Source organism: Veillonella sp. VA141 (assembly GCF_003992175.1).
Taxonomy (GTDB): domain Bacteria; phylum Bacillota; class Negativicutes; order Veillonellales; family Veillonellaceae; genus F0422.
In genome coordinates, this window is the sequence record NZ_RQVM01000001.1 from 230,686 (window position 1) to 461,371 (window position 230,686).

A 230,686-nucleotide genomic window follows, 5' to 3' on the forward strand; every position below is an offset into this window, starting at 1 on the left:
GTGCGCATAATACCATCCCAAACAGATTGGCCAGTACCATAGCGATTGTCGAATAAGTATTTACAGTTAGAGTCGTTAACAGCGATCATTGGGAATGTCAACTGTTCCGCTTCAGCCAAGGCTTTTAAACGGTGTACACCTGTTGTGGTTTCTTCACTACCGCCCAACAAACGTTCTTTTGCATCAGTTCGTGTTGTATGTAACAAGCTTACTAAATCTCCACCGTCATCGATGATGATATGAGGTTTATGATCCAGTGCTTTGTTCAGGAACATCGTATACTCTTCGTCTGTACAATTGTACCAAGCATATACAGTTAAGCCCATATCTACCAGTCCTGCTGCCACATCATCTTGCGTAGACAATGGGTTGGAACCTGTAACGATCACATCTGCACCACCACGTTGCAACACCGTAGATAAGTACGCAGTTTTCGCCTCTAAATGGACGGACACAACGATAGTTTGACCTTTGAAAGTTTGCTCTTTTTCAAAACGGTCCCCTAATGTGTTCAAAGTAGGCATGAAATTAGCTACCCAGTCGATTTTTTTACGACCTTCAGCGGCTAATGAAATATCTCGAATTAAAGATTGCATTGGAGTTCTCCTTTTAGATTCTTCACCATAGATTATAATTGAAAGCCACCATATTCAGCCATACGATGATGCGCTGGATAGTCTGCATTCACATCGATGCCTTTAATAACTTCTTTAACAAGGGATTGCAATTGTTCTGCCATTTGTTGCATCATGTCTACCACTTCGCCATGGGTCAAAGCAGATTCAGAAATACCTGCCGCGTAGTTTGTGACCATGGAAATTGTCATATATGCCATTTCCGCTTCATTCGCTAAGGTCACTTCCGGTACGTTTGTCATACCCACTGTTTGACCCCCTAACATAGCATACATGCGGATTTCAGCCGGAGATTCAAAGCGAGGTCCCTCTGTACATACGTAAGTGCCCCCATTGTGAACCGTTAAGCCTAAGGATTTAGCGGCGCTTTCTACAATACCTCGCAACTCAGGGCTATATGGTTCTGTCACATCCACATGTGCCACCGGACGATCGCCGCCTTCGTAGAAGGTATTCACCCGGTTTTTCGTAAAGTCTAGGAATTGGTCGGTCAACACAAAATGACCAGGTCCAAAGTTCTCATCCAAAGAACCTACTGCTGTAGTTGATACGATGAATTTCACACCTAATTTTTTAAGTCCCCAAATATTAGCACGATAGTTAATCTTATGCGGTGGAATCGAATGATCTCGACCATGACGAGCTAAGAAATACACCGTCTTATCTTCATACGTACCACACACATAGTGAATCTCACCATAGGGCGTCATAAGCGAAGATTCCGTCATAGTTTCAAACATATTTGGATCGTACACACCGGTACCACCAATAATAGCAATGGATGACATATCGTTCCTCCTTGTGAAAGATAGAAAAATATCTGTTATGAATTTATTATAGCATGGAAAGGACAGTTTTGTGGAAATAGACTATCATTATTAGCAGTTATAAATTTTTCACCATTTTCTTCCCCACTACAAATCATCCATAAAATGCTATAATATACACAACAACTATCAACACGTTAATCTATACAATAAAGGAGTTCTCCATGATTCGTATTGCTTTTGGACAAATTCAGGTACACCCTGGTGATCCTGCTACAAACTTTCAATCTATGATGCAAGCTATCAACTATGCCAAGGCTGTGAGCACGGACATCCTTATCTTTCCAGAATTGTGTCTCAGCGGATACATAGTAGGTGATTTGTGGGACCAAGTGCCTTTTATAAATGATTGCCTCTACTATGGTGAAGAATTAGTAAAAGCCACCGCTAACACAAATCTCACCATTATTTTTGGTAATGTAGGTATTGATGAACGTCTACGTAACTTGGACGGCAATCTTCGCAAATATAATGCCCTCTATGTAGCCTCTAAAGGACAACTGGTATCCAATCCATCCCAGCCTTATCCATTTACAATTAAAACCTTATTGCCATGTTATCGGTACTTTAATGAACCTCGACATTTCACTAGCGCCAATGTAGTCGCGAAAGAGCGTAATCTTCCTTTATCGGATATCAATCAGCCTCTCACGATTTTCACTCGACAAGGAGCTTTTACTATTGCTCCTGTTATCTGTGAAGATAGCTGGGATACGCACTATCCAGATTGTCCCACTAGTCTTATGGTAGAATCTGCAAAAGCGAAAGGTCAGCACATCGATCTGATCGTGAATTGTTCCTCTTCGCCTTACACAATTCATAAGCAAGAACAGCGCCGCGCCCTATTTAGTGCACAAGCCAAACAATACAATACTCCTATTGCCTATACGAACCATGTGGGAATTCAAAACAACGGCAAAAATATCTGCATCTATGACGGTTGCTCCACGCTATATGACGTGAACGGTTCTGTTGTGGAAGAAGTACCTGCTTTTGAAAATACGGTACGACCTACCTTGTTGAAAGATACCTTATGGCAGCCGATTTCATCCAGCAATAGTACTACTAATCATATTGAGCATCCCAAAGATGACATACTATCTACTCATTTAGAAATAAATAAGACCAATACTACATATGATGCACATCATACAGACGATACACATAGTACAAATGAACCATATGCCACAACACCTGCATACATCCCTACCCTATTCAAAGCCCTTCAATACGGCATTCGTCAATTTTTAGCACAAACTGGGATTAAAAAGATTGTCATTGGTGCATCTGGTGGTATCGACTCTGCCCTTAATGCTGCTTTGTACAGCACGGTATTACCGCCAGAGAATTTATACTTAGTCAATATGCCAAGCCGTTACAACTCAGATATGACGAAAGATTTGGCCTACCAATTAGCACAGAACATCGGTTGCCATTATGGTGTATTCCCTATTGAGGAAGGTGTGAACGCTACTATCGCACAACTAGAAGGTCAGACTTTCACAAAATTCCATCAAGAAACACATGGTTATGTACACGACCATACACTGGCAAATGATACCGCTATCCATAATTCTGATACAGACAGTATATCTGAACCACAGCAAAGGACTTCAAATCTTAGCGAGCAAACTCATGTGGATACCGACTTAGATACTACCACATTCTTACAGCTATCCACCCTTGCCAAAGAAAACATCCAAGCCCGTGATCGTTCGTCTCGTATCTTAGCCGGTATAGCATCCGCTGTGAATGGGGCTTTCACATGCAATGGCAATAAAACGGAGTTCAGTGTCGGTTATGCTACGATGTACGGTGATTTAGCTGGCTTCCTTGCCGTAACAGGGGATGTGTGGAAAACAGATGTGTATGCTTTGGCTCGTTATATGAATGAATACATTTTTAAACGGGAGGTCATTCCTCAAGGATCCATCGATGTGGTCCCTAGTGCTGAGTTATCTGATGCACAGGATGTAACACAAGGACTTGGTGACCCATTGCAATACGAATACCATGATTGCTTGTTCCGTGCCTTCGTAGAGGGTACACCTCATACACTGCCTCATCAGCGTTTGACTCCTGAGGATATCTTGTGCACCTACGAGAACGGTACATTGGAACACCTATTAGGATTGCCAAACCCAATTTCTCACTATTTCACATCCACAGAACAGTTTATCAACGACCTCGAACGCTGGTGGAAATCTTTCAACGGATTAGCTGTGGCAAAACGCATCCAATCTCCGCCACTGTTCCTTGTCAGTGAACGTGCCTTCGGTACTGACCTAAGTGAAAGCCAATTAAAACCATATTTCTCACGTACTTACCATATCATTAAAGAGAGAGTTCTATATCACCATATCATTAAAGAGAGAGTTCTATATCACCACACCAAAAAGTGAGTATATTTCTTGATTTTAAAAATATAAATCTATACTATAGTAACGCTATATACAACTTTGTAATATACCTTATTAGATATCTTACATCCTGTATATAGCGTTATTTAATGTTTGACTATTTACTCATACATCTCTTTCAAAAATAATATAACCCATAAAAACTTTTATATTGTAATGATAATTATTATAGATTACAATAAAGTTAACCCTATGGGTTACGTTTTAATGTGTATTTGGAGGTATATTATGCAACAAGCATGGAAAGACTTCAATACAGGTGTATGGGATAAGTCCGTGGACGTACGCGATTTTATCCAACGAAACTATGTGCCTTATGTAGGCGATGATTCTTTTCTAGTAGGTCCTACAGAACGAACTACTAGACTTTGGCAACGGGTATTAGATTTATATGAGGAAGAACGACAAAAAGGTTCTGTCATCGATGCAGACACTGATGTAGCAACTCATATTACGGCGCATGCCCCTGGATATATTATTCAAGAAGATGAACAAATTGTAGGTCTTCAAACTGATTATCCTTTGAAACGTGCCATGTTCCCTTATGGTGGTTTACGAACTGCTAAAAGTGCTATCGAAGAGTATGGTTACAAAATGGATCCAACTCTTGAAGCATTCTTTAAAACTCATCGTAAGACACATAATGATGGTGTATTTGATGTATATACACCTGAGATGCGGGCTGCTCGCTCTGCTCACATTATTACGGGCCTACCTGACGCGTATAGCCGCGGCCGAATTATCGGTGATTATCGCCGTGTAGCCTTATATGGTGTAGATTATTTGATCAAGGATAAAGAAGATCAATTCAATATCACCATGGGCGATATGATGCCAGATATCATTCGTGACCGCGAAGAAATTCGAGATCAAATCCGTTCTTTGAAAGAATTAAAAGAAATGGCTGCGTCCTACGGATTTGATATCTCCAAACCTGCTACCGATGTAAAAGAAGCTATCCAATGGCTATACTTTGGCTATTTGGGTGCTATCAAAGAACAAAACGGTGCAGCTATGTCCATCGGACGTAACTCCACTTTCTTGGACATCTATGCAGAACGTGATTTGAAATCTGGTAAATATACAGAAGAACAAATCCAAGAAATGGTGGATCACTTCATTATGAAATTGCGCATGGTTCGTTTCGCACGTATCCATGAATACAACAATTTATTTACTGGTGATCCTGTATGGACAACTGAGTCTATCGGTGGTATGGGCACTGATGGACGTACACTAGTGTCTAAAACGGCATTCCGTGTCCTACATACATTGCAAAACCTTGGTCCTGCTCCTGAACCAAACTTAACAGTACTTTGGTCTCCTTCCCTCCCTGAAGGTTTCAAAAAGTTCTGTGCGAAGCTCTCTATTGCAACATCTTCCATTCAATATGAGAACGACGAAATCATGCGCCCAAATTCTGGCGATGATTACGCCATCGCTTGCTGCGTATCCCCTATGCGTATTGGTAAAGAAATGCAATTCTTTGGCGCTCGCTGTAACTTAGCGAAAGCCTTACTATACGCAATCAATGGTGGCGTAGATGAAAAGCTGAAAAAACAAGTAGGTCCAAAATTCCGCCCTATTACTTCAGAATACCTTGACTTCGACGAAGTCATGGAACGCTTTGAAGATATGACGGAATGGTTAGCAGGTGTATATGTGAATGCTTTAAATATCATTCATTACATGCATGACAAATACGCCTATGAAAAATTGGAAATGGCATTGCATGACCGTAAGGTAACACGTTGGTTTGCTACAGGTATTGCTGGACTTTCCGTAGTAGCCGATTCTTTATCCGCTATTAAATATGCGAAAGTAAAACCTATACGTGATGAAAATGGTATTGCTATTGATTTTGAAATTGAAGGCGAATTCCCTAAATATGGTAATGATGATGATCGTGTAGATGATTTAGCTGCTACGGTGGTATCTGGGTTTATGAATAAAATTCGTAAACATCCAACCTATCGTCAATCCGTGCCTACTATGTCACTATTAACCATTACATCGAATGTGGTATACGGTAATGCCACTGGTGCTACTCCTGACGGACGTAAAGCAGGTATTCCATTTGCTCCTGGTGCCAACCCTATGCATGGTCGTGACGAACACGGTGCTATCTCTTCCCTAGCATCTGTTGCTAAAATGCCATGGCGTGATTGTTGCGATGGTATTTCTAATACATTCTCTATTATTCCAGATTCTCTTGGTAAATCCGGAGAGTCTATGGTTACATTAGGCGACTTGGACCTAGATATAGACCTAGGCAATATTGAACATGCATTAGCCGATGGTTGTGAAAATCTAGCTTGCCGTGAGCCCAATGTTACATTCCCTGAAGAAAAGGAGTAACTATGACAAACGAACAACAAGTTGATAATTTAGTACAGTTATTAGATGGGTACAGCAAAAAAGGCGGCCACCATTTAAACGTAAATGTATTCAATCGTGAAACATTATTAGATGCTCAAAAACATCCTGAATTGTATCCACAATTGACTATCCGTGTATCTGGTTACGCGGTTCATTTCAATAAGTTGACAAAAGCTCAACAAGACGAAGTGATTGCTCGTACATTCCATCAATCCATGTAATACACTATGGTAGGTCGTATTCATTCCATTGAGACTATGGGAACTGTGGATGGTCCGGGCATGCGATTTGTCCTCTTTCTTCAAGGTTGCCCATTGCGATGTGCCTATTGCCATAACCCAGATACTTGGGATCCCTCTACGTATGCCCAAGAAATGACGGTGGCAGATGTGTGGACACAATTTGAAAGGAATCGAGACTTTTATATCACTGGAGGCATTACTGTCACTGGTGGCGAAGCATTGTTGCAACTCCCTTTTATTATCGAACTCTTTACTTTCTTTCACGGAAAGGGAATTCATACTTGTCTAGATACAAGCGGGATTTGCTACACACAGGAACAGGCTAGAGAGTACAAACTGCTTCTTGACGTAACGGATTTAGTCATTCTTGATGTGAAAGAGATCGATTCCTCTATACACGAAACACTAACCGGCAAACCTAATGATGCGGTCCTAGAGTTCGCTCAATTTGTAGACGCTCATGGAACAGATTTTTGGGTGCGCCACGTGGTAGTCCCAACCATCACAGATAATCGCGATCGCTGGTATCGGCTTGGTTTCTTTCTAGGTGCCTTCAAACATTTGAAAGCCGTAGATTGCTTACCTTACCACGTCATGGGGGTTAATAAATATGAAAGTCTTGGCATTTCCTATCGCTTAGATGGAATACCGCCCCTCTCAAAAGCTGACGCACAGCGTGCACTCCGCGTTGTCCTTTCTGGAATACGCGACTACCGCCGAGGTTTATGGTGTCCTCTTAAAACACCAGAAAGTTAAACTCATAATAATACTTTCCTGATCTTTCATAAAAGCGCACTATCCTTCGTGGACGGTGCGCTTTTTTTGTTCATATATTAATATTTATTTCTTATGGATAGCTTTTACATATTAGATGTTTAGTTGTATAATAGGAGGGTATTATTTCAGACTATCTCACTATGATTTTGGTTCAAGTGAATCCTATGTGTACCATTGCACCATCATAGTCTTTTGTATCTAAAGTTAGGAGGCATTTCATGGCATCGTCGTACATGCTACAATTACATCTTGGCGCCGTAGAAACGGTCATACTCTCACTGTTTTCCTTCTTACTGGGAACCTTTATGCACAAGCACATTAACATCTTGCATCGTTGGGCTATCCCAGTGCCTGCTATTGGTGGTTTAACTGTAGCAATAATTGTATTTCTACTACAAATTTCTGGTCTTATACTCATTACTCTGGACAAGTCTGTTCTCGTTCCTGCTATGGTGGCATTCTTCGCCACTATGGGGCTAGTAGCGCCCGTGCAAATTTGTACATCTTCGTTAAAAGCAATCCCTCGCTACTGGGGCATGAGTACTTTGCTTGTGATTATGCAAATCAGCATTGGCTTAGGACTAGCTAGTCTATTTGGATTAGACAAACACTATGCTATTTTATTAGGCTCTTTATCTCTTGAAAGCAGCTACAACTTTGTGTCCGCCTTAGGTCATGACTTAGGGAATGCCTTAAATGGTGAAACTGTGGCACATGGTATCATTGCATTCACTACCATTATCGGTGTGTTCATCGGCGGTCCTATGGGACAATATTTAATCGAAAAGTTCAATCGCTATGAAACAGCACCTCCTCCACCAGATTCACCAGCACCGACACCGGTTGGGATTATCATCAACTTATTGTTGGTTCTAATCTGTGTCAGCATCGGCATCGGCGGTTCCCACTACTTATTAGATACCTTCGGTTTGCACATTCCTACGTTCATTGTATCCATGTTATTGGCCATTGCTATTCGTAATGGTGGCGATGCCATGGGCCAAACGTTCATCAATTCTAAAGCTATTGCCTTATTTAGTCAAATTAGTATTACCATCTTCTTAACTACTGTGTTCATGAGCGTACCTGTCATCGCATTACGTGCGCTTACAGGACCAATGCTTGTGATTCTTGTGGTACAAGTCATTGCGATTATTCTGTTTACACGATTCATCGTATTCCCTGTGCTGTGTAAAGATTACGACGGCGTTGTCATCGGCGCCGCCCTCCTTGGCCACGGCTTAGGAATCACACCAAACACGGTAGCAACTATCGCAACCCTCGGTGGTCGCTACAGAAAATCTGTAAAAGCTTTCCTAGTTGTTCCAATTACAGCTACTGTATTAATCAATGTATTGGGTATCCCTATCTTACATTGGATCATGCAGTTCTATTGGTAAATATATAATATAAAATCCCCAATCCATTCACTGGACTGGGGATTTTTTATTATAAGAATAAATTAATGATTTCTACACCAATTAATCCACATACGGCAATCACTGTTTCTACCATACACCAAGAGCGTAATGTTTGTTTGACAGATAATCCGAAAAACTCTTTAAATAACCAGAATCCTGGGTCATTTGGTGGGCTAAAGAATACAGAACCAGCACCTACTGCAATTACCATCAATTCAGGGCTTACACCTGTTAATGGAATTAACGGCGCCACAATGCCGCCAGCTGTCATAGCTGCCACTGTAGCAGAACCAACAGCAATACGAATCACCACAGCAATTAACCAAGCTAATACTAATGGAGATACATTCACTTGCATCACTAATTCACCGATATAGGTACCCACACCGCTATCGATCAATACTTGTTTTAGTGCTCCACCAGCTCCTACAACAAATAGAATCATAGCTACTGTTAATATCGCTTTTTCAGAAGTAGCCATAATATCTTTCATAGATTTGCCACGAGCGAAGCCAAACGTATAGAAAGCAATAATAATAGAAATTGTCAACGCTACAGAAGGATCACCAATGAAGTTAAGAATGACCATAATGGTAGATGTTTTTGGTAGATTCATCATTTTACCAATAGCTGTAGCGGCCATCAAGATAACTGGTACTAATGCTGTAAAGATAGATACTCCAAAGGATGGCATTTCCTCTTCTGTAAATACCTTATCATTATGAAGGCCTTCAGGGATATCTGTTTTGATATCTTTCACAGTATTATACAATAATGGACCTGCCAAAATAACTGTAGGAATACCGATTAAAATACCATACACCAATGTTAATCCAATGTCTGCATTAAATAATACAGAAATCGCTGTAGGACCTGGATGTGGAGGCAAGAAACCATGTGTCACAGATAAGGCTGCTACCATTGGCATACCTACCTCTAACAATGGAATATCTGCAGATTTAGCAATGGTAAAGATCAAAGGAATCAATAAAACGAAACCAATTTCATAGAATAAAGCAATACCTACAATAAATCCAGTTAAACATACAGCCCATCTTACATTATTACGACCAAACATGTTGATCAATGTAGTTGCAATACGTTGCGCTCCACCGCTATCGGCCATCAATTTACCTAAAATAGCGCCAAAGCCTACTACGATTGTTAAACCACCTAAGGTAGCTCCTAAGCCTTTTTGAATAGTTGGGAAAATTTTGTCAAGTGGCAATCCTTCTCCAAAGGCTAATAATACACAGACTAATAGCAATGATAAAAAGCTATTCATCTTTACTTTTACGATTAGGAAAAATAGTAAAATAATTCCTAATGCAAGAATAACTAATGGCATTTCTAGTCTCCTTTCTAACTATAAACGACTAAATGGATGTTCCTTTTGGAACTGAACAAGACGTGCCAAATCGTCTTTCATATGAATATACAAACTTTCATAAATAGAGAAAAGTTCTTCATATACGGCTTGATGTTGCTCCTTAGGGTGATAGATACATTCAGGCTGTACTAGCTCTGCGGTATCCTTAATATCTGACAAAGTTCCATCAGAAATAAACCCTAACACAGCGGCGCCAAAGGAGGCACCTTCACTATTATTTGGTAATGTGATATGTTCACCGAATATATCACTCATAATTTGTACCCATAATTCAGATTTAGTGAAAGAACCACTAATGCGGATATCTTTTACCTCTTCAAACTCACGTAATGCATCGAGAACAAACCGCAAGCTATAACAAATTCCTTCCATTGTGGCGCGAATCATGTAAGAGCGACTATGATTTAAGGATAAACCTACGAAAGCACCACGCAGATCAGAGTTCCAATAGGGAGCTCGTTCACCAGTAAAGTATGGCATTAATAACAAGCCACCAGATCCAGCCGGTACATGTCTTGCTTTCATAGTCATTAAATCATAAGGATCCACCGATAATTGTTCCATTTGGGAGCCATGATAATGTAGAATACGATCTCGCATCCAACGCAAAATCATACCACCATTGTTGATAGCTCCACCAGCCACCCACATGGTATCTGTTAAATTATAGCACCAAGTACGACCTTTTGGATCCATTTGCGGCTTTTCTGTAAGCATGCGTATAGCCCCAGATGTACCTATAGTAGCACTTAACTGCCCTTTAGATACAGCGCCAATACCAACATTCACCAGTACTCCATCAGTAGCACCGATGACAACCGGTGTATTCACAGGTAAACCTAAACGCTCTGCTACGCCTGCTACTAACTTACCACTATACGTAGTAGATACTACCTTAGGTAGTTGTTCTTCTTGAATTCCTACATAGTCTAAAATCTCAGAATCCCAAGTTTCTGTAAAAGCATTAAATAAACCAGAACTAGATGCCACTGATTTATCTGTTACCCATTCTCCTGTCATCAAACGGAACATGTAATCTTTAATAGATCCAATATGCGCCATACGAGCAAAGATTTCAGGTTGATTTTCTTTGACCCATATGATTTTTGCCAATGGATAGGATGCATGTAGCGGACAGCCTGTTCTATAGTAGAATTGTTTACACGTTTCGTCTTGTTCCATACGGTGTACAGTGTTGGAACTTCTGCTATCTGCCCAAGTAATCATATTCCCTAATAAATCAAAATGTTCATCTTGAGGAATAAAACTATGCATCACTGAGCTTAAAGCAATCCCGGATATAGTGACTAGTTTATATTGTAAATCTTTTACAACTCCAGCAATGACTTCTTCTGCCGCATCATATATTTGTTGAGGATTCTGCTCTGCTCGATCATATTGTGGTGTTTCTAATGGATAAAAAGCATCTCGTACAGCTACAGATTTACCTTGTGCTGTATATGCCATAGCACGCACGCCTGTAGTTCCCACATCAACGCCTATCCATACTGCTTCTCTAACTTCTGACATATATACCTCCTATCATCCAAATAAACTCATTTGCTCATCTTCTGGTAAGTCGCCTAAACAACCTAATTCCACCATGCGATTGGCAATGGTTTGAGACATTTTTGTACGTCTCCGCAAATCTTTAATCGATAAGAACTCTGCTTGCTCTCGTTCTTCTACGATGGCATCTGCTACCTTTTCGCCTAAACTAGTAACAGCTACAAATGGCGGTAATAAAGAGGTTTCATCTTTAATCATAAACCGTCTTGCTTGAGATTTGTATAACTCTACATTGGCAAATGAGTACCCTCGCTGTTTCATTTCCAAGGATATCTCTAAGGCAGACATTAAATCTTTTTCCTTTGGTGATGCTTCATACTTCGCAGCTAATACTTTCAAACGTTTAAACTCTTGCTGCTGCTCTTCCAAGGAGCCCATCATAATTTTCAAGTCAAAGGCTTTTGCTCGAATAGAAAAATACGATGCATAGAATGCTAATGGATAATTAATCTTATACCAAGCAATACGGAATGCCATCATAACATAAGCTACGGCATGGGCCCGTGGGAATAAATAGGAAATCTTTTTACAAGACCCAATAAACCACTCCGGCACTTGGGCTGCTCGCATTTGGTCTTCATAATCTGTTTGGGCAATCCCCTCTTTATTACGCTTTTCGATACCCTTCCCTTTACGCACATTTTCCATAACAGAAAAGGCTACATTATCTGCTACACCGTGATTACGCAAAAAGTTCATAATATCATCACGGGTAGAGATAGCTTCATTCAATTTACATGTCCCTGTTTTAATCAAGGTCTGCGCATTATCTACCCATACATTTGTACCATGAGAGAAACCAGAGATCCGCACTAAGTCAGAAAAGGTTTGTGGTTTTGAATCTTCCAGCATAGCCCGTACAAATCCAGTACCTGATTCAGGTACTGCCAAGGTAGCCACTTTATCCCCTTGTAATTGAGCCGGCGTCAAGCCTAATGCTTTCGTTGAGGAGAATAAACTCAATGTGGCGGGGTCATCAAAAGGAATACTCGTAGATGGTATACCCGTCATATCTTCTAACATACGAATGATAGTAGGATCATCATGGCCCAGTATATCTAGTTTGGTCATACGACCTTCAATAGAATGATAGTCAAAGTGTGTGGTAATAATGCCACTTTCTTTTTTATTAGCTGGATATTGAACTGGTGTGAAATGATGTACATCCATATCTCGTGGGCAAACCATGATGCCTCCCGGATGCTGACCTGTGGTATTCTTTACTTTTGTAAAGCCTGTAGATAACTTTTCAATAAAACCTCGTCGTTTTTGTAAATCATTCACATCTGCATATTTGTAGGCATAGCCAATCGCCGTTTTATCCGCAATGGTACCGATGGTTCCAGCTCTAAATACATTGTCTCGTCCAAACAATTCTTCCGTGTATTTATGGGCACGGCCTTGGTAATCTCCAGAGAAGTTCAAATCAATATCTGGGACCTTATCCCCATGGAATCCCATAAAGATAGCGAAAGGAATATCGTGACCATTCGCGATGAGTGGCGTACCGCACTCAGGACAATTACGACGTGGCAAGTCAAAGCCCCCCGCATATTCCCCTTTTAAATAGAACTCACTCCATTTACACTGTGGACACACATAATGTGGCTCTAATGGATTTACCTCCGTAATATCCGCCATGGTGGCTACAAAGGAGGATCCTACAGAACCACGAGAACCTACTAAGTATCCATCATCTAAAGATTTTTTTACTAGTTTATGGGCAATGTAGTACAACACACCGAAACCATTGCCGATAATACTCTTAAGTTCATAGTCCAATCGATCTTGCACTGTCTTTGGCAAGGGATCTCCATAGATAGACTTTGCTTTCGCATAGCACATATCTTCCAAGGCTTTATCAGCCCCTTCAATTTTTGGTGAATAGGTGCCATTAGGAATAGGTACAATATAATCAATACTTTGCTCTATGGCTCTCGTATTGGTCACTACCACTTTGTAGGCATTGTCTTCTCCTAAGTAAGCAAACTCCTCTAGCATTTCATCAGTGGTACGCATATGCTGATCTGCTTTGTCTTTTGCATCTTTCACACCGCTAGCGGTAAGCATGATTTCACGGTACATTTTGTCTTTAGGATCCATATAATGCACATTACCTGTAGCTACTACAGGCATTTGCAAGGTATCCCCTAAACCGACGATACGACAATTAATCTCTTTTAAATCTTCCTCATTTTTTAACAAGCCTTCTTTTATAAAACTCTTGTAATTATCATGAGGTTGAATTTCTAAATAATCATAAAATGTAGCAATTTCCTGCAATTCTTCATCGGTAGCACCGTGAACCATAGCTTGAATCAATTCTCCAGATTTACAAGCCGTTCCTATAAGAATCCCTTCACGATGGTCTTCAATGACAGCTCTTGGCAATCTTGGGTACTCATCAAAATAATTCAAATGGCTAATAGAAATCATCTTGTACAGATTCCGTAAACCTACCATATTTTTTGCAAACATAATAATATGATGTGGTGTCGATTGGTCCTCTTTTTCAATTAAATAGGCCTCTACACCATAGAGAATCTTCACGCCTTTTTCTAAGGAATAGGCCTGTGCCTCTGGGAATGCTTGTACCACCCCATGATCAGTAATGGCTACCGCTGGGTGTCCCCAATCTTTCACACGATTCACAATATCTTTCACTGCTACTAGCGCATTTTTCTCGGACATTTTTGTATGTAAGTGAAGTTCTACTCTGGCTTCCTCGTGAGTATCTGTGCGCTTCGCATTGTCCGTATCCTCCACAGGGCGCACAGAATCCATGTTTAACACATAGTCTCGTACAAATTGCTCATCATAGATGACTTCCCCTTTGATTTGCACCTTCCCAACAGATTTTAAAATTTTTAATAGCTTGGGTCCGTCTTCAGAAGGGCTAGTAAATCGTTTAATTGCCAAGCTATTGTGATTGTCCACTAGATGACCAGTAATAATATACCGTTTTTTAGGCTCCTCACCTTTTTCACGTGCTTTTTGTACAGCCTTACTATCTTCCTTAGGTCGAATTTCTCGTATATCTAAACTGTGAAAGTGTCCCGATATGACAACCTGTTCTCCAGTTCTTACAAAGAAATCATCTGTCTGATGCGTGTCTGCCTCATCAAAAACAGGGCCTAATAACATCCCATCTTCAGTGGTTAGCTTCCGTCTCCGCATAGGATATGAAGAATTACCAGTCACAGTTAAAGTCGGAGTATTAGGACGATCTATGACCACTGGTGCATCATACAAATCATCATAATCCGACGAAGTTTTTATGGTACCATCACGACTCACATAGAGTTCCATTTCATCGAACCGATTCTCTTCATCCATATCCCAATAGATATCGTAATCTGCTACTTCATTAGCCTGTTGTAAAAAAAGATACTCCGCATCTTCCAGAGGGCTATTTCCTAAATCATCTCCAACGACTTGCTCTACGTTTACATTAGGCATTCGAGTGAGAATAATTTGGTTCATGAAATCCCCAGTATCTATCACTTCGTAGGTACATCCAATAGCATGACAAATCTCTTCTATGCGTTGTTGCACCACGGGATCTAATGTTCCCTTAGCGGGAGAGCCAAATATATGCAATTTTCCATCTTTTAAGTAAAAGTAAAAATCTGTTTTAGATTCTCCTCTTCGTACTAAATGATAGTATTTCATCGTACTACTCCCTTATTGATTCAACTATCCATTCTTTTTATTAGAATCCTCTTTGCGCTTTTTTACCACATTAGGACCTGTGACAATAACCGTATCTACAGGTTCATAATAAGAATTAAAGGTATAGGTAGAAGATCGCCCATCTCCATATACTATGGTTCTCGTCGTATCTACAGAAACTCCCTCATGACCTGCTTCCTCTACAGTTTCCTCTTTCACAGCCTCATCGATTTTTTCTATCTTTTTATTAGGAATTCTTTGTTCTTTACCCTTTGTAATCGTTACAGACTGTGGTACATCTTCCTTAGCTCCTAATATAGTAATTGTCACATAGCCAGCACCTTCTTCGGCAATCACATAGATGGGATGAGAATAAGGGTTTTTAAACTGAAAGTCAATATATCCCCACGCCACAGTAGCATCTAAGCCTACTGGTATATAGGAAACAGGAGCAAAATGCGTATCACGTTCTACAATATCCATACCAGATAACAATGCAGTATTAAATAAAGTAGAACTTACTTGGCATATTCCGCCACCAATACCTGGCACCAAACGTCCTCCCATAAATACAGGTGCATCGTCATAACCCGCTTCAGCAGTCCGTTCTCCTACTACTTGATTAAAGGAGAAAATACCCCCTGCCGGAATAAAAGTTTGATGAATTTTTTGAGATGCTAAATGAATATTATGGGCTCGGCTTGTATTAGAGCCATCAAAATAAGTCGTAAAGGACCCCAATATGGAAGTGATAGACACTAAATCTTTATCTGTTATCGTAGGCTGTGCAGACTCATTGATAACAAGTTCTAGGGTCTTTACCTTACCTTCTTGCAATTGTTCTTGCAATCGCTTCATAGTAGCTGTCACATCTAACTTACGGCCTACCTTAGCGGGCTGATGTACCACTGTGTTACCTTCTAAAGTAACAGTGGCATTAGTTCCTACTTGTCCCATGGCCTTAGCGTAATTCATAAAGTAGGACTCAGCCATAGGTCCATCTACTTTATATCGAATGTTCATCGCTTTTCCATGAAGTAACGCATCTACTCGGTGCATGACATAGGTCATGACATCACTTTCATAGCCATAATCCATTACATCAGTTAAGGTTCCCACCCTATCTATGGTAACCCCTAAATCTGTTAAATTCACGGTCGTTTCTTTTCCCTTAGGATCCACTATGCGAATCCTTTGTGACTGTGTGTTCCGCTCTTGTAAATAGGTGTCTACTTCATCCATACTTTGATGAGATATACTATGACCATCTATAGTTAATCCATAAATAGTGTTTCCCGTAGGCCATACAAGCCCTGTTACAGCTCCCCCAACGACAACTATAAGAGCTGACACAGTGGCAATATACTTTCGTTTCATACTTCTCCTAATTTGCGCAATAGGCTAAACAAATATCTTGAAATTGGCTCATATCTGCTATACCTTGACGGCTTTGCAAAATTAAATGATACAGCTGGCTAATCAATGTTGCTACCGCTGGGATTTGAATTTTTCGGCGCGCTTCAAAGGCTAATTTAATTGTATAGGGATTGGCTTTCATCACTTTTTCCTTAAATAAGCTTTGAATCTCAGGTAATGTCATCCCATAATAGGCACATTCACTGACCATGAGTTGTAAATGCATTTGATTATGCACATAAGCCATCGCCATATCTACACTTCTATTCTTTAGCATAGAGGGGAATAAATCTAGTAATGTTCGTGCATCTTTCGCTAATAAAGCATCTTTAAAGCGAAAAATATTTTTCTCTCCAAAGTCTGTCATATGCTCTTTTAAAAATGGCGCTGTCATCGATTCCCCTTTTTTTAGCAGTAGGAACAATCGATCAAATTCTGTGCGCAAAAATGCTAAAGGCACATCTTTCCACAAATCTACCAAGTCACGTAGATATGCCATGCCATCGAGATCTATCTTTTGCTTATGCGCCTTGCAATGTTGTTGTATCCACTGAAAGAGAGCTTCTCCCTCTACTTTTTCAAACTTAAAGGATTCTACAGCTCCCAAAAATGCTTTATTTCCTTGCAACCGTCCATCAATGGTTTCTGGATACACTACAATAATAGGATCATCTCCAGTATAGCTTTGCAAATAGTCTCGCAATCCTTGCCACTCTGGAGCCAGCTTTTTCTTCGGTTTATCAAAGATAGGCAAATGGACAAGCAGAAATACTCGTGGTTCACCAAAGAGAGATACTTCTTGTAATTGTCCTAAAATAGAACCGGGACCTTGCTCTTCACGCAAGGTAAGCAAGGTCCGATCTGTATATTGATGTAAGAGATTCTGTTTTTTTTCTTCTAATAATTGTGGTTCATCTCCATAGAGCAATGTAACCATCTGGCACCTCTTATAATGTTACTACATTGTTTTCATCACTACCTACAATATACACGCCTTCCTCCACATCAAATTGACTGTGCAAGGTATTCCACACGATAAAATGCGTTGCCCCTCGTTCTTGATAGTGCAATAATTGATTGCTAGCGGTCAAGCCATATATTGTATTTGTTTCTCTCTTAGTATTATACACTATTTCTTGAACTTTTTCTCCTTCTTTTCTAGGGTGAAAGTGAAACTTTCTGTGTCCTGTTACGATAATTTCATAGCCTGCTTTCCTGTGAAGTTGTACAGATAACCAATCTAGTGTTAGCTCTTTAGCTGCTTGCCCTTTACTATAAAGATGTTCTAAGGTATCCACATGAGTGTACCCCTTCTGATATCCTTCTACAAACACACCATTCCAACGACTAAACCCACGATGATGCAAGGCATCTACACATTGTTTCATCGCTCGCGGTGAAATATCGCCATTCTTAGCATCTATATAAAGATACGCCTCCTTATGAAAGCCTGTCTTACAGACCATGAAAGCTGGTCCTGAGGAGATAGCAATAGGCACGACTTGCACCGTTGGTTTTACATACGATAGTACTAAAGGCAACATCCCTACTACCAAGAGTGCAATACTTGCCATCCTATTCCATGCCACACGAATAGGCTCTTTCAGTGCTAATAACCAATATATATACGCCACGCCTAGATACCACACTACCACTAACCATAAAGGCATCGGCGGTGACCACAATAGACCTAGATTACGAATAGCAAATAAAAGAGACATGCTGGCTTTCAGAATGAAACCTAAGAGGGACCAACCTAATGTAAAAGTAAATACTAAATTTAGGATAGCCAAGAAAAGACCTGCTATAATCGCCATATCTAGCAAGGGCCCTACTATAAGGTTGGACAAAATACTAAGAAAACTAAGTATATGAAAATAATATAATTCAATTGGAAATATAAGAACTTGTGCAGAGATACATAAAGCCACCCCTTTAGAGATAGGATTCGGCGGAAATAGCCGATACACATAGGGATACAATCCGATGATCCCCAAGGTAGACCCAAAAGATAACACAAAACTAATATCTACCGCGAATAATGGCTTCCATAACAGTAAACATAAGGCAGATAGTAGGAGCGCATGTAAAGCACGATACATACCACCATGCATAACAACGTATCCACTTAAGAGTCCCATCATGGCAGATCGTAATACTGGCGGACTCCAGCCCACAATTGTACAGTATAGTAAAATCAAAGCACAAGTGATGGAAAATTCTACACCTTTACGTAAATGCAACCGCTGCAATACGATAGAAATAATGAGAAATAACAAGGCAATATGAGACCCTGACACCGACAAAATGTGGATAAGCCCTGTTTCACTGAATAATTTTACCATCGTTTCTGGTAGCATAGCATATTGACCGCCTAGTACCAAGGAGGAGCCTAAGCTAGCAATGGATGGATCTAGATTCTCTTCAAATTGTTGTGCCACCCAATGATGGACTCTATCTAGATAAGCGCCCAGCGCATACCCCGTATCAGCTATCCATGTGCCTAGGGTCTTCTCTACTGTATAGGGACCTTCTATGGTACCTTGGTACAAATTTCCTTGCAATCCATCATTGATATGTCTCGTTTTCATAGACAGAGAACCACTTTGCTCGTAATAGGTAAAGCCTTTCACAGTACCACGAATGACGTAGCGGTCTCCCATATGAATAGGTGGTTCTCCTGGCACATAGATACGAATACTTCCCTTAGCTGGCACATGCTCAGTAGCGCCATTCTTATCTATATCCATACCTTCTACATCAGCATCTACCATGGTCATAATCCCATCTAGCGTCACCGTAGGCTGTGGGTTACTAGTTAATTGCACATAATAGGCACCATCGGCACCATAATAAAACGGTCTATCTTCAAAATAGTGTGTGATGACTCGATCTGTATGTACATATCCTATAGCAGTAAATACAGAAATAATACCCATTAAGCCCATCACATATCGCATTATTTTATACATATGTTCATTACGTTGTTCGTATCCACGTAATCCTATTATCCCAAGGATGCCAAATATAGTAATAATACTTAACCAATACATAAGATAGGTGTGTAATTCGTTTTCGTATAGGCTCATACAAATTCCCAATAGCATTCCTAGCACACTGGTGATACCTAGATCTATTGGCTTGGGTAACCTTTTCATAATCGTACTTTCTCCACAATTTTTTTATACAATGCAGGTCCTATGCCCTTCACCTGTCGTAATTCTTCTAAACTTTTGAAAGGACCATGTTCTTGACGATAGTCCACAATCTTTTTCGCCATCTTAGGGCCTATGCCCGATATTTTTTGTAAATCTGCTTCGGTTCCATCATTAATAGAGATATTTTGTTTTCGCAGTAACTCCTCAGGACTTCCGTGAAAGTTGAAATCTACATGAATATGTGTGCTTTCCTCTAAGGTATCTTCTAAATGTAGATGATTCACATCTGCATAGGGCAATAGTCCTTTGCTGGCCTCAATAGCTGACTTCACCGTCGCAGGGCTTTGTAGCTCATACAAGCCTGGTTCTTCTACCGCTCCTGTGACATACACCAAAATTGTATCTGCTTTCGTTTCCTTCTCCACTGGACCACCACGATTTCCTTTGTCTAACTGCCTCACAATCTTTTGGGTATCAGATGGTGATCCATCGCCTTTCATTGGTGTATCTGCTATAATAAGATAGTATCCACATACACACAGTAGGAATAGGCATACGATGATGCCAATTCGTTTTCGATTTGTTACTTTCATTCTATCACATCCTTTCAAACAAAAGGTTCGTCATAGATGAGTAGTATCCTTTAAAATTCACTACCAGTATATATTGGGAGGTATTATGAAAGAAGATTTACAACAATATGCCCGTCTTTTACTACAAGAAGGAGTCAATTTACAACAAAACCAACTGTTAGTCATCAATGGAGATGTAGAAAATAAAGATTTTGTATACATCGTTGTGGACGAGGCCTATGCACTGGGTGCCAAAGATGTGCACATTAATTGGCGTAGCACTATCACAGCTAAGTCTCGTCTATCCAATGTAAAAGATGAGGTCTTATCTAATCCCGCGCCTTGGATTAAAGATATGTATCACCATATCCTTGATTCCAACGCATGTATTTTATCCTTAATCAGTGCGAATCCATTTGCCTATGAAGGCGTTCCTTCTGAAAAAATCGCCCTCGCCTCTCGTAGCATGGGCAAGTTAACTAAATTTTACCACGAGGCCATTATGGATTCCACCCTTACTTGGTGTGTAGCCTCAGTAGCTACTCTCACATGGGCTGATTTGCTTGGTTATGAGGGCACAGACGAAGAGAAAATCAACCGCTTATGGAATACTATCTTTACCTTATGTCGTATGAAACACGTACCAGAAGAAGAATCCTTTGCCAACCATTTAGATCGCCTTGCTAAGCGCACCAAAACACTGAATGATTTACAATTGGTATCCTTACATTATACCTGTCCAAACGGTACAGACTTAACTTTACAAATGCCAAAAGGGCACTTATGGTTAGGTGGTAAAGAATCATCTAAAAAAGGAATTATCTTTGATGCCAATATTCCAACAGAAGAAGTATTTTCTGCACCGCACTATAAAGGCGCCAACGGTATCGTGTATTCTACGAAACCATTGATCTATGATGGAAACCGTATCGAAGACTTCCATATAACATTCAAAGATGGTAAGGTCGTTGACTACGATGCCAAACAAGGTCGTGAGTATTTAACAAACCTCATCGAAACCGATGAAAACTCTTGCTACCTTGGAGAAGTAGCCCTTGTAGACCATTATTCCCCTATTAGCCAATCCAATATGATTTTCTTTGAAACCTTGTACGATGAAAATGCATCTTGCCACTTAGCATTAGGTGCTGCATATCCAACTTGCTTAGCCCACAGCGATGGATTATCTCAAGAAGAACTACACGATCGTGGACTAAATACATCCTTAGCACATACAGACTTTATGATTGGTCATGAAAAAATGAATATCATGGGCACCACTAAAGACGGCAAAGAAGTTCCTATTATGATTGAAGGACGCTTGCAAGTATAAGGGCGCTCTATCTAACAAACTACTATGCATGTTCCCCATAAAATCATCAGAACTCCCCATCTTATGGGAAGGGTATGAACTAACATATAGTAATGCAAAAAAGAGGTACCTCGCATGACCGCAAGGTTCCTCTTTTTATTGTGTCTATTTGTTTTCTGCCATATACTAGTAATCTATTCTATGACGAGCCTATGATCTTCTAGATCTATAACCTAATTGTACTGTGAATAGTGCCTTATAGCAATGTATCTACAGCAATATTTACTAGTACATCGGATGGGCTTTCACAGATATAATCAGCACCAGCAGATTCTAATTCTTCCACTGAACCATAACCGTAGGATACCCCCATAGCCACACAATTTAATGCTTTGGCTGCTTCCATATCGTATTTACGATCTCCCACCATATACCAACGGGAGATTTTATATTTTTGGGCTGTAATGGTCTCCATATCTTGCAGCGCCTCTTTCAAAATATCTAGCTTATGGACTAAACCAATTTCTCGATTGGCCCCACGAATTACTTCAAAGTATGGATCTAGTTTAAAATGCTTAATAATATCCTTCGCTTGTTCTTCTGGTTTTGCCGTAGCAATCCCAACATAGGCACCTGTTTTACGAAGCGCTTTTAAGGATTCTTCAATTTGGGGATACACTGCATTTTCATATTTTCCAACGGAATCATACCGTTCTTTGAAAAAGTTGTAGGCCTGCTCCACCTCTTCATCTGTCATATGGCAATGTTCTTTAAAAGAATCCGCCAACGGTGGACCAATGAATAATTGTAATGTGTCCTCATCAGGAATAGGATGATTCATACTCGTTAAGGCATGACGTATAGATTTTAAAATTCCCTCATGAGAATCTGTTAATGTTCCATCTAAATCAAAAATAACACAAATCATAATGACTCCTATCAAAATAAATGCGGGGTAATATATAGGTTAATACAGATAATAAGTAATCGTTAGTTGTTTCCATGTGTCAGTTCTACTTTCAAAAGTATACTAGTTCTATATCTTCTTAGGTACAGGATACATTTCTTAGCTGTGAAAAATACCTTTACAAGTCATACAGTAAAGAGTATACTGTATATAGAAAAGTTTCTATATAGTAGGAGGACAGTATGGAAGATAATCAAATTCCTACGGCCATTTTAGATAAATTAACAAAAGTTTGTACTTGCCGTAGTATTACAAGAAAAGCAATCAAAGAAGCAATCTTAGATGGTTGCGATACATTTCCTAAAATTAGAGAGCGCACTAGTGCTGGTACCGGTGCATGCGGTGGCAAAGGCTGTGGCCCACGAGTGGTGAAACTTTTAAAGGAACACCAAGAAGGACAATGGTAAGCACGACCAACATAAGAACCATAAGATAGGTGATACATATCACCTATCTTTTTTATATACACAAAAAAGGCTGCTCAAGAATGTACATCATTCTGTAGCAGCCTTCTTTTTATTTCTTTAATGCTTCACGCAATGTATGCCAAGCAAGCACTGCACATTTAACACGGGCAGGCATGTTAGAAATATTTTGCAAAGCAATCGCATCTTCTAAGGCTTCTAATTCGTCTTCATCAGTCACTTCTTTTTTGATCATTCCTAAGAAAAGGTCCACTAGTTGGAAAGCTTCTTCTAAGGATTTACCAGTAATGACATCAATCATCATAGATGCCGATGCTTGGCTGATAGCACAGCCGGAACCTGTATAAGCAGCGTCTTTTACAATACCGTCTACCACATTCACTTGCAATGTTAAATCATCACCGCAACTTGGATTATGACCATGTTCACTAGCAGTAAACACCTCTAACAAACGCTTATTACGCTTGTCTTGGTTATGCTCCAAAATCAGTTCCGTATACACTTGATCCATTTCCATGGTATTGTTCTCCTTACTCTGACAAGCCCATGGTTGGTCGAACTGTTTTCAGGGCTTCCAAAAATTGATCTAAATCTTCTTTTTTAGTATAAATGTACATACTAATACGGTTAGATGCCGGTACTCCATAGTAAGCACCTAGTGGTTGCGCACAATGATGACCAGAACGTAAGCATACCCCATGGCTATCCATGATAGTTGCTACATCGTGAGGATGTACATCATCCACAGTGAAAGCAATGACTCCATGCTTTTCTTCTGGATTGGCACTACCTAATACATGAATATGTGGCATAGCCGCTAGTTTAGGTAATACATAGCGCACTAATTCTTGTTCATATTCATGAATAGCATCCATACCAAACTGTTCCAAATACTCAATGGCAGCTTTTAATGTAACAGCACCATGTGCATTGGGTGTGCCAGCCTCAAATTTATAAGGTACTTCATTGAATGTTGTGGTTTGCTCTTTCACATATTCAATCATGTCCCCACCAAATAAGAATGGATCCATGTCTTCTAATAAGTGATATTTACCATACACCACACCAATACCTTGAGAAGCACACATTTTATGGCCTGAGAATACGAAGAAATCACAATCTAAAGCTTGTACATCAATAGCTTGATGAGGAGCCGATTGCGCTCCGTCTAGGATAGCAATAGCACCAACAGCATGAGCGCGTTCCACCAGCTCTTTTACTGGAAATTCCATACCTAACACATTACTTACATGGGCAAAGGATACAATTTTTGTAGATCCATCAATTTTATCCATTTCACCATCTTTGATGTGACCATTTTCATCTAGGTACATATATTCCAAAGTGGCCCCTGTCACTCGGCATACATATTGCCAAGTCACAAGATTTGCATGATGCTCCGCTATAGTGATGACGATTTTATCTCCCTCTTTTACATGCTTCAAGCCATAGGAATGAGCAATTAAGTTCAAGCTTTCAGTAGTGTTTCGAGTGAAGATAATTTCTTCGCGTTTACGAGCATTAATGAATCGTTGCACCACATCACGAGCACCTTCATAGGCCTCGGATGCTTCCATAGCAAGCACATGGGCTCCACGATGGGGATTTCCATTATGATTCGCCATATGCGTTTCTAATGCTTTCATCACTGGCACTGGAATTTGTGTAGTAGCACCGCTATCCAAGTAAGCAATGCGTTTACCACGATGAGTTCTTGTTAAAATTGGAAAATCTTTATATGCCTCTGCTATTGGTTTCATACTATCCCTCTCAATTATATTTTTTGTCGTAGTACTGCTAAGGCAGTTTCTTCCATTTCTTCATTGCCAATACGATCAATCAATGGTCGTAACATGGATTCTACGATGATATGTTTTGCTTCCTCTTCGTTGAAACCACGGCTCATTAAATAGAATAATTTGGCTGGGTCTAATTGACCAGCACTGGATGCGTGATTACCAGATACATTATCTTCTTTACACAATAATAATGGTAAAGAAATGGATTTAACTTGTGGAGTTAATAGCAAACATGTATCTTCTTCTGCACCTTCAGATGCCAAGCTACCACGCAAGAAATCTAAGGTACCACGGAATGATTTTTTAGAAGAACCATTCAATGCACCTAAGTTATTAATATTACTAATTGTTTTTTTACCGATATGTTTCATTAACATGGCAATGTCAAATACTTGCGTACCAGTACCGCAGTAGCCTAAATCATGTTCTACTTCTGCGTAGTCTCCTACTAAATCTTCTTGATAGTTTAAGAAATTTTCAGAGCCACCCAACTCAATATTGATGAACTCTACATGACCAGACTCTTCTACTCGTGTATAACGATGTTCAAATTGTTGTACCTTACCAGTTAGCAACTGCACTTTTTTGAACACTACGGATGCCCCTGTGTGGGACACGATTTCTGAAAGTAACCCCACATGACCATCAGTAGCTTCACCTTTCAAGCAAAGCGTTAACTCTAGGGTAGAGTCTTTTTCCGCTTCGATTTGTAAGCGTGTTCTTTCACTGACAGCACCTTGTACATCAAGAACTATGGTCAATGCTTCCTTTGCACCAGCTGGCACTTGAATGTGATAGCCATGTGTAAAGTGATGAGATGCATCGCGCAACGCACCAGCATGGACACCTTCATAAGAGGGTTCTAATAGTTCTTTATTTGTAATGTCTGTTACAATGTGCTTGGACCCTTCAACTGTCACTGTAGCACGTTCTGTACCAGCCCATACATTGCCTTCTGTATGATTTACCTTTAACCAACGGAAAGTCGGTCTAGGCAATTCATTAAAATGTAATGTGTTGCTCATCCTAACCTCCTATCCGATAGAACCTTCAAGTTCTAAGGTAATCAAATTATTCATTTCTACCGCATATTCTAATGGTAATTCTTTAGAAATTGGTTCTACGAAACCACGTACAAGCATTGCTCTTGCTTCTTCTTCACTAATACCACGAGTCATTAAGTAGAAAATTGCTTCATCGGAAATACGGCCGATTTTTGCTTCGTGCCCTAAATCGACATTGTCATTTTCAATAGTAATAGATGGAATAGTATCGGATTGAGACTCTTGGTCTAACATTAAGGACTCACAAGATACTGTCGCTTTAGAATGGTCTGCATTTTTGCCGATGTTCAAGACACCACGGTAAATCGCTGTACCACCACTCTTAGAAATAGATTTAGAGTTAACATTACTTGTTGTATGTGGTGCGGCATGAATAACTTTTGCCCCTGTATCCAAATATTGTCCTTCCCCAGCAAATGTAACGCCTGTGAATTCACAATGCGCGCCTTCACCAGCCAAGATACTCATTGGATATAAGCAAGATACCGCAGATCCGAAGGATCCAGATACCCACTCGATTGTACCATTTTTACCAACTCGACTACGTTTTGTATTCAAGTTGTACATGTTTTTAGACCAGTTTTCAATAGTAGAATAACGTAATGTAGCATTATCTTTTACGAATAACTCAACACAACCAGCATGTAAGTTAGCTACATTGTATTTTGGTGCAGAACAACCTTCAATAAAGTGTGCTTTCGCGCCTTCTTCTACAATAATCAAAGTATGTTCAAACTGACCTGCGCCTGGTGCATTCAAACGGAAGTAGGACTGCAATGGAATATCTACAGTCACTCCTTTTGGTACATACACGAAGGAACCGCCAGACCATACTGCACCGTGTAAAGCTGCAAATTTATGATCTGTAGGTGGCACTAATGTCATGAAATATTGTTTTACAATATCCTCATGTTCGTGTAGTGCTGTCTGCATATCAGTATATACAACGCCTTGACGAATCAAGTCTTCTTGAATACTATGATATACAACCTCAGAGTCATATTGAGCGCCTACACCAGCCAAAGAAGTTTTTTCAGCTTCTTGGATACCCAGACGGTCAAATGTCTCTTTAATATCTTCTGGAACTTCGTTCCAGTCTTCTTTCATATCAATTTTAGGTTTTACATAGGTCACAATATCTGCCATATTTAAGGCGCTAATATCTGGCACCCAATTAGGAACCTCTAATTGATTGTAAATTTCAAGAGATTTTAAACGGAAATCTAACATCCATTGTGGCTCATTTTTGTTAGCCCATATTTCACGAATGATATCTTCTGTTAAACCAGCTTCTGATTTATAGGAGAAATCAAATTCATTACGAATGTCATAGACGCCGCGATCCATCTCCTCAATTTGAGTTTTCTTTCTCGCTTCCATGAAATCCTCCTATACTAAATTTTTATATGCGTCGTAGCCTTTTTCTTCGATTTCACGAACGAGTTCAGGGCCACCAGTTTTTACAATACGGCCATCGATTAAGATGTGTACATAGTTTGGATTTAATTTTTGAAGAATTTGATTATGGTGAGTGATGATTAGCACCGCATTCTCTTCATTATGGAAACGGTTTACACCTTCAGATACGATACGAACAGCATCTACATCAAGACCGGAATCAGTTTCATCAAGGATAGCCAATTTAGGATTCAAAATAGACATTTGAAGAATTTCATTTTTCTTTCTTTCACCACCGGAGAAACCTTCGTTCACATAACGGTTAGCGTAAGAAGTATCGAAAGATAATTCTTCCATTTTTGCTTTCAATTCTTTTTTGAAAGCTAAAGCACGTACGTTTTCACCAGTAATTGTGTTTTTAGCCGTACGGATAAAGTTTTCTACTGTAATACCAGGCACGGAAATTGGATGTTGGAAAGACATGAAAATACCTTTTTTCGCACGATCGTTTACAGCTTCTTCAGTGATATTCTCACCATCAAATACGATGGAGCCTTCTGTTACTTCATAAGCAGGGTTGCCCATGATTACATTGGCCAATGTAGATTTACCAGCACCGTTTGTGCCCATTACTACATGGATTTCACCTTTATTAATTGTTAAATTGATGCCCTTTAAGATTTCTTTCTCTTCAATAGAGGCACGCACATTTTCTACGCGAAGTAATTCTGCCACGTATGTCACTCCTTATCAAATAAGTTACTATATACAAAAGAAGACTCGTTAGGTCTTAGCATATGTTGAATACCGTAAAAAAACGGATTCCACCAAAGTGTAATCCGCTGTTATATTCATAGCATGAGAACGCCACTTTGGCTTAAATCTAATTTAGTAAATATACTATTTATATTATACTGTGTATAGACTCGAACCGCAAGGTAATTTCTACTATTTTACTATGATTTTAATGATATATTAACATATCATCTATTCATTTATAGCATATTGAAATTTAAATTCTCCACCAAGAGACTCAACAATGTTTATTATACCGAATTTTCTCAATATTGTAAATGCTATTCCCATATTTTTTTAGGGATATAAAGCATTTTACTCTCTTCATATAACTACACTCAATTTCTATAAATATAGACTTGCAATTTATCCTACACAATTATATACCAACTCTAATAGATTGCCCCTCACGATTAGATGCTAATTATATATAAATAGACATATACTCTATTTCCCTGAGATGTATAACAATGTCTCAGAAGTAACTAAAGCATATGTCTATATTAGCCTAAATAACTATCGTAAAGAACAGCCCTTTACATTTCTACTTATAAATTAGAAAAATCTAATGTAGCAAAATAATCATCTAGTGTTTCTGCTCGGCGAATTTGTGTGACACTGCCATCTTCATGTAGTAATAGCTCTGCGGAGCGTAATTTACCATTGTAATTGAAGCCCATAGCATGACCATGAGCACCAGCATCATGAATCACAATGCGGTCGCCCATGTCAATTTTTGGTAATTGACGATCGATGGCAAATTTATCATTATTTTCACATAAAGATCCAGTCACATCATAGGTCATGTTAGCTGGCTCATTTTCTTTTCCCATCACAGTAATATGATGATACGAGCCATATAAAGCTGGACGCATCAAGTTAGACATACATGCATCTAAGCCAATGTAATGTTTATAAATATCTTTTTTGTGGATCGCTGTAGCCACCAAATACCCATAAGGACCTGTCACCATACGACCACACTCGTATGCCAATTGAATCGGGCTATGACCAGTTCCTGTAATCAAACGGTCATAGGCTGCTTTTACACCTGCACTTAACACCTTATAATCTACTGGAGTCTGCTCTGGTTTATAAGCAACACCAATACCACCGCCAAGGTCAATAAAAGATACTTCTACACCAGTTTGTTCTTTCACACGCAATGCTAGGTTAAACATCAATTCAGCCGTGCCTACTAAGCCATCAACATCTAGTTCATTGGATACCACCATCGTATGTAAACCGAAGTTAGTAATACCTTTTCCTTTTAAGTAGTTGATAGCTTCCATGATTTGTGCTTCCGTCATGCCATATTTCGCTTCTTCCGGAAGGCCGATAATTGTGTTACCACCTTCTTTTAAAGAACCTGGATTATAACGGAAACAAAAACGATCTGGCAACTCACCATGTTGTTCCAAATAGGCAATGTGCGTAATATCATCTAGGTTAATAATCGCACCTAAATCCATCGCTTTTTTGTATTCTTCGTACGGCGTATCATTGGAGGAGAACATGATGTCATCTCCTGTGATCCCCACCTTTTCGCTCAAAATTAGTTCTGCCATAGAGGAACAGTCTGCACCAATACCGATTTCTTTCATCATTTTCATAATATATGGATTTGGCGTTGCTTTCACAGCAAAATATTGTTTGAACCCTGGTGCCCAACTGAAAGCATCTAAAAATGAGCGCATATTATCCATAATACCTTTCGCATCATAAATATGGAACGGCGTTGGATATTGCGCGATAATCATTTCTAATTGTTCCTTTGTAAATGGTGTTGTCTTTGCGTTCATCTTAACTCCTCAATCTATTTGTAATGTACTATGTGACAGCCTCTTTCTGTAACATAGCAATATATTAAACAATAGGCACTCTTTCTGTATTATCTCAATAAGGGGTTACACATTTCGCCTAAGCCTTAATAAGATATATAATTACCTATGAAAGATATACATAACACTATGCCATCAAGCTAAAGGTAATCCAGGAATACCGTAACGTATTGTAACATACATTCTATAGAATTGTAAAGATTCTATAGAATGTATATATTAAATGATATATATGACTTATAAAAACATAATCTCACCTATGGAATGCCGTTGCAAATAGTAGCCTTGTAACGTTTCTTACTACTTAGTTTACACAAGCACAAAAGCCGATGGCGTGCTCCTCCTTAAGAAACGCAATTGAGCGTAGTAGACTTGTGGCGTTCCTTACTGCATACATTAGATAGCCTCAAGAAGAGCACGGTGTGCTCCGAACAAACATTACGTAGTGCCGTTTGTGAGGAGTATACCGTGCTCTTCCCTTTACTTCTATTCAGTTTAGAATGCCACAGACTACATAGCACAACAAGTTACTTCCCAAATAAAGACGCATCTACACTATATCGTCCACCACCCATAAAGAATATAGCCAGTGCAGCAAATCCCATTTGTGATGGATAATCCCATGCAAAGAAACCTGCATCTATATGAAGAATCGTAGCTGTAAACAAAACTCCAGCTAATAACAACGCTCCAAAGCGTGTAAATAATCCAAAAACAACCAACATACCACCAATAAATTCACAAATTGCTGCAAAAGCTCCAAACACTTCAAAGTACCCAGGCAATCCTAATGATCCTAACATAGCACCTACTTTATATAATCCCGATGCGCCACTTAAGAACTTCACATATCCATGATAGACCATAGAGATACCAAGAGCTAATCGCAACACCAATATTCCAAAGTTAACATACGTAGGTTTACCACGCAATAAAAAATGAACCATATGTGTATCCTTCCCTCAACAAATTTTCTTACAATTAATTAACTAATATACATAAGTATACCATAACACCTTACCACTCTCCTAAATGCAATTCTATACATACCCCTATACCTTATATCCTACCAAGAATTGCTTAATACGATTGCCCCATGTTCCCCTACCACCTTGAACGCAGTTGTGCGTAGAAGTCTATGGCGTTTCCTTTGCTAAAATAACGACAACGCAAAAGGAGTGCGACATGTTCCCGAACAAACATTATGAAATACCGTTTGTGAGGGAATGTGTCGCACTCCTACTATTATGCTATTTTCAAAGGAACGCCATAGACTGAATAGCGCTGCAAGTGTTACCCGATGTCAGCAGGTGTAGAGAAATCTACTGTAATACCCAATGCTTTCGCTACGCCTTCACCATATGCAGGATCACATGCATAGCAATGTTTAGCATGACGTTCTTGGATGAACAATGGAACTCCTGCCATATTGCGAGCTGTATTACTAAACAATACTTGTTGTTGTTCTGGAGTCATGAGACGGAACAATTTACCAGGTTGTGTGTAGTAATCGGAATCATCTTCACGGAAGTCGTATTGGTATGCTTTACCAGACACGTCATATCCTGGATCTTTGTATTGTGGTTGGTTAGCCCATTGGCCAAAGCTATTTGGAGCATATCCAATAGTAGCGCCATGGTTGCCATCTACACGGCCTTGTCCATCACGATGGTAAGAATTGAATGGGCATTTAGGCGCATTCACAGGAATGGATGGATAGTTTGTGCCTAAGCGGTAACGTTGTGCATCAGCGTAGGAGAACAAACGACCTTGTAACATGCGGTCAGGACTGAATCCAATACCAGGAATGATTGTGGATGGAGCAAATGCAGCTTGTTCTACATCTTGGAAGTAGTTTTCTGGGTTGCGGTTCAATTCCATTACCCCTACTTCGATTAATGGGAAGTCTTTTTTATACCATACTTTTGTAAGGTCAAATGGATTGTATGGAAGAGCTTCTGCTTGTTCTTCTGTCATCACTTGAATGTATAATTTCCAACGAGGGAAATCACCTTTAGCGATCGCGTCAAATAAGTCACGTTGTGCACTTTCACGGTCATTCGCAATGATAGCAGCTGCTTCATCTTCTGTTAAGTTTTTAATTGGTTGTTGGCATACCCAGTGGAATTTCACCCATACGCGTTCATCGTTTGCATTGATTAAGCTATATGTGTGGGAACCAAAACCATGCATATGACGGTAGCCATCAGGAATACCACGGTCACTCATAACGATCGTGATTTGGTGCATTGCTTCTGGCAAGCTAGTCCAGAAATCCCAGTTTGCAGTAGCGTCACGCAAGTTAGTTTCAGGATTACGTTTTACCGCACGATTCAAATCAGGGAATTGCAATGGATCGCGGATGAAGAATACTGGTGTGTTGTTACCTACTAAATCCCAGTTACCTTCTTCTGTGTACATTTTCACAGCGAAACCACGGATATCACGTTCCGCATCAGCGGCACCACGTTCACCAGCTACTGTGGAGAAACGTACAAACAAATCAGTTTGTTTACCTACTTCAGAGAATACTTTTGCTTTTGTATATTTAGTGATGTCGTTTGTCACTGTGAAAGTACCGAATGCACCGGATCCTTTCGCATGCATACGGCGTTCGGGAATCACTTCACGAGCAAAGTGGCCTAATTTTTCCATCAACCACACATCTTGCATCAATACAGGACCACGTTTTCCAGCTGTAGCACTGTTGTTATTATCCGGCACTGGAGCACCAAAGGCTGTTGTCAATTTTTCTTCTTTCATAACTTTCTCCTTTGTAAACTTATACATATTATAATAAAATTAAAACCTATATCTTTTACAACGGATAATAATTATCCGTTACTTTATGATGTAATTATAAAACTTTTTCTATGTATTGTCAATAATGATTTTCCATTAATTTTCATTATTCTTCATGTTATTAACTATAACATTATCAAGTTATTAATTATATATCATCCATATATATATGAAACTATACCCCAGAAGGATACCCAAGGCATTCAAGGGCATTTCTATATATCCCATATAACAAAAAGGGACTATGAAAGAATAGTCCTCTATTCTTTCACAGTCCCCATAGTATTTACTTAGTCAATACTGCGATCCACGGATGCAATCTGAAATTACATCATACCGCCCATACCACCCATTGGAGGCATTGGAGGCATCATTGGAGCATTTTCATCTACTTTGTCAGCTACAATGGATTCAGTAGTTAATACTAATGCTGCGATGGATGCTGCATTTTGTAAAGCAGAGCGTGTTACTTTAGCAGGGTCCACGATACCAGCTTTTACCATGTCTACATATTCTTCTGTTAATGCATTGAAACCGATGCCGCTTTCAGTAGATTTTACGCGTTCTACTACCACGGAACCTTCTAAACCTGCATTGTAAGCGATTTGGCGTAGTGGTTCTTCCACAGCACGGCGAACAAGATTTACACCTGTCAATACATCGCCAGTTGCTTCGATACCGTCTAATGCTGGGATGATATCGATTAATGTAGTACCACCACCTGCAACGATACCTTCTTCTACAGCTGCACGAGTAGCGTTCAATGCGTCTTCGATGCGAAGTTTTTTATCTTTTAATTCCACTTCTGTTGCTGCACCTACTTCGATCACAGCGACACCACCAGACAATTTAGCCAAACGCTCTTGTAATTTTTCTTTATCGAATTCAGAAGTAGCTTCTTCTGCTTGTGCGCGAACTTGTGCTACACGACGAGCAATCACGTCTTTATTACCATTACCATCAACGATGATAGTTTCGTCTTTTGTAATGCGAACTTGACGAGCTGTACCCAAGTGTTCTAAATCTACATTCTCTAATTTCAAGCCCACTTCTTCACTGATGACAACACCGCCAGTTAAGATAGCGATATCTTCTAACATAGCTTTACGACGATCGCCAAAACCAGGAGCTTTCACAGCCACTGCTTTTAATGTACCACGAAGGCGGTTCACTACTAATGTAGCCAATGCTTCGCCGTCTACGTCTTCAGCAATGATCACAAGTTCTTTACCAAGTTTTACAACTTTTTCAAGAGCTGGTAATAAATCAGCGATAACGGAGATTTTGCGGTCAGTGATCAAGATCAATGGTTCGTTCACAACTGCTTCCATTTTATCTGGGTCAGTCACCATGTAAGGGGATAAGTAGCCACGGTCAAATTGCATACCTTCTACTACGTTCAATTCAGTTTGTAATGTTTTAGATTCTTCTACAGTGATAACACCATCGTTGCCTACACGGTCCATTGCTTCCGCGATCAATGCGCCGATTTCTTCGTCAGCTGCAGATACGGATGCTACTTGAGCAATGTCTTGTTTACCATTTACATCAATCGCTTTGGATTGAATTTCAGCCACTAATTTTTTAACGGCTAATTCGATACCTTTTTTAAGGATCATTGGGTTAGCACCAGCTGCTACATTGCGCATACCTTCTTGAATCATAGCTTGCGCCAAGACTGTAGCAGTAGTTGTACCATCACCAGCTACATCGTTAGTTTTAGTAGCAACTTCTTTCACTAATTGAGCACCCATGTTTTCAAATGGATCTGGAAGTTCAATATCGCGAGCGATAGTCACACCATCGTTAGTGATTGTTGGGGCACCAAATTTTTTCTCTAATACTACATTGCGACCTTTAGGTCCTAATGTTACTTTTACTGCATTTGCTAATTGATCAACGCCACGGCCTAATGCACGGCGTGCTTCTTCGTTAAATAAAATTTCTTTTGCCATTGTATAGCCTCCTATATGGGGTTGTCCCCTTCTTTGGTCAGATTATAATACTGCTAAAATATCTTTTTCGCTGATGATTAAATGGTCAATGCCATCAATTTTGAACTCAGTACCAGCATATTTGGAGAACATAACTGTATCGCCCACTTTAACTTCTGGTGCTACACGTTCGCCATTGTCACATAATTTACCAGGACCCACAGCAATAACCGTACCTTCAGATGGACGTTCTTTTGTGGAAGATGCTAAAAAGATACCACTTTCCGTTTTTGTTTCTACTTCTAATACACGAATAATGACACGATCGCCTAATGGTTTCATTGTTATACCTCTTCTCTTATACACTATAATATCGATGTTAGCACTCAAGAGTGGTGAGTGCTAATCACAAGTATTATTATAAATCATTTTTAAATTTTTGCAAGTCTTTTTTGACTTTTTGACTAAATACTTTTTCATAGTTAAAACTTTGCTTCATAGCAGCCATAATTTTTTTATGATTTTGCTTCATGAGCTGCGATAATCTTTTTGCAAGTTTCCACGAGGCTAATGCGTTTATCCATACTGAAAGCTCGTATTTTCTCGTACGCTTTTTCCTCAGAAAATCCATGTAAACTCATCAATATGCCCGTCGCTTTCGCCACATATTTTCGTTCTTCTAGGGAACTTTCCAATCCTTTGACCTGTTCTAGCAAGTTTTCTTCTTCTTGAAAACGACCCATAGCCATCTGTAGAGCTGGACCTAAGTCCGATTCTCGTAGAGGTTTTATTAAATAACCATACACTCCAGATTGAGATGCCTTTTGGATTAAATCATCTTGGCTGTACGCTGTTAATAGTACCACTGGAGCCAATCGTTGATGGCGAATTTGTCGAGCCGCTTCTATGCCATCTAATTCAGGCATCTTCACATCCATCAATACTATATCTGGTTGTACTGTTTGACATAGTTGAATAGCCTCTACACCATTACAACCTTCCCCTACAACGGTATGACCTTGGCTTTCTAATATATCTCGCAAGTCCATGCGAATGAGCGACTCATCATCTACTACTAAGACGCGCATACTCTTCTCCTTTATGTATCCAAATATCTACCACAGTCCCTGTTCCTTTAGATGTCCAAGAAATTCTTCCATCCAATTCATTTCGCACTAAATTCTCTATAATCTGTAATCCTAAATGGCTCTTTCTAGTACTTTCAAAATCGTCTGGCAAACCACAGCCTGAGTCACGGATACTAATGTGTAGCATGTCATGATGTCCAACGTCCCTTACGTCTCGTACCTCTACCTGTACTTGACCTTCTATTCTATCTTTGAAAGCATGTTTAAAAAGATTGGAAAAGAGTTCATTCATTACCAAGGACACATAGCTGGCTTTGTGAGATGACATAATAATGTCTTCTCCAATATATTCCATGTCTATGCGTTGCTCAGAAGACCCTAACCCTTGTCGCAACAAGCGCCACAGTTCTTCTATAATACTGCGCAACGCCACATAGTCTTCATCAAAATTAGACACGATTTCATGGACAAGAGCCATACTTTCAATCCGATGAATACTGTTTTGTAAGGCTTGTTTTACATCTTCGGAAGTACTTCTTCTACTTTGCATGCGCAATAAACCCGCTACAGATTGCAAATTATTTTTCACTCGATGATGGACTTCTTTAATGACAGAATTTTTTACTAGTAACTGTTGATCCCGTTTTCGAAGCTCCGTCTTATCTTGTAACACCAAAATACCACGTTTCCATCTAACTCCAAGAACAACGGGAATCATCACTTGTCGCAAGGCAATATCACCATATAATTCTTCGTCAATCGTACCTAGTCTATCTTCTAAAGCCTTTTTAATACGACCTACTTTCAATGTGCTGCTATAGATTGATGTACCCTGTATGCGTCTGTCGATACCAAATATATCCCCTAATTTTTTCGCAGCACGGTTCGCATATAAAATAGTTCCATCCTGTTCAAAGAAAATAATTCCATCTAATACGGAAATCCCATCATATAACTCAGGTTGTTGTAATTGTGGTACTAACATTCCTTGAAACGTAGTCTGTGATACCATGGACATAAATTCATCATAACGATTAGAATACACTTCAGACACAGGATTAGTAAAGGCACAAGCACCAATACATTTGCCTCCATTATCTACAATAGGATAGATATAAGCGTGATAGGTTTCTACTGTAACCCCACTATCTGTTTCTTCTTCCCACTCCAATAGGCCTGCAAAAGGTTTTCCTGTATCTAATATCTGTTGAATCGGATGCTCTAGGGGTATGTCTAATTTCTGTACTGTCCCCGTATGACGACTATCCAACGCTCCACTGAGTAAAAGGTGTCCGTCCTTAGCTTGCACTAAGAGGGACACCCCTTGCTCACTGATAGCTTTACCAAAGCTTAATCGTTCAGAGAACTGCAATAGTAAAGCCTGTTGTGTAGGATATAAATCTGTTTCTTTGTCTAGGCTGTCTTTCCAACTAATCATGTTGGTTTCCTTTCCACAAATCACTGCCCAAGGGAATGGACGGCTTTGCATTCAAAGTGTAGTTACTGAATTTACCAGCTTGTGCCATATAATAGGCTCGGCAACCAATCATAGCTGCATTATCTGTAGCCAACATAGATCCCGCTGTGAGGTAAGTCAAATCTTCTGCTTCACACATGGCTTGTAAATCTCGTTGCAATCCACTGTTAGCCGACACGCCACCAGCTAGAGCGATTTTCGTTTCTCCTAATGTATGAGCCGCTTCTTTCATTTTTTCTACCAATACGTCCGTAATGGCCTTTTGAAAGGAGGCTGCTACATCTTCATGACAGATGGATTCACCTTTTTGTTGTTTTCCATTGATATAATTAAGAACAGCCGACTTCAAGCCACTGAAACTAAAATCGAAATTTCCTTTTTCTAATAAGGGTCTTGGAAACTCTATGGCATCCGGATTTCCCACTTTCGCCAACGCATCAATATGTGGCCCTCCTGGGTAAGGATAGCCTAATACGCGAGCGATTTTATCGAAGGCTTCACCTGCCGCATCATCACGTGTTTGTCCTAATACCTGAAAGCTTTCATAATCTGTCACATGAACAATCATGGTGTGCCCACCAGATACCACTAAGCACAAGAAAGGCGGTTCTAAATCAGGGTGTAACAAGAAATTTGCAAAGATGTGACCTTCCATATGATGAACGCCTATCAAAGGAATATCTTTTGCAAAGGACAGAGCCTTCGCCGCTGACACCCCTACCAACAAAGCTCCTACTAAACCAGGCCCATAAGTGACACCGATATGATCCATATCATCTAATGTCATATTCGCATCTACCAAAGCTTGGTCAATAACTGGCATAATCTGTTCTATATGATGTCGAGACGCCACTTCCGGAACAACACCACCAAACTTTCTATGTATGGGTACTTGACTGGAAATTACATTAGAAACGACCGTTCTGCCATTTTGCAACACTGCTACCGATGTTTCATCACAACTAGTTTCAATAGCTAGTGTGTAGATACTCATGCCAGTTCCTCCATTTCTTTCCTCATAATCAGCCCATCTTCTACTGGATCTGAATAAAATTGTTTGCGTACTCCTACCGCTGTAAAGCCAAGTCTACGATACATGGCTTGAGCTGCAATATTGGAGACACGCACTTCTAAAAAAATATGCTTCATTCCTTGTTTACGGAGCATTTGCGTTAACTTACGAGTCATTTTAGATCCATAACCTGCACGACGATGTTCAGGATGTATGGCAATATTCGTAATCTGCCCTTCATCCAAAACTAACCAAGATCCTGCATAACCAATAATCTTGCCATCTTCTGCTTCTGCCACAAGGTATAGCTTATCTTCTACTTCTAAATCATCTAATAGAGCTTCCTTTGACCAAGGTGTTGAAAAACAGGCCGTCTCTATTTGGTAGATACCTTCAATATCACTTCGTAAGGCTTCTCGTAATGTGACCATTATCGTTCACCTGCTGCTTCACGGACTACTACCGTAGGTTCCACATAGTTACCAGTAGCTAAGATGTCTTTATTTTTCTCATCCCACACCACTTCCGCTTCCGATTTACGAATATAGAATGGCTCAATGGACTGCGCATCAGGAATCGTACCACTCACGAATTGTGGTAATGCCACTTGAATGACATGAGATGCCCGTGGGCGTTGTTTCGATTCATGACCGATAACAAGTCTAATAGGGTCAATACGGCCTTCTTCTACACCTAGAGCATATTCTTTTTCCAATCGCTTCAGACCATCCCCTACGATGACCACTGGAGTATCTCCAGATAGTTGTACTAATTTCTCTAGCAATTCAGTTACTTGATGTACTTCTATTGTATCTAAAGCAATCATATCCGCGCCATTCCACTCATACTGACGGCCATAGACCTGTTTCTTTTGTGCATCAATGACAGTGCATACCCGATAGTTAGAATACATAAAACTTTGGGCTAACACATCAGTGGTGAGCACGCCTACTACGGGTATATTCCAAGCATAAGCCAAGGCCTTTGCCGTGCCCAAGCCAATGCGCAAGCCTGTAAAGGAACCAGGCCCAATGGTTACAGCAATGCCGGTAATGTCAGATTTCTTTACTTTCCCCGTTGTCAGCACCGTTTCAATATGTGGCACCAATTGCTCAGAATGAGTAAGCCCTGCCTGTACAATGAGTTCGCTGCGTATTTCTTTGTTATTTCCTACCGCTACACTAGCAATGGCGCTACTCGTTTCAATTCCTAAAATCATAGGTTCTCTCCTATGCATTGTAATGTTTCCGCTGAAAGTAAGTCCGTACGAACTGTAAATTGACGAGATCCATCATCACCGACAGAAATCTCAATCCACACTGTCGTATCTGGTAATTCATCGACAAACTTACTAGCCCATTCCACAACGGACTTTGTTTCTTCTGTATATTCGTAAAAGCCGATGGTTTCCAGTTCTTCTACCGAGTCCATTCGATACAAATCGAAATGGTACAAGTTAGAACCATCTACTTCATAGGTGTTCATCAAGGCGAATGTAGGACTTGTCACTTCTTCTGTAACTCCAAAGCCCTTTGCAATCCCTTGGGAAAAATGCGTTTTCCCTGCCCCTAGCGTGCCATCTAGGGCAATACATATAGGACTTTCATAGTCTTTCATAAAATTCCCTAGGCTATAACCTAGAGCCAACGTTTCCTCTACGGAGTGTGTTGTATATTGTATGGTGTTCATAGTATTCCTTTATCCAAATGATTATATCCTTTAGGTTCCACTCTCATCCATTGTCCATCACGGTCTACTAATACCTGTGCATTGCCTGCTTTGACATACCCAATGATGGTGAAAGTCTCAGCCGGCAACGCCTCTGCTTTATCAGCTGGAATAGTTCCCACTAGCTGAAAATCTTCCCCCCCTATCCACATAGGAAGATAAGGACTCATCTGATGACTTTCACAATAGGCCTGAACCTCTGGATGGATGGGCAACGCACTTTCATCAATATAAATAATCACCTGCGATGCTTTTGCAATCTCATTGAGCTCGCTGGACAAGCCATCGCTGATGTCGTTCATAGACGTGGCACCTAAGTCTCTTGCTATTATACCACATTCTACATGAGGAATGGGCCGTTGATGGACAGATTGACTCACGGGATAGACCTTACTACCTTCCAACAAACTATGTAAACCTACATACGATAATCCCAGATAATTCGTGATGAACACTGCATCACCATCCTGCGCTCCACTGCGTAAAACAGATTGATGTTTTGGAACATCTCCAAAGACTGTGGCGGAAATCACAAAAGGTCCTTCCGTTGATACCGTATCACCACCGATGATATTCACATCGTAGTCTGCACATATCCTACGCAACCCATTGTAAACTTCTTCTACATAGGACGTATGTCGCCCCTTAGGTACTGCAATAGACACCACCATATGCCGTGGGGTGCCACCCATCGCTGCTATGTCGCTAATGTTTGCTGCCCCCAATCGATACCCTACATCAAAAGGAGTGGTGGTGCTTTCACTAAAGTGGATGCCTTCTACCATCATGTCCGTACTAACCAGTTGATCCACATCGCAAGGCGTATCATAGACAGCACAGTCATCACCAACACCGACCTTTACGTACGTAGGATTGTAGATACTATGTTGAGTTAATTTGTCGATTAGAGCAAATTCATCAAGCGACGATACCCTACCCTCAGGTACATTAGTACTATTTTCCATATGACAGCGCATGTCCTCCGCAGTTTCACTCTCCGAAGTAGCATCATAATCTGATATAGCATCCCTGCTGATAGTATACCCATTGTCATTATATTGTATGCTTTCTTCCTCTATGTTCCCGTTAGTACTATAAATATGCATACAACGATTCGATAACAAATGGCTTTCGTCTAACAACAAATTCTGCAAGAAACGTTCTAAATATTCCGTTGTTCTATACACTCCTAGTTTCAAATTTTGATAATTGGCTCGTACTAAAGAATTTCTAAAGTACCACGCATGGTTGGCGAACATATCATTCGTCACTGTAAAGCCTAGGGTGCGGAGATATTTAATAAAAAATACAGCGGTCGTTCTCGTATTTCCTTCACCAAATACATGAATCTGCCACAATCTGGCAACAAAAGTAGCCAAATGACGAATCGTCTCTGACATATCCAAATTGGCATAGGAAAAATTTTTTTCTTGCTCTATGTCATAGCGTAAGGTTGCCCCTAGTTCAGACACGCTACCATAGGTCACCGTATCACCATCGAGAATCCATTCCTTTTTTGTGATATTGTAATCTCGTATACTGCCCGCATGGGCATAGATATCTGTAAACAATTGTCTATGAATCGATAGGTACTCATTCGGCGTAAAACTGAAAGCTTTCTCTAAGAGCAACTCCGACATACGAAGTGATACTATATCCGCTTCTGCTGTTCTATCTTCTTGATTCGGATAGGATTCATAATAATTTTCCAACAATGTATGAAGAACCTGTAGGGACATCTGCCCTTCAATATTCTTCTTTGCTAAGTCTACTAAATAGGCAGACGGCGTCAACCCATCGACAGCTTGTAAACCAATAGCTGTCTTCCAGGCTTGAGCTTTTTCATATTGACTAGCTTCACCTTGACGGATATATTCCTCAAAAGGATCCTTATGCATGGTACCACCTCGTTTCATTGTGTAATAACAAACTAACGTATCTATGCCGTTACGGATAATAACGATATACTATTGCAATTGAACTATAAGATCTGTATATCACTTTTCTATACACGTTGTTCTTATTGTACCATACTAGGGACCAAAGGATAACAAAAATAAAAGGAACCCCTATAAGGATTCCCTTTTACTATGTTTCCGTATATTTGTATATCCCTACCGCGTCATCTCCACTAGCTGTTTCACATAGTCATTACTCGGATGATTCTTTACTTCCTCCGTTGTTCCATATTGTTGTATCTTACCTTCGTGCATGACAAGGATATGTGTGCCTAGCTTGAAAGCTTCGTGCATGTCATGGGTGATAAACACAATAGTACAGTCCGTTTGCTTATGAATATGTTTCAAGTCTTCTTGTAGTTGATACCTCGTAATGGAATCCACCGCTCCAAATGGTTCATCCATGAGCAATATCTTCGGCGAGTTCGCATAGGCTCTAGCGATACCAACCCGTTGTTGTTGACCTCCAGATAATTCTTTAGGATACTTTTTCTTACTATCTAGTGGTAAGCCCACTAATGAAAGCATGCGTTCTACAATAGCATCTACTTTTTCTTTCGGTGCACCCTCTAGTATAGGCACATACCCAATATTCTCTGCTACTGTCATATGGGGAAACAGTCCATCCCCTTGAATGGCATACCCAATCTTTCTACGTAAAGAAATAATATCCTGATCAATGACACGAGTTCCAAAAATAGTAATATCTCCCTCGTCGGGTACTATCAATCCATTAATCATTTTTAACAGCGTCGTTTTCCCTGACCCAGACGTACCTACAATGCAAAGAAAGTCTCCTTCGTTGATGGTCAAGTTACAATGTCTCACCACCCATCTCCCTTGATAGGACTTTCCAATATCTTTATATTCTATAATCTGATTCATCTAGTTCACCACCAATCCTTTAGATTGCAAAAATTCCTTTGCCACTTGTTTCGGGTCTTCCTTATCAATTTCTACCCTTTTATTCAGCTGTGCCATAGTACTTTCATCTAAGATACCATCCAAACGATGTAATACCTTTTCTAGCTCAGGATGTTTTTGTAGCGTTTCCTCACGAACAACCATGCCTGCCATGTAACTTGGGTAAAAGTTTCGATCGTCCTCTAATACTACAACCCGTGGATCAGACAGTTGACCATCTGTAGTAAACACAGTCATCGCATCAATTTTCTTATCAAACAAGGCTTGATATTTTAAGCCATTGTCCATATCTACTACCTTTTTGAAGTGATAGTTATAGGCTTTAGCTAACGCTTTATAACCATCTTCACGTTCAAAAAAATCATATTCTGCACCAAATGTTAGCTGTCCTGCATACTTCGCCAAATCAGTAAATGTGCGGATACCATATTCCTTTGCTAAGTCTGCACGAATACCAATGCTATAGGTATCATTAAAGCCAAACATACCTTTCCATAGGAAGTGATACTTGTCCTTGTATTCCCCAGTCAACATGGAGAACTTGTCATTTTTGTACTCTTCCTTATGTTTTAACACGACTTGCCAAGATGTCCCTGTATACTCTGGATACATATCAAAGTCGCCTCGCACCATGCCAGGATGAATATTAGATGTGCCACCACCTACACCATGGGTGTACTTAACCTTCAAGTCAGTATCAGCCTCAATGAGAGTACCCACGATTTCCGCCAAAATGTATCCTTCCGATACAGGTTTTGATGCAATGTGAATGGTATCATTTTTACTATACTGTTGCATTCCCAGGACACCAAAAATAATCACTAAGATAGCTCCCAATGCATAGCCTATTTTTTTATTCACTACGGTATGCATTTTGTGCTGTTCTACTAGTTTACCAATAAAGCCTAGTATGCCGTCTATGACCAAAGCTAAGAGAGCAATTAAAATACCGCCAATCCAAATCAATATTTCATTGTTAGTAGTTATACCACGGTAAATAGCAACTCCTAGACCCCCTGCCCCTACAAAGGAGGCAATCCCTGCTAAGGCGATGGTCATGGTCACCATATTCATAATAGCTCCGAAGATAACAGGAAATGCTAGCGGTAACTGTATTTTCCATAAAATTTGCCTATCTGTACTACCCATAGCACGGCTAGCCTCAATAATCTTTGGATCAATAGTGGTAATCCCTACATAGGTACTACGCACGATAGGTAACAACGCATAGATGGTAAGAGCAATAATAGCCGTCGTATTCCCCACACCAGTAAAAGAAATCAAAAAGCCCAACAAAGCAATTGAGGGTATGGTGTAAGCAATATTCACTACGGATATAACAGAATTAGCCAATTTTTGCTTCCGTGTAATGAACACTCCTATAGCCAAACCAAAAATCGTGGCAATGATGACTGCTGTAAAAGTAATTCCTATATGCTCTAGCAATAAATGCATATAAAATGGCCAGTTCTTCCCTAACTCTTCTAATAAATTTTGTATCATCAAATCCTCCCTTTTTACAATATGTTTGTAGATCTTTTTTCATACTAAATTACCATGAATTTAAGGTATAAAAATCTTGGAGGCTCTTTATGAAGAGTCCCCCAACATAGTACTTAATCTTTTACGATTTTATCTTTCATTTGTTTCAATGGACGCGTTAAATCAATATTACCATACGTCGGCAAGGTCACTCCTTTTACCTTTACATATACCTTATGTACACCATCAAATTCCACTGCTGTATTGACGATAGATGCAATGCGAAGTGTGGCTGTTAAACCTGTAGCATCCTGTAAAAAGTCATCATTCAATACCACGGTCACAGTATCATCATGTTTTGATGTTTCTACTACTTTTGTGCCTTTTGCAAAGACTGGATATTCTGCACGACCATCTTGCTCAATCATCAAATTTATGGCATCTTTTACCGTTTTACGCTCTTTATCAATCGTAAGCGGTTGTGGCATTACGCCTTTCCCATCTTGTCGCGGTACATAGACCACAATTTTTGTCATCTTATCCATCGCTTTTTTATCTTCTGATGTAGTCGATTGAACGGTTGTTTGTTTTCCTAGATCTAGTTTCAAATCTTGAGAATTACAACCCGCCAAAGCAATGACACAAACGCTCATCATAGCCACTAAGCCATAGCGTAATGATTGTTTCATGAATTAACCTCCAAAATAGATTTCCAACCCTTTTGCTAATTCATTAGCAAATTGTTGTCGTGTAGATGATTCTTTTAAATGACCTTCCTCCTTAGGATTTGAAATAAATCCTAACTCTACCAATATAGATGGCATAAAGGAGTGTCGTAATACATACAGATTTCCTGGTTGAATACCACGATCACCATTAAATCCACTATGATCAGCAATCTGACCTTGTACGGAAGAAGCTAGTTTTTTCGACTGCTCAGATCCGTCAAAATAGTAGGTAGCAATCCCACCTACATTAGGATTGGAAAAAGAATTAATATGGATACTGATAAATGCATCAGCTTGATTAGCATTTGCCACATTCACACGAGCTTGTAATTCATCAACACCACTCGCATGTGGACCATACACATCTACATCTGTAGTACGAGTCAAGATAACTTTAGCACCTTTCGCTTCCAGTATAGATTTTAAATATTCTGATATAGGCAAGGTCACTTGCTTCTCTTGTAATCCGGTTGGTCCAATAGCACCTGGATCACTACCACCATGTCCAGGGTCCAACACAATAATCTTACCCTTGATGCCACCAGATGTGCGATAACTTACTGATTGTGGCACTGGTTTTTCTGGGATTGTTGGTAAGACAATTGGTTTTTTAGGTCCTTCCTTGGATTCTGTTTTTGCCGGTGAGTTTGCCTTAGGTTTCTCCACCTTAGCCACTGGTTTTGGTATTTCCTTAGGTACAACAGGTTTTACCTCTGCAGATGTAGTAGCTACCACTGGTTTAGCAGCTACAGCAGATTTAGCCTCCACTACAGGCTTTTTCCCATAGTAGTTTTCTCGTGGAGCCACCCCTTTTTTCTGAATATCCACCACCATACGGTATGGCTTATTATTTACAGTGTCTTTTTTTAATGTAAATACTTTTAAATCTTCTACATCAATAGCTTTTGGTGTTTCAATTTTTACTAGCGTATCTTGTCCTTGTTGTGAAAGTGTTGCACTTTTAGCAATACCATCATCCATCATAATTGATGTAGGTGCTCCTGCTAGAGTAGCATTTTTTAGCACTAATGTAGTCGATGTACCACTAGCACTGATAGAAGCCGTAGCATGAACAGGACTTGATAAACTAAAGACCATTCTCACAAAAGGAATTGGTGCATCATTTCTTGTCACCCAATGAAGATCTGTCACATTCGCAGCCTTCGTGACACCAAACAGAACTGGTAACACCAATACTAACATACCCAATAGGGCAAATAACTTACGCAAATATCTCACTCCAATCTATGTTGCACTGGATAGTTTTCCTTTAGACAGTATCTTAATTATACCATACTTGTGAGCTATATACATGAAAAAGTAATAAAAGTTATTCTTTTTACAATTTTATCTAAAATCCAGAACTAGCATCTGCTTCTGTATTTCTAGAAAAGATTCACTACATTGAGCATTTCATACAGTATATAAAAAGAAAATAAAAAAGAAACATAAGTAGGCTTTATGTATCCATCAAAACTGACTATAATACATGCCTACTTATGTTTCTTACTTTTATATATACATGTTATGTAGAGCTTTCCACTCGATCATTCATAACCTACTTGTAGTCCTCTAATGGTAAGAACCCACAAATATCTTATGAACTTATTATTTTAGGCGACTAAGCTGTTTGTTTTCCATTACGATTCATAATGTAGTACAATACAGCACCTACTACTAAGCCACCAAGTCCCCAGAATACTTTTTCCAAAGAAGATTGTGTTATCAACCAAACACTAACTACAATAGCTAATACTGGAATCACTGGTCCCATTGGAACACGGAACGTTCTATCCATATCTGGGCGTTTGCTTCTGAACACAAGTACTGCTAAGCACGTAGGTAAGTATTGAGCAAAACGAGATACTACGGAAATAGCTGCTAATTTTTCAAAACTACCAGTCCAAGATAGTACAACTGCAAATACTACAGTGACAATAATCGCTACATAAGGAGCATCTTTTTTATTACGTTTGGATACTACTTTAGGAATCAGTCCATCATCCGCCATAGCTACCCCAGAACGTGGTGCCAAGAAGGAAGATGCTACGTTAATACCACCGATAGAAATCAGTGTACCTGCTGTAACAATTGCTTTCGCCAAAGGTCCCATGAACACAAAGGCTGCATCGGCTACAGGAGTTTTAGATGTAACAAGGGAATCACCCATGATACCAATACAAATCGCTTGAATTAAGATATATACAATAGATACCAGTGTTAATACAAGAATAATTGCTTTTGGCACATTGCGTTCAGGGTTTTCCATATCTTCCGCTGCTACCGCAATAGATTCAAAACCTGTGAAAGCGTAGAAAATAATTAAAGCCGCCGCTCCAAAGCTTGCTTGCGTCATATCTGGCACGGATTGCATTGGTTGGAAGTTAACACCTTTCACATAGAAAATACCTACTAGGATGAAGAAAATTAATGGCAACAATTTACCTATAGTTACGATATTATTGATAATTTTTGAAATCTTAACACCCATGATATTCATGATACCAAGTACCACGATAATCAATGTGGCAATCACATTTTTACCCATTTCTGTGCTTGCTGGTTCCCATACCGCACCAAGAGCAGTAGCAAAACCTACTGCCATAGCAGACCAAGCAATTGTTGCAATTGCCCATTTCATAAAACCAACTTCAAAACCTACGAAGTTACCAAATGCTTCCTTTGCATAGACATATGGACCGCCGTTCTTATTGAACATACCGCCCATTTCGGCAAAACATAAGGCAATGGACATCACTAGTAGAGCATCGAATACGATAACCCATAAACTGTTGACGCCTACCAACGCAGCCGCTTTACCTGGAAGCAGGAAAATTCCTGTACCAATAATTGCATTCACCCCTAAGAGTATGATACTCATGAGGCCTAACTTGTTGTTTAACATACTACTTTCTCCTTGTACTGTTACCTTTCAAAGCTTACAGTTGTACTACTAGAATGTATATACAGACGGTATATACATGTCATCACATCATATTAGAATAATGCGTGAGCAATAAAATACCCGACAACACAGCTTGTAAATACTCCAATTAAGCCTGGAATGATAAAGCTATGATTAATAACAAATTTACCAATTCGTGTTGTACCAGAACGGTCAAAACCAATACATGCTAAGTCAGATGGATACGTTGGCAATACAAAGTATGCATAACATGCAGGTATGAAGGATAACACAATCAATGGATCTACACCTACACTTAAGCCCATTGGCACCACGATGGCAAGTGCTGCTGCTTGAGAGTTAACCAATTTAGAAATGATAAACAATACAAGTGCATAGGTCCATGGATGCTCTACTACCACACTCGATAGAGTTGTTTTGAATTGTGGAATATAGGCACCAAAATAGGTTTCTGCCATCCAAGCTACACCGTATACCGACACAACAGCAATCATACCAGATTTGAATACAGACCCACTTGTTACATCGCTAACTTTTACTTTACATACCAACAAAATTAAAGCTGCCATCACAAGCATAGCAATTTGAATTGTTGGAGTCATAGATAATGGTTTCCATAGACCTTTTGCATTAGGAACTAATGGCAATAATTGGTTAGGGAAACTACCGAATAAAGCAATGACCAAAATACCTAGTAAGAAAATGATGGTTGCCCAATATGCTGTGCGAGGAAGTTCTTTTACAACACTAGCTTCTTTATTCTCTTCATAGATATAGGCACGTTGTTCAGGATCTTGAATACGAGCTTGGAAGTCAGGGTCATTGGCCAATTCCTTACCACGACGCATACTCCATACACCAGCTACAATAACGCCAATAAATGTAGCTGGAATTGTAATGGATAAAATCGTTACCACGCTAGCTGGGAAGTTGACTGCCCCTAACATAGCTACTACAGATACAACCGCAACGGATGCTGGAGATGCACAAATCCCCATTTGAGAAGCTATGGATGCCACAGCCATTGGTCGTTCTGGACGAATCCCCTCTTTGATAGAAATGTCATAGATGATTGGGAACATCGTATACACTACGTGTCCTGTTCCGCATAACACAGTTAAGAACCATGTTGTGATCGGCGCTAAAATAGTAATTTGTTTGGGATTACTACGAAGAAATTTTTCTGCGTATACAAGCATGACATCCAAACCTTTGGAAGCTTGTAAGAAACCAGAACAAGTTACAACTGCCATAATCGTTAGCATTACGTCAATTGGCGGTTTACCGGGTACAAGACCAATTACAAATACGTAAATAGCAAGACCGATACCAGATACAGCGGCTAAGCCTAAGCCACCATGTCTTACACCAACAATTAAGCAAGCTAACAATAGAATAAATCCGAATAAAATAATCATGAAATTACTAAATCCTTTCTAATAAAAAAATCACTTGTCGTATACATTATACGGCAAGTGACGTAATAAAAACAGTGATAAACCGCTTCTATAGGATATATTTTACATGAAAGTTAGTTATTAATTACATTCATTTCCACTAATTCTTCACAAACTCGGTTTGCTAAATGACGATTATGCGTAATCAGCACCAATGTCATATTGTGCTTATCTACTTCTTCTAAAATGACAGACCATAATTGCGCTTGTGTAATCGCATCTAAACTAGCGGTAATCTCGTCTGCTATCAATACTTTCGTCTGTGGTGAAAGAGCACGTAAAATAGAGATCCGTTGTAATTGACCACCAGATAATTCATTAGGCCAACGAGACAACCATTCTCTTTCGATGCCCATACGATCCAATAAGGACTCTGGAATATCCCAAGCTTCATCTAAACTCTTTTTGAGTTTCCATCTAGGGTTTAAGGCTTTTTCAGGATGTTGATAAATCAATTGAATCGGATTGTATCCTTGTATCTCCCGAATATCTTGCCCATCTAAGGTGACGATGCCACTTCTTTGCAACATATACCCTGCTAAAATTTTAGCTAATGTGCTTTTACCATATCCACTAGGCCCCAGTAATGCAATACGCTTACCTTGTTCAATTTGTAAAGACACATCATTCAGTACAAATTCACCCCCATGATACCCAAAGGTGAGATTTTTAATGTCTAACATCATATCCCTCCTTTGTCATCAAAAATTGTTCAACTTCTGCTTTAGAATAGTCTCTAAACTCATTCTGTGGTAATGCATTAAATAAAGCTTGTGTATACGGATGTGTTAACAGCTCTGGACTTTGAAAGTTTCTTGCCTTTGTCACATCAATTAAGCGACCATCATAAAATACAGCTACGCGATCTGCCACATGAATGGCCAAATCTAAGTCATGGGTGATGAGCATACAGCTTTTTCCTTCATTCGCCATATCACGGAACATCTGTAAGGCTTGCACAGCATCTTTCATTTCCATACCAGGAGTTGGTTCGTCCGCTACAATAAACTGAGCATGACTAATCAATGCTGTCGATACTAGCACGCGCCGTGCCATACCACCAGATAGTTCAAAGGGATACATACGACTCACACCTTCACGCAATGCTAATTTCGCAAATACGGCTTCTTGTTCCGCCATATTCCCTGTTAGTCCAACAACTTGTTTTCCCACTTTCATAGTCGGATCCAAATAGGTGATCGACTGTGGTACTAGAGCCATCTCTGAACCACGATAGAGTTCTTGTTGCTTTGAAGTTAAAGTTTCTCCCTTATAAAAAATTTTTCCTTCCACAGTAGAGTTATAAGGCAATAATCCCATAATAGCATGCGCTAATAAGCTTTTTCCTGACCCGCTGGCACCGACCACGGCTAATATTTCTCCTGTATAGACGTTCAATGAAATGTCCTTAATCCCCTGTACATGGTGTTTTGAAAGTTTCCCTTGGTACATTTCAAAAGTGACTGCAAGGTTCTCTACCCGCAATAATTCTTCTTTCATGAGAACCTCCTATCGCTGTGAATGTGCAGGGTCGAATAACTCTTTTAAAGCTTCTCCCAATCGATCAAAGAAAAATACCACAACCATTAATGTCATACCAGGGAAAAAGGCCAACCACCATAATCCTAAAGAGATATGACGAATCGATTCAGACAATATGATACCAATAGCTGGTAAGTCTAATGGTAACCCATAGCCTAAAAAAGTAATGCCGGCTTCATGCAAAATAGCATGAGGAAACAATAACACAAGACCAATGATATATTGTGGTAAAATATGTGGCACAAAATGTTCTTTGGCAATACGGAAATAGGAATGACCATAATTACGCGCTGCCAACACATATGGTTCATTACGAAGTTGCATGACCTCTGCCCGTATCAATCGTGTTAAGCGAGTCCAATGTGTTGCCACCACGCCGATGACAACTCCTTTCATTCCGCCTCCTAAGGACACAGAAATCATGAGGATTAACAAAATATGAGGCACCCCCATACACAAATCAACGAGCCACAAGATAAAGGCATCAACTTTTCCCCCAAAGGTAGCAGATAAGGTTCCTAACACCAATGCTATACAAGAACTAACAAAAGCAGCCAATAAGCCTACTTGAATACTAATGGATAGACCTTTGATACAACGATATAGCATATCTCTTCCCATATGGTCAGTACCAAATATATATTGCAAGGAAGGCTCTGCATATTTATTACCATAATTGATTGCATAACTTTCTTCTGGCATAAGTGCCCCTGCAATGGTAATCAATACAAGGACAACAGATACAAAAGATGCTAACAGTAACATTTTTTTACGTCTTGTCCAAGAATGAACAGTCGATACTTCTATTACATCGTCATTCATATCTCATGTCCCCCTTTCTTAATTTCTGGATTCACCACTGCATACAATATATTAGCAATTAAATTGCCTACAAATACAAAGATGGCACTAAAAAATGAAATACCTAATAATAAAGGAACATCGCCTCGCAGACCTGCCAATGTCACTGCACTACCTAAACCAGGATAGGAGAATACAACTTCTGTTAAAATGGCACCTCCGAATAGTTCAGCAAAAGATGCAAAATGTAATGTAATCGCTGGAATCATCACATTCCTCAACCCATGTCGTAACACACGTTGCCACAGCGTTTCCCCTCTAGCTTCTGCAAATAACATATAATTACTGCCTAAGCAATCGATCATCTTTTGTCTCGTATGTAGAGTGATAGCAGATACACCCGTAACCGCTAAAGTTAATGCGGGTAAGACCACATGGTATAATCGCTCTGCCCATGTGACATCTGCCCCGATTTTACCAATGGGAGTGGATAAGGCAAAGGGAAACCATTGTAATTCCACTGCAAAAATAAATAGCACCACAATGCCTAACCAAAAGGTTGGTATAGATACGCACAACAAGGAAAACCCATTGATGATTTTATCAATCCATGTTCCCTCGTATACGCCACTGACGATACCAAAGAAAAACCCTACCAATCCAGCTAGTACCCATGAAAGCATCATTAACAAAAGAGTTTCTTGGAACTTCTCAGCAATGACATTAATAACAGGTTCATTGTAAAGGAAGGAAACTCCCCAATTACCTTGTAACAAGTCTGCTGCCCAAATACAGTATCGTTCTACTGGTGGCTTATCAAATTGCCAGAAAGCAGCCATAGCCGCTTTTTGCTCCTCCGTCACAGATAATCCCGAAAAGTACGCATCAATTGGATCAATCGGAGAAATAACTAAGAGCAAAAAGCTAACTACGCTGACAGCAAATATCAAAAGTACCACACGAATAAGTTGTTGTCTAATAAAAGACCAAATTTGCTGATTCATATGTGATCCTTACTATACTATTTCCATTGCCATTGAGAAAGATTTGCTATAATACCCATGCCTTGTCCACGTTGATTAACGCCTACATTACCTAGGTCTAGACCATCACGAACTAAATATGGAACGGATACATTGGCAATCCATAAATATGGTACATCTTCTTTTATACCTGTTTTTCCATCCCATTGAGCCAACTTAAATTCTTTAATCGCTTCATCCCAGCTGTTAGCTGCCAATGCCGCATCAATATGAGCATCTACTGTTGGATTGCTATACATAGCTGGGTTATTAATTACGTTTTTACCAATTTGGGAACTATGGAAATACATGTAAAGAGACAATGGATTAAAGTCACTAGAAGCCCAAATTGTAGGTACATTACGAGCAATTTTACGAGCATCAGACCATGCCATAGATTCCGCAATCATATTGATGCCCAATTTTTTTGCATCCGCTGCTAGCGCTACTGCTGTATTATAACGTTGTAAATCGTTGGAACGACCGGAAATTTTAAATTCAGCTTTTACGCCATTTTTTTCACGAATTCCATCACCATCTGTGTCTTTCCATCCAGCATCTTCAAGAATTTTTTTCGCTTCTTCTACACGATTATCTGTGATATTTAATTCTGGATTAACCCATGCTAGCTCTTTGGAATACATGTATGTTGGTTCACCAAATCCATTCAATGCATTTTTGATAATTTCTGCACGATTAATACCAATATTTAAAGCTTTACGAATGGCTGGGTCAGACGTAATATTATTACCTACTTTCATACCATTTTCTTCACGTTCTGGTTGTGTTGGAAGATTCAATGTAAAAGAAGCTATAGTTTGCATCGTAAATACTTTCATATTATCTACTTTTGCATTCGCATAGTCAGAGTTCAAGAATAACACATCCACTTGACCAGATTTAGCCGCTGCTACTGCAGCATCTTCAGCAATATTTAAAACTGTCACTTTTTTTAATTTTGGTTTTTCACCATAATAATATTCATTCGGTTCCATAATTAACTGTTGCTCTTTTTGGAATGCCACTACTTTCCATGGACCAGAACCAATTGGTTGTGAACCGTAAGTTTCTTTATTATACGCATGGGCTGGTACAATCCCCAATGTAGAAGTTATTTCAAGAAATAGAGACCAAGGTTTTTTCAATGTAAATTCTACCGTATAGTCATCTTTTGCCACGACTGATTCCATGAAAGTAAGATCTACATAGCCACCTGCCTTTTGTGCTGTTTCATAAGTAAATACAATATCTTTAGCTGTTAGTGGTTGACCATCAGAGAACTTAACATCATCACGAATTTTAAATGTATAATGCAAGCCATCTGGAGATATGGTTACATCTTTCGCTAAATCCATTTCCAGTTCTTTTTTATCATTTCTTGTATATAACGCAGAGTGGAATGGATCCGCAGCCCACATACCCCATCCACTAGTAGGGTCATAACCACCATTAATCATATATTTCCCCATGGAAATAACAATTTCTCCCTTGGCTGCACGATCAGCTCTCGCCTGATCTGTATTGCCACCGCAACCAGCAATCATTAAAAATGCCATAATCGTGGTTACAAGCATAAATAATCTTTTTAACATAACGTACGCCCTTTCAAAAATAAAATATTTATACCCTAACCTTAAAACCTATATCCTCCTTTCGAATAAAACATGATGATTAAACGGATATATAATTAATCATCTTTATAAAAAATCCATAGTGCACCTATTGTATAAAAAAGATACCCTCTTCTTAAATAAATTAGGTAACCACTATGGATTACAAACATCATAAAACAACTTTAGATATATTCTAAAAAGACTTTATGAATTAAAACTTTCTAATATCTTATCAGTTCTTTTCCCTATATGTAATTATCTTTAATGCTACAATACACGATCGCCATTTGTCAAATGACTTTTGGTTATATGTGAGAAATAAATATATTCTCAAATTAAAAGAAACATAAGTAGTATAAAAGACCATCTATAAATATATATACACGCATCCATATACTAACTTATGTTTCTTCTCTACATAATTGACATATTTTTACTTTTTCTTTCCAAAGAAAAAAGATACTACAGCAATGACAATCACTGCACCAATGACTGAAGGAATCAACGCCATTCCAGCTAAGCTTGGTCCCCAAGTGCCAAAAATTGCTTGTCCCACAGAAGAACCTATTAAGCCCGCAATAATTCTAGCAATAATACCCATAGATCCAGCTTTTTTAGTAATTTTACCTGCAATAAATCCAATCAATCCACCAATAATACATGACCAAATCATACTACCCCTCCTTTATAAAGTGTATATATTTATATGAAAGCACTATACTTAGTAGCTTCTGTAATAAAGATCTCAATTGTATTCTACATCAACTGTGATGATTAATCAAATTCGCTTCCCTCGAACTCTTGGACATCCCTGACATGGGCCGATCTAATACTTACTGCATCACTTAGCTCCTTGTCAGCAGCACCACAGCTTCTGTATGATACGTCTGCGGGAACATATCTACTGGTTGAACTTTCACCAATTGGTAGCCCTGTTTTGTCAGTATTTCTATATCTCGTGCCATGGAGGATGGGTTACAAGACACGTACACTATCCGTTCTGGCCCCATCCCAACAGCAGCATGTAATACATCTTCTTTGCAGCCTGCACGGATGGGATCGAATACAATCACATCTGGCTTAATGCCTTGTTTATACAACTTAGGCATTTCCACCGCTGCATCGCCTACGATAAATTCTGTATTATCGTATCCATTTCGTTCTGCATTCTTTTTCGCATCTTTGATGGCAGGCTCAACGATTTCAATTCCAATGACATGTTTTGCTTTGTGAGCCAAGAACAAAGAAATAGTTCCTGTTCCACAATACGCATCTATCACCGTTTCACGGCCTTTCAAGTCCGCAAATTCCAAAGCTGTATCATAGAGTACCGTGGTTTGTTCTGGATTCACTTGAAAGAAGGAATGCGGTGACAACTGAAAGGATAAATCTTTAATATAATCCGTAATTTGGTCTTTTCCATAAATGGTACGATTCGTAGGTCCTAAGATCACATTCGTTTGTTTCGGATTGTGATTCACTACGATGGATGTCACTTGTGGTAAAGCCTGTACAATCTGATTCACTAATTCTTGCTCCTGCGGAATACTAGCTGTACGGCTTACGAGAATAACCATCCATTCGTCTTTGCCAATCCGCCCTATAACATGACGAATCACACCTCTTTCGGTATGCTCATCATAAGGCTCGATACCTAATTCATTCATAGCCTCGTAGCAAACTTTACGAATCTCATCATTGCCTACATCTTGAATAGGGCAATGTTCATGGTTAATGATGCTATGGGATCCCTTTTGGTAAAATCCCATACGAATTTTATCTACGGTTCCACCTACAGGCATTTGCATCTTATTCCGATATCTCCATGGTTCTTCTGGCCCTATGCAAGGTAATACTAACTCTGGGTCACATTTAGCAATCCGTTCGATAACGGCTTTCACAGATTCTGTTTTTAGTCGTAATTGTTCTGTATAGGACGCATGTTGTAATTGGCAGCCCCCACAATTGCCATATACCTCACATTGCGGGTCCACTCGCTCTGCAGATGGTGTGAGCACCTCTACAATATCTCCTACAGCATAATTCTTTTTGACTATAGTAATCTTCACTTGCACCGCTTCATTCGGTAAAGCATAGGGCACAAATACTGTAAACCCTTCGTATCTGCCTACCCCTTCGCCACTACTGCCGGTGCCGCGAATCTCTATCGTATATGTATGTCCAACGCACACCGGTGCTTTCTGTTGTTTCTTCTTCTCACTCATCTATATATCCTTATACACAATGTAATCGTTTGTATCAATGTATTTCCTTTTATTATATCATTTTTTATGTCTTCTTAATACGGATTCTAACATCATCGCTAGTAAAAGCTCTACAGTAGTCAAACATTTGTGACACAACCTCCTAAAGATTTATTTAAGAAGTACTCTGCTATATATTCATTGGGTGATTTAAACCCCAATACTTTCTGTGCTATGTTATTATATCTACTTGCATATCGTTGATGTGCCTTTAAAAGAGCATTAAGACTCCTAAACTTTCTTATATAGAATCTCTCTCCATCAACCTTATGGCTTCGCTCTACCTTTCCATTTTGCCATGGAGAAAATGGACGTATTAGCTTATGTTTTATCCCTAATTTACGTAATACGCGATCAAACAAACACTCTCGCTCCTTAAGACCATAATTAGTAAACTCTCGTCCATTATCTGTCTGTATCGTATGTATTTTAAAGCCCATACGAGCCTCTAAATCTACTAAGAATCTACTCGTATTAGTTACGCTCTTCTCGTCTACAATGGATAGTATACGTTTCCTAGAGTATTCATCTATAGCCGTAATTTGGTAGTATTTAATGCCATTAGTGTCAAATAGTAAGCACTCATTAGGTACATATTTAATATCAATTTGAACTTTTTCACCTGGATATGTAACTACATCAGGCTTCCAATTGCTTTTATAATATTGTTTAGATTCCTTTGTCTTAGGTATATGCCTGCGTATTTGACAGCACATCGATCCATAGGAGCGAGTATATCCGCGTTTCTTAGCTTCTATATATACTTGTGCCAACCCTTCATGCTTAAATTTCGAGTATACACGCTTAATTAGCGATAACTCTTCTGCTATATGTTGATTCGGATGTGAGTGAGGTCTACGGCTCTTTAACCGTAAGGATGCAATCGTTCCATCATAGCGCTTTACCCAACGTTGTACTTGTTGTCTACTTGTATTATACCGTCTAGCTGCTTCAGCATTGTTTTTATGTTTGATAGCATATTCACAAATTAGTTTACGAAAGCGTAATTCTTCAGTTATAATAGATGACATAAGAAGGCCCCTCCTTTGAGATAATGATTCGGTTTAGCAACTTTCATTATAATAGAGAGCCTTCTTATTTTTTTATTTTTGTCACAAATATATTATACTCTTACATTTTTCGAAAAATACAAAGCTCAGATTACCATATATGAAAATGCCCTTCCAGAGCTTAAAAAATCATATTCCAAGCTGCCAAATTCAAAGGATATTTTGGACAGACTTGATAAATTGCAAGAAAAGAAGAATACCCTCATGCAAGAGTATTCGTCCTCAAAAACCAGATGAACGAGCTTTACAAGATACGGAAAAATTATGGGATTTATTTGGGTAAGGAGATGGCGAGATAACCAGCTCCTTATTAACCCCTACTACATTAAACATCATTCATACATTGTAAAATCTCATAATTCTGAACATGCATCTCATTATTTAGTAAGTTATATTTTTTATTTTCTAAAACTTTTATATTTATATTCGAATTAATGCTATAATCTTTTTCTAAAAATCCTATTGCCGAAACAATTAACTGGCTAAATTGATCTGATGATTCCATAATATACTCGACTAATGTCTGTTTTTTCTCTTGGTCTGTCTCTACATTATTAGAGCTATCAAAAATCATCGGAAATGTTATTCTTTCAGGATTAAATTTCTGTTTTAAATCATTTTTCGGAGAACTCACAAGCTCCAAAATGTTATAAAAATCATTTATTCGCATTTTTACCTTCTTCTTTTTTCCAAACAAAAAAGGTGGTTAGATTTTACTCTAATCACCTTTTGATTCTGTGTATTGCAACTTACTGCAACTTAATTTTTCTGCTACAAAACCTTATTGCATGGTACTTTTAAAAATCAATTACCTACTAAAAATCATGGTTCTGCAACTTACTTTTACTCGTTAAGTTCCCAATGACCATTATTTCCACTACCTACATATTGCAAATTATCTATTTCCTTCAAAGTTCTTTGTATCGTCTTTACACTTACCCCTGCACCTTCTGCAATAGCCTGTCTTGTAATTTTATTATTTAATCTTATTTGTGTTTTTATAAATTTAATCAGTTCATCTCTGCCCTGAGGGACATCGTGAGGGACACTGTGAGGGACATCTTGAGGGACATTCCCTCCACCCACCTTTTGCGTCGCTATCTTCTTCAAAGGAATAATCGTTCTAAATATATCTCCTTCCTCAAATAGCGGATTTTGTCCTGAATAAAGCTGTGTGTACTTGTAGGTATTTCTCATTCCTGAGCCTAATTCATCAGCAAGACCTATTTCTCTAAACACCTTTGATATAGCAGGGTTTTTAGGAAATGGCTCAAATTTCTGTAAGTCTAATGCTCCCATACCATGAGCCAAGTTGCTGTTTTCAACAGTAATTCTCTCATCATCAATAATCATCTTTGCAGGATACCCACTTGAATAATCCCTATGAGCCAATGTATTGGAAACTATCTCTCTAAGTATCCTATCTCTTGCATTGACATTGACTATTCCGTCCAATACAAATAAATCATTCAAATGCTTTTGCCCAAACTCAATAAGCATATCATAGCTATCAATCAGATTCGTTATGACAACATCTCTATCATCATATCTATCCTTGTTTTCAACTCTGAATATACCATCAGTTTTGTGCTGTGGAAGAACGGACATAATAGAGTTGTCTTTTCCAAATAACAGAATAGCTGCTAATGTAATTCCCTCGCGCTTTGTTTCCGGATCGGTCAGTATCAAATTGGCACTTCTAAGAAGTTCTTCATTGCTCATATTCGCCCAAACATGATTTTTATTTCGGAAAACAGCCATTTTCTTAGCTTTATCAATAACAGAAGCATCAAGAAAATCAATATCAAGATTCGGATATACTTTATTAATAAAATAGCTTCCTTGCTTTCTTGCGTATAGCTTATATACAAGTTCGGAATGGTCTGTTATATTGATGTCTCCCTCATAAGACCTATCCCAAATTCTTCCATTATGCCTGCACACCTGATAGCCTTCCGGAACTCTGATGTAAATTACTTTTTTCTCGTCTATATCAAAGATTTCAGGGAGCAAATAAAGTGGCGGATACATCTTTTGCGGATTATTGATCGCCGTAGTAAATTCCTTAATCACTTTATCAACTTTCTCTTTACTAACACCAACAATCTCTCTTTTATCATTTACACCAAGTAAAATATGTCCACCATTTCTATTATTGAAAGAACATACTGTATCAAAGACATCTTTGGTTAAAGCATTTTTGGATTCTTTAAACTCGACATCTATCTTCTCTCCATTTTGAATTAACTTCTTTATTTCATCTATCATCATCTGCTTTTCACCACCCTTTATTTCCCAATGTTTTCTTCAATAAAAACTTCGGAATTTAGAATTTCAACTCTATCTTTATTGACTACAAAAGTAACATAATCTCCATTTTCTAAATTCAAAAGTTCTCTTATCCTTTTCGGGATAGTAACCTGTCCTTTTGCCATAACTTTTACTGTAGCCATAAATATATCTTTCATACTTCCTTTCACCCTATTTTTCCTACAAAATATTATAATATTTTTAGGGCATTTGTTCCACTCTGAAATTAGTTGTCTCTTACTTACTATATGTCAGAACAGTCTCTTTTATCTCATTTTCAACCGCTTCTAAAAATTCTTCCTTTGATGATTTTCCTGGAGCAATATCGGATAGCTCCATTTCCCCACTTTGCTGTTGTTTCTGCTGGCTTAAATGTATCAGATACTATTGTTACGAGGCTAACTCCTTTATGTGTGGCTACAAAGATTTTTCTTATTTCTTTCTACAAATCCTTTAAAGATCAGGTTTCAATAATCCCTGCTCTTGTTGCAGGAGTACCAAGTCCTTTTCTTTCCATTTCCACACCTTTTTCAAGTACGTCATTTCCTGTAATCTCCATAGCCTTTAAAAGCGTATCTTCAGTAAAGTATTTCGGAGGTTGGGGAAATTTTTCTTTAACCTCTTTATTTTCCAACGCTCAAAACATCACCAACACTTACATCGGACAATACAGTATTTTCACTCTTTTTTGATTTGTATTCTTTAAGGTATTTGCTAAAGTCTTCATCTTTAATTACCTTACCTGAACTTGTAAGTTCAAAACCGTCAAATGAAGCTACAATCTTTGCTATATTTTCAATCAGAGGATAGCCTACACTTGCATTAAATTTATCGGATATAAGGAAGTAACCTTTTGCTTCACTTAAGGTAATTCAGAAACATCTTTTTTTACGGAACTGATTGTCGGTATGATTGCATGATTGTCCGTAACCTTTTAGAGTTAAATACTACCTTGATACGCTCTGTATCAAAGTCATTTTTACCCAAAGTGTTGTTGACTGTACTCACAATCATATCCTCTGTTAAACACCTGCTGTCTGTTCTGGGGTAAGTAATCAGTTTCTTTTCATACAGACTTTGAGTATAGTCAAGTGTCTACTTGGCACTATATTCAAAATAGTTATTGCACTTCCTTTCAAGCGTAGAACCATTTTGCGTTTTTATCATGAAATGCCCGGACCAAATTAAGGATTGCAAACACTATTGACCCTATTCCCAATATCATCCACATAAATACCCCCTCCCCGACAAATTTAAGTTCACGTCTATACAAATCCTTTTTATCTTTATAAACTGGGATTTATCAAGACAAAAAGTCTTGAGCTTCTCTTCTTATTTCTTCATCAATATCCTTATTATGAACAATGTCATTTAAAATCGCAAAGTATACCTGTTGCTCTTGCTCTCCGTTTTTCACTCTGTTCAACATCCAAATAGTGTGCATAGTGGGACATCGTTTGATAGAAGAGATTAAGAGAGGTTCATATCCCTGCTTATAAAATTTTTCTACAAAATGGACAATCGAACCCGGTGCTCCAAAATCAGAAAGTGGGTGTCGCTCTATAAATTGTAATAGTGGTTCCACTGCTTTAATGCCAATACCACTTTCTTCAATTTCCTGTATACAATCATCCATTATTTCAATGAAATTATCTGTATCTATTTCGTTTTCCATTCTTTCAATTAAGTTATTTAGCTTGCTCATCGTCATCCCTCAGAAATTCAAATTTAATAAATAGGCTTCCCTATTTTTATTTTTCTACGCCATTCTGATGCCAATACATCATCTGCTAAGTATTCATCCATTTCGACAATTAAATCGTTTTCTACTCTAATAAAACTTACCACATGAAATGATACGCTTTTATACTTCAAAAATAGTTGACACACCAGAATAATAATATTATTAGTTTTATCAATGCGTTCTATCTTCCCATCCCAATCTCATGGATATTCACAATTAGCTTTAATATATTATTCAACAGTAAACATTTCATTGGTACAATGGCTTTTTATAATAGCATCATCTCGGAAATATGTCCTCAATTTTATTTTGTGAAACTATATCATCAAAAAAGGTTTCTATATTCAAATCATCCACCTCCATAAATTCAATGTCCTCTATCTCTTTCTTTTCATCTCCTTGACCTAACTGTCAAGAAGCATCCCTCGCTCTGAAGAGCTCGGTCAATTCTAGTTTGCTTATATTATTTTAACATACTCAATATCTAAACAAATAGAATCTCCACTGACCATTACTAAATTCTCCAGCGGCAAAACTATGGGATTCTCCATCAATATTCACAGTATAAATCGATAATCTGCAGATCTGATTGTTGAACGAATCTTTTATCAATACAATTTCTCCAGTCTCTTTCCATGTGTATTTAAATATGCTTTTACCAAAAAGAATTGTATCATAACTTCCAGTAACTTCGTGCTGCCAAGTTTTTGATTTATACATTTTCATTGCAACTATACTTTTCAACTCCATGTTTGCTTCATTCTGCGCTCATTAATATATGCCAGAGGGGTTTATAGCTTATATGCATATTTTCTGCCTTTCTCTTGTGTCATCTATCACTAATGATCCTTTTTCTATTATATCAGCACTCTTGCTAACTCATAAACATTTCTTGGCACAATCGTCTGTTCCTTCTGGATTGTGCTTTTCCTTTCTTTTCTTGTTTACATCTACCTATCCATCAGCTGCTTTATACCTTGGCTCTTTACTGATGTGCGATAAAGAAGTAATAGAAGTGTAAAAAATTTTGCCGTTCCTATCCGGCACTTGCGCATTGTGTCGGATAGGTCGGGCGGTTATTCGGGCAAGTCCACCTTGCCAACAAAAGAATAATAAATCTCAATGTCCTGTCTGCGGGTCTTGTTCTCGTCATAGCTGCACTCATGCACAACGATTTTCTCTACAAACTCCCGCAGCAGAGTAGGGGTAAGTTCTTCAAAGCTGGTATGCCGCCGGACAACATTCATAAACTTTTCTGCGTTCACGGTGGCTTCCTGTGCTTTGGAAAGCTCCGCTTGAATAGCAGCGGCTCTTTCTTTCAGCTCCCGTTGCTCTGCTTCATAGTCTGCCGACAGCTCTGTGAAACGCTCGTCTGATATGCGCCCGGTCACGCTGTCCTCATACAGCCGCTTGAAGATAGCGGATAACTCGGCTATGCGTTTCTCGGAGGCTTCCAGTTCCTTTTTCTTGGCGGCGTTCCTGCGTTTGCCCCCGTCCTCGTTCTGCTCAATCAAGAGTTTCATAAACCGGGCTTCATGCTTTGCCGCATAGCTGGTCACTTTCCGCAGATTGGAGAGTACACCAGCGGTCAAGAGGTCGGTGCGGATAAAGTGCGCCGTACAGTCATGGGTGCGTTTCTTGTAGTTGCCGCAGATATAACAGTCCTGCTTGCGCTTGTCCGTCTGGTATCGCTGCTGATACATCACGCTGCCGCAGTCCGCACAGAACAGTATGCCGGAGAACAAACCCACTTCATCATAGCGGTTTGGGCGTTTGCGCTGTTTGCGAAGCTCCTGCACCCGTTCCCATGTTTGGGTGTCTATGATAGGCTCGTGGTGGTTCTCGAAAATCACTTGCTTTTCCGGGGGATTTTCTACACTGTGCTTGACTTTGTAAGAAAGTTTTTCTGTCTTGAAATTTACCAGACAGCCTGTGTATTCCCGGTTTTCAAGGATATGCACTACGGTATTGGTCGCCCACTTGCACTCATAGCCGGGGTGGTAGCGGCGGGTGCTGCCCGTCCTGCGGTATTCAAGCGTTCCCGGCGTGGGGATTTGCTGCTCTGTGAGCATACGGGCTATCTTGGTCGGACCATTCCCGGCAAGACAGAGGTTGTATATCTGCTTGACTACGGGTGCAGCTTCCTCGTCAATAATGAAATTTTCATCCTCGTCCATGAGGTAGCCATACACAGGCTTGCTTGTGATGGGCTTGCCATTCATGCCTTTTGAGCGTTTTACTGCTTTGATTTTCTTGCTCGTATCTCTCACCAGCCATTCGTTAAAGATATTCCGCAGCGGGGCAAAGTCATTGTCGCCCTGTGCGCTGTCCACTCCGTCATTGATAGCGATGAAGCGGACACCTTTCTGTGGGAAAATCATTTCCGTGTACATTCCCACTTGCAGGTAGTTTCGCCCTAACCTCGACATATCCTTTACGATAACTGTCCCGACTTTTCCGGCTTCAATGTCCGCAAGCATGGCTTGAAAACCGGGTCTTTGAAAGTTCGCACCAGAATAACCGTCGTCCGTGTACCAGCGCAGATTGGAAAAGCCGTTCTGCTTTGCATAGGTTTCAAGGATACGCTTCTGATTGGAAATGGAATTGCTTTCGCCTTGCAGCTCGTCCTCATGGGATAGTCTTGGGTAAAGGGCGGTAATTGGTTGTTGGTTGGTCTGTCTTAACATAAAATCCTCCGTTTCCGACAGCCAGCCCCACTATTCCGTACCTTGATTGTACCACATGGGGCGGCTGTCTGTATAGCGGCAAAAGCGTCAAATCTGCTTCTTTATGGTCGGTCAAATCGCCGTTTTTTGTGTAGCAGCTTCCGCTTCCAGCACTTTCATCATCTTGTCGGCTGCGGTGTCGGTTGCGCCCTGCTTGAAGAAGCCGGAAACGGTAAGGACGGAGTTGCCCATGCGGATTTCCGTCACACAGTCCGGGCGGCGGTCTGTTTTGGTGGTGCTTGTCTGTTTCGTTTCTGTCATAGGCTCTCCTTTCGCTGCTTCATCAGTTGCTTTAAGCGTTCCAGCTTTTCCTGTGCGGTTTCCTTTCGGAAGTTGCTGCCCGTGAAGCGGACGGGGGCGCACATGGAAGTCAGCCTGTCATAGATACGGGCGTGGGGCGTGTCCTGCGGGTGCTGCAATTCCTCCAGCGTGAGGTTGGTCGTGGCGATCAGCGGCTTGCCGCTTCGGTAACGGCTGTCAATCACGCTGTAAACCTGTTCCAGCCCGTATTCTGTTCCTCGCTCCATACCGAAATCATCAAGTATCAGCAGAGGGTAGCTGCAAAGGCGGGAAATATATTCGTTCCTGCCCTCAAAGCTGGCGGCAAGGTCACCCAGTATCGTTGCAAAGTTTGTCATGCAGACGGCAACCTCTTTTTCCATAAGGGCGTTGGCGATACAGGCGGCAAGGTAGCTTTTTCCCGTCCCCACGCCGCCCCAAAACAGGTAGCCGATATTTTCAGCCTACATGGTTTCCCAGCTCTCCACATAAAAGCGGGCGGTTTCGGTCTGCGGGTTTCTGCCGTTGTCATGCTCAAATGTCCAGTTCCGCATAGCAGGGTCGGTAAAGCCCCGGCGTTTCAAGTCCTCCACTTTTTCAAGGTGCTTCTGTCGGCTTTCGGCGGCTTGCTGCTTTTCACGGGCTGCCCGCTGGCAGTCGCACTCTGCCGGGTGGCGGTCACGCCCGAAACAAGTCTTTCCCTCTGCAAAATAGGCTTCTTTGGGCGTATGGCACTTACCGCAGTATAAAAGCCCGTCCTCGCCTGTGTAGTCCTCCGCTTCGGCGGTAGTGGCTGTAATGTCCGTAATCATAGCTTCAATTCCGTTTTTCATAAGCTCTCGCCCTCCTTGCATGAATAATCGGGTATGCCCTGTTTCGGGGCAGCCTTGCCTTTGGCAGCGTCCTCCTGCGCCCACTTGTAAATGGTGGCTGCATGGCTGTGGTACTGTTTCCCGGTGGAAGCGATATGGCAGGAAAGCCGGTCAATATAATACTCCCACTTGTCGGGCAACTCTGTTTTTAGCCCGGAAAGCTCTGTATCGGTCAGTATCACATTGTTGTATCTGCCATAAGCGGCGGGGGCGGGGTGTCCCGTTTCTCCCTCTCTCTCTTTTTCTATCTCTATCTCTTTCTCTAACTCTATCTCTATCTCTGGTGGACGAATGTCGGACAAATGTCCGCCTTTTGTCCGGGGCGGTAAAAGTGCCTTGTTTTCCAGTCTTGCAGCCCGTTTCCGCTCGGCTTCGGTAGAGGACTGTCCTATCATCAGCTCAATGTCGGTCATATAGAAAGCCCCGCTGTCAAGCTGCTCCACAAGCCCCAACTGCCGGAAAATCTCTAAAGCCCTCTCAACCGTCCCTATCTGGTGGCGGGTCAGTGTCGCTATCATCTGCGCTGTGTAGGGGATATGCTCGTCAAGCTGCAATTTCCCGCCGTTTTTCAGCGATTTTAAGTACAGCTTCAAGAGGATATTGGAGTATAAAATCCCGTCTTTCATATCTTCCAGCAGCACAATGGAGTCGCTGTCAAAAAAGTTCTCTTTCAGCTTGAGGTAGTAATACTTGCGGTTATCTGCCATTGTCCCTGTCCTCCTTTTTCCGGCATTTGGAGTAGTAGTGGGGGCAGAGTATGATAACCGCCCGGAAGCTCTGCTTGCAGCTATGGGTACAGCCCCGGCAGAGGTCATTGTATGTGATACGATCGCAGGTGGAATTCCCGACTTTCACTTGCCGCAGGAAAAAAGACCATTCCAGCCGCCGTTTCTTGCTCATTCTTGGCATGGGTGCGCTCCTTTCTGCCGTTTCCGCTGGTGTGGCGGTATCGGCGGTAATTCTGTATCATCTCGGTATCATTTTCGGGTTTTTTCTGCCCTATAAGCCCGTTAAAAAATCCTTTGGTATTTGCGGATAGGGTACGGGGCAGCCCCCTTGTTCTGTATAGGTTCGGGTACATTTTGGGGCGGTTTTTATCGTTCCTGTTCCTGCCTTTTCACAGGCTTGCGCTCCCGGTGTAAAATCTGGTCGATATTGCCCTTGACAGTCTGTAAGCGGCGGTATTCCTCCCGTTTTGCCCGGTAATCGTTGTAGCCGCTGTTTTTCTCTTGGATAAGGGTTTCAATCTCTGCTTGCAGGGCTTTATAGCTCGGCAGCTTGGAAATGCCGTTTTCCCTGAAATAGCGGGCGGCTGCGTCTGCTATGATAAAGTCGCTTTCGTACTTCTGACGGTAGGCTGCTTTTGCTTTGGCGTTTTTCTGCTGTTTCAGCCCGTCCCGGACAGGGCGGGTCTTGGAATAGGCAAGCACCTGCCGTTGCAGCTCCTTTTTCCCGTTCAGCGTCTTTTCCATCTGCTTCAGCTCTGTAAGGCTTTCCCGCATGGCGGTATAGGCGGCAGAACAGGCTTCGTCCAGTTCCTCCGGGGAAGAAAAGCCGTACTGCTGATAGGCGGTAACGGTAGCTGCCATTTGCTTTAGGTTGTGCTTTGCCGCCCAGCGGTCATAGCCCACGCCCTTGCCCTCGGCTCGCTTGGCTTCCCGGTCAACCATGCGCTGCAAGGTGTTGTCTGCCGGGGTGGTTTTTGTGGTTTTTTCCCCTTGTGACAGCTTTTTAACCGCGGCAGGGTATTCGAGTATGGCTTTGCTCTGTTCGGCGGCTCTGTGGGCGTTCTGCGTAAGCAGGACAAGGACAGCAGCCTTGTCAAAATCGTCCCCCAGCTTCCGGGCTGTGATAGGCTTTGTCCTGTCCGGCGTGAGGTAGGAAAGCCGCCCCCGGCTCTCCTTGACGGTCACACCCTCCCGCAGCAAAAGGGAAGAAAATTCGTCAAAGCTGCCAGCTTGGGAAAGTGCCTGCCGTATCGTCCGGCGCAGCTTCGCCTTGTCCGTTTCAAACTTGGTGGGCTTGGTCGGCTGTCCTGCGGCTTCTCTGACAGCGTTCTCTTTATCAAGGGCAAGCTGTCCTTTCTTTGCCGCCCAGTATTCCCGTTCGGTTATCCGTTCCTTGCTGCCGCTTAGGAGGTCGATTTGGTAAAGCCCCTCCCGGTGGCACATCTCCATGACTTCACTCTTGAAATATTCCATAGCGGCGTTGGTGCAGCGGTGCTTGCAGCCCTCCCGTGTGTCGGCTGGTCTGTCCATGTAGGGCAGAAGCGGGACTTCATAAATCCGCAGGGAGTTGATGACGATATGCACATGGATATTGCCGCTGTGGTTATGCCCGTCCGGGTGGGTGCAGACTAAGGCTTGGTGTCCGGGGAAATGCTCTTTACAGAACTGCTCGCCCAGCTCCTGCGCCCGGTCTACGGTCAAGCCGTTGTCTGTCCCGTCCCGTGGGTCAAAGCTGATGATATAGTGGTGGCTTTTCACATCTTCCCGTTTTTGGTTTTTCTCATAGCGGAGATTAGCCCGCATACAGGCAACAGCGAAATCCTCGCCCCCACAGTTGAGGGAAGAAATGCGGTAATCCTCCCTCGGTATCAGCCGCCCGTTTTCATCAAGGGTGGGCTTCATGGTAAACTCGTCATGCTCAAATGTGAGATAGGCTTCCGCTGCGCCATAGTCCGCATTTTTAGAGCTGATATGTTTGAATGTTGCCAACAGCGTCACCCACTTTCTGCAAGACTTCAAACTTTAGGGCAGCAAGGTCGGAAACCGCCGCCCGTACCTCCCCGGCAAGCTGCGGGTAGGGGCTGTGCCACTCGTTCAGCGTCCGGGCTATCTGGTTTAAGTTGCCGCCGATCCTGCCGTATTCGGCGGTCAGCTTCCCGACAGCGGCAAGCAACTCGTCATTGACGGGGGAAACGGTTATGATGGGGCGTATGGCTGCCCCGGTTATGGCTTGCCGGATAAACTCGGCTTGGCTCATGTTGTAAGCAGAAAGCCTTTCCGCAAACTCGGCGTATTCTTCCTCGGTCATGCGTGTCTTGACTACCCGGCTGCGGTGCGGCGTGTTATATCGTTTTCGCATGGTAAAACCTCCTTCGGCTGTGCGTGGTGTCCTCTCACTAATAGGAGAAAAACAGGGTGTAAAGCGGAACTGTTTTTGAAAAATCCGAAAAATTATTTTGAGGGATTTTCCAGCGGAGTAAGCCGCATAAGCAGGGTTTGGGGAAGGCACTCCCCAACAAGATTCCCGCAGGGGCAAAATGAGCGATAAGCGAATTTTGGTACTGCGGTAGAATCTTGCTCTGAAAAACTCCGGCGTTCCCCGGCTTCCGTACTTTCCGCTAACAAGACGTTTCAAAAGGGCTTTGCTACCCGCTATTCCGGCATATCTTGAAAATTTTCCTTTCACTACCTACAACACCACGCAAAGCAAAATGGACGGAGATTTTTAGAATTTCCCCTTATTCCCTACAACACCACGCAAGCCGAAAAAGGCGGACAATGGCAGTATTTTTTTCTTTGATACCCTCCACGGATAAGTAAGGGATTTTGCCAACTGCGGCGGCAATTTTCCCTTTTGTTTTTTCATACTGGGGATTTTCAAAAATGCCAAACAGGAACGAAAAAAAGCAGCAAATCTGTTGAATAGATTTACTGCTTTCTGGTTGCCGGCGAAGCGGCGGTTATTCAGTTGTAGGCGGTAGGGCTATCTCCCAAAGCGGAACTTGAAAATAGCTGTGAGAAGCGTCTGGGTGATGTAGTCCTCTGTATCTTGGTCTACCCGTCCATTCACACGGGCGGCACATTGTATGCGGCGGCGGTAATACTGCAATACAGTTCCCACCGCTTCCGGCTCCCCGCTGGTGGCTTGGACGATTGTTTCATAGGGGAGAAGCCTATTATTTCTCATATGCCATTCCCTCCATTTCCGCTTGGAGCTGCCGTAGGACTTTTCGGATATGGTAGCCCGCTGTGCTGCGGCTGCGCCCGTACTGTCTGCCAATTTCGTGCTGTGGAATACGCTTGAAAAAGGACAGGTAAATCATTTCCCGCTCCCGTTCGTCCAGCCGTGACAGGGCTTCCGCAAGTAAGCCGCTGCTGAAAATGACCGTATCGCCGCAAAGGGTAAGTATGTATTCCTCGTCCGGCTCCGGGGCTTGGAAATATTCATCTGTCGTGCCTAAAGGGTAGTGCTTTTCGTCTGTGAGGTATTCAAGGGATATTTCTCTTTTGTGCTTCCTGCTCCGTGTCCTCGCTGCGTTGATCGTTGCATTTCGGATAACGACTTTGCAAAAGGCATGGAAAGTGTACTCGATATGTTCCCGATATTCTTCTGTACAGGTCATGGAAAATCCCCCTTTCCTCCCAAAAGGGCTGTGGCTGGTTAGTAGTTGCTTTTTATGATAGTAAGGGGCGGCAGCACTTTAGGCTGTCGCTCCTTGACTGCCTAACTGCAAAACCGGGCGGGGCTGTCAACGGCGGGCGAAGCCCGTTCATCTTGACCGTTGACTGGCTCGGCCAGGTTTGCTATTTATCCGGCAAACTTGAATTTATTTTAAGCTATCACGTTTTACCTTTTTAAGCCTTACTATCATTACCATAGGAATTTCTTTGTTGTTTTTGAAACATTCTTCATAAAATCCATCAATGACAAATCCAGCTCTAAAACAAAGGTTAAAAATATCTTGTATGGAACGATGATAATAAATCTGCTCCTCCGGTTGCCCTTCAATCGCTATACCATAGTAACTGTGCGGTGTCATATATTTTTCAGTCAACGTGATAAAACAAGGGTGTTGCGTTGCAAAGACAAAAATTCCGCTTTCCTCCAACAGTTCATAAACAGCCATAAGAAGTGGTTCAATATCCGTAATATCCATAATTGCCATATTAGAAACTGCTTTCGTAAAGGCTCGATTTCTTTTTAATTCTAATATACTTTCTCTATTGGTCGCATCCGCTACACAAAATTCAATTTGTTTTGCATATTGTGATTGCCGTCTTTTAGCCAATTCTATCATTTTTTTGCTGTAATCAAAAGCGACAATCGAAGCGCCTCTTTGTGCAAGATACGAAGAATAATTTCCATTGCCACACGCAATATCCAAAATGTAATCCGCAGGATTAGGAGATAGAAGTTCCGTTACTTTGGGACGCACTACCTCTCTGTGAAATTCATTAGATTTGTCACCCATTGCATTATCCCAAAATTGTGCGTTTTTCTCCCAGATTTTTTTACTTTCCTCTGTTCCCATGTTCTCTCCCACTCCCAAAATTTGCCTTTTTGCTTCCATTAAATCTTCCTTACTATATTCCATTGTTACCCTCCATAACTTCTGATTGTTGCCGTCTTGACTATTATGTATCTTTTCTTTCCAAAATGGTATAGGCTTTTATTTTTATAATGCTGCAAAACTTTTCTTCTGTAAGGTATTCAAAGGATATTTCCCTTTGCCGCCGCTATTGGAAAGCCAAAAGCAGCGGCTTTTTTACGCGATATGACCGAAAAGTCTAGAAAGCAGGATATGTCATCATTTGTCATTTCTTCTCAATGTAATAACTGCATGGCATATCAAGCCAAATACAAGAGAAAAACAGCCACCGCCAAATAGTGATGCTCCCCACCCTGCACCCGACATTGTCATAAAACCGCCAACAAAGAAAATACCAATGCCAAGAAATATCCCGACACCATAAAAAAGTCCAATTGCCATATCATACTTATTAAATTGTCGTTTCTCTTTTTTTTCACATGTTTCCATTTTTGTTATTACCTCCTTCGCAAAATCGTCCATGTGGACTCCAAAAAGAAAACAAATTTTTTTCAACGTATTTAAATCGGGTTCATTAACATCTCTCTCCCAATTCGATAGCGCCTGCCGGGTAACATTCAATTCCCCAGCCAGTTCTTCCTGTGTCATTCCCGATTGTGTTCGCAGATGACGTATTTGCTTTCCTGTTGTAATATCCGTCTGTTTCTGGTTCAAAATGGTTCCTCCTCTCTGATGCTGATTTTATCAATGATATTTCGGAATAGCCAGCAATGAACGCTTGCATTGCGCAAGACGTTACATTATCTTCTGAAACATATGCCGGATCTTGTCTAAACGGCTGTTCGGGCGGCGTGGCTGAAATACAGGCTCGCCGGAAGTTTCCTGATACCCTTTTAATTCTGTAATGCAGACACTTCTTCCATTTGTATAAAAATTCAGATCATTCCTATATTCACCGATACAACGGGCAGGGATTTCACCCTTAAAAATAACTTCATCTTTTTCAAGTCTGGTTGATTCAATGATTGCGCAATACTTTGGTGCATCATTATAAGCCCGTGAAAGATATTCCTGCGGTGCAAAAAGGGTAAAGGAAAGGTATGGTTCCAACAGTTGTGTCCCTGCTTTTTTCAATGCCTGCTCCAACACGACAGGCGCAAGAAAACGAAAATCAGCGGGGGTGCTGACCGGGCTGTAATAAACTCCATAATCAAAACAAATTTGGCAGTCTGTCACTCCCCAGCCATATAAGCCCTGCTCCATTCCATAACGCACACCCTCCATGACGGCATTTTGAAAACTTTGGTTTAAATAGCCGAGAGATACCTCGCTTTTATATTGTGTTCCGCTTCCAACAGGAAGCGGTGTTACAGTCAAACCAATAGATGCCCAAAACGGATTCGGCGGCACTTCAATATGAATCGTGCAGCTCGCTTTTTTTTGCGGTCTTTCCAGATAAATAACCGAAGGCTCTTTCATAGCCACGCCCACATGATATTTTTCTTCTAATAGCGAACAAATAACTTCTAACTGTACTTTTCCCAAAAAAGATAACATAATCTCATGGGTAACAGTATCAATGTCAAAATGCAAAAGAGGGTCTGTATCAGCAATCTCTGCGAGGGCATTTAACAGGGCTTCCCTTTGCTCCGGCTTTTGCGGCTCTACCGTTGTCCGAAGTAATGGCATGGGATTATCAATCCGTGTTTTGTGAGGCAGGAGTTTTTCATTTCCCAGGATATCGTTCAGTTTCAAAGTATCATCAGCTAAAATAACAATTTCTCCCGGACAGGCATGGTCAGCCGGGACGATTTCACCATTTGACGGAATACACATTTCTGTAATCTTTATTTTTTCCTTTTTTGACAGCAGCAGGGTATCCCGTAAATGGAGCGTCCCATGATACAGGCGTAAATAAGAAAGCCGTTTTTTCCGCTCTGTATACTCAACCTTAAAAACATATCCACATAATTCAGACTGAATATCGTCCGTTTCTGTAATGAAAGTTTCTATAATCGCTTCAATCAGTTTTTCTGTTCCTAAATTGTCTTTTGCACTCCCATGATAAACAGGAAACAAAGAGCAGCATCTGGTTCTTTTGCACTTTTCATATTGTAATTCCTGTATATCCAAAGAATCCTCTGCAACATATCGTTCTAATAGTTCATCGCTTCCGGAAATAATCATATCCCATTTGTCTAAATCAGAAATATCGGTCATGGTTATCTTTGGCGACAGGGAAACCTCCTGCATGACAATCATATCACTGGTAAGTTTATCTTTAATGCTTTGGTAAACACACTGCAGGTCGATCCCATTTTGGTCTATCTTATTTATAAAGATAATTGTCGGAATGTCCATTTTCTGAAGCGCATGGAATAATATACGGGTTTGTGCCTGTACGCCGTCTTTTGCTGAAATGACTAAAACAGCTCCGTCAAGGACAGATAAAGAGCGGTATGCTTCGGTTAAAAAATCCATATGACCGGGAGTGTCCACGATATTGATTTTATAATCATTCCAATAAAAAGAAGTAACCGCTGTCTGAATGGTAATTCCCCGTTGCCGTTCCAAAATCATAGTGTCTGTTCTTGTGGTCCCTTTATCCACGTTTCCCTGTTCCGCAATCGCTCCACTGGTGTATAGCAGACTTTCTGTCAATGTAGTTTTTCCTGCGTCTACATGGGCCAGAATGCCGATATTGATTATTTTCATGTGATTGTCCTCCCTTTACAGCCCCAAAGGGCATAAAAATCCCCAGCAGTAAAATACTTTTACCACTGGGGATTCTAATTTGCAGACATACACATATACAGCATACACCTATTTGTGATTGCTGTTTTTTGAATATGTCAAAATTGATAAGGCAAAAGTATTCTTAAATTGGGTACAAAAAACCAAGCCCCCACAAAAGGAGCTATCATAATTCTTTGTTCCCACTATTTGATTATAGTTTTATTTAAGAATACCTTGCCGCATATTTTTTACTCCTTTTCTGGAATGAAGCTATTATATCACATCAGTTTTAGGAAAGAAAGTACTTAAAAGAAATTTTTCTTCCCCTTATATGTAACAATCATACCGGCTTCCTGGTGTTCAGAATGGTTTCTGCTGTCTGCTGTGGTGTTTGATTGGAATTGTCCAGCCAAAAGCCGATCCGTGGTGTTGTCTGCATAAATGTATCGTATAAGGTTTCAACCGTAAAGCCGGAATAGCCTGTTTTCTCCCTGTATCGTTCCCTTTCTTTTATTGTTTCCACATCTGGACAAAGAACGACAACCTCAACAGGGTATTTATGCAGATAATTTATCATTCGGTTTAATTCATCACCGTAGTAGTTATCTTGGATCACTACAGAAAAGCCGTTGTCAAAGTATGACCTTGCCGCATCAGCAGTCAATTTGTATCGAAGGTACAGCTGGCGGACTGCTTCCGCTGATGGGGTAGCTGACATATTTTCTCTGCCTGAAATAATCATTTTTCGGAACACATCACCACGAAGATGGACGCATTTTTCTATTGATTTTGCCAGTAAATCGGAAACTGTAGATTTTCCAGAAGCCATTAAGCCTGTAATGAGATAAATTTTTTGTTTCATTTCACTTCCTCCGGCACAAAAAATATGTACATGTAACTAATTCAACACATTTATAATTTGAATAGGGACATTATAGCATTTACTAAATACAAATTCAATGTATACGGAAAGAAAGATATAAGGAGTGGGAGGGATTCCGCCGTAGTCGGCATTGTAGGAAAATCCAAAAGTTTAGATTTTCCCACAATGCTTATCTTTTGGTCTTTGGTTCGGAATAGTGTAGTGCTGGCGGTCTATCTCTTGTTTTCGGTTGCTTGCTTCCTTACCGTACATGAGCATTAGCACCGGGATTGTCATTACCATATCCTTCCATCAAGTTGATAACGCTCCATGCTCCAAGTCCTGCACCTACTGCCATAACCAAAATCTTTAATACATTAACTGCCTATATAAAAAACGCTATAAGTTATTCCTCCTCGTTTTCTTCTTTCTTTTCAATCTTGTTATATGACTTCACTACAAAGTTTTTGTAAGTTTTTCCCTCTTTTTCAGCTTTTTCTCTATAGGTTGCAAAGTTAATATACTCCTTGCCTTTACCGTACTTTTTTACAAGCGTGAAGTTTACAACTTCTACTTTCTCTCCTTCATTTTCAAAACTTGAGAAAGTAGGCTCTGCCAATAAGTTGGCGTTGATGTTAATCATTTCTTACTTCATTAAAAATTTCTTCTTTTCAATAAAAAAAGCGACCGGAGTTTTTCTTTTCCAATCGCTAACGCTCATACTATTTGATTATTTCCTTTGTGGGACTTCTGATCCTTATCATCTTGCCTCCTGATTTTGGGTAAAATAAAAGACGATAGATTTTTTTCTTTTCTATCGTCTCAGGTACTATTTCTATTTGATTTTTCTGTCAGATATACTGGGAGTTGAAAACATCTCCGATTTGCACAAAACTTAAAATATTCTTCTCTAATCTTCTCTAATGGATAAATTAAAGTTGTTCGTTAGAACAGAATGCATTTCGATTTGTCCATATCAATCCTAGCAAATCGGCTTCTACAACTTCATCGTAAACATTCTCATCGATAAATTTCACACAAGCACATTGAGTATAATCTCTTCCGCACTTGTTACATCTATCTTGATTAATTTTATAAAATGGAGCACTTCCAATTTTATGTTCTAACAATTCATCTCTCTCCCCTTTAGTCATATTAAACTGTACATATATACGCCCATCTTCTATCCACATTTTTCTAATTTTATTGGGGTGAATAATAAGTCTTTTGAAGCACACTACATCACCATGAATCAAAGTAAATTTATCAGGATAATTCTCTCCTACTTTAAACTTATTATTTTCTTGATATATAGTCTCAATCCACTCTTCAAACGTCACATCAGATAATTTAGGAATAGCATCAAACAGTTTAACAAAATCATTTACATGACCCGCAAAAGATATATGCCCCGATTCATTTTCTAAATTAACCATAAGACCAAACGATATCAACCTATCATCTTCTCTTTTTACCCAAGCCTGACACAACTCTTTTATTGCAGTAATTACAATGTCCGCAACGCATAAGCTCTTACAGCACAATGTCGGAAAATTGAATATCATATCTTCAAATGAAATCAAGTAAGTATTTGGCATTCTCAAACTAAGCCCTTTACGTTTTAAATATTTCAAAAGAGTAACTGTATCTACATCAAGTATCTTAACCTTTCTTTCACCTCGAACAATAAAACAATCTTTGTTATATATTCCAATATCTATGTCTTCAGCTATCTCAAACTTATTGGTGTATCTAAAATAGACGCGAACGCCTTCTCCTTCAGTTAATTCAATGTGTGCAAAACTATTCGTTTTTTTAACTACAGAATTATGTTTATTGCTTTCTTTTTTTATTTGATCATATTTTTCATCAACACCACCAAAATACTCGCCTATCAATGCATTCTCCCTATAAAACGCACTGATAAGTTCTTTCCACATAGCTACAGAAAAATCGTTATCTATTCTCCACAGTTTTATATATTCCGAGTTCTTTCCATATTTACTTATATCTGTTTTAAAATCAATTCTCTCAAGAATTTGCTCATCATTATAAATTCTAATTGCACCATCAAGATGAGTTGGTAATCCTGTACTCGGATTCATCATGCTATGAACATATCTACATCCCCATAACATAGGTTGTCCATCCTCAAAAGAAATATTTTCTCTATCACATAATTCTTCACATTCAAAAGTTCGTTTTCCATCTTGAATATGCCAATAAAACTGGGTGCTCAATAGATTTGAAAAAGCATTATCATAATGTTCATTTTCATGACAAGTAACGCCTTCAGGAATACAGTTCAAATCATCATTAAAGTGTGGTCCTCGAATATACTGATACTCTAATTCTAGATGCTCTGTACCAACAAGTCCAACCATATCCATATCCAATGCAAGTTGTATTTCAACAGTTGAAACATCACGCATTTTTTCAAAGGAATTAAAAAATTCCTCATTCGTAGTATTCAGTATAGATAAACTTCTACGGAAAAACTGATGCGCAAAGAGTAAATACCCATCTTTATGATAAACACCTGGCACAAGAAATCCCTTTTTATCATTTGCATCTTTTGTGTAAACAGGTTCCAAATCCCGCACATCTGCAAGCCCATCTTTTATTTTTTCTGACCATTCAGGAAAAAGACGATATACAATATCCTTGTCCTTAATGGCCACCGCTTGACCAACTGGTGCAACACGAGATTTATCAGAAAGCACATCGCCTAACCTTCTAACTAGAGTATCAAGTTCTTCCTTGCGCTCTTCACAAAATATCTTGTCGTCAGAAGCTTTTATCATTTTAATCATTTCTTCATGCTCTTCTTTGCTTTCCATGATTGATGACTCATTCGTTACATACGCTTTTCCTGGTTCCATATATACCCCAGTTAGCATAGTATACCCTATCGGCTTTGTTCTGTCATGTCCCAAATTCATAGGAAAAACAGTATTCCACGAGTTATGGTATGCCTTAATAATCGTACTTAATGGCATTATATGATTTTTTCTGTTTATTCCATCTGTCATTGCAACACCTTGATAATTTTCCATTAATCTACCCTCTATCCTCATACACAATCCAAAACATATCTTATTAATAAATTCTAAAGTTATTTATATTATTATACCAAATATCCTATCCTCTAAAAAATCATAGCATAAAATATTACAATCTTGTAATCACCGTATTTCTATTAAACTTAGTTTTACTGATCTCTCTGAATCTTCTATATCAAACACATTCTTTTTATCGTAATCTTCGAGGAGCTTATAGTTCTTATGCTTTGTAATATCGAATTTATCTGACAGAAAAGGGCGTACACCTCTAAGCTGAAAGATACATTTGCCACCATCCATCACTGTAATCTCGTCCTGACTCATCAGCTCTTTCCCAGTCTTTTGATAATTAAGTCCAAAGCTCTTTTAATTGCTCCTTGTTTCCGATGTATTATAAATATCTATCATTTCCTTACCAAGTGTTTCGGAAAGATCTTTAAGTATAGTTTTCTTCTTCCACCGAGAAACAAGGTGCTATCACAGTTACCTACAATGGTGTCGGCATTATCCTTATAGATTGTCTTTAGTTGAGATTGTGCCTGTAAAATAACGCTTGCAGAAATCGCTCTACTTCTGATTATGGCAATCAGCTTTTAAAACTTCGGAATTAAGCCGATATTTGTAAACTCATCGAGTAGACATCTTACATCAACAGGAAGTCTACCTCCATACTCATCATCTGCCTTATCACAAAGTAGGTTAAATAACTATGAGTACATAATAGACACTACAAAGTTAAAGGTATCATCGGTATCTGAGATAATAACAAAGAATGTTGTTTATCTATCTCCCAGTGTATCATACTCAAGTTCATCCCCACTCATCAAGTCTCGTAATTCCTAAATATCAAAGGATGAAAGTCCTGCACCACATGATATAAGAATCGATTTGGCAGTTTTTCTCGCAGCCAATTTGTACTTTTTATATTGCCACACTGCAAAGTGTGTCAGCTCTCTTTTCTCAATTGCTTCAAAGAGTCTATCTATGGGGTTCATATAGGTTTCATCATCTTCTCTGACTTCAGAAGTATCTATCATATCGAGTATATTCAAGCATCTTACCGCACTCAAGGACTATAGTTCCTTTAGGATCGGTTACACAATATGACGAGTGCATCTACATAAGATTCGGTTTTACATAAAATCTCGTTTTTCCACTTCCTGTTCCACCGATTACAAGCACATTTTTGTTACGATCATATTTAGGATTAGCCGGTCTGCCATTCATGGTTAATCATTCTGTTTGCGTAAGCAGGATATTGTTTTAAAACTTTTCATCCATATATGGCTCTATATCTTTTTTCGTTCCCTATCTTGCTGAGCCATACTTTTTCCCCTGTCTAAACTTTTTAGCATTTTTTCCTTTGGTATATACGATAATTTTCATTAAAACAGCTACTACCACGCACATTATAATATCCGTAGGATGAAGGCTTAGAAGAAAGCTCATCGTATTAATCCCTAATATCCCTTGAAAAATTTTGTCAATAATAACGCCACCTATATAGGCTCTTACATTCTAACATCATCGTTAGTAAAAGCAACTCATTTTGCCCTATAACCTGCTCCTCTCAAAAAAGAAAAAGCATACAGCCTCCATCATGGAAACTGTATGCCTATGTATTACACTTCTTTTTCAAAACTAGTATGCCTTATGTTCTAGTACATTGAGCTGTTACTTTCACCAATACTAGTTTATTTCACCAAACGATTGCGAATCATTGCTGCTCCTAATACCAATACAACACAACCGATATGGAATGGTAAGCTATATGGTTCAATATATGGTGCTGCCATTGGATCGTGTTGAATCATGCTTGCAGATACCCAACCTAAGATACCGCCACCTGCGTACAGAATAATAGGGAATTTATCAATCAGTTTTACAAAGATGGTACTGCCCCAAACAATGATTGGCACTGTCACTAACATTCCTGCCACAACAAGACCGAAATGACCTTCTGCTGCTGCCACAACACCCAACACATTATCGATACCCATGACACCATCGGCAATGATGATAGTGGCAATAGCCCCCCAGATATTATCTTTTGCTTCAATATTATGCTCATTGTCCCCATCTTTCAATAAGGAATAACCAATCCAAAGCAACATAATACCCCCAACGATGCGCAACGCTGGAATATTATCTAAGGCTTCAATGAACAAAATTGCCATAATTAACCGCAAGCCAATAGCTCCAGCAGTCCCCCAGAAAATGGCACGCTTGCGCAACGTTTCTGGTAAGTTTTTGGCGGCCATGCCGATAACAATAGCATTATCTCCAGCCAATAATATGTCAATGATAATAATTTGTAAAATTGCTAATAACCCTTGTGTTGATGTAATATCCACCATATCCTCCTATATTTACTACTTAGAATACATTTTATTATAGCATAGGGAATCTATAAAACAAAGGATAGCCAATTCTGTGAATTAGCTATCCTCTATATATGTAGAAACTAAATTATTCTAGCTCCTACCTCTTTATTTTGTTGTGTAATAACACGTTTGCAATTAGATGTTCTTTCTGTTTTACAACAAATCAATGACTTCTCTAATCTAAAATATATACTTTTACTGTTCGACGACCAAATTGGATGGCCTCATTATAGCTATCCATAGCCAAATCAATGCGATGACCTATAATAGCACCACCTGTATCATCCGCTACAGCATAACCATATCCTTCCACATACACTTCTGTTCCTAATGGTATTACATTAGGATCTACCGAAACATACCCACGGCGAAGCGCATTGCCTCTAGCTGTATGTGTACCAGATTCATAACTTGAATAGGCACTTGCTTCCATTTCCAATGTTTTTTTATAGCTTGTTGGTTTGCCTCGTTTGATAGATAGTTTTGACCATGTTGCACTATCAATAGTTCCTGTCACTGGTAATCCATAATGACGCTGGAAACGTATTAAAGCTTCTTTAGTTCCATTCCCAAAGACACCATCAACAGCTCCAGGAGAAAATCCACTATCTACTAATTTAAGTTGTACTTCTTCTATGTTGCGACCACGATCACCAAATCGTGATACTTCTACACTACGGGTATTTCGAGATGCTTGTTGCCCCTCGAATTGTTTTTGATTCTCTAGTAAAGCACGCATTGTTTCTTTACCTACTCTACCATCTGGAGTTAACCCGTGTTCTTTCTGAAAGACGAGTACTGCGTATTCTGTATTATTCCCAAACACTCCATCTGCTGTATCAAGCAAATAGCCTTGGGCTACTAACAACGCTTGTAACTCTTCTACCTCTTTACCGCGATCACCACGTCCAGATGTTGCCAAGGCTGTCACCATGGTACATACCATCAGGAGAATCGCTAGGAGAGTTATTTTTTTCACGATGTTCACCTCATATCTAAATGCTTATACATTTTACCATTTTTTGGGAGATACGTCAAAAAAACAGGACTTTTTTAACACTTTAACACCACTTAGTACCTATTTTTATTATATTTTTCCCACATGTGGTATAAATCTCTCCCCATAGGAAATACCACCTACTACATATATACACTAAAAATGTTAGTTTTCCTCATTTTCTATAGTAAATATGCATAAAAATAGGGTTGCTATACTAAATTGGTATAATAGATCATTTCAATATGATGTGATACAAAAGTTTTACATATTAAAATAATCATAATAAATAATATTTTAAAATTGAAGAAGTTAGAATTATATCTTGAAAAATAATTATAACAAAAAAGCTCACTAAAATGACTAATCATCATTCAAATGAGCTTTTCACAATACATCTTTAAAATGAGATTATTTAAAATGCCGTAATGGTTGCAAGCAATCCAAAGATAATTCCCGGCAAGTTTGCTACTGCCAAAGGATAGTCCTTTTTTTCTTTTAAAAGTCCGTAACTTGCCCATATGATACAGTTAATCGTCGCTGCCAAGGGCTGCAGAAAAAATGTTTTATTCCCATCCAAGTTTCCCATGATTTGCGGAACATAAGACACATACATCATTACTGAAAGGAATGTTCCAAGCCATCCTAACATTTTTAAATTTTTTTCACTCATTCTATTATCTTCCCTCTTATAAGATCAATTAACTTAAATATTTTAGTAGTATATCACAAAATGCTAGGAAATCAATACTTAAATTTAAGTTTTTATATAATATCTATGAAGTAGTCAAACATTTGTGACACAACCCTAAACTTTCTGGTATAGAATCTCTCCCCATCAATCTTATGACTTCGCTCTATCTTTCCATTTTGCCACGGTGAAAATAAACCTAATAAAACCGTAGTAAAAGTATCCTCTTACTACGGTTTTAATATAGAGTCAATCGGATCTATTGCCTACTATTGCAACTATTGTGGACCTTCTCCAGCAATAATACGCTCTGCCTCTACGGTAGATAAATCATAATGCATGAAGTTTTTATAGAAATCTTGTGTTTCTTTCACTAGGTTAATATCTCCAAATAATTGTGGTTGGATGATTTGACCTGCCCATAAGATTTGTAATGCTGATTCAGCACTGTATCGGTCCCACTTGAATGTTCCTACAGGATTGCTATATACACGACCCATTTGAACTGCTTTAATACCACTCCATTGTGGGTCATTCATAATTTTTTCAATAGCTGCTTTGGAGTTCACATCACCTATAATGATAATATCTGGGTTAGCTTTGATGATTTCTTCCATGGTTAATGTAAGCCCACGACCTTTTTGTTCGATCGCATTGATACCACCCGCATAGTGAATCCATTCATCAATAATTGTTTTAGTGCCATCTACTTTAAGTAAATTTTCACCTGTAGCAATATGCATCACTCTTGGACGTTCTGCATCGGTTAACACTTTCGTTTTTTCTTCTGCTAAAGCGATATTTTTATCTAAATACGCATTGTAACTCTTAGCAATCTCTACCGCATTACCGCCTAGAATATCTGCGGTCATGGATACTACATTGCGAAGTCCTTTATAGTCAGTAAACTCCATATGCACTGCTGTAAAGCCGCCTTGACGGACTTGTTCTGCTTGCTTTTTACTATTTACAATAATTACTTGTGGTGATACTTTTTGTAGTTCTTCTAATTGTAAATCAAAGCCAAAACGATCTGGCGCAGCAATGTTTTTAATATTTGGATAAATATGTGAGAACCAAGGTAATGTTTGTACATATTGTGTAGTAGCAACTAATTTATCTGCCCCACCTAGCATCAACATAACTTGATTATTCGCTGGCCATAAGTCAGCAATTCGTTCTACATGTGTTGGTAATTGAACTTGAGTGCCACCAATATCGGTGATAGTATGTACTTCTTGCGTTGCTCCTTTTGATGCATTTTCTGTGCCACAACCAGCTAACAAGCCGATGGAAATCAGCAATGCAAAGAGCATAGTAATAATTCGTTTCATAACGTCTCCTAACTAGCTTCCATACACAAACTAACTACTTAAAAATCATGCGTTAATAAATTTAATTTGCAGGACTTTCACCATGGATAATACGTTCTGCATCATCACCAGATAAATCAAAATGTAAGAAATCATTATAGAATTTTTGTGTTTCTTTCACTAGGTTAATATCCGCAAATAATTGTGGTTGAATGATTTGACCTGCCCATAAGATTTGTAATGCTGCTTCGGCACTATACCGGTCCCAGTTGAACGTTCCTACAGGATTGCGATATACACGATGATTTCTAACAGCTTTTAAGCTTGCCCATTGTGGATCATTCATCATTTGGTCAATGCCTTTTTGCGCTTGTGTACCACCGATGATGATAATATCTGGATCTGCTTTGATGATTTCTTCTATAGTTACTACGATTTGTGGACCTGCTGCTATAATGGCATTCTTACCACCTGCATAACGAATCCATTCATTGATAATTGTTTTGTCTCCATCTACTTTTAATAGATTATCTCCACCTACGATATGCAACACGGTTGGTCGTTCTGCATCGCTAAGATGTTTAGTTTTTTCTTCCGCTAATTTCACATTACCATCTAAATAGGCTAGATATTGTTTGCTAATATCGATGGCTTTACCACCTAATACATCGGCTGTAATAGCCACTGTTTTGCGCAATCCTTCATAGTCTGTAAAATTCACACGTACTGCTGGAAGACCCGCTTTGCGGGCCATTTCAATTTGGTTCTTATTACTAGCCAATACCACTTGTGGATTTAATTTTTGAATTTCCTCCATTTGTACATCTGTACCTTTTACCGGAGCTGGAATCTCTTTAATTCTAGGATACACTTTTACAAACCAAGGCAATCCTTGTACATTTTTTGTAGTAGATACTAGTGTATCTGCGCCCCCTAACATCAATACCACTTGGTTATTAGCATGCCATAAGTCTGCCACTTGTTTGATATCTTTTGGAATCGTCACTTCCGTTCCATCAATATCTGTGATAACCCTCGTAGAAGATGTATTCCCTTGGGATGCATTTTCTGTGCCACAACCAACTAGCATACAAATGGTTGTAAATAAGGCTAACAACAATACTACAATACGCTTCATAAAATCTCCCCTTTCTGACCTAACTGTGGGATAACACAAACTGTGCGCTGTACCGTTTCGCTGTAAAATAAACTAAGTTTCGTCCGGTAAATTCTCTCCAATACTTCCACAGTCACATCATTGACAGAATCGTAAAAATCTATTGTTCCACCACGACATAAACCAACACGGCTATTCAGTAATAAAGCCTGTTCCGGTACATGTGTAGTAAAAATAATAGCATATCCTTGTGTTCGCAATTGTTCTATCGTTTCTAGAACAATCACTTGATTACGTATATCTAATGCAGATGTTGGCTCGTCCATTAATAATAATCTCGTATCTTGCAATAAAGCACGTCCAATCGCTACTAATTGTCGTTGCCCTCCACTTAAATCGCGACACGGTTTATCTCGTAATTCTGTAATCCCTAGCATTTCTAGTATGCTATCTGTTTTTTGAAATTCTTTTTTTCCTGGTGAAGAAAACATCCCCGTTCGTAGCGTTGCTCCAAAGGATATATAATCTCGTACCGTATAGGCTATATCTGCTCCTATAATCTGTGGTACAAAAGCAATTAACTTCGCTCGCTCTTGAATAGACACACTCCCTAAATCTATACCATTGCAATATATATGCCCCGATTGTACCTGCTGAAAGCACATCAAGCAACTAAGCAATGTAGATTTTCCTACCCCATTACGCCCTAATAGAGCTAAGGTATCACCAGCTTTCACAGAGAATGATAAGTCCGTAAAAATATTAGGCTCTCCCTTGCCATATGAAAAAGAGATAGAATCTACTGAAAGCTCAAAAGAATCCATTAGAAATACCTCCGTTGTTTATACAATACCCACGCAAAGAATGGCGTTCCAATGAATCCACAGAGTATTCCTAGTGGAATCTCTGCTGTTGTTAACGCTCTAGCAAACAAATCTGCTACCATCAAAAAGGAGGCACTGACCACAATTGCGGCGGGAATCAATTTTTTATGATCATGACCTACTAACATACGAGATAAATGAGGAATGACTAAGCCTACCCATCCAATGGTACCGCTTAAGCATACTGCTGCTGCAGTTAGCAATGTAGAAATTACGATTATGACAATTCGTTCTTTATGTACATTAATACCCAAACTCTGTGCCTCTTGATCGGATAACGATAAAATATTTAAACGCCACCGCAAGGCTACAATTGCTAAGGTACCAATCACAATAATCGGTAATACATAAAATAAATTATCCCACGTAACTTTTGCCAAGCTACCCAACTGCCAATACACAATATCTTGTAGTTCTGTATCTGGATCGGCAATGTATTTCAGTAGTCCAATGATGGCTGCCATAAATCCAGACACAATGATACCGCATAAGACAAGGACAATCCTCGATTGATTCTGAATTAATTTTGGTAATAACAAGGTTAAGCACACGGCTGCGATACCACCAATAAAGGCACATATTGCTACCCCATACAATGACAAATGTAATAAGATACCTAAGCAGGCTCCCACACTTGCACCATGTGAAACACCCAGTAAATCTGGAGATACCAAATCATTGCGGAAAACTCCTTGATAGGCTGTACCCGATACAGCTAACGCAATGCCTACCAAAATAGCACCTAATACCCGAGGTAATCGAATCTCCATAACTACATTATACATCGAAGCATCCCAAGTGATAGGTAATACTAAAAATTTAGATAGCAATATATTCCATACTTCTTGAACCGGAATAAAGAATCGTCCCATCACTAAAGATAGTAAGAATATCCCTGCACATACAAGGACTGCTATCACCATGGTCCGTTTGTAATGATGCATAGTCACCCTCCCATTCTCATTTATTCTTATATACTTACTATAGGGAGTTAATTCGAATATTGCAAGCACTTTTTTTACATATTGAAAATTGGCATAATTAAAAAAACGCAGTAAAAGTTTCCTTTCACTGCGACTTTTATATAGAGCCTCTACTCTCTATGAAGTATGCAATTAAATATACTGTCCTTTGATCATATCGTATTCAGATACATTTACTTGTTGTTTTCGCCCTGCAATCCGTAATACTGTATATCCCAAGATACCAGATACGATAGAGCCTACGAAGATACCAACTTTTGCCATTTCTTGTGCTTCTCCTGGAGGGAAGGCTAACAAAGATACGAACAAGCTCATGGTAAATCCGATACCACAACATAGAGCGATACCATACACATGAGTCCAATTGGTTTGAGCTGGCATTTCCACTAGTTTAGATTTTACTAGTAAGAACAATGTGCCAAATACTCCTACTTGTTTACCTAATACTAAACCTACTGCAACACCTAATACAACTGGATGGGCAAAGCTTTCTAAAGTAAATCCGTGGAAAGATACCCCTGCATTGGCAAAACCAAAGATTGGAATAATTAAGTAGGTAACCCAGTTACTTAAGGTGTGTTCCCATTCAGATAATGGAGATACATGACGACCATCACGTATGCCATGGTATGGAATAAACGCCGCTAAAATTACACCTGCTAAGGTAGCATGCAATCCTGACTTAAACACACAGAACCAAAGGCCAAATCCTAATGCTAAATACGGAATTGGTCTCGTATAGTTCATACGGTTTACGTATTGTAACATGAACACGATGATTGCTGCTACGAATAAGTAAAAGAAGTTTAACTCCGCTGTATAGAAAAAAGCAATGATAACAATAGCCATCAAGTCATCCATAACAGCCAAGGTAGTTAAAAATACTTTCATTGCAATGGGTACTCGATCACCTAAGAGTGAAACGATACCGATGGCAAAGGCAATGTCTGTAGCTGTTGGAATCCCCCAACCATGAATAAAGTCTGGATGATAACCGACAATGAAATAATAGATTAAAGCCGGCATTAAAAGGCCAAAAAATGCTGCAATACCAGGCAAAAATCGTTTTGCATTGGTATTCAATTCCCCTGCAATCATTTCCCGTTTTACTTCAAGGCCTACAAATAAAAAGAAGACCGCCATGGCCACGTCATTAATCCATAATTCAATGGACAATGGTCCTAATTTAGCATGAAGCAAAGAGTGGTACAAACTTTCTACTGGAGAGTTTGCCAATAGCACTCCTACCACAGCAGCTACAAAGAGTAGTACACCCCCTGCTGATGGTGATGTAAAAAAAGATACAATTCGATTCATACAATTACCCCTCTACTATGTAATATATATCATTAAATAACTAACATATTCTTTTGTTATTATATCACTAATTATATTCTTTATCTATCGAATTTTTTCTATATTGCGTATGTATACAAAATCCAATACTCGATTCACCGATGTCCTTACGATACTGTCGTCCCTCAAAGTCAATCATGGATACACGTTCATAAGCATGTTCTAAGGATTGTTCCAATGTATTCCCCAACCCTACAACACCTAATACACGACCACCTTGCGTTACATAGTGATCTGTTTCATATGTTGTACCAGAGTGAAATACCATTGATACAGTATCCATAGTATGAATATCTCCTGTGATTCTTTGACCTGTCAAGGTCTGCTGTGGATATCCTTCGGATGCTAAGATAACACAGGAAGCGTATTGTTTCGACCATTCCAAGGATATCCCCTCTAATTGTCCCGTAGCTGTGGCATACATGATGACTCCTAAATCACTCTGCAATAATGGCAATATCACTTGTGTTTCTGGATCTCCGAAGCGAGCATTGAACTCTACTACTTTCGGTCCTTCCTCGGTAAGCATTAGACCTGTGTACAAGCACCCTACATATGGATGACCTTCTTCTGCCATGGCTTTCACGATAGGTTTTACTATTGCGTCTACTATGGTTTGTTCCAAAGTGCCATCCAGTTCTGGCACCGGTGCATAGGCGCCCATTCCTCCTGTATTTGGACCTTCATCATGGTCTAACAATCGTTTATGATCTCTTGCTCCTATCATAGGTAAGACGTGAGTACCGTCCACAAAGGACAACAAGGATACCTCCTGTCCTCGCATATATTCCTCAATCACAACGCTTTCTTCCGAACTATTCAGCATTTCTTTCAACACTCGTTCTGCGTCTGTGAAAGTCTCACAAATAGTGACACCTTTACCGCCCCAGAGGCCATCTCTCTTTAATACAATAGGTACACCCCATTGATGAATAATGCCTTTTCCAGTTTCTACATCTTGGCAAACCTCATACTTTGCCGTAGGAATCTCATATCGACGCATTAATTCTTTTGCAAACGACTTAGACCCTTCTAATCGAGAAGCCTGCTTGGATGGTCCAAACACAGGAATCCCTACGGCTCGGATCGCATCGCTAAGTCCCTCTACTAAAGGGAGTTCTGGACCTATTACCACTAAATCAATCTGATGTTCAACCAACCAAGGCATCAATTTTTCTTGATGTTTCCAATCTATTTCTACCATAGTTGCTACGGATGCCATACCCGCATTTCCTGGTACTACATAAACATCTGTTACAGATGGGCTATGGTGCAATTTCCAAGCTAATGCGTGTTCACGACCACCATTGCCAATAATACATACTTTCATAGATACCTCTCAATATAAACTATTTTATAATAGCTTGTTTCTTAATGACAACACGAGATCCCACTATATTCAAGGCATCCTCGCAAAATAATCGCACCGCCTCTGGGTAGATGCGATGCTCTTCATGCAAGATTCGTGTTGATAAAGTATCCACCGTGTCATCTTCATAGACAGGTACCACCGCCTGCGCAATGATAGGACCCGTATCCATGCCTTCATCCACAAAATGAACGGTACATCCTGTGTATGTTACGCCTTTTAGTAAGGCTTGCTTCTGTGCCTGTAAGCCTGTAAAGGCTGGCAATAAGGAGGGATGTATGTTCAAGATGTTTCCTCTGTACGCTTGCACAAATGTAGGTGGTAATATACGCATATACCCAGCTAACAAGATGCCCTCCACTTCATATTCTTGTAACAAATCTAGCATAGCTTGTGTCCAGGCTGCTTCAGTACCATAGTTGGCAGGCTCTACTATGTGTACAGGAATGTACCAAGCACGTCCTTTCTCCACAATACCCACATTGGGTCTATCACTAATGATAAGAACTATTTCACCCTCTATATACCCCGCTTCTATGGCCTTATAGATGGCTTCTCCATTAGACCCTCTGCCACTGCCAAATAGAGCCAATCGTTTACCCATGGAATGCCTCACCAAGAATCGTCACATCTCCCTGCCCTTCTGTAACAAGTCCAATGGAGTACACCACTTCCCCTTGCTCTTGCAACACTTCTACGACTCGTTCTACTAACTCTGGCTTCACTACTAGCACCATACCTATGCCCATATTGAAAGTATGATACATTTCTCTCGTTTCCACATGTCCCCATTCTTGTAATAGCTTAAAAATAGATGGTACTGGCCAGGCATCACTATGAATCGTAACAGATAACCCCTTTGGTAATATGCGAGGAATATTGTCGTAGAAAGATCCCCCTGTTATATGAGCCATCCCCTTCACTAACTGTTCTTTCAGTAGTGATAGAATAGGTTTTACATACAGTTTCGTTGGTGTTAATACTTCTTCTCCAATGGTGCGACCTAACTCGTCTACATAGGTGTCCAATGGCATTTGTTGTTTATCTAAAATGATATGGCGTACTAAGGAAAATCCATTGGAGTGTAAACCTGATGAAGGTAAACCTAGCACCATATCTCCTGCCTCGATAGAAGCTCCCGTAATGCATCGGTCCTTATCTACAATCCCTACTGCAAAGCCAGCCAAATCATAATTGCCATCTCCGTAGAAACTAGACATTTCCGATGTTTCTCCACCGATTAAAGCACACCCAGATTCTTCACAAGCTTCGCCGATACCATCAATGATACTTTCAATATGATTATGTTCCAATTTACCGACTGCAATGTAGTCTAGGAAAAATAAAGGAGTCGCCCCCTGTGCTACCACATCGTTCACACTCATAGCCACACAATCTTGACCAATCTGGCGATGCTTATTCATGAGGACGGCAAAGCGAATTTTCGTACCCACCCCATCCGTACTCGATACAAGAATGGGTTCTTTCATGGTGTACTGTGCCAAAGAATAGAGCCCACTAAAACCACCTAGAGATCCTAGTACACCCGGTGTATAGGTGCGTTCCACACGGTGTTTAATCTTTTGAATGAGCTGGTTCCCCGCTTCTACATCCACGCCAGCATCTAAATAAGTAACAGGTGTATTATCAACAGACATAAGTACCTCCCTTGGTATACTCATCCCCTACAGGACTTGGATACTCTCCAGTAAAACAAGCCACACACAAATGCGGTACTTCTAATTGTTTCATAGACTGCATCAATCCTTCATGAGACAAATAATATAAACGATCAACGCCAATATATTGACTGATTTCTTCTATGGAATATCGATGAGCTAACAACTCTTCTGCATCAGATGTATCGATACCAAAATAGCAAGGATACCGAATAGGTTCAGAAGTTAAACACAAATAGATTTCTTTCGCTCCCGCTTGTCGTAACATGGAAACGATATATCGACTTGTGGTGCCTCGTACAATGGAATCATCAATAAGAACAATACGCTTTCCTTGTACCACATCAGGAACAATACTAAACTTTTTACGCACCGCTTCCTCTCGACTAATTTGGTTGGGTTCTATGAAAGTCCGCAATACCTTCGGATTCCTCACTAACCCTTCCCTATAGGGAATACCAGATTCCTCTGCATATCCCTGAGCAGACAAAGTTCCTGAATTAGGTATGGGCATAACAATATCCGCTTCATATTGTGTTTCTTTTGCCAGCTGACGTCCCATAGCTACCCTTGCTTCTGATACACCTTGCCCATCGATAACACTGGTAGGATGTGCAAAATAAATATATTCAAACACGCAAGTATGTTGTTCCACTACCTCCTGTTGTTCTATGCCTGCACTTCCTACATGTAATTGTTTTGTTTTTTCTTTATTTTCTAATCCCTCAACCCCACCTCGAGAAATAGTTCTACTCTGTATACCACCCTCAGTATTTTGGTAGTCCGAGACTTCGTATCTTATACTGGAGTGATACGGTACACTGCAGAAATCTGTTCCATCAATAAGAATTATTTCACCAGGCCTTACATCACGAATGAAAGTCCCCTCTATAGCGTCTATAGCGCAACTTTCAGAGGCAAGTACATACCCATGGGTCGTACGACCTACGCAAAGAGGACGATATCCATGAGGATCTCGTACACCTATCAGCTTCTCATTGGCAACAATCGTCAACGAAAAGGCGCCTTCTAATCGCGCACAAGCTTGCTGAATAGCACCTAGGATGGTCAATTCATTGGAGCATTTAATCAAATGGACGATGACTTCTGAATCCATTGTGGTCGTAAATACACAGCCTTGGGTTTCCAACTCACGACGTAACACTTGGGCATTCGTCAAATTCCCATTATGAGCCACTGCAAATGTACCCCACGGTGATGTTCCTACAATGGGTTGTACATCACAAGGATTCTCTATACCTGTCGTAGAATACCGTACATGTCCAATTCCTATATGACCTTCTAAGAAAGAAACATCCTGTAAGGCCTCTTTCACGAGCCCTGGTCCTTTCACCACATCTATCTGTGATTCATGAACAACAGCGATCCCCGCTCCCTCTTGCCCTCGGTGCTGTAACGCCACAAGTCCTTCATATATAGTTGTCCCGATGGTAGAGGACTTGTCATAGACTCCAAAGACTCCGCATTCCTCATGCCATGTATCTAACATACCATCATATTTCATTATGCCCCCTAGAGTCATACTCTACTCATATCGTGCACACGGACAAATTATCAAATGTCAAACTATCTCTATTATAACTTGCTACACAGCTATCTTCAATACAAACTCAGGGAATCAACAAAAAACGTGGTATACTTAAGATATAAGAAGTCATGTATGGAACGCTAACAAACATACTATAGGATGTAGTAAGAACTCCACCACCATCCTATTAACATATAAAGGAGGCTATGTATGCACATATTCCGTCTATTTGTCACTCCTCGCACTACCACATCACAAGAGTCACAGCAACTACTTGCGACCTTTCAACAAGACTTGCAGATTCCTCTCACCGACCTCACAATCTACGAACGATACGACATCTCTGGAATCACAGAATCAGAGTTTGAACGCGCTAAAACCCTCATTTTTTCTGAACCTCCCATAGAAACTACTTGTACTACATTAAACCTGTCCGCCCTAGACCATCCCATTGCTATTGCACCTACGCTAGGTCAATATGACCAGCGTGCTGATGCTGCAGAGCAATGCCTCTCCATCCTCACCAATCATGATCATAGTACAGTACGTACTGCACGAATCTATGTCTTAAGGGGCCCCCTAACTAAAACACATATAGATACAGCTCGACAATATCTTTTGCAATCTATCGATGCCTATGAAAGCTCCATGGACCTTCCTATAGCGCTAGATATAGTAACACCGGTAGTTCCAGAAACTTCGCACATAGAGGAGTTCACCACCCTGACGAAAATAAAGCTAGAAGAACTCCTTCACTCTATGCAATTGGCCATGACTCTAGAAGACCTACTATGTATTCAAAGGTATTTTCAAAAAGAGCATCGCAACCCAACAGTGACTGAAATTCGTGTATTAGATACCTATTGGTCAGATCATTGTCGCCACACTACATTTAATACCCAATTAACGGAGATTACCTTTGATGAGTCTGCCCTTACCAAGCCGATTCAAAAAACGTATCAAACCTATCTTGAAACAAAACAACAACTGAATCCATCGAGCAATGTAGTACCCACATTAATGGACATGGCCACAATGGCTATGCAAGAACTTCGTCATCAAGGCAAACTAAATCAATTAGATGTGTCGGACGAAATCAATGCGTGCACCATCATTGTTCCGGTGCAGGTGGATGGTAAAAAAGAAGAATGGCTGTTATTGTTCAAAAACGAAACCCATAATCACCCCACTGAAATCGAACCTTTCGGTGGTGCTGCTACTTGTTTAGGTGGCTGTATTCGAGATCCTCTCAGTGGTCGTGCCTATGTATACCAAGCCATGCGTATCACTGGATCTGGTAACCCTTTAGTCTCAAAAGAGCATACTTTGCTCGGTAAATTACCACAATCCTACATCACAACCACAGCTGCCAAAGGTTTTTCTTCCTACGGCAACCAAATTGGCGTTCCTACAGGGGAAGTACGTGAGTATTACCACGACTCCTATCGAGCTAAACGTTTAGAAGTAGGTGCTGTCATCGGTGCTGTCCCGCGATCTCATGTACATCGTGAAAACCCCATCCCCGGAGATCTCATTATCTTACTAGGCGGTAAAACTGGCCGTGATGGCTGTGGCGGTGCTACAGGCTCTTCTAAAATACATACGAAAGACTCTCTCTCTATCTGTGGTGCAGAAGTGCAAAAAGGAAATCCTGTGACAGAACGAAAAATTCAACGCCTATTCCGCAATCCAGAGGTGACACAATCTATCAAGAGATGTAACGACTTTGGAGCAGGCGGTGTAGCCGTTGCTATTGGAGAACTCGCAGATAGCATTCATATATACCTAGATACGATACCTACAAAATACACTGGGCTCACTGGAACAGAGCTAGCCATCTCAGAATCCCAAGAAAGAATGGCTTGCATTATTGATCCTAGCCAATGGAAACGAATCCAATCCTATTGTGCAGAGGAAAATTTGGAGGCTACTATTGTAGGAGAAGTGACAAATACTGGACGCCTAGTGATGGACTTTCAAGGAGAAATTATCGTCAACCTACATCGTCAGTTCTTAGCTACAAATGGAGCTACACAAAGTACTACAGCTCATATCGTATCTCCAAGAACAACTCCCTCTCCTTCGTTTATTACGAATCTATCTTTCCTCTCTACAACAACCAAAGCTTCCATAGAAACACGCTTTCATCAAGCCTTGCAAGATTTGAACAGTACCTCCCAAGAAGGATTACGAGCTATGTTTGACTCTACCGTAGGTGGAAATACAGTACTCTTTCCTTTCAGCGGAACCTATTTGAAAACTCCTGTCCAAGGGATGGTAGCAAAACTTCCTGTATTACAGGGAACTACCACGACTGCTAGTATCATGACTCATGGTTTTGATCCATATCTATCAGAATGGAGTCCTTACCATGGCGCTCAATATGCGGTACTCCTTAGCTTAGCAAAATTAGCCGCTTTAGGAGGAGATATCTCTAAAGCCTATCTAAGTTTTCAAGAATATTTTGAAAAACTCAACAGTCCTATGTCCTGGGGTAAAGTGGTATCTGCTCTGTTGGGCGCCTATGAGGCGCAACACCAATTAGATGTAGCCTCTATTGGTGGCAAAGATTCTATGAGCGGTACATTCCAAGAGATCCATGTGCCACCTACTCTTATTTCTTTTGCCGTCACCACCGAGGAGGTCAACCGCATACTATCCCCCCACTTTCATGAAGCACACCATCATATCCTATTTCTGTATGTACCAGAGTGCTCTGATGGTACACCTAATTGGGCCGCCTTTAAAGCACATTGTAAAACCTTGCGTTCCTACAATATCACGCAACAAGTGTATAGTGCGTATGTCGTAGAACAGGATGGCATCGGACCCGCTACGGTGAAAGCTTGTCTAGGCAATGCCATTGGCTGTATCTACCATAAAGACGAACTGCAAAGACTAGTTATGGCTGTATCTTCTACGCATAAAAAACGAGAACTAGACCAAACAAGTATACCTCAATCCTGTGCCAATACATCAGAGAATCATAGTTCCAATACATCAGAGAATGATAGTCCCCATGCTGCTCTAACTCCTGAAGATATGTTGTTCTACCCCTTCCGTGGTTCCTTCCTCATAGAGGTGGATACTGTGACAGCTCAGGCATTAAGGGACTTACCTCACATGTACCATATTGGCACTACACAAGAAGACCCTTCTATTGTGATGGGAGATACCACTATCTCATTAGATGACTTAACCAATTCCTATGAAAGCACCTTAGCATCTATCTTTCCTATCTACGCAAAAGAAAAAAACTTCGGCGATACCAGTACCTCTGCTGACAGCAAACTACTACACACTACACAAAGCAAACCATGTAGTAAGTATACTTCTCTATCTCATCCTAAAGTGCTGATTCCTGTATTCCCTGGCACCAATTGTGAATATGAATCTGCACGGGCTTTCACAGAGCATGGTGCCAAGATAGAAACTCTTGTCATTCGCAATCGAAGCAGTCAAGAATTACAAGAATCTATTCAAGCCTTAAAACGCAGTATAGACAGTGCTCAAATTGTATGTTTCCCTGGTGGTTTTAGTTGCGGTGATGAACCAGCTGGATCTGGCAAATTTATAGCTACCCTGTTTCACAATCCATACTTGCAAGAATCTTTAGAAAATCTATTATACAAGCGTGATGGTTTAGTGCTTGGTATATGCAATGGATTTCAAGCACTAATTAAGCTTGGATTAGTCCCAACAGGCCATATCCAACCATTGGAGAAAACCAGTCCTACCTTAACGTACAATACAATAGGACGTCACATTTCTACGATAGTCCATACTAAGGTTGTATCCACAAATTCACCATGGCTCAGTGCTTGTCACATAGGCGACATCTACACAGTCCCTATTTCTCATGGAGAAGGTCGTTTACTGGCTACAACAGAACAAGTAGAAGAACTCTATACTCAGGGGCAAGTTGCCACACAATATGTAGACCTAGTGGGTAATACTACCTATGATCCACAATGGAACCCTAACCAATCTATAGGTGCTGTAGAAGGATTATTAAGCCCTGATGGTAGAGTATTAGGGAAAATGGCTCATATAGAACGCCTGGGCCATGGTATACATAAAAATATCAATGGTAACCTTGTAATGCCTATTTTTGCATCAGGCGTGCACTACTTTATAGATTAGTACTCTCGCTCGGTAACCTAAGTCCAAACTATAAAAAAACTGAAAAACACAAATAGAGGAAGATGGAGTAAAAGCATCCATCTTCCTCTATCGTTATATGGCTTTACAAAAAAGAGGCTATGACAACATGTAACACATGGTATCATAGCCCTTTATATATGATATATGATGTATGAATTATAATTAACCCACTTCTGGTTCTAACAAACCATATTTGCCATCATGTCGACGATATACAACGTTCATGATTTCAGTATCTTCATTGAAGAACATAAAGAAGTCATGTTCCAATAGATTCATTTGTAAAATTGCTTCTTCCACGCTCATAGGACGTACAGTAAAGTTTTTGCGACGTACTACTTCTAATTCCTTTTCTTCTGGAATCGCTTCCACAGGTGTCACATCTACATGGAATCCAGTTTCTTTACGGAATCGTTTCGCTAACCGTGTTTTATGTTTATGGATTTGACGAACAATTTTATCCACCACTAAATCGATAGCAGCATACATATCTAAGTGACTCTCTACACCACGCAATACTACGCTTTCTACAAAACATGTCACTTCTACTTTACGCTCTTCTTTTTCTAAAGATAACACAACTTGAACCGTAACTGGTGTTTCAAAATAACGGGATAACTTTTCCAACCGTTTTTCAATATATTCACGCAAGGCAGCTGTCACTTCAAGATTTTTTCCTCTTACAGATACTTTCATAGTCGTCACCCTTTCTGTGTAACATATAGTGTTGCTATATGTATATAATTCTACATGAAAGTATGAAAACCCTTTTTTATTTTTCTATATTTTTTCTACATTTAGTGAAAGTAAAAAAACTTAGGGACCCTATTTAGGAATCCCTAAGCTTTGTTCATAAATTATGCTTTATATACGTTAGCCGCTTGAAGACCACGGTTGCCATCTACGATTTCAAATTCTACTTGTTGTCCTTCGGATAAAGACTTAAAGCCATCTTCTTGGATTGCAGAAAAATGAACGAATACATCGCTGCCATCTTCTCTTTCAATAAAGCCATAACCTTTTTCTGCACTGAACCATTTTACTTTCCCAAGCATGATAATTCCTCCTACCTTTAATACTGCAAGCGATTTAGAGTATCTAAATCTTGCTTTCATGTTATCACTATATATGTATGATGTCAATCAAAATATCACTTTATTTTCAAGTATATAACATATCGATATAATTTAACGAAACTATTAATCAATTATTTCATTCTATACTAATAATATAAACATTTAGGGTATATTTTACGCTTCATATATCCATTATATTTTTCAATTTATATTCACATTATACCTTATTTTTATAAATCTATGAATAATGTCAATTATCAAGATTGAATTTGTCTATTTTATTCATATCGTTGTATTTATTCCATATGCGCATCATTTTAATAATTATTTTATTTTATAAACAATTATGAAACAATACCATAATTATTCTTTTTGCGTAAGTTATTCACTATATTTTATACTCATACAAATAAATATCACTACTATCTAAAACGATATACTCCTTACAACATATAATGGATATATGATTACATATATCTATTTATAGCAGTACATATAGGTCTAGGGATACCAATCAATTCATTAGTAAAATTTTAAATATCATACTTAATTTCACAACAAAAAACTACCCTACATAGGAAACTCCGTATATAGGGTAGTTATATTTCTCTGATATCGTCTTATCGAATAACTTTTGATAAGAAAGACTTTGTTCGTTCATGTTTTGGAGTATCGAATACTTCTGCTGGTGTTCCTTCTTCCAAAATTTCGCCACCATCTACAAATAATACACGTGTAGCTACTTCTTTGGCAAAGCTCATTTCATGAGTAACGATGACCATAGTCATCCCCTCTTTAGCCAAATCTTTCATAACGTCTAATACTTCACTAACCATCTCTGGATCTAACGCTGATGTAGGTTCGTCAAAAAGCATGACTTTTGGTTTCATCGCTAACGCTCTAGCAATGGCTACACGCTGTTGCTGCCCCCCAGATAATTGTTCTGGGTACGCCTCTGCTTTATCGGATAAACCTACTTTTCCCAATAAATCACGAGCAATGCTTTCCGCTTCAGATTTTGAAAGTCCTCTAATTTTTTGTGGTGCTAAAGTAATATTATCTAGCACAGTCATATGAGGAAATAGATTAAACCGCTGGAATACCATGCCCACTTCAGCGCGTACGTTGTTGATGTTTTCTTTCACATTTAAGTTCTTGCCATCTACAATCACGTCACCTTCTGTTGGTTCTTCTAAATAGTTCATACAGCGCAATACAGTACTTTTACCAGAGCCAGATGGTCCAATAATAACCACTACTTCACCAGCATCGATTTCTGTAGAAACGCCTTTTAAGACATGCAATTGTCCAAAGTATTTATGTACATTCTGTAATTGAATCATTTGATATTATATTTCCTTTCTAAGTACGCTACGAGTCGGGAAATGGTTAATGTCATAATCAAGTAAATCACCGCTACGGCTGTCCAAATTTCAAAGGAACCGTAGGTACGAGCGATAATTAATTGTCCTCGACGTGTCAATTCTTCAAAACCAATAACTGCTACTAGAGAAGTATCTTTCAACATAGCAATAAATTCATTGCCCAATGGTGGAATGATAGCTTTGAAAGCTTGTGGCATAATAACATAGCGCATCGTTTGGAACCAAGTTAAACCTAAAGAGCGACCTGCTTCCATTTGACCTTTATTAATAGATTGGATACCGGCACGGAAAATTTCTGAAACATAAGCACCAGAGTTTATAGAACAAGCCAAGACGGCGGCTAAATAGGGCCCAATTGGTTCTGGCGCACCATTGGCATTAACGATAGCCCCCAATAATTTAGGACCACCAAAGTAAATCATAAAGATTTGTACTAATAGTGGTGTGCCACGAAATAGTTCTACATAACATTTTGCGATCAAACGAATCACTTTAAATCGTGATAAGTTCATCAGCGCCACTACTAGTCCAATAAAGAAACCAAAGCCCACACTCATGAGGGTAATTTGAATTGTAATTCCAGCCCCTCCAATTAACAGGGGTAAAGAGTCGACAATTAACTGCCAATTAAAATCCATCGTTACCTATCCATCCTTTCATTCAACACAGATAAGGAGGCACAAAGCCTCCTTATATAGTACATTATTTTCCTTCGTATGTCACGGGAATATCCTTAGGCATGTCAGTTTTAAACCATGTTTGGTATATCTTATTTAAAGTACCATCTTGCTTCATCTCTGTCAATGCTTTATTTACACTATCTACTAGGTCTTTATTCTTTTTATTCATAGCTAAACCAAAGTATTCTTTCGTATTTGGATAAGCGATAATCGTTAAGTGTTGATCACTATGTTTGGCTACGTAATACTGAGCCACTGGCAAATCAATTAAGGCCCCTTCTACACCACCATTTTGTAATTCTAATAAAGCATCGCTAGTATGGTCAAAGTTTTTTACTATAGCTCCATTGATTTTGTTTGCTAAGTCTGCCCCTGTAGTACCCATTTGTACGGCAATCGTTTTTCCTGTCAAATCATCTAAACTTTTAATAACGCTACTTTCCTTGACAACCACAGCCATACCAGATTCATAATAAGGCATACTGAAACCAACTTTTTCCATCCGTGCTTTTGTAATGGTCATCCCCGATGCTGCTAAATCAATTTCGCCATTATCTAAAGCTGGTACTAGTGCATCAAAAGGAACATTTTTAAATTCAATAGTTTTCCCCGTCCGTTTCGCAATTTCTTTAGCTACATCGATGTCAAAACCTTGTAATTCTTCGGATCCTTCTTGCTTAAACTCAAACGGTACAAACGTTGCATTAGTGCCTATCTTCAAGACACTTCCTTTTTGTACTTGGTCTCCTCCTTGAGAGCCACATCCCCCTAGTAGTGCTACTACACCTAAAGCTAATAAGCCCGTACATATTAATTTTTTTACATTTGCTTTCATAATTGGTCTCCTTTATTAAATATCTTATGTATATCTTATGCACTAATTATACATCTATACGAATATTTAGTCAACATAAATTTACATATATTTTGTATTTTTATTAATTCTTGTTATATTTGTTAAATTGTATAAGCAATATATAGAAACTGATATACCAAAAAAGCATAAAAAAATACACAGCAGAACAATTTCTGCTGTGTTTCATACGGCTGACCTGGTCTTTGCCCCCACACTCGCCTGCTGGAAGGTTCGCTCTTAAGCCATGCTCCCCACTACTACCCCTCTCGACATATTTTGTCGGCAGGTCTTACATCTAAGCCGCACCATGCTCACAATTTCTCATTGCTTATGTGGATCGTTTCGCCTGCGACTGGCCTCGACTTTCAACCACAGACCCGTTATGTACTCTTATTATATCTATATTTTTCACTTTTGTCACTTAGGAACTATCATGATATTTTTCATTTTACTTATATCATTTTTATATAGTACATTTATAAAAAAGACTTGCTTTTTTTCATCAAATATACATCAGCTTTACTCCATCCCATGTTTATCACATTCTCACTTTTTATGTAAATGATGAGAACTTTTCAGTACATTTTTGTCCACTCTATAGGGTATATTCAAGGATAGAATTTTATTGTATAATGTGTGTACTTAAGTAAACGAAGAATATAAAAACGGTGGTTTTCCAAAAGAGAGTACACCGTTTCTGTTTGTTAGGAAGGGTTTGCACATGTTTATGTTATCATTAATTCAAGAATCAGGGGCTTACGAACAAGATAAAAGCACCTTAGAGTTAGTAACCTTACAGCTCTTACAAATGATTCAGATGAAAAGCCAAACTTTATATGTGCATTCAGTACAGGTTGCCAATTATGCTGTAGCCATTGCTGCTAAAATGGGTTTGCCAAAAGGTGAAATCGAATTGATTCGCCACGCAGCGTGTTTACACGATTTAGGCTTAATTTGCTTACCTACCACTACCTTGATGAAGTTTCCCTACTTCAACCGTCAGGAATTATCCAAATACAAGCAACATCCTGTATTTGGGGCTAGCATGATTGAAAACTATCCATGTTGTCAACCTATCATCCCTTACGTTAAATACCATCATGAGCGTTGGGATGGCACAGGTTTTCCAAAACACTTACGAGGTGCCAATATTCCATTAGGAGCTCGCATTATTGGTATTGCTGATTACTACGTAACAGCCATCGATCCAGCTTCAGATACAAGCCTACAACCTCGTAGCGAGATCAAACAAGAACTATTTAGACACTCTGGCACACAATTTGATCCAGATGTGGTGAAAGCATTCATAGAAATATTAGGATAATCATTAGGCTCCACTTGCTAAAGTGAGAGCCTTTATCTTTGCTTTAGGTAAGACAGCATGGATTGTCTCCGTTGCTTCTAATAAGGTGGCCCCTGTTGTATAGATGTCATCCACTAGTAATATACTGATTTCTTTGTCTACATAGGCATCCACCATAGTAGAACGAACTAAGAAATGACCTTTCATATTTTTTCGTCGTTCTTCCTTTGTCAATGTCCACATCGGTTTAGATCCATCTAATTTCAACAATAAATCTACCCAATTCCAACCTTGTTGCATAACCCAACTTTTGAATAGCACATCCACTTGATTATACCCCCGTTGTTTCCGTTTGCTTTCACTAATGGGAATAGGTACAACAATGGTTGGTACATACTTCATATCCAAACAAGTAACTGTAAAACGTTGTAAAAAAGGAGCGGCTCCTAGAGCTCGCTCCTTTTTTCCATTAAATTTTATATCGTGTAGCATGGTTTTAATGCCACCTACATAATCTGCTAGAATATATATACATTCTAAAGAAGAAAATTTTGGACCTATTATACAACGTTCATGCATAACTGCTTGCAAACATGTATCACACCACTCGCCTTGAGTATATACATCTTTACCACAATGGATACAAGTAGGTGGACACAATACGTCCCATAATCTCATTAGATCGCCCCCTCTAAGCGTTCTTTAAATAATGTATATCGATAATTTGTATCTACTCGATTCACCGCTGTATCTACAGCCGTTTCGCTACCGATAAGTAACACCTTATCCTTAGCACGTGTAATCGCTGTATAGAGTAGATTTCGCTGTAACATCACATTATAGGCAGAAATAAATGGTAGAATGATACGTTCATATTCACTACCCTGTGCTTTATGAACCGTAATTGCATAAGCAAGTGCCATCGTCATCATATCTTCTTCGTCAAGAGTCATCGATTTATCTGGAAATTTTACATGTACCTGTTTGCCAAGTATATCTGTAATTACACCAATTTCTCCATTGTACACATCTTGATCATAATTATTTTCCATTTGAATAATCTTATCTCCAATGCGATACACTGTACCATCTACTTTTAATTCTTCTTCACCACTTCTTCTCGGATTCAATTCTTCTTGCAAATATTTAGAAATAGCCGCACTACCTATGACGCCTTTACGCATAGGACAAACGATTTGAATATCTAGGTCAGACTCTACGTACTGTAATTCCTCTCGATAATGCTTAGTAACCGCTAATAGGACACTTTCCACATCATGAGCACTTTCAAATTGAAATTCATCACAACTCGATAGATCGGGCATCTCACCATGATTGATCGCGTAGGCATTATCGATGATTCGATTCCCCTCTTGTTGGCGATAAATCTGCGTTAACCCTTGATAAGGTATTACAGAACTAGTCAACATATCTCGCAGAATAAAGCCCGCACCAATAGGTGGCAATTGATCCACATCTCCCACAAGGACCACATAAGCACTAGGTGGAATCGCCTGTATCAGGGCATAGTATAGCTCTAAATTAAGCATAGATGATTCATCAACGATAACTACATCTACCTCTAATGGCTCATCTTGATTCCGGGCAAAGGTATAAATAGTATTATCAAGTTCTGGCTCTAGCAAGCGATGAATAGTATAAGCCTCCATACCCGTCGCTTCCGACAGACGTTTTGTAGCTCGTCCTGTAGGCGCACAGAGGACAATACGTTTTAAATTTCCTTGCTGAAATCCTTCTACTAAGGCTTTGATAATAGTGGTCTTTCCTGTACCTGGACCTCCAGTGATAATAGAGAATCGATGACTAAGCGCCATATGAATAGCTTGCTTTTGCTCCACCCCTAACTCCATGGAATGCTTAATTTCATAACTTTTGCAGAAATCATCACCATCCAATAAAGGTAGTACATCATTATCTAGGAAAGCTTCTGTGAAATCTACGCTGTCTACTTCTGCTCGATACACAGTAGGGTGGTAGATATACAGTACATCGTCGTGATCTACCTGTACATAGCGCTTTGTTTCAATTAAGGTTTCTAAACGGTCTACAATCACATCGATATACTCATCACCTAATAGATTCGACAACTGTACCATCAATTCCTCTACGGGCATACAAGAATGCCCTGAAGATCCGATCTGCTCCATGGTAAAGCGAATCCCTGCATCGATGCGCTTTGGATTATCAAAGGGAAATCCTAATTCTGCTGCAAAATGATCTACTACAGAAAAAGGCAAGTTTGTATCCACCGTCAATAGGTAATAAGGATTATCTTGCAGCATTTCTATGCTTTTAGCACCGTACACTTCGTAAAGTTGGCGACTCCAACGATTACTCATATTGTATTTAGCAAAAAAATCATTAATTTCCTGCAGGACTCCTTCACCTAACAAAACCTTATACAGTTCTTGCTTTGTTCTAAGGGATATATTAGGAACTTCTAATAATTCCATAGGATTTTCGTTTTTAAGAATTTCTAGAATAGAAATTCCAAAATAGTTCAGCATCTTATCTAATGATTTAGGCCCTAACCCTTTCACACTAAGACTTTCTAAATACCGTCTAGCACCTGCTAAGGTATCTGGCATCACACGTTGTATGCTTTGGACAGCAATCTGTTTGCCATATCTTTTATGGATGACAAACTTACCTTTAATTTCCACCTCTTCCCCTACTTTGGGAGGGGCTATATTTCCCGTACAAGTATGAGTATCTTCCTGATAATCCCGCACGATAAATATACAGTAATCTTCTTGAGGGGACTTATATATGACACGGTATACCGTTCCTAATACCGTTATCATAGAGATGCATTGGGCAATGCAGAAATAACAGCTTGTACCACATCTGCTACATTGCTAATATTTTCAATTTTAATGTGACTCACACGTTCATAAATTGGTTGACGCTCTTCGTATAGTCGGAAAATATATTCAATACTTTCTTTTAATAATGGACGAATTTCCATATCTAAATCGTCAAGGATTTGTTTTACATCTCGTTGGATCAATACCACATAACCAGATTCACGCATCAGTTCAGCTGTGGCATCACACAATACCGTACCACCACCTGTAGCAATGACACTGGCATTTTTTTTGCTGACTAAATCTTGAATTACATTGAGTTCTAATTGGTGGAATTCTTCTTCTCCATCATGAATAATAATATTTTGAATGGATTTTCCTGTACGCTCTTGGATTTCTGTATCCACATCAAAGAACTCTAAGCCTAATGCCTGTGCTAAGGCTTTACCAATCGTTGTTTTACCTGCTCCAGGCATACCAATTAAGAAAATATGTTGATGAACATGGTTCTTTTCATACTCTTTAGAAATACGAATTACCTCATTCATAAACTCTTTTGCATAATCCGCTAATTCAGGTTTTTCCAATGCTTGTACAGCCGATGCAAGGATTTCTTGCTCTCTTTGTACATCATGAATTTTCATCTGATGCTCTTCTTTATATTTTGCAATATCTACCACAATACTCAAACGTTCTTCAAAGAGGCGAATCATTTCTTTATTAATAGCATCAATTTTTTGGCGATTTTCTTGTAATTTCATAGATATACTCCTTAGAATTTTTTATAGATAGTACTATGTAAATGCTTTAATGCAAAGGTCTTATCATCTTCCATTTGATCGATAAGGGCTTGCAGGGAATCAAACTTTACTTCTCCTCGGATAAAAGCAAGAAATTCTACCGTAGCCACTTCTCCGTATACATCATCAGAAAAATCAAATAAATGGGTTTCAAAACGATGATATTGATTGGTAAAAGTTGGATTATCTCCCATATTACCTACTGCACCATACCATTTACCACCGATGTATACTTGGTTTACATACACACCATCAGCTGGCGCTGCCATAGTATCCGGAAAATGAAAGTTTAACGTAGGAAACCCCAAAGTGCGCCCCCGTTGATCCCCTTTCACTACTGTGCCCGTAAATCGGTAAGGTCTACCTAGCATGGTATTAGCTAATTCAATATCACCACGTAAAATGCTACTGCGTATGGCAGTACTCGATATAGGCGCATCAATCCAATCATAACGCACCAATTCTTGATCATGCACTTCAATAGACGGATATAACTGACGAATTAACTGAGAATTACCTAACCCTTTATATCCAAAATTAAAGTTTGCACCTACTACTATTTTCAGTACATCACGATGAGCACATAAACTATGAATAAAATCTTCCCCTGACTGCGCTACTAATTCTTGAGTCATAGGAAGCTCCAATATATAATCAACACCCATAGCCTGTAACATATCATATCGTTCTTCTCGTTGTAACAAACGAGGTGGAATTTGTTTCGGTTGTAATATAGTAAATGGATGGGCATCGAAGGTAACAATCACAGAAACTCCATGACATGCCTTAGCGCTGTCACAGACTTCCTTAATGATTGATTGATGACCTAAATGCAGTCCATCAAAGGTTCCCATTCCATATACAATGGGTTCCTGTATCGTATCTAACTCTGATATCGTATATAAAATATTCATATTGATCCTTATCTTTTGAAATATGAAATAGAACTTTTATTTCGTTTATTCTTTATTATAACACAACCGAAGACTATAGAAAGTGTATACATGTATTTCTCTAAAAGAAATACAATATCACCATATACAGTTTTATTTGTAATATCCTATTCAGTATAATACACGCCATATAAGATGCTTTTCTATCAAATAGTATACACAAGAAAATGGTCAGGTTCCCATGAGGTTCCTGACCATTTTTATACTTACATCATATGTATATATTTTTCTCTACTTTTAAAGTATCATCCAATCGTCGCAAGATACTCATAAATCCATTCACATCATAGGCTCTCACTAATGTATCTACTGTGATTTCATCTGGCGACACACAGAAAGTTCCATTCGGTTTGATTGTATGGATTGGAACTTGTTTCCCTTGCACCAAGCGTGTTCGATTAATATCATTGATATACACCGCTGGCAAGTGCATTAGCAAAGTATCTACTGGCTGTACAGCTTGTTCCACCAGTGTTTCTAGTTCTTCGATGGTCACAGACTGTTCAATGTTGCATTGTCCTACTGCGGTACGGCATAATTGTGTCATCATACCACATAGACCCAATCGCTGACATATATCCCGTAACAAAGCGCGCACATAAGTTCCCGCAGAACATCGTACACGAATGGTAAAGAATGGAAATGCATAGGCCAGTAACTCGATGTCATGGATATGAATAAAACGAGATGGCAGTTCAAATTCTACTCCTGCACGGGCTAAATCATAAGCACGTTGCCCATTGATTTTGATAGCAGAATACTTAGATGGCTGTTGTTCAATCGAACCTTGGAAGGACTGCACTGCTTGTTCTAATTCACCCCAACTAGGAGCCTCAATACTATCTAAAGTACGTAATATATTCCCTGTGCTATCTTCTGTATCTGTTTCAACGCCAAATTTGCATTCCGCCACATAGGTTTTACCAATGGACTCTGTGTATTCGATGGCACGAGTGGCTTTTCCGACAAAGATAGGTAGCACTCCATACGCCAATGGATCTAACGTCCCACTATGACCGATACGGCGCTCTTTCAAAATGCGTCGACAAATACCGATCGCATCATGGCTCGTGATGCCTGGTGGCTTGATTAAAGAAATAACACCATCCATTAATCAATCACCGCTAAGATTTGTTCCAATGCTTCGTGGATAGGACTTTCGATAGAGCAGCCAGCTGCTCGAATATGCCCACCACCGCCAAAGTGACTAGCAATTTGATTTGCATCTCGCACTTTGGAGCGAATGCTAGCACGAGTTACCGTCTCTGTTTTCGCTTTTAAAACGATAGCTACATCCACACCTTTGATGTTTCGAATCATGTCCACAAATCCATCGGTATCATCTCCAATGCGCTCCATCAGCGGTAATGTCAAGCACATGGATACCACTTGCCCTTCATGGTGAAAGGACACATTATCTAAGACCTGTTTCATCACCTCGATACGACCTGGTTCTACCATTTCTATGGCTTCAGAAATCACATGTGGCTGTGCCCCTGCTTGTAAACATAGACCTGCCATCTCCATCGTATGTGCTGTTGTATTAGAGAATTTAAAGAACCCTGTATCTGTCGCCATAGCCATGTACAAAGCTTGTCCCATCGATTGAGTGATTTCCCAATTCCATATCTTACATAGGTACGCCACGGTTTCTCCAGTAGAAGAAAAATCAGGACGTAAATATAAGCCGCCTGCAAATTCTGTATTAGAAATATGATGGTCTATATTAAAAGTAGGTGCACTCACTCGTACACCTACTTCTCCAATTCGTTCAAATGTGCTAGCGTCCAAAATAAGTAGCATATCCGATGTATAACCGGTTTCTAAACTTTCAATAGGCTCAATCTTAGAGCATAGAGGAAGAAAAGAAAACTTTTCAGGAATCACATCATCTACTACCATGCGAACTGCTTTCCCTTGGGCTACCAAGGCTTCATACATAGCGAGCATGGAACCAATAGCATCTCCATCAGGACTAACATGAACGGTAAGAAGAATAGAATGGGCTGTATCAATCGATGTTTTTAGTTGATCAATACTAATTTTTGCCATTATTGTTCCTCTTGTTTAATAGAATTTAATAATCCTTCGATGTGCATACTGTAATCTAAGGATGTATCTGCATCAAAGGCAATGCTAGGAATATGGCGCAATTGAAGCACCTTTCCTAGTTCAGAGCGGAAGTAGCCAGCGCTTCTACGCAAAGTCTCTAAAGACTGTTGTTTCTCCGCCTCACTACCGAATAAGCTTACATAAATCGTAGCTTCTCGCAAATCGCCAGTAACACGTACATCGGTAACAGTAACAAATCCAATACGAGGGTCTTTCAACCCACGCAGTAAGATTTGACTTGCTTCTTGTTTAATAAACTCTTGTAATTTTCGTACACGAACTTCGCTCATGGATACCTCCTATAATTCTGGGGCAATTTCTTCCATTTTGTACGCTTCGATCACGTCGCCTTCTTTCACATCACGGTAACGTTCTAGGGAAATACCACACTCAAAGCTGGTAGCTACTTCTTTCACTTCATCTTTGAAACGGCGTAAGGAATCGATATGCCCTTCATGGATAACGATACCATCACGGATTAAGCGAATTTCAGAGTTATTCGTGATTTTACCTTCTGTTACATAGGAACCCGCAACGATAGCTTTCGGCGTAGAAATTACTTGACGAACTTCTGCACGGCCTAAGATAACTTCTTTAAATTCAGGAGTTAACATACCACGCATAGCGGCTTCGATTTCATTGATCGCATCGTAGATGACACGGTATGTACGAAGGTCAACACTTTCTTTTTCTGCTTCTTTACGTACATTTGCATCTGGACGCACGTTAAAGCCGATAATAATCGCACCCGATGCAGAGGCTAACATCACATCAGATTCGTTGATGGCACCTACTGCACTGTGGATAATGTTGATGCGTACTTCTGGGTTTTTAATGCCCTCTAAGGATTGACGTAACGCTTCTACAGAACCTTGTACGTCACCTTTGATAATAATATTTAAGTCTTTCAATTCCCCTTGTTGCATTTGGTTGAACAAATCATCAAGAGTGACTTTTGTTTTCGCATTCATTTCAGTAATGCGTTGTTTTTCAATACGTTTTTCTGCAATAGAACGAGCTTCGTTGTCATCTACAGCGAATATCACTTCACCAGCTTGTGGTACATCAGATAAACCTAAGATTTCCACAGGCATAGATGGGCGAGCCACTTTTACTTTTTCTCCACGTTCATTCGTCATAGCACGTACTTTACCGTAGGCTACGCCGGCAAGGATCGTTTCCCCTACACGTAAGGAACCTTTTTGTACCAATACTGTACATACAGGACCACGGCCTTTATCCAATTGGGCTTCGATAACGATACCTTGTGCCTTACGGTTAGGGTTCGCTTTCAATTCTTGTACTTCTGCTACCAACAAGATAGTTTCCAATAGATCTTCAATACCTTGACGTTGTTTTGCAGATACAGGAACCATGATAGTATCACCGCCCCATTCTTCTGGTAACAAACCATGTTCAGACAATTGTTGTTTTACATGGTCAGGATTAGCTCCTGGTTTATCCATTTTATTGATGGCTACGATAATTGGCACCTCTGCAGATTTAGCATGGTTGATAGCCTCAATAGTTTGTGGCATAACACCATCATCAGCAGCTACGACAAGGACTGCGATATCCGTGGACTGAGCACCACGCAAACGCATCGCTGTGAAAGCTTCATGGCCTGGTGTATCAAGGAATGTAATTTTATTACCTTCATAGCGAACTTGGTATGCACCGATATGCTGCGTAATACCACCTGCTTCAGAAGCTGTTACATTGGTAGAACGAATCACGTCCAACAAAGATGTTTTACCATGGTCAACGTGACCCATGATGGTAACAACTGGTGGACGAGCTTGTAAGCTTTCTGGGCTATCCTCGATTTCGATGATTTCTGTAGGATCTTGTTCAGGTTCTACTTCTACCACTTCCACGCCGAAATCTTCTGCTAATACCATAGCAGTTTCCACATCAATTTCTTGGTTGATGGTAGCCATAACACCTAACATCATCAATTTTTTGATGATTTCAGATACTTCACGACCCATTTTTTCAGCCAATTCTTTAACAGTTAATGGCCCAGACAGTTCGATAGACGTAGCAATCGCTGCTTCAGCCTTACGACGTTCTTCTTCTTTTTGTTTGATGTGTTGCTCATTACGTTGCTTAACCTTATTTTTATTTTTTTGCAACGCAGAAGATACTAAGGATTGAGTACGTTCGCCTTTTTTGCCTTTTTTATCTTTTTTATTGCGACGCTCGCTACGATTTTCATTGCGATGTTCAGATTCAAAACGACGATTTTCTTTTTGACGATCCACTTCACGACTCGCTTGACGATCACGACCTTCTGTTTTCACAGTAAGAGCTGGATCCACTTGTGGAATCTCTAAGCGGCGTTCACGACGTTGTCCATCATTGCGACGATCATTATTACGATCATTATTACGGTCGTTACTACGATTGTTGTTGCGATCATGATTGCGGTCGAATCTGCCACCATTGTTAGGACGATTACCACCATTACGATTGTCTTGACGTTGATCATTGCGACCTTCTGGACGACGACCATCACGGTTTTGACCATTTCGTTGGTTAGAACGATTGTCTCCACGGTCATTTCTATCATTGCGATGATCTCGTTGACCATTATTTTTACCATCACGATTGAATGGACGGTCACGCTTTTCACCACGGTCATTACGGTCTCCACGATCGTTACGATCATTGCGATTATTTCTATCTTGTTTAGGTCCACGTCTTTCGCTATCTTCATTGCGACGGTATTCGTGTACTTTCTTTTGCGGTGCTTGTTGAGTTGCTTTTGGTGCTTCACTTTGTGCTTGTTTAGCGCCACCTGCTAACGATTGTTTAATCATAGATACTTGTGAATCCTCCACTGTACTCATATGGCTTTTCACTTCTACATTGTGCTTTTTTAAAGCATCAATCACTACTTTATTTTCTACACCTAGGTCTTTTGCTACTTCATATACTCTTTTTTTGGACATCTACATTCCCCCTCTACTGATTCTTATCTATTTCAGCTAGCAAGGATTTAGCAAATCCAGCATCATTTACTAATATAACTGCTCGCATTTCTTTTCCCAATGCTCTACCTAGTTCCTCTTTGGTCCCTACTAAACGAAGGGGCACCTGATGAGACTCGGCTAAGTGCATATATTTTTCAGCATTATTCTGCGCACAATCTTCGGCCATAATCAACAGTGGATAGGCTTGCCGCTTCATGGACCGTTCCACTACAAAATCGCCTGATAATAAGCGACCTGCTCGCTGTGCTAATCCTAATATATTCAACACTTTTTCTTTATTCATGGGATATTTGTTCCTTTAAAGATTCATAAATTTCTTGTGAAACTTTATGTTTTAGCGAACGCTCTAATCGTTTGGCTTTATACGCCATGTCTAGGCATTCTACTTTCATTTCCATATATGCTCCCCGTCCAGGGGCTTTACCTGTGGGGTCAATAGAAATCTCTCCCGTTGGACTCAACACAACACGTGTTAACTCTTTCTTGGGAAGAAGTTCTCCACATCCCACACATACTCGCATAGGCTGAGACTTCTGTTTCATATTAGTCTTCATCTCCAAAAGCATCCAAGGAAATCATATCATCAGATTCCACATATTCACCGGCTTCAGCGGCTTGTGTTTCACTTTTAATATCAATTTTCCAGTTTGTTAATTTCGCCGCTAAACGGGCATTTTGCCCTGCTTTACCGATAGCCAGTGAAAGTTGGTAATCTGGCACCACAACAGAAGATGTTTTTTCTTCATCACGAGCTACTACGCTTACCACTTTTGCTGGACTTAAGGCATTGGCAATGTATACCGCTGGATCTTCATCCCATTTCACAATATCTATTTTTTCGCCATTTAGCTCATCCACGATATTTTGTACACGTTGTCCTTTAGGACCAACACATGCGCCTACTGCATCCACTTCTTCCTCGCGAGATACAACAGCAATTTTAGAACGCATACCTGGCTCACGAGCTACTGATTTCAATTCTACTGTACCTTCTGCAATTTCTGGCACTTCTAATTCAAACAAGCGTTTTAATAAACCAGGATGTGTACGGGAAATCATGATTTGAGGGCCTTTTGTGGTCTTTTTCACTTCCACAATATAGCATTTAATGCGGTCTCCCACAGCATAGCTTTCACTAGGAATTTGCTCAGATACAGGTAAAATCGCCTCAGTTTTTCCTAGATTAATGAATACATTTCGACCCTCAATACGTTCCACCAAACCAGTCAAAATATCGCCTTCACGGCTGGAATATTCATCATAGACAATGTTGCGTTCTGCTTCTTTCAAGCGTTGAATCAGCAATTGTTTTGCCGTATGGGCTGCACTACGACCGAAGTTTTTTGGCGTTACATCCACTTCGATAATATCGCCGATTTCCATACGTTTATCCAATTGACGAGCATCTACTAACGCAATTTCTACTTCTTCATTTTCAGGCGTGTCCACTACTGTTTTCTTAGCCAACACTTTATAATCACCTGTTTCACGATTGAAATAAATATATGCCTCTTGATTTGCTCCCACCTCTTTACGATAGGCTTGTAATAATGCCACTTCAAGAGAATCAAAAATAATCTCTGGTGCCACCCCTTTTTGTTTAGTAACTGCTAATACCGCTTGTACTAATTCTTGACTCACTGGTTTCCTCCCTTAAAAATCTAAATGTAAACGAATTTGTGCAATAGCTGCACGTTCTAGATCAATACGTTCTTCTTGCACCTGAATCGTGATGACTTCATCAGAATAGCCTTGCAAAGATCCTGTGTATTGCTTTTTACCATCAATAGGTTTAAACAATTGAATATCCACATCACGTCCATGGTAGCGAATGAAATCTTTTTCTTTTTTCAACACTCGATCCAATCCTGGAGAAGATACTTCTAACAAGTAATTTTCTTTGATTGGGTCTTTTGCATCTAATACTTCGCTTAATTTTTCACTCACCATTTGGCAGTCATCTAAGTCGATGCCACCCTCTTTGTCTAAAAATACACGCAAGTACCATTCCCGCTCATGCACATACTCCACATCTACAAGCTCTAACTCCGTAGACTCTATAATCGTTTCTACTACTTCGGACACAAATTCCTCTACGGCGTCACGTTTCATCTTATCCCCTCCCTGCATTAGTATAAGAGAAAGAGTGAGCCGCAGCTCACTCTTTTAATAGATTCTATAAAAGTTACTTCTAGTATACCACAACTAACTAAAAATAGCTACAGTAAACCATTACGTTTTAAGGCATCTTCCCATTCTTGTTCTTTGAATCCTACAAGCACTGTATCGTCTAAGACCAAAATAGGACGTTTCACCAACATGCCATTCGTTGCTAATAAGGCTAACTTCTCGTCCTCTGTCATAGTTGGTAATTTATCTTTAATACCTTCTCCACGATAAATTTGACCAGATGTATTAAAGAAGGCTTTAATATCTGCTTTCTTGCTTTTTGGATACCATACACCTAATTCTTCCGCTGTTGGGTTTTCTTCTTTAATATCACGATGGGTATAGTGAATACCATGATCATCTAAATATTTTTTTGCTCGTTTGCAAGTCGTACATTTTGGATATTCAATATATAACATTTCTCTGTCCCTCCAATTACTATATTTCACCATTAGAAAATTTTTCTTTTAATACCTGTAATAAAACTTCTGTCATTTCGCTAGCCGCAAAGACATACTCTTTTAATTTACCTCGTTCTTCTGCTACTTTCATAGCAGAAACTTCAAAGGGATCTAACACCACAGATAAGACTGGAGTTTGTGCTTGTTCTAGATCTTCCGTCAAGTACCCCGAAATACTTTCACCTTCCGCAGGATCAAATCGCTCTACTTTTACAATAGGGCAATATTCATACATCAATTTACGCAAAGTCATCATAAAGTATGCCTTATCCTCGATAAATTGCGCTGCTTCATCTTTAGTCATACTAAAAATATCTACCTTCACACGTTCCATTTCACCATGTGTTGTCATAGGATTATTCCCCTTTCGCCGCTAAGAACGCTAAATAACAACGTTTTGCTTCGTAAATATCGGCTTTGCTCGTCACCTCCCAAGGAGAGTGCATACTGAGCACAGCCACGCCACAGTCGATCACATCCATACCATACAGAGCCATGATATAGGCAATCGTACCGCCACCACCAAGATCTACACGGCCTAATTCAGCTGTTTGGTAAGAAATATTATCTTGATCCATCAAATGACGAATACGAGCCATGTATTCTGCATTCGCATCATTGGAGCCACTTTTACCACGAGAACCGGTAAATTTATTAAATACCACGCCACGACCTAAGAAAGCAGCATTTTTCTTTTCAAAGGCACTCGCATAGAGTGGATCAAAACCAGCACTTACATCAGAAGATAACATATGGCTATTGGATAAAGTTCGTCGTACTGCTAATGGTGAGGTATGACCCATGGCTTCCAATACTTCTGCCATGAAATTCTCAAAGAAACGAGATTGCATACCTGTTGCACCAACAGAACCAATCTCTTCTTTATCTACCAATAAAGTACAGGTAGTTCGGCTCACATTCTCAGTTTCTAACATCGCTACTAAAGATGTATAAGCACATACACGGTCATCTTGTCCATAGCCGATAATCATAGAACGGTCGAACCCTAACTCTCTGGCTGCACCAGCTGGTACAATTTCAAGCTCTGCAGATAAGAAATCTTCTTCTTCAAAGTCATATTGTTCTTGTAGCACTTGCAATACATAGGCTTTCACACCATCTTTTAATTCCCCTTTCACAGGGCGGCTACCAATAAGAAGATCCAATTGTTCTCCTTCTACCACTTTGGCAGCCTTTTTCTCCATTTGTTCCTGTCCCAAATGTGGCAATAAGTCTGTTACGCAAAATACTGGGTCTGTTGGATTTTCACCGATGGCAAGATTGATGACGGTACCATCGCGTTTTACCACTACCCCATGGATAGCTAGCGGCATTGTTACCCATTGGTATTTTTTGATACCCCCATAATAATGTGTATCTAATAGTGCTAAATCACTATCCACATAGAATGGATTTTGCTTCACATCTAACCGAGGAGAATCAATATGAGCACCTAAGATATTCATCCCCTGTTCAATCGGCTCTGTACCTATGTTCACCATAGCTACCGCTTTTTTCATGTGCACATAATAGACCTTATCTCCTGCTTTCAGCGTAGCACCTTCTTTGATAATACTGTCCATATTGCGATATCCCGCTGCTTCTGCAGCCTCCACAATTTGGTCTACACATTCACGCTCTGTTTTACCATGATCTAGAAAATGGCGATACTTCGTGGTTAAAGTATCAATCTCTTGTAATTGTTCTTCTGTATATTCATGCCAAGCATTTCTACGTTCCATACTTAGCTCCTTTCTTTTCAAATTTTACTATTTATTTTTTACGCGCATATAATTCACGCAATCCTTTAGGTGCATTGGTGACCATTTTGGAAACATAATAGCGTTTTCCTAAATGCTTGCTAATAGATTTTCCTACATACCAGTGGACCCCAAAGGTGCCATGTTCCTTGCAAGATCCCATCGATAAAAAGCGGTGTTTTACCACTCCCACGATAGGGTCTAAATGCAAAGGCTCCTTACAAACAGGGCACGCAGTTTTCGCCCGATTGCTTTGCCGGAATATACGTGGCATGGTCACAATGGACTCAAATATTTTATGTTCATGCCGTGAAAGCCCATAAAAACACCGTTGTTTTCCTTGTTTATCTCGCTTCTTTTGTAAGGCTTCTAAAAATGGAAATCGTTGGCATACCATGGCTGTACAAATGGCATCATGCAGGCCATTATGGGCTTGTAAATTCGGCGCTTGCACTTGCATCTCATCCATCGCTTTTTGCAATGCATATTGTTGACTACAATCGTGCATCGTTTTTGCATATAAAGATTGCGCATCAAACCAAGGTACTTCTTGATGTACATGAACCTTATGGCAAAATGCATTATCCATCAGCATGTTGATATCATCGGGCCCCCAAGACACCAATATACCATCGGGACCAACAAAACGTAAAAACTTTTCGCACCCACGTCGGAAAGATACCCCTTCTTTACGCAATTTATCCATAGTAATATGGGTCAACTTCTCCACCGAATGATGCATAATAGGTAGAAATTTAGGAGTAATAAATACTTCAAATTGGTCTACAATTTGCAGACTTTCATCTAGTTTTACAGCACCTATTTGTATAATTTCACCAATGAATGGAAATCCTGAGCGCCGTATCATATTCGGTTCTAATGTATAGGGCTGATTCCATTCCAAGTCAAATACAATATAGTGCATCCTTACTTCATACCCTTTCTCTCTAACATCATCCGTATGCCTGCTAATACAGATTCCTCAGAAATAACAGACAAACCTTTGTAGTTGCCCTCTTTTAAAACCTGTTTCATATTTTTATTCACATCGTAATCTTCCATAGATTCTAAGACTACAGCCTTCTCTGTGAAAGGCCCATACAAGGCTGGATTCGATGGTCCATAGAGCGCTACAATCGGTACCCCTTGACTCACGCCTACATGCATAGGACCTGAGTCATTTGTGACCAAACAATCACATCGTTTCATGGCTGCTGCCAATTCTCCAATGCTAAATTGCCCCGTTCCCTTAATGGCAGGTTCCGTCATCGTATCTAGTACATCCTGTACCATCTCTTTATCCATAGGTCCACCAAAGAATACTATTTTATACCCTTCTTTTGCTAAGGTATCTGCAATATGAGCAAATCGTTCCTTGGGCCAACGTTTTTCTGGTACAGCACTACCAATATTGAACCCAATAAGGCAATCTGTTTCCGTCACTCCTTGCGAAGCATAAAATGCTTGCACCTTTTCATCCCACTCAGGACTAGTAAAGATTTCTAGCCCTTCATGTTCTATCACATATCCTAACTGCTCTAGCACATTCATATACATCTGGGCAGCATGCACCGTTTTACGGTTCAATCGCGTTACCTTCGTCATAAACGGACGGAACAAAAAGTGACTCATCCCCGTTGTTACCTTAGCTTTCAATTTCCAAGCTAAATAGGACGTCCGTTCATTAGGATGCAAGTTGATCACAACATCCACAGCCCCTTGACTGCGAATCTCTTTGGCAATTTGATTCAACCCACCGATACTATTATGGATGCCCTTTTTATCCACTTCTACTAGAGCATCAATATAAGGATTATAACGATATACATCTGCCAACTTTTTATCAATCACATAGGTAATATGGCTGTGAGGCGCCAACTTTCTAAGAGCATGGATAAACGGTGTGGTCAGCACCACATCGCCTAAATGCATCAAGAAGGTTACCACAATCCGCTTTCCATCTAACTCTATCATAAATTCCTCATTTCTTTCACTGTATCAAATACAGTGTCCACCGTAATCTGTGCCATACATTCCAAATCTTCCACCAATGGTCTCTCTAAGGTCGCCCGTGATGTAGGTGAAACAATAATATGAATATGATCGCCCCCATAAGGACCTGTCCGTTCTGGGCAAGTAGTCCCAAACAAAGCAATCAATGGTACTTTTAAAGCATTAGCAATATGCAAAGGCCCCGTATCGGCGCTGATGTACAAAGCACTGTGACGAATGACCTCAATGAGTTCTTTTAAATTCGTGTCACCAATGAGATTTACTACATTGTTACTGCCGACGCCGTCCACAATAGCACGACCTTTGTCCGCATCCTCTTGGGCACCAATGAGCACCACTGTCTCACCTGCTGCTACCAATCGCTTGCCAAGCTCCACAAAATGAGAAATAGGCCATTCCTTCACTGCCCAACGCGCCCCTGGAGCCATGACAATATAGGGATTTTCAATAAAAGCCCCTCTAGCATTTAACTTCTGTGTCACCGCAGTTTCTGCCTCTGTAAAAATCGGCAATGGGAATGCGATGTCATCTACATCACAGCCCAAGGCACGAGCCGTATCTAAATAGCGCTCGATAACGTGATCCATTTTATGATCACCTACTAGCGCTGTATTCACAAGCCAACTTCCCTCACGAAGTTCCCAATAAGCATAGCGTTTCTTCGCACCACTAAGACCAGCCACAATGGCACTTTTCGCAATGGATTGTAGATCTAAGGAAATATCAAAGTTTTTTTCATGTAATAACTTCCATAGTTGTTTCCAATAGGAAAGCCGTTTTAATTGTTTCTTATCTATGATGATGATTTCATCCACCCAAGGTTTGAGAGGGATAACATCCTTAAACTGTTCATGAACGGCCCATGCAATATGCGCCTTCGGATATTGTTGACGCAACGCATACAGCGTTGGTAAGGCATGAATAATATCGCCTAGAGAACTCATTTTAATGATTAAAATTCGTACATCTTCTTTCATACTACAGCCCTTTCACTGACCTATAACTATACTCTCTTAGTATACCATAAGATATGCTGAAAAAGGAAAAAATGACGCTCTTCCCTAGGTTTTTCAGAAAATTATTTTTATTCACAGAAAACAGGATAAGTTTATAACCTATCCTGTTTCTCACGCTGTATCTAATTCTTCTTATATACTATTTTCTAAGTTTTGTGCCTTTCACGCACTTTAAGCTTTCTTACTTAGCCATAATTTTTCTATTCCTAATCCAATTGCCACACTTAAAGCAATAGCGCAGATTTCAAACACAGACGGCGTAATATATACTAATGGGCTACCTGTAAAAGCTGGCAATGCTTTCCCCGCCCAGACTTTCACAATGTCTGGAATGTATCCACCAAATAGGATATGTGCATTGGTTGCCACCCACCACACTGCCATGACTACGATGGCAGTTACACGAGGCCATAATGCTGTGCGACGTGGATATAAGTATAGGACCATACTACCAATAGTGGTAAGTATCATGAGCACTACCCCGATATATAGGCTAGCAATGAGTCCTGCAAAGCCCTGTGCATCTAACGATGCTTGAATGATAGGATCCTCTAGATTGAGGTACATCACATCCCCTAAAAATAGCATCGGCAATGGCAATGCATAGGTAGAAATGTTCAATACTGTATCGATAAAGTAATGACGTTCTTTTCGTGCCATCCAGCAATCTAATAGTTTCGCTGTACCGATCATGAGTGCCACCACAACTAACATAGTCAACACCCAAACTAGCATCACATAGATAGGTTCTTTTGGCAAGGTAAAAGGCAACACACCATTACCAAAGAAAAAGAATAGATTCCACCAAAGCCAAGAATATGTATAATGGCCTTTCCCTAGGTGAAAGTCAAATTGCCCAGCCAGTCTTGGCACCGCTTTCAGACCCAAAGGGATCCCCAAGGAGGCGATGACGAACATAATAATGCTAGATGTGTCGAACTGCCCTAAGCTAAATACCAAGCTGAGTGGAATAATCCAGAGCATGGACCAGCTGTAAAATTTTATATAACTTCTCATATTACACCTCTGTATTCTTTCCACCTGCTAGCGCTAATACTAAAGACAAGGTCACTTGGCAATACATGATAATGGCAAATACCACATCACGACCGATAGTAGATAGATTCCATAACCAAGATAAATCTAAATTGTTAAACACCAAGAAGGTACCACCTTGTACCAATGCCCAAGCTAGTATGTATACACAAATCGGTATTCTGCGAGCCTTAGGACCAAAGCCACTTTCACTAGAACGCAAGTAAAAAATAGGAATGAATAGAGACAGCACTGCATAGCTCACCCCTGCCACCATGGCGCTCATCCCCGTATGAATCGTATAGGCCCCTAGAGGAATCAATATAAAAAATATACTCATATACATCGTGCGTTGCACTACATCTTGTATGGTTGACATATAATTTCCTTTCTACAACAAATTATCTCTTCCTATAGTATAACAAACATCGGCCATCTTATAAATACATAGGCATTTCAATTTTACAAACAAAAAAGCACCCTTACGGATGCTAATTATGATATACTGATTATAAGAACTCGACGTGAGTTAGGTTTATCACCGAAAGGTGGTGATACTATGCGTAATTATGAAAAGATCCAATTAATCATTGCTTTTCTTACCTTAGTAGTTGCCGTATTACAGTTACTAAAATAATTAGTAGTTTGTAATATAACGACCCTAGCGCTGCACACGTTAGGGTCATCATATTTTGCTTGATTCTAAGATGAACCTAACGCCAAACACACATCGGGTTCTTCTTGTTGTTACAACTATAGTATACCATATTTTAGGCTCTCGTCAAAGACGAGAGCCTTTATAAATATGTTATGCTACAACTGCTTCTACTTCGATGCAGTCATCGTTTGTTGTTTTAGGTTTTTCCAATAATGGAGTCATGCTATACATACCCACACCTAGTGTGAACAAGTTGTGAATCCATGCAGTGGAGCTAGGAGGCATTACGCCTAATACGCCCAATCCTACAAGACCACCATTCACTCCTACGATGGAGTTATAGTTAATTTTAATACGATCCATTAATTTCATGGAGATACGACGTAAGTCAACAATAGCAGTTAAGTTATCACTGGACACTGTGACATTGGCAATTTTTTGTGCAATTGGTGCACCTTCATTCATACCAATGCCTACATGCGCTTCAGATAACGCCAAGGAATCGTTGATACCGTCCCCTACCATCATCACTGTGTAGCCTTCTTCTTTTGCTTTACGCACGTAATCAGCTTTGTCAGTTGGCATAACTTCCGCATGAACTTCGTCAATACCAATTTCCGCTGCAACGCGTTCTGCATTTTTACGGCTATCGCCAGTCATCATAACGATTTTCTTAACACCTAACTCATGAAGTTCGCGGATAACAGTTTTCGCTTCTTCACGCACTGGGTCTTTAATACAAATAACCGCAGATAGGACGTTAGAAATCGCTAAGTATAGATAGGAACAACCTTCTGGAAGATTTTCAAATTTAGCTTCTTCTCCAGCTGGAATTGTTGTTTTTTCATCTTCAAAAATGAAGTGATGGCTACCGATACGCACTTTGCGGTTACCCACTTTGGATGCAATGCCATGTGCCACAACATATTCTACTTTGGAATGCATTTCTTTATGTGGTAAATGATGATCTTGCGCCGCTGTCACTACTGCTTTCGCCATAGAATGAGGGAAATGCTCTTCCAAGCAAGCCGCTAATGTCAACATGTCATCTGCATCATTACCGCCAAAAGGAATAATTTCTTGGAATACAGGTTCCGCTTTTGTCAACGTACCTGTTTTATCGAAGACGATCATATCTGCTTCTGCAATGCGTTCCATGAATTTACCACCTTTAACAGTGATACCACGATTGGATGCTTCTTGCATAGCGGATAATACTGCCAACGGAATGGACAATTTCAATGCGCAGGAGAAATCTACCATAACGAAAGATAAGGCTTTCATCAAGTTGCGAGTTAAGGCAAAGGTTGCGAAAGCACCTAAGAAACTCACCGGTACTAATTTATCTGCCATGCGATATGCTTTTTGTTCCATACCGGATTTCATTTGTTCAGATTCTTCGATCAAGTTTACGATTTGCTCGAAACGAGTATGTTTGCTTGTAGTACGTACTTCGAAGGAACATTGACCTTCTTCTACGACGGTACCTGCATACACAGATGTACCGGCATCACGACGAACTGGTTCAGGTTCCCCAGTCATGGAGCTTTCATTCACAAGAACTACGCCATCCACAACTTGGCCGTCCAATGGCACCACTTCACCTTGACGAACTACAACTACGTCACCCACTTGTACTTCACCGATTGGTTTGCTCACTTCTACGCCGTCTACAAGAACCCAAACTTTGTCTACGTTCAAGGACATGCTTTCCGCAAGGTTAAGCACGGATTTACGTAATGTCCATTCTTCCAAGATTTCGCCGATGCCTAATAAGTACATCACAGCGCCCGCTGTGGAGTAATCTTTTTGCAATAATGCGGCACCGATAGCTACGCCATCTAATACTTCTACGGTCAATTTGCGTTTCCACAACGTTTTGATAGCTGTACCGATGAACTTGATACCATCGAACCAAGACCATGCTGCTGCAATAGGTGCTGGTAACACGATTTTTTTACCGATATAAAGCAATGTTTTATCGATCATTTCTTCTTTGTAACGCTTGTTGACAAGGCGAGGTGAAAGTTCATGCAATGCTGGTGCATTGGCTAAATCCAAATCGTTAAGTCCGAATAAAGCAGCTTTCACCGCACTTTCATCACCAGTATGCTTGATGATGATGTCCCCAGAACGAGTGTAGAAGTTCGCTTTGGTAATGGCTTCACAGGCCATCAATGTATCTTCGATAAATTGAGCCTGTGCGTCATTAAACTTACGTCCCTCAATGCGTACATGAAGACGACGGGACAAGCGTTGCAACATTTTAAATTGCATCATGGATTATTTTCCTTCTGTTAATACTTCTTCATCACGAGTATCGTTGATTTCTTGTGCTTCAGCTAAAATGCTGTCTGTGGAAGCTTGTAATTTTTCAGTAGTTTTTAAGATGCTGTCTTTTGCACGAAGACCTGCTGCTACTACATTAGCGTATACTTTGCGAGCATCTTTGGAAGTTAATACTTTTACACCTACTGTGCCTAAAGCCAAACCAGCTGCGAATACATTAGCATCTCTTAAAGTTTCTTTTTTTACGTTGAACATTGTTAGTTCCTTTCTGTGAACTCTGTCACATTAATACATGATAATATAATAAAATTAATAATTATAAAGATAAGAGGGGCCCGTGTTATCGGAGTCCCTCTTACCAAACTTATGGTATCGAATCAGTTACTTTTCTACCTGTTCTTCGTGGCCACCACCGCAACCACAACCGCCACAACCAGCTCCAGAGTCTTTAGAGCCACCACAGCCGCATCCGCCGCCGTCATGTGTTGCGCTTTTATATACTCGGTATGCAACATAGAGAACAGCTAGTAAACCAATTGCATATACAATAACACTATCCATAGTATACACCATCTCTTTCTCATTTTCAAGTACTTTTTTGAAAATTATTTTGCAAATACAACAAACCTCATAATATCAATGAATTTTTGAAATAAAACTTTTCTCAATCTCAATTATATTGTTTGTTTACTATCAATATTGATTAGCCCAAACCTAAAGCACGTCCTAAGTGAACTGCAATGTACGCACCCACCCAAGCTAGGATACTAGTGTAAGCAAATACGGCACCGAACCATTTCCAGGAGTCAGTTTCACGTTTTAATACAGCCATAGTCGCCAAGCATGGTAAGTATAACAAGGCAAATACCATCAAAGCTAAACCGATGGCTGGGTTGAAGTCTGGATCATTAGCCAAGAATTCTTCTAAGGATGTGGAGTCATCTTCACTTGCTTCGATCGCGTAAATAGTACCTAATGTACTTACCATTACTTCTTTCGCTGCTACTGCGGCTATTACGGCAATGTTTATACGCCAGTTAAATCCAAGTGGTTCCATTATAGGTTGAATAAAACGTCCTAATTCGGCTGCATAGGATTGTTCAATTTTTTCTTTACCTTGTTGAAGATCTAATTCTTTGATTTCATCTTCTTCTGCTTTATGGTTTGCATATAAAGCCCAAGCCACTGGATATAACTCTTCAGCTTTTAATTCTTCAAAGTATGCAGGTTCTTCTACAGCTTCTTCTTGAGTTGCTTCTTCTGCTGCTGTAGCTTCTTCCTCTTCAGCTGGCGGGTCATCTTTATGCTCTTCGTCTAAGGCAAGCATTTGACCTAAGATATCATTCGCCTCTGCTTGTTGTTCTTCTGTTACCAACATAGCATTCACTAAAATCTCATCTGCCATCTGAGCATGTGTCATTGTCACTTGTTCACGAGCTGCATCATAGTCTTGAGAGTATTCTACATCTTGTGGGAAGGATGTTAAGAACCAAATCAAGATGGATGATGCCAAGATGAATGTACCTGCTTTTTTAAGGTACATCACGGAACGTTCCCACATATGAATGCCTACGGAACGAAGTGTTGGCATATGGTATGGAGGCATTTCCATTACGAATGGTTCTGCTTCACCTTTAAATACATACGTACGAAGTACTTTTGCAGTTACAACGGCTACGACGATACCCAATGTATAGATACCTAACAAGATCGTTGGTGCATCTTCTGGTGGGAAGAATGCTGATGCTAATAATGTATATACTGGCAAACGAGCACTACAACTCATAAATGGAGATACTAAGATCGTAATCATACGGTCTCTTGGGTTGTCAAGGATACGAGCACCCATGATGGATGGTACGTTACAACCAAAGCCCAATAACATAGGGATGAAAGATTTACCATGTAAACCTACACCACGCATCACACGGTCGATAACGAATGCCGCACGAGCCATGTAACCAGTATCTTCTAAGAAGGAAATAGATACGAATAATAGAACGATATGTGGGATAAAGCTAATAACAGCCCCTACACCACCGATGATACCGTCATTCAATAAAGATTTTAACAATCCATCTTCTAAATTAGCCCCGATGAAATCTGTTAATAATTTGAATGCGTCTTCCAACCATCCTTTAGGATATTCTGCTATGTTGATAACTAAGTAGAACATAACCCACATGATGCATAAGAAGATAGGAATCCCTAACCAACGATTCGTTAAGATTTTATCGATGTTGTCGGATTTGGTATCTTTATGCTCAGGTACTACTTCTAGTACGCCGTTGAATACGTCTACTGCAAAACGGTGACGGTATTCTTGGAACACGATATCCATGTCTACAGATTTATTCAATTCTGTACGCAATGCTTCTGCTTTGCTCAACACGGCACCAGATTTGTCTAATTCTTGTACTTTTTCTAAGATATCTGTATCTTGTTCTAATAACTTGATAGCTACCCAGCGATGTGGATAACGACCAGTGTCAAGTTTCGCTACTTCTGCTTCTAATTCTGCGATAGCTGGCTCTAATACTTCGCCATAGTTAACGCGAACATTAGGGATTTTGCGTTCTTTAGATACTTTCACGATGCCACGTAGCGCACCGTCTGTACCTTTATTAACACGGCCGATAGTTTCTACTACTGTGGAACCTGTTAATTCTTCTAATTTTTTATTATTGAACTGTAAACCCATTTCTTTTGCCACGTCTACCATGTTCAAAACAAGTAGCAATGGTTGTTCTAGTTCAATTAATTGTGCTGTTAAGTACAGGTTACGTTCTAGATTGGACGCATCCACTACATTGGCAATCAATTCTGGATCTTCATTGATGATAACGTTACGTGCTGCCAATTCATCAAGAGAACGTGCTGTTAAGGAGTATGTACCTGGTAAGTCGATGATTTCAATGTCATGACCATCAATTTTCGTTTCCCCAACTTTTTTCTCTACTGTAACACCTGCGTAGTTACCTACGTGTTGACGGGATCCCGTCATATTGTTAAAAATACTTGTTTTACCACAGTTAGGGTTACCCGCTAAAGCAACCTGAATCTTGGTATGTGTGTTGTCTGCCATCTTAGCAATTCTCCTTATTAGACTTCAATATCAATCATTTGTGCTTCACTTACGCGTAGTGATAATTCGAAGTTTTTCACTTTGATTTCCACTGGGTCTGCTAATGGCGCATACTTCATAACACGCACTGCTGTGCCTGGTACAACACCCATGTCCACCAAACGATGCTTGATGTTGCCAGCTCCATTGACTGCTACAACAGTACCAACTTCACCTGGTTTCATCTCGGATAGCTTCTTAACCATAGTACACCTCCTACATATAAAACATAACAACCAAACCTATCATATATAGTTATATGAGTAATACTTATATTATAGCACATTATAAAATATTATCAATAATGAATCTCGTTTTATTTTTATCGTTTTGTGAAATTACAAATCTATTTTTATCAAGTGTATTTTGTGCAAACAATCTATTTATCAAGAGTATATTAATCATGCCTTTTTATTATTCTCAATTTTTCTTTTTTAATTAATAATGATATGTAAGGTATATATTTCTCATTATCTATAACTAAAAATGATTCTACAAATACTTATAAAGAATACCTATTTCGAGCAGATACCCTTTCCTTCACAACTAGACTATCTATTCCATGGCATTACATCCCTATGTGAAAGAACTTTCACAGGTCCACCTAGCTAGAAGTATGATATAATATAACTATTAAGTCATTTAGAAACGGAGATACACTATGAAATCATTTCAATCCTTAGGCATCGTGCCTGAACTGATACAAGCATTACAAAAGGTAGGCGTGAAAGAACCAACGCCGATCCAAGAAAAGTCAATCCCCCTCATCTTCAAAGGACAGGATGTCATCGCCAAAGCGCAAACGGGAACTGGAAAAACCTTGGCATTCTTATTACCATTATTGCAACGCATCCACGTAGATGTACAACAGGAGCAAGCCCTCATTATCGCCCCTACGCGTGAACTCATCCAACAAATTGCAGAGGAGGCTCGTCACTTAGGTGCTATCTTAGGAGTCGACGTATTACCATTGATTGGGGGGAGAACAATCGAAGGGCAATTGCAAAAACTAGGACGACGCCCTCATGTGATCATCGGCACTCCTGGTCGTTTGCTGGATCACGTCAACCGTGGTACCCTACATTTACATTCCATCCGCCGTGTTGTGTTGGATGAAGCAGACCAAATGCTTCATATGGGATTCTTACCAGATATTGAAAAACTCATCAGTGGCACCGACGGTAAACGTCAACTATTAATGTTCTCCGCTACCATACCAGATAAAATCCGCAATTTAGCAAAAGCCTATATGCAAAAACCTACCTCTGTGACTGTACAAGGGGAAAATATTACCCTCGACACCATCGAGCAAAAAGTATACATGATGGAAGAACAGGACAAAGTGAATCGCCTTGTGGCGATGCTAGAAGCAGATAATCCATATCTAGCTATCGTATTCTGTAACACCAAAGAGGGAGCTATCAAACTCGCCTACGATTTAGCTCGCAAAGGTGTAGAGCTTGGTGAAATTCATGGAGATATGACACAGGGCCGTCGTACGCAAGTCTTGAAAGAATTTGCTAAAGGCAATCCCCCTATTTTAGTAGCTACAGACATTGCCGCTCGTGGTATCGATATTGAAGGTGTTAGCCACGTATACAACTTTGATGTACCGCACGACATGGATTACTACATCCATCGCATCGGCCGTACTGGTCGTGCTGGCTCCACTGGTGTTGCCGTAACCTTTGCTACGCCAGCTGAAGAAATTTGGGTACGCCGCATCGAACGATCCATCCAAGCTACTTTGACAAAATACACCAAGGATGGACAAGTAAAAACAAAAGGTTCTGGCTTAGCGCCTAAGAAGGAAACTGCTAGCAAGAAACCTAAAATTAAAAGTACCTACCAAGCGACGAAAGCAAAAGCTCACAAAGCTCGTGGTCATAAAGGTGCCAACACACGGGTACGCCGTACAAAATCTAGTGGCTCTAGCAATCGTGGTCGAGGTAAACGATAAGTTTCTAGTACCGGCAGACGGTTCTTCTAAGAGAGGTGTCCGTTGCTTAACAGTATATTACAAAAAAGGCTATAACCAAACAGCCCCAATACAAGGGACGGTAACAAAATAGCCCACATATAAAATAGAGGAAAGTTGAACCAAAAGTATCAACTTTCCTCTATTTTTATATTCTAATCAGCAAAAAGGCTCTCCTTTTATTGATATCCACACTATGCCGAATACCTGTGCTTACTTCCGATTCGTATAAATAGCAGGTTTCCCCTCTACATCGGCACAAGTAGTTCTACAAGCTTGACCTTCGCTACATTTCCAAACTGGTTCAGGTTGTGATTCATACTGTATAAGGTATCCCTTTTTACATCTTGGGCATGTGTATTCCTTATGTGTATCATCCAATACTTTTCCATCCGACAATGGTATCGGAGGCATTATCTCTTCTCTAGGTCTTTGTGGCATCGACACTGTAGTCATTGATGACGTGTTTGCCTTGGTAACTCTTGGTTCCCTAGCTCCTGATACATTTTCCTTTGGTGATGATACATTTTCCGTGTATTTGCATGTTGGGAACCCAGAACATCCATAAAACTCTCCAAACTTTCCCTTCCGTAGGAGCAACTCCCCTGTTTTACACTTAGGACAAGATCGTCCTGTTTGTTGCGCTATGGAAGGGTTTCGGTTCGGTCCCATTCTTTTGCCACCTGTCTCCGACTTAGGCATTACTATCTTAGCTGTATTTCCTACCCGTCGTTTTACATCCTCAATAAGTTGTACAACGAATTTTGTTTGGTCTTCTAAAAACACATCAATCCGTTCAGTTCCTTCGCTCATTTTTGCTAAGCGCTCTTCCCACTGGGCCGTCGCATCAGGGTACAGTAAGGAATCTGGCAATGCATCTACCAAGGTATAGGCAGACTCTGTAGGAATTAAAATTTTCTTTTTTCCTTCTTCTTTAAGGAAAGGGTTTTTCTTATTGTGGATTAAATCATCAATAATCGTGGCCCGTGTCGCCTCTGTGCCGATACCGGATACATCTTTTAATTGTTTTTTTAACTCTTCATCTTTTACATATTTGTGAATTTCCTTCATTGCCTGCACCAAGGTTGCTGAAGTAAAGCGGCTTGGTGGCTTTGTTTTCCGTTGGTCCACCTTGCTATCCTTCGCTGTTACAGCATCCCCTTTACGTACAGGGGGCAATGACTTTTCTTCATCCTCTTGATTTTCTTCTGATTCTTCCGTGGATTTTACCTTTTTATATAATGCTTTCCATCCCAAATCGATAACGACACGTCCCGTTGTGGTAAACAGTTCCTCTTGGTGCGTCACTTCGATACGAGTATGCTCATATACATACTCTGGGTAAAATTGTGCAATATAGGCTTGCGCAATGAGGAAGTAAATATTTTGCTCCCCTTTGGATAAGGTATGCAGTGGGCAACGTACAGTGGTCGGAATAATGGCATGATGGGCCGTAACCTTACTATCATTCCAGGCCCGGCTTTTAATAGTAGGATTACTATCCTTTGCCCATGCAGCTAATTCCTTATGACCCATATTGACCAAATTTGACAGGATTGCTTTTCCATCTGAAAGTTGGTTCACTGGCAAATATTCACAGTCTGAACGGGGATAGGATGTATATTTCTTCTCATATAGTTTCTGTGCGATGTCCAATACTTCCTGTGGCGTATAGTTATATAGCTTGCCCGCCACAATTTGTAGTGATGATAAGGAAAAAGGCAACCGTTGTCCTTCCTTTTTCTTTTTCTTTTCCACTAAAGAAACTGTACCTTCTGGTGATTGCATCAAACGGTCACGCAAGTCATTAAGAATAGTCTGATCCAGCATATGACCATCAGGGTCCAATCCTTGTTGTGTATCTTTCGGTTTCCAAGTGGCCCAAAAGACTCCCTTTTCATGACCATATTGTACTTGCAACACGTAATATTCTACAGGCACAAAGTTTTGTAGCTCACGTTCTCTCCGTACCACAAGTGCTAAGGTTGGCGTTTTCACTCGACCAATCGGAAACGTCACTTTGTTTCCTAAATGCTGTTGCTCTAACGTATAGGCCCGAGATAAATTCATACCCATCAACCAATCCGCACGAGATCGTGCTAAGGCAGAATCTTTTAAAGGTTGGTATTTCTTATTATCCTGCATATGCTCTAAAGCGTAACGCATAGATTTTTCATCTAACGCATTGAGTAGAATACGCTCTACTGGTTTGGTATTACCCAAATAATCGAGCATTTCGTCTATCAACAATTGCCCCTCTCTATCCGGGTCACCTGCATTCACAATGGTCGTCGCTTTTTTGATTAAATCACTAATAACCTTAAACTGCTTAGCACTCGATGATTTAATTTTTAATTTCCAAGAGGTGGGCAAAATTGGCAAAGATTCAAATCTCCAAAATTTATATTTCTCATCATACTCACCTGGCTCTACTTGTTCTAGCATATGACCAAAGGCCCAAGTAATCACATCATCACCTTGTACGATATACCCATCATGTCGCTTAGCATTCTGTGAATTGGGCAACACTTGGCTTAACTCTCGCCCTACGCTAGGCTTTTCCGCAATAAATAAACGCATATGCTCCCTTTTCCTATCCATTACTGTTTACTACTCATGTATTACATTATTCTATAATAAATCTTCTCTACATTAACTTTCATTATACTACGAATGAGCTAAATAATTAAACAGACCTCCATTTCTTAACTTCCATTTAGAAAAATTTACTCCCCCATTACTCAGATCATATAATACTGATAATGTAGGAGCTCTCATTTTAAACCACAATACTTTCTAACCTCATACTTCTCTCGCTATCTTTCATACTCCTTTAAAATTTCCTATCAGTGCTACTTTTGCACAGAATTTTACAAACCTATGACTTATCTTATTCATAACCATATCCGCCGTTTTTCAACTTTCAGTATCATATCCTATACAGGGAGGGTTCAAATAGTATATAATTTTAAAGATATGAAAGTATATAACATACACATGTATTTATAGAGGTGAATTATGACATTTTTAGAAGAAGTAACTCGGCGCCGTACGTTCGCCATCATTTCTCACCCAGATGCGGGTAAAACAACATTGACGGAAAAGCTTTTGCTATACGGTGGTGCTATCCACTTGGCAGGGTCTGTTAAATCTAGAAAAACACAAAAATATGCCGTATCTGACTGGATGGAAATTGAAAAGCAACGTGGTATCTCTGTGACGAGTTCTGTATTGCAATTCGATTACGATGGTCATCGTGTGAACATCCTAGATACGCCTGGTCACCAAGACTTCTCTGAAGATACCTACCGCACCTTAATGGCAGCAGATAGCGCTGTCATGTTGATCGACGTAGCAAAAGGTGTGGAAGCGCAGACGAAAAAACTATTCGCCGTTTGTAAAGAACGTGGCATTCCTATTTTTACCTTCGTCAACAAGATTGACCATTTCGGACGCAATCCATTTGACTTGATGGAAGAAATTGAAAACTCTCTTGGCATTCGTGCGGTTCCTATGAACTGGCCTGTGGGCATCAACGGCGAGTATCAAGGGGTATATGACCGGGAAACGAATACTGTAGAATTATTTGAAAAAGACGAATCCCATGGTCAAAAAAAGCTAGCTTCCACCAAAGGCGATGTGCACGACCCAGCATTCCGTGAGCTATTAGGAGAAGAGGTGCATCAATCCTTAATCGATGACATTGAACTTCTCGACGTGGCTGGTGATGCTTTTGATTTAGACAAAGTAAAAGCTGGTGAATTAACACCTATGTTCTTCGGTTCTGCGATGACAAACTTTGGGGTTAAACCATTCCTTGAAAAATTCTTGGAGTTAGCTCCTATGCCAGCCCCACGTGTAGCCCGTGAGGAAACGGTAGAACCTACGTCTGAAGATTTCTCTGCCTTCGTTTTTAAGATCCAAGCCAACATGAATCCGAACCATCATGACCGCATTGTATTCATGCGCATTTGTTCTGGTAAGTTTGAAAAAGGCATGAATGTACTTCACCAACAATCTGGTAAAACCTTACGCTTATCTCAACCACAGCAATTCTTAGCCACAGAGCGCACTATCATTGATGAAGCCTATCCAGGGGACATCATTGGTGTCTTCGATGCAGGTACTATGGGTGTAGGTGATAGCTTATGTGCATCCAATCACAAAGTGACATTCAGTGACTTCCCTGTGTTCCCTCCAGAATTTTTTGCTCGTGTGACACCAAAAGATTCTATGAAACGGAAACAATTCCTAAAAGGTATGACTCAATTAGCGCAAGAAGGGGCTGTACAAATCTTTGAACCGCTCTACTCTATGGATTCTTTCGTGGTAGGTGCTGTAGGTATGCTTCAATTTGAAGTATTACAATATCGCTTGAAACACGAATACGGCGTTGATCTTGTGAACAACTCCTTACCATATGGCGTAGCCCGTTGGATCGATGGTGAAGTAGATGTAAACAGCTTAAAAGGTATGGACAATGCCATGATCGTAAAAGATAATCGTGGTCGTCTTGTCGTTCTAATCTCCAATGAATGGCAAATGGGTTGGGTTGTAGAGCGTAATCCAGATGTTACCTTCTTACATACCCCTAAAATAGAAGCATAAGTACGAATACAACTAAAATCGTATTCCTATCGATGTGGTTGTTCTTATTTGTTCAACCCCATGTATAGTAAACATAAAAACCGCCTAGGCGATACTATCTTGTATCATCTAGGCGGTTTTAATTTGATCCATATATGTGTTATATATTATGTATTCTTCCTAGTTGTATGTCATTTCAGTATCTGGAAATATTCCTAAAACAACGGTTCCAAATCTGCTAATCCTTTTAAATTCCATTCTAACAATTTATCATGAATACGCCACATAAAAGCATTTTCCCATGGATAATGAAGGCGAACCCAAAAGTTTTGAAATGGTGTGTCATTGAAGAATACAGCTTGTCGTGGCAAATTAAATAGATTCTGTCCTGGCTCTACATTCCCTGCTTGTACTGTAAAAGCCATACGATACCCACTTTCTTCTGCTATCCTATCTATATCTTTATTGGAAAACCCACCTGGATACGCAATGTAACGAACAGGATGCTTCATACGATCTTCTAACACCGCTTTTGAGCCAATCAATTCATCACGTGCTTGGTCTAGGGACATACTTCGCAAGTCTTTATGATTCACCGTATGGCTTTGGATATCGATTCCATTAGCTTGCATTTCTTTCAACTGTTCTACATTGACAAAGCGACTTTCACCAAATGCACTAGTAATCATAAACAAGGTAGCTTTCATATTGTATTCTTTTAAAATAGGGAATGCGTACTTATAGTTATCAATATAGCCATCATCAAATGTAATGAGAACTGGTTTATCAGGTAATTCCGTTCCCTTTGTCATGTAATCATATAACTCATCCATAGTAATTGTATGATATCCCTCATCATGGAGATATTGCATTTGTTTCTTAAACTCTTCTGGGGGAACCACCAAAGAATGACGTATACCTGTATCGATTCGATGATAATTTAAAACTGGTACACCTACAGCTTTGTAATCCCAAGATCGCTGATACTGTATTCCTAAATATATACCGATGACCACAATTAGCCCTAGTATACCTAAAATAATTCGTTTCACATTAACCTCACGTGTCAGTAACTTTACTTAATACATAAAAATTAAAATAGCGATGTAAATCTATCCTTATTATAGTACCACACTTCGCTAAACTTATCAGTTATTTTTCATAAGTTTGACATATAGTAATAGAATTATTCATCATATTTCCTTTTATTATTATACTTTTTTTGCATTAATTTTATGATTTTTTTTCATTATAATATTGGTATGTATACATCATGCATTATTATCTATATGCCACTATCTACTTATTTCTCTACATTCTATAGAATTTATACTGTCATTGTTTACAATTAATCTATTTTCTATTGTATTTACTATCTATGAAAAGAGCGCATACAAAGCACTATAGTGCCAAAAATCACTATGACGAACACCCCTATTTCATGCTATGATAAAGACATAAGTTTTATCTAATGTGCTTCTTATTCCAAAGGGGGTTGTACTATGAAAGGTCTTATCGACTTGAGTCTAGTCAATGGAATCTGGACATTAAAACTGTCCATGATTCAAACGGTGGCATTAGCTATTGTCACATTGTATTTAGGGGAATTTATCAAAAAACATTCTCCATTTTTACAGCGTGTGAGCATGCCTGCACCAGCCGTAGGTGGTTTACCATTTGCATTCTTATGTGCATTCTTATCTTATTATAAAATTGTAAACATTACCTTCGATGGTGCTTTGCAATCATTCTTAATGTTGGCTTTCTTTACCACTATCGGTCTTATGGCAAGTCTAAACGTACTTAAAAAAGGTGGCGTCGCTATTATCTTCTTCTGGATTGTGTGTACTATCTGGATTGTCTTCCAAAATGGCGCTGGCATCTTAATTGCGAAAGCAATGGGTATTGAGCCAATCTTTGGTATTATGGCTGGTTCCGTTTCTATGATGGGCGGTCTTGGTACAGCAGGTGCCTTCGGTCCTCACTTTGAAGAATTAACAGGTATCCCTGGCGTGGCTTCCGCTGCTATCGCAGCCGCTACCTTCGGTATGGTGGCTGGTACATTATTAGGTGCTCCTGTAGGTGACCGTATCATCAAAATGCACAATGTCCCTACTCCAGTAGATCATCCTGAATTATTAGAAGCTGACGGTATTGATATTAATGAATCCGATAGTGAAAGTAAATTATTCGACTTACATTCCTTGATGCATGTCATTGCTTTCGTAGGTATTTCTCTTGGTCTCGGTACACTTGTGAGTGCCCTTCTATCTTCCGTATTTGGTCCATTACCAGCTTACATCGGGGCAATGATCGTCGGTGCATGTATCCGAAATTATGCTGACTTCACTGGTCATATTACAATCAACAGTGCTGCACTAGATGCTGTTTCTAATGTCTCCTTGAGTATCTTCGTTACGATGGCCATCAATAGCTTGAAATTAGCACAATTAGTTGATTTAGCATTACCTTTAATGGCAATTTTAGCAGCACAAATGGTGTTGATTACTATCTTCGCATACTTAATCTACTGGTTGTTCAAACGCAACTACGATTCCGTTATGTTAGGTGCTGGTGCTATTGGTTTCGGTCTAGGTGCTACACCAAATGCTTTAGTTAACATGTTATCCTTGGCTTCTAAATACGGTCCATCTCCAAAAGCATGGTTAGTCGTATCCTTAGTAGGTGCCTTCCTCATCGACTTTACTAACGCATTCTTAATCACATTTATGGCAAAATTGATTTAATCAATTCTCCCATATACTACCCTAAACGAAAAAGGATTCTACAACCTCTGTTGTGGAATCCTTTTTTAATATTGTACTTATGTATTCTTTTGCTCCAATTCATACCAAGCATTGCCGATGAGAGCAAATTCATCTAATGTAAATGTCTCTCCACGACGTGATCCATCAATATTAGCTTTTGCCAAAATAGCTTCAATAGCTTCTTTGCTCAGCCCAGTGGTCTTCATTGTGTTGCTGAACGTCTTACGCCGTTGTGCAAAGCCTGCTTTCACAGCACGGAAGAAATACGCTTCACTATAGACTTTCACAGGTGGTTCACTGCGCAATGGACAACAAATCACGGCACTAGTCACCTCAGGCGCCGGTAAAAACGCCTTAGGTGGCACATCCATGACAATATATGGGTCTGTATAATATTGTACCGCCACCGATAAAGCGCCATACATTTTTGTACCTGGCTTAGCAATCATACGCTCTGCCACTTCTTTTTGCACCATTACCACTAATCGTTCAATAGGTAATTTAGATTCCAGCAAAGACATAATAATTGGTGTCGTAATATAGTATGGTAAGTTCGCTACTACTTTGAACGGTTTATGGTCCATTAATTCTGGGATATTGACTTTTAAAACATCCCCATGAATGATGCGTACATTATCGTATGCCTCTAAGGTCGTGTCTAAGACCTCTAACAAACGTCTATCTAGCTCTACAGACGTAACATTAGCCCCACTTTGTGCCAAACCTTGCGTTAAGGTACCAATCCCAGGACCTACCTCTAACACTGCATCGCCTACTTCTAATTCCGCAGCCTGCACAATCTTATCCACCACAGTGCGCTTAATCAAAAAATTTTGCCCTAATTTTTTACTCATTTGAATGCCAAACCGTTTACATATATAATGTACAACCTCTGGACTTGCAATGACTGATTCTATCATGTATTCTCCTACTGTATTTCTTCTGAAAGTGCCTCAAAAAATGCTTCACGGCTGATACCGTAATGATTTAATCGATACAAAAACTGCTTCCCATTCCCATAGCCTATACCCAGCTTAGCACCAATACGAGCCCTCATAGCAGCACTACTAGGACCTCCACTCAAATCATGTTGTACTAAATCTTGCATCGTAAACAACTCTGAAGATTCCATAGATTCTATATGAAGCACTTCTAAGGCCTTACGGATGGATTCAGGGCTTGCCTGCTCAATCCCAATATCATCATTGGCATAGGCTTCTTCACGTGGTACAAAGGCATGCTGAGCCAAAGGGAATCGCTTCGTCAAAAAACGACGAATCCGTTCACCTGCATAATCTGGGTCCGTCAGAATAATGATACCCCTCTTTTCATAGGCATCCTTAATCCGACTGAGCACAGGCTTACGCAAATTAAACCCTTCCGTAGCAATACACTCCACCTCTAAGGCTTGTTGCACCCGTTGAATATCTGATTTTCCCTCAACCACCAAGACCTGTTTTAACATAAGCTCCTCCACAATATCGTATTCTATTATTATACCATACATCGAAACCTATAGCATGCTCTAACAAATCATACTACACCTAACAACAAACCACACATAGCCAAAAATTGCCAAATAACGCTCCCCCCCCCGAGACGAACGCAATTAGACGTAGTAGTCTATGGCGTTCCTCACCACTAAAATTTTAAACTATAGAAGAACACGGCATACGTTACTCTACATAGATACTTGCAACACAACCATTAAGTATACCCCTGAAAAATATAGTTATAAGCGGAGTGTCTTGTGACTCTTTATCTTTATAAATCTATATTCAAAAGACCGCAATATACCTCCGAAGAAACATTATGAAATACCGTTTCTGAGGGGGTGTATTGCGGTCTATCCTTTATTCATTTATCCACAAACTGTCACAAGACAGAATATCGTTGCAAGTAATAATTCATTCTATAGTGTTGTTTGTGAAGAAGTATGCCGTGCTCTTCTATCAATATAAAGTTAAAAATAAAACGCCATAGATACATAGACTAAGAAGAAAGGATATACACATCTACTGTGCGTCGTCCAAATTGCATGGCAGATCCATAGTCTTCTAACACTACATCAATACGATTCCCAACAATGTCTCCACCTGTATCGGCAGCAATGGCCTCACCATATCCAGGTATATATACTCGTGTTCCTAAAGGAATCACATTAGGATCTACAGCTACTACTCCATGACGAGCACGAATACCTGTGGCAGTAATACCATCTCCACCACCATCTGTTGGCAAGTATGCTGTAGCCTCCATTGTAATGACTTCTCTCACACGATCATAAGAACGTGAGACTTCTACTTCTCGAGTACCAACTTGAACCACTTTTGGTTGCATTGGAGTAATCGTTTTACGTTGTAATTCTTTTGTGTCTATCACATCGCCTTGCTTATAGTGAATTTCTTCTTCCACTTCATCAAGTCCTACTGTACCCTCTTGTAAAACTTTTTCTTCACCTTTTGGTAAAGTATCTACTCGTTCATATTGTACCACTACTGGCACTTCTACTGTTCGTGTTTCTATCTTCGTAGTTTGGAATCCATGATTCCACATAAAGCCTGAGACTGTAACAAAGACTACTAGTAACAGTGTGAGCATAAGCACTGCTTTTTGCTTTTTCTGTATTAATTGATTTGTCATCTATTACCTCCATGGTTGGCATTCTACCATAGATGGATAGATAAAGTCAAACATACGCTCCAAAAACGCCCATTAAAGCCATTTTTTAGTATATTATTTATTTAAAAATGAATTCTCTCTTCATTTTTAGTCCACTATATAAAGACATTTTATTTTGATTAATTCAGCTATTAATCATGCTCAAATATTCTCATTTTGATAATTACTGAATTATCTATAGTTTTAACATATAATAGACCCTTAACTGACACCCATCAGAAAGTATGTGTATAACTATATCCATAAGCATCATATAGCATACAATCTATGATTAGGTTGTATATATTGTATTTTTAAAATAGCCCTGTTCTATTGATAATGCAAAATTGATATGATACGCATTTTAGTAATACCCCATTCCTAAAAATCATAATTTGTCCATAGTACATTTAAAAAAATTAGCCATAAATTTCACGAATCGTGTTATTTACAGCTAATTTCATCAATTATATCTTATTTTACTGCTATCATGGACTATTTATTCACTACATTTTCACGCATATAGACATCCTTTGAGTACCTTTCATAATCTTTTAAAACATGGTATATACTTATATCTAATATGCTGCAAAGTATTTCCAGTCCTATGCCTTTACTTAGCATGATCAGTACTGTCAAATTCTAAAATTGGCTCCCACACGCCTAATGCGGCTATACCTTCTGTTGTCTCCATATCCTTAGGATTCAGAAATGAAAGTTGGGCACATACCTTATCTTCTTTAGCAATGACCTTACGATAAGAACCATCAGCTCGCATGACATGGGCTTTTTGATTATCCGCTAAGTAAACTTCTAAAATGTGTTGTAATTCTTTCTGTAAAGCCATATCTTCTACAGGAACCATTAATTCCACTCGATCATTTAAATTCCGTGGCATCCAATCAGCACTAGAAATATAATAGGGACTCTCGCTATGATTCTTAAAATATAAAATACGATGATGTTCTAAGAATCGCCCCACAATGGATCGCACAGTAATATTGTCACTAACCCCCTCAATCCCCGGTCTAAGGGTACATATACCACGAACGATGAGATCAATCTTGACCCCCTTACAAGAAGCTTCGTATAACTTAGCAATGATTTCTTTATCTAGTAAAGAGTTCATCTTTGCAATGATATGCCCGCCCTTACCTTGTTCTACAGCACGAATTTCTCCCTCAATCAAATCCATTAAAGACGATCGCAAAGTCAATGGAGCTACAATAAGATGCTGCCACTGCTGTGATTCTGCATATCCAGAGATGGTATTAAAGAATAGGGAACTATCATCTGCATAGGACTCACGACAGGTCAATAAGCCACAGTCTGTATAATATTTAGCAGTCTTCCCATTATAATTGCCTGTAGCAAAATGCATATATCGGCGTAGTACATCGCCTTCTTTACGGACCACCATAGTAATTTTGGAATGCGTCTTAAGCCCTCTTAAGCCATAAATAACATGACAGCCAGCTTTTTCTAAACGCCGTGCCATAATAATATTATTTTCTTCATCAAAGCGAGCTTTAACTTCCATCAACACGGTAACTTGTTTGCCTAGCTCTGCTGCTTTCACCAACGCTGCTACGATGGGAGAATCCCCACTGACACGATACAAGGTTTGCTTGATAGCCAGTACATCAGGGTCTACAGCTGCTCTAGCCACAAACTCTTCCACCACGGAAAAAGAATCAAATGGATGGTGCAAGAGTCTATCTTTTTCGCGGATATAATCAAAGATAGCTGAAGTCCCTCGCTCCGTTACGCAAGGAAGTTCTCGTCGTGTAAAAGCAGGATATCGCAAATGGTCGTAGCCAGGTAAATTACAAAACTCACCAAAGGAGGCTACGTCTAAGATTCCTTCTGCTATATAAACGGCTTCTTTTTTTGCCTGCAATCCTTGCAAAACAAATTCCAATAACTGTGGATCGTAATGTTCACATACTTCCACACGTACCACTTCACCACGACGACGCCGTCGAAGAGATTTTTCAATCTCCCGCAGTAAATCCGTTGCTTCTTCTTCGATGTCTAAATCCGCATCACGTGTGACACGGAAGGTGGTAAAGGAATCGATATGATGACCCACAAAGAAATCTTCACAATAATAGTTGATGACATCTTCTAACATAACGAAGTGACGATGCACATCATTCGGTACTTCAATAATTCGATTCAATACAGAGGGAATTGGCAAAATAGCCATCTTCTCTTGATCCTTATCATGGATAGGGTGAATCTTCACCACCGAGTTTAATGTTTTATTCACCAAGAATGGAAAGGGATGGCTCGCATCCACAGCTAGTGGCGTAACGACGGGAAAGATATGCGTACGAAAATATTGGTATAACCAATGTAATTCACTTTCTTTCAAATCTTTAACTTTGATAAAGTGTAAACCTTCTTTTTGTAATCGTTTTAGAATATCGTGAAAGTACATATATTGCAAGGATACTAATTTTTTTGTAGCCTCACTGATGGCTTTTAATTGTGCTTTGGCATCCATATGGGCGGCATCGTATTTAATAATGTCACTCTGCTCTTGATGACGCAGTCCAGATACGCGAATCATAAAAAATTCATCTAGGTTAGAGCTGCCAATGGTCAGAAATCGTAGTTTTTCCATGAGTGGATTACTTCTGTCGATAGATTCTTGCAAGACTCGTTGGTTGAACTTCAGCCAAGACAATTCACGATTAAAATAATACTTTGGATTATCAAAGTCTTTCATAGTATCACTCCTAACGAACTTTCCAATGTATCACTAATTCACGTTTAAATTCTTTCTTACACTGCTTTTTTAATTTTTCGATAGCCATCTCCATCATAGAAATATGGCTTAATTCTTTCACCTCAACATGCATATCTATTTGTTTATCTGTAATATACGTTTGAAAGGAACGTATAGTACGTTCATGACTTTCTTCAAAAGCTTCTGCTAAGGCTAAGGGAAAGGACAATTTTTGTATCATCTCTCGATCCCCTTCTTTTAGTACGGAGAGATACGGAGACTGCTTAATAAATTTACTGTTTGCTCCATGGGAATAGGATGCAATAAAAGCACTGAGTAGTTGTTCTCGGTGAGATAATCCATAGAGATTACTATTAATAATCATATACGCACTATGTCTTGCATGGCTATAATAGTTGATTTGCTTTCCTAAATCATGGAGCAAAGAAGCTACTTTCAAGATTAATTTTAAGCGCTCTCCTTCTGGCATTAGTTCTTTCCATTGTTTATAAATCTGTTTTGCCAGTTTCGCAATGTATAGGGAATGGTCCACATCATGAGGTGTAAAAGAGCGCAGCACATTCAAAGTAGAGTGGGTCACAATATCATCTACAACGCCATTTTTTTGAAGACATGGTAGCCCATACTTCTCTGCTGAATAGTTAGTTCCATAATACTGAAAGAATAGCCCTTCCCGCAAGCCACAACCGCTGACAATCATGGACGATGCCCTTGTATACTCCATCAATTCCATAATAATGGCCATACCTGCTACGATGATATCGGCCCGTTCCGCAGATAACCCAGAAATCTTTTTCCGTTCCTCCCACGGTGTTTCTTTCACCCGATGAAACAAAGCCTCCATACCCGCTTTTTTTACCTTGTAATTGTGCAATTTAGGGATAGGATAATTTTTCTCCCGTTGGTCCATTTTTGCAATATTTCGGGCTGTCCCTCCAATTCCAATAAGAGGTAATTTGGTATGTTTCAACCAACTTTCACGATGTAATACCTCTTGGATATAACCCACCATAGCTTCGTATTCGGCACTTGTAAACTCATGACCCGATTTAAATTGTCCTGTCATCACAAGAGCCCCCATAGGAAGGCTAACAGATTTTTTTAATTGTCGATTTTCAATTAAGCTAATTTCTATACTAGCTCCACCAAGGTCAAATACAATAAAATCATCTAATCCTATGGTATTGACAACGCCTAAAAATCCTAAATATGCCTCTTCCTCTCCACTAATGGCACGTAAAGGAATCCCTGTTTCTGCATATACACGACGAATAAAGCTATTACCATTTGTGGCCAATCGCACAGCCGCTGTAGCAATACCTTGAATCTCTGTAACTCCCATAGCCTTTGCCATATGCGACAAGGCTTTCAATGTTTTAATGGCCCGTTCCATAGCAGGTTTTGTCAACATTTGATGAGTCCACATACCCTCACTGAGGCGAATGGACTCCTTCTGTTGATATACCAAGCGATAACTGCCTGAATCTGTAATTTCTGAAATGACAAACCGTACTGAGTTTGATCCTAAATCTATTAATGCTACTCGTTTCATAGGTCTCCTATGTACACAGAAAGGCACTTTCCGTATATGCTACTGTGAAAGTGCCTTTCTCATTCTATATTACTCAATACCAAAACAACGCTTACCATTCTCTAAGGCAATAGCAGCTAGTTCTTCTACATCCATACCACGCAATTGAGCAATTTCTTGAGCCACAAATTGTGTTTTAGATGGATCATTGCGACGCCCTCTAAATGGAGGTGGCGTCAAATAGGGGGAATCTGTTTCGATGAGCAAACGGTCCAATGGAATGTGCTTCGCTACTTCTTTTAGATTCGTAGATTTAGGGAATACTACAGGTCCGGCAAAGGAAATATAATAGCCCATTTTAATAAATTCTTTTGCCATTTCTAAACTGGTAGAAAAACAATGGAAGACCCCATAATTGCCTTTCCCATGTTCTACTAGCATATCTCGAATAGCCCCGTGCGCATCACGATCATGGATAATAATCGGTAAATCCACTTCTCTCGCAATGGCTAATTGGCGTTTGAAAGACTCTGCTTGCACATCTCTATCAGAAAAATCATAGTAATAGTCTAAACCGATTTCGCCAATGGCTTTTACTTTAGGATGGGACGCCATTTGTTTAAACCATGCATAGTCTTCTTCTGTGGCATCTTTAGATTCATGTGGATGCACACCTACCGCTGCATAGACACGGTCATACTGTTCAGCCAAAGCAATGGCAGACTCTGCTGTTTGACGATCCACAGCAGGGCACATAATATACTCTACGCCTTGGTCAAAACAGTCTTGAATCATCTGGTCCCGATCATTATCAAATCGTTCATCATTGATATGCGCATGTGTATCAAACAATCGCATTATCTCACCACACTTCCTGGAGTTAAGGATTCAATATTGGTTACTTCTAATTGATCCTCTTCATTAGAAGCGGATAAAATCATACCTTCTGACATATGGCCCATGATTTTTTTCGGCGCTAAGTTTGCCAAATAAATCACTTTTTTACCAATTAAGTCTTCTGGTTTGTAGAATTGAGAGATACCACTCACTACGGTGCGTGTTTCAATACCTAAGTCCAAGGTAAACAACAACAATTTTTTAGATTTTTTCACCGCTTCGCAAGTCAATACTTTCGCTACCCGTAAATCTAATTTTGCAAAATCATCGTATTCGATGGTCTCTTTAATCGGTGGAATATTGCTAGTATCTACCGCTTCCTCAGTGGATTTTTCTGCAGCTTCTGGCGCCACTTCTACCATTTCAGGAATTTCAAAACGTGGGTAGATTGGATCTCCTTTTACTACTTTTGTACCAGTCGGAAGAGCCCCAAATGTGCGTACATCATCTAGCATAGCTTGTGCAAACCCTTGTAAACCAAGTTGTTCCCAAATTTTAGGAGCCCCTGTTGGAATCACTGGATCCACTAAGACAGCGATAATACGCAAGGATTCTGCCAAATGATACATCACGGCTTCTAAGCGCTCTGCATCGCCTTCGTTGGCACCTTTCGCCAATACCCAAGGCATCGTTTCATCGATGTATTTATTCGTACGACCAATGAACGCCCACACAGCTTTAAAGGCTTTGTTGTACTGCATATCTTCCATCAATTGTTCGTAGTCTTTTACTGTTTGCTCAGCTAGAGCAATTAAATCCTTGTCAACATCTTCTGTTGGCGCATGTTTTGTAATGATACCACCATGATATTTTTCAATCATCGCTACGGTACGATTCAACAAGTTGCCTAGGTCATTGGACAAGTCTGCATTGATTTTCGTAATAAAGTTAGGCAAACTGAAATTACCATCATTGCCTAAATGTACTTCATTCACCAAGAAATAACGCAATGCATCAGAACCGTAAGTATCAATCAATGGAATTGGGTCGATTACATTACCTAAGGATTTACTCATTTTTGTACCATCCACTACAAGCCAGCCGTGACCATATACTTTTTTCGGCAATGGCAAGCCAAGACTCATGAGCATAATTGGCCAAATGATCGTATGGAAACGCACAATCTCTTTACCTACTAAGTGCAAGTCTGCAGGCCAGTACGTTTCAAATAAATTGCTGTTTTCATCCAATGGGTTTAAAGCAGAAATATAGTTAATCAACGCATCAAACCATACGTACATAACATGTTTTTCATCAAATGGTACTGGAATGCCCCAGTTAAAGCTAGTACGAGATACTGCCAAATCTTCTAGGCCTTGTTTCACGAATTGAATCATCTCATTACGACGAGATTCTGGTTGAATAAAATCAGGATTCTCTTCTATAAATTTGAACCATTGATCAGCGTATTTATTCATGCGGAAGAAATAACTCTCTTCTTGTACTACTTCTAATGGACGACCGCAATCAGGACATGTTTTTTCTGGACCTAATTTAGATTCTGGCCAGAATGTTTCGCATGGTACGCAGTATAAACCTTCGTATGAAGATTTGTAAATATCTCCATTATCGAATGCTTTTTGGAATAAATGTTGGCAATATTTGATATGTCTTTCATCTGTAGTTCTAATAAAATCATCATGAGAAATATTCAATTTTTCCCACAAATGTTTAAATCCATCAACGATTTGCGTTGTATATTCTAAAGGAGTAATCCCCATAGATTCCGCCATACGTTGGATCTTTTGGCCATGTTCATCAGAGCCTGTTAAGAAACGCACATCATAGCCAGCTCTGCGTTTGAAACGAGCAATTGTATCAGCAATGGACGTACAGTATGTATGCCCAATATGTAATTTCGCACTTGGATAATAAATTGGTGTCGTAATATAATATGGCTTCTTAGTCATCTGTTCTCTCCTTACTATACCATTCAATTTCATTATATATATCGCGCCGTGAAAGGCCACGCTCTTTTGCAATTTGACGGGCTGCCTCTTTTTTTGGCACCCCTTCTTCGATTAAGGCTAAGGCTGCCTCTAGTGGTGAAAGCACTACTTCCTCCACCTTCGTTTCATCTGTCACAGTCTCCTTGCCACCCACCAAGAGGACAAATTCCCCTTTTTCTACGATTTGACCGAAATCATTTCGTAACGCTAGCAAGGTAGTTCGTGTAAAAGTTTCAAACTTTTTCGTCAGTTCACGACCTACTGTGATAGGGCGATTCCCCAGCCCTTCATATAAGTTTTGGATAGTTTCTTCTATACGATGGGGAGCTTCATAGAAAATCAGCGTTCCTTCATAGGTAGCAATCCGTGATAACACCTCTTTTACATTCTGCTTTCGTTTCGGCAAAAAACCTATGAAGTGAAATTCCTTTGTGTTTTGCCCTGATGCGATAAGCGCCGTTAAACCTGCATTCGCACCTGGTAAAGGAACAATGGGTATCCCCACATCGATAGCCTCTTTCACCAAATCTTCACCGGGATCAGAAATAGCAGGCATCCCCGCATCACTGACTAAACCGATGGATTGACCATCCAATAAACGCTGGATGAGGTCAGCCCCCTTCTCCGCTTTATTGTGTTCATGATAGGAAATCATAGGCTTAGCAATATTAAAATGTTGTAATAATACCCCTGTATGACGCGTATCTTCCGCTGCTACCACATCTACTTCTTGTAATGTACGCACAGCCCGATAGGTCATATCTTCTAAGTTCCCAATGGGTGTGGGAATTAAAAATAATGTCCCTTTATGACTACTCATAATATGCTTGTACCTCATCTGAATAGGAACCATCCACTTCGTAAATATACAAAGGTGGTTCAACCATCATACCTAGTTTTCCACCATATTTTAATTCTAATAATACTAACTTGCTCACTTTATCTTGGTTACCATGAACAAAGCGCATTCGTTTTACCCTAAATTGAGTCTGTTCTATAGCACTCAGTAAGGATTCTAACCGTGGGGTTGTATAAATCATCCACAGTGTGCCACCAAATTTTAAATACCGTTGAGCTTGTACCAATCTATCTTTCATAGAGTGTTGTTGTTCATGTAAGGCTAATGCTATACTTTCTTCTTGTGATAGAAGTCCACTATTCGATTCAAAATAGGGCGGATTCATGTAGATACCATCAAACTGACCATAATACGGTTTGCCATCATCGGTCATGTAATCTAGGTCCACCATAGATACAGCATCTGCAATATCATTATGAATCACACTTTTCTGAGCTAACTCAATCACAGAGGAATTACAATCTACCCCCACTACATGACGAGCTCCACGATGGTACAATACATGGGGAATCACTCCTGTGCCTGTACCTAATTCTAAATAGTTCTTATTGGGTTTTGCCTCTCCAAAATGAGCGAGTAAAATAGCATCAATAGAAAACTTAAACTCTTTTTCGTCTTGAAACAACTGAAACCCACTTAGTAATAATTCTGTGATTGTAATATTACTCTTCATCCGGCAATGCCACTTCCGACCAATGTAAGTCGATAGTTCGTCCCGCTTCTAATTGTACTTTTACTGTCTTTTTCATAGTATTGATTTTTAAAACTTTTCCTAACCCTTCATCGGTGACTACTTCTTTACCGATACCAGGTGGCTCTGCTACAGGAGCTGGTTGTTTTACTTTTTGCGAATACAAGTCTCCTCCTTTTAGGTAGGAGTCATTTTCATAGTTCAAACAACACATCAAGCGACCACAAATGCCAGAAATTTTTGTTGGATTTAAGCTCAAATTTTGATCTTTCGCCATACGAATAGATACAGACGCAAAATCGCCTAAGAAGTTAGCACAGCATAATGGACGTCCACAAGCACCAATTCCATTTAATACTTTTGCTTCATCGCGCACACCAACCTGTCGCAATTCAATGCGCGTACGGAATACATTAGCCAAATCTTTTACTAATTCTCGGAAGTCAATTCGACCTTCTGCAGTAAAGAAAAATACAATTTTATTCATATCAAATGTGTATTCCACATTGATTAATTTCATAGGCAATCCACGATAAGCGATTTTTTCTAGTCCAATCTCAAAAGCTTTTTCTTCTCGCTCTCTATTTTTCTCTACTTGTTTAAAATCTTTTGGCGTGGCTTTACGTGTCACTTCTTTCAGCGGTTGCACCACGCTATCTTTCGATACTTTTCGTGGTCCAATTACGACTTCCCCAAATTCCAAACCACGAGAGGTTTCTACTATGACCCCATCTCCTGTCGTAAGGGTTACAAACCCTGGACTAAAGTAGTAGATTTTGCCAGCTTTTTTAAAGCGTACTCCTACTATAGTAACCACTATATATCCTCCTTCACAGCCTCCCTTAAGGCTAATATAACTCCATCTATAACAAGGCCTAAGCGCACATTAAGGCGCAACGCCTGTTCTGCTTCTAATGTAATGGGCACAATTCGTTGCAAAGATTTTGATGACCATCGTGGTAAAATCATTTGCATACGGAATCTATACTCACTTAGTATTATCTTTTCACTCTCTGTACCATATCGCAAGGCTAGCATATCTCTTGCTAACACACGTAACCAGCTCAATATATCGAGTACTACTTCTTTTGAAAGTCCCTCAAAGGATAGAGATAAGGTAGTAAAGAAATGACTTCTTTCTACTACGCATTCTAGTACTTCCATAGCCTTTTCTAAACTTTCAATACCACCAGCCTGCGCCCACTGACGAGCTAATGTTGGATTTCCACGAGCACTTCGCACAGCACGTCGAATATCTCCTGTATACCCTTCTTTAGTTAGGGCTTGTACCAATTCTTCTTCTGGCACTGGTTGCATACCGATAAGCATACATCGTGACACGATGGTGGGTAGTACATTGTCGATATTGGTAGTGACAATGATAAAATACATATTCCGTGGTGGTTCTTCAATCGTTTTTAGCATCGCATTCGCTAAGACAGTATTGGCTGTCTGAAAACCTTCTACGATAACCACCCGCGGTGTATCACTAGATACATTGATATACTTCTCTAATAAGGTATACCATTGTTCCACACTGAGCTGTGTTTTCATAGGGCGAATCCAAAAGGCTTGACCTTGATCAATATAGATTGGCAATCCTTTATCTTTGACTGCGCTCTCACTTTCACCAGACTCAATGCGTTGTTGCTCTATAGTAGATAAAAAAGTTCGTCCTTCATCAGGAGAAAAAATCTGACGTCCCACTAATAGGGACCCAATGGCAATGGCCATGGATGTCGACTCTAAACCTGTTTCTCCGTAGAGCAGTAAGCTATGGGGCAAAGCAGAATCTCGGATTAATGTAGTAATTTGTTCTTTCACTTGGTGTTGACCAAGTACAGTTTCAAAAAATGACATACATCCTCCTTTACCTCATAAGACTACCCTTTATTATAGCATGTTATGGCAATAAATACACGAATAAAAGAAGAAACACCCCATGATTTCGGCAAAATATTTGCACTCCATGTGGTGTTTCTATCATATCCTTTTTTGAACATGTATCATACCATAACAGACTATCCATGATTATACTATTCACACTAGTGAATAGGTACGACACATTTTATTAGCTAGGGACTAGCCTTTACATATATATTGTTTTGCAATACCATACACTTCCTCATGAATGTCATCAATAGTGCGCAACTGATTGCTTTCATTCTCGCAGTGCACACGGTGCCAATCATAGGCATTCACCAACATATCATAAGCATCATGAACCGCCGTCAAATGAGAGGCGTCCTGTTCATGTATATCACCCGTATTGCCACCGGTTTTGCCTGTGCGTTCTGCTAACAACGCTTTGGACAACGATAGTGGCATATCTAATAGAATCACTGCATCAGGTCTTGGTAACCCATATAAATCGTACTCTAATTGATCAAGCCATTGTAAAAACGTATTTCGTTCTTTTTTATCAGTGTACTTTATCATTTGATGCACCATATTCGATGTAGTATACCGATCGGCAATAATGATGCCACCTTCTTCGTAAAAGCGTTGCCAATCTTGGCGATACGATGCAAATCGGTCTATGGCATAGAGCGTACTAGCCACATAGGCATTCACTGAGTTCGCCTCTTTTCCAAAGTCTCCTCGCAAGTACATTTTAATTGGTTCTGCTGCTGGACTATCGTAATTAGGAAAACTTACAGACCGTACTGGGTATCCTTCTGCTTTTAGTCGTTCCAATAATTTTGCTGTCTGCGTGGCCTTACCACTGCCGTCGCCGCCTTCAATAATAATTAATTGTCCCATATAAATCTCCTTATGACATCACAATTCTTCTCGTATACTCTGTCAATCCCGTACCTCTATCTCTCTATCTTTACACACGAGGATTGTCTGCAACTGGCGATCCCTAGCACCATTCGGTACATACCCATCACATTGTTTCTGTTTCATATATGCCAATACTTCTTCCGTTATAGTCTCACCTACACCTAGACAAGGAATTCCCGGTGGATAATAGGTAATCGTTTCCCCACTAATTCGCCCTAGGGCTTGTGGTAAAGGGATTTCTTCCATCTCTGTATAAAATGCTTGCCGTGGTGAAAGTGCCACGATTGGTGTGGGTAATGTTTCTACTGTACTTGCATAAAAATCAATAGAGTTAGTAATACTTTCAATCCTGTGTCTATATAGATCCGAAATATCCTGCACTGCATCTATGACCTGTTGTATAGATGTATCCGTATCACCTATGGTAATCAATAACAAGACATGGTAGGCTTTCATGAGTTCCACTTCAATATGACGGGCTCGCAACTCTCGTTCTAACTCTTGTGCAGTCAGTCCAAGGTTCTTTGCATCAATAATAATCTTAGTCTCATCCAAACTGAAAGCACCTTCTATGTCCTCAACACTAGGGCAAGCAATGCCAGGAATCTCATTCAGAGCTCTTCGCAAAGTACGAGCTAAGTTCAATGTATCTTTCATGAGAGATTGTCCCTCTGTAACCCATTGATGGCGTGCCATATCCAAAGATGCTAAGAAAATATAATTCGGACTAGTGCTCATCAAGATTTGTTGTAATCGTTGAATACGGTCTACATCAATACGAGACCCCTGTCCATGGAGCATCGAGGTCTGTGTTAAAGACCCTAATAACTTATGTGTACTTTGAGCGACTAAGTCTGCTCCACTCGCTAAAGCTGGCTCTGGCATTCCTAAAGATGATACAAGATGTGGTCCATGAGCCTCATCCACTAACACTAGCATATGTCTTTCATGAGCTACCTCTGCAATTCGTTTTGCATCTATGCCCACGCCATAATAATTAGGATGTACTAGCAATATAGCCTTTGCCTCTGGGTGTGCATCCATCGTAGCGATGGCCTCCTCCGCTGTAACCCCTACTGGTATGCCCCAGCGCGGATGAAAGCGCCCTTTCATATAGATAGGTTTAGCTCCACTCAATACTAAGCTATTATGAACAGAACAGTGAGCCTCTCTAGGAATGATGATGGATTCTCCTTCTTTCACTGCACTCATAATCATCATTTGAATCGCACCAGATGTTCCATTAATAGAAAACCATGTATGATCGGCTCCAAAGGCCTGTGCTGCCAGTTGTTGTGCTTCCAGCAATTCACGCTCTGGCTCATGATAATCATCGATAGCATACATTAAGCCTAAATCATAGGGTAAGGCCTTTCCCATCCACTCTGTGAGTAATGCAGGAGCTCCCTTACCAATCTTGTGACCAGGAGTATGAAAAGGCACCATATGTTGTTTTTTATATTGTTCTAAAGACTCCACAAAAGGAAGTCGATTTTGATTTAACCTTTGTTTCATATATTTACTGTTGATTCTTTTACAATATTATTAAATTTATAGATCTACATACTCTATTTAGTATTCTACCTTACTCTGTACATCGATTCAAGGTATTCTATCACCATCTAATTGTAGATTTCCACCATATTACATAAGGATATTATACACTGCATGATTATAAAGTTTATATGTAATATACTATCTTCTAGCTTTTTAAGAAACAAAAAACTGTTACAATTTGTAATTTCTTACAAACTGTAACAGTTTTTGATTATTTACTATATTCCGCAACGTATTGGGAACCTGCTTGCACATAGTGTTCCATTGTATTTGCCACTTGGTGTAAATCTTGACTAGTCAAAGCATTGATGTCTTGACCGCCCGTTGCACTATTGATAATTTGTGAAATTTCGTAACCACTATATCCTAGCACAGACAAGCGGTTGGATAAACTTTTAATTAAGCTCATTGCTAACCTCCATTTGTGTAGTAATTATTTGAATTCATTTCCAAAATTGGATCCTTCCGTGGTCGGGTTTAACCACCATAGCTAATAGTCCGTCATAAGAATGTTTACAATAAGCATCCATTTGTATACATATCTTAACTAGCATCAGACTATATTGCTATGTTAATTAATATTATAACGATTTTTTTCGATATTGTCAAGCTTATTCTATAGAATAAAATATATTAAAAAAATCGACCCCCAAAAGGGGCCGATTTTCCATACTAACTTGTAATCAAAAGCGTTTACGCTAATTAAAACCGATAGTATTGAACATACAATTATTTTCTACTTTTAGATGCTAATGTAGCCAACATTGCTTCTTCAGTACGACGTCGTACTGCGTCCACTAATGGTTTAACTTCTAAAAATTCAGCATCAGTCAAACGAAATGTACGTCCTTTACGTTCAAATAAGGATTTTTTGCGACCTGCACCAGCCCGCTTGCCGCCCCAATTATTACCTTTCATGATAATGCCTCCCTCACAATAAGTAAAAATAAAGACGATTCACATTAAATACTAATTATACTGCTCTAGATTTAGTATATACTTTTATTTTCATAATTTCAAGATGAAAACACATATATAGTGAATTTATTTGATTGAATTCCTTCATCAATTCAAAAGTCATGCAAGGATTAATCAAAATCACTTTCATATACACGATATATGCAAAAGAAAAGCCAAAATAGAGCAAATGCTCTATTTTGGTTGTTTCTGATTTTTTTAACGAGGCCGTCCTTTTTTAGGATTATATAGATTCATTCCTTTATCGATACCTACTTCTACACAACCAAGAACAGCTTTCATCATAGCCTTAACGCCCTTCTTTACTGTATCCTGTTGTTCTTCTGGAAATCGTGATAATACATGATCTACAACGGTCCACTCAGGCAAAGGTCGACCAATGCCAAAACGAAAATGTGGAAAACCGTCCGTTCCTAAATGACTAATCATAGACTTGATCCCATTGTGTCCACCTGCACTTCCATTTGGTCGAATTCTAATCTTCCCAACTGGTAAGTCCATATCATCATATATAACATAAACATCCTCAGGTGTAAGCTTATAATATCGCATTAAAGGACCTACAGACTCACCACTAAGGTTCATAAATGTTTGCGGTTTTACCAACAATACTTTTTCGCCCGCTATCGTGCATGAACAGAGTTCCGCTTTATAATCTTCTCTCCATGGTGTATGACTCACTCCATCAGCAATAGCATCCACTACCATGAATCCGATATTATGACGAGTTCCCTCATAGTCCCTACCTGGATTTCCAAGTCCAACTATTAACTTCATCTTATTTATCAAACAAAGAGCTTACAGACTCTTCTCGGAAAATACGTAAAATCGCATCTCCCAATAAAGGAGCTACGGACAGTACTGTAATATTAGGTAATCGACGTTCTTCTGGAATATCAATTGTATTTGTTACAATTAACTCTTTAATGTTGGAGTTAGCAATACGTTCGCAAGCTGGATCTGTTAATACTGCATGTGTCACACAAGCGGTTACAGATTTAGCGCCAAATTCTTGTAATGCTTTCGCCCCTTCTACAAGCGATCCTGCTGTATCTACAATATCGTCAATAATGATACAGTTTTTACCTTGTACATCACCAATTAAGTTCATTACTTTCGCAACACCTGGTTGTGGACGTTTTTTCTCGATAATTGCAATTGGTGCACCAATACGGTCCGCTAAATCGCGGGCACGCGTTACACCACCAAGGTCTGGAGATACAACGATGACATCTTCCATTTTCTTTTCATTAATATAGTTTGCAATAATGGAAGCCCCCATTAAATGGTCTACTGGCACATCAAAGAACCCTTGAATTTGACCTGCATGAAGATCTACAGTTACAAGGCGAGTCACACCAGCAGTTTGTAATAAGTCTGCCATTAATTTTGCTGTAATTGGTTCTCTACCACGAGTTTTTCTATCTTGGCGAGCATATCCATAATATGGTACAACGGCTGTGATATGACGAGCTGATGCACGTTTCAAAGCATCTGCCATGATGAACAACTCAACTACATTATCATTCACTGGATAGCTAGTTGGTTGTACGATAAATACGTCTTTACCACGTACACTTTCATCAATCATGACTTGTACTTCACCATTATTGAAGCGACCTACAAAGGCTTCTCCTATTGGAAGGTCCAAATAATCACAAATTTCTTTGGCTAATGCTGGATTTGCATTACCTGTAAAAATTTTGAGTCGTTTACCATCTTCTAATGTCATGTCATTACTCCTCTAAAACAATTGACTTACAATTTGATGCACAAAGGCTCTATGTATATTGTACTTCATTTTCTCAATTTTGTGTAAACTATTTTATCATTTTTTTTACACATTGTTATTTCTTGAAAGTATCATCTGTTACCCAGTTCTCTTTGACCACTTGGCGAGCCCGTCCGAATGCTAATCCACGGTTTGGCACATTCTTCGTTATAGTGGAACCTGCAGCCACATAACTTTCACTACCAATCGTTACAGGCGCTACTAAATTAGAGTTACAACCCACAAATACGCCATCCTCAATGATAGTTCGATGTTTCTTTTTACCATCGTAGTTCACCGTGATAGTTCCGCAACCAATATTCACCTTCGATCCTACATCGCTGTCGCCAATATAGGACAAGTGCGGAAGTTTTGTACCTGTACCAACCACGCTATTTTTCACTTCTACAAAGTTACCAATTTTCACTTTGTCAGACAACACAGTATCTGGACGCAAATGAACAAATGGACCAATCACCGTATCGTTCTTGATTTCGCAATCATGTGCATAAGAATCATGGATATGGTTATTATCTCCTACTGTTACGTTGGACAAGCGTGTATTTGGCCCCAATATATTATTCGTTCCTACCACCGTATTGCCTTCTAGCGTTGTATTCGGATAAATAATGGTATCTGGTCCAACCACCACTTCTGGAGCAATATATGTACTATGAGGGTCCACTAGAGTCACGCCAGCTTCCATGAGCGCTAAGTTGGTGCGATTGCGCAAAATTAACTCTGCTTGTGCCAACTGCAAACGGCTGTTTACCCCTAAGGACTCATCACTATCCATAGTCATATATGCACTTACCGTTTTTCCTGCTCGTACAAGAATACTCACCACATCTGTAATGTATAGCTCACCTTGTGCATTGTCATCTGACAATTGTTCTAAACAAGGCCATAATTCTTTAGAATCAAAAATGTACATACCTGTGTTTACTTCGTGCACTTTTAATTCATCTAGTTTGCCATCTTTTTCTTCTACAATGCGTTCTACAGACTTAGCATCATTACGAATGATACGGCCATACCCATATGGGTTGTCCATGTAGGCTGTTAATACTGTGGCTGCCGCCCCTGTTTCTTTGTGGTGCGCCAACAATTGTTCCAATGTTTCTTGCGTTACTAATGGTGTATCACCGCACAACAACAAGATGAGACCATCATGGTTGCCCAATACAGATTCTGCTTGTTGTACAGCATGACCTGTGCCTTTTTGCTCTAATTGTGTGACGTATTCCGCACGGTCACCTAAGTAGGCTTTCACATCATCACCACCAAAACCGACGATAACCACATTGCGCTTCGCCCCTATAGATTGAGCCGCTTCTAATACACGTTCCACCATAGCTTTACCAGCTACTTTGTGCAATACTTTCGGAAGTTTAGATTTCATGCGCGTCCCTTTACCGGCCGCTAAAATCAAACCAACTAATTCACTCATATGCATCCACCTTTATTGTTGACATAGTAATAATCATATATAAATTAGCATACCATATTGCGGGAGATTTTTCGACTGTTATTTATAGTATGTATCTCCTAACACTTTATTGTTTTATGGATTCTATAACATATTTTGCAATGATTTTACTATTTTATGGAATAGAATGTAACTTTTTCTTTATTTCACCATTTTTGTGGAGTCTATGACAAATTTTTCTACATATAACAAAAGGAAAGCTGAAATCATTCAACTTTCCCTTAAACAATCGCTTACTAATTGAGCTCTTTTAACTTCTCTTCCCACTTTCTTGCTTCTTCCGTATTAACCGATACACCAATGCCCTCTTTATAGCATCGTATAGTATCGTTTATTCCGTCTTTATGATTCTTTTCTGCAGACATAAGATAGTATTTAAAGGCTTTTTCCTGATTCACAGCCCCCCATATCCATTCTCATAGTAAAGACCTAAATTACGCATTGCTTGTCTTTGACCTAACTTCGATGCCTTTAAGAAATACTCTCTCGCTAAAACTTGATTTTTTTCTACTCCAGTCCCCGTATCATAACACCATCCATATAGATTAAATGACCACGGATTATTAAGTTCCATTGCTGTGTGAAGATATTTAAAAGCTTTAGTTAAATCCTTGTCAACAATCTCTCCATCAATATATGCAAAAGCTAATGCTGTTAAACAATCCCCATGCTGTAAACGTGCACCTCGCTCATACATTGCAATTCCAGCCTCGTTATCAACACTTACTCCCTCACCATTTATATAACACTGAGCCGTACGATACAAAGCTTGTGATGATCCTAAATCAGCTGCTTTTTTATAGTATTCAAATGCCTTTTCAGCAGATGCATTAACAAACTTACCGTATTGATGATACCAACCAAGTGCTCTCACACAATCAGCAATGTTAGTCTCTGCCCCGTTAGAAAATAACTCAAATGCTCTTTTTTTATCTACTAATGTTCCGATTCCCTCATCATAACATCTTGCATAATTGTAAATTCCAATACAATATCCTGCTTTATATGATTTTTGATAATAATCAAATGCCTTTATATTATCGTAACCCTTATAATAGCTCCCTAGTGCATTTAAACATAATCCAATACCTGCCTCTGCACCTTCCTTTAGTAGCTCTAACCCTAATTTTCTATCTTCATTACCATGATACCCATAATATAGTAACATACCATAGATAGCCATTGCATGTACATCACCCAGCATACTTGCTTTTTTGTACCATTCTATGGAAAATTGTTTATGATCTGCATACCAATAATCACTAAAAAAAACTTTAAATTTAAAATTATATAATTTACTCTCTTCTAAGTTGGGATCTTCAATCATATTGTAATATGTATCACACACATCCATCCAACCATTTCGCTTTGCTTTTTGAGAAAGTTCATATAATCTCATTGTATCCTTATTTACAATTGACTTAATATAGACTTCTTTATGCTTCACTTTCGTTATAATATCCAGGTATCTATTGTCATTGATACCAAGAACATTCATTAATGGTACTAAGCTATTCTCATCATTTATATCTAAGTTGTTGACTTCCTCTGGAATGGAACCATATCCTCTTACTTGTAGCCAATTCAGTATCTTACCAGAATAAAAATGCGATACAATTAACTCAATATCACCATATTCTTGTAACTCTTCAATCGTATTTGTCTCCTTATCACGAGATAATATCAGTTTAGCTTTTATTTTTCTTTTCATATGACTTTACCATCCATAAGATTAACTATTATGAATCCTATACAGCTCATCAGTCACCTCTTTAGCTACTTCTCTAGCCCTCTTAATAACTTGATCATATTCTTCCTTATCACTTATTTTTCTATTAATTCGCATTATATCATCTGCTACGTCCTCATCCTTATATCCTTCTTCAAGAGCTCTTTGATAATATTCTTTTGCTCTATAATAATCTTTATCTACTCCATTTCCTACCTCATAGCATAAACCAAGTCTATAAAGTGCACATAGATTATTTTCCTCTATACCAGTTTCCAAGGATTTTTCATACCATTTAACTGCCTCTTTGTAATTTATTTCAGTTCCAATCCCAGAATTATAGAAATCTGCAACATATCGTCTAGCTAGCACTATTTTTTCATCATAATAATCTTTTTCTCCTATTGTTTTCATTAACGAAAGGCATTTTTCATGATTTTGAACAACCAGATTACCTTCATAATACATATTGGCTAATTCAAATTGAGCTAATGTAAAATCTGCATCTGAGGATTTTATTATATACTCGAGTCCTCTTTCTATATTTTTTTCAAATCCACCAACACCATATGCCAAACCTAAGCCATAATTGAAATATGCATGTACACTGCCCTGATCTACTGCCTCACAAATCAATTGTCTACCTTTTTCAAGATGAATATTTTCATTTATATAGCAAACACCCAAATCACTTCTTACACGAAATCCTCCGCTTTCTAAGACCTTCTCATATATCTCCATCGCCTTTATTACGTCCTTTTTTACTCCATTTCCGGCTGTATATAACTCGCCTAATTCAAATAATGCTTCCAAACTCCCTAATTCACTAGCTTCATTAAATAATTGAAAAGCTCTTTTATTGCTATTAGTAACCCCTATTCCATATAAATAACAATACCCTAATATTAATTTAGCCTTAGAGTCACCAAAATCAGATGCTTTTATATACCAATCTATAGGAAAGTTACGTTTTTCTCTCCACACTTTATAAAACCTTACATTAAGTTGCAAAAAATCATAAGTATATACATAACGTTCTTCCATAGCAGGGTTATTTAGCATTAATTGATAAGTATTGTAAAGATCTGTCTCGCCCTCAAGAAAAGCTTTCTCCAAAAGCTCCGCGATTCTTGCATCTTCACGGTTTTGAACATTCTTCTTATATTCTTTCAAAGCTACTAGCTTATCTTGTTCTTTTTTTATTGTATCAATATCACAAACTATATCAGCTTGTTGTAATCCAAGAATCGTAACTAATTTTTCTATAAAATCTACATCATCAATATCAATATGAGACAACAACTCAAGTTCTTCTATATATTTACGCTCCTCAAGCCATCTCATTAACTTTTTAGTATAAAATGCCTCTACCACGCATTTTAAGTCCCCATATATTCTCAACTCTTCTAGGGTTGTGATATTTTTTCCTTCCGTACTTTTTAAAGCAAATTTGATTTTTCTACCCATATGTTTAATCCTTATTTTTAAAACCAATTAAATGGATTCAACGCTTTTGCAATTGACTTTACACCACTCCATACTGCTTTTGCCACAGATGCAATAGCACTACATGTGGCCTTCGCTGTTTTCACAGCTACCTTTCTAACTGTAGTAACTCCTTTATGGACTATTTTTCCTACGGTGGAGCCAGCCATAGCTCCTACAATACCACCAATAAGCGTTCCAATTCCCGGTACAATAGAGCCTATGGTTGCACCAATTTCGGCACCTGTTGCCCAACCTAAGAACCCACCAACTCCAGAGTATGTATTAGACTCCATTTTATGTATGGCTTGCATTGGTGTAATATCACCATTCCCTAGTTCATACATAACTTTTGTATTATCTACTAAAATAGAGCTAACAACTCCTAAGACTCCCGTCGATGATCCCACTAAGTTTGGCAATACGCCTTTTTCTGTCCCTACTTTTAACGCTGCTGTTAATGCAGTCTTGGCCCCTGTGTCAGCACCTGTTTTAATAGCAGTTTCCATGACTTTGTCGGCTTCTATATCATTTCCATTGACAAGGTCCCCTAAGACTTGCATACCTGCTCCCATCGCTCCACCTGCAGCAGATGCTAATCCAATTTGCATACCCATATATTTTGTTAACTCTTTGGCATCATAATCATTCCAAGTTCGTTCTTCAATCCCTTTTCCCGATTGAGCTAGTTCTTGTTTTCGCTTTACTTCTGCTTTACTCAGAGCACTCCCTTTTACTCCATCTGCAGTTTCTATGTACTCTGTAACAGTCTTTTTACCTAATTTGTTTTTAACTTCAAGCCCTTGACCTTTGGGCACTAAAATCCTTTGATTCCTGTAATCTTTATCTAGTACCATATCCGCTGTGGCAGTGGAATCTTTACCAAATTTAGCTTGATACCTCTGCACACCTTTTTGACCTGTACTCATACTATCTACAGAAATATCTACAGAGTTTTTACCATATGTTTGCCCTGCCTCAGGTTGCAATACTCTAGCACGATAGGCTCCATCTTGCAAGGCAGCATTTGTATTATAAGAGTTAACCAATTCTGTTTCCGCAATAAAACCATCTAAATTAGGATTCTGATTAATCGAACCAGTCTGCGTCAAAATCGTTTTCATACTTTCTTGATTCGCCTGATCTAGAGTTCTATCTATTTCACTCAAATAAGAAACAAACTGTTCTTTCCCCATTTGTGCCAATACCGAATCAAACTGCGTTTGCAACCAGCCTTGTCGGCTTACACCTTTACTTTCACTTTCTTCCAAGCTTACCTTTGCGGTTTGATAGCGTTCCAACCCAGTAACTGCTAATTCAGCTTGAGTATCAGCCTCTTCCTCTGTTAATTCTGGCATTTCATTTCTATAAAATTCAGATAACCATCGTTTCGACTCCTCTTTTGTTTGTGGTGACTCTTGTGCCCATGATTCTGTAGCTCGTTTTAATATACTTTGAAAGCCACTTACATTAATATCTGTTGCTTTCATAATTCCCCCTTATGTAGCACTTTTGAATTTTTTCTCTTTGTAAATTTTCACCATTGCTTCTATTTGCTCTTTCATAATTTCTTTCAATGGATATGACTTACTAATAGCTGTTTCAATATCTTCCGTTGTAATGCTACTACGATTATTTGTAAAAGCAGTTTCAACGGCATCTTTTACAACACCTTCAATATCTGCGCCGCTATACCCTTCCGTTTGCTTCACTAATTTATCTAAATGAATGGAGGCGCTATCCTTTGGTCTCCTTGAATTAATATGAATTTCAAAAATTTTAGTACGTTCTTCTTGATTTGGTAAATCTACAAAGAAGATCTCATCCATTCTTCCTTTTCGAATCAATTCAGGTGGTAATTTATCAATCTTGTTGGCTGTCATCACTACAAAAACTTGACTTTTCTTTTCTTGCAACCATGTTAAAAAAGAACCTAATAAGCGATTGGTAATATCTGCATTGCCACCTTCTCCACTAACGCCTGATAAAGCTTTTTCTATTTCATCAATCCATAACACACAAGGTGCAATACTTTCTGAAAGAGCAATTGCTTTTCTCATATTTTCTTCTGATTCACCAACGTATTTCCCCATGATACGGCCCATATCTAACCGTAATAAAGGCGCTTTAAACAAATGAGCTATCGCTTTGGCACTCAGTGATTTACCACAACCCGGTACACCAGCGATTAATACCCCTTTGGGAATATCTACACCAAATTCTTTTGCCGCTTCTATATTATTAAAAATCTTTTCTTTCTTTGTAATCCATTCTTTCAGACTATTTAAGCCACCAATATCATGAATAGATTCTTTTAACGGTACCATTTCTAATACGCTTGTGCGCTGTACAATTTGTCGTTTATGCTCAAGAATTAAATCGATATCTGATTCTGTTAATTCTCCATCATTTGCATAAGCTAACGCTAAAATATTGATAATATCATATTCACAAAGCCCTTTAAACGCATTGGATAATATATACTGTAACTGTTTATCCGCTATAATCTCATAATCTGCGCAAAATTGCTCTATAATCTTACCAATTTCTTCATGCGTTAACGGCTCATCTTCTATAATACTAACATATAGTTCTAACTCATCAGGAATCTTAATATTTTGTCCTACTATCACAATTGTACAATCTTCAATTTCTCCATCAGTAATCATTTGTGCCAATCGTTTCAAATAACCAATTACTCTTGGATTATCAATAAACGATACGCTATCTTTAATAATTAATAACGAATTTCTCAGTTCTAATGAAGCATCTTCATATAATATACTTAACATATTATCTAATGTGTAATCATCTAAGTTGGGAATGGTAGTATCCTTACATTCACTAGTACTCCACTCTATGATACGTCTTGAAGGTGCCAATTCTTTTAAAAGCTCAACTGCCTTCGCCTCTTCTATTACTTTATACAAAATAATAGGAAATGCTGCGTCAAAATAACGATTTATTTTTTCTTTTACCTTAGACATACTAACTCCAATCTTCCTATTTTCTCATAATTCACAAAACCATGCCGGATCTGATACATATCCTTACAAAAAGTATAAAAACATTTCTTCTATGTAGTCAATACTTATTTTCAAAACTAACTACATTCATCCATATTAATTAAATATTGATTTCTATTTAGCCTGCTATGCCATTACAACTATCACTTTTTATCTAATTTATTCAAATTATGTTTAATATTTTCCAGTGCCTGTTCCATATCATATTCTTTCACAAATTCAAGTTCTGTTTCTCCCGGGTCAAAGGATGTTAGTTTGCCACCTTTTGTATTAAATATGCCTTTAATTCTAATAGAACTATTAGGCGGGATTAACGTGTATCGGATATCTTCTACTTTATGTGTTCCTTCAACTCGTCCATGGGCTTTCACTTTGATGTCCACAAAGTAATCTGATGTATTTTGCACTGTTTGCTCCCAAGTTCCATCTGTTTTAGCGCCCCCTTTTAATAAGTCTATATCAAATCGCCCTGGTCCAAATATAAAGTTAGTTTTTGTCATATCTAATAATGATTTTTCAGTACTAGGGTTCGTATTATTCACAGACATAATCACCCAAGGTGTAATCGGTGCCAACCTAGCTGCATTAGCTTCGGTGTATCCAAAAATAGCCGTATAATGATGGAGATAAAATAAAGCCCCTACAAATACAATGAAAGGAATGAAAAATTCATTTAATCTTTGGAACAAGGTTTGATCTGGTCTTCCAAAGAAAAATTCGTGAATAAACTGTTTTAAATCTTTCTTTATTTCTTGTCCTTCTTCGCTGGCATCAAACTCTTTCTTTAAATTTTTTGCTACTTCTTTAGCTTCTTTTTAGTCATTTAATAGTCCCATATCATACTCCTTTTCACAAATTACTTTTACATAGAAAACAATAACTACTCTTTTATTATACAATCCACCATAGACAAATATTGTCTATGTAAATACTTATTATGAAAATTTTACAAATCTATAGCTAAAAAATTTCACCATATACACAAAAAAGGAAAGCCCATGCTAAGGCTTTCCTTCGTAACTTTCACTAGCACATTCTACTAGTGCCTATTCTTTTATCAGTATTATTTCATCCGTCTAGGCTTTATCAGCAGCCGCATAGATTTTTTGTACCCCTCTGTTGGATAAGTAGCAAGAGAACATACAAAGGACTACGCCCACTAGCAATGTGTAGAAACCCATGTCCCAACCCCAATGGTCTACAACGAAACCAAAGAGGGTTGTTCCTAAGGAACTACCCACCAGATAACTCATAAAACCACGTAAGCCTACGGCAGATCCTAAAGCAAATGTTGGAATGACTTCCATCGCTTGTACTGGAATCATAGATTGTGGAATATAAATCAAACATCCAGTTATACACGCAAATACAGTGGCCCATAAAATACTATCAGAGTTCATATACCCAATAACGCAAGCAAAGATGACCACTAAGCAATAGATTGGTAATTGCATGATGCGTCCTTTAAAGTATTTATCTACCAAATAGCCTGCTAAGATCGTAGATGGAATAGCAGCCCATTCAAATAACATATAGGCTACACTCATCTCTGTTTTCGTAAATCCTTTTACTTTCAGTAAGTATAAAGGAATCCAGGTAATCATGCCAAAGCGTACCATGTATACGAATACGTCGATTAACACCAAATACCAAGAGTTTGGATTTTTAAATACAAAGTTGTAAAACACTTGGAATGCATTCATATTCTCTGGTTTGTCCGCTGCCATTTTAGCAGATTTTTGGCCTGCCGCTTCCTCTTGGAATACCTCCTCTACCGTTGGTAATCCTTCTTCTGTTGGACGTCTACGAACAAAATACAAGACTAATAGCACACAAATAGCGGCTAAGATAGCTGGTACTGCAAATGTGCCGAGGCGCCAATGCTCTGTTCCTAAATAGCCAATTGCTACACCTACGATAGGAGCCACAATGCCACCACCTAAGTTGTGGGACATATTCCAAATCGTACTAGCACGACCTCGCTGAGATCTTGGAAACCAATATCCTACCGTAATGATTGACGGTCCTACACCCATCCCTTGGAATAAACCTAATAGAATAACGAGTCCGATGAATAAGGAATAATGTGTAGTAAATCCCATCAATACATTCAAAATGACGCATAAAGTCAAACCGATAGCCATAAAATACTTCGGATTTGCTTTATCTGCCAACACAGACATGAATCCTTTGCTAAGTCCGTATGTAATCAATAAACAGCTAGACAATAACCCTAATTGCGTTTTACTTAAATCTAGTTCACCAGATAAATAAGGCAATGCTAAATTAAAGTTACTGCGCACTAAGTAGTAAGCTGCATATCCAATCCATACACCAATCAGAGAATTCATTTGCAAGCGTAAAAAACGACTTTTTACCTCTTGACTAACAACTTCCATTATAACGCCTCCTTTACATTGCATGTCATGGCATAGTATATACCTTTTTTAGATGATAGGCTAGTAGTTTATAAACATAAAAATGCATTTATATATAGTCTTTACTTTCAAAGTTTGGATACAAACCACGAATCATAATATCTAATCCATCATATATGCGGACCCCTGAACTATAGACCATAAATAAAGGAATCCCATAAACCCGATGATCACGAATCGCATCAACATGTTGCAAGGCTAGATTATCATATAAATATTGTATAATCTCATCTTGATGTTCATAATCATCTTCTTGTAACACTACAAATATGACAGAAGGATTTAAATCAATCAATTCTTCTATATTGATGGTTTCCCCAACATCGCCCAATAAATTACCACCAATCTCTTCTATCATCTTTCCACCAAGTGTATCGTCATCATACACACCAAACTGTCGTCCGGCAGGTTCTATAATCATCACTGTATCCTGTGTAGGATGTGTTTCTCCATATTCTTTAGCTGCTTTCACATATTGCTGTATTCGATAAACAATCTCTTCAGCTTTCTCTTTTCGATTGACCACATTTCCTAAATCCAAAATATATTGGTATTCTCCTTCTACAGTAGCTAAAGAAGACTCCGCTGATGAACTTGCGATATACGTATGAACTCCTCTGCTCATCCAAAAATCAGTACTTTTTAACCTGTCCTTTTGAAATGTAGTGTACCAACCTACTATTAAGTCAGGTTCCCATAACAAAGTACTTTCCACATCTGGAACTTCCATACTTTTATAAGGAATTTTTTCATACTCTGCACGATACTCTTTTGAAATATATTTACTATCAGGCACCCCAATAGCTGCAATAATTCTATCTCCCATACCTAATGCTAATAAAGTTTCTACTGAATTTTGCCAAACCGCCATAATTCGATAACTTTCATCATCATAGGATATATCTTGGTAAGTAATTTTGCTTGTCAATTGCTGTACAATACGAGGACTTGTCTTACTACTTCCTTCCGTAGTAACAACATACCTAGGCATAGGAATAAGTTGGTTTATTCCTTGCAAATATGCTGTATATATACTAGCTAAAATAACGATACTAACTAGAAAAATATATATTTTTTTCATTCTGTCCCCTAAATAAAAGAGCTACAATTTGTAGCTCTTTTACAATGATTAGAAATTATATTTAGCACCTATCATGACTTGTCGTCCCGGCATTGCAGCGCCACCTGCACCAAAGTAAGAATCTGCCATTGTTTCATAAGCTTCATTTGTTACATTTGTAATGGCTAAATATGTAGTTATATCTTTAGTGATATTGTAATTTGCATTCCAATCAATTACAAAGAATCGTTTAGACGTAAACCCTACTGTATTAGCACCAGTATAATAGTTCATCAACAGACCAGAAGAGAATTTATCACTATCATAATTAAGATTTAACGTATAATGATTAGCTGGTCGTAAATTATTAATACCAGAGTTAATATCTGCTGGATCATTAAAACTCCAACCTTCTTTAGTAGTATAACCATGTTTTGCGGACCAAACATCTTTTAAATGGCTATAGGCAAGTCCAATATTCCAATGATCATTTAACTTATGATCTAAGGTAACATTAAAAGATGTTCTTTTTTGTTTTGCATTTACTGCATATTCCTCATCTTCTTCACTTACAAAAGGAACTATCGCGATAGAATTAGACATATTCATCACACTATAATGGGCTCCTAGTGTAGTATTTTTGCCAAACTCTTTTTGATATCCCAATGTAAAGACATTACCTTTTTCATCTTGCAATGGCGTATTATTTTCTCCATATACCGCTTGATAATCACTAGCATGTAATGGTCGTAAAATGCGAGCCCATCCTGCATATACAGTGCTATGATCAGCAAACCGATATTGTAGGTTTAATGCTGGTGTTAAGACATGCGTAGAACCACCTTGAGATTCTTTTGTTTCCGTTGTAAAATCTGTATACTTAGCAAACCGAAGTGCTGGTGTAATATCAAAGTGATCATTAACATGAATTTTATCTTGTAAATATCCATAGATAGAATTGCGTTTTACAAAGGTTTCTCGATGGCCTTTTTCGCCATTGCTAATATGATAGTTTGCCGCTTTATCATAGGTAACATTACCAATCACATCATGTTTTCCTAATGAGCGAGCCACTTGTAGTTGAATCCCTCTATTTCTCTCACTTTGATAGGAAGTAGGAGCTGGTGCTTTTCCTCCAACTTTTGCTACCCATTCTTCGAGTGCCTTTTTACTGCCTCCTGGAAACGGAGCTAGGTGTTTACTAATCCACTTATTTAACGTCTCTTTATCCTTAACACCATCTGGAAAGTCTGCTTGAAATTGGTCTATACTACCTGGCAGCGCCCAGGTACCTAACATAGAGCCTAAATATTTATGATTTTGATTATATAGTCTTACGAAGCTCTCCATATCTCCTTGACGGTCAAAGGTATATTTTACATCTAAGTCATTATTTTGGAATTTATTATATGAACTAAAACCTATGCCGTGTAGCCCAAATAGATTACGGAATCCAGGAATAACATTCTCCCCTCTTAGGTAATAAGATTTCCCTGTATTCGGATTGATCATTAATTTGCCTTGATCATCTAATTTACCCACACCTATGGCAAATATAATACGATTCCAGTCATTTTGATTCCAATATTTTAAATTAGGTGTTGATACAGGATAACCATCTTTACCTTGTTTATGGGTATAGGAAATACTTAAACGATGGGTATCATCAAAATCCTTATCGATTCGTAAGTTGGCACCTTTTTCCTTAAACTCAGACCCACCAAGTGTAGCGGATTTACCTATATATCCATCCACAAACTTTGTGTCACCAGAGGTAATTTTATTAAGACCTATAAAATAATGTAAGGAATTATCGTTACCCGCACTGCCTAAATAGGTGAAGTCATATTTATGCTGCTTCCAGCTACCTGTTGAAATATCTAGTGTAGCCTGTCCACCACCTTCAACTCCTTTACGAGTTAAAATATTAATGACACCACCTGTGGCATCTGAACCATAAGCGGAAGCACCAGGTCCTTTGATAACTTCAATTTTATCAACAGCATTCATATTGATGACTTGATCTAAATTTACACCAGTACTTTTGCTACCATTTTCATTTATAGAGCCAATATTTTCACTGGTCATATTATCAACGCGACGACCATCTACAAGAATAATTACTCTTGCATCACCATTAATAGTCAAACTATTATTATGTGAATTATATCCATATTCTCCACCACGATATCCGGGACTTTGGATAGCTACACCGGGAACACGTTTAATAGCTTCACTTAAATCAGTATAGTGACGTTTTTCAATTTCTTCCCGAGTAATAACTTTCACATCACCACCTGTACGATAATAGGATTGTTCCGTTACAGTATTACCAAATTGATCCTTTGAACGGTCTCCCTTCACGACTTTAGGGTCTAATTGATACTTATCTAGATGTTCATCAAATGCCGCATGTACTCCACTAAATGTAGTCAGTGCTACGCAAGCCAGCAAAGCTGCTGACACCCCTTTTTTTGTAAATTTCATAAATATACCTCCCTTAAGTATTCCGTACGCCCATACGAAAAATAAAATAAGACCTTACACATAGTAGGTTCCCAATCAAGTATAACTCTACATTGTGTTAAATTTCAAGTTCCAGACTATGAAAGCTTATAATTCCTAGTATTACACTATTTTATATATATTTTAGTATTAATTACGTTCATCTACAATTTTCTCTAATACTACTATAGTGACTAAAAGCGCCATACAATTCTAACTGCATGTAGTAAGAACCATATGGCGCTATGTACTTCATCTAAGCTAATGTATAGATGTCACTATTTAATTTTATAATACAAACCGATAGGTTCTCGTTGCATAGGCTCGAACTGGTCGGCCGTTTCGTGTGGCTGGCACAAAGGTCCATTGATACGCCACGCGCATCACGGCTTGTTCAAATTCAGGTTGTCCGCTGCCTCCAATAATATCTACAGAGCTAACAGAACCATCTTTTTCTACTACCAATTGAACAACCACAGTGCCTGTTTTACCTTGGCGGAGCATTTTAGGAGGATACGGTGCTTCTACATCACTGACTAGAGATAAACTACCAGCATCAACGATCACTCCATCATCGTTGCCGTCTACCCCGTTACCATCTCCAGTACCTTTGCCGTCTCCGTCTCCATCTCCGTTACCGTTACCATTACCATTACCATTTCCATCGCTAGGTTCCGTACCTTCTCCACCGCCTCCAGTGGTTCCTGGAAGTGCTGATGGTGGTGCTACAATCGCTACATTTTTAGGTACTTCCGCTTTCACTTGTTCTAAAATTGCATCTGCATCGGCTAAATTCGTAATCGGTGGTGGAATTTCACGTTTTTCAGTATGGGGTGCTGCAATCGCCGGTCCTGCACTCGGTTGCCCTGCGCTACCTTTATCCTCATGAACCAACTGCACCTCTACAATTTCATCCGATTCTGGTGTCGGTGTTTGGATATGACCCAATACGCCTAGAAGTACTACAAGACCTATATTTGTCAGTCCGGATATCACTGCGGGTATACGCCATCGTCTATCCATAGTACCTCCTTATTTACTATCTGTCGCAATGGATACTTTAACAATACCCATTTGTTTCAATGTGTCTAAGACAGTAACAAATGCGCCATATTCAGCTTTCGCATCACCACGCAAGATAACGACCATATCATCGCCCTTCGCTTTTTCAGCTTGCAAGTAACGAATCATTTGGTCAAGCGTCACCGGTTGTGCTTCCACATAGATTTGTCCGTTACTTGTTACAGTAATTGGAATTTTACGTTGCAAGTCCACTTTCGATGCCACCGCTTGTGGTAATTGAATTGGCACAGTTTTTTGTACGACCATTGTCAACATACTCATCATGAAAAATACCAATAAAAAGAAGATGATATCAATCATTGGAATAATCATGAGTTTCGGTTTAGACGTAGTCCGTAAGGATCTAAGCCGCATGGTTGTCACCTGCCAATTCCGCCATATACATAGCACTTGCATCTTCGATTTGGCTAATCAAAATATCTTGTTGTTGCACTAAGTATGTATGTAAAATCAAAGCAATAATCGCCACGATCAAGCCTGTGGCTGTAGCAATCAAGGCTTCCCCTACACCACCAGTAATGGCAAATGGTTGTCCTTCAGAAATAGATAATACGCTGAAAGAACCAATCATGCCTGTTACTGTACCCAACAAACCCAACAAAGGAGCCATTGTTACGATAGATTCGATGTAGTTTAAATATTGACGTAATTTTGCAGATTCACTAATGGCTGCTGCTTCCAACAATTTTTCTTGTTGTTCTTTATTATTGCCACCACGAGCTGCTTCTGCAATGACATGTGTTGCCATCCCTTTGCTTGTTTCTTTTAAGGCTTGTAAGCCCTTCCAATTGCTTTGTTGTACTAGAGGAATGATTGTTTCACGCAACGCATTCACATCATCTAGCATAGATCGATAAAAACGTAACCGTTCTACAAAAATAATCACAGCAATGAAAGAACAAAGTAACAATGGATACATTACATATCCACCTTTAATAAATAATTCAAATAATTCCATGTGATACCTCCTTATACATAAATACTTATTTCACTGTTTCCGTAAAAATAATATGAATAGAATCTTCTGTCGGACCTTCTACGATGCGACTATGTACACCATATAGATTTTGAATAAACTCTGGTGTCAGCAACTCTTTTGGCGTCCCTGTGCCAACCACTCGTCCTTTTTCCAAGGCTACTAAACGATGACAGAATTGGGATGCCAAGTTTAAATCATGAACAGCCATCAATACAGTTACACCCGCATCACGAACGATTTCCAACATTTCCAATTGGTACTTGATATCCAAATGATTCGTTGGTTCATCCAAAATCAAACATGGGCTTTCTTGTGTTAAGGCTCTGGCCAAAATCACACGCTGTTGCTCTCCCCCTGAAAGGCTCAAGAAACTACGTGTTTCCATATGATCCATACCTACCTGTGCTAAAGCCCGTCTAGCTATAGTATAGTCCCCCGGCGTATCTCCTTCAAGTAATTTTTTATGAGGCATACGCCCCATAAGTACAATATCCATCACTGAAAAGTCAAATTGGTATTGATTATGTTGTGCCACTACCGCCATTTGCAAAGCACTTTCACGAAATGAAAGTTCATCTAAGGCACGGCCATTCAACATAATTTGTCCTGCATTAGGATGTAATGTACGATAGATACATTTTAACAATGTACTTTTACCACTACCATTGGGACCAATTAAACCTACAATTTCACGATCTTGTACGTCTAAATCTATACCTTGTAAGATTTGCGTTTGTCCAATGCCAAAGGCAACTTGTTTTACTTGTAAATTCATTAATTACCTCCAAACGCATAGGTTTGCTTAATCATTAAGTATACAAAAGCTGGCGCCCCGATCACAGAAATTAAGATACCAATCGGTAATTCCGTATGAGGAATGAGCGTTCTACTGAGTGTATCTGCCACTACTAGTAATAAAGCGCCTCCTAAGGCAGATATAGGAATTAAACCTTTATGATTTGTGCCCAACGCTTGACGTACGATATGAGGAATGAGCAACCCAACGAATCCAATAATCCCTGCTGCATACACGGCAAAGCCTATCATAATCGAGCTCATCACAAGGTATAATTGACGATATCTGTGAAGATCTATACCTAGGGTAATGGCTACTTCATCACCTAGTAACATCAAGTTCAAAATGCGTGTTTGGGACCAGAAGAAGACAATTGGTACTAGAATAACAAGTAGCATAATGCCAATCAAATCCCAATTAGCCCCTGCCAGACTACCCATCATCCAGAAGGTTACGTTTTGAATCCCTTCTTTATCGTTTGCAAAGTATACAATAATACTCGTAAAGGCACTGCAAACGGCGCTCAAGGCCATCCCGGCTAACAACAATTTAATCGCATTAGCACGGCCACCCATATTAGCAATAATAAGCACACCAAAGGATATAACCATAGCCCCTATGAAAGCCATAATGCCCACATATTCTTCACCAAAGGCAATACCTACACCCATTAAAATGGCTACTGTAGCCCCTGTGGATGCACCTGATGAAATGCCTAAAATATATGGATCTGCCAATGGATTTTTAACAATGGCTTGCATAATGACACCACTGACAGCAAGTCCTGCACCGACTAAAGCGGCCAAGATAACCCGTGGCATACGCAACATCCATACAATATCATTCAAAGCCCCTTGTCGTGGATCCTCAATCGTAATGGTATCTACAAATTTTGATGCCACCACTTGCCACAATGTATGTGCTGGAATATGCACTGTCCCTAAAAATAAAGACCATGCCATACCCGCAATCAATAGGGCTATGAGTATAATTCCTACACCCACCACTGTGAATGTATGTGTTCGATTACTCATGAATACCTCCTGTAAAATTAGGATACAATCCGTGAATCATAAGATTCAATCCATCATGGATTCGTGTACCTGCGCTATACACCATAAATAGGGGAACCCCATGTACTCGATGATTACGTATGGCATCTACGTGTTGTAGTGTAGGATTCTTATATAGATTGTCTATGAGTTCATCTTGCCGTTCATAATCCTCTTCTACTAGCACTAAAAAGATAACTGATGGATTTAAATGAATCAACTCTTCTGCATTGATTGTTTGTCCTGCCTCAGAAATAAGATGTCCTCCTATTTCTTCCAGCATATTTCCTGCTAATGTTTCCTTATCATATACACGATACTGGCGTCCCGAATTTTCGAGTATCAGAACCGTATCTTTCGTGTTCTGTGTTTCTCCATAGGCTCTTGCTTCTGCCACTGCCCGTTTAGTTCGATTCACCAACGCCTGTGCACGTTCTTGTCTATTGACAATCGCTCCTAGATCAAGAATATATTGATATTCACCCTCTACTGTTCTCTTAGATTTTTTATAGGATGATCTCGAAATATAGCTATCAATCCCTCGTTGTGCCCAGAAATCCGTACTCTTCCAGTTATTCTTTTGAAAGGTAGAATACCAGCCTACAAGCAAGTCTGGCTCCCATAATAAGGTAGTTTCTACATCTGGAATTTCCATGCTTTTATAAGGAATCTTTTCATAAGCATCACGATATTCTTCTGCTATATATTTACTATCTGGCACTCCTATAGCCGCGATTATACGATCACCTACACCTAAAGCAAGTAGTGTTTCTACTGAGCTTTGCCAAACGCCCATGATACGACGTGGTTCCCCTTCATAGGTAATCTCTTGATCCGTACCTTTGCTCGTTAATTGATTTACCGTACGAGGTCCTACTTCCTGGGAAACAACAGTACTTTCCACATACTCAGGCATGGGAATAAATTCTTCCATACCATGTAGATGCGCGCTGTATAATCCTAATATGATAGCTAACATACATCCAGTTATATATAACTTTCTCATTTATTCACCTAAACGAAAGAGCTACCAAGGTAGCTCTTTCATGAATCATTATTAGAATTTGTATTTAGCACCAATCATAGCTTGACGAGCTGGCATTGCAGAACTACCTGGGCCATATACGGCATAGCTAGTAGTTTCGTATGCTTCGTTCGTTAAGTTTGTCACTGCAACGTATGTTGTTAAATCTTTAGTAACCTCATAGTTTAAATTCCAATCTACTACTACAAAGCGTTTCGATGTAAAGGCTTCTATATTAGAGCCTGTATAATAGTTTACTAACAATCCAGATGATACTTTACCCGCATCATAATTTACATTGAGTGTATAATGATTCGCCGGACGCAATTTGTTAATACCTGTATTAATATCACCAGAATCGTTATAACCCCACTCTGGTTTTATAACATATCCAGGTTTAACGCCCCATTTATCTTTCAAATGGCTATATGCAGCGCCTACAGACCAATACTTATTGATTTTATGGTCCACTGTTACATTAAAAGCAGTTTTCTTTTGTTTCGCATTGACCGCTGTACTTTCAAATTCATTTCCTACACGAATTGGGAAAGAAGCAATAGCATTACTCATATCTGTTAAGCTATAATTTAGACCTACCACAGTTTTCTTATTCAGCTCTTTTTGATAACCAATAGTATACACATTGCCTTTTTCATCTTGTAAAGGCGTTTTAAACTCACCATAAGTAGACGTGTAGTCTCCGCTACGTAATGGACGCACTACTTTTGTCCAACCAGCATACACTGTATTATGATCACCAAAGCTATATTGAAGATTTAAAGCTGGTGTTATTACATGGCTAGCTCCACCTTGGGATTTTACACCATTAACAATATAGTTTCCATATTTTACAAAACGGAGTGTTGGAGTGATATCGAAATTATCATTTACATGAATTTTATCTTGTACATATCCATATAACGAAGTACGTTTAGTGACAGTTTTTTGAACTTTACCGTGACGTTTTGATACTGCATCATTAAACGCCTTATCATAAGTTACATTAGCAAGTAAATCATGCTTACCAATAGAACGACCTACTTGTACTTGCATACCACGAGTTTTTTCATTTCGATAACTTGTCGGTGCTGCTGCCTTACCACCAGTTTTTTCTACCCATTCTTCTAGGGCTGCTTTGCTGTCTCCTGGGAATGGTGCTAAATTTTTAGAAATCCAATCATCTAGTAAAGATTGATCTTTCACACCAGTCGGGAAATCTTCTTTAAATTTATCTTGAATAGTTTTTTCCTCTGGTAATGGCAAATGCCAAGAGTATGTATCTGTGCTAGAGTATTTATGGTGTTGGCTATAGAATCGAGCAAAACTTTCCATATCAGATTGACGATCAAATGTATATTTTACATCTACATCATTATTTTTAAACTTACTATAAGAATTATATGCCAATCCATCTAAGGCAAACAAATTATGATATCCAGGATTCGTTGCATTACCCCATGTTGTGCTATCATCAATTAACATACCATTTTCATCTAATGCTCCCACATCAGCAGAGAAAATGATGCGATGCCAATCTTTTGTGTTCCAATATTGTAAATTGGGAGTGGAAATTGGATACCCATCTTTACCTTGCTTATGATTGATGGAAATTGTCAATCGTTGTGTATCACTAAAGTCTTTATCGATACGTACATTAGCGCCTCTTTCATCAAAACGAGAACCGCCTAATGTTCCCACTTCACCGGTATGTCCATCACGATATTTTGTATCATCAGATTTAACACGATTTACACCCACAAAATAATGTAAGGAGTTATCATTTCCTGCACTACCAGAGTAGGTAAAATCATAGCTATGTTTACCCCAAGAACCAGTAGAAACATCAACTGTTCCTTGATGATTATCTCCACCTTTGCGAGTGATAATATTAATGACACCACCAGTTGCATCAGAACCGTAGGCAGAAGCTCCAGGACCTTTGATTACTTCAATCTTGTCTACGGCATTAATATTTGTTACTTGGTCTAAGTTAACCCCAGTAGATTTGCTACCCGTTGCACTTCTACCTGCAATACGTGTACTTGTTGCATTATCTACACGACGACCATCTACTAGCACGATAACACGAGTATCACCATTGATAGAGATACCATTGTTGAAGAATTGGTATCCATATTCTCCACCACGGTATCCTGGGTTTTGGAATGTTACCCCTGGAATACGTTTGATGGCTTCTGTTAAATCAGAATAATGACGTTTTTCAATTTCATCACGAGTGATAACTTTTACGTCACCACCTGTACGATAATAGGATTGTTCTGTTACTGTGTTACCAAATTGATCTTTAGAACGATCACCTTTCACTACCTTTGTATCTAATTGATAGTTGTCTAAATGCTCATCAAATGCCGCGTATACGCCGCTAAATGTAGTCAATGCTACACAGGCTAACAGAGCTACAGAAATGCGCTTATTTGTTATTTTCATGAATATACCTCCAAAAAATTTCGTACACCCATACGAATTAATATATATGTATTGCTTTCAATACATAATAACATACTGTTTATAATTATACTTCATAGAATCTTCATTTTACAATATATTTTTCAAATATAACTAAATTTCATATTGAAGTCACTCTATATTATCTTAATTTATTATTTTTATGATAGTATCAGTTTTCTATGATACGTATTATTTTCCTATAGAACATGTATGTAATCTGTGGTACTATGATAACTGAATACACTGAAGGAGGTATCTATGCAACAAACCAATAAAAAAGGTCTCATCACAGCTTTAAGTTGCTATTTTATTTGGGGACTTTTACCCATCTACTGGGGTCTTCTCCACCATATATCAGCCTATAGCGTACTGGCACACCGCATTATATGGTCTGCCCTCTTTATGTCCTTTGTGGCTATCGGACTGAATTACAAACAATTTAAGAAAGATTGCCTGCATTTAAGACAGAATATATCTCAATTGGGTCTACTATTTCTAGCTTCTATCTTCGTATCTAGTAATTGGGGCTTATACATTTGGGCCATATCTAACAATCGTGTGATGGATACTAGTTTCGGCTATTATATTAATCCACTGCTCAACGTTGTGTTAGGAGTCTTTATTTTCAAAGAAAAGTTAACGTTCGCCCAGTGGTTTAGTGTGGGCTTAGCCACTATAGGTATCATCTTTATTTCTTTACAAATGGGGAGTACGCCTGACTTGGCACTAGCCATTGCCTTAACATTTGGCCTCTATGGACTGGTAAAGAAAAAATTGCTGATCCATCCATTTACAAGTATCGCCTTTGAAGCTTGGCTCGTAGTACCATTAGCTATAATCTACACCACCTACATCGATACAAGTTCTTGGACGGCTTTTCAACATGATTCATTCACAGCCGCTTTATTTGTAGGGTCTGGTCTCACAACATCAGTCCCCCTCGTTCTTTTCAGTTATGGTGCTCGCCTATTACCATTAAACTTATTAGGGTTCCTGCAATACCTATCGCCCACCATCGCTTTACTTATTGCCATCTTCTATTTCGGTGAAAGCTTCGATACCAATAAAATGATTGCCTTTTCTTTCATTTGGGTAGCCCTTGGAATCTATACAGCATCCAATTACACTAAATAAATATAAAACAGCCTGTGCATCCGATGCGCAGGCTATTTACTTTAGTTATTTGAATGTAATACCATTATATTTCCTAATATTTCATATATCTTAAGAGTATCCTCAAACTCTATATCTTTTGCATACATATTAGAATCTATATATTTTTTCCATATATTTTGCATTCCTATACTATTACGCAATAAATTTAAAATATCCTTATATTCTAATACCATCTCATACGTACCTCTGTGACGACTGGTTTCTTGTATTGCCTCACACAGTATTTCTTCATTTATTTTGTCCTTATAAAGTGAATATATCATATACAAATCATAAAAATCCCTTGCTCTTGTTGTTGTAATATTTCTACTTGTAATAGTTTCAAACTTTTCTGCTAAAATTGTTTCTAATGTATATGTCATTATAGGTATTGTTCCAGTTTCTAATATTTTAGAATATGAATAATGCATCTCTTTCGGAATAATAACATCACCGGTTGTAATATCTATATGTAATATAGCATTAACCTTTCCAAGCCTACAACGTATTGTCGCACAAAAGTCTTCATAGACTCCCTTTTCTCTTATAGGCTCTAACTTTAACAATTCATACTCAACATCTGCTTCAATATAAATAGTTAAAATTTCTTTTAAAATATCTCTAATTGTCATTTCATTTACCGGCAAGCCTTTAATTGTTGTATCCATATCCATCGTACTCCTCATATCAACACCAATTAAAGATGATATTAACAAGCCTCCTTTTAAGATAAAATTTTCACAATATTGTGACTTAGACAACTTCTCTAGAACACCCTCAAATAGACACATTTGTAATAATGAATTTGGGTTTACTCCAGTTTTCTTAGATATATTACGAATTGCTCCTTTAATTTGTTCTGCTGTTTTCATAGCATGACCTCCGTATATTGTCTCAATTCATCTTCCATATCTAGTTCTACTGCATATTTAGACAGTTTTAATAAATTTATATCGTTACTAAAAAAATATGAACGTATTACTTCTCTGAAAACTTGTGCATCAACTCGCTTTTTATCACGAATTATGTCAAGTACCGTTCTTTCCTTATCATATGTTATGATAAGATGCCCAAAAGGGCTCAATTGTTCTACTTTCCCAACACTAAACTGATCCTTATTTACATATTTAAAGTTAATATTGTCTTTTACCTTCGATACTCGACTAACATTATCTCCAACCATAACAGTCATAACAAAATTATTAGGTATTTTTGTCGTCAACCCATGTAAATAAGCAGCTGTCTCATGTGAAAAAGCCCCTTTTCTTATACGATGTGAGAAATATAAATACTCGTCAATATTCTCATGAGGAAATGCATATAATCCTGTCGCTACTTTTTCCAATGTATTATCTAGCACTAATGCTTTTATCGTATCTTTATGAAACCCTAACTCTAAAACTTCTTTTGTTGTAATCACTCCACAATTATCTTCTATTGTTTTCAATAATCTTTCTTTTTTCCCCATATATTCACCACCTTTTTATTCTTAAATTTTATATCTTATAAGAACAATAGTCAAATCATTAATTATTTATATTCTTATTTGCAACAGATTTTATCACTAAAAATCACATTCTAAACTTCTTATACAATCATTCTCTTTCTTACAAAACTTTTATAATTCTGTATCCCTAGCAACTGAAAATTATTTTTATTTACTGTATACTAAACACATAAAAGGAGTCGACTCCCCTGAGAGCACACTCCCTATACTTTATTACGCTAGACCCTTGGTATCTACATTTGTAGAAATCTCTGTATTCTTTCAGCAACTTTCAGTCAAAAAGTATCTGCAAATGATGATACCATAACAATGATTATACTAATAGTAAACACAGAAAGGACTCGCACATGGACACAATGAAACAAGCTCTTGGGCTTACAGGCAATGACAGAATGGAAGTTATGATCGATATTAAAGACCGCTTTCTCGGTGGCACCTTAGATTTAGAAACAGCTCGTACGTTATTGAAAGAAAAAATCGGAACTTGTACACCTGATGAATTTGCTTATGGCGAGCAACAATTAAAAGGTTCTTATACTGACGAAGAAATCACCCATCGTATGGATGACTTATTAGAATTATTTGATGGTATTTTAATTCGTGCGAACAATGAATATCCTGAACATCATCCATTAACAGTGTATCTAAATGAAATCAACGCCATGGAACAACAGTTAACAGAAATGGAAGCTCTGTTACAAGCACCTCACTTCATTCTCAACCCTTGGCTTGGTGTATATGATGCCCTCACTACTTGGCGCATCCATTTGGCTCGCAAACAAAATCAATTATATCCAGTCCTAGAGCGGTATGGTTTCGATCGCCCTACGAAAATCATGTGGACTTTTGATGACGCTGTTCGTGATGCCATCTCTGAAAGTAAACAACTGCTAGAATCTGGACAAGAGTCTGAATTTTTAGCAAAACAAGCAGACGTCATCGATATTATCCGTGACCTCAATAACAAAGAAAAAGAAGTACTAATCCCAACAGCATGGAAGTTATTACAAGACAGTGACTTCATTACTATGAGCCAAGGTGATCATGAAATTGGGTTTGCTTTCATCGCCCCTCCTCCATTTTATAAAGGCCGTCCTGATGCGGAACCTAAGAACCTTGGAGAGGCATCTGCAAATGTGGGCCATATAACAACACAACATAATCATGCTGATGTAGAAAATCATGAAAACACCCAATTAGGTGGTACTGGTAACCCTACCGCTCTTTTACAAGAGTTAGCACAATTAGTGGGCAAGTATGGCATTAACGGAAGCCCTGAACAAACGCATGACCTAGCTGTGGGCTCCTTGACAATTGAACAAATTAAATTAATCTTTAAATTCTTACCTGTAGATATTACTTTCGTGGATGAAAACGACTTAGTTCGTTTCTATAATGATACAAAGCACCGCATCTTCCCTCGCAGCTCTAATATCATCGGTCGCATCGTACAAAACTGCCATCCAAAGAAAAGTCTACCTTTAGTACAAGAAATTATCGATTCTTTCAAAGCTGGCAGACAAGATTACGCTGAAATGTGGATTAACAAGCCGGACCTATTCATCCACATCGAATACATCGCCGTGCGCAATGAAGAAGGTCAATTTAAAGGTATTTTAGAAATGGTTCAAGATTGCACGCATATTCGTAGCCTAAGCGGTTCTCGGAAAGAACTTATTTGGGAAGGTTCTAATTCTGCGTACCATGCCGTAGACCACATCGATTACAAACATGTACGCCAAGAGGATAGTACAACTAACTCAACTGAACAAGGTACGGTGCCAGAAAGCACACCACAATCTACGGTCTATGAAAATGATCTAGGTTTAACAGGAGATACCAAACTATTCCCTCTATTTGATATAATCCCTGGTCTAAAAGATCACATGATTCATATCAATCCAAACTTTAAAATGCTAAATTCTCCACTTGCTAAATTAATGAAACATAAAGCTACTTTATCCATGGTGGCAGAACGTGGTGAGATGACATTAGATGCATTAATCCAAGCTATTTTAGCTTTCAAATATAAGAATCAATAGTATATTGGGGACTGTAACAACATATACATTTTTACATGTTGCTACAGCCCCACTTATTAAAAATATAAAAGTAGAGGAAAGTTGATGCTGTTTGTTCAACTTTCCTCTATTGTATTGGTAGGCTATTTTGTTACAGCCCATTGTATTCTTACACCTATTCTTTTCAAATACCACTATACAATTCGCCGACGGACCTATGTATTGTATAAACGTTAAAAAGACAGACACAGTTTTACTGCAAAACTATGTCTGTCTTTTTGATTACTCAATCTCTTTATTTTTAATTTTTTCCAAGAATATTTCGATCCGTTTTACCGCTTCTTTGATATTCTGCAAGGAATTAGAATAGGCTACACGAACAAATCCTTCACCACAATCGCCAAAGGCATTACCAGGAACAATGGCAATACGTTGATCATAGAGTAGTTTTTCACAAAACTCTTCCGATGTCATGCCTGTGCTCTTAATGGACGGGAATACATAGAATGCCCCTTCTGGCTCGAATGTATGAAGTCCCATACGATTGAAAGCGCTCACCAACAAGCGACGACGCATATCGTATTCTTCACGCATGTATTGGATATCTTTATCCCCATTTTTTAACGCTTCGATAGCTGCATATTGAGACATAGACGGAGCACTCATAATACCATATTGATGCATCTTCGTCATTTGTGCAATAATCGGTGCTGGACCTGTGGCAAATCCAAGGCGCCAACCAGTCATCGCATAGGCTTTGGAAAATCCATTAATTAAGATTGTCCGCTCTTGCATACCTGGCATAGATGCAATAGATACATGTGGTTCATCACCATAGGTAAGTTCACTGTATAACTCATCGGACAAAATAAATAAGTCATGCTTGATAACCACTTCTGCAATAGCTTCCAAGTGCTCACGGCGTAATACCGCCCCTGTTGGATTGTTAGGGAATGGTAATACTAACAGTTTCGTCTTCTCTGTTACAGCCGCTTCAATCGCCTCTGGAGTCAAACGAAACTCATCTTCTTCTTTAGTAATGATCTGCACTGGCTTGGCATTACATAATTCTGCTAACGGCGTATAGCATACAAAGCTTGGCACGGGAATCAACACTTCATCCCCTGGGTTTAATAAGGTACGACAAGTTAAGTCAATAGCCTCTGAGCCACCTACCGTTACAATCACTTCTGTTGCTGGGTCATAGGACACGTGATATTTCCGTTCTAACCATTTAGCAATTTCTTCCCGTAGTTCCATAAAACCACGGTTAGGAGAATACCAAGTTTTTCCCTTTTCTAATGTATTAATACCTTCTTCACGAATATGGTAGGGCGTAGCGAAATCTGGTTCACCAATACTAAGGGAAATGACATTATCTAATTCATTAGCAATTTCAAAAAAACGTCGAATCCCCGATGGTTTAACTGCTTTAATTTCAGCATTTAAATAGTTGTCATAATTAATCATCGAATACATTTCTCCGATCTTCACGAACTCCACCCGTGTGGAACACAATATTATTATCTTTATAACGTGTTAAGATAAAGTTTGTCGTGGTGGAAAGCACCGAATCTAATGTAGATAAACGGCGAGATACGAATAAAGCGATATCACGCATGCTAGCCCCTTCCACGATAACCGTTAAATCATAGCTACCAGACATAAGGTAAACACCTTGTACTTCTGGAAATTCCATAATTCGTTCTGCCACTTTATCAAAGCCTTGATCTGGAGCAGGAGTCACACCTAATTGGATAAGAGCAGTAGATTTATTTTGGTCTACTTGTTCCCAATCAATGACTGCTTGGTACCGTTTAATAATACCAGACTCCTCGAAGGCTTGAATACGACTTGCCACATGTGCCTCTTCACTGTTAAGCATAATGGCGAGGTCGGCAGCCGACATGGAGGCGTCCTCATCTAATAAACGTAATAAACGATGATCCAATGTGTCTAATTGTACTGTCATAAGGGAGACTCCTTTCTTATGATTCACATCTATATCTTGTAAACTATAACATTGTTATATAATTCTCAATGCTTTTCTTTTATTATAGTCAGTTTCTCTGAAAGTAGCAATACATTATATTACACCTACACAATTTAATCGCAAGATAGTCTGCTCGAAGCAAGTCTATACTGATGATCGGACTAGAGATACAACGCATCCCCTCATGTTGGTGTTTCTTCCATACCAGTTTCTAACTTCGTGGATAGTCACACTCTAAAAAAATTTTATATCTGTGCTTCCCCTTCCCAATCGTCGGGAACACACTAAATTGATTTATATAATACGCTCACATCACTATTCTTGCCTACTCGTTTCTCCTGTTTACCTATTTGTACATTGTTAACTTAGTTAAGTCCTATAGAAAATATTTATATAACCTTTACAAGATTCGCAATTAGGTATATTCTATAGAACGTATTACAAAAGGAGGAGTTATCCATGAATGCCCAATCGATACAAAATCAAGAAGAAACTCTATTTAATTCCGGGTTCATCAGTATTACCGTCATTAATTTTATTGTCTTTTTAGTGTACTACTGCTTTGTAGTTATCACTGCAAGCTATGCTACGAAAGAACTTCATTCCACCGTTGCGGAAGCAGGATTTGCTACTGGTATTTATATTATTGGCACCTTATTCGCTCGCCTTATCATGGGACAACGCTTAGAACTTATCGGTCGTAAAGAGGTACTTCGGTACGGAGCCATATTTTATTTTCTCACTACCCTTGCGTATCTCATTGCCAAAGATATTCTAATCTTGGATGCAGTCCGTTTCCTAAACGGTTTTGCTTACGGTACTGTATCCACTGCAGCCAATGCTGTAGTCACTGCTTACATTCCAAAATCGAAAGATGGAGAAGGTATCAATTATTATGGTCTTAGCACTAGTTTAGCAGCGGCTATTGGACCTTTCATTGGCATGATTTTATTACCTGCCGTTGGTTTTACTTGGATTATTTATTTAGCCGTCCTATTATCCATTGGTGTTGCCATCGCTTGTTTACGATTCCCTGTACAAAATTTAGTACTATCCTCTACGGAAGCAGCTTCTATGACATCTTGGTCTATGAAGAATTTCATTGAACCACGTGTATCCTTCATCGCCTTTCTTGGATTCCTAATGGGCTTAGCCTATTCTAGCGTACTCGGGTTCCTTTCTATCTTTACCCATGAAATCGGTCTCATTACAGCAGGAGCCTTCTTCTTTGTGGTTTATGCCCTTGTGATTACCGTGACCCGTCCTATTGCAGGTCGTATCTTCGATGAACGTGGCGAAAATGCTGTCATGTATCCTAGCTATATATGTTTAACAATTGGTCTTTTACTCATCGCTTATAGCTTCAATGCAGCGTTACTACTTATCGCCGGAGCCTTTGTAGGCTTAGGTTATGGTACCTTTATGTCTAACGGACAAGCTATTTGCTTGAAAGCTGTAGAACCTGCCAAAATTGGGGTAGCTCTTTCCACCTATTTTATCGGATTAGATCTCGGATTAGGCGTCGGACCTTATACATTAGGAATCTTACATGGCTTACTATCCTACAGCGGAATCTATATGGTATCTGCCATCATTCCAATTATCGTATTGATACTTTATGCCATCTACTATAAACCTGTAAAAGAAGAAGCTATGTACGAAGAAGAAATTTCTCAACATCAATAAGCCTATAGATATAAAAAGTGCCCTATACCTTATGCTATGACATACATATGCATATCGGTATAGGGCAATTTTATATTACCTTTTTTTTACGAATATACGAATTTTATTCGTTCTATCAATCAAATTAGTATCATTACAAAAAAACTTAATCGTATCATAGCCAATATATCTGTCTATAAGAAGGAGGTTCGTCTCACTATAGATTATCTTTCCTAACTCATCATAACAGTTTACGATAAAATCTAAATCACAATTAAATTTGCCATTCATGATTTCAAGAAGAACATAAAAGGATTGTGTACTTCCTTTATCAACTTCTTGTATTCCATAGGATTGTAGATCAATTTGAAAAAACTGAAATGTTTTTTCATTAATTTCAATAGCATTATATAATCGATCAACATCAGTAACTGTATTCATAGTTCCTCCCTACGCAAACTTATTATATGATACTTACATTATAGTCCATTTACACATAAAAAAATAGACCAACCGAAGTTGGTCTAAATGGTGCCGAGGACCGGAATCGAACCGGTACGGTTATTTCTAACCGACGGATTTTAAGTCCGTTGCGTCTGCCTGTTCCGCCACCCCGGCATGGGTGGAATTTGTGGAGGCGGCACCCAGAATCGAACTGGGGAATAAAGGTTTTGCAGACCTCTGCCTTACCGCTTGGCTATGCCGCCAAAAAAGTGGAGCGGAAAACGAGATTCGAACTCGCGACCCCCGCCTTGGCAAGGCGGTGCTCTACCGCTGAGCTATTTCCGCAAATGGTGCCTCAGGGCAGAATCGAACTGCCGACACACGGATTTTCAGTCCGTTGCTCTACCGACTGAGCTACCGAGGCAAGTAGTGGCGACCCCGATCGGATTTGAACCGACGATCTTCGCCGTGACAGGGCGACATGTTAACCGCTACACCACGGGGCCATTTGACTACTTTGTTAGTATACCCTATTTCATATTTCTCGTCAATACTTTTTTATATTTTTTTATAAACATTTTTTATTTCTCTGAAATCAGTTGTACAAGCCATTTCATGCATTATGGGAGTACCTACAGATATGGATTAGTCGCTAATTCATATCTCAATGTAGTACTCGAACCATGTCCAGGATATATCACATAAGACGGGTCTAAAGTCATAATTTTTTGCAACGTCTTTTCCATAGCCTTTGAATCACCATTATAGGTATTCACTTTTCCTATAGTTCCCTTAAATAAGGTATCTCCTGTAAATAAAATATGCTTATACCCAATACATACACTACCTGCACTATGCCCTGGCACCTCCCATACATGCAAAGAAAAAGGTTCTATTTGTAAAGGCCCCTCTTCTAACGCAACATATGGAGAAGTAAATCGTTCTTTATACCCCGATGGCATACGCCGTTTGACTAATAATAGTTCCTCATCTTTAGCATGCATATACACAGGGATATGGTAGGATTCTACCAACGTATCTACGGCACAAATATGATCTGCATGACCATGGGTCAGCACAATACCTACTGGTGTCACATCCTGTAATTCTTTCATGATACGCTGTCCATGAAAGCCTGGATCAATAATAAGAGCGTATCCATTTTCTTTCAGAATATAACAATTTGTTTTATACAAGCCTTGAGGCGTTCTTATGATGTCCATCGAATCGTCTATATCCATTTTCTTTCTTTGTAAAATATCCGCGCCAAAATCCTGGATGTAATAGCACCAATAAGGTAAATAACTCTAACCGTCCTAATAACATATCAATAATACAAACTATCTTTGCAATAGGTGCCAATATGGTAAAACTTTCCGTGGGTCCTAATGAGCCAAATGCAAGGCCTACATTCCCCAAACTTCCTGCTACCAATGGTAGTACATCTGCCAACGGTAATCCCGTTGAGGAAATAATCACAGAGGAAATGCCAAAGATGAGCATATAAAGAAAAAAGAACTGTTGCGTAATCTGTAACCATTTATTAGGTAATACATAACCATTGAGTCGTACCAATTGTACCATATCGGGATGAATAGCTTTTCGTAGATAGAGAATACTACTTTTTGCCAAGATAATTATTCGTATGATTTTAAGTCCCCCTGCAGTTGAACCACTACAACCACCAAAGAACATTCCCATAAATAATACCATTTGCCCTAAGCTAGGCCATAAGTTATAATCTGCAATAGCAAATCCAGTCCCAGTCTGCATAGAAACAAGTGTAAAAATAGCATTTAGTAAATGTTCAATATTAGCATCTCCAGCTTCCCATACTAAGGCAAATAAAACTAGAGTTGATCCAATTGCCAATGTGATAAGATAGATTCTATACTCAAAATCTCTCCAAATCTCTTTGATTCCCCGTTGCCATACAGATTGATAGACTGCAAAGTTTCCACCTGCCAATATCATAAATACTATTAATATGATACAGACTAAATAAGAATCAGCATATCTAAATGTACTGCCAGTAATTGGGGCCAATCCACCTGTAGCTACCGTAGCAAAGGTAAAATTAAGTGCTTCAAATAAACCGATGCCACTTAGCCATAATAGAAAAGTACAAGTAAATGTAAATCCTAAATAAATTCTCAGCAAGTTCCCGGCCATAGATTGGATTCTTGGTAATACAACCCCAGGTCTTGGTACAGAAGCCTCTGCTTCAACTAATGGAGCTACTCCAGTCCCTAAATTACGCAAGAATGCTAACACTAAGACAATCATCCCCATACCACCAATCCAATTGGTAAGCCCCCTCCACAAAATAAAGGCTCTTGGTAAAGCACTTACATCATCAATCATACTTGCCCCAGTAGTCGTTATACCTGACACAGACTCAAATAAAGCATCTACAAATTGCTCAAGTACTCCACTAAAGTAAAAAGGCAATGCAGAAAATATAGAGGCCAGAATCCAAGTTGCACTCACTACTAGAAATCCATCTCGTACACTATACACATTCGTATTTGTTCCATAATGATATAATAGAAACCCTACTCCTCCTGCTATACATGATGTGATAAGAAACGAGTAGTAAAAAGTCCCTTCATCCAATACACCAAAGAAAAAGGGAACCATAATGAAGGAAGCTAAAATGAGCATCACTTGTCCAACGACTCGCATAATATTTTGAATGCGCATGATTCCTTCTCCTTTCAAAAATCCCTTCTTATTTATTAATATACGCTAACAAAGTATTAATATTTTCTGGCAATGTAAAGATAACTATATGATCTCCTTCAAGCAACAAAGTATCTCCTTTAGGAACAATCGTTTGATGTTCTCTGACAATAGCCCCCACTAGCGATTTCCCTGGCAATTTCAAATCTCTTAGATGCTTATTGAGCAAAGATGTTTTTTCTGTCACTTCTATTTCTACAGCTTCAGCTTTAGATCCTTCAAAGGTAAAAATATTAATAAGATTTTCATCTTCTCGAATTAATCTTAAAATTTGTCCAGATGTTAATAATCTTGGTGAAAAAGCTACATCAATACCTACCTGTTCCATTAACGTAATATACTCTAATCGTCCTACACGAACAAATGCTTTAGGTACCCCCATATGTTTCGCTAATAGTGCCACCAATAAGTTGAGTTTATCATCATCTGTTAAGCAAATAATAACATCCGTATCACCAATTTCTTCTGCCCCTAATAGATCAATATCTGTTCCATCACCATGAATCACAATAGAACGGTCTACTATAGCCGCTAATTGTTCACAGCGTTCGATATCTTTTTCAATGACTTTTACATCATACCCATCTTGTTCTAAAAGCAGTGTTAAATTTCTACCAATAAGACCTGCGCCAATAATAACAACACGTTGTGTAGGCCGAGTAGTTTCATGTAACCATTCCTCTACGGTATCAATACTTTCAGTAGCCCCTAGGAAGAATACATTATCCATATATTCCAACGTACTATTACCATGTGGGATAATCATTTCTCCCCCACGCATAATACCAACCACCAATACATTGGGCGGCAATTCTAGGGAGCGTAAAGGAATACCCATAATATCATGATTATTACGAATTTTAAATTCTACTAACCGCACGGCTCCGCTAGCAAATTCTTCAACATCTAATGCAGCTGGCGTTTTTAGAATTTTATAAATTTCTTGAGCCGTTACCATTTCTGGATTTATAAAAAGGTCTATTCCTAATCTCTCACGAATAAGTGCATTGGTATCATTTTCGTACTCTGTTTCCCGAACTCGAGCAATCGTCTTAGGAATACCTGCCGCTTTACCAAGCATACAAGCCAGCATATTAACTTCATCCGAATCCGTTACAGCAATAAGCATACCAATATCTTCGATTCCTATTTCTTGCAATAAGGCGATGCTACTACCATTCCCTTGCACTAAATTCACATCTAAATTATTTTCTAAATTTTTAATGCGATCTCCATTTTTTTCAATGACATACACATCATGTTGGTCTTGTGCCAATCGCTGAGCCAAGGAGTACCCTACTTTACCAGCACCTACTACCACAATTTTCATGACCTGTCCCCCTATTTGATTTCCTCTATAGTAGCCGATTGTTCATCCGCCTCTAATAAAGTGGCTTGCCCTTTCTCTGTTAGCAGAGTCCACCCATCTTCTTGCACAATGAGCTCTGCTTTCATCAGATGCCCTAAGGCACGTTTAAAAGCAGCCTTACTGATGTTAAATTTATCTTTAATGATAGGTGCTGATGTACCATCACCATAAGGCATACGCCCATGTCGGTTGCCTAAATAGGTCATAATTTTTGCACCATCTGAAGCGAGTGCCTCTTCTTTAACAGGACGCATAGAAATATTGATCCGTCCATCATCACGTTTAAAGGTAATACGTCCTTCAATGAGTTCCCCTACTTTTAAAGATCGTGTCATTTCACTGCGATGCATAAACGCAATCCATCGTTCAGGAGTAATTAAGAATGCCCCTTCGCTGGTCATATTATAAATAGCACCTTTCACCATGCCCCCTATTTTAGCATCTGTAGCAGGTTTTGAAGCACGCCGCATAGCATCATCCACATCCATGGATACAGCTAAACGACCTGACTTATCACTATAGAGACGAACCCAAACTTTTTCACCATTTTGCGGGCGTCCACGCATTTCTGCATGAGGCATAAAAATCCCCCGTTCTGTTCCTACTTCTACAAAACAGCCAAAGTTTGTTGTATTAATGACCTCAACATAACCAATTTGACCTTCCTTCATAGCTGGTAAACGCATACTTGCTGTCAAGCGGCCTTTGGGATCTTTGTATAGAAATACTGTCACTTCATCGCCAATCGCAACGGAACTAGTTTGTTGGTCTTTATGCAACAAAATATCGTCATTCGTATTGCCTGTTTGACCATCTAAAAAAGACCCTTGATCACTTTGACGCAATACCTTTAGCGTAGCAATAGTATTTTCTGATAAAGTACTAGCCATATTAGACTCCTTCAAAGGATTCTCTCGGTGCATCCTTCCACAATTCTTCTAAGCCATAGAAATGGCGGTATTCACCTGTAAATACGTGGGCAATGACATCACCAAAATCAAGTAAAATCCAATCTCCTTCACGATATCCTTCGCGATGTAATACGGTCATACCTTGTTCTGCACCGGCATCTTCAATGGCATCAGCTACACTTTGTGCATGTTTCACATTGTTTGCTGTAACCACTAAGAAGTAATCTCCTAACATGGTAAGACCTTCCATATCCATAATGGAAATGTCTTCTCCCTTTTTATCATATCCAGCTTGCGCTAAGATTTTTACTGTTCCTAAAATATCTTGTTTCTGTTTCATTCTAACTCCTTATCTTGTTGTGGGACTCCCTGGTTCTGATTTTTCTGTATCCATAGACTTATCTTCTTTCGTAGCTTTAGCCTGTTTTTCAGCATCTTTTAAAGAATCATCAGCACTATCTTTTCCAATACCTTTTGGAGTATCTCCAATCACTGGAATCACTTCAGCATCACTTGGAATATCTCCCACAGTAATTCCTACCAATTGTTGTAATTCTATAGGCTCTACATTCCAATAGTCTACACGATCAATTGTTTCTGATGACCCTGGTAAAATATACCACCGCACTTTATCTTTAGGAAAGTCAATCACTTTTGTGATAAACCGAACACCATCCCATGCACTAATATTAGTACTAATATGACTCCATTGTCGCCACACTCGAAAAGCGGTTCCCAAGCTAACGTGATTTCGTTCTCTCTCCCACATAGTCTTTAATAAGCGTTCTTGATGCATAGTCCTTGCTAATGTATCACCTTCTTGATTGACATATCTCATATATCCAAAGGCGGTATCATTAGTCATATCTTGGTACCCTTGATGAATGTTGATATCCACTTCACCAGAAGCTGCATCTCGATGTACCATAGATTGCTCCACATATAGGCTTGGAGTTCCAAAAATGTTCATCATAGACTGGAAACTCTCTTGATCTACCACTGCATAATAAGGGATAACTATATGGAACATATCTTCCACTACGGCTTTCGTTAATTCTATTCCACCTTGTGCATACATATCATTAATTCGTTGTGGTGTATCACTGTGACGGTTAATTATTTTACTATTACTTGGTATACCAATAATCTGTAAAGTTTTTGCATCCATATTGAAAGCTATAACATATAAAGCATCTGCTTGCTGTGGTTGACTTTTATCAACGCCAACAACCAACATATAGGATGTCTTAATGGAGCTCATATCCATAGGTGTTGTATTAGTCACAACCGGCAATGGATGCGACTCTTGACTAGTAGTGCTTGATTGAGATACAGCGCTCACTGCACTACGTATTCCCCATACTAGAAGGCCTACAAAAACTACTAATAAAATTAGGGCCCCTATAATGCGTCCCCATCGCAGTCCATGTCGGCGCGGCTTTCGTCGTATATTTCGCTCCATTTATGTATCCGACCTTTCTAACAATACACTATTTCTACCTCGAATCGTATCTACATGTATACTTAACCCTTGATCAAGCAAATGACGTATCGTTCCATCATAGGCGCGAATCACAGCAGCGTTCAAATCTTTAAATGCTAACGCACGTAGTTCTTCCACACCAGGAAAATCACGATTTGGTTCAATATAATCAGCTAAAAAAATAATCTTATCTAATAGGCTCATATGAGTACTCCCTAATGTATGAACTCGAATAGCCTCGCAAATCGATTCATCTTGAATTTGCAACTCTAACTTAGCATAGGCTGCTGCCGCAGGTCCATGTAGTAATGCCCCGTTGTTAAGCATTTCTGAATCCACCTCTATCTGTGCATCCATCACCATTGTTTGCATTTCTTGTAAAGGTCTTTCTTTCATAGCATCATGCAATACAGCTGCCACTTCTGCTTTCTCTATAGAAACACCATAATGATTGGCTAATCGTCTTGCCATATCTAGCACACCTAATGTATGAGCAAATCGTTTTGGTGAAAGCCGGACTTTCACAACATTTTGTAAATTTTCTATTGTTGTTATATCTTTCACAAGCCTATACCTTTCTAGGGTTATCCATAAAACAAGCATCAACCTAACAACAAATACCCTTATGTATTATATATTTTATGTTCCTTAATGTATTGATACACCAATTTAGGTAACATGTATCGTGTAGATAATCCATACCGCAGTCGGCGACGCAATTCCGTAGCAGATAACTTCATTTCTGGCACCTCTAATATGTGAATACGACCGCCTCGTTGAGCAAGCCATTCGATACTTTCACCAATATCAGCAGTGGCACCAGGGCGGATAGCCCCAATAAACTCACACATATCTAAGAGCTGTTCAATATATTTCCAGGTTGGTAAATTCTGAATCGTATCCGTGCCGGCAATAAAGAAAAATTCCGTATCTGATCCATACAAATCATGAAAATATCGCAATGTATCAATGGTATAAGATTTCCCATCCCGCAGCATCTCTACATCAGAAACTACAAAATTAGGATTATCCAATACTGCTACACGTACCATTTCTAGTCGATATTTCGCCTCAATCACATCCGATTCCTTATGAGGAGGTTCCTTAGCAGGCACAAAAATCACCCGATTCAAATCAAATGCTTCTGATGCCATTTCTGCAATCATAAGATGGCCCAAATGAATCGGATTAAAAGTGCCACCCAAAACACCAACTCTCTTTTTCTTATCTACCATGTAACCACGCCCCTATACACACTAGAGATACAATACCTAGTATGACTAATACGATTCCATAGGACTTCCATTCATAAGCTCCTTTGGGAGACTTCATATAATGAAAGTAAGCTTTTACATCTGCTAATTTCATCGCACCTGTCCATGGCCAAAGACAAAAAATTTATAGCTTGTCAACGCATCTAGTCCCATAGGTCCTCGAGCATGGAGTTTTTGTGTACTAATGCCAATCTCAGCCCCTAAGCCAAATTCAAAACCATCTGTAAATCGTGTAGATGCATTCACATAAACTGTGGAAGCATCCACTAAGTTCATAAATCGTTCTGCCTCGGTTGGGTCTTCTGTAATAATCATTTCAGAATGTTTTGTACCAAATGTATTTATATGAGTAATAGCATCATCAATGGAAGATACCACTTTGAAATTCACAATATAGTCATTATATTCTGTAGCCCAATTATCCTCTGTGCCAGGTTTCACCTGAGAAGACAAGCTTTCAATTTGTGTATCCCCATAGATGGCAACACCTTTTTCTTCTAACATAGATACAATCTTAGGTCCTAAGTCTTGCAGTCTTTCTTCATGTAACAAAATTGTTTCCATTGCATTACATACAGATGGTCGTGATAATTTTGCATTTTCCAATACCTGTAATGCCATCGTTTCATCAGCAGATACATCCACATAGCCATGAACAACACCACTCCCTGTTTCTATAACAGGAATTTTACTGTTATTCACGACAAATTGAATCAATCCTGCTCCACCACGTGGAATCATCACATCAATCCATTTGCGTTGTGCTAACAATTCACCTACAGCTTCTCTCTCAAGAATAGACACTAATTGAACTAGCTCTTTCGGAGCTCCACACCGCTCTAAAGAAGCTTGCATAATCTGTACCATCGCCTCACTCGTATGGTATGCCTCTTTTCCTCCACGAAGAATAATCGCATTACCGGTCTTAATGGCTAAGGCAGCTGCGTCTACTGTCACATTAGGGCGAGCTTCATAAATCATGCCAATAACGCCGATAGGGATTTGCCGTTTTTCAATACGCAAGCCATTGTCTAAGGTTCTACTTTCTAACACAGTACCAATGGGGTCATGCAAATGAGCCACTTGACGAACACCTTCACAAATACCTTCGATGCGCTCCTTCGTCAAACGAAGGCGATCCATCATCACAGATGGAACTCCATTCTCTTTAGCTTGGGAACAATCGATAGTATTCGCTTCTAAAATCATTGGTATAGCATTTTCCAAATCATAAGCAATCTGTTCCAAGATACGATCCTTATCGTCTGTACTTAGCACTTGTCCTACCATAGAAGCTGACCGTGCTGCTTTGCCTAAATTTTCAAAATATGCAGTATATGGATTCATAATTTACTCCTGTCGTAAGACAACTAAGTTATCTCGATGCACCACTACATGATAGGTATCACGAACACCTAGTATAGTAGGAATATCCTGTGATTTATGGCCTTTAATCTTTAACAAGTCAGATAGATTAAAGTTCACAATACCGCGGGCAATTTCTTCTCCACCGTGAACAATAGATATGGTATCCCCTTCTTCAAATTGCCCTTCACCAGATAGAATACCTACCGGTAAAACACTAGATCCATTGGTGAGTAATGCATCACGGCATCCTTTATCTACATGAATGGTACCTTGTAAACGTGTGCCAAATGCCATCCAGCGCTTTTTAATTTGCGGTACATCTCGATGAGGCCAAAAATGCGTGCCTCGTTCTTCTCCATTCATAATAGCTTTAATACTATCTGGATGGTCACCAGAGGCGATAATCATATGAACTCCAGAGTTCGTTGCAATATGAGCAGCTTGAATCTTCGTATACATACCACCAGTGCCCAAAGAAGACCCTGCACCACCAGAAATTTCATAAATGTACGGAGTAAGAGCCTCTACTTCATGGATTAATGTAGCATTTTTGTCTGTAGACGGATTCGCTGTATATAGGCCTTCAATATCCGATAAAATAATCAATGCATCTGCATCAATAATGCTAGCAATATTAGCAGATAATGTATCATTATCACCAATTTTAAACTCATCGATAGCCACTACATCATTTTCATTGATAATAGGAATAACTCCTAATCCAATGAGGGCCGTCAATGTATTCCGTAAATTAAGATAATGACTACGTTTCACCGTATCTTCACGGGTTACAAGAATTTGTCCTACCGTATGTCCATATTCAGCGAATAGTTTTTCATACATATGTAGTAAGATGCCTTGTCCCACAGAGGCTGCGGCTTGTTTTAAAGCAATGTCATCGGGTCTTGATGTAAATCCCAATGAGGGAAGACCAGCAGCAGTAGCCCCAGAAGAAACTAAAATCATTTCTTTTCCTGCATTAGCTAAATTGCAAATTTGTCGGACCAACACTTCTATTTTATCAATGTTGATGCGTCCATTTGCATGGGTTAGTGAACTTGTTCCTACTTTCACAATCACTCGTTTCGCCTGTCGTAACTCTTCTCTCATCGCTTCACCTCATATGGATTGATTATCTTGGCAACTCAATTTTTGGATCTTTTGCTTTTTTGTACAATACACCATTATGTCCGATGATTTGTACTAACTCTGCTCCTAACATATCCGCTAAGTGAGGCAAAATTTCCTTTGGATCTTCCAAGCAGTTATTTAGAACTTTTACTTTAATTAATTCACGTTTTGTAATGGCAGCTCGTGCACTGTCGATAACAGGATTTTCCAATCCTCCTTTACCAATCATCACAACCGCTGGCATAGTACTTGCTAAGGCACGTAAATATCGCTTTTGTTTACCTGTCATTCTATCTCCTAATCATGGAATGTAAATCGTTGATCACCGATGACTACTTCATCGCCATCTTGGATACCACGTTTTTTCAATTCCGCATCTAAATCCATGTAACGCCAAATCTTTTGGAATCTTCGCAATGCTTGTTCATCATCAAGATTTGTCATAGCCACCAATTTCTCAATACGAGAACCACTGATAATATAGGATGCATCATCGCCACGAGTAATGACGAAGTCAGTATCAGGTTTTGCTTCATAGTATACAGTGTCATCCACTACTTCTGGCTCTGGCACGTAATTTTCAACATAATACCATGCGCGTTCAACTAATGATGGCAACCCTTCTCCAGTCAATGCATTCACCGCAAATACTTCATAGCCTTGATCAGCAAAGTATTTTGTCACTCTTGGCAATGTTTCTTCATCTTGTAACAAGTCTGTTTTATTCAACACGATTAATTGTTTTTTCTTGCTCAATTTTTCGCTATATTTAGCTAACTCTTCATTGATTTTATGAAAGTCTTCAATAGGGTCACGACCTTCTAATCCAGATACATCCAATACATGGAGCAAAATATTACTACGTTCTACGTGACGCAAGAAGGAATGTCCTAAGCCAATGCCTTCACTAGCCCCTTCAATCAAACCTGGAATATCTGCCATAACGAAACTTTTACCTGGTGCTACAGAGACTACCCCTAATACTGGAGTTAATGTAGTAAAATGGTACGCAGCTACTTCTGGTTTTGCAGAAGATACTTTGCGGATGATAGAGGATTTACCCACGCTTGGATATCCTAGTAATCCCACGTCAGCCAACACTTTAAGCTCTAAATTTAACCAACGCTCTTCCCCAGGCTCTCCTTTTTCAGCAAAGGTTGGTACACGGTTAGCACTATTTTGAAAGCGTGCATTACCACGACCACCGCGACCACCTTTGGCCACCATGTAAGTTTGTCCATCTTCGACTAAATCAGCCATTAATTTACCAGACTCTTCATCTGTTACCGTTGTTCCTAATGGAACAGAAACAATTAAATTTTCAGCGCCACGACCATGCTTGTTAGCACTTTGTCCAGCACCACCGGTATCGCCTTTGAATTGACGTTTATATCTAAAATCAACAAGTGTATTGATATTTCTATCAGCTTTTAAAATGATGTCGGCACCTTTACCGCCATCGCCACCATTCGGTCCCCCTTGTGGCACATATTTTTCTCGACGGAAACTACTCATACCGTTACCGCCATCTCCCGCTTTTACTAATATACGGGCACGATCTATAAACATATTTTTTTCCTCTAGCCCTATAGATAGAGCGGCCGAAGCCGCTACATCATAGAGTTTTTACAATTTCAATAGCCCGTTCCAACTGTACATCCTCTTCAGGATTTGCTTTGGACGGCTCCACAATTTCATCTGGTATAATACCAATACCATCGATGACCCTATCATTAGGTGTATGATAGCGAGCAATAGTAATTTTTAAGCCTTCTTCATCAAGACCTTGTACTACACTTTGCACAGTACCTTTACCATAGCTTTTTGTACCCACAATAATGCCAGATTTCGTATCTTGCACCGCACCAGCAATAATTTCTGAAGCGCTTGCAGAGTTACCATTAATCAACACAACTAATGGAATTAGACTATGGTCACCTCTAGACATATAGGCGCTATTTCGGCCTTTTCTAGTTTGTACCGTTACAATCGGCCCTTTAGGTATCAAATATTGCCCTATACCATGGGCAGTAGTGATTAAACCACCTGGATTATCACGCAAGTCTAATACTAAGCGTTTCATCCCCTTAGCTTGAAGGTCCTCATAGATTTTCGTAAACTCATCTACTGTTTTTTCAGCAAACTGCGTTAACCGAATATAACCGACACTATCGTCTAGCATCTTACCTCTTACAGTAGGCATGACAATAGTTTTTCGTTCAATGGAAATCTCTTGCTCTTCTCCGCTACGAAGGATGCGAAGCACTACAAATGTACCTGCTTCGCCACGAATATGATTAGCTACTTCTTCTTTTTCTATATCAGATATAGGTGTCCCATCAATCGCAAGTATTTGGTCTCCTTTTTGAAGTCCTGCTGCTTCTGCTGGTTGCCCTTCCATAGTAGCACCTACTTTGAGAACTTTACCATCGGAAAAATCCAATAATAAACCAATACCGCTATAGGTAGAAGATGTATGCATCTCAAGTGCTTTCATATCTTCTTTATCCAAATAAACAGTATGTTTATCATGGGTACCTTTAGCTAATCCCTTTAACATATTCACAAAAAGTTCTTCTTTAGATGGTGAGTCCATAGCCCATTGTGTAGTGATGTAATAGGTGTAACCAAATTTAGCAAGGCCTAAGGGAGATCCAGATATATACCAAAAGAAACCAGTAAGCATAATAAGGAATACAATTAATAACTTTATCAGCTTACCTATTAACTTATAGATTCTATCTTTAAAACTTAGCTGCTCTATTTTAGGAGCAACCTCTTTTGACATCTCCATAGTAGTATAAGCTTCATCGTGTTTTTCAGAGATAAACAAATACTCTTTTATTCGTATCCAATTAGATTTTTTTTTGTTATCTTCCATAGTCTCCTCTATAAGTATCCCATTGGATCTGTTGGTTCCCCGTTAATACGCACCTCAAAATGAAGGTGTGGACCTGTAGAACCACCTGTGTTACCTGAGTAGGAAACTACTTGACCTTTTGATACAGTTTGACCAGGGCTTACCGCTACATCACTATTATGAGCATATAAAGTAGACATACCATTACCATGATCAATAATAACTGTATATCCATAGCCACTAATCCAGCCAGCTTCCACAACAACGCCACCATCTGCTGCATGTACTGGTGTTCCTTCATCAACACCAAAGTCAGTACCTGCATGGAGACGACTTGTACCATAAATTGGATGGATACGCCATCCAAAATCAGATGTAATCGGTGCATTAACAGGGGCGGCTAACTGTCCAGTTCCCTGTACCCATGTAGTAGTAGCACCACCACCGCTACCACCTTGGCTAGCTGCTGCGGCTGCTGCCGCACGTTCTGCTGCTCGTTGTTGTAACATAGCTGTAATGCTTGCAGATGATGCCATTAACTCATTATAGGCCCGCTCTGCTGTATCACGGTCATTCATCGCTCGTTCTAATACTGCTTGACGTTCTGCTTTTTTCTGATTGATAATCGTTTGTTTTTCCTGTGCTACTTTTTCAAGTTCTAATACTTTAGCCCGGTCTGCCTCCAACTTAGCTTTTTTACTAGCAATCTCTTCACGCTCAGTTTTTATGGTATTAATCAATTCCATATCGGCTTGAAGAATCCGTTTCAACATTTCCATACGATTTGCAAAATCACTAAAATCTTTAGAACCAACCACTACATCTAAGTAACTTAAACGTCCGTTAATATAAATATCTCGTACCCGTTTGTAGAACACTTTTTCTCGTGATTGTAAACGTTCCTGTGCTGCTTTTAATTCTGCCTCTGTTTTCGTAATATCTTGATCTAAACGAATACGATCTGCTTGCACTTGTTTTAAGTCTGCAGTGGCTGTATCTAATTCAATCTGTATAGCATGTAACTGTTCATATACGGTACCAATCGTTTTTTCTGCTTCCGACTTTTTATTGGCCTCATTTGTCAATTGTTGTTGAATATTTGACAACTGATTCGTTAAGTCTTCATCTTGTGCTTGATACCAGTACGGTGTAGCCATCATGATAGAACCGCATAGTAAACTAGCTACTAGTGTTACTGTTTTTTTCTTCATCATTCCTACACTTTCATATATTGTTTTAACGAAATGGTACTACCAATAGCACCTACAATCACACCTATCCCAACTAATCCTGCAGATAGTTGATAGATAAACGGCATCATTGGTACCAATGGCATAAACGCAAAGTTTGCAATCACTTCCACTGTGATATAGCGATAGAATTGCCAAGTAGCAATGCCTGCAATCGCACCACCAATAGCGCCTAAAAACATACCTTCTAATACAAAAGGCCAGCGGATAAACCAGTTTGTGGCACCTACATATTTCATAATTCCAATTTCTTTACGACGGGCAAATACAGTCAAACGAATCGTATTGGAAATGATAAATAAGGTAGCCCCTGCTAGGAAGCCGATGAGCACAATACCACCGATACGAATAATTTTTGTGACTTCAAAAATTTGTTCAATCACGTCTTGTCCATAGTGGGCACTTTCTACTTCTGGATATTTAGAGACAATTTCCGCTGTAGATTTCACTTGGTCTGGTGTATTGAATGTTAACACATAAGACGTTGGCAATGGATTATGTCCATCTAGGGAATCGACTAATTGCTGTTGCTCCCCTAAGCGCTCTTTAAAGCGTTTCATAGCTTCATCTTTTGTGACAAACTCAATGTCCTTTAGCTCTGGCAAGGCTTTTAACTTTTTACCTAATTCCATCACTTGTGGTGTTGTTAAGTTATCCTTCAAGTATATACTAATTTGTACTTGGCTCTCTAAATGGGATGCCAAATTGTTAAGGTTTACCACTCCACAAGCAAATACACCCAAGATAAACAAGGATAATGTAACAGTGGAAATAGATGCCAAGGACATCAATCCATTACGGCGCATGGATTGAACGGCTTCTTTTATATAATACTTAAACGTTCTAATTTTCATGGAATGCGGCCCCTCTCATTTGATCACTTACTACACGACCACCTTCTAAGGCGATCACTCGTTTGTTTAGATAAGACACCATATCCATATCATGTGTTACCATCACTACGGTTGTACCAGAGTTATTGATGGCTTTAAAAAGATCAGAAATATCGCGGCTTGTTTGAGGGTCCAAGTTACCTGTTGGTTCATCTGCAATCAGCACCAATGGTTTATTTACAATGGCTCTAGCGATAGCTACCCTTTGTTGCTCCCCACCACTAAGATCTTGTGGCAAATCATTAGCTTTATCGCTGAGTCCGACCAACTCTAATACATTTAAAACTTTCTCTTTAATTACTTTCGGTTTTTCCTCGATAACTTCTAGTGCGAACGCAATATTTTCAAACACTGTTTTTGATGGTAATAATCGGAAATCTTGGAATACAATACCTAACTTTCTACGTAAGTACGGTACTTTACTAGATTTGATACGTGTTACATCAACATCATTCACAATAACCGTTCCAGAATCTGGTGTGACTTCATGTGAAAGTAACTTAATAAATGTTGATTTACCTGCTCCAGAATGCCCACAGACTAATACGAATTCTCCTTTTTCAATATGAATCGATACATCCTCTAAAGCAATAGAACCATTGTCGTATACTTTATGGACATTTCTAAATTCTATCATTCTATCATTCCCTTCCTATTTTCGTGCTATACCTCGTTTGGTAGCTGCTACAATATCAGCTGCTGTTAATCCATATTTTGCCATCAATTCTTTTGGTGTACCAGATTCACCAAAGGTATCTTTCACACCGACAAATTCCATTGGTACTGGATACTCTTTTACCACTACTTCCGCTACCGCACTACCTAAGCCACCAATCACATTATGTTCTTCAGCAGTAATCAATACTCCCGTTTCTTTTGCGGCCTTCACAATTGCTTCTCCATCAATTGGTTTAATAGATGCCATGTTGATAACACGTACAAAAATGCCTTCTGCTTCTAATGTAGCTGCTGCTTCTACTGCTGGTCCTACTAAGGCACCACAGGCAATAATCGTAGCATCCTTACCGTCACGTAATTGTTGAGATTTACCCGGTATAAATGTGTATCCTTCTGATGTCACATCTTCTACACCAGCACGTCCTAAACGTACATACACAGGGCCATGATACTCTACTGCCCAAGCTATGACAGCTTCTGTTTCTGCTGCATCTGCTGGTACCACAACTGTCATATTAGGCAATGTACGCATACAAGAAATATCTTCTAAACTTTGGTGTGTCGCACCGTCTTCACCGACAGTAATCCCTGCATGAGTAGCACATACTTTTACATTTAATTTTGGATAACATACGGCGTTCCGCACTTGTTCAAAGGCACGACCGGTAGCAAACATAGCAAAGGAAGATACAAATGGCACTTTTCCTGCTGCTGCTAAGCCAGCACCTACAGAAATTAAGTTCTGCTCTGCAATCCCTACATTAAAGAATCGTTCAGGATATACTTTTTTAAATTCATCAGTTTTTGTAGATTTTGATAAATCTGCATCTAATACAACAACATCTTTATGAGTAGCCCCCACTTTTACTAAGGCTGTACCATATGCTTCACGAGTCGCTTTTCCCATGATTACACCTCCAACAATTCCGCTACAAATTTGTCACATTCCTCTTGTGATGGCGCTTTACCATGCCAACCTGCTTGGCCTTCCATAGCTTGTACACCTTTCCCTTTAACAGTATTCATAATCACCATAGTCGGTTTATCTGTAGTTGCTTTTGCTTCTGTAACTGCTTCGTGTAAAGCATCAATGTCATGACCATCCACCACGATCACATGCCAACCGAAAGCTTTAAATTTTTCATCAATTGGTAATGGACTCATAACTTTTGTGATATCGCCGTCAATTTGTAATCCATTAAAATCTACAAAAGCTGTTAAGTTAGACAATTTATAATGTGCTGCAAACATCGCTGCTTCCCATACTTGTCCTTCTTCTAATTCGCCATCACCTAGTACGGAGTACACACGGTAGGAGGCTCCATCAATCTTACCTGCCAATGCCATACCACATGCTGCAGAAATACCTTGTCCCAAGGAACCAGTAGACATATCTACACCTGGAATGTATTTCATATCTGGATGACCTTGCAAGATATGGTCGATTTTACGCAAGTTTAATAATTCTTCTGTTGGGAAGAACCCTTTTTCTGCTAATGTAGCATATAGAGCTGGTGCAGCATGTCCTTTGGATAAGACAAAACGATCGCGATTTGGATCTTTCGGCTCATTTGGATTTACATTCATTTCTTGAAAGTACAACAAACTCATTACATCAGCAATAGATAAGGATCCACCTGGATGACCAGATTTTGCTGCTGTAACAGCTTTCACGATGTTTACACGAATTGCTTTTGCTTTTTCTTGTATCAATTGTTTTTGTTCAAGTGTTAACATACTATACCCTCCCGTGTTATACACAATTCTAAGGTAAATTATTTATCATGCAGCATGCCAATGGCAATGCGGGCATTCTCTAAGGCATTTCTTCGTAGTTCATGGATGTTTTCTAACACAGTTTTGGTGAAAGTCTTTCGTTCCAACACTTCTACTGTACGTGCCACAATAGGTTCTACTGTTAATGTATGTAAATCACCTACTGGCACTTCCCCAATCATATGAAGAAAGTTTAAAATTTTAGGGTCATAAGAGATCCCTAAGCAAGGTGTTTCCATTAACGCACTAAATACTAATGCATGGAGCCGTACACCTATCATGACATCCACACAACTACTCAATGACAGTAGCTCTGTTGTGCTATAGGCATCAGCCAAAACCGTCGATCTAACTGTCATCCGTTTGGCAATGGCTTCTGCCTCCATCGTGTCTTCCCTATATTGCATAGGAATAAACACGATATGAGCCTCTGTTTCTCGATGAATCTGATCTAGAGCCTCTGCCAATGTAGTTTGATACTCTGTGCAATCTTTCCAAGCACGTACGGAAACACCCACAATTGGTCGGTCTAGAGGAACCCCATACGATGCCAATATATCACGACCTGCTGTGGCCTCCACTGGGTGCATCCCTAACACAGCATCAGCAGTTACTGTAATTGGTACATGATGTATACCTAGTGAAAGCAGCTCTTCTTTTGAGGCATGATCTCGTACAGTAATCATAGACACTTGATTCAAGACACGCCCCACCGTACTACGGGCTAAGGATTTACGCAAAGGTCCAATACCTTGTGCATAAATCATCACTCGTTTTCCCAATGTATTCGCTAACGCAATAATGCTTAAGTAATAATACAAACTGCGAGCACTTGTTACATCTTGCAACAAACTACCACCGCCACTGATGAGCATATCACAAGAATATACAGCTTGGTATATCTTCCACATATCAAAACGACCAATGGCTTTCACCTTATGAGTGCTCATAGTTTCACTAGGATTTCCAGAAATCACCGTAATCTCGGCCTTTGGTTCTAATTCCAGCAATGCTTGCAAAATAGAACTCAATAGCGCTTCATCTCCGGCATTACCAAATCCATAATAACCGGAAATGAGTATCTTACACATGACTTTCACCTCGTCCTTGGAACCAACGAATGCCATAGCCAATGAAACGTACCGCTATAATCGCTACTAAACCTATGACGATACCCAATAATAATCCATCATAACCACGAGCAATGGACATGTACACTGGCGTACGTAAATGACAGAACGTTTCCACCATAGAAGCAATACCTATGACTGCCGCTATGGATAAAGCAAAGTGCATGACCATTGGAATGCGGCGTCCCACAGCATAGGCTGCCAGCATAAAAGCTGGATGACCGATTAAAAACTCTTTTTCACGAGGACGAGCATACATCGTGTTTTCTAAAAACCTACGTAAAGCTAGTTCCCAAGACGGTACTGGTACGCCAGCTGTATGACCACTACGCCCTACAAAGACATAGGCCACTACCGCTAAAGCCCCAGCGATTAATAAACTATAGACTTTAATATCAATTTGAACAAATTCCGTAATAAAAGATTTCACATCACTTACAGAAGATATAGTTCGTCCTTTCCATATAGGAAAGCGTTGCAAATATGCTATGGCTGTCAATAGTACTGGTGCCACAAAGGTTAATTTTACACCTCGGAATAAAGCAAACTCCATGAAGAACTGCGTACTACCTAACATGGCTGCAATACTAATTCCTCCAATAGCAGCTATTAGAGCTGCTACGACTAGATATACCACAGATTCTATGGTACTTCTCCAAGGGGATATACCCGTGTGGTTCCGTTTTGACCAACAATCAAAGATCATCGTCATTGCCAATACTGGAGCAGAAATAGCTGCTACTAGTGCCCAAGCCGACATAATTTTTGTCCCTGTGGTCAATATATAAATGCCAATAGAAACGATACTGCCCAGTGCGAATAGACCTAGTAAATATGATTTACGTATATGTACGAACTGACCTAATGTAAGTGTAGCCAAGCTTATGACACCTGTCATCGTTAACAATCGCAACAGGGTATTCGGGAAGTACACTGGATATACAGAGGCTTCTCCAGTAGTAAAACCACGAGCTTGTAGTTTGTCTGTCACTTGTTTCGCCACAAACAATGTAGTTTCTAAAGCAGTTTTATTATCTACACCTTGTTCATAAATTGGAAACAAGTTATACCGTATATTTCGTTCAATATCGCTAATATAGAACCATTGAATTAACTCAGCTGGGGTTAACTTACGCACTTCTTCCTTAGATACTGTGTACAATCTTCCCACTTTATAATGATTGGCATTGGCCATCTCCAAGAACCCTGCTTGTGGAAAATATTGCAATTGATTCACTGCTTCAATTCCTACTAGCGGAATTTGACGTTTCTCTAATTGCTCCAGTGTGCGATCCACATGTAATGGATATCCTAATGCTTCTTTTCCAACAAAAATCATGCCTGTTACACCAGATATACCATCAATACGTTGGAATACATGATCTACGTCTTCTACTGTGGCACCTTTATAATTTGTTGGTCGAACAATCACATGAAAGCCAAGTTTAGCTACTTCCTCAGCTTGTAATTTAGAAATACCTAAATTCATATCTTTTAAAGAATCACTTGGTAAAGCTAATCCTAACATAGGGCCTAGATCTGTTTGCAATATATGTACTTTATTTTGACCTAAACGGCGCAATAAATCATCCTGTACTTCTTGAAAGTAAGCTTCTTTACCTGGAATCATTCCGATATAGGTATTACCTGGTTGCACTCCTTTGATTTGCAATCGTTCTAAATCATTGGAAGTATACATGCGAATATGACCAGCATCGGTTTCTTTTTGTAAAGTTCTATCATAAATAGCTAATGCTGTAATCCCAGCCTCCTTGGCAGATACAATTGCCTCCCCTAGAGACCTTTTTTCATAGGCATTAGCACGAAGTAAACCATCATAATCTATAATATTTTCAATTTGTTCTTGCTGAGCCTCAATGTAATGACGCTCTTTTACTAATAGTAATCCACTTACAATACCAGCAACAAGAAAAGCTAATAAAATCCATGTATAGAAAGATATGTTTTTTAACTTCATAGTTCCTCCTACTGTGTTACTGGATGAACAAATACGTGAATCTCTTCACGCCCCGTTTCTACACGATCCAAATGAACAGGAATTGGGAAGTTTTCAAAATTATAAAGAGGTATCGCTTTCACAGCTCCGCTAGACAAGCGATTCAAACTAGCACCACCAATGGATAACTTTTCAGTAGAAAATTGTAGTGTATTACCTTCAATCTCCAAATGACCTTGTATAGTTACCTTACCTGATAAAAAGCCACCTACATCAATCTGACCACTCATAACAACACCTCGATCAGATATATCGACTGTTTCAATCGTCAAACCTTTTGTACCTTTTTCAGATAACTGCTGTTCAATATATTGTTTCAAATCATCTTGATGTATGATTCCCTCAATATGACCTTGCCCAAAACTAGTGAAGTGCAATCGTTCCTCTAAAAACAGCTCTACTGGCTCCACTTTAATTTGTCGTAAATCAAAAGCTAGTCGTTGGACTTTCAATTTACCTAGCATAACACCATCCAAATAGCCGCGAAATGAATCAATGTCTCCTAAGGTTAACTTAATTCCTGGCGATGATTCAATGCGCATAGATTGCGCTTCTGGATGTAAAGCCCCTTGCAGTCTAGATTCCACCTGACTACTTACGAAGGATGGTAATACTAAGGAAGAAAGCCCTAGGATAATACCGACTACTACTAAGATAAACACTATTGTTTTTAAAAAGAAATTTCTCACGGTCACTCCATTATATTGATAAATTCGCTTCTTTCTTCAAGAAACCTTCCATAAATTGATCTAGGTTACCATCCATAACCGCCTGTACATTACCAGTTTCCACACTGGTACGATGATCTTTTACCATATTATAAGGATGGAACACATAAGAACGAATTTGACTTCCCCATTCAATAGCTTGATACGTGCCGCCTAATTGTTCTTTTAATTCAGCTTGTTTTTCTAACTCTAATTCAAATAATTTAGCTCGCAATAATTTTAAACATTGCTCTCTATTTTGAATTTGTGAGCGTTCACTTTGACACTGTACGACAATCCCTGTCGGAATATGTGTCATACGTACTGCAGAGTCTGTTTTGTTGATGTGCTGTCCACCTGCACCGCTAGCACGGTACGTATCTACCTGTACATCTTTCATATCCAAATTAATTTCTACAGTTTCATCAATTTCCGGCATCACGTCGACAGCACAGAATGATGTGTGGCGACGTGCGGCAGAATCAAAAGGAGAAATACGAACTAAACGATGGACCCCTTTTTCAGATTTCATATACCCAAAAGCATTTTCCCCTTTGATGAGGAATGTGGCACTTTTAATGCCCGCTTCATCTCCTACTTGTTCATCCATAAGAGAAATACTATACCCTTGTTTTTCTGCCCACCGCAAGTACATACGAATCAACATAGAACACCAATCTTGTGCCTCCGTACCACCGGCACCAGCATGGAATGTAAGGATGGCATTGTTCTTATCGTATTCACCACTTAATAAAAGCAATACTTCACGATGTTCTACTTCATGGGTCAACTGCTCTACCATAGTAGTCAGCTCACCTTCCATAGATACATCTTCTTCATCGATGGCCATTTCTAACATGAGCTTTGCTTCTTCAATGTCTGTAACGAGCTTTTTATATCCCTCTACAGCATCTTTTAATTGCGTAGCTTCTTGGGAAATATCACGAGCTGAATCTGGATCATTCCAAAAATCAGGATCACTCATTTTTATATCTAATGTTAATATGCGTTCTTCTTTTTGAGCGATGTTAAAGTGAATCCCTCATTCCAAAAATACGCTCCTCTAAATTGTCAATAGGACCTTTTAAGTCTTCTAACAATTTATTCACCTCTTTCTTTCATTCTATAAAACAAATGGCCGCACAGGAGATGTGTCACCTCGCTGCGTGGCCATGAAAGTCTAGTCTACGTTTTGTGGTTCCAACACGTCTTCATGGTGGGTCTTAGCATCAGCTAGATGATCAACCGGTTCTTCTTCTGCTATTGTGTCCACATTAATTTGGATACGGTATAAATACATAATTGTTTCATCCGTAATAGCTTGTTTCATATTTTCGAACATGTCATAAGCCTCAAACTTATATTCTACTAATGGATTTTTTTGTCCATAAGCGCGTAGGCCAATCCCTTCTTTTAACATATCCATAGCATCCAAATGTTCCATCCATTTGCTATCCACAACTTTTAGCATGATTGCTTTCTCAAGCTCACGCATATTTGCTTCTCCAAATAAGGATTCACGTTTTTCATATTCTTTGTGGGCAATGTCAATTAAGTGGTCCTGTAATTCTGCACGACCATACTCTTCCATTTGTTCCACTGTCAACATACCTGGTTCTAAGAAATAGATCTCTAAATGCTTTAATAAACCTTCATAGTTCCATTCTTCTGGATACAATTTTTCATCTGCATATTGATTCATAGAGTTGATAATTAAGTTATCTACCATATGTAAAATCGTTTCACGCAAGGATTGGTTATTTAAGATCAAACGACGTTGTCCGTATAATACTTCCCGTTGTTGATTCATAACATCATCATATTCCAAGATATACTTACGAATATTAAAGTTATGATTTTCTACTTTTTTCTGTGCTCGTTCGATGGATTTAGTAATCAAAGAATGCTCAATTGGCTCATCTTCTTCCATACCTAATTTATCCATCATACCAGCAATATTATCTGCGCCAAAAATACGCATTAAATCATCTTCCAAAGATAAGAAGAATTGAGAGGAACCATTGTCCCCTTGACGGCCAGAACGACCGCGCAACTGATTGTCGATACGACGACTTTCATGTCGCTCAGTACCCAAAATATGTAAGCCACCTAGTTCAGCTACTCCTTCTCCTAAGGAAATATCTGTACCACGACCCGCCATATTGGTAGCAATTGTTACCATACCATACTGACCTGCATTAGCAACAATTTCCGCTTCTTTTTCATGATGTTTCGCATTCAATACATTATGTGGTACGCCAGCTTTCGTCAACATATCACTAAGCATTTCAGATTGCGTAATGGAAGTAGTACCCACCAAGATTGGTTGACCTGTTTTATGACGTTCCACTACATCACGAACTACAGCACGATATTTAGCCTCTTTTGTTTTAAAGATTAAATCAGGCATATCAATACGTGCCAACACTTTATTCGGCGGAATTTCGTAAACTTCCAAACCGTAAATGTTATTAAATTCTTGTTCTTCTGTTTTCGCTGTACCAGTCATACCAGACAATTTTTCATACATACGGAAATAGTTCTGGAAAGTAATAGATGCTAAGGTTTGACTTTCACGTTCTACACGTAAGCCTTCTTTTGCCTCAATGGCTTGGTGTAAGCCATCGGAATAGCGACGACCGAACATCAAACGACCAGTAAATTCATCAACAATAACAACCTCGCCATCTTTCACGACATAATCTTTATCTCGCTCCATCATAGCATAGGCACGAAGAGAAGCACTTAACAAGTGATTCAATTCTAAGTTAGAGGAATCATATAAGTTTTCGATGTGTAACATTTTTTCAACTTTTGCAATCCCTTCATCTGTAGGGGCAATCGTTTTTTGTTTTTCATCAATAGTGTAATCTTCATCTTTCACCAAGTGTGGCACTATTTTAGCTAATTCATAATAGCGTTCTGTAGAGCGTTCCCCTGGACCAGAAATAATGAGTGGTGTACGAGCTTCATCAATTAAGATAGAATCCACCTCATCGACAATAGCATAGTTCAATGGGCGTTGTACCATTTGATCTGCATGGATAACCATGTTGTCACGTAAATAGTCAAAGCCAAACTCATTGTTTGTACCATACGTGATATCTGCTCCATAGGATTGTTTCCGTTGATCGTAATCTAAACCAGCTACGATTAAGCCAGTAGATAAACCTAGGAAATTATATAAACGTCCCATCCACTCGCTGTCACGCTTAGCCAAATAATCATTAACGGTTACCACGTGAACACCTTTACCAGATAGAGCGTTTAAATATACTGGTAAGGTAGCTACCAAAGTTTTACCTTCACCTGTACGCATTTCTGCAATATTACCACGATGTAATACAATACCACCAATCATTTGCACATCGAAATGACGCATGCCCAATACACGTTTAGATGCTTCACGAACTACAGCAAATGCTTCTGGCAAAATATCATCTAATGTTTCACCTTTAGCCAACCTTTCTTTGAATTCTTCTGTTTTAGCTCGCAAAGAAGTATCGCTCAAGGATAACAAAGACGGTTCCAGTCCATTAATTTCTTCAACAATGGACCGAATCCGTTTAATTTCTTTTGCATTTTTATTGCCCAATAGCTTTTGTATAAAACCTAACAAATATCTCAACTCCTTAAATATGGAAAGTATTTCAATTAAATACTATGTATCTAGATTATTATAGCCTACTAGCACTTAATAGTCAAAAAGAACTGCGCTTTTTAAAACATCTTCATGGAACACTCACAAAACAAATACTAGGAAGTCTCCTGCAACGAAGACTTCCTAGCATTCTATACTTATTATGACTAATGCAGCAAAGTTTTATACGTACTTTGCATCCTTTGTTTCATATTCCAATACCGATAGGATCGTTGTAGCTCCCGTAGTTGTTCTGTCAAGGCTACTCCTTCTAATAAAGAACGAACTAAATCAGCAGACTTCATATATAACTCATCGATCTTTACAGCCTGCACATAATTAATACTTCCTTCATTGCGAATAATTACATCCACCAAACTGACATACTCTTCTACAATTCCATCATTAAACTTAGCACTCTCCAATTGATTTTGATTGATGGCCATATTCATACAGGTACAAAGCATGCACATATACTCCACCGCACCTGCTAACTTTTTCGGTGTTAAAGCCGTTTGCAGTTGTTCTTTGGCTACTGTCAACGACGTACTAAAAAGGATCTTATAAAAACCTGTTTTGTCTAATGTATAATCGTATTCATTCATAGGTATCCCCCTTACTGGTGTTTCTATTAATTCTATACGTTCTTATAGACCATCTTTCATATTCGCCCGGCCTAGGGCTCCTCCTTTCTCTTACTATTTCATTTCGCAAAAATATGGGCGTTCTTTACAAAGTATAACAAAAGTTGATATTTTGCTATTGATTATCATCCTGATTTGTATTTATAATATATATTTTTTCACTATTCGTCAATTATTTCCCACTATAAAAGTCATATAAAATACTCATAATGCTTTATATATCAGCACTTTTAATCATATATAGTAACATTATGTACTGACGCTATATATTTACATTAAAAACTACTGTCCAATATACAGCTAGAAATATCTCCAACTTTCTAGTAATATATATCAAAAATAAAAAAGCAGATACTGTTTACACAGTATCTGCTAATCCTTGGTGCCGGAGGTGGGACTTGAACCCACACGGTGTTACCCGCTTGATTTTGAGTCAAGTGCGTCTGCCATTCCGCCACTCCGGCTCGTCAATGATATTAGTATACACAGGAGCAGAAAAATTGTCAATCTTTTTCTACCCCTCTATTATACTTAAAACGCAAATTATTCTTGCATTTATATTTCTTATAGTATCCCTCAAGATTTACCTTGTCCATAAGTCTCACAAGAATCTACAAAAGCTCTAGCCGCTGCCTCACTACCTGAAAAATTTATATGCAAATAAGAGGCTAAAATATTTTTATAGGAGTATCCCCCTTGATAGGCCTTAGGCTTACGCCCTCCTACTAACTCAAAGGCCCAAGGAAATGGACTTTGTGTAGGTGTCATAGTAGAAAAATGAAACTCATGTCCCTGTAAAGTATCTTTCACAGACCCTAAAATACTTGGCTCCAACATAGTAGCACTTACATAACCTACACGTTGTAAGCTTTGCTGCATTTCACAGGTAGCTGGTACAATCCCCACCATAGGATACGTATTTCCTTCGAAATCAGTCACTGCTTCTGTCATATACATGAGACCGCCGCATTCCGCATAGATTGGCATACCTTTTTCACTGGCCTTACGTATACTATCTTTCATAGATTCATTATTCCCTAATTGAGATAAAAACATCTCTGGAAAACCACCACCAAAAAAGATCCCATCTACATCTGGCAAGGATTCATCTTGTAAAGGACTAAAATAATGCAACTCCGCCCCTTCTGCTTCTAACGCTGCTAGGCTAGCTGGATAGTAGAAGGAGAATGCTTCATCCAAGGCGATGCCAATGCGCGCGCGTTTTTCTATAGCCTCTACTACCTCCTCAGTTCCCACAGACAAGTCCGCCGCACTTTGAGCTAACTCTACTAAGGCTTCTAAATTCACCATGACTTTCACAGCTTCACGAATGGTAGCAATAGCCTCTGTAGGATCAACTTCTGTCACTGGTGTCAATCCTAAATGACGTTCTGGTGATTGCATGCGCTCATCACGACGAATGGCACCTAGTACAGGAACCCCTAATTTCTTCATCGCCGTCCGTATCATATGTTCATGATTATCCGATCCTAATCGGTTTAAGATAACCCCACCAAATTGTACCTCTGGGTCATAATCACGAAAGCCTTTAGCAATGGCTGCCGCACTTTCTCCCATAGCCTTACAATCGATAACTAACACCACCGGAGCTTTTAAATCCTTGGCAACTTGCGCAGTGGAACTAACGCCTTCACGTCCCCCATCATAAAGACCCATCACACCTTCTATAATAGAAATATCAGCAGTCTCCGCTTGCCCCACAAAAAAGGGAATCAACTTATGTGGTGGCACAAGCCAAGTATCTAAATTATAGCATTCTCGTTGACTAGCAATTTTATGAAAACCCGGATCAATATAATCTGGGCCTACTTTAAATGCCTGTACCGCTTTGCCCTGTTCTGTCAAAGCCGCCAATAGCCCTGCTACAATGGTTGTTTTTCCAACACCAGAGTTGGTGCCTGCTATAACAATTCTTGGTCGTTGTACAGTGTTCATAAAATACCTCTTAGCGATCTTTACGTTTCGCCAAAATTGTAGATAAATAGTTTAATTTTGTATCAGATGGCAAAGCATCTACATTACGATACACTTCTTCCTCTGGTAGTCCCACGCGAGAAATCATCACAGCCTCTTCTGCCATATCATGTTTGCGAAGTGTTTCTTGCACTTCAGAGAAGTTTCGATACACTTTCATAATGACTGCATCATCAGCTACGGCAAGTACAGCATCAATTTTTTCTTTTGGTGCTGTAGCTGGAATAATCGCTAATACTTCTTCTTTTTCTACAATTGGGTACCCCAAGTGGGATCCGATTGCACAAAATGCAGTAACACCTGGAATAGTTTCAATATCAAAACCAGCAGATTCAACTAAACGATATACATACATATATGTACTGTAGAACATTGGATCTCCCAATGTTAAGAATACAACTTTTTTACCTTCTTCTAGTAATCCAGTAATGATTCTACGTGCTTCTTCCCAACCTTTAGATTGTTCATTATCATCCAATACCATTGGGAATACAACAGGTACGATTTCTGTATGTTCTTGAATATATGGTTCTGCAATATGTAAGGCTACAGAGCCATCTTTTTTTTCTGTTTTCGGTGTAATAATGACATCTGCTTCTCCCACAATGCGAGCAGCTTTTACAGTCATCAACTCAGAGTCCCCAGGACCTACACCAATACCATATAATTTACCTTTCATCAGGACACCTCTTTTATATATCAACATTGAACTAGTAAGAATCACTAACTCCAAACTACTATAATTAATTAGTATATCATGACTTGCTATGAATGTACACGACACCACCAAGTATTTCTCTTATTAAGTCGCACAACCACCGACATGCATGATTTATAATTTTATAATCGTCTTTGGTATAAACCTCGCATAGCATCTGCTAAGTGTTCTACATAGATGTCTTGAATTTCGGCATATTCACCAAGACCTTTTTCGTATTGTACCACTTCATAGCCTGCTTTTGTTAATTCAGAAAGTAAACTATCTTCTTCCTCTCCGAATAAATCATTCAATGCATGGTCACCACAGACTAATAATAAGGGATGTAAATGTACTTTCTTGGGTTCGTGACCTTCACGTTCCCATCGTTCTAAAATATCTTCAGGTGTTGGGAAATTTTCCAATGTAGCAATGGATGTATTACGTAAACCTTCATATTGTAATTTCAATTGTAGCGCTGCGTATGATGCATTCCCTACATTAAATCCACCATGACCTACTAAGAGTAAATCTTCTGTTACAGGAACCTGTAAGGCCTTAATAAAGCGATCAATCAAGATTTGGTAATCGTCTGGTACTTCCTCCTCTTGTCCCATGAAATACAAAAGAGGTCTGCCAAATACGATTTCTTGTACAGAGCCTTGTCCTTTGAAAGCCATAATATTTTTACGAAGCTTATCGAACTCTGCACCACCTACTAAATGTGTAGGCTGCACAATAATGCGCTCATAGCCTTCTTCTACAATCGCTTCCATAGCCTCAATTTCATTTTGGAATATAATATTTCTATCTTTCAAACGCTTAATAACAATACGTGATGTAAAGGCTAACCGTACTTCATGACTCGGATTTGCTTTACGAATGGCATCTACGACTGGGAAAATTTGATTTTCTCTTGCGCTGTCTACAGTAGAGCCAAAAGATGTAACTAATATAATCTCTTTCATATCTATACCTCATACTTAAATTAAGAACATACCTATCCTATAGTGTATAAGAAAAACAGAGTTCTGTAAAATAAATATAAGTCATTATAAAAGAGCTATACCCAGTTGCCTTCATAACAACTAAGTATAGCTCGTTTCTTATTTTACTTTACAGTAATCGCAATATCATCATTTTCTACTACTACATGAATTGTTTTACCTTCTCCTGCTTTACCTTCTAAGATAGCATCAGAAATTGGATCTTCTACTAACCGTTGGATAGCTCGTTTCAAAGGTCTTGCCCCCATAGCAAAGTCAGTTCCTTCTGCCACGATTTTATTCATAGCTTCATCAGATACTTCTAGTTCCATACCTTGTTCATGTAATCGTGTTGTCACAGATTGCAATAAAATACGTACAATACTTTGCAATTGTTCTGTTTCTAGAGCATGGAAAACAATCATTTCATCAATACGATTTAAAAACTCTGGACGGAAATGAGATTTTACAGCTTGGAGTACATCCTTTTTCATAGACTCTTTATCTTTTCCACTTTCTTCTTCTCCTTTAGCTGCTAAGAATCCCATAGCTGCCGCATCTTCTTTGAGATATTGCGCTCCTAAGTTACTTGTCATAATGATCACGGTATTTCTGAAATCGACTGTGCGACCTTGGTTATCCGTTAATCGTCCATCATCCAAGACTTGTAATAAGATATTAAAGAAGTCTGGATGCGCTTTTTCCACTTCATCAAAGAGAACCACACTATATGGGCGACGACGAACAGCCTCAGTTAATTGACCTCCTTCATCATATCCTACATAGCCTGGAGGCGCTCCCACTAAACGGCTCACCGCATGTTTTTCCATATACTCTGACATGTCGATACGAATCATAGCATTTTCATCGCCAAATAAATTGGATGCTAAGGATCTAGCTAATTCTGTTTTACCAACCCCAGTAGGACCTAAGAATAGGAAAGAACCAATTGGACGTTTTGGATCTTTTAATCCCGCTCTAGCACGGCGGACAGCTTTTGATACAGCTACGACAGCTTCATCTTGACCGATGACACGTTGATGTAATTCTTCTTCTAAACGTAGCAATCGTTCTGATTCTTCCTCTGCCACACGTGAAACAGGAATTCCACTCCACTCAGACACTACTGCAGCAATTTCAGATTCTGTAACCACTAACTTGGATTCATTATCTTTTTTGCTATTTTCTTGTTTTGATGCAATGTCAGATTCTAATTCTTTTTCTTTATCACGAAGTGTAGCTGCTCGCTCAAAGTCTTGGGCTGTCACAGCTGCCTCTTTTTCTTTTTGCACTTGTACTAACTCATCTTCTAATGCTTTCACATCTGGAGTTGCCGTAAACACAGCCATACGCACTTTCGATGCTGCTTCATCCATGACATCGATTGCTTTATCTGGCAAGAATCGATCTGCAATATAACGACTTGATAAATGTACAGCTGCTGCCAAGGCTTCATCTGTAATTTGTACCTTATGGAATGCTTCGTAGCGATCACGTAAGCCCTTCAAAATAGATAACGCATCTTCTTCACTTGGTTCCCCCACTTGTACTGGTTGGAAACGACGTTCTAAAGCAGCATCTTTTTCGATATGCTTTTTATATTCGTCTAATGTAGTAGCTCCAATCACTTGGAAATTACCACGTGCTAAGGCTGGCTTCAAGATATTCGCTGCATCCATAGCTCCTTCTGTAGCACCTGCTCCAATCAAAGTGTGAATTTCATCAATAAATACAATCATGTCATCATGATCCTGCACTTCATCCATCACTTTTTTCAAACGTTCTTCAAATTCTCCGCGATATTTAGCTCCTGCTAACATGGAACTCAAGCTGACAGAAATAATGCGCTTATCTCGTAATACATCCGGCACATCACCACTGACAATGCGTTGTGCTAACCCCTCTGCAATGGCTGTTTTACCTACCCCAGGTTCTCCGATAAGAACTGGATTATTTTTCGTGCGGCGGCTTAAAATCTGAATCACCCGTTGAATTTCTGTATCACGACCAATGACAGGATCAATTTTGCCTTGTTTTGCACTTTCATTAAGATCTATAGCATAGTCAGAAATTTCGCCTAAATCACTAGCTGTGCCTTGTGTTGGATTAGAACTTGGTTCTTCTCCACCTACAATAGCATTTACTTTTTCTACTACATCTTCTGGACGAATTCCTTTTGCTGCCAATAATTGCATGGCTACCCCACCACCATCGTACAATAGGCCTAATAAAATATGCTCTGTACCGATGTAGTTATGTCCACGACCATTAGCGGCTTGTTGCGCTAAATCCAATACATGTTTCGTACGCGGTGTCATTTGTAATTGACCTCCACTATGCGTACCTTTACCAACTGCACGAATCACTTCTTGTTCCAATGCCTTACCTTCTATTCCTAAGGCTAGCAACGCACGTGCAGACACTGATTTTTCTTCTTCCACAAGGCCTAGCAACAAATGCTCTGTTCCTACATAATTATGTTTATATTCAACTGCTTTTTCTTGGGCAATTGCTAACGCACGTTTTGCCCCTTCTGTATATCTTTCTATCATTTTCTTCCTCCTTTTGAACCTCGTAATAAGGTATCTTGTATTACTTGTGCCCTTTGACTATCACGTTCCTGCGAGCCCATCGACTCTTTCCCCACTAATTTGGCCAGAAAATTTGGTCTTGTAATGACTAGCATTTCATGAAAGTTCATGGTCACATCTATTAATTTCATATCTATGCCTAACTGCACATCACTCAATAAGGCCAAGGCTTCTTCTCCTGAAATACGGCGTGCATGGGTCAAAATACCATAGGACCTCCACACCTTATCTTCTATGCCTTCTTTATCTGTAGTCCATAATTCAGACCGTGCTTTTTCTTCCTCTTTTACAACACCTTGTACAATCTGTGAAAGTTGGTCAATCGTTGACTGTTCACTGATTCCCATCGTTTGCTGATTAGAGATTTGATATACATGGCCTAATCCCTCAGATCCTTCACCATAGAGACCTCGTACAGAATAGCCCATGCGGATAATACTACGAATAATACGCTGTAATTTGCCCGTCATTGATAACGCTGGAACATGAACCATCACAGATGCTCTCATCCCCGTTCCTACATTGGTAGGACAGGCAGTTAAGTATCCAAAGTCTTTTGAAAACGCATAATCGTATTTACTTTCTATCACATCATCAATAGCTACCGCTCGTTCATAGGCTTTTTCTAATTGTAATCCTAATTCCATGGACTGAATCCGCAAATGATCTTCTTCATTCACCATAATGGCAATACGAGAATCTTCAGAAATGATGACACTTCGTTCTTGACTCTGGGTCGCCAAATTAGGAGAAATTAAGTGTTTTTCTACTAGCACATCTCGTTCCATAGGGCTTAATGATGCCAAGTTAATTTTTGAAAAGCTTTTACCATAGGATGTTTGTAAAGGGGCAACCATAGACCGCATATACCCATCAACCTTAGTTAAATCATTGAGATCTCCCCGATTTGTAAAGGATACTCCTTTAAAGTTTCTTGCTAGTCGAATGCGACTAGATAAAACAATGCGATGATCTAAGCCGGTTTCTTTCATCCAAGGCGACAACGCCTCATCTAAAATAGTGTGTAACATAGACCCTCCTTAATTTGATTCTTTAGACTGTTCTAACGACTTAATTTCATCACGAATTTGTGCAGCTCTTTCAAATTGCTCTTCCTTTACCGCCTGAATTAGCTCATTTCGTAATTGCTTAATAGTTTGCTCTACTTTCAAATCTGCCGCTCCTCGTTGAGGAATGCGACCTTCATAAGAAATAGATCCTTGAATACGCTTAATTAAGGGAACTAAGTGTGCTCGAAACGCTTCGTAGCATCTATCACAACCTAATCGACCTTGATGATTAAACGCCGATATAGTCATGCCACATTGTGGGCAAGTAATCTGTTTGCTATTCCCCAATGCACTTTGAGGATACATAACATTGGCAAAAAATTGATTATTAAAAAAGCTATCATCAAACATAGAGGAAAACATGGTTCCACCTCCCTGCTCTTTTTGATTCGCACATTGTTGGCAATAATGATGCTCCTCTTTTGCTCCATTCACAATAGATGTCATATGAATGTTTGCATTTTCTTTACCACAAGAATCACATTTCATAGTCTACACCTCCTCATTTATGATGTTCATAATGGCTTGATAAAAACGCTCCGCTGCTTCTTTTCTACGTTCCACTGGTACATCTTGTAAAATTCTAACAAATGCTTCATGCAACATCGCTGCTTCACGTTTTGTAATACGCGCTTCTTTCATATGTTGAAATAATACTTGGTCAATGTGACCAATTGTAATTGCAGGTTCATCTTCATTACGTTGTGGAGATTGTTCTAAAGGAATCAAGACTTGTTTTCTCACTGGTTCCATAACTCTAGTAATTGTGATAGATCCACCTAGTCCACGTCTAGACTGAACAAGGAACCCTCGATCATTAGAAAAACGTGTACTCAACACATAACTAATTTGTGATGGTGCACAATCTAAAGCCTCCGCTAGTTCATTTCTCCTAAGCGTAATACCTTCCTGCTCCTCTAACAATTTCGTCAATATAAATTGTTCAATTTTATCTGCTAAAATACTCATAGTATATCCTCATTTCTTTAATTCATGATGTACCATCATCACAACTAGACTTTTTAAAAGAATTAAGTTCCTCTTTATGATGAAAGAGGCAACCACTTTTTGACTTTTTGTTCTTTTCTATGGTTAAAGTATATCTGACTTTTTGACCTTTGTCAAATACTTTTTTTGACTTTTTGACTTTTTTATTTAAAAAAAATTGTAGGACCCTATTCATATACGAATAACGCCCCACATCGATGGCACAATAAAAATAAGTAGCCCCTCTATTAGAAAGGCTACCTATTGTATATTCCAGCAAACAACATCACTCTTACAAATATCATTATTTTGTTTAGTTATATGTGTTATATGTGTTATATGTGTTGTGTGTTAGGTTTTGTATTATGTGTGTTTGTTATGTTTGTGTGTGTTTTATGTGTAATAGGTTTGATATGAAGTTCTCACTTCACTGTAAGAGCGAGTGTAGCAATTATTGACGGCTGCCTAATTTGGAGTCCAAGAATAATTGTGCAGAACGGCTATCTTGTGCAAATGTGAATTGATCTACTAGGTCAGTTGCATTCGCTTCTTCTTCTACTTGTTCTTCTACGAACCAGTTCAAGAAAGATACTGTAGCATAATCTTTTTCTTCTAATGCTAATGCATACAAATTGTGGATTTTGCTAGTAATCATTTGTTCATGAGCTAATACAGCTTTTGCTACTTCTAAAGGATTAGTCAATGTAGATGCTGTGTTTTTTACATCACCTAGTGTTACTTTTTCGTTGTTGCTTTGTAAGTAATCAATGAATTTGAAAGCGTGAGTTACTTCTTCTTGGTATTGTGCACGTAACCATGCGGAGAAACCTTTGAAGTTAGCATCAGCCATAGCTAAGGAAAGAGCTAAGTATGTGGATGCTGCATTAAATTCGAAAATTACTTGTTCGTTAAGAGCTTGTGCTACTTTTTGATTCATATTTTTATACCTCATATACTATTTATAAATTGACAATACACTGATGTGTTCCCACATCGTGTTTTCATTATAACAGATAAATCGAAATAAATCAATATCCTTTTTCTATTTTTTTCGATTTTTTATCATTTATCATGTATTTTGATAATAGCTGTAAGTTACACAGACTGAAATGCTCAATCATTCATGCATAGCTGACTAAAAGAGAGTATACTATTCATGCAAGAACTTTCATTTTATTATATATAGCATTATACACATTGGAGGTGAAATGTATGATTAAGCTAATCAGTCGTGCTTTTACTAGAGCTAAACAAAACTTAAGCTCTCATAAAGTAAAAGTCTATATCGTCTCTGGTTTTTTAGGTGCTGGGAAAACAACCTTTATTCAGCAACTCATACAAGAATTACCAGATCCAACAAGAGTTTTAATCTTAGAAAACGATTTTGGTCAAGTCAATTTAGATGGAGCTATCCTCCGGGAAAAAGGCTATACTGTTCGCGAGCTCACATCTGGATGCATTTGTTGTAGCTTAGCCGGCGATTTTCGTAGAGCTTTAGTAGATATTTTAGACACCCAAGATGTGGATTATATTATTATTGAACCATCAGGAGTCAGTCAACTATCAGATATTCTAGCTATTTGCAAAGATTCATCTATTGCAAAACGCATTGAGCTCACCGGTTGTGTGTCCATTGTGGATGCTATGCGGGCGCCTATGTATTATAAAAACTTTGGTGTCTTCTTTAAAGATCAAATTGCTTACTCTAGCCAAGTATTTATTAGCCACCAAGAAGATGAAGATTTGCTACAAAACACCTTAGAAATTATTCGTCTCTTAAACCCAGCAGCTCCTATATATATATTGCCTTGGAATGAGATTACCCTTTCAAAATATATTTCAATGTATCCACGAGAACAAGCCGTGTCGGCCTTATCTCCTAACAAGAACATTGAAAACCATAAAGGTCATCATACAGCCCGGAATCATCCTGAGATTCCCCATCATGATCACATCGCTCATCATGCACAAGCCAAAGATGCTTTCTTGACATGTACCGTGGAGTGTACCTTACCCCGCACCATCGATGAGTGGCAACATCATTTGAAAGCTCTCATTGAAACGAATACAACCGGCCATATATTACGCTTAAAAGGTTGCATCCCTCTTTCTACAGGTGGACAAGCTTTGGTACAATACAATGGAACTGGTTTAGAGATTACTCCTACCACGTTACATGATTCATATTTAACCATCATTGGTCCATCTTTGAACAATGATGCGTTACAGTCTTTTATTAACGGAACAATATAGAACTTATGCAAACTATTCCCACCTATGTAGTGATGGGCTTTCTCGGTTCAGGAAAGACAAGTGCCATCACAGCTGGTATCGAAAGTCATAAAATTTCAAATGTTCTTCTCTTTCAATTTGAGCAGGGCTTACAAAGTCCTGCTCTTTCCAACGAAAGAGTACATACTTTCTCCATCGACGATGATCCCAAGAACACTATCTCCACTTGTCAACAAATATTACAAGACCATCAGTATCGTGAACTTTGGATCGAATGGAATGGAATGGGGTCCCTAGAACAGTTTGAAACACTTTTTCTCCGCTCTCCCTTAGGAGATATGCTAACTATTAAACATGTCTATTATGTAACCCATCCAGAATGGGTGGAGTCACAATTACCGTATTTAGGGGAAATTCCTCTTTCACAAATTCGCTATAGCGATACGGTCATACTGGGCAATACTACGCAAGAAAAGGCTAAAGAGTATACTGAATTAGCTCCTAATAGCACTTGGATTGCCTGCCAAGATATGAAGCAATGGCCTATTACAAAACCAATACAAACGTCTAAACCTCAATGGAAACAATATGCGATCATCCCTATCCTATTGGCCTTGGGATATATGTTTTATGCACAGCCTAATTGGGTAACTATGACCACGGCCATCTTATTACAGATGATACCATTCTTGCTCTTAGGGACTGGTATTTCCGTCATCGTAGAACAATATGCCTCTCCCTATCGTATCGAAAAATATTTACATCGGTCTCCTATATTTGCCTATATACTAGCTATTATCATGGCTTGTACTATGCCACTCTGTGATTGCGCGGTAATCCCTATCTTACGCAGCCTAACACGGCAAGGTATGGAACCGAAAGTTAGTCTATTCTTTACGATGATTAGTCCTTTGCTAAATCCCATTGTACTACTCTCCACGTATTATGCGTTCCCAAAAGAACCTACGATACTCTGGGGACGACCTGTACTAGGAATTTTGCTAGCTTTTATTGTAAGCCAATATTGTGGCTCTCGTATCTACGGTCGTACTGATGCATTCCCTCCATGGAAACAATTAACTCTAGTAAAATCACTGTCAAAAGACATAGGATTTTTCGGAAGATTACAAGAAGAAACCTTACGCCTATTGCCCTTTATCATAATTGGGTCTATACTAAGTAGTGGGTTACAATTATTTTTACCTAAACAATGGTTGCAAGATATATCCTTATCTGGCTCCATTTTAGTCATCTTCGGCATGATGGCACTCGCCTTTTGCGTATCCATCTGCTCTACTGCAGATGCCATTATCGCCCGGTCCTTTATGAACGTTATTCCTTTACCAGGAATCTTGGCATTCTTACTGTTTGGACCTCTATTAGATATTAAAAACTACGTCTTATTACGAAATCTGTTCCCTAATTCCTTTGTGAAAGTATATAGTATTTCCATTATTCTGGGAACAACGATTATATGTATACTATTTTCGATCATAGGAGGTTATGCACTATGAAATACATTCCTACAATTAACATCCACGCAGCGGTAGAAATCGTAGCCTCTGCTAGCTGCAGCCTGTCCTTGTTATATTTATTAACAACAGGCTCCATCTATCGTTTAATTGCCCCTAATTCCTATATCATCGCTTTACTATGGGCCTTGACATTATTACTATTATGGAGCACGATTAAAGCGAGTAAAAACATATTCCGTAAATCCTATGGCTCTTCGTATCGAAATGCTATCCTATACGGATTATGTACTTTACTATTAAGTCCATCCATCTTCCATGCCCAAGCCTTTGCATTACCAGCAGAAGAACCGGTAGATCAAGTTATTTCCATTACCAAAGAACCAGTTCCAACGAACGATTATAAAAACATTGGTGATGGTATCGATGATACGCATCGACACATTACATTAACATCTAGAAATTATTACGATACCATTTTAAAAGTATCTAATCACATTGAAAAATATAAAGGATATACAGTATCTGCTACAGGCTATATTTCTTATCATGACAAAGCATTACAAGGTAACGATTTTGTATTAGCTCGTGATCTAATGATTTGTTGCGTAGCAGATATGTCACCATTCGGATTACCTACTGAGTACTCCTCTACTACGCCATTATTAGAGCATACTTGGTATACAATGGAAGGAACTATCGGCACTCGTAACTTCCACGGTGTAGAACAGCCTTACATCGTAAACAGCAAAATTACACAAGCCGATGCTATCGATGGATATATTTTCCCTAACTAAATAATAAAAATTCGCACATCAGAACATTCTGATGTGCGTTATTATTTTATAGATCATAAACTCACAAAAGCCATACCCCTCTGGTTTCCCAGATAGGGTATGGCTTTTACTATGTTCTTATGAAGTTATTGCACTAGGTTACTCACTTTGTCAAAAAGCTGTTCTGCTTCTTTGATACGCTGTTCGCTACCCATGACTGCGATATGGTTGTCTTGTAGTACTTTTTCAATGACATCTGCTAATCCACGTAAGTCTTCTACTGTTGTTTCCAAGACTTGTTGACGGAAAGCCGTCATATTTGCTTCATTGGTGTTCCCAAAGTATAAGCTCATAGCACGAGCTCCTTGTAGGAATGGTGTATTAGATACATCCAGTCCACTCATAGTACCAATGATATATTTACGCATTTCTCGTGGAGATAAATCTAATTCACGTAAATACGTCGGCAATCCATCGTACACTTGTAATGTATTTTCTAAGTTTGGATCACGGTAGGAACAGAATACCATATTACCATTATTATGGAAGTTCGCAAAGGCTCCATACGCTCCACCTTGTACGCGAATCAAATTCCACAGATAATCGTAGCGCAACATAGTTTCTAAGACGCTCATAGTACCTGTATGTGTACCACCATGATCACGGAAATTACCACCTTTTGCCACATATTGTACCTTACCAGATGTAGCTAAGCCTTCATTCACATAGGATTGAGTCATCTCTAGCTGTGCTTCCCAACTATCATCACTTAAAACAGTAGTGATATCGTCTAGATGTGCTAAGAAAGTTTCTAGTTCTTCAGTAGTACCTACAAAAGATACTTCCAAGTTATCTTTACGGAATAAACGTTGTTGTACTTTCATCAATTGTTCTGTCACACCAGCTAGTAATGTTTCATTCTCTAAGACTTCGACTAAACGGCGGAAATAACCTAATGTATCTTGGTCTCTAAATTTACCAATTTTCGATACTTTCGCCATAAGCAAGTTAGTAACAATCGTATTACCACGGCGGAATGCTTCTGTATCCCAGATGGCCTTTCCTTCTTTTAATAATTCTACAAGACGTTCTTGACTATCAAACTTTATGCGTCCTACAATTTCTCCAAGTAGGGATGTTAAATGACCAATGTTAGATGCTAACGCCTTACTACGAACAACCGCTAATGGTACAAATGCATCACGTTCATTATGGATAGAGACTGGCAATACATCCATGGTATAGCCGCCTAAATGTAGATTTATTTCTTTTGCTATCTCTGCATAGGTAAAACGTTCTGTATCTAGTCGGCCTAATACATCTGACAATAGCTCTGCATAGAATAATTCATCTTCTCGCAAGGATTCCATATTGAAATACAAGCTAACATAGTTAATGCCACGAGCTGGTACATCAATGTGATGCACATGAATACCTTTATGGTCAATTTCACGACGTGGTGTTACTTCTACTACAGGAGAAATATCGGACAATTCTAATAAAGGAATTGTTGCCAGTGCTTCTTCAGAATCTACGGCTTGTTGCATTTCTTTTAATTTTGCTGTTTGATCAATAATATGGGCTATTTCTTCTTCACTCATATTTGATTTAATAGCCGCTAGTTTAGCAGTCTCTTCTTGTTCTTTTTTCTCTTGCAAACCTTTTTCTGGATACAGAGAAACTAAGCCTTTATGCGTGTTATCTAAAATATAGGTACGCAATAAGTTTTCATAGAAATCGGTAGATAATCCTTCACGAAGTGCTTTCAATACTGGTTCATATTGTAACAATTCAATAGGATCTTTATCATATAACCAATTATCCATCACTCGTAAGCCGTAAGCAAGACCAATTGGACGCCCTCCAAAATCGGCTTCCCGCAAAATGAACTCAATACGATTTAAGGATGCCTCTAACAATTCCTTATCTAAACCTGCATCTACTAATTGGCGTAATGTTTTTTCCACCACTTCTTGCAACTGTGCTTGTTTTTCTATTTCAGAACCTGTGACACTAATTTCAAACAATGGCTGACGAATCCCATCCATGTAAGCGCCACTTACATCACTACCAATATTTGCTTTCACTAAAGCTTCTTTCAACGGCGCTGAGCCAGATGTAAATAAGGCATGATTCAACACTTCAAAAGCTAAGCTTTGAGTAAATGACATTTCTGGGAATACATAGGTTAAGGAATGAATGGCTTTGCCCTTATCACTTTCATCATTACCAATACCATATGGGAAAGATGCCACCACTGGTTCAGATAAAGGAGCTTGCATGGCAATGCTAGAATCTACGTCAATAGCCTGGAAGTTTGACAAATATTCCCCATCGATAAATGCTAAGGTTTCTTTAATATTCATATCTCCATATAAATAAATATAGCTATTGGACGGATGGTAATAAGAATCGTAGAAGGCTTTAAAGTTTTCATAGGTCAAATCTGTAATATTGTCAGGATATCCACCAGAATCATGCCCATAGGTAGTATCAGGATATAACAATTTCATCTTGTAATGATCTAATTGAGAGTCAGGTGAGGAATACACTCCTTTCATCTCGTTATAGACAACGCCTTTATAGGTCAATGGGTCTTCTGGAGATTCCAATTCATAATGCCATCCCTCTTGCATAACGATCATCGGATCCTTAGCTACACGAGGATAGAATACGGCATCCAAATAGACATCCATCAAATTATGAAAGTCTGCATCATTCTTACTTGCCACTGGATACACTGTTTTATCAGAGTATGTCATAGCATTTAAGAATGTGTTCAAAGAGCCTTTTACTAGTTCAACAAAGGGCTCTTTTAAAGGAAATTTACGAGAACCACACAGCACAGAATGTTCCAAAATATGAGCTACCCCTGTGCTATCATGAGGGGGTGTACGGAATGCTACATGAAATACTTTATTTGTATCTTCCGTATCTATGTATAATAAACGAGCACCAGATTGCTCATGCTTAAGCATGTAGGCTGTGCCATTCACCTCTTGAACAGGTTCAATTCGCTCTACACGAAAGCCTGCATAGACTGTATCTAACTTCATAATACCTCTTTTCTATCTACTAAACATGCAACGGCCATCCCTAGTAAACTAGTTCTGACCGTTGTTATATATGTGTATAACATTTTGTCATAATGCTAATTAATTATATCATGTTCTCACTGAGAATCATAATACAAACAAATGGATAAGACCGGCAAAAATCCAAATGACAGTTCCCCATTTATACGCTTTTCTACCAATCCCAAAAGCAATGCCATGACTCATATTATATCGTGTCACTCCATAAGGAATCAGAATATACAATAACCAAGCAAGAATCATATAGGAAAATTCTAAGCCATAGCGTACATGCGCTGCCAACAAACCTACGATAAAAATAGTATCCCAAATCCAACGATCATATACATTCTTAGGTACTTGTTGCCCTTCTAAAATAGGACGCAAATGAGATACCGAAACAATTTCTAACACTTGTACTAGGGCCATACCCAATGCAATAGCACAAATAGTCTGTACAATGGTGACCCCATCAATTCCTAACAATGTAATATTCCCAGTCACACCATACACAGCAACAACAATCATACCCAACAATTGTAATGCTTTTGTAACTTCTTCTTTTTGCTGTTCCTTCACCGTCGATTGTTCATAAAACATACGTTGAAAGGGTGTAGAAATTCGATTCAATACTAAAGCTACAAAAATTGCCATCATAGAAACCATGTTATACCTCCCCTAAAAATACAGTTAATAATCGATTTAACTCAATTTGGTCATAGGTACCCATCAACTCACGTGCGGAATGCATGGCCAACAGTGGTAAACCTACATCCATAGTTCGCATCACTAATTGCGCTGAAGAAATAGATCCCACCGTAGAACCTCCTGGAATATCCGATCGATTCACATAAATTTGATGCTTAATACCATGGGTCTCACATAAATCAGTCACAATCGCTTGTGCCACCGCATCTCCCGCATAGGATTGAGAGCTAGCTATTTTTAAAACTACGCCACCATTCAAAGTCGGGTAATTTGTAATATCATTTTTCTCGCCATAATTAGGATGATATCCATGAGCCACATCAGAAGAAATCATGAACCCTTTTGCAATATCCACTTCACAGGCTTCTTCTGAGAATCCTAACGCACGGTACACACGGCGTACTACATTTGGTAATAACAAGGAGGCTCCTCCTTGTTTTGTACGACTTCCCACCTCTTCGTGGTCAAATAGGAATGCCATACGAATCCCTGTAGCCTGTTGTTCTTTGGCACTTACAATTCCTTGTAAGCAAGCATAACAGGATGTAAGATTATCTAATCGTGGCGCACTGATATATTCCGCATCAAAGCCAACGGTTTCTACTGTATCCGTATTATACACGGTCAACTCATAGGATAAAATATCTGCTGGTTCACAGCCAATTTCTTCGGCTAATAAGGCTTTTAATAAAGTTTTGTCGTCTTCGTACTCCGTGCCAAGGCCACGCATTAAAATGAGTGGTAACATCTCTTTTTGCTTGTTAAACACAGCCTTTTCATTAACTTGTCGATTCATATGAATCGCTAAGCTAGGGATAGTAGCCACCGGCTTTGCTATATCTACGTAATGTGTCTCTAGGTCTAACCCTTTTCCTTTTGTCACTACCACACCAGCCAGAGAAAGAGGTCGATCGAACCAAGTATATTGAATTAATCCACCATAACTTTCTACATTCAGCTTACCATACCCTTTGTCCGTAATCATGGCATTAGGCTTCACCCGGAATCCAGGAAAGTCTGTATGAGCAGAGGCAACCCGTAATGTCTCTCTTGGATGTTCTCCAATATGGAATGCCACTAAAGTAGTACCATATACATCAATGACATAATCCCCTGCCACCAAATTCCATTCTTCGTCCATCGATAAAGGTGTAAAGCCTTGTTCCTCTAAGCGACGATAAGACTCCTCCACCGTATGATACGGTGAGGTAGAACTTTCAATATAATCAAAAAAGTCAGCATACATAGTTGCGACTTCATTCTGTTCACACATAGTTCCTCCTATGAAAAATACCATAGGTACAACGTACACTATGGTATTGTCCACACTTACTCTGGTAAGCCTACTGATTCTAAATTTGTTGTTGTTATGGTTTCAATCTCACCGGCATCACACAACTCTGCTACTTTAGGATCAATTGGTAGTCGGCCTAGTAACAATAAATTGTATTTTTTCAATACTTCATCAATGTGACTTTCACCAAAGATTTTATAATCTTTTCCATTATCTGGGCAATGGAAATAAGCAAAGTTTTCCACTACACCAATAATAGGTACTTGCATCATATCCGCCATTTTTACAGCTTTTTCCACAATCATAGATACTAAATCTTGAGGGGATGTAACCACGATAATACCGTCCAATGGTAAGGATTGGAATACCGTCATGGCTACGTCTCCTGTTCCTGGAGGCATATCCACGAACAAGTAATCTACATCGCCCCATACTGTATCGGAGAAGAATTGTTTTACCACATTACCTACCACAGGACCTCTCCAAAGGACTGGATCCGATTCATCATCTAATAGCAAATTCACAGACATCACTTTCACGCCATTTTTAGACACGATAGGATACATCAATTTACCATCATCGCTACGCACTTTGTCTTTCAAACCAAATACTTTTGGAATGGATGGACCTGTAATATCTCCATCAAGAATCCCTACAGATTTACCTTTACGAGATTGACTCACTGCCATCAAGCTTGTGACTAAAGATTTACCAACACCGCCCTTACCGGATACAATGCCGATGACCTTTTTCACATGACTTCTATCATTTGTTTTTACTGTCAAATCTACTGGTTGTTGCGTGCCACATCCGCTAGAAGATGCGCAACCGCCACAACCACCGTTATCTCCACATGCCATTATAAACCTTCTTTCTATATCTCTGAAAGTCCTTAGAACTTTCTTTACCAATATAAGTACTGCCATTCACACCTGTGAATGTATGGTATATCCTATATATCTATAGGTATATTCCTATTATATCATAGGATATAAAAATTTTGTAACACTCTCATATAAGATAAGCGCAACATAGTCATAAGTAACAGAAACAGTTACCTTACATATGTTGCGCTCGTAATTCATCTTCATAAAATACATGTGCAGTGGAAATACTTAGTCTCCACAATACTCACGTGTCAATTCTCCAATGATTTGCATGCCTTTACGGATGTCTTCAAGAGATGGCACAGTATAGCTTAAACGGAAGTGTTGTCCATAGGGAACGCCATCAGCAGCAAAAGCTCCACTTTTCACAATGCCTACTTTTCGTGCAATGGCCTCTTCAAAGAAAGCATCACAGTCCACATGGTCTGGCAAGGTCATCCATATAAACATTCCTCCCGTAGGTTCTGTTAGATGTACTTTAGAACTACCATATTGACGAAATGTATCTAACATAACACGGCATTTTTCTTGATACACCTTACATACCTTTTGGATTTGTTCATCATAATCGATATGTTCTAACAAATGGCTTACTACACGTTGTGTGACTAATGGCATTTGACCATCACAATTATTCTTCATCACTTGGATAGCTTGGATTACTTCGCTTGGACCATACAAAAAACCAACTCGCAATCCTGCAGAAATCGTTTTAGAATAAGACCCTGCATATAGCACACGATTATCCGTATCCATTTCTTTGAAAGTAGGTACTCGCTCACCGCCAAAGCGAATTTCTCCATACGGATCATCTTCGTAAATAAACAAATTATAAGCTTTTGCAATTTCATAAATGGCTTTTCTTCGTTCTAAAGGCATAGTAATACCTGTAGGGTTTTGAAAGTTAGGAATCAGATAGATATATTTACCTTTTCCAGATTTTGCCGCTTCTTCCAAAGCTTCTGGAATCATACCATCCCCATCGGTAGGAATGCCTACCGCTTTGGCTCCCACACTACGTACCGCATTAATCGCACTGGTGAACGTATAGGCATCCATGTACACTTCATCGCCAGCATCACACACTGTGCGAGGTACTAACCCTAAATCTTGGCCTGCCCCGATGGACAATAACAACTGTTGGTTTTGGGTAGGCATATGATGCACATGTACCAAACGATGCAATGTTTGCTCTGCTAACTTCGCATCTCCTTGCATAGGACCATATTGTAAAATCTCTAATGGATTCGTATGTACAATGTAGTCAAAGGCAGCTTGAATTTCCGCTACTGGCACCACTTCACCAGCTGGATTTCCTATCCCAAAACTAATAAATCCAGGAATCCCTGCGCCCCGTTCAAACACATCTCGAATGAAATTAGGTCCTTTGCTAATAGACCGTTCTGGCAATACAAATGCCATAAGAATCACTCCTTTTATATTTCTTATTTATTTCAATACTATAGCTATACAATCATAAAACATCAAATATATAATAAAAAAACTATGTATAGGATACGCGTATATAACTGATAGTTACACCATATCCCTCTCAGATATGATAAACAGGAGCAACAGAGTTGCTCCTGTTTTTGCATGTTATAACTATAGCCTACATCATAATTTATACCATAACTTGGCATATATCTGACATACTGAGACAATATAAATCGTATCATCTAGTTTGCTACATGCGCTTGTTCTTCAATAGTTAACAAGCAGTCGCCACTTTCAATACGGCTACCTTCACGAACATGGATGACACCTACCACACCAGATACTGGCGCTGTAATAGTAGTCTCCATCTTCATCGCTTCTGTAACTACAAGGGCATCACCTTTTTTCACAGCTTGACCCACTTGTGCCACAATTTTCACCACAGATCCGGATAAAGTAGCACCTACTTCACCTGGTTTTGTTGGATCCACTTTATGACGAACTACACCAGTTGTTTTAATGTGTTTATCATGAATTTTAATCGTTCTAGGTTGACCATTTAGTTCAAATAACACATGGCGAGTACCATCTTCATCAGCTTCACTCATTTGAATGTATTTGATTACCAATGTTTTACCTTGTTCAATAGTCACTTCTACGCTTTCACCGCGTTTCATACCAAAGAAGAAAGTTGGAGTATCTAATACACTCACATCGGAATAGTCATGTTTGAACGTGCTATAATCAGCAAATACCTTAGAATATAAGCAGTGAGCAATCACATCTTCATCTGTAGTACCTGCACCTTTTTCAGCCAATTCTTTACGAACCGCCTCAAAATCAACTGATGGCAACATAGCACCTGGACGTCCATTCAATGGTTTTTCACCTTTTAAGACAATTTGTTGCAACCGTTCTGGGAATCCCAAATATGGAGTACCAATGTAGCCTTTGAAGAATTCCACCACAGATTGTGGGAAGTCCAATGTATCCCCTTTGTCGTAGATATCTTGTTCTGTCAAATTATTTTGAACCATGAACAAAGTCATATCGCCAACAATTTTAGAAGATGGTGTTACTTTGATGATATCACCAAATAGCATGCTCACTTCATGATACACACGTTTAATGTCTTCCCAACG

Annotated in this window: 199 protein-coding genes, 6 tRNA genes and 5 pseudogenes (2 of these 210 running past the window's edge); 19 read left to right on the plus strand and 191 right to left on the minus strand. The window is 39.2% G+C overall.

The window, feature by feature from the left end:
• Window positions 1–596 carry the 5' end (the start) of an adenosylhomocysteinase gene (locus EO112_RS01085; RefSeq protein ID WP_127162535.1) on the minus strand. Its footprint begins 649 nt before the window's first position, so the window shows 596 of its 1,245 coding nt (coding positions 1–596); its start codon is at window positions 594–596; its stop codon lies off the left edge, out of view.
• A gap of 32 nt (window positions 597–628) precedes the next feature.
• Window positions 629–1,423: an S-methyl-5'-thioadenosine phosphorylase gene (gene mtnP, locus EO112_RS01090; RefSeq protein ID WP_127162536.1), complete on the minus strand. Its 795-nt coding sequence runs from the start codon at window positions 1,421–1,423 to the stop codon at window positions 629–631.
• A 203-nt stretch (window positions 1,424–1,626) separates the two neighbouring features.
• Between mtnP and EO112_RS08325 the strand changes: the two genes are divergently transcribed.
• From EO112_RS08325 to EO112_RS01120, 5 genes are all read left to right on the plus strand, one after another.
• Window positions 1,627–3,864, plus strand: coding sequence for a nitrilase-related carbon-nitrogen hydrolase (locus EO112_RS08325; protein ID WP_240629323.1), 2,238 nt, complete (start codon window positions 1,627–1,629; stop codon window positions 3,862–3,864).
• Between the two features lie 246 nt (window positions 3,865–4,110).
• Window positions 4,111–6,240 carry a formate C-acetyltransferase gene (gene pflB, locus EO112_RS01105; RefSeq protein WP_164723925.1) on the plus strand — a complete coding sequence of 710 codons (2,130 nt, stop codon included), beginning with the start codon at window positions 4,111–4,113 and terminating at the stop codon, window positions 6,238–6,240.
• A gap of 2 nt (window positions 6,241–6,242) precedes the next feature.
• Window positions 6,243–6,482, plus strand: coding sequence for an autonomous glycyl radical cofactor GrcA3 (gene grcA3, locus EO112_RS08395; RefSeq protein WP_009353611.1), 240 nt, complete (start codon window positions 6,243–6,245; stop codon window positions 6,480–6,482).
• Window positions 6,483–6,488: 6 nt separating this feature from the next.
• Window positions 6,489–7,259, plus strand: a complete 771-nt coding sequence (gene pflA, locus EO112_RS01115) for a pyruvate formate-lyase-activating protein (RefSeq protein WP_062403051.1) — start codon at window positions 6,489–6,491, stop codon at window positions 7,257–7,259.
• Window positions 7,260–7,498: 239 nt separating this feature from the next.
• Window positions 7,499–8,680, plus strand: a complete 1,182-nt coding sequence (locus EO112_RS01120; protein ID WP_127162538.1) for a sodium/glutamate symporter — start codon at window positions 7,499–7,501, stop codon at window positions 8,678–8,680.
• 49 nt (window positions 8,681–8,729) lie between these two features.
• On the opposite strand, the gene EO112_RS01125 is transcribed toward EO112_RS01120, so the two are convergent.
• Genes EO112_RS01125 through EO112_RS01155 form a run of 7 tightly spaced genes read right to left on the minus strand, consistent with a single transcriptional unit; the run spans window position 8,730 to window position 20,499 of the window.
• A complete protein-coding gene (locus EO112_RS01125) occupies window positions 8,730–10,049 on the minus strand; it encodes a gluconate:H+ symporter (RefSeq protein ID WP_009353623.1) in 1,320 nt (439 codons plus the stop codon).
• 18 nt (window positions 10,050–10,067) lie between these two features.
• Window positions 10,068–11,621: a gluconokinase gene (locus EO112_RS01130; RefSeq protein ID WP_127162540.1), complete on the minus strand. Its 1,554-nt coding sequence runs from the start codon at window positions 11,619–11,621 to the stop codon at window positions 10,068–10,070.
• 12 nt (window positions 11,622–11,633) lie between these two features.
• Complete coding sequence (locus tag EO112_RS01135) at window positions 11,634–15,332, minus strand: PolC-type DNA polymerase III (RefSeq protein ID WP_127162542.1); 3,699 nt, start codon at window positions 15,330–15,332, stop codon at window positions 11,634–11,636.
• Between the two features lie 24 nt (window positions 15,333–15,356).
• Complete coding sequence (locus tag EO112_RS01140; RefSeq protein WP_127162544.1) at window positions 15,357–16,709, minus strand: VanW family protein; 1,353 nt, start codon at window positions 16,707–16,709, stop codon at window positions 15,357–15,359.
• 7 nt (window positions 16,710–16,716) lie between these two features.
• Entirely contained in the window at window positions 16,717–17,685 is a 969-nt protein-coding gene (holA, locus tag EO112_RS01145) for a DNA polymerase III subunit delta (protein ID WP_127162546.1), read from the minus strand.
• Window positions 17,686–17,695: 10 nt separating this feature from the next.
• The gene (locus EO112_RS01150) at window positions 17,696–19,906 is read right to left on the minus strand and encodes a ComEC/Rec2 family competence protein (protein ID WP_127162548.1); all 2,211 of its coding nucleotides are present in this window, start codon (window positions 19,904–19,906) and stop codon (window positions 17,696–17,698) included.
• Window positions 19,903–20,499: a helix-hairpin-helix domain-containing protein gene (locus EO112_RS01155; protein ID WP_127162550.1), complete on the minus strand. Its 597-nt coding sequence runs from the start codon at window positions 20,497–20,499 to the stop codon at window positions 19,903–19,905. The genes EO112_RS01150 and EO112_RS01155 overlap by 4 nt, the downstream gene beginning before the upstream one ends.
• 85 nt (window positions 20,500–20,584) lie before the next feature.
• Here EO112_RS01155 and EO112_RS01160 point away from each other — a divergent pair, with 85 nt between their 5' ends.
• Window positions 20,585–21,811 (plus strand): aminopeptidase, encoded by a 1,227-nt coding sequence (locus EO112_RS01160; RefSeq protein ID WP_127162552.1) that lies wholly within the window; start codon window positions 20,585–20,587, stop codon window positions 21,809–21,811.
• Window positions 21,812–22,046: 235 nt separating this feature from the next.
• On the opposite strand, the gene EO112_RS01165 is transcribed toward EO112_RS01160, so the two are convergent.
• Entirely contained in the window at window positions 22,047–22,718 is a 672-nt protein-coding gene (locus EO112_RS01165) for an HAD hydrolase-like protein (RefSeq protein ID WP_127162554.1), read from the minus strand.
• 221 nt (window positions 22,719–22,939) lie between these two features.
• Here EO112_RS01165 and EO112_RS01170 point away from each other — a divergent pair, with 221 nt between their 5' ends.
• A complete protein-coding gene (locus EO112_RS01170; RefSeq protein ID WP_009353629.1) occupies window positions 22,940–23,164 on the plus strand; it encodes a (2Fe-2S)-binding protein in 225 nt (74 codons plus the stop codon).
• 109 nt (window positions 23,165–23,273) lie between these two features.
• Here EO112_RS01170 and sufU read toward each other — a convergent pair whose 3' ends face one another.
• From sufU to EO112_RS01330, 31 genes are all read right to left on the minus strand, one after another.
• Entirely contained in the window at window positions 23,274–23,699 is a 426-nt protein-coding gene (gene sufU, locus EO112_RS01175) for a Fe-S cluster assembly sulfur transfer protein SufU (protein WP_009353628.1), read from the minus strand.
• A gap of 13 nt (window positions 23,700–23,712) precedes the next feature.
• Entirely contained in the window at window positions 23,713–24,942 is a 1,230-nt protein-coding gene (locus tag EO112_RS01180) for an aminotransferase class V-fold PLP-dependent enzyme (protein ID WP_127162556.1), read from the minus strand.
• Between the two features lie 14 nt (window positions 24,943–24,956).
• Window positions 24,957–26,006: a SufD family Fe-S cluster assembly protein gene (locus EO112_RS01185; protein WP_062403086.1), complete on the minus strand. Its 1,050-nt coding sequence runs from the start codon at window positions 26,004–26,006 to the stop codon at window positions 24,957–24,959.
• Between the two features lie 9 nt (window positions 26,007–26,015).
• Window positions 26,016–27,425, minus strand: a complete 1,410-nt coding sequence (sufB, locus tag EO112_RS01190) for a Fe-S cluster assembly protein SufB (protein ID WP_009353634.1) — start codon at window positions 27,423–27,425, stop codon at window positions 26,016–26,018.
• Window positions 27,426–27,434: 9 nt separating this feature from the next.
• Window positions 27,435–28,178, minus strand: coding sequence for a Fe-S cluster assembly ATPase SufC (sufC, locus tag EO112_RS01195; protein ID WP_127061965.1), 744 nt, complete (start codon window positions 28,176–28,178; stop codon window positions 27,435–27,437).
• Window positions 28,179–28,786: 608 nt separating this feature from the next.
• Window positions 28,787–30,040, minus strand: coding sequence for a diaminopimelate decarboxylase (locus EO112_RS01200; protein WP_127061967.1), 1,254 nt, complete (start codon window positions 30,038–30,040; stop codon window positions 28,787–28,789).
• Between the two features lie 566 nt (window positions 30,041–30,606).
• Window positions 30,607–31,026 (minus strand): DoxX family protein, encoded by a 420-nt coding sequence (locus EO112_RS01205; protein WP_062403092.1) that lies wholly within the window; start codon window positions 31,024–31,026, stop codon window positions 30,607–30,609.
• 346 nt (window positions 31,027–31,372) lie between these two features.
• Window positions 31,373–32,842, minus strand: coding sequence for a catalase (locus EO112_RS01210; RefSeq protein WP_062403095.1), 1,470 nt, complete (start codon window positions 32,840–32,842; stop codon window positions 31,373–31,375).
• A gap of 365 nt (window positions 32,843–33,207) precedes the next feature.
• Window positions 33,208–34,836 carry a chaperonin GroEL gene (gene groL, locus EO112_RS01215; protein ID WP_127135461.1) on the minus strand — a complete coding sequence of 543 codons (1,629 nt, stop codon included), beginning with the start codon at window positions 34,834–34,836 and terminating at the stop codon, window positions 33,208–33,210.
• A 42-nt stretch (window positions 34,837–34,878) separates the two neighbouring features.
• The gene (gene groES / locus EO112_RS01220) at window positions 34,879–35,157 is read right to left on the minus strand and encodes a co-chaperone GroES (protein WP_038144714.1); all 279 of its coding nucleotides are present in this window, start codon (window positions 35,155–35,157) and stop codon (window positions 34,879–34,881) included.
• 173 nt (window positions 35,158–35,330) lie between these two features.
• Window positions 35,331–35,903 (minus strand): ANTAR domain-containing response regulator, encoded by a 573-nt coding sequence (locus tag EO112_RS01225; RefSeq protein ID WP_062403101.1) that lies wholly within the window; start codon window positions 35,901–35,903, stop codon window positions 35,331–35,333.
• Window positions 35,881–37,341 (minus strand): sensor histidine kinase, encoded by a 1,461-nt coding sequence (locus EO112_RS01230; protein ID WP_164723926.1) that lies wholly within the window; start codon window positions 37,339–37,341, stop codon window positions 35,881–35,883. Before EO112_RS01230 ends, EO112_RS01225 begins: the two co-directional genes overlap by 23 nt.
• Window positions 37,334–38,374, minus strand: a complete 1,041-nt coding sequence (tsaD, locus tag EO112_RS01235) for a tRNA (adenosine(37)-N6)-threonylcarbamoyltransferase complex transferase subunit TsaD (protein ID WP_127162562.1) — start codon at window positions 38,372–38,374, stop codon at window positions 37,334–37,336. The genes EO112_RS01230 and tsaD overlap by 8 nt, the downstream gene beginning before the upstream one ends.
• Entirely contained in the window at window positions 38,371–38,823 is a 453-nt protein-coding gene (gene rimI, locus EO112_RS01240; protein ID WP_127162564.1) for a ribosomal protein S18-alanine N-acetyltransferase, read from the minus strand. The genes tsaD and rimI overlap by 4 nt, the downstream gene beginning before the upstream one ends.
• The gene (gene tsaB / locus EO112_RS01245; protein ID WP_164723927.1) at window positions 38,823–39,611 is read right to left on the minus strand and encodes a tRNA (adenosine(37)-N6)-threonylcarbamoyltransferase complex dimerization subunit type 1 TsaB; all 789 of its coding nucleotides are present in this window, start codon (window positions 39,609–39,611) and stop codon (window positions 38,823–38,825) included. The genes rimI and tsaB overlap by 1 nt, the downstream gene beginning before the upstream one ends.
• Complete coding sequence (tsaE, locus tag EO112_RS01250) at window positions 39,608–40,081, minus strand: tRNA (adenosine(37)-N6)-threonylcarbamoyltransferase complex ATPase subunit type 1 TsaE (RefSeq protein ID WP_127162568.1); 474 nt, start codon at window positions 40,079–40,081, stop codon at window positions 39,608–39,610. The genes tsaB and tsaE overlap by 4 nt, the downstream gene beginning before the upstream one ends.
• Window positions 40,078–42,018, minus strand: a complete 1,941-nt coding sequence (thiL, locus tag EO112_RS08320; RefSeq protein ID WP_206168560.1) for a thiamine-phosphate kinase — start codon at window positions 42,016–42,018, stop codon at window positions 40,078–40,080. The genes tsaE and thiL overlap by 4 nt, the downstream gene beginning before the upstream one ends.
• Window positions 42,019–42,234: 216 nt before the next feature.
• Window positions 42,235–42,963 carry an ABC transporter ATP-binding protein gene (locus EO112_RS01265; RefSeq protein WP_127162571.1) on the minus strand — a complete coding sequence of 243 codons (729 nt, stop codon included), beginning with the start codon at window positions 42,961–42,963 and terminating at the stop codon, window positions 42,235–42,237.
• Window positions 42,964–44,505 (minus strand): glycine betaine ABC transporter substrate-binding protein, encoded by a 1,542-nt coding sequence (locus EO112_RS01270; RefSeq protein WP_127162573.1) that lies wholly within the window; start codon window positions 44,503–44,505, stop codon window positions 42,964–42,966.
• Between the two features lie 113 nt (window positions 44,506–44,618).
• Complete coding sequence (locus tag EO112_RS01275) at window positions 44,619–45,173, minus strand: GerMN domain-containing protein (RefSeq protein WP_009353602.1); 555 nt, start codon at window positions 45,171–45,173, stop codon at window positions 44,619–44,621.
• Window positions 45,174–45,176: 3 nt separating this feature from the next.
• Window positions 45,177–46,442 (minus strand): N-acetylmuramoyl-L-alanine amidase, encoded by a 1,266-nt coding sequence (locus tag EO112_RS01280; RefSeq protein ID WP_127011104.1) that lies wholly within the window; start codon window positions 46,440–46,442, stop codon window positions 45,177–45,179.
• 391 nt (window positions 46,443–46,833) lie between these two features.
• Complete coding sequence (locus EO112_RS01285) at window positions 46,834–48,117, minus strand: APC family permease (RefSeq protein WP_062403123.1); 1,284 nt, start codon at window positions 48,115–48,117, stop codon at window positions 46,834–46,836.
• Window positions 48,118–48,209: 92 nt separating this feature from the next.
• Window positions 48,210–49,556, minus strand: coding sequence for an anaerobic C4-dicarboxylate transporter (locus tag EO112_RS01290; protein WP_127162575.1), 1,347 nt, complete (start codon window positions 49,554–49,556; stop codon window positions 48,210–48,212).
• 113 nt (window positions 49,557–49,669) lie between these two features.
• Window positions 49,670–50,278, minus strand: coding sequence for an ABC transporter ATP-binding protein (locus EO112_RS01295; RefSeq protein ID WP_126940899.1), 609 nt, complete (start codon window positions 50,276–50,278; stop codon window positions 49,670–49,672).
• A complete protein-coding gene (locus tag EO112_RS01300) occupies window positions 50,265–51,095 on the minus strand; it encodes an ABC transporter ATP-binding protein (RefSeq protein ID WP_127160267.1) in 831 nt (276 codons plus the stop codon). Before EO112_RS01300 ends, EO112_RS01295 begins: the two co-directional genes overlap by 14 nt.
• 9 nt (window positions 51,096–51,104) lie before the next feature.
• A complete protein-coding gene (locus EO112_RS01305) occupies window positions 51,105–51,959 on the minus strand; it encodes an ABC transporter permease (RefSeq protein WP_127160268.1) in 855 nt (284 codons plus the stop codon).
• Window positions 51,956–52,942, minus strand: a complete 987-nt coding sequence (locus tag EO112_RS01310; protein WP_127011109.1) for an ABC transporter permease — start codon at window positions 52,940–52,942, stop codon at window positions 51,956–51,958. The genes EO112_RS01305 and EO112_RS01310 overlap by 4 nt, the downstream gene beginning before the upstream one ends.
• Window positions 52,943–52,959: 17 nt before the next feature.
• The gene (locus EO112_RS01315; protein WP_164723928.1) at window positions 52,960–54,552 is read right to left on the minus strand and encodes an ABC transporter substrate-binding protein; all 1,593 of its coding nucleotides are present in this window, start codon (window positions 54,550–54,552) and stop codon (window positions 52,960–52,962) included.
• 454 nt (window positions 54,553–55,006) lie between these two features.
• Entirely contained in the window at window positions 55,007–55,246 is a 240-nt protein-coding gene (locus tag EO112_RS01320) for a GlsB/YeaQ/YmgE family stress response membrane protein (RefSeq protein WP_009354058.1), read from the minus strand.
• 172 nt (window positions 55,247–55,418) lie between these two features.
• Window positions 55,419–56,798, minus strand: coding sequence for a 23S rRNA (uracil(1939)-C(5))-methyltransferase RlmD (rlmD, locus tag EO112_RS01325; protein ID WP_062403133.1), 1,380 nt, complete (start codon window positions 56,796–56,798; stop codon window positions 55,419–55,421).
• Window positions 56,799–56,917: 119 nt separating this feature from the next.
• Window positions 56,918–57,868 (minus strand): IS481 family transposase, encoded by a 951-nt coding sequence (locus EO112_RS01330; protein WP_009354056.1) that lies wholly within the window; start codon window positions 57,866–57,868, stop codon window positions 56,918–56,920.
• A gap of 105 nt (window positions 57,869–57,973) precedes the next feature.
• Here EO112_RS01330 and EO112_RS01335 point away from each other — a divergent pair.
• Window positions 57,974–58,206: pseudogene (locus tag EO112_RS01335) on the plus strand (endonuclease); the annotation flags it as partial.
• A 26-nt stretch (window positions 58,207–58,232) separates the two neighbouring features.
• Here EO112_RS01335 and EO112_RS01340 read toward each other — a convergent pair.
• From EO112_RS01340 to EO112_RS01540, 34 genes and pseudogenes are all read right to left on the minus strand, one after another.
• On the minus strand, window positions 58,233–58,577 hold the full coding sequence (locus EO112_RS01340; RefSeq protein ID WP_206168561.1) for a hypothetical protein: 345 nt from the start codon (window positions 58,575–58,577) through the stop codon (window positions 58,233–58,235).
• A 173-nt stretch (window positions 58,578–58,750) separates the two neighbouring features.
• A complete protein-coding gene (locus EO112_RS01345) occupies window positions 58,751–60,178 on the minus strand; it encodes a helix-turn-helix domain-containing protein (RefSeq protein ID WP_009354052.1) in 1,428 nt (475 codons plus the stop codon).
• Between the two features lie 17 nt (window positions 60,179–60,195).
• A complete protein-coding gene (locus tag EO112_RS01350) occupies window positions 60,196–60,375 on the minus strand; it encodes an AbrB/MazE/SpoVT family DNA-binding domain-containing protein (RefSeq protein ID WP_038145158.1) in 180 nt (59 codons plus the stop codon).
• 79 nt (window positions 60,376–60,454) lie between these two features.
• A pseudogene (locus EO112_RS01355) lies at window positions 60,455–61,363 on the minus strand (DNA topoisomerase); the annotation flags it as partial.
• Window positions 61,364–61,520: 157 nt separating this feature from the next.
• Entirely contained in the window at window positions 61,521–61,922 is a 402-nt protein-coding gene (locus EO112_RS01360; protein ID WP_009354051.1) for a hypothetical protein, read from the minus strand.
• Window positions 61,923–63,037: 1,115 nt separating this feature from the next.
• Window positions 63,038–64,648: a recombinase family protein gene (locus tag EO112_RS01375; protein WP_002569232.1), complete on the minus strand. Its 1,611-nt coding sequence runs from the start codon at window positions 64,646–64,648 to the stop codon at window positions 63,038–63,040.
• A 111-nt stretch (window positions 64,649–64,759) separates the two neighbouring features.
• Window positions 64,760–64,948 carry a transposon-encoded TnpW family protein gene (locus EO112_RS01380; RefSeq protein WP_002569233.1) on the minus strand — a complete coding sequence of 63 codons (189 nt, stop codon included), beginning with the start codon at window positions 64,946–64,948 and terminating at the stop codon, window positions 64,760–64,762.
• A pseudogene (locus EO112_RS01385) lies at window positions 64,945–65,799 on the minus strand (ATP-binding protein). The gene EO112_RS01380 and the pseudogene EO112_RS01385 overlap by 4 nt, the downstream one beginning before the upstream one ends.
• Complete coding sequence (locus EO112_RS01390) at window positions 65,796–66,545, minus strand: phage replisome organizer N-terminal domain-containing protein (RefSeq protein WP_002569235.1); 750 nt, start codon at window positions 66,543–66,545, stop codon at window positions 65,796–65,798. Before EO112_RS01390 ends, EO112_RS01385 begins: the two are co-directional and overlap by 4 nt.
• Window positions 66,535–66,747 (minus strand): hypothetical protein, encoded by a 213-nt coding sequence (locus EO112_RS01395; RefSeq protein ID WP_127162577.1) that lies wholly within the window; start codon window positions 66,745–66,747, stop codon window positions 66,535–66,537. Before EO112_RS01395 ends, EO112_RS01390 begins: the two co-directional genes overlap by 11 nt.
• 185 nt (window positions 66,748–66,932) lie before the next feature.
• Complete coding sequence (locus EO112_RS01405; RefSeq protein ID WP_002569237.1) at window positions 66,933–68,555, minus strand: relaxase/mobilization nuclease domain-containing protein; 1,623 nt, start codon at window positions 68,553–68,555, stop codon at window positions 66,933–66,935.
• Window positions 68,527–68,925 (minus strand): plasmid mobilization relaxosome protein MobC, encoded by a 399-nt coding sequence (locus tag EO112_RS01410; RefSeq protein WP_002569238.1) that lies wholly within the window; start codon window positions 68,923–68,925, stop codon window positions 68,527–68,529. The genes EO112_RS01405 and EO112_RS01410 overlap by 29 nt, the downstream gene beginning before the upstream one ends.
• A gap of 624 nt (window positions 68,926–69,549) precedes the next feature.
• Complete coding sequence (locus EO112_RS01415; RefSeq protein ID WP_003505336.1) at window positions 69,550–69,753, minus strand: helix-turn-helix domain-containing protein; 204 nt, start codon at window positions 69,751–69,753, stop codon at window positions 69,550–69,552.
• Entirely contained in the window at window positions 69,743–70,189 is a 447-nt protein-coding gene (locus EO112_RS01420) for an RNA polymerase sigma factor (RefSeq protein ID WP_003505338.1), read from the minus strand. The genes EO112_RS01415 and EO112_RS01420 overlap by 11 nt, the downstream gene beginning before the upstream one ends.
• Window positions 70,190–70,393: 204 nt before the next feature.
• Window positions 70,394–71,161 (minus strand): class I SAM-dependent methyltransferase, encoded by a 768-nt coding sequence (locus EO112_RS01425; RefSeq protein ID WP_003505400.1) that lies wholly within the window; start codon window positions 71,159–71,161, stop codon window positions 70,394–70,396.
• Window positions 71,162–71,374: 213 nt separating this feature from the next.
• Entirely contained in the window at window positions 71,375–71,830 is a 456-nt protein-coding gene (locus EO112_RS01430; RefSeq protein WP_003505401.1) for an XRE family transcriptional regulator, read from the minus strand.
• A gap of 81 nt (window positions 71,831–71,911) precedes the next feature.
• Window positions 71,912–73,831, minus strand: a complete 1,920-nt coding sequence (tet(32), locus tag EO112_RS01435) for a tetracycline resistance ribosomal protection protein Tet(32) (protein ID WP_003505402.1) — start codon at window positions 73,829–73,831, stop codon at window positions 71,912–71,914.
• Between the two features lie 361 nt (window positions 73,832–74,192).
• Complete coding sequence (locus EO112_RS01440; RefSeq protein ID WP_003505403.1) at window positions 74,193–74,714, minus strand: AAA family ATPase; 522 nt, start codon at window positions 74,712–74,714, stop codon at window positions 74,193–74,195.
• Window positions 74,715–74,988: 274 nt separating this feature from the next.
• Window positions 74,989–75,099, minus strand: a pseudogene (locus tag EO112_RS01445) (Maff2 family mobile element protein); the annotation flags it as partial.
• A 21-nt stretch (window positions 75,100–75,120) separates the two neighbouring features.
• The gene (locus EO112_RS01450; protein WP_009354055.1) at window positions 75,121–75,357 is read right to left on the minus strand and encodes a hypothetical protein; all 237 of its coding nucleotides are present in this window, start codon (window positions 75,355–75,357) and stop codon (window positions 75,121–75,123) included.
• 289 nt (window positions 75,358–75,646) lie between these two features.
• A complete protein-coding gene (locus EO112_RS01455) occupies window positions 75,647–77,770 on the minus strand; it encodes a hypothetical protein (RefSeq protein WP_127162579.1) in 2,124 nt (707 codons plus the stop codon).
• A 115-nt stretch (window positions 77,771–77,885) separates the two neighbouring features.
• Window positions 77,886–79,294 (minus strand): annotated as a pseudogene (locus EO112_RS08330) (VirD4-like conjugal transfer protein, CD1115 family); the annotation flags it as partial.
• Window positions 79,295–79,470: 176 nt separating this feature from the next.
• A complete protein-coding gene (locus EO112_RS01480; protein WP_127162581.1) occupies window positions 79,471–80,130 on the minus strand; it encodes a TerC family protein in 660 nt (219 codons plus the stop codon).
• A gap of 205 nt (window positions 80,131–80,335) precedes the next feature.
• Window positions 80,336–81,139: a peptidoglycan-binding protein gene (locus tag EO112_RS01485; RefSeq protein ID WP_305037006.1), complete on the minus strand. Its 804-nt coding sequence runs from the start codon at window positions 81,137–81,139 to the stop codon at window positions 80,336–80,338.
• Window positions 81,140–81,572: 433 nt separating this feature from the next.
• Window positions 81,573–81,830 carry a SemiSWEET family transporter gene (locus tag EO112_RS01490; RefSeq protein ID WP_062403139.1) on the minus strand — a complete coding sequence of 86 codons (258 nt, stop codon included), beginning with the start codon at window positions 81,828–81,830 and terminating at the stop codon, window positions 81,573–81,575.
• Window positions 81,831–82,126: 296 nt separating this feature from the next.
• A complete protein-coding gene (locus EO112_RS01500) occupies window positions 82,127–83,182 on the minus strand; it encodes an ABC transporter substrate-binding protein (RefSeq protein ID WP_206168562.1) in 1,056 nt (351 codons plus the stop codon).
• A gap of 61 nt (window positions 83,183–83,243) precedes the next feature.
• Window positions 83,244–84,299: an ABC transporter substrate-binding protein gene (locus tag EO112_RS01505; RefSeq protein ID WP_206168563.1), complete on the minus strand. Its 1,056-nt coding sequence runs from the start codon at window positions 84,297–84,299 to the stop codon at window positions 83,244–83,246.
• Window positions 84,296–85,102 (minus strand): ABC transporter ATP-binding protein, encoded by an 807-nt coding sequence (locus tag EO112_RS01510; RefSeq protein ID WP_127011110.1) that lies wholly within the window; start codon window positions 85,100–85,102, stop codon window positions 84,296–84,298. The genes EO112_RS01505 and EO112_RS01510 overlap by 4 nt, the downstream gene beginning before the upstream one ends.
• Window positions 85,102–86,106, minus strand: a complete 1,005-nt coding sequence (locus EO112_RS01515) for an iron ABC transporter permease (RefSeq protein ID WP_062403145.1) — start codon at window positions 86,104–86,106, stop codon at window positions 85,102–85,104. Before EO112_RS01515 ends, EO112_RS01510 begins: the two co-directional genes overlap by 1 nt.
• A gap of 171 nt (window positions 86,107–86,277) precedes the next feature.
• Window positions 86,278–87,462 carry a Na+/H+ antiporter NhaA gene (gene nhaA / locus EO112_RS01520; RefSeq protein ID WP_062403148.1) on the minus strand — a complete coding sequence of 395 codons (1,185 nt, stop codon included), beginning with the start codon at window positions 87,460–87,462 and terminating at the stop codon, window positions 86,278–86,280.
• 67 nt (window positions 87,463–87,529) lie between these two features.
• Window positions 87,530–88,831, minus strand: coding sequence for a phosphoribosylamine--glycine ligase (gene purD / locus EO112_RS01525; protein WP_062403151.1), 1,302 nt, complete (start codon window positions 88,829–88,831; stop codon window positions 87,530–87,532).
• Window positions 88,832–88,850: 19 nt separating this feature from the next.
• Window positions 88,851–89,474, minus strand: coding sequence for a phosphoribosylglycinamide formyltransferase (gene purN / locus EO112_RS01530; protein WP_127011113.1), 624 nt, complete (start codon window positions 89,472–89,474; stop codon window positions 88,851–88,853).
• Window positions 89,467–90,528 (minus strand): phosphoribosylformylglycinamidine cyclo-ligase, encoded by a 1,062-nt coding sequence (purM, locus tag EO112_RS01535; RefSeq protein ID WP_127162583.1) that lies wholly within the window; start codon window positions 90,526–90,528, stop codon window positions 89,467–89,469. The genes purN and purM overlap by 8 nt, the downstream gene beginning before the upstream one ends.
• On the minus strand, window positions 90,518–92,074 hold the full coding sequence (locus tag EO112_RS01540) for an amidophosphoribosyltransferase (RefSeq protein ID WP_127062459.1): 1,557 nt from the start codon (window positions 92,072–92,074) through the stop codon (window positions 90,518–90,520). Before EO112_RS01540 ends, purM begins: the two co-directional genes overlap by 11 nt.
• A 234-nt stretch (window positions 92,075–92,308) precedes the next feature.
• Here EO112_RS01540 and EO112_RS01545 point away from each other — a divergent pair, with 234 nt between their 5' ends.
• Window positions 92,309–96,241 (plus strand): phosphoribosylformylglycinamidine synthase, encoded by a 3,933-nt coding sequence (locus EO112_RS01545; RefSeq protein ID WP_127162585.1) that lies wholly within the window; start codon window positions 92,309–92,311, stop codon window positions 96,239–96,241.
• A 183-nt stretch (window positions 96,242–96,424) separates the two neighbouring features.
• On the opposite strand, the gene hpf is transcribed toward EO112_RS01545, so the two are convergent.
• The 5 genes from hpf to EO112_RS01570 all read right to left on the minus strand — a co-directional run bounded on the left by hpf (window position 96,425) and on the right by EO112_RS01570 (window position 100,241).
• Complete coding sequence (gene hpf, locus EO112_RS01550) at window positions 96,425–96,958, minus strand: ribosome hibernation-promoting factor, HPF/YfiA family (protein ID WP_009372200.1); 534 nt, start codon at window positions 96,956–96,958, stop codon at window positions 96,425–96,427.
• A 161-nt stretch (window positions 96,959–97,119) separates the two neighbouring features.
• Window positions 97,120–97,317: a cold shock domain-containing protein gene (locus tag EO112_RS01555; RefSeq protein WP_009354004.1), complete on the minus strand. Its 198-nt coding sequence runs from the start codon at window positions 97,315–97,317 to the stop codon at window positions 97,120–97,122.
• A 641-nt stretch (window positions 97,318–97,958) separates the two neighbouring features.
• The gene (locus tag EO112_RS01560) at window positions 97,959–98,681 is read right to left on the minus strand and encodes an amino acid ABC transporter ATP-binding protein (protein ID WP_127162587.1); all 723 of its coding nucleotides are present in this window, start codon (window positions 98,679–98,681) and stop codon (window positions 97,959–97,961) included.
• A complete protein-coding gene (locus EO112_RS01565; protein ID WP_009372151.1) occupies window positions 98,678–99,361 on the minus strand; it encodes an amino acid ABC transporter permease in 684 nt (227 codons plus the stop codon). Before EO112_RS01565 ends, EO112_RS01560 begins: the two co-directional genes overlap by 4 nt.
• A gap of 64 nt (window positions 99,362–99,425) precedes the next feature.
• Window positions 99,426–100,241: a basic amino acid ABC transporter substrate-binding protein gene (locus EO112_RS01570; RefSeq protein WP_369813347.1), complete on the minus strand. Its 816-nt coding sequence runs from the start codon at window positions 100,239–100,241 to the stop codon at window positions 99,426–99,428.
• A gap of 739 nt (window positions 100,242–100,980) precedes the next feature.
• Here EO112_RS01570 and EO112_RS01575 point away from each other — a divergent pair.
• Window positions 100,981–101,583: an HD-GYP domain-containing protein gene (locus EO112_RS01575; RefSeq protein ID WP_009372171.1), complete on the plus strand. Its 603-nt coding sequence runs from the start codon at window positions 100,981–100,983 to the stop codon at window positions 101,581–101,583.
• 3 nt (window positions 101,584–101,586) lie between these two features.
• Here EO112_RS01575 and EO112_RS01580 read toward each other — a convergent pair whose 3' ends face one another.
• From EO112_RS01580 to EO112_RS01700, 25 genes are all read right to left on the minus strand, one after another.
• Complete coding sequence (locus tag EO112_RS01580; RefSeq protein ID WP_127011119.1) at window positions 101,587–102,240, minus strand: ComF family protein; 654 nt, start codon at window positions 102,238–102,240, stop codon at window positions 101,587–101,589.
• Complete coding sequence (locus EO112_RS01585; protein WP_127162589.1) at window positions 102,240–104,387, minus strand: ATP-dependent RecD-like DNA helicase; 2,148 nt, start codon at window positions 104,385–104,387, stop codon at window positions 102,240–102,242. The genes EO112_RS01580 and EO112_RS01585 overlap by 1 nt, the downstream gene beginning before the upstream one ends.
• Window positions 104,384–105,151: a shikimate kinase gene (locus EO112_RS01590; protein WP_127162591.1), complete on the minus strand. Its 768-nt coding sequence runs from the start codon at window positions 105,149–105,151 to the stop codon at window positions 104,384–104,386. Before EO112_RS01590 ends, EO112_RS01585 begins: the two co-directional genes overlap by 4 nt.
• Before the next feature lie 11 nt (window positions 105,152–105,162).
• The gene (locus EO112_RS01595) at window positions 105,163–106,104 is read right to left on the minus strand and encodes a bifunctional riboflavin kinase/FAD synthetase (RefSeq protein WP_009354001.1); all 942 of its coding nucleotides are present in this window, start codon (window positions 106,102–106,104) and stop codon (window positions 105,163–105,165) included.
• A 250-nt stretch (window positions 106,105–106,354) separates the two neighbouring features.
• Complete coding sequence (truB, locus tag EO112_RS01600) at window positions 106,355–107,254, minus strand: tRNA pseudouridine(55) synthase TruB (RefSeq protein ID WP_127162593.1); 900 nt, start codon at window positions 107,252–107,254, stop codon at window positions 106,355–106,357.
• Entirely contained in the window at window positions 107,254–108,195 is a 942-nt protein-coding gene (locus EO112_RS01605) for a bifunctional oligoribonuclease/PAP phosphatase NrnA (RefSeq protein ID WP_127162595.1), read from the minus strand. Before EO112_RS01605 ends, truB begins: the two co-directional genes overlap by 1 nt.
• A complete protein-coding gene (gene rbfA / locus EO112_RS01610; protein WP_009372220.1) occupies window positions 108,195–108,545 on the minus strand; it encodes a 30S ribosome-binding factor RbfA in 351 nt (116 codons plus the stop codon). The genes EO112_RS01605 and rbfA overlap by 1 nt, the downstream gene beginning before the upstream one ends.
• Window positions 108,546–108,554: 9 nt before the next feature.
• Window positions 108,555–111,209 (minus strand): translation initiation factor IF-2, encoded by a 2,655-nt coding sequence (gene infB, locus EO112_RS01615; protein WP_127162597.1) that lies wholly within the window; start codon window positions 111,207–111,209, stop codon window positions 108,555–108,557.
• A 13-nt stretch (window positions 111,210–111,222) separates the two neighbouring features.
• The gene (locus EO112_RS01620; protein WP_127162600.1) at window positions 111,223–111,534 is read right to left on the minus strand and encodes a ribosomal L7Ae/L30e/S12e/Gadd45 family protein; all 312 of its coding nucleotides are present in this window, start codon (window positions 111,532–111,534) and stop codon (window positions 111,223–111,225) included.
• Window positions 111,527–111,793: an RNase P modulator RnpM gene (gene rnpM, locus EO112_RS01625; protein WP_038145077.1), complete on the minus strand. Its 267-nt coding sequence runs from the start codon at window positions 111,791–111,793 to the stop codon at window positions 111,527–111,529. Before rnpM ends, EO112_RS01620 begins: the two co-directional genes overlap by 8 nt.
• A gap of 1 nt (window position 111,794) precedes the next feature.
• A complete protein-coding gene (gene nusA, locus EO112_RS01630) occupies window positions 111,795–112,892 on the minus strand; it encodes a transcription termination factor NusA (RefSeq protein WP_009372179.1) in 1,098 nt (365 codons plus the stop codon).
• A gap of 12 nt (window positions 112,893–112,904) precedes the next feature.
• Window positions 112,905–113,363: a ribosome maturation factor RimP gene (gene rimP / locus EO112_RS01635; RefSeq protein ID WP_009372209.1), complete on the minus strand. Its 459-nt coding sequence runs from the start codon at window positions 113,361–113,363 to the stop codon at window positions 112,905–112,907.
• 107 nt (window positions 113,364–113,470) lie between these two features.
• Window positions 113,471–113,839: an arsenate reductase family protein gene (locus EO112_RS01640; RefSeq protein ID WP_126940971.1), complete on the minus strand. Its 369-nt coding sequence runs from the start codon at window positions 113,837–113,839 to the stop codon at window positions 113,471–113,473.
• 19 nt (window positions 113,840–113,858) lie between these two features.
• Window positions 113,859–114,233 (minus strand): hypothetical protein, encoded by a 375-nt coding sequence (locus EO112_RS01645; protein WP_062403195.1) that lies wholly within the window; start codon window positions 114,231–114,233, stop codon window positions 113,859–113,861.
• Window positions 114,234–114,237: 4 nt separating this feature from the next.
• A complete protein-coding gene (locus EO112_RS01650) occupies window positions 114,238–115,623 on the minus strand; it encodes an aminopeptidase (RefSeq protein WP_127011123.1) in 1,386 nt (461 codons plus the stop codon).
• Between the two features lie 31 nt (window positions 115,624–115,654).
• Window positions 115,655–116,566 (minus strand): 3'-5' exonuclease, encoded by a 912-nt coding sequence (locus EO112_RS01655; protein ID WP_127011124.1) that lies wholly within the window; start codon window positions 116,564–116,566, stop codon window positions 115,655–115,657.
• A 2-nt stretch (window positions 116,567–116,568) separates the two neighbouring features.
• Window positions 116,569–117,612: a glycosyltransferase family 9 protein gene (locus EO112_RS01660; protein ID WP_127162740.1), complete on the minus strand. Its 1,044-nt coding sequence runs from the start codon at window positions 117,610–117,612 to the stop codon at window positions 116,569–116,571.
• On the minus strand, window positions 117,612–118,631 hold the full coding sequence (waaF, locus tag EO112_RS01665) for a lipopolysaccharide heptosyltransferase II (protein WP_127135483.1): 1,020 nt from the start codon (window positions 118,629–118,631) through the stop codon (window positions 117,612–117,614). The genes EO112_RS01660 and waaF overlap by 1 nt, the downstream gene beginning before the upstream one ends.
• A 210-nt stretch (window positions 118,632–118,841) precedes the next feature.
• A complete protein-coding gene (locus EO112_RS01670; RefSeq protein ID WP_127135484.1) occupies window positions 118,842–119,687 on the minus strand; it encodes a hypothetical protein in 846 nt (281 codons plus the stop codon).
• A gap of 1 nt (window position 119,688) precedes the next feature.
• A complete protein-coding gene (locus EO112_RS01675) occupies window positions 119,689–120,084 on the minus strand; it encodes a hypothetical protein (RefSeq protein WP_127135485.1) in 396 nt (131 codons plus the stop codon).
• Between the two features lie 429 nt (window positions 120,085–120,513).
• The gene (locus EO112_RS01680) at window positions 120,514–122,643 is read right to left on the minus strand and encodes a heavy metal translocating P-type ATPase (RefSeq protein WP_127162604.1); all 2,130 of its coding nucleotides are present in this window, start codon (window positions 122,641–122,643) and stop codon (window positions 120,514–120,516) included.
• 3 nt (window positions 122,644–122,646) lie between these two features.
• The gene (locus EO112_RS01685; RefSeq protein ID WP_009372239.1) at window positions 122,647–122,907 is read right to left on the minus strand and encodes a DUF6110 family protein; all 261 of its coding nucleotides are present in this window, start codon (window positions 122,905–122,907) and stop codon (window positions 122,647–122,649) included.
• Window positions 122,908–123,033: 126 nt separating this feature from the next.
• On the minus strand, window positions 123,034–123,213 hold the full coding sequence (locus tag EO112_RS01690) for a FeoB-associated Cys-rich membrane protein (RefSeq protein ID WP_127061402.1): 180 nt from the start codon (window positions 123,211–123,213) through the stop codon (window positions 123,034–123,036).
• 142 nt (window positions 123,214–123,355) lie between these two features.
• Window positions 123,356–125,737, minus strand: a complete 2,382-nt coding sequence (feoB, locus tag EO112_RS01695; RefSeq protein ID WP_127162606.1) for a ferrous iron transport protein B — start codon at window positions 125,735–125,737, stop codon at window positions 123,356–123,358.
• Between the two features lie 17 nt (window positions 125,738–125,754).
• Complete coding sequence (locus EO112_RS01700) at window positions 125,755–125,982, minus strand: FeoA family protein (RefSeq protein WP_127061396.1); 228 nt, start codon at window positions 125,980–125,982, stop codon at window positions 125,755–125,757.
• A 455-nt stretch (window positions 125,983–126,437) separates the two neighbouring features.
• On the opposite strand from EO112_RS01700, the gene EO112_RS01705 reads away from it, so the two are divergent.
• Window positions 126,438–127,736 (plus strand): DEAD/DEAH box helicase, encoded by a 1,299-nt coding sequence (locus EO112_RS01705; protein WP_127162608.1) that lies wholly within the window; start codon window positions 126,438–126,440, stop codon window positions 127,734–127,736.
• Between the two features lie 231 nt (window positions 127,737–127,967).
• Here the strand turns inward: EO112_RS01705 and EO112_RS01710 are convergent, their stop codons facing one another.
• Entirely contained in the window at window positions 127,968–130,334 is a 2,367-nt protein-coding gene (locus EO112_RS01710; protein WP_127162610.1) for a DNA topoisomerase 3, read from the minus strand.
• 438 nt (window positions 130,335–130,772) lie between these two features.
• On the opposite strand from EO112_RS01710, the gene EO112_RS01715 reads away from it, so the two are divergent.
• Window positions 130,773–132,362: a peptide chain release factor 3 gene (locus EO112_RS01715; protein ID WP_062403221.1), complete on the plus strand. Its 1,590-nt coding sequence runs from the start codon at window positions 130,773–130,775 to the stop codon at window positions 132,360–132,362.
• A 194-nt stretch (window positions 132,363–132,556) separates the two neighbouring features.
• Here the strand turns inward: EO112_RS01715 and EO112_RS01720 are convergent, their stop codons facing one another.
• Complete coding sequence (locus EO112_RS01720) at window positions 132,557–133,393, minus strand: polysaccharide deacetylase family protein (RefSeq protein ID WP_062403224.1); 837 nt, start codon at window positions 133,391–133,393, stop codon at window positions 132,557–132,559.
• A gap of 450 nt (window positions 133,394–133,843) precedes the next feature.
• Between EO112_RS01720 and EO112_RS01725 the strand changes: the two genes are divergently transcribed.
• Window positions 133,844–135,088 carry a sodium/glutamate symporter gene (locus tag EO112_RS01725; protein ID WP_009372238.1) on the plus strand — a complete coding sequence of 415 codons (1,245 nt, stop codon included), beginning with the start codon at window positions 133,844–133,846 and terminating at the stop codon, window positions 135,086–135,088.
• Between the two features lie 77 nt (window positions 135,089–135,165).
• Here the strand turns inward: EO112_RS01725 and rsmA are convergent, their stop codons facing one another.
• From rsmA to EO112_RS01895, 34 genes are all read right to left on the minus strand, one after another.
• Window positions 135,166–136,029: a 16S rRNA (adenine(1518)-N(6)/adenine(1519)-N(6))-dimethyltransferase RsmA gene (gene rsmA / locus EO112_RS01730; protein WP_127162612.1), complete on the minus strand. Its 864-nt coding sequence runs from the start codon at window positions 136,027–136,029 to the stop codon at window positions 135,166–135,168.
• A gap of 8 nt (window positions 136,030–136,037) precedes the next feature.
• Window positions 136,038–136,574 (minus strand): ribonuclease M5, encoded by a 537-nt coding sequence (rnmV, locus tag EO112_RS01735; RefSeq protein WP_127010890.1) that lies wholly within the window; start codon window positions 136,572–136,574, stop codon window positions 136,038–136,040.
• Between the two features lie 527 nt (window positions 136,575–137,101).
• Window positions 137,102–137,752 (minus strand): G5 and 3D domain-containing protein, encoded by a 651-nt coding sequence (locus EO112_RS01740; protein ID WP_009372246.1) that lies wholly within the window; start codon window positions 137,750–137,752, stop codon window positions 137,102–137,104.
• A 631-nt stretch (window positions 137,753–138,383) separates the two neighbouring features.
• On the minus strand, window positions 138,384–140,504 hold the full coding sequence (ppk1, locus tag EO112_RS01745; protein ID WP_127162614.1) for a polyphosphate kinase 1: 2,121 nt from the start codon (window positions 140,502–140,504) through the stop codon (window positions 138,384–138,386).
• Between the two features lie 10 nt (window positions 140,505–140,514).
• Complete coding sequence (locus tag EO112_RS01750) at window positions 140,515–142,077, minus strand: Ppx/GppA phosphatase family protein (RefSeq protein WP_127162617.1); 1,563 nt, start codon at window positions 142,075–142,077, stop codon at window positions 140,515–140,517.
• Window positions 142,078–142,146: 69 nt separating this feature from the next.
• Window positions 142,147–142,914, minus strand: a complete 768-nt coding sequence (locus tag EO112_RS01755; protein WP_009372192.1) for a TatD family hydrolase — start codon at window positions 142,912–142,914, stop codon at window positions 142,147–142,149.
• Window positions 142,914–144,863, minus strand: a complete 1,950-nt coding sequence (metG, locus tag EO112_RS01760) for a methionine--tRNA ligase (protein WP_127162619.1) — start codon at window positions 144,861–144,863, stop codon at window positions 142,914–142,916. The genes EO112_RS01755 and metG overlap by 1 nt, the downstream gene beginning before the upstream one ends.
• Window positions 144,856–145,722, minus strand: coding sequence for a 16S rRNA (cytidine(1402)-2'-O)-methyltransferase (rsmI, locus tag EO112_RS01765; protein ID WP_127162621.1), 867 nt, complete (start codon window positions 145,720–145,722; stop codon window positions 144,856–144,858). Before rsmI ends, metG begins: the two co-directional genes overlap by 8 nt.
• Complete coding sequence (locus tag EO112_RS01770) at window positions 145,715–146,434, minus strand: tRNA1(Val) (adenine(37)-N6)-methyltransferase (RefSeq protein ID WP_127162623.1); 720 nt, start codon at window positions 146,432–146,434, stop codon at window positions 145,715–145,717. Before EO112_RS01770 ends, rsmI begins: the two co-directional genes overlap by 8 nt.
• A complete protein-coding gene (locus EO112_RS01775; protein WP_009372216.1) occupies window positions 146,424–147,269 on the minus strand; it encodes a stage 0 sporulation family protein in 846 nt (281 codons plus the stop codon). Before EO112_RS01775 ends, EO112_RS01770 begins: the two co-directional genes overlap by 11 nt.
• Entirely contained in the window at window positions 147,269–148,312 is a 1,044-nt protein-coding gene (locus EO112_RS01780) for a hypothetical protein (protein WP_127162625.1), read from the minus strand. The genes EO112_RS01775 and EO112_RS01780 overlap by 1 nt, the downstream gene beginning before the upstream one ends.
• A gap of 222 nt (window positions 148,313–148,534) precedes the next feature.
• A complete protein-coding gene (locus tag EO112_RS01785; RefSeq protein WP_126941107.1) occupies window positions 148,535–149,215 on the minus strand; it encodes a thymidylate kinase in 681 nt (226 codons plus the stop codon).
• A 42-nt stretch (window positions 149,216–149,257) separates the two neighbouring features.
• Window positions 149,258–150,754, minus strand: a complete 1,497-nt coding sequence (locus EO112_RS01790; protein WP_127061351.1) for an aminotransferase class I/II-fold pyridoxal phosphate-dependent enzyme — start codon at window positions 150,752–150,754, stop codon at window positions 149,258–149,260.
• Window positions 150,755–151,007: 253 nt separating this feature from the next.
• A complete protein-coding gene (locus tag EO112_RS01795; protein ID WP_009372177.1) occupies window positions 151,008–151,205 on the minus strand; it encodes a hypothetical protein in 198 nt (65 codons plus the stop codon).
• Window positions 151,206–151,525: 320 nt separating this feature from the next.
• A complete protein-coding gene (locus tag EO112_RS01800) occupies window positions 151,526–151,714 on the minus strand; it encodes a hypothetical protein (RefSeq protein ID WP_009372189.1) in 189 nt (62 codons plus the stop codon).
• A 258-nt stretch (window positions 151,715–151,972) separates the two neighbouring features.
• Window positions 151,973–152,551, minus strand: coding sequence for an aminoacyl-tRNA hydrolase (gene pth, locus EO112_RS01805; RefSeq protein WP_009372201.1), 579 nt, complete (start codon window positions 152,549–152,551; stop codon window positions 151,973–151,975).
• A 1-nt stretch (window position 152,552) separates the two neighbouring features.
• The gene (locus EO112_RS01810) at window positions 152,553–153,506 is read right to left on the minus strand and encodes a ribose-phosphate pyrophosphokinase (protein ID WP_009372162.1); all 954 of its coding nucleotides are present in this window, start codon (window positions 153,504–153,506) and stop codon (window positions 152,553–152,555) included.
• 115 nt (window positions 153,507–153,621) lie between these two features.
• Entirely contained in the window at window positions 153,622–154,995 is a 1,374-nt protein-coding gene (glmU, locus tag EO112_RS01815; RefSeq protein ID WP_127162627.1) for a bifunctional UDP-N-acetylglucosamine diphosphorylase/glucosamine-1-phosphate N-acetyltransferase GlmU, read from the minus strand.
• A 275-nt stretch (window positions 154,996–155,270) separates the two neighbouring features.
• Window positions 155,271–155,432 (minus strand): sel1 repeat family protein, encoded by a 162-nt coding sequence (locus EO112_RS01820; protein ID WP_127162629.1) that lies wholly within the window; start codon window positions 155,430–155,432, stop codon window positions 155,271–155,273.
• A complete protein-coding gene (locus EO112_RS01825) occupies window positions 155,429–156,745 on the minus strand; it encodes a tetratricopeptide repeat protein (RefSeq protein WP_127162631.1) in 1,317 nt (438 codons plus the stop codon). Before EO112_RS01825 ends, EO112_RS01820 begins: the two co-directional genes overlap by 4 nt.
• Window positions 156,746–156,766: 21 nt before the next feature.
• Window positions 156,767–158,230, minus strand: a complete 1,464-nt coding sequence (locus EO112_RS01830) for a tetratricopeptide repeat protein (protein WP_127162633.1) — start codon at window positions 158,228–158,230, stop codon at window positions 156,767–156,769.
• Window positions 158,231–158,247: 17 nt separating this feature from the next.
• On the minus strand, window positions 158,248–159,738 hold the full coding sequence (locus tag EO112_RS01835; protein ID WP_127162635.1) for a hypothetical protein: 1,491 nt from the start codon (window positions 159,736–159,738) through the stop codon (window positions 158,248–158,250).
• Window positions 159,739–159,747: 9 nt separating this feature from the next.
• Window positions 159,748–161,235 (minus strand): AAA family ATPase, encoded by a 1,488-nt coding sequence (locus EO112_RS01840; RefSeq protein ID WP_127162637.1) that lies wholly within the window; start codon window positions 161,233–161,235, stop codon window positions 159,748–159,750.
• Window positions 161,236–161,417: 182 nt separating this feature from the next.
• On the minus strand, window positions 161,418–161,963 hold the full coding sequence (locus EO112_RS01845) for a hypothetical protein (RefSeq protein WP_127162639.1): 546 nt from the start codon (window positions 161,961–161,963) through the stop codon (window positions 161,418–161,420).
• 387 nt (window positions 161,964–162,350) lie between these two features.
• Window positions 162,351–163,673, minus strand: a complete 1,323-nt coding sequence (locus EO112_RS01850; protein ID WP_127162641.1) for an MFS transporter — start codon at window positions 163,671–163,673, stop codon at window positions 162,351–162,353.
• A gap of 88 nt (window positions 163,674–163,761) precedes the next feature.
• Window positions 163,762–164,793, minus strand: coding sequence for an ABC transporter substrate-binding protein (locus EO112_RS01855; protein ID WP_127162643.1), 1,032 nt, complete (start codon window positions 164,791–164,793; stop codon window positions 163,762–163,764).
• 48 nt (window positions 164,794–164,841) lie between these two features.
• A complete protein-coding gene (locus EO112_RS01860; RefSeq protein WP_127162645.1) occupies window positions 164,842–167,259 on the minus strand; it encodes a TonB-dependent receptor in 2,418 nt (805 codons plus the stop codon).
• A 306-nt stretch (window positions 167,260–167,565) separates the two neighbouring features.
• Window positions 167,566–168,300: an energy transducer TonB gene (locus tag EO112_RS01865; protein WP_127162647.1), complete on the minus strand. Its 735-nt coding sequence runs from the start codon at window positions 168,298–168,300 to the stop codon at window positions 167,566–167,568.
• A gap of 9 nt (window positions 168,301–168,309) precedes the next feature.
• Entirely contained in the window at window positions 168,310–168,714 is a 405-nt protein-coding gene (locus tag EO112_RS01870; protein ID WP_127162649.1) for a biopolymer transporter ExbD, read from the minus strand.
• Window positions 168,704–169,318: a MotA/TolQ/ExbB proton channel family protein gene (locus EO112_RS01875; protein ID WP_126941111.1), complete on the minus strand. Its 615-nt coding sequence runs from the start codon at window positions 169,316–169,318 to the stop codon at window positions 168,704–168,706. Before EO112_RS01875 ends, EO112_RS01870 begins: the two co-directional genes overlap by 11 nt.
• Window positions 169,319–169,343: 25 nt before the next feature.
• Complete coding sequence (locus EO112_RS01880; RefSeq protein WP_127010899.1) at window positions 169,344–170,114, minus strand: ABC transporter ATP-binding protein; 771 nt, start codon at window positions 170,112–170,114, stop codon at window positions 169,344–169,346.
• Window positions 170,114–171,169 carry an iron ABC transporter permease gene (locus EO112_RS01885; RefSeq protein ID WP_127162651.1) on the minus strand — a complete coding sequence of 352 codons (1,056 nt, stop codon included), beginning with the start codon at window positions 171,167–171,169 and terminating at the stop codon, window positions 170,114–170,116. Before EO112_RS01885 ends, EO112_RS01880 begins: the two co-directional genes overlap by 1 nt.
• The gene (locus EO112_RS01890) at window positions 171,162–172,193 is read right to left on the minus strand and encodes an ABC transporter substrate-binding protein (RefSeq protein ID WP_127162654.1); all 1,032 of its coding nucleotides are present in this window, start codon (window positions 172,191–172,193) and stop codon (window positions 171,162–171,164) included. Before EO112_RS01890 ends, EO112_RS01885 begins: the two co-directional genes overlap by 8 nt.
• 51 nt (window positions 172,194–172,244) lie before the next feature.
• The gene (locus EO112_RS01895) at window positions 172,245–174,659 is read right to left on the minus strand and encodes a TonB-dependent receptor (protein ID WP_127162656.1); all 2,415 of its coding nucleotides are present in this window, start codon (window positions 174,657–174,659) and stop codon (window positions 172,245–172,247) included.
• Window positions 174,660–174,938: 279 nt separating this feature from the next.
• Between EO112_RS01895 and rarD the strand changes: the two genes are divergently transcribed.
• On the plus strand, window positions 174,939–175,814 hold the full coding sequence (gene rarD / locus EO112_RS01900; RefSeq protein WP_127162658.1) for an EamA family transporter RarD: 876 nt from the start codon (window positions 174,939–174,941) through the stop codon (window positions 175,812–175,814).
• A gap of 41 nt (window positions 175,815–175,855) precedes the next feature.
• On the opposite strand, the gene EO112_RS01905 is transcribed toward rarD, so the two are convergent.
• Both EO112_RS01905 and EO112_RS01910 read right to left on the minus strand, forming a co-directional pair.
• On the minus strand, window positions 175,856–176,707 hold the full coding sequence (locus tag EO112_RS01905; protein ID WP_127010904.1) for a nucleotidyl transferase AbiEii/AbiGii toxin family protein: 852 nt from the start codon (window positions 176,705–176,707) through the stop codon (window positions 175,856–175,858).
• Entirely contained in the window at window positions 176,704–177,303 is a 600-nt protein-coding gene (locus EO112_RS01910; RefSeq protein ID WP_062403279.1) for an abortive infection protein, read from the minus strand. Before EO112_RS01910 ends, EO112_RS01905 begins: the two co-directional genes overlap by 4 nt.
• A gap of 386 nt (window positions 177,304–177,689) precedes the next feature.
• Between EO112_RS01910 and EO112_RS01915 the strand changes: the two genes are divergently transcribed.
• Window positions 177,690–179,384 carry a DUF438 domain-containing protein gene (locus tag EO112_RS01915; RefSeq protein WP_127162660.1) on the plus strand — a complete coding sequence of 565 codons (1,695 nt, stop codon included), beginning with the start codon at window positions 177,690–177,692 and terminating at the stop codon, window positions 179,382–179,384.
• 261 nt (window positions 179,385–179,645) lie between these two features.
• Here EO112_RS01915 and EO112_RS01920 read toward each other — a convergent pair whose 3' ends face one another.
• Window positions 179,646–180,857, minus strand: a complete 1,212-nt coding sequence (locus tag EO112_RS01920; RefSeq protein ID WP_240629324.1) for a pyridoxal phosphate-dependent aminotransferase — start codon at window positions 180,855–180,857, stop codon at window positions 179,646–179,648.
• On the minus strand, window positions 180,826–181,335 hold the full coding sequence (locus EO112_RS01925; RefSeq protein WP_062403287.1) for an Lrp/AsnC family transcriptional regulator: 510 nt from the start codon (window positions 181,333–181,335) through the stop codon (window positions 180,826–180,828). Before EO112_RS01925 ends, EO112_RS01920 begins: the two co-directional genes overlap by 32 nt.
• 480 nt (window positions 181,336–181,815) lie before the next feature.
• Between EO112_RS01925 and EO112_RS01930 the strand changes: the two genes are divergently transcribed.
• The gene (locus EO112_RS01930) at window positions 181,816–183,042 is read left to right on the plus strand and encodes an MFS transporter (protein ID WP_127162662.1); all 1,227 of its coding nucleotides are present in this window, start codon (window positions 181,816–181,818) and stop codon (window positions 183,040–183,042) included.
• A 75-nt stretch (window positions 183,043–183,117) separates the two neighbouring features.
• Here the strand turns inward: EO112_RS01930 and EO112_RS01935 are convergent, their stop codons facing one another.
• The 40 genes from EO112_RS01935 to EO112_RS02125 all read right to left on the minus strand — a co-directional run bounded on the left by EO112_RS01935 (window position 183,118) and on the right by EO112_RS02125 (window position 218,601).
• The gene (locus EO112_RS01935; protein ID WP_127162664.1) at window positions 183,118–183,462 is read right to left on the minus strand and encodes a hypothetical protein; all 345 of its coding nucleotides are present in this window, start codon (window positions 183,460–183,462) and stop codon (window positions 183,118–183,120) included.
• Between the two features lie 88 nt (window positions 183,463–183,550).
• Window positions 183,551–183,639, minus strand: a tRNA-Leu gene (locus EO112_RS01940).
• A 14-nt stretch (window positions 183,640–183,653) separates the two neighbouring features.
• Window positions 183,654–183,728: transfer RNA gene (locus EO112_RS01945), tRNA-Cys, on the minus strand.
• A gap of 7 nt (window positions 183,729–183,735) precedes the next feature.
• Window positions 183,736–183,810, minus strand: a tRNA-Gly gene (locus EO112_RS01950).
• A 3-nt stretch (window positions 183,811–183,813) separates the two neighbouring features.
• Window positions 183,814–183,889: transfer RNA gene (locus tag EO112_RS01955), tRNA-Phe, on the minus strand.
• A gap of 6 nt (window positions 183,890–183,895) precedes the next feature.
• Window positions 183,896–183,971: transfer RNA gene (locus tag EO112_RS01960), tRNA-Asp, on the minus strand.
• 126 nt (window positions 183,972–184,097) lie between these two features.
• The gene (locus tag EO112_RS01965) at window positions 184,098–184,688 is read right to left on the minus strand and encodes an MBL fold metallo-hydrolase (protein WP_127162666.1); all 591 of its coding nucleotides are present in this window, start codon (window positions 184,686–184,688) and stop codon (window positions 184,098–184,100) included.
• Window positions 184,654–186,168, minus strand: coding sequence for a TrkH family potassium uptake protein (locus EO112_RS01970; protein WP_127162668.1), 1,515 nt, complete (start codon window positions 186,166–186,168; stop codon window positions 184,654–184,656). The genes EO112_RS01965 and EO112_RS01970 overlap by 35 nt, the downstream gene beginning before the upstream one ends.
• A 28-nt stretch (window positions 186,169–186,196) precedes the next feature.
• Window positions 186,197–187,537: a Trk system potassium transporter TrkA gene (gene trkA, locus EO112_RS01975; RefSeq protein WP_127162671.1), complete on the minus strand. Its 1,341-nt coding sequence runs from the start codon at window positions 187,535–187,537 to the stop codon at window positions 186,197–186,199.
• Window positions 187,538–187,548: 11 nt separating this feature from the next.
• Window positions 187,549–188,466, minus strand: a complete 918-nt coding sequence (locus tag EO112_RS01980; protein ID WP_127061332.1) for a S1 RNA-binding domain-containing protein — start codon at window positions 188,464–188,466, stop codon at window positions 187,549–187,551.
• 1 nt (window position 188,467) lies between these two features.
• The gene (gene rsfS / locus EO112_RS01985; protein ID WP_009372156.1) at window positions 188,468–188,827 is read right to left on the minus strand and encodes a ribosome silencing factor; all 360 of its coding nucleotides are present in this window, start codon (window positions 188,825–188,827) and stop codon (window positions 188,468–188,470) included.
• Window positions 188,828–188,836: 9 nt separating this feature from the next.
• Window positions 188,837–189,949 carry an LCP family protein gene (locus EO112_RS01990; RefSeq protein ID WP_127162673.1) on the minus strand — a complete coding sequence of 371 codons (1,113 nt, stop codon included), beginning with the start codon at window positions 189,947–189,949 and terminating at the stop codon, window positions 188,837–188,839.
• Window positions 189,950–190,534, minus strand: a complete 585-nt coding sequence (gene yqeK / locus EO112_RS01995) for a bis(5'-nucleosyl)-tetraphosphatase (symmetrical) YqeK (RefSeq protein WP_240629325.1) — start codon at window positions 190,532–190,534, stop codon at window positions 189,950–189,952. It lies immediately after the preceding gene.
• Window positions 190,535–190,593: 59 nt separating this feature from the next.
• Window positions 190,594–191,205 carry a nicotinate-nucleotide adenylyltransferase gene (gene nadD / locus EO112_RS02000; protein ID WP_009372176.1) on the minus strand — a complete coding sequence of 204 codons (612 nt, stop codon included), beginning with the start codon at window positions 191,203–191,205 and terminating at the stop codon, window positions 190,594–190,596.
• Window positions 191,195–191,338 carry a hypothetical protein gene (locus tag EO112_RS08255; protein ID WP_009372194.1) on the minus strand — a complete coding sequence of 48 codons (144 nt, stop codon included), beginning with the start codon at window positions 191,336–191,338 and terminating at the stop codon, window positions 191,195–191,197. Before EO112_RS08255 ends, nadD begins: the two co-directional genes overlap by 11 nt.
• On the minus strand, window positions 191,335–192,591 hold the full coding sequence (locus tag EO112_RS02005; RefSeq protein ID WP_127162677.1) for a glutamate-5-semialdehyde dehydrogenase: 1,257 nt from the start codon (window positions 192,589–192,591) through the stop codon (window positions 191,335–191,337). Before EO112_RS02005 ends, EO112_RS08255 begins: the two co-directional genes overlap by 4 nt.
• Window positions 192,592–192,594: 3 nt before the next feature.
• Complete coding sequence (gene proB, locus EO112_RS02010; RefSeq protein ID WP_127162679.1) at window positions 192,595–193,722, minus strand: glutamate 5-kinase; 1,128 nt, start codon at window positions 193,720–193,722, stop codon at window positions 192,595–192,597.
• A 22-nt stretch (window positions 193,723–193,744) separates the two neighbouring features.
• Window positions 193,745–194,032 (minus strand): ribosome assembly RNA-binding protein YhbY, encoded by a 288-nt coding sequence (yhbY, locus tag EO112_RS02015; protein WP_009372199.1) that lies wholly within the window; start codon window positions 194,030–194,032, stop codon window positions 193,745–193,747.
• A gap of 8 nt (window positions 194,033–194,040) precedes the next feature.
• A complete protein-coding gene (obgE, locus tag EO112_RS02020; protein ID WP_127162681.1) occupies window positions 194,041–195,312 on the minus strand; it encodes a GTPase ObgE in 1,272 nt (423 codons plus the stop codon).
• Between the two features lie 46 nt (window positions 195,313–195,358).
• Window positions 195,359–196,624, minus strand: coding sequence for a S41 family peptidase (locus EO112_RS02025; protein ID WP_240629326.1), 1,266 nt, complete (start codon window positions 196,622–196,624; stop codon window positions 195,359–195,361).
• A gap of 8 nt (window positions 196,625–196,632) precedes the next feature.
• Window positions 196,633–197,817 carry a murein hydrolase activator EnvC gene (locus EO112_RS02030; RefSeq protein ID WP_370106371.1) on the minus strand — a complete coding sequence of 395 codons (1,185 nt, stop codon included), beginning with the start codon at window positions 197,815–197,817 and terminating at the stop codon, window positions 196,633–196,635.
• Window positions 197,818–197,819: 2 nt separating this feature from the next.
• Window positions 197,820–198,707 carry a permease-like cell division protein FtsX gene (ftsX, locus tag EO112_RS02035; RefSeq protein WP_009372198.1) on the minus strand — a complete coding sequence of 296 codons (888 nt, stop codon included), beginning with the start codon at window positions 198,705–198,707 and terminating at the stop codon, window positions 197,820–197,822.
• Window positions 198,697–199,383 carry a cell division ATP-binding protein FtsE gene (gene ftsE, locus EO112_RS02040; protein WP_009372248.1) on the minus strand — a complete coding sequence of 229 codons (687 nt, stop codon included), beginning with the start codon at window positions 199,381–199,383 and terminating at the stop codon, window positions 198,697–198,699. The genes ftsX and ftsE overlap by 11 nt, the downstream gene beginning before the upstream one ends.
• A gap of 15 nt (window positions 199,384–199,398) precedes the next feature.
• Entirely contained in the window at window positions 199,399–200,331 is a 933-nt protein-coding gene (locus tag EO112_RS02045) for a transketolase family protein (protein ID WP_127162683.1), read from the minus strand.
• A 2-nt stretch (window positions 200,332–200,333) separates the two neighbouring features.
• Entirely contained in the window at window positions 200,334–201,161 is an 828-nt protein-coding gene (locus EO112_RS02050) for a transketolase (protein WP_127135512.1), read from the minus strand.
• 38 nt (window positions 201,162–201,199) lie between these two features.
• Window positions 201,200–202,291 (minus strand): polysaccharide pyruvyl transferase CsaB, encoded by a 1,092-nt coding sequence (gene csaB, locus EO112_RS02055; protein ID WP_127162744.1) that lies wholly within the window; start codon window positions 202,289–202,291, stop codon window positions 201,200–201,202.
• Entirely contained in the window at window positions 202,284–204,308 is a 2,025-nt protein-coding gene (locus tag EO112_RS02060; RefSeq protein WP_127162685.1) for a DUF5693 family protein, read from the minus strand. The genes csaB and EO112_RS02060 overlap by 8 nt, the downstream gene beginning before the upstream one ends.
• 8 nt (window positions 204,309–204,316) lie before the next feature.
• Complete coding sequence (locus tag EO112_RS02065) at window positions 204,317–205,036, minus strand: DUF2993 domain-containing protein (protein ID WP_009372211.1); 720 nt, start codon at window positions 205,034–205,036, stop codon at window positions 204,317–204,319.
• A 10-nt stretch (window positions 205,037–205,046) separates the two neighbouring features.
• Window positions 205,047–206,154 (minus strand): peptide chain release factor 2 gene (gene prfB, locus EO112_RS02070; RefSeq protein WP_240629050.1). Its coding sequence is split into 2 segments (ribosomal slippage): window positions 205,047–206,096 and window positions 206,098–206,154, totalling 1,107 coding nucleotides; the frame shifts between segments, so codons are not numbered across the junction.
• A gap of 80 nt (window positions 206,155–206,234) precedes the next feature.
• Window positions 206,235–208,673 (minus strand): preprotein translocase subunit SecA, encoded by a 2,439-nt coding sequence (secA, locus tag EO112_RS02075; protein WP_127061318.1) that lies wholly within the window; start codon window positions 208,671–208,673, stop codon window positions 206,235–206,237.
• Window positions 208,674–208,861: 188 nt separating this feature from the next.
• Window positions 208,862–209,299, minus strand: a complete 438-nt coding sequence (locus EO112_RS02080; RefSeq protein ID WP_009372147.1) for a hypothetical protein — start codon at window positions 209,297–209,299, stop codon at window positions 208,862–208,864.
• Between the two features lie 419 nt (window positions 209,300–209,718).
• A tRNA-Leu gene (locus EO112_RS02085) sits at window positions 209,719–209,802 on the minus strand.
• Between the two features lie 112 nt (window positions 209,803–209,914).
• Complete coding sequence (locus tag EO112_RS02090; protein ID WP_127162687.1) at window positions 209,915–211,294, minus strand: cobyrinate a,c-diamide synthase; 1,380 nt, start codon at window positions 211,292–211,294, stop codon at window positions 209,915–209,917.
• 10 nt (window positions 211,295–211,304) lie between these two features.
• A complete protein-coding gene (gene cobI / locus EO112_RS02095; protein WP_126941334.1) occupies window positions 211,305–212,012 on the minus strand; it encodes a precorrin-2 C(20)-methyltransferase in 708 nt (235 codons plus the stop codon).
• A gap of 161 nt (window positions 212,013–212,173) precedes the next feature.
• Entirely contained in the window at window positions 212,174–212,998 is an 825-nt protein-coding gene (locus EO112_RS02100) for a sirohydrochlorin cobaltochelatase (RefSeq protein ID WP_009372214.1), read from the minus strand.
• Window positions 212,999–213,141: 143 nt separating this feature from the next.
• On the minus strand, window positions 213,142–215,568 hold the full coding sequence (locus EO112_RS02105; RefSeq protein ID WP_127162698.1) for an ATP-dependent Clp protease ATP-binding subunit: 2,427 nt from the start codon (window positions 215,566–215,568) through the stop codon (window positions 213,142–213,144).
• Window positions 215,565–216,638, minus strand: a complete 1,074-nt coding sequence (locus EO112_RS02110) for a protein arginine kinase (RefSeq protein ID WP_127162700.1) — start codon at window positions 216,636–216,638, stop codon at window positions 215,565–215,567. The genes EO112_RS02105 and EO112_RS02110 overlap by 4 nt, the downstream gene beginning before the upstream one ends.
• A gap of 9 nt (window positions 216,639–216,647) precedes the next feature.
• Window positions 216,648–217,166: a UvrB/UvrC motif-containing protein gene (locus EO112_RS02115; protein WP_009372205.1), complete on the minus strand. Its 519-nt coding sequence runs from the start codon at window positions 217,164–217,166 to the stop codon at window positions 216,648–216,650.
• A gap of 3 nt (window positions 217,167–217,169) precedes the next feature.
• The gene (locus tag EO112_RS02120) at window positions 217,170–217,646 is read right to left on the minus strand and encodes a CtsR family transcriptional regulator (RefSeq protein WP_127010920.1); all 477 of its coding nucleotides are present in this window, start codon (window positions 217,644–217,646) and stop codon (window positions 217,170–217,172) included.
• A gap of 469 nt (window positions 217,647–218,115) precedes the next feature.
• The gene (locus EO112_RS02125; RefSeq protein WP_127162702.1) at window positions 218,116–218,601 is read right to left on the minus strand and encodes a ferritin; all 486 of its coding nucleotides are present in this window, start codon (window positions 218,599–218,601) and stop codon (window positions 218,116–218,118) included.
• 275 nt (window positions 218,602–218,876) lie between these two features.
• Between EO112_RS02125 and EO112_RS02130 the strand changes: the two genes are divergently transcribed.
• The 3 genes from EO112_RS02130 to EO112_RS02140 are packed head-to-tail and all read left to right on the plus strand — an operon-like array spanning window position 218,877 to window position 222,165.
• On the plus strand, window positions 218,877–219,917 hold the full coding sequence (locus EO112_RS02130; protein WP_127162704.1) for a GTP-binding protein: 1,041 nt from the start codon (window positions 218,877–218,879) through the stop codon (window positions 219,915–219,917).
• 5 nt (window positions 219,918–219,922) lie between these two features.
• The gene (locus EO112_RS02135) at window positions 219,923–221,410 is read left to right on the plus strand and encodes a permease (protein ID WP_082717811.1); all 1,488 of its coding nucleotides are present in this window, start codon (window positions 219,923–219,925) and stop codon (window positions 221,408–221,410) included.
• The gene (locus EO112_RS02140) at window positions 221,407–222,165 is read left to right on the plus strand and encodes a TIGR03943 family protein (RefSeq protein WP_164723746.1); all 759 of its coding nucleotides are present in this window, start codon (window positions 221,407–221,409) and stop codon (window positions 222,163–222,165) included. The genes EO112_RS02135 and EO112_RS02140 overlap by 4 nt, the downstream gene beginning before the upstream one ends.
• A gap of 125 nt (window positions 222,166–222,290) precedes the next feature.
• Here EO112_RS02140 and EO112_RS02145 read toward each other — a convergent pair whose 3' ends face one another.
• The 6 genes from EO112_RS02145 to EO112_RS02170 all read right to left on the minus strand — a co-directional run.
• The gene (locus EO112_RS02145) at window positions 222,291–225,200 is read right to left on the minus strand and encodes an insulinase family protein (RefSeq protein ID WP_127162706.1); all 2,910 of its coding nucleotides are present in this window, start codon (window positions 225,198–225,200) and stop codon (window positions 222,291–222,293) included.
• 126 nt (window positions 225,201–225,326) lie between these two features.
• Entirely contained in the window at window positions 225,327–225,884 is a 558-nt protein-coding gene (locus tag EO112_RS02150) for a hypothetical protein (RefSeq protein WP_009354134.1), read from the minus strand.
• A gap of 1 nt (window position 225,885) precedes the next feature.
• A complete protein-coding gene (locus tag EO112_RS02155; RefSeq protein WP_127162708.1) occupies window positions 225,886–227,199 on the minus strand; it encodes a M18 family aminopeptidase in 1,314 nt (437 codons plus the stop codon).
• A 56-nt stretch (window positions 227,200–227,255) separates the two neighbouring features.
• A complete protein-coding gene (locus EO112_RS02160; protein ID WP_009354132.1) occupies window positions 227,256–228,080 on the minus strand; it encodes an Mrp/NBP35 family ATP-binding protein in 825 nt (274 codons plus the stop codon).
• A 255-nt stretch (window positions 228,081–228,335) separates the two neighbouring features.
• Entirely contained in the window at window positions 228,336–229,529 is a 1,194-nt protein-coding gene (locus tag EO112_RS02165; protein WP_127162710.1) for a PLP-dependent aminotransferase family protein, read from the minus strand.
• 257 nt (window positions 229,530–229,786) lie between these two features.
• A protein-coding gene (locus tag EO112_RS02170) for a pyruvate carboxylase (RefSeq protein WP_127162712.1) crosses the window boundary here: on the minus strand, window positions 229,787–230,686 show its 3' portion. 2,550 nt of this gene lie beyond the right edge of the window; 900 of the gene's 3,450 nt are visible here — the last part of the coding sequence; the start codon falls outside the window, past its right edge; it ends in the stop codon at window positions 229,787–229,789.

Bases quoted from the DNA above. Each gene is read 5' to 3' on its own strand.
- EO112_RS02150 (WP_009354134.1), bottom strand. From the start codon at position 225,884: ATGGTTTCTATGATGGCAATTTTTGTAGCTTTAGTATTGAATCGAATT.
- EO112_RS01710 (WP_127162610.1), bottom strand. From the start codon at position 130,334: ATGCGTTTATTTATTGCGGAAAAGCCTAGCGTAGGGCGAGAGTTAAGC.
- EO112_RS01755 (WP_009372192.1), bottom strand. From the start codon at position 142,914: ATGCGATTGTTTGATACACATGCGCATATCAATGATGAACGATTTGAT.
- EO112_RS01840 (WP_127162637.1), bottom strand. From the start codon at position 161,235: ATGTCTAAGGTAAAAGAAAAAATAAATCGTTATTTTGACGCAGCATTT.
- cobI (WP_126941334.1), bottom strand. From the start codon at position 212,012: ATGAAAGGTAAATTATATGGTATTGGTGTAGGTCCTGGGGACTCTGAG.
- pflA (WP_062403051.1), top strand. From the start codon at position 6,489: ATGGTAGGTCGTATTCATTCCATTGAGACTATGGGAACTGTGGATGGT.
- EO112_RS01390 (WP_002569235.1), bottom strand. From the start codon at position 66,545: ATGGCAGATAACCGCAAGTATTACTACCTCAAGCTGAAAGAGAACTTT.
- EO112_RS01500 (WP_206168562.1), bottom strand. From the start codon at position 83,182: ATGAAACGAATTATTACTATGCTCTTTGCATTGCTGATTTCCATCGGC.
- EO112_RS01350 (WP_038145158.1), bottom strand. From the start codon at position 60,375: ATGAAAGATATATTTATGGCTACAGTAAAAGTTATGGCAAAAGGACAG.
- EO112_RS01180 (WP_127162556.1), bottom strand. From the start codon at position 24,942: ATGAAACCAATAGCAGAGGCATATAAAGATTTTCCAATTTTAACAAGA.
- EO112_RS01515 (WP_062403145.1), bottom strand. From the start codon at position 86,106: ATGCATCATTACAAACGGACCATGGTGATAGCAGTCCTTGTATGTGCA.
- tsaE (WP_127162568.1), bottom strand. From the start codon at position 40,081: ATGAACACCATACAATATACAACACACTCCGTAGAGGAAACGTTGGCT.
- EO112_RS02120 (WP_127010920.1), bottom strand. From the start codon at position 217,646: ATGAGTATTTTAGCAGATAAAATTGAACAATTTATATTGACGAAATTG.
- EO112_RS01420 (WP_003505338.1), bottom strand. From the start codon at position 70,189: ATGACCTGTACAGAAGAATATCGGGAACATATCGAGTACACTTTCCAT.
- EO112_RS08325 (WP_240629323.1), top strand. From the start codon at position 1,627: ATGATTCGTATTGCTTTTGGACAAATTCAGGTACACCCTGGTGATCCT.
- rlmD (WP_062403133.1), bottom strand. From the start codon at position 56,798: ATGAGTGAGAAGAAGAAACAACAGAAAGCACCGGTGTGCGTTGGACAT.
- EO112_RS01700 (WP_127061396.1), bottom strand. From the start codon at position 125,982: ATGGTTAAGAAGCTATCCGAGATGAAACCAGGTGAAGTTGGTACTGTT.
- EO112_RS01380 (WP_002569233.1), bottom strand. From the start codon at position 64,948: ATGACAGAAACGAAACAGACAAGCACCACCAAAACAGACCGCCGCCCG.
- EO112_RS01830 (WP_127162633.1), bottom strand. From the start codon at position 158,230: ATGGGTAGAAAAATCAAATTTGCTTTAAAAAGTACGGAAGGAAAAAAT.
- EO112_RS01565 (WP_009372151.1), bottom strand. From the start codon at position 99,361: ATGGATTTTAATTGGCAGTTAATTGTCGACTCTTTACCCCTGTTAATT.
- EO112_RS01915 (WP_127162660.1), top strand. From the start codon at position 177,690: ATGGACACAATGAAACAAGCTCTTGGGCTTACAGGCAATGACAGAATG.
- EO112_RS01685 (WP_009372239.1), bottom strand. From the start codon at position 122,907: ATGTTCAACGTAAAAAAAGAAACTTTAAGAGATGCTAATGTATTCGCA.
- EO112_RS01740 (WP_009372246.1), bottom strand. From the start codon at position 137,752: ATGACAAATCAATTAATACAGAAAAAGCAAAAAGCAGTGCTTATGCTC.
- EO112_RS01770 (WP_127162623.1), bottom strand. From the start codon at position 146,434: ATGAAGAGTAATATTACAATCACAGAATTATTACTAAGTGGGTTTCAG.
- EO112_RS01360 (WP_009354051.1), bottom strand. From the start codon at position 61,922: ATGAGCAAGCTAAATAACTTAATTGAAAGAATGGAAAACGAAATAGAT.
- EO112_RS01270 (WP_127162573.1), bottom strand. From the start codon at position 44,505: ATGATACAAAATTTATTAGAAGAGTTAGGGAAGAACTGGCCATTTTAT.
- EO112_RS01410 (WP_002569238.1), bottom strand. From the start codon at position 68,925: ATGCGAAAACGATATAACACGCCGCACCGCAGCCGGGTAGTCAAGACA.
- EO112_RS01595 (WP_009354001.1), bottom strand. From the start codon at position 106,104: ATGAATATTTTATATACGATATCAGAGTTAGATACGATACAGGAACCC.
- EO112_RS01715 (WP_062403221.1), top strand. From the start codon at position 130,773: ATGACATTTTTAGAAGAAGTAACTCGGCGCCGTACGTTCGCCATCATT.
- EO112_RS01575 (WP_009372171.1), top strand. From the start codon at position 100,981: ATGTTTATGTTATCATTAATTCAAGAATCAGGGGCTTACGAACAAGAT.
- EO112_RS01200 (WP_127061967.1), bottom strand. From the start codon at position 30,040: ATGAACGCAAAGACAACACCATTTACAAAGGAACAATTAGAAATGATT.
- tsaD (WP_127162562.1), bottom strand. From the start codon at position 38,374: ATGAGTATCTACACACTAGCTATTGAAACTAGTTGTGATGAAACATCG.
- EO112_RS01210 (WP_062403095.1), bottom strand. From the start codon at position 32,842: ATGAAAGAAGAAAAATTGACAACAGCCTTTGGTGCTCCAGTGCCGGAT.
- ftsX (WP_009372198.1), bottom strand. From the start codon at position 198,707: ATGAAAATTAGAACGTTTAAGTATTATATAAAAGAAGCCGTTCAATCC.
- truB (WP_127162593.1), bottom strand. From the start codon at position 107,254: ATGGATGGTGTTATTTCTTTAATCAAGCCACCAGGCATCACGAGCCAT.
- EO112_RS01340 (WP_206168561.1), bottom strand. From the start codon at position 58,577: ATGCGAATAAATGATTTTTATAACATTTTGGAGCTTGTGAGTTCTCCG.
- EO112_RS01880 (WP_127010899.1), bottom strand. From the start codon at position 170,114: ATGAATTTACAAGTAAAACAAGTTGCCTTTGGCATTGGACAAACGCAA.
- EO112_RS01670 (WP_127135484.1), bottom strand. From the start codon at position 119,687: ATGAGAAGTTATATAAAATTTTACAGCTGGTCCATGCTCTGGATTATT.
- EO112_RS01800 (WP_009372189.1), bottom strand. From the start codon at position 151,714: ATGAAAGGTAATAATTGGGGCGGCAAGCGGGCTGGTGCAGGTCGCAAA.
- EO112_RS02140 (WP_164723746.1), top strand. From the start codon at position 221,407: ATGAAATACATTCCTACAATTAACATCCACGCAGCGGTAGAAATCGTA.
- EO112_RS01705 (WP_127162608.1), top strand. From the start codon at position 126,438: ATGAAATCATTTCAATCCTTAGGCATCGTGCCTGAACTGATACAAGCA.
- EO112_RS08255 (WP_009372194.1), bottom strand. From the start codon at position 191,338: ATGAAATTAGCAGATGTAAAAGCTTACTTTCATTATATGAAGTCTCCC.
- EO112_RS01675 (WP_127135485.1), bottom strand. From the start codon at position 120,084: ATGTCAACCATACAAGATGTAGTGCAACGCACGATGTATATGAGTATA.
- EO112_RS01655 (WP_127011124.1), bottom strand. From the start codon at position 116,566: ATGCACTATATTGTATTTGACTTGGAATGGAATCAGCCCTATACATTA.
- trkA (WP_127162671.1), bottom strand. From the start codon at position 187,537: ATGAAAATTGTGGTAGTAGGTGCTGGTAAAGTAGGGTACTCCTTGGCT.
- proB (WP_127162679.1), bottom strand. From the start codon at position 193,722: ATGAGAGAAGAGTTACGACAGGCGAAACGAGTGATTGTGAAAGTAGGA.
- EO112_RS01450 (WP_009354055.1), bottom strand. From the start codon at position 75,357: ATGATTAACATCAACGCCAACTTATTGGCAGAGCCTACTTTCTCAAGT.
- EO112_RS01155 (WP_127162550.1), bottom strand. From the start codon at position 20,499: ATGAAAGTAACAAATCGAAAACGAATTGGCATCATCGTATGCCTATTC.
- EO112_RS01415 (WP_003505336.1), bottom strand. From the start codon at position 69,753: ATGAGAAATAATAGGCTTCTCCCCTATGAAACAATCGTCCAAGCCACC.
- EO112_RS01885 (WP_127162651.1), bottom strand. From the start codon at position 171,169: ATGAGTAATCGAACACATACATTCACAGTGGTGGGTGTAGGAATTATA.
- yhbY (WP_009372199.1), bottom strand. From the start codon at position 194,032: ATGACAGGTAAACAAAAGCGATATTTACGTGCCTTAGCAAGTACTATG.
- EO112_RS01455 (WP_127162579.1), bottom strand. From the start codon at position 77,770: ATGGAAAATTATCAAGGTGTTGCAATGACAGATGGAATAAACAGAAAA.
- EO112_RS01275 (WP_009353602.1), bottom strand. From the start codon at position 45,173: ATGAAACAATCATTACGCTATGGCTTAGTGGCTATGATGAGCGTTTGT.
- EO112_RS02080 (WP_009372147.1), bottom strand. From the start codon at position 209,299: ATGAATGAATACGATTATACATTAGACAAAACAGGTTTTTATAAGATC.
- EO112_RS01545 (WP_127162585.1), top strand. From the start codon at position 92,309: ATGCACATATTCCGTCTATTTGTCACTCCTCGCACTACCACATCACAA.
- EO112_RS01295 (WP_126940899.1), bottom strand. From the start codon at position 50,278: ATGTTAGACATTAAAAATCTCACCTTTGGGTATCATGGGGGTGAATTT.
- EO112_RS02100 (WP_009372214.1), bottom strand. From the start codon at position 212,998: ATGAAAGAGATTATATTAGTTACATCTTTTGGCTCTACTGTAGACAGC.
- EO112_RS01205 (WP_062403092.1), bottom strand. From the start codon at position 31,026: ATGGTTCATTTTTTATTGCGTGGTAAACCTACGTATGTTAACTTTGGA.
- pflB (WP_164723925.1), top strand. From the start codon at position 4,111: ATGCAACAAGCATGGAAAGACTTCAATACAGGTGTATGGGATAAGTCC.
- EO112_RS01790 (WP_127061351.1), bottom strand. From the start codon at position 150,754: ATGAAACAAAGGTTAAATCAAAATCGACTTCCTTTTGTGGAGTCTTTA.
- rsmI (WP_127162621.1), bottom strand. From the start codon at position 145,722: ATGAGTAGTCATAAAGGGACATTATTTTTAATTCCCACACCCATTGGG.
- EO112_RS02105 (WP_127162698.1), bottom strand. From the start codon at position 215,568: ATGATAGAAAGATATACAGAAGGGGCAAAACGTGCGTTAGCAATTGCC.
- EO112_RS01375 (WP_002569232.1), bottom strand. From the start codon at position 64,648: ATGTTAAGACAGACCAACCAACAACCAATTACCGCCCTTTACCCAAGA.
- rbfA (WP_009372220.1), bottom strand. From the start codon at position 108,545: ATGAGCGAAGTTCGTGTACGAAAATTACAAGAGTTTATTAAACAAGAA.
- glmU (WP_127162627.1), bottom strand. From the start codon at position 154,995: ATGAGTGAATTAGTTGGTTTGATTTTAGCGGCCGGTAAAGGGACGCGC.
- EO112_RS01120 (WP_127162538.1), top strand. From the start codon at position 7,499: ATGGCATCGTCGTACATGCTACAATTACATCTTGGCGCCGTAGAAACG.
- EO112_RS01645 (WP_062403195.1), bottom strand. From the start codon at position 114,233: ATGACAACACATGGTGAAATGGAACGTGTGAAGGTAGATATTTTTAGT.
- EO112_RS01850 (WP_127162641.1), bottom strand. From the start codon at position 163,673: ATGGAAGTTGTTAGTCAAGAGGTAAAAAGTCGTTTTTTACGCTTGCAA.
- EO112_RS01345 (WP_009354052.1), bottom strand. From the start codon at position 60,178: ATGATGATAGATGAAATAAAGAAGTTAATTCAAAATGGAGAGAAGATA.
- sufU (WP_009353628.1), bottom strand. From the start codon at position 23,699: ATGGAAATGGATCAAGTGTATACGGAACTGATTTTGGAGCATAACCAA.
- tsaB (WP_164723927.1), bottom strand. From the start codon at position 39,611: ATGATTTTAGGAATTGAAACGAGTAGCGCCATTGCTAGTGTAGCGGTA.
- rnpM (WP_038145077.1), bottom strand. From the start codon at position 111,793: ATGAAACAGAAGTCTCAGCCTATGCGAGTATGTGTGGGATGTGGAGAA.
- EO112_RS02135 (WP_082717811.1), top strand. From the start codon at position 219,923: ATGCAAACTATTCCCACCTATGTAGTGATGGGCTTTCTCGGTTCAGGA.
- EO112_RS01160 (WP_127162552.1), top strand. From the start codon at position 20,585: ATGAAAGAAGATTTACAACAATATGCCCGTCTTTTACTACAAGAAGGA.
- sufB (WP_009353634.1), bottom strand. From the start codon at position 27,425: ATGGAAGCGAGAAAGAAAACTCAAATTGAGGAGATGGATCGCGGCGTC.
- mtnP (WP_127162536.1), bottom strand. From the start codon at position 1,423: ATGTCATCCATTGCTATTATTGGTGGTACCGGTGTGTACGATCCAAAT.
- EO112_RS01315 (WP_164723928.1), bottom strand. From the start codon at position 54,552: ATGTTAAAAAGATTATTTATGCTTGTAACCACGATTATGGCATTTTTA.
- EO112_RS01505 (WP_206168563.1), bottom strand. From the start codon at position 84,299: ATGAAGCGTATTGTAGTATTGTTGTTAGCCTTATTTACAACCATTTGT.
- infB (WP_127162597.1), bottom strand. From the start codon at position 111,209: ATGTCCAAAAAAAGAGTATATGAAGTAGCAAAAGACCTAGGTGTAGAA.
- hpf (WP_009372200.1), bottom strand. From the start codon at position 96,958: ATGAAAGTATCTGTAAGAGGAAAAAATCTTGAAGTGACAGCTGCCTTG.
- EO112_RS02030 (WP_370106371.1), bottom strand. From the start codon at position 197,817: ATGATGAAGAAAAAAACAGTAACACTAGTAGCTAGTTTACTATGCGGT.
- EO112_RS02160 (WP_009354132.1), bottom strand. From the start codon at position 228,080: ATGGCATGTGGAGATAACGGTGGTTGTGGCGGTTGCGCATCTTCTAGC.
- rsfS (WP_009372156.1), bottom strand. From the start codon at position 188,827: ATGAAACAGAAACAAGATATTTTAGGAACAGTAAAAATCTTAGCGCAA.
- EO112_RS01185 (WP_062403086.1), bottom strand. From the start codon at position 26,006: ATGAGCAACACATTACATTTTAATGAATTGCCTAGACCGACTTTCCGT.
- ftsE (WP_009372248.1), bottom strand. From the start codon at position 199,383: ATGATAGAATTTAGAAATGTCCATAAAGTATACGACAATGGTTCTATT.
- EO112_RS02145 (WP_127162706.1), bottom strand. From the start codon at position 225,200: ATGAAGTTAGATACAGTCTATGCAGGCTTTCGTGTAGAGCGAATTGAA.
- EO112_RS01585 (WP_127162589.1), bottom strand. From the start codon at position 104,387: ATGATAACGGTATTAGGAACGGTATACCGTGTCATATATAAGTCCCCT.
- EO112_RS01810 (WP_009372162.1), bottom strand. From the start codon at position 153,506: ATGACATTAGAAGATGGTAAACGACTCAAAATTTTTACAGGTAATGCA.
- EO112_RS01395 (WP_127162577.1), bottom strand. From the start codon at position 66,747: ATGCCAAGAATGAGCAAGAAACGGCGGCTGGAATGGTCTTTTTTCCTG.
- rsmA (WP_127162612.1), bottom strand. From the start codon at position 136,029: ATGATAGAATCAGTCATTGCAAGTCCAGAGGTTGTACATTATATATGT.
- EO112_RS01905 (WP_127010904.1), bottom strand. From the start codon at position 176,707: ATGAAAACAGCAGAACAAATTAAAGGAGCAATTCGTAATATATCTAAG.
- rimP (WP_009372209.1), bottom strand. From the start codon at position 113,363: ATGAAACGTGACGCCGTAGAGGAATTTGTGTCCGAAGTAGTAGAAACG.
- EO112_RS01860 (WP_127162645.1), bottom strand. From the start codon at position 167,259: ATGAAATTTACAAAAAAAGGGGTGTCAGCAGCTTTGCTGGCTTGCGTA.
- EO112_RS01300 (WP_127160267.1), bottom strand. From the start codon at position 51,095: ATGAAAGAAGAATTATTGCGGGTAGAGAACCTTGCAGTCACTTTTGAA.
- EO112_RS01980 (WP_127061332.1), bottom strand. From the start codon at position 188,466: ATGGCTAGTACTTTATCAGAAAATACTATTGCTACGCTAAAGGTATTG.
- EO112_RS01870 (WP_127162649.1), bottom strand. From the start codon at position 168,714: ATGCGGCTTAGATCCTTACGGACTACGTCTAAACCGAAACTCATGATT.
- EO112_RS02060 (WP_127162685.1), bottom strand. From the start codon at position 204,308: ATGAAGTTAAAAAACATATCTTTCTATACATGGATTTTATTAGCTTTT.
- EO112_RS01620 (WP_127162600.1), bottom strand. From the start codon at position 111,534: ATGAATAAAGAAAAAGTGTTGAATATATTAGGATTAGCACAGCGAGCA.
- EO112_RS01230 (WP_164723926.1), bottom strand. From the start codon at position 37,341: ATGATTAGTTGGAAAGACAGCCTAGACAAAGAAACAGATTTATATCCT.
- EO112_RS01855 (WP_127162643.1), bottom strand. From the start codon at position 164,793: ATGAAAAAAATATATATTTTTCTAGTTAGTATCGTTATTTTAGCTAGT.
- EO112_RS01605 (WP_127162595.1), bottom strand. From the start codon at position 108,195: ATGGCAAAAATTAGTATTGATCAACTAAAAACATCGATTGATACAGCC.
- EO112_RS01590 (WP_127162591.1), bottom strand. From the start codon at position 105,151: ATGAAATTACAAGAAAATCGCCAAAAAATTGATGCTATTAATAAAGAA.
- EO112_RS01890 (WP_127162654.1), bottom strand. From the start codon at position 172,193: ATGAGAAAGTTATATATAACTGGATGTATGTTAGCTATCATATTAGGA.
- EO112_RS02115 (WP_009372205.1), bottom strand. From the start codon at position 217,166: ATGAAATGTGATTCTTGTGGTAAAGAAAATGCAAACATTCATATGACA.
- EO112_RS01690 (WP_127061402.1), bottom strand. From the start codon at position 123,213: ATGGATAGTGTTATTGTATATGCAATTGGTTTACTAGCTGTTCTCTAT.
- ppk1 (WP_127162614.1), bottom strand. From the start codon at position 140,504: ATGAAAGACTTTGATAATCCAAAGTATTATTTTAATCGTGAATTGTCT.
- holA (WP_127162546.1), bottom strand. From the start codon at position 17,685: ATGGTTACATTGCTCTATGGAGATGAACCACAATTATTAGAAGAAAAA.
- EO112_RS02045 (WP_127162683.1), bottom strand. From the start codon at position 200,331: ATGGGAAAAGCGACTCGTGAAGCATATGGTACAGCCTTAGTAAAAGTG.
- EO112_RS01935 (WP_127162664.1), bottom strand. From the start codon at position 183,462: ATGAATACAGTTACTGATGTTGATCGATTATATAATGCTATTGAAATT.
- rarD (WP_127162658.1), top strand. From the start codon at position 174,939: ATGCAACAAACCAATAAAAAAGGTCTCATCACAGCTTTAAGTTGCTAT.
- EO112_RS01865 (WP_127162647.1), bottom strand. From the start codon at position 168,300: ATGGATAGACGATGGCGTATACCCGCAGTGATATCCGGACTGACAAAT.
- EO112_RS01555 (WP_009354004.1), bottom strand. From the start codon at position 97,317: ATGCTTGGGAAAGTAAAATGGTTCAGTGCAGAAAAAGGTTATGGCTTT.
- EO112_RS01425 (WP_003505400.1), bottom strand. From the start codon at position 71,161: ATGGAATATAGTAAGGAAGATTTAATGGAAGCAAAAAGGCAAATTTTG.
- EO112_RS01825 (WP_127162631.1), bottom strand. From the start codon at position 156,745: ATGAAAAGAAAAATAAAAGCTAAACTGATATTATCTCGTGATAAGGAG.
- EO112_RS01965 (WP_127162666.1), bottom strand. From the start codon at position 184,688: ATGGACATCATAAGAACGCCTCAAGGCTTGTATAAAACAAATTGTTAT.
- EO112_RS01785 (WP_126941107.1), bottom strand. From the start codon at position 149,215: ATGGGACAATTAATTATTATTGAAGGCGGCGACGGCAGTGGTAAGGCC.
- nhaA (WP_062403148.1), bottom strand. From the start codon at position 87,462: ATGAATCGAATTGTATCTTTTTTTACATCACCATCAGCAGGGGGTGTA.
- metG (WP_127162619.1), bottom strand. From the start codon at position 144,863: ATGACTAAGAAGCCATATTATATTACGACACCAATTTATTATCCAAGT.
- EO112_RS01650 (WP_127011123.1), bottom strand. From the start codon at position 115,623: ATGGAACGTAGAAATGCTTGGCATGAATATACAGAAGAACAATTACAA.
- EO112_RS01680 (WP_127162604.1), bottom strand. From the start codon at position 122,643: ATGATGCAATTTAAAATGTTGCAACGCTTGTCCCGTCGTCTTCATGTA.
- EO112_RS01305 (WP_127160268.1), bottom strand. From the start codon at position 51,959: ATGAATGACGATGTAATAGAAGTATCGACTGTTCATTCTTGGACAAGA.
- EO112_RS02090 (WP_127162687.1), bottom strand. From the start codon at position 211,294: ATGAACACTGTACAACGACCAAGAATTGTTATAGCAGGCACCAACTCT.
- EO112_RS01140 (WP_127162544.1), bottom strand. From the start codon at position 16,709: ATGAAACGAAAGTATATTGCCACTGTGTCAGCTCTTATAGTTGTCGTT.
- EO112_RS01285 (WP_062403123.1), bottom strand. From the start codon at position 48,117: ATGTTAAACAACAAGTTAGGCCTCATGAGTATCATACTCTTAGGGGTG.
- EO112_RS01290 (WP_127162575.1), bottom strand. From the start codon at position 49,556: ATGATTATTTTATTCGGATTTATTCTATTGTTAGCTTGCTTAATTGTT.
- EO112_RS02005 (WP_127162677.1), bottom strand. From the start codon at position 192,591: ATGAATCCATATACTGCATATTTTGAAAATTTAGGCAAAGCAGCACGG.
- EO112_RS01910 (WP_062403279.1), bottom strand. From the start codon at position 177,303: ATGGGGAAAAAAGAAAGATTATTGAAAACAATAGAAGATAATTGTGGA.
- EO112_RS01540 (WP_127062459.1), bottom strand. From the start codon at position 92,074: ATGAAATATGATGGTATGTTAGATACATGGCATGAGGAATGCGGAGTC.
- EO112_RS01750 (WP_127162617.1), bottom strand. From the start codon at position 142,077: ATGAAACGAGTAGCATTAATAGATTTAGGATCAAACTCAGTACGGTTT.
- rimI (WP_127162564.1), bottom strand. From the start codon at position 38,823: ATGGTCACATTACGAGAAGCCTTACGAAGTGATATTGAAGGTATCTAC.
- EO112_RS01170 (WP_009353629.1), top strand. From the start codon at position 22,940: ATGGAAGATAATCAAATTCCTACGGCCATTTTAGATAAATTAACAAAA.
- EO112_RS02110 (WP_127162700.1), bottom strand. From the start codon at position 216,638: ATGTTACACACTATTTTAGATGAGGCGTTGTCGCCTTGGATGAAAGAA.
- purD (WP_062403151.1), bottom strand. From the start codon at position 88,831: ATGAAAGTATGTATTATTGGCAATGGTGGTCGTGAACACGCATTAGCT.
- EO112_RS01510 (WP_127011110.1), bottom strand. From the start codon at position 85,102: ATGGATTCTTTTGAGCTTTCAGTAGATTCTATCTCTTTTTCATATGGC.
- grcA3 (WP_009353611.1), top strand. From the start codon at position 6,243: ATGACAAACGAACAACAAGTTGATAATTTAGTACAGTTATTAGATGGG.
- EO112_RS02125 (WP_127162702.1), bottom strand. From the start codon at position 218,601: ATGAATCAAAAAGTAGCACAAGCTCTTAACGAACAAGTAATTTTCGAA.
- EO112_RS01130 (WP_127162540.1), bottom strand. From the start codon at position 11,621: ATGTCAGAAGTTAGAGAAGCAGTATGGATAGGCGTTGATGTGGGAACT.
- EO112_RS02050 (WP_127135512.1), bottom strand. From the start codon at position 201,161: ATGTTAACACTTGAACAAAAACAATTGATACAAGAAAAAGCAAAAGCA.
- EO112_RS01560 (WP_127162587.1), bottom strand. From the start codon at position 98,681: ATGATTCAATTACAGAATGTACATAAATACTTTGGACAATTGCATGTC.
- pth (WP_009372201.1), bottom strand. From the start codon at position 152,551: ATGAAGTTAATAGTTGGACTTGGAAATCCAGGTAGGGACTATGAGGGA.
- rnmV (WP_127010890.1), bottom strand. From the start codon at position 136,574: ATGTTAAAACAGGTCTTGGTGGTTGAGGGAAAATCAGATATTCAACGG.
- EO112_RS01970 (WP_127162668.1), bottom strand. From the start codon at position 186,168: ATGCGCATTCAAAATATTATGCGAGTCGTTGGACAAGTGATGCTCATT.
- EO112_RS01225 (WP_062403101.1), bottom strand. From the start codon at position 35,903: ATGCGCGTCTTAGTAGTAGATGATGAGTCGCTCATTCGCATGGACTTG.
- EO112_RS01725 (WP_009372238.1), top strand. From the start codon at position 133,844: ATGAAAGGTCTTATCGACTTGAGTCTAGTCAATGGAATCTGGACATTA.
- EO112_RS01440 (WP_003505403.1), bottom strand. From the start codon at position 74,714: ATGAAACAAAAAATTTATCTCATTACAGGCTTAATGGCTTCTGGAAAA.
- EO112_RS02155 (WP_127162708.1), bottom strand. From the start codon at position 227,199: ATGTGTGAACAGAATGAAGTCGCAACTATGTATGCTGACTTTTTTGAT.
- EO112_RS01925 (WP_062403287.1), bottom strand. From the start codon at position 181,335: ATGACAGTACAATTAGACACATTGGATCATCGTTTATTACGTTTATTA.
- EO112_RS01580 (WP_127011119.1), bottom strand. From the start codon at position 102,240: ATGAGATTATGGGACGTATTGTGTCCACCTACTTGTATCCATTGTGGT.
- EO112_RS01895 (WP_127162656.1), bottom strand. From the start codon at position 174,659: ATGAAAATAACAAATAAGCGCATTTCTGTAGCTCTGTTAGCCTGTGTA.
- EO112_RS01265 (WP_127162571.1), bottom strand. From the start codon at position 42,963: ATGAATCAGATTATAGAATATAAAGATATTGGAAAGTCCTATCAAGGG.
- EO112_RS01320 (WP_009354058.1), bottom strand. From the start codon at position 55,246: ATGATTTGGTCATGTATTATTGGTGGATTGATTGGATTTATTGCAGGT.
- EO112_RS01835 (WP_127162635.1), bottom strand. From the start codon at position 159,738: ATGAAAGCAACAGATATTAATGTAAGTGGCTTTCAAAGTATATTAAAA.
- EO112_RS01150 (WP_127162548.1), bottom strand. From the start codon at position 19,906: ATGAAAAGGTTACCCAAGCCAATAGATCTAGGTATCACCAGTGTGCTA.
- EO112_RS01135 (WP_127162542.1), bottom strand. From the start codon at position 15,332: ATGAAATACTATCATTTAGTACGAAGAGGAGAATCTAAAACAGATTTT.
- EO112_RS01640 (WP_126940971.1), bottom strand. From the start codon at position 113,839: ATGTTATATATTGAATATCCAAAATGTACGACTTGCAAACGAGCAAAA.
- EO112_RS02025 (WP_240629326.1), bottom strand. From the start codon at position 196,624: ATGGAAGATAACAAAAAAAAATCTAATTGGATACGAATAAAAGAGTAT.
- EO112_RS01310 (WP_127011109.1), bottom strand. From the start codon at position 52,942: ATGAATCAGCAAATTTGGTCTTTTATTAGACAACAACTTATTCGTGTG.
- feoB (WP_127162606.1), bottom strand. From the start codon at position 125,737: ATGGCAGACAACACACATACCAAGATTCAGGTTGCTTTAGCGGGTAAC.
- obgE (WP_127162681.1), bottom strand. From the start codon at position 195,312: ATGTTTATAGATCGTGCCCGTATATTAGTAAAAGCGGGAGATGGCGGT.
- groL (WP_127135461.1), bottom strand. From the start codon at position 34,836: ATGGCAAAAGAAATTTTATTTAACGAAGAAGCACGCCGTGCATTAGGC.
- EO112_RS02130 (WP_127162704.1), top strand. From the start codon at position 218,877: ATGATTAAGCTAATCAGTCGTGCTTTTACTAGAGCTAAACAAAACTTA.
- csaB (WP_127162744.1), bottom strand. From the start codon at position 202,291: ATGTGTAAGATACTCATTTCCGGTTATTATGGATTTGGTAATGCCGGA.
- groES (WP_038144714.1), bottom strand. From the start codon at position 35,157: ATGAAACCATTAGGCGATCGTGTCATTATTCGTGTATTAGAAGTAGAA.
- EO112_RS01490 (WP_062403139.1), bottom strand. From the start codon at position 81,830: ATGAGTGAAAAAAATTTAAAAATGTTAGGATGGCTTGGAACATTCCTT.
- EO112_RS01330 (WP_009354056.1), bottom strand. From the start codon at position 57,868: ATGTCATCTATTATAACTGAAGAATTACGCTTTCGTAAACTAATTTGT.
- EO112_RS01780 (WP_127162625.1), bottom strand. From the start codon at position 148,312: ATGTCATTTTTTGAAACTGTACTTGGTCAACACCAAGTGAAAGAACAA.
- nadD (WP_009372176.1), bottom strand. From the start codon at position 191,205: ATGGTAGATAAGAAAAAGAGAGTTGGTGTTTTGGGTGGCACTTTTAAT.
- purN (WP_127011113.1), bottom strand. From the start codon at position 89,474: ATGGGTAAACGATTGGCTCTATTTGGCAGTGGCAGAGGGTCTAATGGA.
- EO112_RS01990 (WP_127162673.1), bottom strand. From the start codon at position 189,949: ATGGAGCGAAATATACGACGAAAGCCGCGCCGACATGGACTGCGATGG.
- EO112_RS01930 (WP_127162662.1), top strand. From the start codon at position 181,816: ATGAATGCCCAATCGATACAAAATCAAGAAGAAACTCTATTTAATTCC.
- thiL (WP_206168560.1), bottom strand. From the start codon at position 42,018: ATGCATAAGGATCCTTTTGAGGAATATATCCGTCAAGGTGAAGCTAGT.
- EO112_RS01125 (WP_009353623.1), bottom strand. From the start codon at position 10,049: ATGCCATTAGTTATTCTTGCATTAGGAATTATTTTACTATTTTTCCTA.
- waaF (WP_127135483.1), bottom strand. From the start codon at position 118,631: ATGAAAGAAGATGTACGAATTTTAATCATTAAAATGAGTTCTCTAGGC.
- purM (WP_127162583.1), bottom strand. From the start codon at position 90,528: ATGTCTGTTGATAATACACCTGTTACTTATTTAGATGCTGGCGTGGAT.
- EO112_RS02165 (WP_127162710.1), bottom strand. From the start codon at position 229,529: ATGGCATTTGTATTGCCAGAACGGTCTATTAGCAAAGGACCTAATTTC.
- EO112_RS01795 (WP_009372177.1), bottom strand. From the start codon at position 151,205: ATGAGCTTAATTAAAAGTTTATCCAACCGCTTGTCTGTGCTAGGATAT.
- EO112_RS01165 (WP_127162554.1), bottom strand. From the start codon at position 22,718: ATGATTTGTGTTATTTTTGATTTAGATGGAACATTAACAGATTCTCAT.
- EO112_RS01875 (WP_126941111.1), bottom strand. From the start codon at position 169,318: ATGGAATTATTTGAATTATTTATTAAAGGTGGATATGTAATGTATCCA.